General features: G+C 69.8%; 208 protein-coding genes, 2 pseudogenes and 1 riboswitch (1 of these 211 running past the window's edge). Of the genes and pseudogenes, 102 read left to right on the top strand and 108 right to left on the bottom strand.

The window, feature by feature from the left end:
- Positions 1-797 carry the 3' portion of a tetratricopeptide repeat protein gene (locus tag FHW73_RS03705; RefSeq protein WP_183425380.1) on the top strand. It extends 4 nt beyond the left edge of the window, so the window shows 797 of its 801 coding nt (coding positions 5-801); its start codon lies off the left edge, out of view; its stop codon occupies positions 795-797.
- 38 nt (positions 798-835) lie between these two features.
- Here the strand turns inward: FHW73_RS03705 and FHW73_RS03700 are convergent, their stop codons facing one another.
- A complete protein-coding gene (locus FHW73_RS03700) occupies positions 836-1,027 on the bottom strand; it encodes a rubredoxin (protein WP_183425332.1) in 192 nt (63 codons plus the stop codon).
- Between the two features lie 77 nt (positions 1,028-1,104).
- Here FHW73_RS03700 and thiE point away from each other — a divergent pair, with 77 nt between their 5' ends.
- From thiE to FHW73_RS03685, 3 genes are read left to right on the top strand one after another with little or no spacing between them, the layout of a single operon-like run.
- Positions 1,105-1,734, top strand: coding sequence for a thiamine phosphate synthase (gene thiE, locus FHW73_RS03695; RefSeq protein ID WP_183425331.1), 630 nt, complete (start codon positions 1,105-1,107; stop codon positions 1,732-1,734).
- Positions 1,735-1,757: 23 nt separating this feature from the next.
- Complete coding sequence (hemL, locus tag FHW73_RS03690; protein ID WP_183425330.1) at positions 1,758-3,050, top strand: glutamate-1-semialdehyde 2,1-aminomutase; 1,293 nt, start codon at positions 1,758-1,760, stop codon at positions 3,048-3,050.
- A complete protein-coding gene (locus tag FHW73_RS03685; protein ID WP_183425329.1) occupies positions 3,047-3,664 on the top strand; it encodes an HAD-IA family hydrolase in 618 nt (205 codons plus the stop codon). The genes hemL and FHW73_RS03685 overlap by 4 nt, the downstream gene beginning before the upstream one ends.
- Positions 3,665-3,713: 49 nt before the next feature.
- On the opposite strand, the gene FHW73_RS03680 is transcribed toward FHW73_RS03685, so the two are convergent.
- The 3 genes from FHW73_RS03680 to FHW73_RS03670 form a co-directional block, all read right to left on the bottom strand.
- Positions 3,714-4,940 carry an acetylornithine transaminase gene (locus FHW73_RS03680; RefSeq protein WP_183425328.1) on the bottom strand — a complete coding sequence of 409 codons (1,227 nt, stop codon included), beginning with the start codon at positions 4,938-4,940 and terminating at the stop codon, positions 3,714-3,716.
- Positions 4,941-5,036: 96 nt separating this feature from the next.
- On the bottom strand, positions 5,037-6,020 hold the full coding sequence (locus FHW73_RS03675; protein ID WP_183425327.1) for a YiiG family protein: 984 nt from the start codon (positions 6,018-6,020) through the stop codon (positions 5,037-5,039).
- Positions 6,021-6,086: 66 nt separating this feature from the next.
- Complete coding sequence (locus tag FHW73_RS03670; RefSeq protein ID WP_183425326.1) at positions 6,087-6,905, bottom strand: NAD(P)-dependent oxidoreductase; 819 nt, start codon at positions 6,903-6,905, stop codon at positions 6,087-6,089.
- Positions 6,906-7,009: 104 nt separating this feature from the next.
- On the opposite strand from FHW73_RS03670, the gene FHW73_RS03665 reads away from it, so the two are divergent.
- The gene (locus tag FHW73_RS03665) at positions 7,010-7,735 is read left to right on the top strand and encodes a hypothetical protein (RefSeq protein ID WP_183425325.1); all 726 of its coding nucleotides are present in this window, start codon (positions 7,010-7,012) and stop codon (positions 7,733-7,735) included.
- A gap of 26 nt (positions 7,736-7,761) precedes the next feature.
- Here the strand turns inward: FHW73_RS03665 and FHW73_RS03660 are convergent, their stop codons facing one another.
- Both FHW73_RS03660 and FHW73_RS03655 read right to left on the bottom strand, forming a co-directional pair.
- Positions 7,762-8,268 (bottom strand): DUF2867 domain-containing protein, encoded by a 507-nt coding sequence (locus FHW73_RS03660; RefSeq protein ID WP_221187397.1) that lies wholly within the window; start codon positions 8,266-8,268, stop codon positions 7,762-7,764.
- Positions 8,265-8,936, bottom strand: coding sequence for a serine/threonine protein kinase (locus tag FHW73_RS03655; RefSeq protein WP_183425324.1), 672 nt, complete (start codon positions 8,934-8,936; stop codon positions 8,265-8,267). The genes FHW73_RS03660 and FHW73_RS03655 overlap by 4 nt, the downstream gene beginning before the upstream one ends.
- A 94-nt stretch (positions 8,937-9,030) precedes the next feature.
- Between FHW73_RS03655 and FHW73_RS03650 the strand changes: the two genes are divergently transcribed.
- Positions 9,031-11,043, top strand: a complete 2,013-nt coding sequence (locus tag FHW73_RS03650) for a bifunctional DedA family/phosphatase PAP2 family protein (protein ID WP_183425323.1) — start codon at positions 9,031-9,033, stop codon at positions 11,041-11,043.
- Here the strand turns inward: FHW73_RS03650 and FHW73_RS03645 are convergent.
- From FHW73_RS03645 to FHW73_RS03610, 8 genes are all read right to left on the bottom strand, one after another.
- Positions 11,020-11,601, bottom strand: a complete 582-nt coding sequence (locus tag FHW73_RS03645) for an LON peptidase substrate-binding domain-containing protein (protein WP_183425322.1) — start codon at positions 11,599-11,601, stop codon at positions 11,020-11,022. The two genes, FHW73_RS03650 and FHW73_RS03645, sit on opposite strands and share 24 nt — an antisense overlap.
- Before the next feature lie 116 nt (positions 11,602-11,717).
- Complete coding sequence (locus FHW73_RS03640; protein ID WP_255492589.1) at positions 11,718-13,097, bottom strand: DcaP family trimeric outer membrane transporter; 1,380 nt, start codon at positions 13,095-13,097, stop codon at positions 11,718-11,720.
- A gap of 88 nt (positions 13,098-13,185) precedes the next feature.
- Positions 13,186-13,974, bottom strand: a complete 789-nt coding sequence (gene dmpH, locus FHW73_RS03635) for a 2-oxo-3-hexenedioate decarboxylase (RefSeq protein WP_183425321.1) — start codon at positions 13,972-13,974, stop codon at positions 13,186-13,188.
- Positions 13,971-15,017: a 4-hydroxy-2-oxovalerate aldolase gene (gene dmpG / locus FHW73_RS03630; RefSeq protein WP_183425320.1), complete on the bottom strand. Its 1,047-nt coding sequence runs from the start codon at positions 15,015-15,017 to the stop codon at positions 13,971-13,973. The genes dmpH and dmpG overlap by 4 nt, the downstream gene beginning before the upstream one ends.
- A complete protein-coding gene (locus FHW73_RS03625) occupies positions 15,014-15,958 on the bottom strand; it encodes an acetaldehyde dehydrogenase (acetylating) (protein WP_183425319.1) in 945 nt (314 codons plus the stop codon). Before FHW73_RS03625 ends, dmpG begins: the two co-directional genes overlap by 4 nt.
- 58 nt (positions 15,959-16,016) lie before the next feature.
- Positions 16,017-16,796 carry a fumarylacetoacetate hydrolase family protein gene (locus FHW73_RS03620; protein ID WP_183425318.1) on the bottom strand — a complete coding sequence of 260 codons (780 nt, stop codon included), beginning with the start codon at positions 16,794-16,796 and terminating at the stop codon, positions 16,017-16,019.
- Positions 16,793-17,002, bottom strand: a complete 210-nt coding sequence (locus tag FHW73_RS03615) for a tautomerase family protein (RefSeq protein ID WP_183425317.1) — start codon at positions 17,000-17,002, stop codon at positions 16,793-16,795. Before FHW73_RS03615 ends, FHW73_RS03620 begins: the two co-directional genes overlap by 4 nt.
- Positions 17,003-17,023: 21 nt before the next feature.
- Positions 17,024-18,283 (bottom strand): MFS transporter, encoded by a 1,260-nt coding sequence (locus FHW73_RS03610; protein ID WP_183425316.1) that lies wholly within the window; start codon positions 18,281-18,283, stop codon positions 17,024-17,026.
- A 147-nt stretch (positions 18,284-18,430) separates the two neighbouring features.
- On the opposite strand from FHW73_RS03610, the gene FHW73_RS03605 reads away from it, so the two are divergent.
- A complete protein-coding gene (locus tag FHW73_RS03605) occupies positions 18,431-19,102 on the top strand; it encodes a hypothetical protein (protein ID WP_183425315.1) in 672 nt (223 codons plus the stop codon).
- 71 nt (positions 19,103-19,173) lie between these two features.
- Positions 19,174-19,968, top strand: coding sequence for an IclR family transcriptional regulator (locus FHW73_RS03600; RefSeq protein WP_183425314.1), 795 nt, complete (start codon positions 19,174-19,176; stop codon positions 19,966-19,968).
- Here the strand turns inward: FHW73_RS03600 and mpl are convergent.
- A complete protein-coding gene (gene mpl, locus FHW73_RS03595; protein ID WP_345776141.1) occupies positions 19,953-21,377 on the bottom strand; it encodes a UDP-N-acetylmuramate:L-alanyl-gamma-D-glutamyl-meso-diaminopimelate ligase in 1,425 nt (474 codons plus the stop codon). The two genes, FHW73_RS03600 and mpl, sit on opposite strands and share 16 nt — an antisense overlap.
- A gap of 134 nt (positions 21,378-21,511) precedes the next feature.
- Complete coding sequence (locus tag FHW73_RS03590; protein WP_183425313.1) at positions 21,512-22,090, bottom strand: adenylate kinase; 579 nt, start codon at positions 22,088-22,090, stop codon at positions 21,512-21,514.
- Positions 22,091-22,207: 117 nt separating this feature from the next.
- Between FHW73_RS03590 and FHW73_RS03585 the strand changes: the two genes are divergently transcribed.
- From FHW73_RS03585 to mutM, 3 genes are all read left to right on the top strand, one after another.
- Positions 22,208-23,464, top strand: a complete 1,257-nt coding sequence (locus FHW73_RS03585) for a 6-phosphofructokinase (RefSeq protein ID WP_183425312.1) — start codon at positions 22,208-22,210, stop codon at positions 23,462-23,464.
- A gap of 91 nt (positions 23,465-23,555) precedes the next feature.
- Positions 23,556-24,866: a diguanylate cyclase gene (locus FHW73_RS03580; RefSeq protein WP_183425311.1), complete on the top strand. Its 1,311-nt coding sequence runs from the start codon at positions 23,556-23,558 to the stop codon at positions 24,864-24,866.
- A gap of 124 nt (positions 24,867-24,990) precedes the next feature.
- A complete protein-coding gene (gene mutM, locus FHW73_RS03575) occupies positions 24,991-25,803 on the top strand; it encodes a bifunctional DNA-formamidopyrimidine glycosylase/DNA-(apurinic or apyrimidinic site) lyase (protein WP_183425310.1) in 813 nt (270 codons plus the stop codon).
- Positions 25,804-25,807: 4 nt separating this feature from the next.
- On the opposite strand, the gene FHW73_RS03570 is transcribed toward mutM, so the two are convergent.
- Entirely contained in the window at positions 25,808-26,434 is a 627-nt protein-coding gene (locus FHW73_RS03570) for a thymidine kinase (RefSeq protein ID WP_183425309.1), read from the bottom strand.
- A 75-nt stretch (positions 26,435-26,509) separates the two neighbouring features.
- On the opposite strand from FHW73_RS03570, the gene FHW73_RS03565 reads away from it, so the two are divergent.
- Entirely contained in the window at positions 26,510-28,486 is a 1,977-nt protein-coding gene (locus FHW73_RS03565; RefSeq protein WP_183425308.1) for a UvrD-helicase domain-containing protein, read from the top strand.
- Between the two features lie 36 nt (positions 28,487-28,522).
- Here FHW73_RS03565 and FHW73_RS03560 read toward each other — a convergent pair whose 3' ends face one another.
- The gene (locus FHW73_RS03560; protein WP_183425307.1) at positions 28,523-29,176 is read right to left on the bottom strand and encodes a DUF480 domain-containing protein; all 654 of its coding nucleotides are present in this window, start codon (positions 29,174-29,176) and stop codon (positions 28,523-28,525) included.
- A gap of 112 nt (positions 29,177-29,288) precedes the next feature.
- On the opposite strand from FHW73_RS03560, the gene FHW73_RS03555 reads away from it, so the two are divergent.
- Positions 29,289-30,203 (top strand): HAD family acid phosphatase, encoded by a 915-nt coding sequence (locus FHW73_RS03555; protein ID WP_183425306.1) that lies wholly within the window; start codon positions 29,289-29,291, stop codon positions 30,201-30,203.
- A 334-nt stretch (positions 30,204-30,537) separates the two neighbouring features.
- A complete protein-coding gene (locus FHW73_RS03550; protein ID WP_183425305.1) occupies positions 30,538-32,172 on the top strand; it encodes a hypothetical protein in 1,635 nt (544 codons plus the stop codon).
- A gap of 87 nt (positions 32,173-32,259) precedes the next feature.
- Here FHW73_RS03550 and FHW73_RS03545 read toward each other — a convergent pair whose 3' ends face one another.
- The 8 genes from FHW73_RS03545 to FHW73_RS03510 all read right to left on the bottom strand — a co-directional run bounded on the left by FHW73_RS03545 (position 32,260) and on the right by FHW73_RS03510 (position 36,611).
- Positions 32,260-32,922: a hypothetical protein gene (locus FHW73_RS03545; RefSeq protein ID WP_183425304.1), complete on the bottom strand. Its 663-nt coding sequence runs from the start codon at positions 32,920-32,922 to the stop codon at positions 32,260-32,262.
- A 168-nt stretch (positions 32,923-33,090) separates the two neighbouring features.
- Complete coding sequence (locus FHW73_RS03540) at positions 33,091-33,735, bottom strand: DUF6683 family protein (RefSeq protein WP_183425303.1); 645 nt, start codon at positions 33,733-33,735, stop codon at positions 33,091-33,093.
- Positions 33,736-33,782: 47 nt separating this feature from the next.
- Complete coding sequence (locus FHW73_RS03535) at positions 33,783-34,385, bottom strand: hypothetical protein (protein WP_183425302.1); 603 nt, start codon at positions 34,383-34,385, stop codon at positions 33,783-33,785.
- A 109-nt stretch (positions 34,386-34,494) separates the two neighbouring features.
- Positions 34,495-34,860, bottom strand: a complete 366-nt coding sequence (locus FHW73_RS03530; RefSeq protein ID WP_183425301.1) for a hypothetical protein — start codon at positions 34,858-34,860, stop codon at positions 34,495-34,497.
- Positions 34,861-35,038: 178 nt separating this feature from the next.
- Entirely contained in the window at positions 35,039-35,359 is a 321-nt protein-coding gene (locus FHW73_RS03525) for a hypothetical protein (RefSeq protein WP_183425300.1), read from the bottom strand.
- 145 nt (positions 35,360-35,504) lie between these two features.
- Complete coding sequence (locus FHW73_RS03520; RefSeq protein ID WP_183425299.1) at positions 35,505-35,915, bottom strand: hypothetical protein; 411 nt, start codon at positions 35,913-35,915, stop codon at positions 35,505-35,507.
- Between the two features lie 165 nt (positions 35,916-36,080).
- The gene (locus FHW73_RS03515) at positions 36,081-36,383 is read right to left on the bottom strand and encodes a hypothetical protein (RefSeq protein ID WP_183425298.1); all 303 of its coding nucleotides are present in this window, start codon (positions 36,381-36,383) and stop codon (positions 36,081-36,083) included.
- A gap of 3 nt (positions 36,384-36,386) precedes the next feature.
- The gene (locus FHW73_RS03510) at positions 36,387-36,611 is read right to left on the bottom strand and encodes a hypothetical protein (protein WP_183425297.1); all 225 of its coding nucleotides are present in this window, start codon (positions 36,609-36,611) and stop codon (positions 36,387-36,389) included.
- A 230-nt stretch (positions 36,612-36,841) separates the two neighbouring features.
- Between FHW73_RS03510 and FHW73_RS03505 the strand changes: the two genes are divergently transcribed.
- Complete coding sequence (locus FHW73_RS03505; RefSeq protein WP_183425296.1) at positions 36,842-37,525, top strand: GNAT family N-acetyltransferase; 684 nt, start codon at positions 36,842-36,844, stop codon at positions 37,523-37,525.
- 45 nt (positions 37,526-37,570) lie between these two features.
- On the opposite strand, the gene FHW73_RS03500 is transcribed toward FHW73_RS03505, so the two are convergent.
- From FHW73_RS03500 to FHW73_RS03450, 11 genes are all read right to left on the bottom strand, one after another.
- Positions 37,571-38,281, bottom strand: coding sequence for a hypothetical protein (locus tag FHW73_RS03500; protein ID WP_183425295.1), 711 nt, complete (start codon positions 38,279-38,281; stop codon positions 37,571-37,573).
- Positions 38,282-38,301: 20 nt separating this feature from the next.
- On the bottom strand, positions 38,302-38,784 hold the full coding sequence (locus tag FHW73_RS03495) for a hypothetical protein (RefSeq protein WP_183425294.1): 483 nt from the start codon (positions 38,782-38,784) through the stop codon (positions 38,302-38,304).
- Positions 38,781-40,139, bottom strand: coding sequence for a FliI/YscN family ATPase (locus FHW73_RS03490; RefSeq protein ID WP_183425293.1), 1,359 nt, complete (start codon positions 40,137-40,139; stop codon positions 38,781-38,783). Before FHW73_RS03490 ends, FHW73_RS03495 begins: the two co-directional genes overlap by 4 nt.
- Entirely contained in the window at positions 40,136-40,804 is a 669-nt protein-coding gene (locus FHW73_RS03485; protein WP_183425292.1) for a FliH/SctL family protein, read from the bottom strand. The genes FHW73_RS03490 and FHW73_RS03485 overlap by 4 nt, the downstream gene beginning before the upstream one ends.
- A gap of 31 nt (positions 40,805-40,835) precedes the next feature.
- Positions 40,836-41,456, bottom strand: coding sequence for a hypothetical protein (locus FHW73_RS03480; RefSeq protein WP_183425291.1), 621 nt, complete (start codon positions 41,454-41,456; stop codon positions 40,836-40,838).
- Positions 41,457-41,458: 2 nt separating this feature from the next.
- Entirely contained in the window at positions 41,459-42,238 is a 780-nt protein-coding gene (gene sctJ / locus FHW73_RS03475) for a type III secretion inner membrane ring lipoprotein SctJ (RefSeq protein ID WP_183425290.1), read from the bottom strand.
- A gap of 13 nt (positions 42,239-42,251) precedes the next feature.
- Complete coding sequence (locus FHW73_RS03470) at positions 42,252-42,671, bottom strand: hypothetical protein (protein WP_183425289.1); 420 nt, start codon at positions 42,669-42,671, stop codon at positions 42,252-42,254.
- Between the two features lie 33 nt (positions 42,672-42,704).
- Positions 42,705-43,040, bottom strand: coding sequence for a hypothetical protein (locus tag FHW73_RS03465; RefSeq protein ID WP_183425288.1), 336 nt, complete (start codon positions 43,038-43,040; stop codon positions 42,705-42,707).
- Positions 43,041-43,106: 66 nt separating this feature from the next.
- Entirely contained in the window at positions 43,107-44,366 is a 1,260-nt protein-coding gene (locus FHW73_RS03460) for an FHA domain-containing protein (RefSeq protein ID WP_183425287.1), read from the bottom strand.
- Between the two features lie 87 nt (positions 44,367-44,453).
- Positions 44,454-46,511: a type III secretion system export apparatus subunit SctV gene (gene sctV, locus FHW73_RS03455; protein ID WP_183425286.1), complete on the bottom strand. Its 2,058-nt coding sequence runs from the start codon at positions 46,509-46,511 to the stop codon at positions 44,454-44,456.
- A gap of 256 nt (positions 46,512-46,767) precedes the next feature.
- A complete protein-coding gene (locus tag FHW73_RS03450; protein ID WP_183425285.1) occupies positions 46,768-47,211 on the bottom strand; it encodes a flagellar biosynthetic protein FliO in 444 nt (147 codons plus the stop codon).
- Between the two features lie 72 nt (positions 47,212-47,283).
- On the opposite strand from FHW73_RS03450, the gene FHW73_RS03445 reads away from it, so the two are divergent.
- From FHW73_RS03445 to sctT, 6 genes are read left to right on the top strand one after another with little or no spacing between them, the layout of a single operon-like run.
- A complete protein-coding gene (locus tag FHW73_RS03445) occupies positions 47,284-48,387 on the top strand; it encodes an ATP-binding protein (protein WP_183425284.1) in 1,104 nt (367 codons plus the stop codon).
- Between the two features lie 2 nt (positions 48,388-48,389).
- Positions 48,390-48,989: a response regulator gene (locus FHW73_RS03440; RefSeq protein WP_183425283.1), complete on the top strand. Its 600-nt coding sequence runs from the start codon at positions 48,390-48,392 to the stop codon at positions 48,987-48,989.
- On the top strand, positions 48,982-50,025 hold the full coding sequence (gene sctQ / locus FHW73_RS03435; RefSeq protein WP_183425282.1) for a type III secretion system cytoplasmic ring protein SctQ: 1,044 nt from the start codon (positions 48,982-48,984) through the stop codon (positions 50,023-50,025). Before FHW73_RS03440 ends, sctQ begins: the two co-directional genes overlap by 8 nt.
- Positions 50,026-50,028: 3 nt before the next feature.
- The gene (locus tag FHW73_RS17520) at positions 50,029-51,018 is read left to right on the top strand and encodes an EscR/YscR/HrcR family type III secretion system export apparatus protein (RefSeq protein WP_305067764.1); all 990 of its coding nucleotides are present in this window, start codon (positions 50,029-50,031) and stop codon (positions 51,016-51,018) included.
- On the top strand, positions 51,018-51,284 hold the full coding sequence (gene sctS, locus FHW73_RS03420) for a type III secretion system export apparatus subunit SctS (protein WP_047136761.1): 267 nt from the start codon (positions 51,018-51,020) through the stop codon (positions 51,282-51,284). Before FHW73_RS17520 ends, sctS begins: the two co-directional genes overlap by 1 nt.
- A complete protein-coding gene (gene sctT, locus FHW73_RS03415) occupies positions 51,284-52,069 on the top strand; it encodes a type III secretion system export apparatus subunit SctT (RefSeq protein ID WP_183425281.1) in 786 nt (261 codons plus the stop codon). Before sctS ends, sctT begins: the two co-directional genes overlap by 1 nt.
- Before the next feature lie 537 nt (positions 52,070-52,606).
- Here sctT and sctU read toward each other — a convergent pair.
- Positions 52,607-53,812 (bottom strand): type III secretion system export apparatus subunit SctU, encoded by a 1,206-nt coding sequence (gene sctU, locus FHW73_RS03410; protein WP_183425280.1) that lies wholly within the window; start codon positions 53,810-53,812, stop codon positions 52,607-52,609.
- A 242-nt stretch (positions 53,813-54,054) separates the two neighbouring features.
- On the opposite strand from sctU, the gene FHW73_RS03405 reads away from it, so the two are divergent.
- From FHW73_RS03405 to plsB, 4 genes are all read left to right on the top strand, one after another.
- The gene (locus tag FHW73_RS03405; RefSeq protein WP_183425279.1) at positions 54,055-54,372 is read left to right on the top strand and encodes a hypothetical protein; all 318 of its coding nucleotides are present in this window, start codon (positions 54,055-54,057) and stop codon (positions 54,370-54,372) included.
- 54 nt (positions 54,373-54,426) lie between these two features.
- Complete coding sequence (locus FHW73_RS03400; RefSeq protein ID WP_183425278.1) at positions 54,427-55,104, top strand: hypothetical protein; 678 nt, start codon at positions 54,427-54,429, stop codon at positions 55,102-55,104.
- A gap of 83 nt (positions 55,105-55,187) precedes the next feature.
- The gene (locus FHW73_RS03395) at positions 55,188-56,093 is read left to right on the top strand and encodes a hypothetical protein (protein ID WP_183425277.1); all 906 of its coding nucleotides are present in this window, start codon (positions 55,188-55,190) and stop codon (positions 56,091-56,093) included.
- 29 nt (positions 56,094-56,122) lie between these two features.
- Positions 56,123-58,903 carry a glycerol-3-phosphate 1-O-acyltransferase PlsB gene (plsB, locus tag FHW73_RS03390; protein WP_183425276.1) on the top strand — a complete coding sequence of 927 codons (2,781 nt, stop codon included), beginning with the start codon at positions 56,123-56,125 and terminating at the stop codon, positions 58,901-58,903.
- Here the strand turns inward: plsB and FHW73_RS03385 are convergent.
- Complete coding sequence (locus tag FHW73_RS03385; protein ID WP_183425275.1) at positions 58,900-61,914, bottom strand: serine/threonine-protein kinase; 3,015 nt, start codon at positions 61,912-61,914, stop codon at positions 58,900-58,902. The genes plsB and FHW73_RS03385 overlap by 4 nt on opposite strands.
- On the opposite strand from FHW73_RS03385, the gene FHW73_RS03380 reads away from it, so the two are divergent.
- Both FHW73_RS03380 and FHW73_RS03375 read left to right on the top strand, forming a co-directional pair.
- Positions 61,907-62,524 (top strand): ECF-type sigma factor, encoded by a 618-nt coding sequence (locus tag FHW73_RS03380; RefSeq protein ID WP_183425274.1) that lies wholly within the window; start codon positions 61,907-61,909, stop codon positions 62,522-62,524. The genes FHW73_RS03385 and FHW73_RS03380 overlap by 8 nt on opposite strands.
- A gap of 136 nt (positions 62,525-62,660) precedes the next feature.
- Complete coding sequence (locus FHW73_RS03375; protein WP_183425273.1) at positions 62,661-63,287, top strand: helix-turn-helix domain-containing protein; 627 nt, start codon at positions 62,661-62,663, stop codon at positions 63,285-63,287.
- A gap of 54 nt (positions 63,288-63,341) precedes the next feature.
- Here the strand turns inward: FHW73_RS03375 and FHW73_RS03370 are convergent, their stop codons facing one another.
- Complete coding sequence (locus tag FHW73_RS03370) at positions 63,342-63,551, bottom strand: YdcH family protein (RefSeq protein ID WP_183425272.1); 210 nt, start codon at positions 63,549-63,551, stop codon at positions 63,342-63,344.
- Between the two features lie 164 nt (positions 63,552-63,715).
- On the opposite strand from FHW73_RS03370, the gene FHW73_RS03365 reads away from it, so the two are divergent.
- Positions 63,716-64,294, top strand: coding sequence for a hypothetical protein (locus FHW73_RS03365; protein ID WP_183425271.1), 579 nt, complete (start codon positions 63,716-63,718; stop codon positions 64,292-64,294).
- A 37-nt stretch (positions 64,295-64,331) separates the two neighbouring features.
- Here FHW73_RS03365 and FHW73_RS03360 read toward each other — a convergent pair whose 3' ends face one another.
- Complete coding sequence (locus FHW73_RS03360) at positions 64,332-65,996, bottom strand: ATP-binding cassette domain-containing protein (protein WP_183425270.1); 1,665 nt, start codon at positions 65,994-65,996, stop codon at positions 64,332-64,334.
- Between the two features lie 213 nt (positions 65,997-66,209).
- On the opposite strand from FHW73_RS03360, the gene ttcA reads away from it, so the two are divergent.
- The 3 genes from ttcA (at position 66,210) to FHW73_RS03345 (ending at position 68,927) form a co-directional block, all read left to right on the top strand.
- On the top strand, positions 66,210-67,103 hold the full coding sequence (gene ttcA / locus FHW73_RS03355; RefSeq protein WP_183425269.1) for a tRNA 2-thiocytidine(32) synthetase TtcA: 894 nt from the start codon (positions 66,210-66,212) through the stop codon (positions 67,101-67,103).
- Positions 67,104-67,207: 104 nt separating this feature from the next.
- On the top strand, positions 67,208-68,110 hold the full coding sequence (locus FHW73_RS03350) for a recombination-associated protein RdgC (protein ID WP_183425268.1): 903 nt from the start codon (positions 67,208-67,210) through the stop codon (positions 68,108-68,110).
- 37 nt (positions 68,111-68,147) lie between these two features.
- Positions 68,148-68,927 carry a SprT family zinc-dependent metalloprotease gene (locus tag FHW73_RS03345; RefSeq protein ID WP_183425267.1) on the top strand — a complete coding sequence of 260 codons (780 nt, stop codon included), beginning with the start codon at positions 68,148-68,150 and terminating at the stop codon, positions 68,925-68,927.
- A 30-nt stretch (positions 68,928-68,957) separates the two neighbouring features.
- On the opposite strand, the gene FHW73_RS03340 is transcribed toward FHW73_RS03345, so the two are convergent.
- Positions 68,958-69,806: an alpha/beta hydrolase gene (locus FHW73_RS03340; protein ID WP_183425266.1), complete on the bottom strand. Its 849-nt coding sequence runs from the start codon at positions 69,804-69,806 to the stop codon at positions 68,958-68,960.
- On the bottom strand, positions 69,803-70,795 hold the full coding sequence (gene hemH / locus FHW73_RS03335) for a ferrochelatase (protein WP_183425265.1): 993 nt from the start codon (positions 70,793-70,795) through the stop codon (positions 69,803-69,805). The genes FHW73_RS03340 and hemH overlap by 4 nt, the downstream gene beginning before the upstream one ends.
- Before the next feature lie 160 nt (positions 70,796-70,955).
- On the opposite strand from hemH, the gene FHW73_RS03330 reads away from it, so the two are divergent.
- The 5 genes from FHW73_RS03330 (at position 70,956) to FHW73_RS03310 (ending at position 74,062) form a co-directional block, all read left to right on the top strand.
- Positions 70,956-71,816, top strand: a complete 861-nt coding sequence (locus FHW73_RS03330; RefSeq protein ID WP_183425264.1) for a lipid-binding SYLF domain-containing protein — start codon at positions 70,956-70,958, stop codon at positions 71,814-71,816.
- Positions 71,817-71,911: 95 nt separating this feature from the next.
- Complete coding sequence (tatA, locus tag FHW73_RS03325; RefSeq protein ID WP_183425263.1) at positions 71,912-72,139, top strand: Sec-independent protein translocase subunit TatA; 228 nt, start codon at positions 71,912-71,914, stop codon at positions 72,137-72,139.
- A gap of 24 nt (positions 72,140-72,163) precedes the next feature.
- Entirely contained in the window at positions 72,164-72,628 is a 465-nt protein-coding gene (gene tatB, locus FHW73_RS03320; RefSeq protein WP_183425262.1) for a Sec-independent protein translocase protein TatB, read from the top strand.
- A complete protein-coding gene (tatC, locus tag FHW73_RS03315) occupies positions 72,612-73,370 on the top strand; it encodes a twin-arginine translocase subunit TatC (protein WP_183425261.1) in 759 nt (252 codons plus the stop codon). The genes tatB and tatC overlap by 17 nt, the downstream gene beginning before the upstream one ends.
- Entirely contained in the window at positions 73,367-74,062 is a 696-nt protein-coding gene (locus tag FHW73_RS03310) for an RDD family protein (protein ID WP_183425260.1), read from the top strand. The genes tatC and FHW73_RS03310 overlap by 4 nt, the downstream gene beginning before the upstream one ends.
- A gap of 12 nt (positions 74,063-74,074) precedes the next feature.
- On the opposite strand, the gene FHW73_RS03305 is transcribed toward FHW73_RS03310, so the two are convergent.
- The 3 genes from FHW73_RS03305 to FHW73_RS03295 all read right to left on the bottom strand — a co-directional run bounded on the left by FHW73_RS03305 (position 74,075) and on the right by FHW73_RS03295 (position 77,960).
- Positions 74,075-74,983 carry a hypothetical protein gene (locus FHW73_RS03305; RefSeq protein WP_183425259.1) on the bottom strand — a complete coding sequence of 303 codons (909 nt, stop codon included), beginning with the start codon at positions 74,981-74,983 and terminating at the stop codon, positions 74,075-74,077.
- A 148-nt stretch (positions 74,984-75,131) separates the two neighbouring features.
- Complete coding sequence (locus tag FHW73_RS03300; RefSeq protein ID WP_183425258.1) at positions 75,132-75,872, bottom strand: glutamine amidotransferase; 741 nt, start codon at positions 75,870-75,872, stop codon at positions 75,132-75,134.
- A 285-nt stretch (positions 75,873-76,157) separates the two neighbouring features.
- On the bottom strand, positions 76,158-77,960 hold the full coding sequence (locus FHW73_RS03295) for a GspE/PulE family protein (RefSeq protein ID WP_183425375.1): 1,803 nt from the start codon (positions 77,958-77,960) through the stop codon (positions 76,158-76,160).
- Positions 77,961-78,066: 106 nt separating this feature from the next.
- On the opposite strand from FHW73_RS03295, the gene glyQ reads away from it, so the two are divergent.
- The 4 genes from glyQ (at position 78,067) to FHW73_RS03275 (ending at position 87,049) form a co-directional block, all read left to right on the top strand.
- Positions 78,067-78,987: a glycine--tRNA ligase subunit alpha gene (gene glyQ / locus FHW73_RS03290; RefSeq protein ID WP_183425257.1), complete on the top strand. Its 921-nt coding sequence runs from the start codon at positions 78,067-78,069 to the stop codon at positions 78,985-78,987.
- A 115-nt stretch (positions 78,988-79,102) separates the two neighbouring features.
- Positions 79,103-81,220 carry a glycine--tRNA ligase subunit beta gene (glyS, locus tag FHW73_RS03285; protein ID WP_183425256.1) on the top strand — a complete coding sequence of 706 codons (2,118 nt, stop codon included), beginning with the start codon at positions 79,103-79,105 and terminating at the stop codon, positions 81,218-81,220.
- Between the two features lie 64 nt (positions 81,221-81,284).
- Positions 81,285-83,099 carry an autotransporter assembly complex family protein gene (locus FHW73_RS03280; RefSeq protein ID WP_183425255.1) on the top strand — a complete coding sequence of 605 codons (1,815 nt, stop codon included), beginning with the start codon at positions 81,285-81,287 and terminating at the stop codon, positions 83,097-83,099.
- Positions 83,100-83,101: 2 nt separating this feature from the next.
- Positions 83,102-87,049: a translocation/assembly module TamB domain-containing protein gene (locus FHW73_RS03275; RefSeq protein ID WP_183425254.1), complete on the top strand. Its 3,948-nt coding sequence runs from the start codon at positions 83,102-83,104 to the stop codon at positions 87,047-87,049.
- A 284-nt stretch (positions 87,050-87,333) separates the two neighbouring features.
- Here FHW73_RS03275 and FHW73_RS03270 read toward each other — a convergent pair whose 3' ends face one another.
- The gene (locus FHW73_RS03270; protein WP_183425253.1) at positions 87,334-88,638 is read right to left on the bottom strand and encodes a sialidase family protein; all 1,305 of its coding nucleotides are present in this window, start codon (positions 88,636-88,638) and stop codon (positions 87,334-87,336) included.
- Positions 88,639-88,712: 74 nt separating this feature from the next.
- On the opposite strand from FHW73_RS03270, the gene FHW73_RS03265 reads away from it, so the two are divergent.
- The 3 genes from FHW73_RS03265 (at position 88,713) to FHW73_RS03255 (ending at position 92,104) form a co-directional block, all read left to right on the top strand.
- Positions 88,713-89,063 carry a DUF2007 domain-containing protein gene (locus FHW73_RS03265; RefSeq protein WP_183425252.1) on the top strand — a complete coding sequence of 117 codons (351 nt, stop codon included), beginning with the start codon at positions 88,713-88,715 and terminating at the stop codon, positions 89,061-89,063.
- Between the two features lie 103 nt (positions 89,064-89,166).
- Positions 89,167-91,515 carry a Tex family protein gene (locus tag FHW73_RS03260; RefSeq protein ID WP_183425251.1) on the top strand — a complete coding sequence of 783 codons (2,349 nt, stop codon included), beginning with the start codon at positions 89,167-89,169 and terminating at the stop codon, positions 91,513-91,515.
- 127 nt (positions 91,516-91,642) lie between these two features.
- Positions 91,643-92,104, top strand: coding sequence for a bacteriohemerythrin (locus FHW73_RS03255; RefSeq protein WP_183425250.1), 462 nt, complete (start codon positions 91,643-91,645; stop codon positions 92,102-92,104).
- 45 nt (positions 92,105-92,149) lie between these two features.
- Here FHW73_RS03255 and FHW73_RS03250 read toward each other — a convergent pair whose 3' ends face one another.
- Positions 92,150-93,025: a LytTR family DNA-binding domain-containing protein gene (locus FHW73_RS03250; protein WP_183425249.1), complete on the bottom strand. Its 876-nt coding sequence runs from the start codon at positions 93,023-93,025 to the stop codon at positions 92,150-92,152.
- Between the two features lie 152 nt (positions 93,026-93,177).
- Here FHW73_RS03250 and FHW73_RS03245 point away from each other — a divergent pair, with 152 nt between their 5' ends.
- Complete coding sequence (locus tag FHW73_RS03245) at positions 93,178-94,425, top strand: acyltransferase family protein (RefSeq protein ID WP_183425248.1); 1,248 nt, start codon at positions 93,178-93,180, stop codon at positions 94,423-94,425.
- Here the strand turns inward: FHW73_RS03245 and FHW73_RS03240 are convergent.
- The 6 genes from FHW73_RS03240 to FHW73_RS03215 all read right to left on the bottom strand — a co-directional run bounded on the left by FHW73_RS03240 (position 94,398) and on the right by FHW73_RS03215 (position 103,444).
- On the bottom strand, positions 94,398-97,319 hold the full coding sequence (locus FHW73_RS03240; RefSeq protein WP_183425247.1) for a TonB-dependent receptor: 2,922 nt from the start codon (positions 97,317-97,319) through the stop codon (positions 94,398-94,400). The genes FHW73_RS03245 and FHW73_RS03240 overlap by 28 nt on opposite strands.
- A 132-nt stretch (positions 97,320-97,451) precedes the next feature.
- Entirely contained in the window at positions 97,452-98,573 is a 1,122-nt protein-coding gene (locus tag FHW73_RS03235) for a PLP-dependent cysteine synthase family protein (protein ID WP_183425246.1), read from the bottom strand.
- A 99-nt stretch (positions 98,574-98,672) separates the two neighbouring features.
- Positions 98,673-99,839 (bottom strand): amidohydrolase, encoded by a 1,167-nt coding sequence (locus FHW73_RS03230; RefSeq protein WP_183425245.1) that lies wholly within the window; start codon positions 99,837-99,839, stop codon positions 98,673-98,675.
- Between the two features lie 73 nt (positions 99,840-99,912).
- On the bottom strand, positions 99,913-100,707 hold the full coding sequence (locus tag FHW73_RS03225) for a sulfite exporter TauE/SafE family protein (RefSeq protein WP_345776140.1): 795 nt from the start codon (positions 100,705-100,707) through the stop codon (positions 99,913-99,915).
- A 40-nt stretch (positions 100,708-100,747) separates the two neighbouring features.
- A complete protein-coding gene (gene purT / locus FHW73_RS03220) occupies positions 100,748-101,947 on the bottom strand; it encodes a formate-dependent phosphoribosylglycinamide formyltransferase (protein ID WP_183425244.1) in 1,200 nt (399 codons plus the stop codon).
- Positions 101,948-102,097: 150 nt separating this feature from the next.
- Positions 102,098-103,444, bottom strand: coding sequence for an outer membrane protein transport protein (locus FHW73_RS03215; protein WP_183425243.1), 1,347 nt, complete (start codon positions 103,442-103,444; stop codon positions 102,098-102,100).
- A 233-nt stretch (positions 103,445-103,677) separates the two neighbouring features.
- Here FHW73_RS03215 and FHW73_RS03210 point away from each other — a divergent pair, with 233 nt between their 5' ends.
- The 15 genes from FHW73_RS03210 (at position 103,678) to FHW73_RS03140 (ending at position 123,377) form a co-directional block, all read left to right on the top strand.
- A complete protein-coding gene (locus FHW73_RS03210) occupies positions 103,678-104,376 on the top strand; it encodes a rhomboid family intramembrane serine protease (protein WP_183425242.1) in 699 nt (232 codons plus the stop codon).
- Positions 104,377-104,460: 84 nt separating this feature from the next.
- Positions 104,461-104,784 carry a DUF1820 family protein gene (locus tag FHW73_RS03205; protein ID WP_183425241.1) on the top strand — a complete coding sequence of 108 codons (324 nt, stop codon included), beginning with the start codon at positions 104,461-104,463 and terminating at the stop codon, positions 104,782-104,784.
- Between the two features lie 118 nt (positions 104,785-104,902).
- On the top strand, positions 104,903-106,588 hold the full coding sequence (locus FHW73_RS03200; RefSeq protein ID WP_183425240.1) for an electron transfer flavoprotein-ubiquinone oxidoreductase: 1,686 nt from the start codon (positions 104,903-104,905) through the stop codon (positions 106,586-106,588).
- 126 nt (positions 106,589-106,714) lie between these two features.
- Positions 106,715-107,230 carry a c-type cytochrome gene (locus tag FHW73_RS03195; protein WP_183425239.1) on the top strand — a complete coding sequence of 172 codons (516 nt, stop codon included), beginning with the start codon at positions 106,715-106,717 and terminating at the stop codon, positions 107,228-107,230.
- A gap of 83 nt (positions 107,231-107,313) precedes the next feature.
- Positions 107,314-109,026 (top strand): ExeM/NucH family extracellular endonuclease, encoded by a 1,713-nt coding sequence (locus FHW73_RS03190; protein WP_183425238.1) that lies wholly within the window; start codon positions 107,314-107,316, stop codon positions 109,024-109,026.
- A 99-nt stretch (positions 109,027-109,125) separates the two neighbouring features.
- Positions 109,126-109,791 carry an alpha/beta fold hydrolase gene (locus tag FHW73_RS03185; RefSeq protein WP_183425237.1) on the top strand — a complete coding sequence of 222 codons (666 nt, stop codon included), beginning with the start codon at positions 109,126-109,128 and terminating at the stop codon, positions 109,789-109,791.
- A gap of 49 nt (positions 109,792-109,840) precedes the next feature.
- Complete coding sequence (gene zapE, locus FHW73_RS03180; RefSeq protein WP_183425236.1) at positions 109,841-111,034, top strand: cell division protein ZapE; 1,194 nt, start codon at positions 109,841-109,843, stop codon at positions 111,032-111,034.
- Positions 111,035-111,218: 184 nt separating this feature from the next.
- Positions 111,219-113,864 (top strand): TonB-dependent receptor, encoded by a 2,646-nt coding sequence (locus FHW73_RS03175; RefSeq protein WP_183425235.1) that lies wholly within the window; start codon positions 111,219-111,221, stop codon positions 113,862-113,864.
- A 104-nt stretch (positions 113,865-113,968) separates the two neighbouring features.
- Positions 113,969-116,578, top strand: coding sequence for a M14 family zinc carboxypeptidase (locus tag FHW73_RS03170; RefSeq protein WP_183425234.1), 2,610 nt, complete (start codon positions 113,969-113,971; stop codon positions 116,576-116,578).
- A gap of 140 nt (positions 116,579-116,718) precedes the next feature.
- The gene (locus FHW73_RS03165; RefSeq protein ID WP_183425233.1) at positions 116,719-117,735 is read left to right on the top strand and encodes a LysR substrate-binding domain-containing protein; all 1,017 of its coding nucleotides are present in this window, start codon (positions 116,719-116,721) and stop codon (positions 117,733-117,735) included.
- Positions 117,736-117,872: 137 nt separating this feature from the next.
- Positions 117,873-118,080: riboswitch (cobalamin riboswitch) on the top strand.
- A 182-nt stretch (positions 118,081-118,262) separates the two neighbouring features.
- On the top strand, positions 118,263-120,746 hold the full coding sequence (locus tag FHW73_RS03160) for a ribonucleoside-diphosphate reductase subunit alpha (protein WP_183425232.1): 2,484 nt from the start codon (positions 118,263-118,265) through the stop codon (positions 120,744-120,746).
- A 255-nt stretch (positions 120,747-121,001) separates the two neighbouring features.
- A complete protein-coding gene (locus FHW73_RS03155) occupies positions 121,002-122,051 on the top strand; it encodes a ribonucleotide-diphosphate reductase subunit beta (RefSeq protein ID WP_183425231.1) in 1,050 nt (349 codons plus the stop codon).
- 107 nt (positions 122,052-122,158) lie between these two features.
- Positions 122,159-122,641, top strand: a complete 483-nt coding sequence (locus FHW73_RS03150; protein WP_183425230.1) for a flavodoxin — start codon at positions 122,159-122,161, stop codon at positions 122,639-122,641.
- A complete protein-coding gene (locus tag FHW73_RS03145; protein WP_183425229.1) occupies positions 122,613-122,942 on the top strand; it encodes a thioredoxin family protein in 330 nt (109 codons plus the stop codon). The genes FHW73_RS03150 and FHW73_RS03145 overlap by 29 nt, the downstream gene beginning before the upstream one ends.
- Before the next feature lie 87 nt (positions 122,943-123,029).
- Positions 123,030-123,377 (top strand): GNAT family N-acetyltransferase, encoded by a 348-nt coding sequence (locus tag FHW73_RS03140; RefSeq protein WP_345776139.1) that lies wholly within the window; start codon positions 123,030-123,032, stop codon positions 123,375-123,377.
- 141 nt (positions 123,378-123,518) lie between these two features.
- Here FHW73_RS03140 and FHW73_RS03135 read toward each other — a convergent pair whose 3' ends face one another.
- Complete coding sequence (locus FHW73_RS03135) at positions 123,519-124,652, bottom strand: hypothetical protein (RefSeq protein ID WP_183425228.1); 1,134 nt, start codon at positions 124,650-124,652, stop codon at positions 123,519-123,521.
- A gap of 353 nt (positions 124,653-125,005) precedes the next feature.
- On the opposite strand from FHW73_RS03135, the gene FHW73_RS03130 reads away from it, so the two are divergent.
- Entirely contained in the window at positions 125,006-125,410 is a 405-nt protein-coding gene (locus FHW73_RS03130) for an acyl-CoA thioesterase (RefSeq protein WP_183425372.1), read from the top strand.
- 90 nt (positions 125,411-125,500) lie between these two features.
- Here FHW73_RS03130 and FHW73_RS03125 read toward each other — a convergent pair.
- Positions 125,501-125,992, bottom strand: a pseudogene (locus tag FHW73_RS03125) (thioredoxin-like domain-containing protein); the annotation flags it as partial.
- Positions 125,967-128,102: a TonB-dependent receptor gene (locus FHW73_RS03120; RefSeq protein WP_255492557.1), complete on the bottom strand. Its 2,136-nt coding sequence runs from the start codon at positions 128,100-128,102 to the stop codon at positions 125,967-125,969. The gene FHW73_RS03120 and the pseudogene FHW73_RS03125, both read right to left, overlap by 26 nt.
- Positions 128,103-128,300: 198 nt before the next feature.
- Between FHW73_RS03120 and mntR the strand changes: the two genes are divergently transcribed.
- From mntR to FHW73_RS03085, 7 genes are all read left to right on the top strand, one after another.
- Positions 128,301-128,768, top strand: coding sequence for a manganese-binding transcriptional regulator MntR (gene mntR / locus FHW73_RS03115; protein ID WP_183425226.1), 468 nt, complete (start codon positions 128,301-128,303; stop codon positions 128,766-128,768).
- Between the two features lie 102 nt (positions 128,769-128,870).
- On the top strand, positions 128,871-130,202 hold the full coding sequence (locus tag FHW73_RS03110) for a GTP-binding protein (RefSeq protein ID WP_183425225.1): 1,332 nt from the start codon (positions 128,871-128,873) through the stop codon (positions 130,200-130,202).
- Positions 130,203-130,273: 71 nt separating this feature from the next.
- Positions 130,274-131,281 carry a methionine ABC transporter ATP-binding protein gene (locus FHW73_RS03105; protein WP_183425224.1) on the top strand — a complete coding sequence of 336 codons (1,008 nt, stop codon included), beginning with the start codon at positions 130,274-130,276 and terminating at the stop codon, positions 131,279-131,281.
- Entirely contained in the window at positions 131,278-131,955 is a 678-nt protein-coding gene (locus tag FHW73_RS03100) for a methionine ABC transporter permease (RefSeq protein ID WP_183425223.1), read from the top strand. The genes FHW73_RS03105 and FHW73_RS03100 overlap by 4 nt, the downstream gene beginning before the upstream one ends.
- A gap of 87 nt (positions 131,956-132,042) precedes the next feature.
- The gene (locus tag FHW73_RS03095; RefSeq protein WP_183425222.1) at positions 132,043-132,855 is read left to right on the top strand and encodes a MetQ/NlpA family ABC transporter substrate-binding protein; all 813 of its coding nucleotides are present in this window, start codon (positions 132,043-132,045) and stop codon (positions 132,853-132,855) included.
- Between the two features lie 211 nt (positions 132,856-133,066).
- Positions 133,067-134,767: an Mbeg1-like protein gene (locus tag FHW73_RS03090; RefSeq protein WP_183425221.1), complete on the top strand. Its 1,701-nt coding sequence runs from the start codon at positions 133,067-133,069 to the stop codon at positions 134,765-134,767.
- A 203-nt stretch (positions 134,768-134,970) separates the two neighbouring features.
- Positions 134,971-135,624 (top strand): ankyrin repeat domain-containing protein, encoded by a 654-nt coding sequence (locus FHW73_RS03085; protein WP_183425220.1) that lies wholly within the window; start codon positions 134,971-134,973, stop codon positions 135,622-135,624.
- A 47-nt stretch (positions 135,625-135,671) separates the two neighbouring features.
- Here the strand turns inward: FHW73_RS03085 and FHW73_RS03080 are convergent, their stop codons facing one another.
- From FHW73_RS03080 to egtB, 4 genes are read right to left on the bottom strand one after another with little or no spacing between them, the layout of a single operon-like run.
- On the bottom strand, positions 135,672-136,286 hold the full coding sequence (locus FHW73_RS03080) for a DUF938 domain-containing protein (RefSeq protein ID WP_183425371.1): 615 nt from the start codon (positions 136,284-136,286) through the stop codon (positions 135,672-135,674).
- Positions 136,287-136,323: 37 nt separating this feature from the next.
- Positions 136,324-136,602 carry a DUF3253 domain-containing protein gene (locus tag FHW73_RS03075; protein ID WP_183425219.1) on the bottom strand — a complete coding sequence of 93 codons (279 nt, stop codon included), beginning with the start codon at positions 136,600-136,602 and terminating at the stop codon, positions 136,324-136,326.
- Positions 136,603-136,606: 4 nt separating this feature from the next.
- Positions 136,607-137,590, bottom strand: coding sequence for an L-histidine N(alpha)-methyltransferase (gene egtD, locus FHW73_RS03070; RefSeq protein ID WP_183425218.1), 984 nt, complete (start codon positions 137,588-137,590; stop codon positions 136,607-136,609).
- Positions 137,587-138,888, bottom strand: coding sequence for an ergothioneine biosynthesis protein EgtB (gene egtB / locus FHW73_RS03065; protein ID WP_183425217.1), 1,302 nt, complete (start codon positions 138,886-138,888; stop codon positions 137,587-137,589). The genes egtD and egtB overlap by 4 nt, the downstream gene beginning before the upstream one ends.
- A gap of 95 nt (positions 138,889-138,983) precedes the next feature.
- Between egtB and recC the strand changes: the two genes are divergently transcribed.
- From recC to FHW73_RS03040, 5 genes are all read left to right on the top strand, one after another.
- Positions 138,984-142,436 (top strand): exodeoxyribonuclease V subunit gamma, encoded by a 3,453-nt coding sequence (gene recC / locus FHW73_RS03060; RefSeq protein WP_183425216.1) that lies wholly within the window; start codon positions 138,984-138,986, stop codon positions 142,434-142,436.
- The gene (locus FHW73_RS03055) at positions 142,433-146,071 is read left to right on the top strand and encodes an exodeoxyribonuclease V subunit beta (RefSeq protein WP_183425215.1); all 3,639 of its coding nucleotides are present in this window, start codon (positions 142,433-142,435) and stop codon (positions 146,069-146,071) included. The genes recC and FHW73_RS03055 overlap by 4 nt, the downstream gene beginning before the upstream one ends.
- 17 nt (positions 146,072-146,088) lie before the next feature.
- Positions 146,089-148,074, top strand: a complete 1,986-nt coding sequence (gene recD, locus FHW73_RS03050; RefSeq protein WP_183425370.1) for an exodeoxyribonuclease V subunit alpha — start codon at positions 146,089-146,091, stop codon at positions 148,072-148,074.
- A gap of 115 nt (positions 148,075-148,189) precedes the next feature.
- Entirely contained in the window at positions 148,190-148,897 is a 708-nt protein-coding gene (locus FHW73_RS03045) for a DUF4329 domain-containing protein (RefSeq protein WP_183425214.1), read from the top strand.
- 51 nt (positions 148,898-148,948) lie between these two features.
- Entirely contained in the window at positions 148,949-149,296 is a 348-nt protein-coding gene (locus FHW73_RS03040; RefSeq protein ID WP_183425213.1) for a hypothetical protein, read from the top strand.
- Positions 149,297-149,342: 46 nt separating this feature from the next.
- Here the strand turns inward: FHW73_RS03040 and FHW73_RS03035 are convergent, their stop codons facing one another.
- Entirely contained in the window at positions 149,343-149,879 is a 537-nt protein-coding gene (locus FHW73_RS03035) for a rhodanese family protein (RefSeq protein ID WP_183425212.1), read from the bottom strand.
- 11 nt (positions 149,880-149,890) lie between these two features.
- On the bottom strand, positions 149,891-150,199 hold the full coding sequence (locus FHW73_RS03030) for a metalloregulator ArsR/SmtB family transcription factor (RefSeq protein WP_221187395.1): 309 nt from the start codon (positions 150,197-150,199) through the stop codon (positions 149,891-149,893).
- 87 nt (positions 150,200-150,286) lie between these two features.
- Here FHW73_RS03030 and FHW73_RS03025 point away from each other — a divergent pair, with 87 nt between their 5' ends.
- The 3 genes from FHW73_RS03025 to cueR all read left to right on the top strand — a co-directional run bounded on the left by FHW73_RS03025 (position 150,287) and on the right by cueR (position 153,767).
- Positions 150,287-150,646 carry a carboxymuconolactone decarboxylase family protein gene (locus FHW73_RS03025; RefSeq protein ID WP_183425211.1) on the top strand — a complete coding sequence of 120 codons (360 nt, stop codon included), beginning with the start codon at positions 150,287-150,289 and terminating at the stop codon, positions 150,644-150,646.
- Between the two features lie 128 nt (positions 150,647-150,774).
- A complete protein-coding gene (locus FHW73_RS03020) occupies positions 150,775-153,279 on the top strand; it encodes a heavy metal translocating P-type ATPase (RefSeq protein WP_183425210.1) in 2,505 nt (834 codons plus the stop codon).
- Positions 153,276-153,767, top strand: a complete 492-nt coding sequence (gene cueR / locus FHW73_RS03015) for a Cu(I)-responsive transcriptional regulator (protein WP_183425209.1) — start codon at positions 153,276-153,278, stop codon at positions 153,765-153,767. Before FHW73_RS03020 ends, cueR begins: the two co-directional genes overlap by 4 nt.
- Positions 153,768-153,857: 90 nt before the next feature.
- On the opposite strand, the gene FHW73_RS03010 is transcribed toward cueR, so the two are convergent.
- The gene (locus FHW73_RS03010; protein ID WP_183425208.1) at positions 153,858-154,052 is read right to left on the bottom strand and encodes a heavy-metal-associated domain-containing protein; all 195 of its coding nucleotides are present in this window, start codon (positions 154,050-154,052) and stop codon (positions 153,858-153,860) included.
- Positions 154,053-154,275: 223 nt separating this feature from the next.
- Between FHW73_RS03010 and FHW73_RS03005 the strand changes: the two genes are divergently transcribed.
- The 3 genes from FHW73_RS03005 to FHW73_RS02995 all read left to right on the top strand — a co-directional run bounded on the left by FHW73_RS03005 (position 154,276) and on the right by FHW73_RS02995 (position 157,112).
- Positions 154,276-154,767 carry a hypothetical protein gene (locus tag FHW73_RS03005; protein ID WP_183425207.1) on the top strand — a complete coding sequence of 164 codons (492 nt, stop codon included), beginning with the start codon at positions 154,276-154,278 and terminating at the stop codon, positions 154,765-154,767.
- A 102-nt stretch (positions 154,768-154,869) separates the two neighbouring features.
- Positions 154,870-156,123, top strand: a complete 1,254-nt coding sequence (locus FHW73_RS03000; RefSeq protein ID WP_183425206.1) for a hypothetical protein — start codon at positions 154,870-154,872, stop codon at positions 156,121-156,123.
- Positions 156,124-156,269: 146 nt separating this feature from the next.
- Positions 156,270-157,112, top strand: coding sequence for a restriction endonuclease (locus FHW73_RS02995; protein ID WP_183425205.1), 843 nt, complete (start codon positions 156,270-156,272; stop codon positions 157,110-157,112).
- Between the two features lie 79 nt (positions 157,113-157,191).
- On the opposite strand, the gene FHW73_RS02990 is transcribed toward FHW73_RS02995, so the two are convergent.
- Entirely contained in the window at positions 157,192-158,157 is a 966-nt protein-coding gene (locus FHW73_RS02990; RefSeq protein WP_183425204.1) for an aspartyl protease family protein, read from the bottom strand.
- Between the two features lie 122 nt (positions 158,158-158,279).
- Between FHW73_RS02990 and FHW73_RS02985 the strand changes: the two genes are divergently transcribed.
- Both FHW73_RS02985 and FHW73_RS02980 read left to right on the top strand, forming a co-directional pair.
- Positions 158,280-158,999 (top strand): response regulator, encoded by a 720-nt coding sequence (locus tag FHW73_RS02985; protein WP_183425203.1) that lies wholly within the window; start codon positions 158,280-158,282, stop codon positions 158,997-158,999.
- Positions 158,996-160,339 (top strand): HAMP domain-containing sensor histidine kinase, encoded by a 1,344-nt coding sequence (locus FHW73_RS02980; protein WP_345776138.1) that lies wholly within the window; start codon positions 158,996-158,998, stop codon positions 160,337-160,339. Before FHW73_RS02985 ends, FHW73_RS02980 begins: the two co-directional genes overlap by 4 nt.
- 19 nt (positions 160,340-160,358) lie before the next feature.
- Here FHW73_RS02980 and FHW73_RS02975 read toward each other — a convergent pair whose 3' ends face one another.
- From FHW73_RS02975 to FHW73_RS02945, 7 genes are all read right to left on the bottom strand, one after another.
- The gene (locus FHW73_RS02975; protein ID WP_183425202.1) at positions 160,359-160,802 is read right to left on the bottom strand and encodes a hypothetical protein; all 444 of its coding nucleotides are present in this window, start codon (positions 160,800-160,802) and stop codon (positions 160,359-160,361) included.
- A gap of 58 nt (positions 160,803-160,860) precedes the next feature.
- The gene (locus FHW73_RS02970) at positions 160,861-161,415 is read right to left on the bottom strand and encodes a DUF2058 domain-containing protein (protein ID WP_183425201.1); all 555 of its coding nucleotides are present in this window, start codon (positions 161,413-161,415) and stop codon (positions 160,861-160,863) included.
- 45 nt (positions 161,416-161,460) lie between these two features.
- Positions 161,461-162,744: a HipA domain-containing protein gene (locus FHW73_RS02965; RefSeq protein ID WP_183425200.1), complete on the bottom strand. Its 1,284-nt coding sequence runs from the start codon at positions 162,742-162,744 to the stop codon at positions 161,461-161,463.
- Positions 162,741-163,034 (bottom strand): helix-turn-helix transcriptional regulator, encoded by a 294-nt coding sequence (locus FHW73_RS02960; RefSeq protein WP_183425199.1) that lies wholly within the window; start codon positions 163,032-163,034, stop codon positions 162,741-162,743. The genes FHW73_RS02965 and FHW73_RS02960 overlap by 4 nt, the downstream gene beginning before the upstream one ends.
- A gap of 86 nt (positions 163,035-163,120) precedes the next feature.
- The gene (locus FHW73_RS02955; protein ID WP_183425198.1) at positions 163,121-165,184 is read right to left on the bottom strand and encodes a TonB-dependent copper receptor; all 2,064 of its coding nucleotides are present in this window, start codon (positions 165,182-165,184) and stop codon (positions 163,121-163,123) included.
- 182 nt (positions 165,185-165,366) lie between these two features.
- The gene (locus tag FHW73_RS02950; protein ID WP_183425197.1) at positions 165,367-165,867 is read right to left on the bottom strand and encodes a DUF2946 family protein; all 501 of its coding nucleotides are present in this window, start codon (positions 165,865-165,867) and stop codon (positions 165,367-165,369) included.
- A gap of 129 nt (positions 165,868-165,996) precedes the next feature.
- Positions 165,997-166,659 carry a hypothetical protein gene (locus tag FHW73_RS02945; RefSeq protein ID WP_183425196.1) on the bottom strand — a complete coding sequence of 221 codons (663 nt, stop codon included), beginning with the start codon at positions 166,657-166,659 and terminating at the stop codon, positions 165,997-165,999.
- A gap of 61 nt (positions 166,660-166,720) precedes the next feature.
- Here FHW73_RS02945 and FHW73_RS02940 point away from each other — a divergent pair, with 61 nt between their 5' ends.
- Both FHW73_RS02940 and FHW73_RS02935 read left to right on the top strand, forming a co-directional pair.
- A complete protein-coding gene (locus FHW73_RS02940; protein WP_183425195.1) occupies positions 166,721-168,169 on the top strand; it encodes a PLP-dependent aminotransferase family protein in 1,449 nt (482 codons plus the stop codon).
- Positions 168,170-168,244: 75 nt separating this feature from the next.
- A complete protein-coding gene (locus FHW73_RS02935; protein ID WP_183425194.1) occupies positions 168,245-169,267 on the top strand; it encodes a DUF4272 domain-containing protein in 1,023 nt (340 codons plus the stop codon).
- Positions 169,268-169,296: 29 nt separating this feature from the next.
- On the opposite strand, the gene FHW73_RS02930 is transcribed toward FHW73_RS02935, so the two are convergent.
- Both FHW73_RS02930 and FHW73_RS02925 read right to left on the bottom strand, forming a co-directional pair.
- Complete coding sequence (locus FHW73_RS02930; protein WP_183425193.1) at positions 169,297-170,175, bottom strand: type II toxin-antitoxin system RelE/ParE family toxin; 879 nt, start codon at positions 170,173-170,175, stop codon at positions 169,297-169,299.
- A 220-nt stretch (positions 170,176-170,395) separates the two neighbouring features.
- The gene (locus FHW73_RS02925; RefSeq protein WP_221187394.1) at positions 170,396-170,953 is read right to left on the bottom strand and encodes a DUF3597 domain-containing protein; all 558 of its coding nucleotides are present in this window, start codon (positions 170,951-170,953) and stop codon (positions 170,396-170,398) included.
- Positions 170,954-171,074: 121 nt separating this feature from the next.
- Here FHW73_RS02925 and FHW73_RS02920 point away from each other — a divergent pair, with 121 nt between their 5' ends.
- The gene (locus FHW73_RS02920; protein WP_183425191.1) at positions 171,075-171,653 is read left to right on the top strand and encodes a TlpA disulfide reductase family protein; all 579 of its coding nucleotides are present in this window, start codon (positions 171,075-171,077) and stop codon (positions 171,651-171,653) included.
- Between the two features lie 137 nt (positions 171,654-171,790).
- Here the strand turns inward: FHW73_RS02920 and FHW73_RS02915 are convergent, their stop codons facing one another.
- The gene (locus tag FHW73_RS02915) at positions 171,791-172,525 is read right to left on the bottom strand and encodes an SDR family oxidoreductase (protein ID WP_183425190.1); all 735 of its coding nucleotides are present in this window, start codon (positions 172,523-172,525) and stop codon (positions 171,791-171,793) included.
- 95 nt (positions 172,526-172,620) lie between these two features.
- On the opposite strand from FHW73_RS02915, the gene FHW73_RS02910 reads away from it, so the two are divergent.
- Positions 172,621-173,520, top strand: a complete 900-nt coding sequence (locus FHW73_RS02910; protein ID WP_183425189.1) for a LysR family transcriptional regulator — start codon at positions 172,621-172,623, stop codon at positions 173,518-173,520.
- 78 nt (positions 173,521-173,598) lie between these two features.
- Here the strand turns inward: FHW73_RS02910 and FHW73_RS02905 are convergent, their stop codons facing one another.
- Positions 173,599-174,147: an outer membrane beta-barrel protein gene (locus FHW73_RS02905; protein ID WP_183425188.1), complete on the bottom strand. Its 549-nt coding sequence runs from the start codon at positions 174,145-174,147 to the stop codon at positions 173,599-173,601.
- Positions 174,148-174,810: 663 nt separating this feature from the next.
- Positions 174,811-175,272: a hypothetical protein gene (locus FHW73_RS02900; RefSeq protein ID WP_183425187.1), complete on the bottom strand. Its 462-nt coding sequence runs from the start codon at positions 175,270-175,272 to the stop codon at positions 174,811-174,813.
- A 230-nt stretch (positions 175,273-175,502) separates the two neighbouring features.
- Here FHW73_RS02900 and FHW73_RS02895 point away from each other — a divergent pair, with 230 nt between their 5' ends.
- Complete coding sequence (locus FHW73_RS02895) at positions 175,503-175,904, top strand: barstar family protein (RefSeq protein ID WP_255492556.1); 402 nt, start codon at positions 175,503-175,505, stop codon at positions 175,902-175,904.
- 103 nt (positions 175,905-176,007) lie between these two features.
- Positions 176,008-177,027, top strand: coding sequence for a PTS sugar transporter subunit IIC (locus FHW73_RS02890; protein WP_183425185.1), 1,020 nt, complete (start codon positions 176,008-176,010; stop codon positions 177,025-177,027).
- 141 nt (positions 177,028-177,168) lie between these two features.
- Here FHW73_RS02890 and FHW73_RS02885 read toward each other — a convergent pair whose 3' ends face one another.
- Entirely contained in the window at positions 177,169-177,678 is a 510-nt protein-coding gene (locus FHW73_RS02885; RefSeq protein ID WP_183425184.1) for a hypothetical protein, read from the bottom strand.
- 285 nt (positions 177,679-177,963) lie between these two features.
- On the opposite strand from FHW73_RS02885, the gene FHW73_RS02880 reads away from it, so the two are divergent.
- On the top strand, positions 177,964-178,428 hold the full coding sequence (locus FHW73_RS02880; RefSeq protein ID WP_183425183.1) for a peptidylprolyl isomerase: 465 nt from the start codon (positions 177,964-177,966) through the stop codon (positions 178,426-178,428).
- Between the two features lie 195 nt (positions 178,429-178,623).
- On the opposite strand, the gene dbpA is transcribed toward FHW73_RS02880, so the two are convergent.
- Positions 178,624-180,006, bottom strand: a complete 1,383-nt coding sequence (dbpA, locus tag FHW73_RS02875; protein ID WP_183425182.1) for an ATP-dependent RNA helicase DbpA — start codon at positions 180,004-180,006, stop codon at positions 178,624-178,626.
- 114 nt (positions 180,007-180,120) lie between these two features.
- On the opposite strand from dbpA, the gene FHW73_RS02870 reads away from it, so the two are divergent.
- Both FHW73_RS02870 and FHW73_RS02865 read left to right on the top strand, forming a co-directional pair.
- Positions 180,121-180,642: a ClbS/DfsB family four-helix bundle protein gene (locus FHW73_RS02870; RefSeq protein WP_183425181.1), complete on the top strand. Its 522-nt coding sequence runs from the start codon at positions 180,121-180,123 to the stop codon at positions 180,640-180,642.
- A 57-nt stretch (positions 180,643-180,699) separates the two neighbouring features.
- Positions 180,700-180,903, top strand: coding sequence for a hypothetical protein (locus FHW73_RS02865; RefSeq protein WP_183425180.1), 204 nt, complete (start codon positions 180,700-180,702; stop codon positions 180,901-180,903).
- Positions 180,904-180,912: 9 nt separating this feature from the next.
- Here FHW73_RS02865 and FHW73_RS02860 read toward each other — a convergent pair whose 3' ends face one another.
- The 4 genes from FHW73_RS02860 to FHW73_RS02845 all read right to left on the bottom strand — a co-directional run bounded on the left by FHW73_RS02860 (position 180,913) and on the right by FHW73_RS02845 (position 184,106).
- Positions 180,913-182,094 carry a glutathionylspermidine synthase family protein gene (locus tag FHW73_RS02860; RefSeq protein WP_183425179.1) on the bottom strand — a complete coding sequence of 394 codons (1,182 nt, stop codon included), beginning with the start codon at positions 182,092-182,094 and terminating at the stop codon, positions 180,913-180,915.
- A 2-nt stretch (positions 182,095-182,096) separates the two neighbouring features.
- On the bottom strand, positions 182,097-182,666 hold the full coding sequence (locus FHW73_RS02855) for a DUF1190 domain-containing protein (protein WP_183425178.1): 570 nt from the start codon (positions 182,664-182,666) through the stop codon (positions 182,097-182,099).
- Positions 182,667-182,752: 86 nt separating this feature from the next.
- Positions 182,753-183,652, bottom strand: a complete 900-nt coding sequence (locus FHW73_RS02850) for an NAD(P)/FAD-dependent oxidoreductase (protein ID WP_183425177.1) — start codon at positions 183,650-183,652, stop codon at positions 182,753-182,755.
- The gene (locus FHW73_RS02845; protein WP_183425176.1) at positions 183,645-184,106 is read right to left on the bottom strand and encodes an Rrf2 family transcriptional regulator; all 462 of its coding nucleotides are present in this window, start codon (positions 184,104-184,106) and stop codon (positions 183,645-183,647) included. Before FHW73_RS02845 ends, FHW73_RS02850 begins: the two co-directional genes overlap by 8 nt.
- 77 nt (positions 184,107-184,183) lie before the next feature.
- On the opposite strand from FHW73_RS02845, the gene FHW73_RS02840 reads away from it, so the two are divergent.
- The gene (locus FHW73_RS02840; protein WP_183425175.1) at positions 184,184-185,566 is read left to right on the top strand and encodes a serine hydrolase; all 1,383 of its coding nucleotides are present in this window, start codon (positions 184,184-184,186) and stop codon (positions 185,564-185,566) included.
- Between the two features lie 301 nt (positions 185,567-185,867).
- Here FHW73_RS02840 and FHW73_RS02835 read toward each other — a convergent pair whose 3' ends face one another.
- The gene (locus tag FHW73_RS02835) at positions 185,868-187,736 is read right to left on the bottom strand and encodes a DUF885 domain-containing protein (RefSeq protein ID WP_183425174.1); all 1,869 of its coding nucleotides are present in this window, start codon (positions 187,734-187,736) and stop codon (positions 185,868-185,870) included.
- Between the two features lie 276 nt (positions 187,737-188,012).
- Here FHW73_RS02835 and FHW73_RS02830 point away from each other — a divergent pair, with 276 nt between their 5' ends.
- Together FHW73_RS02830 and folE are read left to right on the top strand one after the other, a co-directional pair.
- The gene (locus tag FHW73_RS02830) at positions 188,013-188,390 is read left to right on the top strand and encodes a hypothetical protein (RefSeq protein ID WP_183425173.1); all 378 of its coding nucleotides are present in this window, start codon (positions 188,013-188,015) and stop codon (positions 188,388-188,390) included.
- A 60-nt stretch (positions 188,391-188,450) separates the two neighbouring features.
- Entirely contained in the window at positions 188,451-189,059 is a 609-nt protein-coding gene (gene folE / locus FHW73_RS02825) for a GTP cyclohydrolase I FolE (protein WP_183425172.1), read from the top strand.
- Positions 189,060-189,068: 9 nt separating this feature from the next.
- Here the strand turns inward: folE and FHW73_RS02820 are convergent, their stop codons facing one another.
- Positions 189,069-189,869, bottom strand: coding sequence for a TSUP family transporter (locus tag FHW73_RS02820; RefSeq protein ID WP_255492553.1), 801 nt, complete (start codon positions 189,867-189,869; stop codon positions 189,069-189,071).
- 77 nt (positions 189,870-189,946) lie between these two features.
- On the opposite strand from FHW73_RS02820, the gene argS reads away from it, so the two are divergent.
- The 4 genes from argS to FHW73_RS02800 all read left to right on the top strand — a co-directional run bounded on the left by argS (position 189,947) and on the right by FHW73_RS02800 (position 194,043).
- A complete protein-coding gene (gene argS, locus FHW73_RS02815) occupies positions 189,947-191,647 on the top strand; it encodes an arginine--tRNA ligase (RefSeq protein ID WP_345776137.1) in 1,701 nt (566 codons plus the stop codon).
- Positions 191,647-192,429 carry an SPOR domain-containing protein gene (locus tag FHW73_RS02810; RefSeq protein WP_183425170.1) on the top strand — a complete coding sequence of 261 codons (783 nt, stop codon included), beginning with the start codon at positions 191,647-191,649 and terminating at the stop codon, positions 192,427-192,429. The genes argS and FHW73_RS02810 overlap by 1 nt, the downstream gene beginning before the upstream one ends.
- Positions 192,430-192,444: 15 nt before the next feature.
- Positions 192,445-193,212: a UPF0149 family protein gene (locus FHW73_RS02805; RefSeq protein ID WP_183425169.1), complete on the top strand. Its 768-nt coding sequence runs from the start codon at positions 192,445-192,447 to the stop codon at positions 193,210-193,212.
- A gap of 78 nt (positions 193,213-193,290) precedes the next feature.
- Positions 193,291-194,043: an SDR family NAD(P)-dependent oxidoreductase gene (locus FHW73_RS02800; protein WP_183425168.1), complete on the top strand. Its 753-nt coding sequence runs from the start codon at positions 193,291-193,293 to the stop codon at positions 194,041-194,043.
- Positions 194,044-194,118: 75 nt separating this feature from the next.
- On the opposite strand, the gene speA is transcribed toward FHW73_RS02800, so the two are convergent.
- Positions 194,119-196,008 (bottom strand): arginine decarboxylase, encoded by a 1,890-nt coding sequence (speA, locus tag FHW73_RS02795; RefSeq protein WP_183425167.1) that lies wholly within the window; start codon positions 196,006-196,008, stop codon positions 194,119-194,121.
- Between the two features lie 71 nt (positions 196,009-196,079).
- Entirely contained in the window at positions 196,080-197,936 is a 1,857-nt protein-coding gene (locus tag FHW73_RS02790) for a M48 family metallopeptidase (protein ID WP_183425166.1), read from the bottom strand.
- Between the two features lie 158 nt (positions 197,937-198,094).
- On the opposite strand from FHW73_RS02790, the gene speE reads away from it, so the two are divergent.
- On the top strand, positions 198,095-198,943 hold the full coding sequence (gene speE, locus FHW73_RS02785; RefSeq protein WP_183425165.1) for a polyamine aminopropyltransferase: 849 nt from the start codon (positions 198,095-198,097) through the stop codon (positions 198,941-198,943).
- 60 nt (positions 198,944-199,003) lie between these two features.
- Here the strand turns inward: speE and FHW73_RS02780 are convergent, their stop codons facing one another.
- From FHW73_RS02780 to FHW73_RS02765, 4 genes are all read right to left on the bottom strand, one after another.
- Positions 199,004-199,318 carry an AzlD domain-containing protein gene (locus tag FHW73_RS02780; protein WP_183425164.1) on the bottom strand — a complete coding sequence of 105 codons (315 nt, stop codon included), beginning with the start codon at positions 199,316-199,318 and terminating at the stop codon, positions 199,004-199,006.
- Positions 199,315-200,004, bottom strand: a complete 690-nt coding sequence (locus FHW73_RS02775; protein ID WP_183425163.1) for an AzlC family ABC transporter permease — start codon at positions 200,002-200,004, stop codon at positions 199,315-199,317. The genes FHW73_RS02780 and FHW73_RS02775 overlap by 4 nt, the downstream gene beginning before the upstream one ends.
- 33 nt (positions 200,005-200,037) lie before the next feature.
- Positions 200,038-200,727: a hypothetical protein gene (locus FHW73_RS02770; protein WP_183425162.1), complete on the bottom strand. Its 690-nt coding sequence runs from the start codon at positions 200,725-200,727 to the stop codon at positions 200,038-200,040.
- A gap of 96 nt (positions 200,728-200,823) precedes the next feature.
- Positions 200,824-201,162 carry a P-II family nitrogen regulator gene (locus FHW73_RS02765; protein WP_183425161.1) on the bottom strand — a complete coding sequence of 113 codons (339 nt, stop codon included), beginning with the start codon at positions 201,160-201,162 and terminating at the stop codon, positions 200,824-200,826.
- A gap of 224 nt (positions 201,163-201,386) precedes the next feature.
- Here FHW73_RS02765 and FHW73_RS02760 point away from each other — a divergent pair, with 224 nt between their 5' ends.
- Both FHW73_RS02760 and FHW73_RS02755 read left to right on the top strand, forming a co-directional pair.
- On the top strand, positions 201,387-201,683 hold the full coding sequence (locus tag FHW73_RS02760; RefSeq protein WP_183425160.1) for an accessory factor UbiK family protein: 297 nt from the start codon (positions 201,387-201,389) through the stop codon (positions 201,681-201,683).
- Positions 201,684-201,694: 11 nt separating this feature from the next.
- Positions 201,695-203,207: pseudogene (locus FHW73_RS02755) on the top strand (YifB family Mg chelatase-like AAA ATPase).
- A gap of 1,201 nt (positions 203,208-204,408) precedes the next feature.
- Here the strand turns inward: FHW73_RS02755 and FHW73_RS02750 are convergent.
- The 9 genes from FHW73_RS02750 to FHW73_RS02710 all read right to left on the bottom strand — a co-directional run bounded on the left by FHW73_RS02750 (position 204,409) and on the right by FHW73_RS02710 (position 212,245).
- On the bottom strand, positions 204,409-205,386 hold the full coding sequence (locus tag FHW73_RS02750; RefSeq protein WP_183425159.1) for a TraB/GumN family protein: 978 nt from the start codon (positions 205,384-205,386) through the stop codon (positions 204,409-204,411).
- Between the two features lie 61 nt (positions 205,387-205,447).
- Positions 205,448-206,437, bottom strand: a complete 990-nt coding sequence (locus FHW73_RS02745) for a hypothetical protein (RefSeq protein ID WP_183425158.1) — start codon at positions 206,435-206,437, stop codon at positions 205,448-205,450.
- Positions 206,438-206,479: 42 nt separating this feature from the next.
- Complete coding sequence (locus FHW73_RS02740; RefSeq protein WP_183425157.1) at positions 206,480-207,151, bottom strand: hypothetical protein; 672 nt, start codon at positions 207,149-207,151, stop codon at positions 206,480-206,482.
- A 173-nt stretch (positions 207,152-207,324) separates the two neighbouring features.
- Positions 207,325-207,474, bottom strand: coding sequence for a hypothetical protein (locus tag FHW73_RS02735; RefSeq protein ID WP_183425156.1), 150 nt, complete (start codon positions 207,472-207,474; stop codon positions 207,325-207,327).
- Positions 207,475-207,607: 133 nt separating this feature from the next.
- Positions 207,608-207,946, bottom strand: coding sequence for a hypothetical protein (locus FHW73_RS02730; protein ID WP_183425155.1), 339 nt, complete (start codon positions 207,944-207,946; stop codon positions 207,608-207,610).
- Between the two features lie 346 nt (positions 207,947-208,292).
- Positions 208,293-209,162 carry a hypothetical protein gene (locus tag FHW73_RS17545; RefSeq protein WP_183425154.1) on the bottom strand — a complete coding sequence of 290 codons (870 nt, stop codon included), beginning with the start codon at positions 209,160-209,162 and terminating at the stop codon, positions 208,293-208,295.
- Entirely contained in the window at positions 209,159-210,532 is a 1,374-nt protein-coding gene (locus tag FHW73_RS02720) for a radical SAM protein (protein ID WP_183425153.1), read from the bottom strand. Before FHW73_RS02720 ends, FHW73_RS17545 begins: the two co-directional genes overlap by 4 nt.
- A gap of 172 nt (positions 210,533-210,704) precedes the next feature.
- A complete protein-coding gene (locus FHW73_RS02715; protein ID WP_183425152.1) occupies positions 210,705-210,902 on the bottom strand; it encodes a hypothetical protein in 198 nt (65 codons plus the stop codon).
- A 347-nt stretch (positions 210,903-211,249) separates the two neighbouring features.
- Complete coding sequence (locus FHW73_RS02710) at positions 211,250-212,245, bottom strand: DUF4349 domain-containing protein (RefSeq protein ID WP_183425151.1); 996 nt, start codon at positions 212,243-212,245, stop codon at positions 211,250-211,252.
- A 189-nt stretch (positions 212,246-212,434) separates the two neighbouring features.
- Between FHW73_RS02710 and FHW73_RS02705 the strand changes: the two genes are divergently transcribed.
- On the top strand, positions 212,435-214,528 hold the full coding sequence (locus tag FHW73_RS02705) for a S9 family peptidase (RefSeq protein WP_183425366.1): 2,094 nt from the start codon (positions 212,435-212,437) through the stop codon (positions 214,526-214,528).
- 120 nt (positions 214,529-214,648) lie between these two features.
- Here FHW73_RS02705 and ligD read toward each other — a convergent pair whose 3' ends face one another.
- Positions 214,649-217,252 carry a DNA ligase D gene (gene ligD, locus FHW73_RS02700; protein WP_183425150.1) on the bottom strand — a complete coding sequence of 868 codons (2,604 nt, stop codon included), beginning with the start codon at positions 217,250-217,252 and terminating at the stop codon, positions 214,649-214,651.
- Positions 217,253-217,256: 4 nt separating this feature from the next.
- Positions 217,257-218,177, bottom strand: coding sequence for a Ku protein (locus FHW73_RS02695; RefSeq protein WP_183425149.1), 921 nt, complete (start codon positions 218,175-218,177; stop codon positions 217,257-217,259).
- Positions 218,178-218,445: 268 nt separating this feature from the next.
- Here FHW73_RS02695 and FHW73_RS02690 point away from each other — a divergent pair, with 268 nt between their 5' ends.
- Together FHW73_RS02690 and FHW73_RS02685 are read left to right on the top strand one after the other, a co-directional pair.
- Positions 218,446-218,643, top strand: coding sequence for a hypothetical protein (locus FHW73_RS02690; RefSeq protein ID WP_183425382.1), 198 nt, complete (start codon positions 218,446-218,448; stop codon positions 218,641-218,643).
- 145 nt (positions 218,644-218,788) lie between these two features.
- Positions 218,789-220,966, top strand: a complete 2,178-nt coding sequence (locus FHW73_RS02685; RefSeq protein ID WP_183425148.1) for a glycoside hydrolase family 3 N-terminal domain-containing protein — start codon at positions 218,789-218,791, stop codon at positions 220,964-220,966.
- 68 nt (positions 220,967-221,034) lie between these two features.
- Here the strand turns inward: FHW73_RS02685 and FHW73_RS02680 are convergent, their stop codons facing one another.
- From FHW73_RS02680 to FHW73_RS02655, 6 genes are all read right to left on the bottom strand, one after another.
- Entirely contained in the window at positions 221,035-221,430 is a 396-nt protein-coding gene (locus FHW73_RS02680; protein WP_183425147.1) for a DUF6165 family protein, read from the bottom strand.
- A 33-nt stretch (positions 221,431-221,463) separates the two neighbouring features.
- Positions 221,464-222,228: an N-acetylmuramoyl-L-alanine amidase gene (locus tag FHW73_RS02675; protein WP_255492550.1), complete on the bottom strand. Its 765-nt coding sequence runs from the start codon at positions 222,226-222,228 to the stop codon at positions 221,464-221,466.
- A 67-nt stretch (positions 222,229-222,295) separates the two neighbouring features.
- Positions 222,296-222,553: a hypothetical protein gene (locus FHW73_RS02670; protein ID WP_183425145.1), complete on the bottom strand. Its 258-nt coding sequence runs from the start codon at positions 222,551-222,553 to the stop codon at positions 222,296-222,298.
- 47 nt (positions 222,554-222,600) lie between these two features.
- The gene (locus FHW73_RS02665; protein WP_183425144.1) at positions 222,601-222,861 is read right to left on the bottom strand and encodes a hypothetical protein; all 261 of its coding nucleotides are present in this window, start codon (positions 222,859-222,861) and stop codon (positions 222,601-222,603) included.
- Positions 222,862-222,917: 56 nt separating this feature from the next.
- Complete coding sequence (locus FHW73_RS02660; RefSeq protein ID WP_183425143.1) at positions 222,918-224,783, bottom strand: S8 family peptidase; 1,866 nt, start codon at positions 224,781-224,783, stop codon at positions 222,918-222,920.
- Between the two features lie 68 nt (positions 224,784-224,851).
- Positions 224,852-226,267: YadA-like family protein (locus FHW73_RS02655; RefSeq protein ID WP_183425142.1), on the bottom strand; the 1,416-nt coding region annotated here is incomplete at its 5' end.

Genomic DNA, 226,267 nt, shown 5'->3' with positions numbered 1-226,267 from the left:
CGCCCGCGGCACTGCCGCTGTTCGAGGCCGCGCTGCTGGTTGCGCGCGACGAGTACCCCGATCTCGACGTGCACGCGTTCGCAGCGCGGATGCAGGCACACGCAGCGCATCTGCGCATCGAGGTCGATGCGATCGATGCCGGACCGTTGAAGATGCAGGCGATCAACCGGCACCTGTTCGAGGAAGTCGGCTACACCGGCGACCAGACGCACTACTACGATCCCCGCAACAGTTATCTGAGCGATGTGATCGAGCGCCGGCTCGGCAATCCGATCTCGCTGGCGATCGTGCAGTGCGAAGTCGCGCGCCGGCTCGGCGTCCCGCTGGCGGGCATCTCGTTTCCCGGCCACTTCCTGGTTCGGCTGCCGGTCGGCGACGGCATGCTGGTCATGGACCCGTTCAATGGCGGGCGCCCCCTCGACATCGACGAGCTGCGCGTGCGTGCGGCCGCCCACCTGGGTGGAGCGCCGCCCGATGACGACACCCTGGCCGCGCTGCTGCGTCCAGCCACGGCGCGCGCGACCGTGATGCGGGTCCTGCGCAATCTGCATGCGGGCTATCGCGAGGCGGGCGACTGGGCGCGCGCGGCGCGTTGCGCCGATCGACTGCTGACCCTGCATCCGGGCGCGTGCGATGCGCTGCGCGATCGCGGACTCGCCTATCTGGCGCTGGGACACGTGGCGGGCGCGCGCGACGACCTGACGCGCTATCTACAGGCAGCCCCCGAGGCCGAGGATGCCGATGCGATCCGCGAGCGACTGGTCGACGCCGGCCTGCATCGCCATCGCGCGCACTGACCGACCGCGAACGCGCGGCCGGCCTGCCGCCGCGCCGCTCAGAGCACCATCATCTCGAAGTCGTCCTTGGTGACGCCGCAATCGGGACAGGTCCAGGTCTCGGGCACATCCTCCCAGCGCGTGCCCGGCGCGATGCCTTCGTCGGGCAGGCCTGCTGCCTCGTCATAGAGAAAGCCGCAGACGACACACATCCACGTGCGGTAAGCGGTCTGCGTCGAAGTGTCGTTCATCGGATAATGGCGGCTGCAGCGGTGTCTGTCCGGAGCCGCATTGTCCCATCGCGTCCTGTGGACCGGAACCCATGCCGATGAACGCTTCCCCGACCGAGCCGCCGCGCGGGCTGTACCTGCTCACCCCCGACGAGATCGACACTGCACGGCTGCTGGCGCGGGTCGCCAGCGTGCTGCCGCATGCGACCTGGCTGCAGTACCGCAACAAGCGCGCCGACGCGATGCTGCGACGGGAGCAGGCCGGTGCGTTGTTGGCACTGTGCCGCGCCGCCGGCGTGCCGTTGCTGGTGAACGACGATTGGCGGCTGGCGGCCGAGCTCGGTGCCGACGGCGCGCATCTGGGCGAGGACGACGGCGCACTGGTCGAGGCACGCGCGGCGCTGGGGGCGCAGGCGATCCTCGGTGCGTCCTGTTACGACGACGGCGCACTGGCGGTGCGCGCGGTCGAGGCGGGCGCCAGCTACGTCGCCTTCGGGAGCTTCTACCCCTCGCCCACCAAGCCGGCGGCGCGACGCGCACGTCCTGCGCTGCTGCGCGAGGCCGTCACGCTGGGGGTGCCGCGGGTGGCGATCGGCGGCATCACCCCGGACAATGCACGCACCCTCGTCGCGGCCGGCGCGGATCTGGTCGCCGTCGTCAGCGGCGTGTTCGATGCGCCGCACCCGGCCGGCGCCGCACGCGCCTACCGCGCCTGCTTCGGGCTCTGAGCCCGCCCTTCTCTGGAGTCGTCATGGATACCGCCCGTTCGCAAGCCCTGTTCGCCCGCGCCCGCACGCTGCTGCCTGGAGGCGTCAACTCGCCGGTGCGCGCGTTCAAATCCGTGGGCGGCGAACCGTTCTTCGTGCAGCGCGCCGACGGCCCGTATCTGTTCGACGTCGACGACAATCGCTACATCGACTACGTCGGCTCCTGGGGCCCCATGATCGTCGGCCACAACCACCCCGAAGTGCGACAGGCGGTCAAGCGTGCGATCGGCGATGGCCTGTCGTTCGGCGCGCCGTGCCCGGCCGAGGTCACGATGGCCGAGCGCATCACCGCGCTGGTGCCTTCGTGCGAGATGGTGCGCATGGTCAACTCGGGCACCGAGGCGACCCTGTCGGCGATCCGCCTGGCACGCGGGGCGACCGGCCGCAGCTGCATCGTGAAGTTCGAAGGCTGCTACCACGGCCACGGCGATTCGTTCCTGGTCAAGGCCGGCAGCGGCGCGCTGACCTTCGGCGTGCCGACCTCGCCAGGCGTGCCCAAGGCACTGGCCGACCTCACGCTGACCTTGCCCTACAACGACTTCGACGCTGCCACCGAACTGTTCGAGCGCGCAGGCGACCAGATCGCCGGGCTGATCATCGAGCCGGTGGTCGGCAACGCCAACTGTCTGCCGCCGCGCGAGGGCTACCTGCAGCACCTGCGCGCGTTGTGCACGCAGCACGGCGCCCTGCTGATCTTCGACGAGGTGATGACCGGCTTCCGTGTCGCGCTCGGCGGCGCCCAAGCGCGCTACGGGGTGACGCCGGACCTGAGCACGTTCGGCAAGATCATCGGCGGCGGCATGCCGGTGGGCGCCTATGGCGGCCGGCGCGCATTGATGGAACAGATCGCACCCGCCGGCCCGATCTACCAGGCCGGCACGCTGAGCGGCAATCCGGTCGCAATGGCCGCCGGGCTTGCGATGCTCGACCTGATCTCGGAGCCGGGCTTCCACGATAAGCTCGAGGCCGCGACGCACACCCTGTGCGACGGCCTGGAGGCGGCTGCGCGCGAGGCCGGCGTGCCGTTCACGACCACCCGCGTCGGTGCGATGTTCGGCCTGTTCTTCACCGACCAGCCCAGTGTCGATACCTACGCGCAGGCCGTCGCCTGCGACACCGCAGCCTTCAACCGGTTCTTCCACGGCATGCTCGAACGCGGTGTGTTCCTCGCGCCGTCGGCGTTCGAGGCCGGGTTCCTGTCCTCGGCGCACGACGCCGATGTGATCGGCGCGACGATCGCCGCAGCCCGGGAGGCATTCGCCGCCATCGCCGCGTGAGGCGGATGCCGCCGCGGCTGGTGCTGTTCGACTTCGACGGCGTGCTCGCGCATTACGCGCACGATGCGCGCTTGCGCGATCTGGCGCGGGTCGCGGGCTGCGCGCCGGCCCGGGTCGGCGCCGCACTGTTCGAGTCGGGCTTGGAGCGCGCCTACGACAGCGGCGCGATCGACACCGCGTCCTACCTGCAGCAGCTCGGCCAAGCGCTCGATTGCACGATCGACGAGGCGGGGTGGATCGCCTCGCGCGTGGCGGCCAGTCGCGTGGATCCCGCGGTCCTGACGCTGGCGACATCGGTCGCGCAGCGCGTGCCGATCGGCGTGCTCAGCAACAACGGTGCGCTGATGGCCGAGGCGATGCGTGAGATCGTGATGCCGCTGTTCCCGGCGCTCGACGGCCGTGTACTATGCAGCGGCGCATTGCGGGCACGCAAGCCCGACCGCGCGATCTTCGAGCGGGCGCTCGCGCATTTCGGCGTCGAGGCGCGGCATGTGCTGTTCCTCGACGATCTGTTCGCCAACGTGCGCGGCGCGCGCGCCGCCGGACTGCAGGCCGACACCGTGCACGACGCCCGCTCGTTGCGGCGGGTGCTGCGGCGGCATGGGCTGCCCTAGTCGACGATACGATGTGGGCGGCGCGACGGGCGCCGCCCCGCCCGTGATCTCACCCTGCCGCGAGGTGGTCGACCAGCGCGGCGCGCAGGCGCGCCAGGCCTTCGGCGATGTCGGCGTCGGTGATGTTGAGCGCCGGTACGAAGCGCAGCACGTCCGGCCCGGCCTGCAGCAGCAGCAGGCCGTGGTGCGCGGCGCGGTCAAGGATCGCGGTGGCCTGTCCGGCGTGCTCGGCGCGCAGCACGGCGCCGAGCATCAGTCCGCGGCCGCGGATCTCGGAAAACACGCCGAATTCGGCGTCGAGCGCGGCCAGGCCCTCGCGCAGCGCGCGCGACTGGCGCGTGACGTTCTCGGCGATCTGCTTTGAGGCAAGCTTGCGCAGCGCCACGCGCGCGACCGCGGCCGCCAACGGGTTGCCACCGAAGGTGGTGCCGTGGTCGCCGAACTGCATCGCGTCGCTGACCTTGGGCCCGGCCAGCAATGCGCCGATCGGAAAGCCGCCGCCCAGCGCCTTGGCCAGGGTCACGATGTCGGGCGTCGCCCCATCCTGCTGGAAGGCGAACAAAGTGCCGGTGCGCCCCATGCCGCACTGGATCTCGTCGAGCACCAGCAAGGCCTCATGGCGGTCGCACAGCGCGCGTACGGCTGCCAAGTAGCCGTCGGCGGCGGGCATCACGCCGCCCTCGCCCTGCACCGGCTCGAGCATCACCGCGGCGACGTCGCCACCGGCCATCGCGGCTTCGAGCTGCGCGATGTCATTGAAGTCCACATAGCGGAAGCCGCCGGGCAGTGGCTCGTAGCCGGCCTGGTACTTGGGCTGCGCGGTCGCGGTGACCGTGGCCAGGGTGCGGCCGTGGAAGCTGCCGCGGCAGGTGACGATCACCCGGCGATCGGGGCTGCGTCCCTGCGCCGCGGCCCACTTGCGCACCAGCTTGATCGCCGCCTCGTTGGCCTCGGCGCCGGAGTTGCACAGGAACGTGCGCGTGGCGAAGCCGCTGGCCTCGACCAGTTCGGCCGCCAGCTGCAGCGGCGGTGCGCTGTAGAACACGTTGCTGGTGTGCCACAGCTTGCCCGCCTGCTCGACCAGGGCGGCCACCAAGTCGGGATCGTTGTGGCCCAGGCCGCACACGGCGATGCCCGCCGCCAGGTCCACGTACTCGCGGCCGGCGTCGTCCCACAGACGCGAGCCCTGACCGCGCTCGAGCACGAGCGCGCGCGGCCGGTACACCGGCAGGACATAACGGGCCAGGGACAGCGGGGCGTCGGTCGCGGTGCTCATGCCGGGGGAATCGCTCGGGGAGGAAAGGGATCGCGCATTCTCGCGCATTCCGATGCGCACCGGCGGAACGGGCCGCATCCCTGCGGCCCGCAGCGGTCACAGCCTGTTCGCGCGCTCGACCAGGACGTTGTGGGCGTTGAGCACTGCCCGCGCCGAGCCGCGCGGCGCCAGGGTCGAGGCCGGATTGTCGAGCATCCGCTGTTCGTCTTCGGTATAGGGCGTCCCGGCCCGCGTGCGTTCGATCCGCGCCCGCGCGACGCGCCGCAGATCGTCGAGACCGCTGTTGAAGCTGGCCCAGCGCTCCGCCATGCCGTCCTGGGTGGCGACCTGCGTGCGTGCCTCTTCGGCGAGCGCGTCGAACGCCTCGAGCTCGCGCTGCGCCGCCTCCACGTCGAAGGTGCGCTCGGCCATGCGCTCGACCATCGACTTGGCATCGGCCATCAGCGAGAGGTGATAGAAGTCGGGAGTGCGCCCCTCGCTGTGTTCGAGCGCGGCGATCCGCGCGCGCTGCTCGCCGTCGATCTGCGCTTGCAGCTGCGACGACAGCGCGTCGCTGGCCTCGCCGTAGGCGGTGATCGCCGCCAGCAGCGGCGGGTGCATGCGCTTGCCCTGGGCGAACGCGTCCTGGCGGAATCCATCATCGGCGTAGTAGCGCGATGCTTCGTCGAACAGCGGTTCGAGTGCCTTGGCCGCATCGCGGAACCGCACGATCGCCGTGTCGAGCTCCGGCAGTGCCGGCTCGGCGGTCAGCACCCGGTCGACCGGGCCTGCGCACTGGTCCAGGCCCAGGCGCGGGACATGGCCTGGCCCAAACGCCTTGGTCTCATCGCCGCGCGGGCCAGCGTGCGGGTCCTGCATCCAGCTGCCGTACACCGCGATGCCCTTGCGGACGTCCCCGTCCATGGCGTTGAAGCACGACACGTAGGCATTGACCTTGCCGTTGCGCGCCTGGCGCGCTTGCTCGGCCTGGGCGGCTTCGACTGCATCGGCGCCGGCCTGCAGCGGATTGCGCTCGCAGGCCGTCAGGCCGACGGCAACACTCAGTCCCCACAGCGCCGGCAGCAACTTCCGGGATCTCACGGTCTCTCCTTTGAAATCGTTTACAGCCCGCCAGAATAGCAAAGCGTCAACGCCGATCGCAGCGGTTCAGTCCAGGAACAGATCGGGCAGCAACGGCTGCGAAGGATCGATCGCATAGGCGTCGAGGTCGGTGATGCCCACCTCGCGCAGCACCTCGTCATCGATCAGGAATTGGCCGTGGAAGCCGGCCGCACGGCGCACCAGGATCGCGTGCGCCGCATCGCCCATGATCGCCGGGCTGCGGCCGTTACCGCGTTCGACCCCGGGGATCATGTTCAAGGCATCGGTGCCGATCAGCGTCCGCGGCCACAGCGCATTGACCGCGACCCCCTGCGGGCCGAACTCGGCCGCCAGGCCGAGCGTGACCAAGCTCATGCCCATCTTGGCCAGCGTGTAGCCGGTGTGCGGCGCCCACCACTTGGGATCAAGCGACGGCGGCGGGCATAGGGTCAGGATGTGCGGGTCGGGGGCTGCGAGCAGATGCGGCAGGCAGGCCTGCGCGCACAGGAAGCTGCCGCGGGCGTTGACCTGCTGCATCAGGTCGAAGCGCTTCATCGGCGTATCGAGGGTACCGCGCAGCCAGATCGCACTGGCGTTGTTGACCAGGATGTCGATGCCGCCGAAGGCGTCGACAGTGGCGGCGACCGCGGCCCGCACCTGGTCCTCGTCGCGGATGTCGCATTTGAGCGCCAAGCCCCGGCCGCCCGCCGCGTTCACCGCCTCGGCCGCGCTGTGGATGGTGCCCGGCAACTTCGGGTTGGGCACCGACGACTTCGCGGCGATCGCAACGTTGGCGCCATCGCGTGCAGCGCGCAACGCGATCGCCAGACCGATGCCGCGCGAGGCGCCGGTGATGAAGAGTGTCTTGCCGGCCAGTGTGGACATGCCCCGGGTCCCGTCGATGAGATCGCAGGCATTATGCGCGCGGCGCTGGCCGCATTCAGGCCACGGCGCGATACTGACCGGCCCTTCCGCCACAGGTCCTGCCGATGCGCACCATCGCCCTCGCATTGCTCGCACTGTCGCTGGCCGCCTGCAGCGATGCGGCGCCCGATGCCGCCGACCGGGAGGTGCCGGTCGCCCAGCCTGCCGCGCAGCCGGTGTCGGATGCCGCTTCGATGCCGGCACCGATGGCGCCCGAAGCGATCGCGGACGGCGATGACCTGGTGGTGGGCCCGGCCTCGGTCTGGCGGGGCGACCTGTCGCCTTGCCGCACCGCGGCGACGGCGGTCGACGCCTGCCTGCTGTCGACCATGCAGGCCGGTGGCGCCTCGCCGGAGGCGCTGGCCGCGACCACCCGCCTGATCGCACTCGGCGACCCCGGCCATGTCAGCGGCTGGCGCTCGGTCGACGGCGTGGGATATGCACAGATCACCTATCCGTTCCGCGCCAACACCAACGAGGGCGTGTGGCTGGTCGACGCCGACGGCCACGCGGTGGACGTGGACGAGGCCGTGCTGCCGGCAGGCGAAGGCCGGATGCGCGACGCACTCAAACCGTTCCTCGATGCACACCCCGATGCCCTGCCGTTCGCGCCGGCCAAGGCCGCAGGCAGCGAGGCGCTGGCCGACGGCGGCCTGCGGCTGCGGTTCGAGGTGCCGATGCGCAGCTGCCACGCTTGCGCGGACCTCGGCACGCTGGTGTTGGGCTACGACTTCGACGCGAACCGCCGATACACCGGTCGAGCCCTGGAGGCGGTGCGCACAGCCGACTGACGGATCGCGCCCCGCCGCCGGCGCGCTCAGATGTAGGCGCGCACCTGCCGCTGCAGCAGGTGCGGCACGATCAGTCGATGGATCGGCGCGACGGGCTGCATGTACAGACGCCCGAACGCGTTGTGGACGTGCACGACCGTCGCCACCTCGAGCATGTCCTCGCCGTGCCATTGCACCGCCAGTTGCACACGCAGGTGGCGGTCGTCGTCCTCGAGCACGATCGCCGCGTCGCACAGCGCCTGCAACGTGAAAATGCCGATGCGCTCGCCCGGCCGCGGCACGCCGGCCGACGACACTGCGCGCAGCGCACCCAGATCCTTCATGCCCAGCAGCCGCATGCCGCGATTGCGCATCGTCATCAGACCGTCGAACCAACCCGGCACGGCGGCAGCGAGGTCGCGATAGGCCTGCAAGGCCGTGCGGCCGCCACGCACGGTCTGGACCCGGCTGGCATGGCGGAAATCGGCGCCAGGCAACTGCGCATACAACGCACTGCGCGCATCGGGCACGCCGGACACCACGCGCGCCGTCAAGGCTTCGGCCCCTGGCCCTCGTTGTCTTCCCACTTGAGCAGCTTGCGGGTGACCACGCGATAGACCGGCTTGCCGGTGCGGAACCACAGATCGCGCACCCAGGAGCGCCGCCGCAGCAGGCGCTGCTCGACCGGCGTGAGCGCGGCGCGGCAATAGGTGCGCTTGTGCTTGAGCAAGTGACGCAGGTCTTCGCGCGCGAGCAACCGCATCCAGCGCGAGCGCGAATCGCCGACGACAGCGAGCTGGAAGTCGATGATCGCCGGCCTGCCATCGTCGAGCACCAGCCAGTTCGCCTCCTTGGCCAGGTCGTTGTGCGCCAGGCCGCGCCGATGCAACGCCTGGAGTTGCCGCCGCGCGTGACGGAAGTACGCCAGATCGCCGTGCGGCGGGCGCTGGTACATCGCAGCGCCGGCCATGTAGCTGCGGTCGAGCCGCCGCCCGTCCCAGCGCAGCAGCTGCGGCACATCGGCCATGCCGCGCACGCGGGCCAGCCCGCGCGCCTCGCGGCGCGCCAGCCACCAAGCCGGCAGCCGCAACCACAGCGGCACGTGACGCAGGTCCCGGCGCACGAACAGGCCGCCGTCGGCGCCGCGCATCAGCGCGATGCGGCCGAAGCTGTCGGACTTGAGCGCATGCAGCTCGGTGGCGGTGTCGGCGGACGATGACATGGCCGCATTGTACGGATCGCGTCCGGGTTAACGTCGGCCGACGCAAGGGTGGGGATCGGGCGGGCTGGCCGCGCTGCCCTGCCATAATGGCGCGATGCTCAGCGAATTCTTCAACAGCCTCATCGGCTGGGTCGGCGACCATCCGGTCGCGGCCGGCATCGTCGTCTTCCTGATCGCCTTCTGCGACTCGGTCATCGTGCTCGGTGCCATCGTGCCGGCGCTGCCGCTGCTGTTCGCGATCGGCGTGCTGATCGGCCTGGGCGAGATCTCCGGCCCGTATGCGGTCGCCTGCGCCACGCTCGGCGCGATGGCCGGCGACGGGCTGAGCTACTGGGTCGGCCGCCGCTGGGGCCATGGGCTGCGGACGGTGTGGCCGTTCCACAAGTTTCCGCAATTGCTAGACCGCGGCGAGAACCTGTTCCGCCGCAATGCCGTCAAGAGCATCCTGATCGCGCGCTACGTCGGCGCCATCCGGCCATTCGTGCCTGCGATCGCCGGCATCGCGAAGATGCCGTTGCGGCGCTACCTGCCGGTCAGTGGCGTGGCCTGCCTGTCGTGGGGCGCGCTGTTCCTGGCGCCGGGCTGGCTGTTCGGCGCGTCCTACGATGCGGTCGCCGCGGTCGCCGACCGGCTGGCGATCGTGCTCGGCGCGCTGGTCGCGGTGCTGGCGCTCGCCTGGGCCATCGTGCTCTACACCTATCGCTGGTTCGACGCGCATGCCAACAGCCTGCTCGCCCGTCTGCTCGGCTGGACCCGCCACCATCCGCGGCTGGGTCGCTACGCGGTGGCGCTGGTCGATCCGCGGCGCCCGGAATCGGCCTCGCTGGCGATCCTGGCGGTCTGCCTGCTGGCGATCGGCTGGGCCTGGTTCGCGCTGCTGGCGACGGTGATCATGCGCGGCGAGCCGCTGCTGCTCGACCAGACCGTGTTCCAGTTCATGTACGAGCTGCGCAACCCGCTGGCCGACCGGTTGATGGCCGGCCTGGCCTCGATCGGCGATGTGCATGTGCTCGGTCCGGCGGTCGCGTTGACGCTGGGCTGGCTGATCTGGCGGCGCCGCTGGCTGGGCGCGGCGCACTGGCTGGCGGCCCTGGCCTTCGGCATGGCGCTGACCGCGCTGCTGGGCGCGGTGATCGACATGCCCCGGCCGCCGACCGCACATGGCGGCTTCGGCTTCCCGGCAGTCGAGATCACGATGGCGACGATCGTCTTCGGCTTCTTCGCGGTGCTGATCGCACGCGAACTGCCCGGCCGCTCGCGGGTCTGGCCGTACCTGGTGTCGGGTGCGGTGGTCGCGGTGCTGGGCTTCGCCCGGCTGTACCTGGGCGCGCATTGGCTCAGCGACATCGTCGGCGGCATGCTGCTGGGCATCGTCTGGCTGCTGGTGCTGGGCATCGCCTATCGCCGCCACGTGGACCGCTCGTTCTGGATGCGACCCGTGGCGACGATCTTCTACGTCACCTTCGTGCTGGCCGCGCTGTGGCATGCACCGCGCGCGGTCGATCCGTTGCTGACGCGCTTCGTCGCCGCCCCGCCGGCGCGGACCATGGCGGTCGGCGACTGGTGGGCGCGCGACTGGGCGCAGTTGCCCGGCCAGTTGCGCGAGCGCGACCCGGCCCATCGCTGGCCGCTGGATCTGCAGGTCGCCGGTCCGCTGGCGCCGCTGCAGGCCCGGCTCCAGGCGCAAGGCTGGCAGGTGCAGCCGCAGGCCGACTGGATGCAGGTGCTCAACCTGCTCGACGACGATGTGCCGTCCGCCGACAAGCCGGTGCTGCCGGCCACACTCGACGCCAATGCCGAATCGCTGCTGATGCGTCGGGTCACCGACGAATCCCGGATCGAGGTCCTGCGGCTGTGGCGGGCCCCGGCGCAGCTCGACGATGCGCAGCCGCTGTGGCTGGGCACCAGCCAGTCGATGCTGCTGACCCGGCCATTGGGCCTGTTCAGCCTGTGGCAGCCGCAGCCCGATGCGCACGGCGTGCATCGCGGCTTGCGCGACGTGCTGATGGGCTTCGAATGGCGCGAGGACGTGCATCCGCAGTCGGGGGTCCCGACCTTGCGGCTGCGCATTGCCGACGACGGCTCAGTCGTCGACCAGCCGCAGTAACGTCTCCAGGCGGACGTCGGGATCGTCCTGCTGCAACAGCTGCTGGCGCTGCGCGGCGGCCAGCGGCAGCAGTTCGGCCAACCGCCAACCGACCCAGGCCGCATCGTCGAACCGGGGCTCGGGGAAGGCGCGGTCGGCGCCGTCGATGCGTTCGAGGATCTTGCGCAGCACCACACCCAGCAGGGCGTGTTCGGGCTGCAGTTCGATCGCCGGGTCGGGGGCGCACCAGTCGACATCGGCGACCACCAGCCCGTTGTCGCGCACGCGCGTGCGCTCGACGCGGAAGCGTCGCGCGCCGCGTACACGCAGCCGCAGCAGACCATCGGCGCCGGTGTCGAAATCCTCGATCACCGCCTCGGTGCCGACGCTGGCCGGCGTTGCCGGCCCACCGACCTCCCCGCCTTCCAGAATCAGGCAGATGCCGAAACCGCTGCCGCGCCGGCCGCATTCGCGGAGCATGTCGAGATAGCGCGACTCGAACACGCGCAGCGCCAGCGACGCGCCGGGCAGCAGCACGGCATCGAGCGGAAACAGCGGCAGCGAAGCGGATGTCGTCATGCCGGCCATCCTAGTGGCTGCACGATGAAATCGTCATCCTGCGCGCCGTGCCGGGTGCGCGAGGCACCTGCACGCCGGTACGTTGCCGTGCCGGCGTGCAGGTGCCGTCGTCGCGATCAGAAGCTGTACTTGATGTGCGTGTGCACGCGCTGCAGATCGCCTTCCAGGCCGTTCTCCAGGCGACGATCGGCCCAGCTCAGTTCGCCGCCGACATCGAGGTTGCGCGCCGGCGAATAGATCATGTTGATGCGGAACGATTGCGCACGCTCGGTGACACTGCCGCCGGTCAACAGCGGATCGTTGTCGAGCGAGGCCAGCGAGTAGATGACATTGCCGCGCAGCTTGGGCGAGAACGCGTGCCGCCATGCGGCAAAGCCGCCGTAGCCGCGCTGGCTGTGCAGTCGGCCATCGGCATCGAGCACGGTGTCGCTGCCGAGTGCAAAGCCGAGATACCGGCCGATGCCCTCGCCGCCGCTGACCATGTAGCGGATGTCGTCGTTGGCGCCGAGGTTGAATCGGCCCGAGACGCTGAGCGCCGCGCCCGAGGTGCTGGCATCGCCGCTGCGCAAGCGTCGCGCCAACCCGGCGACGGTGAAATGGCCCCAGTCGCCGCGGGTGATCCAGCGCGCGGTGACATCGGGCAGCCGGTCGTCGCCGCTGTTGAAGCGCGCGGTCCGCGACAGGTACGGGGTCACCGTGGTCTGTGGGTTCTCCACCGAGACCGACCACGGGCCGCGCGTGTAACGCAGCTGCGCCTGGCGGTTGAAGACGGTGCCTTCGGACGGGCCGGTGAAGTCGACCGCGTCGGGCAGCGCCGCGACATCCTGGAAGTTCGACCAGGTCTGGCCGGCGAGCCAGCCGTTGTAGCTGACGTAGGCCTGGCGCAGGGTCAGCGCGTAGGTGTTGGTGATCACTTCGTTGCCGGCCAGCGCGTTGCTGCCGCCGCCGTACATGTCGGCCTCGATGTAGGCCTTGATCGTCTTGCCGCTGTCGGTCACGGTGTCGGCGCCCAGCCAGAAGCGCGAGAACTGCGCGTGCACGTCGCTGTAGGTGCTGCTCTGGCCCTGGCCGTCGGCCGCGACCGGGGTCGCGCCGGGGAAGTAGAACAGCCGGCCGGGCGAGCCATCGGCAATCTGCCCGTCGCTGGTGCGCGTGGTCATCGCATCGAACTTGATGAAGCCGCCGAACGAGAACGTGGTGCCGGGCGCCGCGCCGGGCATCATCGGGTTGCGGGCAGGCGTCGCGCTGCCCGCGGGCGCGGGCGCCGGGGCGGTGGTTGCGGTCGCCGGCACCACCGCGGTCGTGGCCGCCGGCGTCGCGGTGCCGCGGTGGCTGTCGAGCAGCGCGCGCAGTTCGCGCATCTCGCGCTCCATCTGGCCCAGTCGCGCTTCGACCGCGGCGACGTCGACGTCCTGCGCCGACACCGGCGCAATGCAGGCGGCCGCGACGGCCAGGGCGATCGGCGACAGCCATCGCTTCGCGTTGGATCTGGACATGTGGTTCCCCTCTCCCAAGCAGCGGCCCGCCCCGGGTTGGGGCGGCGACCGAAAACAGCGGCACCGGCGCAGTAGCCGGCGCGGCGGCTCAGACGAAACGCAGGCCCGTCGAGCCGAGTCCGTCGATGCGGACCTGGACGTTGTCGCCCGCCTCGACGGCGACGGCGGCAGTGATCGCGCCCGAGAGCACGACACTGCCGGCCGGCAGCGACTGGCCGCGGGCGTGCAGCATGTCGACCAGCATCGCGACCGCGAGCGCGGGATTGCCCAGCACCGCGGCGCCTGCACCGACCTCGACGACCTGGCCGTTCTTCTCCAACACCACGCCCGTGGTCTCCAGGTCGATGCCCTGCGGCGCGGTCGGGCGCGAGCCGATCACGTAGCGCGCGGCCGAGGTGTTGTCGGCGATCACGCTCGGCAGGTCGAAGCGGAAGTTCTCGTAGCGCGAGTCGATGACTTCGATCGCCGGCAACAGGCAGAGCGTCGCCGCCATGACCTGCTCGGGCGTGCAACCCGGCCCCTGCAATGCATCGCGCATCACGAAGGCGATCTCGGCCTCGACCTTGGGATGGATCAGCTTTGCGGCCTCGATCTCGGCGCCGTCGTCGACCGCGTTGTCACTGCCCAGAAAGCCGTAGATCGGCGTCTCGACGCCCATCTGCTGCATCTTGGCGTACGAGGTCAGGCCCATCTTCATGCCGACGCAGCGCACACCGCGCGCTTGCTTGTGCGCGCGCAGCGCATCCTGGATGCGGTAGGCGTCCTCGATCGACAGGTCGGGGTGGGCGTCGGTGATCTTGACCGTGTCGCGCACGTCGCGCTCGGCGTCGTGCAGGAGGGTCGCCAGCTGGGCGACCGTCTCCGATGACAGGCTCATGCCGTGGCCTCCTGGCGGGCGTCGGCACCTTCGCGCGCGCGCACCATGTCGAGCGCGACGTCGACGATCATGTCTTCCTGGCCGCCGACCATGCGCCGCTTGCCCAGCTCGACCAGGATGTCGACCGCGCTGATGCCGAAGCGCTCGGCCGCGGCTTCCGCGTGGCGCAGGAAGCTCGAGTACACGCCGGCATAGCCCAGCGCCAGGGTTTCGCGATCCACGCGCACCGGGCGCTCCTGCAGCGGGCGCACGATGTCGTCGGCGGCGTCCATCAGCATGCGCAGGTCGCAGCCGTGCCGCCAGCCCAGCCGCGAGGCGGCGGCGATGAACACTTCGAGCGGCGCATTGCCGGCGCCTGCGCCCATGCCCGCCAGGCTGGCATCGATGCGGTCGCAGCCTTCCTCGACCGCGACGATCGAATTGGCGACGCCGAGCGACAGGTTGTGGTGGGCGTGGATGCCGGTCTGCGTGCGCGCATCGAGCACGTCCTTGAACGCGCGGAAGCGCGCGCGCACGTCCTGCATGCCCAGCGCGCCGCCCGAATCGACGACGTACACGCACGAGGCACCGTAGCTTTCCATCTTCTTCGCCTGCTCGGCGAGCGCGGCCGGTTCGGCCATGTGGCTCATCATCAGAAAGCCCACCGCGTCCATGCCCAGTGCGTTGGCCGCCTCGATGTGCTGACGCGAGACGTCGGCCTCGGTGCAATGCGTGGCGACGCGCACCACGCGGGCGCCGGCGGCGTGGGCGTTCTTCAGATCGTGCACCGTGCCGATGCCCGGCAGCAGCAGGGTCGCGACCTTCGCGTGCTGCACCGTCTCGGCGACCGCCTCGATCCATTCGACATCGCTGTGCGCGCCGAAGCCGTAGTTGAACGACGCCCCCTGCAGGCCGTCGCCGTGCGCGACCTCGATCGAATCCACGCCCGCAGCATCGAGTGCGCCGGCGATCCGGCGCACCTGGTCCAGCGTGTACTGGTGGCGCACCGCGTGCGAACCGTCACGCAGGGTGACGTCGGAAATGGTGAGCTTGCGGTCGTTCATCGGGTCGGCTCCGGCTGCGCGGCCGCCAGGCGCGCGGCGATGCGCTCGCCGGTGGCCAGGGCCGCGGAGGTCATGATGTCGAGGTTGCCGGCGTAGGCCGGCAGGTAATGCGCGGCGCCCTCGACCTCGAGGAACACCGAGGTCTTCAGGCCCGTCGTCGGGCCGATCCCCGGCACGTTGCAGGGCCGCTCGATGCGTTCGAACTGCACCGCCTGCTTGAGCCGGTAGCCGGGCACGTGGCGCGCCACGTCGGCGACCATCGCCTCGATCGCTGCGGCGATGCGCGCGGTGTCGGCCTCGTCGGACAGCACGTAGACGGTGTCGCGCATCAGCAGCGGCGGCTCGGCCGGATTGAGCACGATGATCGCCTTGCCCTTGCGCGCCCCGCCGACCGCTTCGATCGCGCGCGAGGTGGTCTCGGTGAATTCGTCGATGTTGGCACGCGTGCCCGGCCCTGCGGAGCGGCTGGAGATCGACGCAACGATCTCGGCGTAGTGCACCTTCGCCACGCTGGCGACGGCGGCGACGATCGGAATCGTCGCTTGTCCGCCGCAGGTGACCATGTTGACGTTCGGCGCGTCGATGTGCGCGTCGAGGTTGACCGTCGGCACGCAGTACGGCCCGATCGCGGCAGGCGTCAGGTCGACGACGCGGATGTCCGGCCGCGACTGGCGCAGCACCGCGTCGTTGCGCACGTGCGCGCCGGCGGACGTCGCATCGAACACCACCTGCACGTCGTCGAACAGCGGTGAGGCGACCAGGCCCTCGACGCCCGCATCGCAGGTCTGCACGCCCATCGCACGCGCGCGTGCCAGGCCGTCGGAGGCCGGATCGATGCCGACCAGCGGGCCCATCGCCAGGTGCTGGCCGTGACGCAGGATCTTGATCATCAGATCGGTGCCGATGTTGCCGGGACCGATCACGGCTGCCTTGACGGGCATGGGGACTCCTCGAAGCGTTGAAACGGACGTGGGGAAGGGCAGACGCGGTGGGCGTCGGTCAGTCGAAATGCAGATCCAGCGCGCCAAGACCGCCGACCCGCAGGCGCAGGTGATCGCCGCGCACGACCGGGGTCAGTGGGACCAGCGCACCAGAGAGCACGGTGTCGCCGGCGCGCAGGCCGTCGCCCAGGCGTCCGAGTTGGTTGGCCAGCCAGACCACGCAGTTGAGCGGCGAACCCAGCGCCGCAGCGCCGGCGCCGGTGGACAGCAGGGCGCCGTTCTTCTCGAGCACCATGCCGCAGGTGCCCAGGTCCAGGTCGCGCAGCGCGACCCGCGTGCGCGAGGTGACGAAAGCCGCGGCCGAGGCGTTGTCGGCGACGGTGTCGAGGATGCCGATCTTCCAGTCGCGGATGCGGGAATCGACGATCTCGAAGCACGCCGACACCGACTCGGTCGCCAGCAAGACGTCGTGCAGGCCGATGCCGGGACCGGCCAGGTCGCGCTTGAGGTGGAATGCGATCTCGCCCTCGGCGCGCGGCGCGATCATGCCGGCCACCGCGACCGCACCGCGATCGGAGTGATCCATGCGATCGGTCAGCACGCCGAAATCGGGCTGGTCGACACCGAGCATGCGCTGCACGGCGACGCTGGTCAGGCCGATCTTGCGACCGACCACGCGTTCGCCCTCGGCCACACGCCGGGCGATGCCGGCCTGCGCGATCGCGTAGGCGCCGGCAAGGTCCAGGTCCTCGACGCGACCGGTCAGCGGTGCGATCGGCGCGGCCTCGCGCAACGCGGTGTGCAGGGCATCGGCGTGCACGCTCGGATCGGCGCTCATGCCGCCCCCCCCGCGGGCGTCGGCGGATCGCTCTTGAGCGTGGTGCCGACGGCGAAGCGGTTGGCGGGCACTTCGTTGACCATCACGCGGATCGAGGCGAGCGGCGCGTCCAGCGTCTCGCTGGCCACGCGTGCGACCTCGCGGATGCAGCGCTCCACGCGGGCGGTGTCCCGGCCTTCGACCAGGGTGATCTGGATGATGGGCATGGCGTGTCCTTTAAGGGGGTGTCAGGCGAGCTCGCGGCCCTTGGTCTCGGGCAGGAACAGCCAGACGATCAAACCGGCCAGCGCGAAGAACGCCGCCGTCGTCACCAGGCCGCTGCCGACCCCGTAACGGGTGGAGATGAAGCCGATCAGGAACGGCGCGACCGCCGCGATCGCGCGGCCGCCGTTGTAGACGAAGCCCTGCGCGGTGGCGCGGATCGAGGTCGGGAACAGTTCGGCGAACGTCGGCGCAAAGCCGCTGTAGAAGCCGGTGCCGAAGTAGGCGACCACGATGCCGAACACCATCAGCATGTCGGGCGAGCGGATCGTCGCAAACACCGGCACCACGACCGCCGACGCCAGGAAGAACAGCAGGAAGGCCTTCTTGCGGCCGATGCGGTCGGCGAAGTAGCCGAAGGTGATGAAGCCGGCGGCCGCGCCGACCTGCATGATCACGATCCAGATCGTCGACTTCACCAGATCCAGCCCCGGGCCGCCGTCGGCCACCGGCGTCGCCAGATAGGTCGGGATCCAGGTGAACAGCCCCCAGTAGCCGCACATCGCCGCGGTCGTGAATGCCAGGCCGATCCAGGTATTGCGGGCGAACGGCCCGCCGAACAGTTCGCGCACGGTCTCGCCAAAGCCCAGCCGCCGGCTCTGGTTGCGCCAGATCTCCGGCTCCTCGACGTGGCGGCGCACGTAGAACGCCAGCAGCGCCGGCAGCAGGCCGACCGCGAACACCCAGCGCCAGCCACCGACCGGAATCACCAGCGCGGCGACCACCGCAGCGGCGGCGTAGCCGGCCGCGAACGCGCTCTGCACCCAGGCCATGACCTTGCCGCGGTGCTTCGCAGGCCAGGTCTCGCTGACCAGCGCCGAGCCGGCCGACCATTCGCCGCCGACGCCCAGGCCGACGATGATCCTGAACAGCATCAACTGGCCGAGGGTGTCGGCCAGACCGCACAGGGCGGTACCGATCGAGTAGCAGATGATGCTGAGCATCATCGAGCGCGCCCGGCCCAGCCGGTCGGCGAGGAAGCCGAAGACCAGGCCGCCGGCGGCGGTGGCCATCAACGTCGCCGACATCACCAGGCCTGCCGACGACTTGTCCATGCCCAGGTCGACGATCACGTACTTGATGACCATCGCGAACAGCATGAGATCCATGATGTCGAGCATCCAGCCCAGATAGGCCGAGTTGAACGCGCGCCATTGCTGCTTGCTCGCGCCCTTCCACCAGCGCTCGCCGGTCCCCTGCCCCGCACCTGTCGTGTTCTGCGCCATTGCACGCCCTCCCGAGGCGATTCTTGAGGGGGGTGTGCCCCCGGCTGTTTGTATCGTTGCTCGATACCTAGGTATCACTATACGATAAGTCTCGACTAAAGAGTCAAGACCTCAATTTTGTATCGATCACCGAAACAAGGAACCGCCATGTCCAGCCTGATGCTGCGCCTGTTCGAAGACGAACTGCCTGCCCACTGCCCGCCGGTTTATCTGCCGGCAGCCCCGCGCGCGCTGTATCTGGCGCAGGGCGAGGCCACGGTGGAGGACGCCGTGTCTGGCACGCTGCTGTTGCAGGGCGCGGCCTGGGTCGGCGAGGACGCGCTGACGCTCAACATCGGCGCCGCGCCCGTCCGCATCTGGCGCTGGGAGCTGTCGACCCACGCTGCGGCCGCACCGGGCCTGCCCTCGGCGCCGGCCACCCGCACGGTGCTCAAACTCGAAGCACCGGTCGAGCTCGACCCCGGATTCGACTGGTTGATGCGCTGCGACGAGGTGGGCTTTCCGCCCGGCGGCGTCGCGCTGACCCATGTGCACCAGGGCCCCGGCATTCGCATCTGCGCCGAGGGCGAGATCGGGATCGAGACCCAGGGCCGGGCGCAGCGCCACGGGCCGGGACAGGCGTGGTTCGAACTGGGCCCCGCCCCGGTGCTGGCACCGACCACCGAGCGCGAACCCACCCGTTTCGTACGCTGCTTCCTGCTGCCGCGCCAGCTCAAGGGCCGCAGCTCGATCCGCTATGTGCGCCAGGAAGACGCCGACGCCCCCAAGGTGCAGACCTATCGGGTTTTCGCGGAGCGATACATCCGTCTACCTCAGTGACATCGCCTCGGGGTACCCTGATGCGTGCGGCCTCGCCGCATTCATCGGCTTCACCGCACAGGACGAACCCCATGGCCCAGGCCGGCCCCGCCTCTGATGACGCCGCGGACGCGTCGCTTCCCACCGCGATCGTGTCGTTGCAGGTCATCGACGCGCTGTCCAACGCGCCCCAGGGGCTGGGGGTGACCCAGCTGTCGCAACAGTTGGGCATGCCCAAGGCGCGTGCGCACCGGCACCTGCGTGCGCTGCGCGATCACGGCTATCTGCTGCAGGACCCGGTCACCAACCAGTACCGGGTCGGCTGGAAGCTCTATCTGCTGGGCAAGGCCTGCGTCGGGCGTTTCGACCTGACCACGCTGGCGCGGCCGGTGCTCGAGCGCCTGCGCGACGCCGTCGGCCAGACGATCGTCATCGCCTCCTATGCCGAGCAGGAGGTGGCGGTCATCGACGTGCTGCGCGGCACTTCGCCGCTGGAGATCAGCCTGCGGCCGGGCAGCCGCTTTCCCCACCATGCCAGCGCGCAGGGCAAGCTGGTGCTGGCCTACGGGCCGGCCGCGCTGCGCGAGCAATATCTGGCGCAGCCGCTCGAACCCGAGACGCCGCGCACGATCACCACCCATGCGCGCCTGCGCAACGAACTCGACCGGGTCCGCGACTGCGGCTGGGCCGACGCGCCCGAGGAACTGTTCACCGGCATCAACGCGCTGGCCGCGCCGCTGCTGCAGGCCGGCGGTGCGCTGTTCGGCACCTTGGCCATCGTCGGCTCGATCCATTACCTGCCGGCCACGCCCGATTCGGCGCATGTGGAGGCCTTGCGCCGGACGGCCGCCGAACTGTCGACGATGCTGGGTTACGCCGGCGCCTGACCGTCCTGCAGTCCGGCGAGAAACCGCCGCGGCGCGCCGTCGAAGCCGCCGTTGGACATGAACACCACGTGGTCGCCGTCGCGCGCCAGCTCGGCGAGCGCGTCCAGCAGCGCGTCGGCATCGGGCACCGTGCGCGCCTGGCCGCGCACCGCCTCGACCACGCGCCGTGCGTCCCAGGCCAGTTCCGGCCGGTGCAGGAAGACCACCGCATCGGCGGCGTCGAGCGACGGCGCCAGTGCCTGGGCATGCGCGCCCAGGCGCATCGAATTGCTGCGCGGCTCCATCGCCACGACGATCCGCGCGTCCCCAACCTTCGCCCGCAGCCCGGCCAGCGTGGTCGAGATCGCGGTGGGATGGTGCGCGAAGTCGTCATAGACGGTGACCCCGCGGGCGCGGCCGAGCAGCTCGAGCCGGCGCTTGACGCTGCGAAAGCGCGCGAGCGCCGGCAGCACGTCCGCCGGATCGACACCGACCGCGGCGCACGCGGCCAGCGCGGCCAGCGCATTGAGCACGTTGTGGTCGCCGAGCAGCGGCCATTCGACCGTGCCCACGTCCACACCGCGGTGGCGGACCCGGAAGGCACTGCCGTCGGCGGCGATGCGCTCGGCGCTCCAGTCGAACGCGGGGTCGAAACCGAAGCGCTCGACCGGCGTCCAGCAGCCCATCGCCAGCACCTCGCCCAGGCGCGCATCATGGCCATTGACGATCAGCCGACCGCGGCCGGGCACGGTGCGCACCAGATGGTGGAACTGGCGCTGGATCGCGGCGACATCGGGGAAGATGTCGGCATGATCGAATTCGAGATTGTTGAGGATCGCCACCGTCGGGCGGTAGTGCACGAACTTGCTGCGCTTGTCGAAGAACGCGGTGTCGTACTCGTCGGCCTCGACCACGAACAGCGGTCGCGCCGGTGCCTGCGTGCCTGTGCCCGCCTGCGGGGACGCAGGATCGGCGCGTCCGCCCAGCCGCGCCGAGACGCCGAAATCCTCGGCCACGCCGCCGATCAGAAAGCCCGGCGCGCGGCCGGCGGCCTCGAGCAGGAAGGCCAGGATCGTCGTCGTCGTGGTCTTGCCGTGGGTGCCGGCGACCGCCAGCACCTCGCGCCCGGGCAGCACCTGCTCGCTGAGCCACTGCGCGCCCGAGGTGTAGGCGCGGCCGGCGTCGAGCACCGCCTCGACCGCGGGGTTGCCGCGCGAGAGTGCGTTGCCGATCACCACCTGGTCGACGTCGGCGTCGATGTGCGCAGGGTCGTAACCCTGGCGCAGCGCGATGCCCAGTTGCTCGAGCTGGGTCGACATCGGCGGATAGACCGCCTGGTCGCTGCCCTCGACCGCATGGCCGAGTTCGCGTGCGAGCGCCGCGACGCCGCCCATGAAGGTGCCGGCGATGCCGAGGATATGGAGTTTCACGGGTGGGAAATCCTGGACGGGGCCGCACTGCGCCGGGCGGCTGCGGCGCGCGCGGACGACCGACGGCCGCGCCGGGAAAAAGACACGCACCGCATTCGCGCCGCCACTGGACCCGGCGGCGCGCTGGGCGCGGCTCAGGCTGCGGCGTCGGCCTTGCCGATCGCCGCGACGATGCGCGCGAACACCTCGTCGAGCGGACCGACGCCGTCGACCACCGTCAGCTGGCCGTGGTCGCGGTAGAAGCCGATCACCGGCGCGGTCTGCTGGTCGTAGACGTTGAGGCGGTGGCGCACCGATTCGGGACTGTCGTCGGCCCGGCCTTCGGCCTTCGCCCGGCCGGCGAGCCGTTCGACGATCTGCTCGTTGTCGACCTCCAGCTGCACGGCGGCATCGAAGGTCTGGCCCAGCTTGGCCAGCAGCGCATCGAGCGCGGCGGCCTGGGCGAGATTGCGCGGGTAGCCGTCGAGGATGAAGCCGGCGCGGGTGTCCTCGCGCGACAGGCGGTCCTCGAGCATGCCCAGCAGGATCTCGTCGGAGACCAGGTCACCGCGGTCCATCACCGCCTTGGCCTGAAGACCCAGCGGCGTGCCGGCGGCGACTTCGGCGCGCAGCAGGTCGCCGGTGGAGATATGCGGCACCTGCAGGTGTTCCTTCAGTCGTGCGGCCTGCGTGCCTTTGCCCGAACCGGGCGCTCCGAGAAGAACCAAACGCATCGAACGCTCCTGCAAGTGTGGGGAGCCCTCCGGTCCTGCGGCTACACTCGGGCAGGGCGGCGAACGGCCGCATCAGCTTAACGTATCCCGCCACGACCCGAATCGACGAGGCCCGCGATGCCCTCCGGAACCCTGCTCTACGCCCAGTCGGGCGGCGTGACCGCCGTCATCAACGCCACCGCCTCGGCGGTCCTGCAGGAGGCCCGTGCGCAAGGCGTGCGCGTGCTGGCGGCGCGCAACGGCATCCTTGGCGCACTGCGCGAGGATCTGGTCGACGCCTCGCGGCTGCCGATCGCCGCGGTCCGCGCGCTGGCGCACACCCCCGGCGGCGCCTTCGGCTCGTGCCGCCACAAGCTCGGCACGCTCGAGGCCGACCGCGCGCGCTACGAGCGCCTGCTGGACGTGCTGCGCGCGCACGATGTGCGCTGGTTCCTCTACAACGGCGGCAACGACTCGGCCGACACCGCGCTCAAGGTCTCCAGGCTGGCGCGGGCCTTCGACTACCCGCTGACCTGCATCGGCGTGCCCAAGACCGTCGACAACGACCTGGCGGTCACCGACTGCTGCCCGGGCTTCGGCTCGGCGGCCAAGTACACCGCGGTGTCGGTGCGCGAGGCCGCGCTCGACGTCGCCGCGATGGCCGACACCTCGACCAAGGTCTTCGTCTACGAGGCCATGGGCCGCCATGCCGGCTGGCTCGCCGCCGCCGCGGGCCTGGCCGGCCAGGGCCCGGACGAGGCGCCGCAGCTGATCCTGTTCCCCGAACGCGCGTTCGACGAGGCCGACTTCCTGGCCAACGTGCGCCGCGTGGTCGAGCGCGTGGGCTGGTGCGTCGTGGTCGCCAGCGAAGGCATCCGCACCGCCGACGGCCGCTTCGTCAGCGATGCCGGCGGCGGTCGCGACGCCTTCGGCCATGCCCAGCTCGGCGGCGTTGCCGCGCATCTGGCCGGCCGGGTCAAGGATGCGCTGGGCCTGAAGGTGCACTGGGCGCTGCCCGACTATCTGCAGCGCTCGGCCCGGCACCTGGCCTCCAAGACCGATGTCGAGCATGCGATGGCGGTCGGTCGCGAAGCGGTGCGCTTCGCGCTCGCCGGCCGCAACGCGACCATGCCGGTCATCCGGCGCACCGCCGACGCGCCATACCGCTGGAAGATCGAGGCCGCGCCGCTGGAGAAGGTCGCCAACCACGAGAAGACCATGCCCGCCGGCTTCATCCGCCGCGACGGCTACGGCATCACCGCGGCCGCCCGCCGTTATCTCGAACCGCTGGTGCGCGGCGAGGCGCCGCCGCCCTACGGACGCGACGGCCTGCCGAAATACGTGACCCCGGCGTTGACCCCGGTGCCGCGCACGCTGGCCGATTGGGACGGCTGAACCGCACGCCGAGCCATCGCCCGCTTCACGATGCGGCGGCCAGGCGCGGCGCTATATTGAGCGCCGCCCGATCGACCGTGCAGGCCCTTCGATGACGTCCGATGCCGGTGTCCGACGCGATCTCCAGCATCTGCGCGAACTGCTCGACCACAACTCCGACTGGGCCTGGGAGGTCGACGCGCAGGGCCGCTACACCTACTGCTCGCGCATGGTCACCGCCCTGCTCGGCCATCCGCCCGAGGCGATGCTCGGCCGCACCCCGTTCGAGTTCATGCCGCCGGCCGAGGCCGCCCGCGTGGGCGAAGCGTTCGCGGCCATCATCGCCGAGCGTCGTGCATTCTCGGGCCTGGTCAATCGCAACCTGCATGCCGATGGTCGCATCGTCGTGCTGGAGACCAGCGGCGTGCCGTTCTTCGACAGCGCAGGAGACCTCCGCGGCTACCGCGGCATCGACCGCGACATCTCCGAACTCGGCGAGCGGGTGCTGCAGCTCGAGGCGGTCTACGACCATGCCGCCGTGCCGATGAGCACGGTCGATACCGCCGGCATCCTGGTCATGGGCAACCGGGCGATGGCCGCACTGTGCGAGCACGACGGCCCGGTGGCCGGCCTGCGCCTGACCGATCTGCTGCCCGAGGCGGCGCAGTGGCTCGACGCCGACCTGGCGCTGGCACGCGATGGCCAGCCACTGCCGACCCACGAATTCGCATGGCGCACGCGCTGGCTGTACGCCGCGCCGCACGCGCTGCACGATGCGCTCGGCCGTGTGGCCGGGCTGTCGATCGCCTGGATGGACATCACCGCCCGCCGCCAGGCCGAGCAACTGCTCACCGAGGCCAATCGCCGGCTCGAAGGCTACGCGCGCCAGGACTACGTCACCGGCCTGTACAACCGCCGCGACCTCGACGAGCGGCTGGCGCTGGAGATCGGCCGTGCGCGGCGCGACGGCAGCCCGCTGTCGCTGTGCATGGCCGACGTGGATTACTTCAAGGCCTACAACGACGGGGCCGGCCACCTGGCCGGCGACGACTGCCTGCGCACGATCGCCGGCGCGCTGCGCCGGGCCGTCTCCCGTCCCGGCGATGCGGTGAGCCGCTACGGTGGCGAGGAGTTCGTCGTGGTGTTGGCCGGCACCGACGAGGCCGGGGCGGCGCATGTCGCCGAACGGTTACGCGCATGCGTGGAAGCACTCGACCTGGCACATCCCAGCAGCCCGCTGGGCCGGGTGACGGTCAGCGTCGGCGTGGTCACCTGCCGGCCGCAGCGCGACCCGGTCGCCGCCGACGATGCCGCTGCGGTCGCCGGACTGCTGCGCCTGGCCGACCACGCGCTGTATGCGGCCAAGCACGCCGGCCGCAACCGCGTGGCCACCGAACCGCTGCCGACCACGCTGCCGGTCTGAGCGACGCGGCGCCCGCGTCGCGGCAGGACCACCGCCCGCATTCACACCGCTGCCATTGAATCGCGCCGTCGACCCCCGATCTTGATCGGCTCCGCCCTGATCGGCACCGCCCGGCCCGCGCTCGATGCCCGAACTGCCCGAAGTCGAAACCACCCGCGCCGGCCTGGCGCCGCACATCGAAGGCCGTCGGATCGTCGCGGTCCAGATGCGCCGACCGGACCTGCGCTGGCCGATCCCGCCGGAGGTCGCTGCGCAGTTGCCCGGCCAGCGCATCGACGGCATCCGCCGCCGCGCCAAGTACCTGCTGCTCGACACCGCGGCCGGCAGCGCGCTGCTGCACCTGGGGATGTCGGGCAGCCTGCGCGTGCTCGCGCCCGAGGTGCCGGTGCGCGCCCACGACCATGTCGACATCGCACTGGATTCGGGGCGCGTGCTGCGCTTCAACGACCCCCGGCGGTTCGGCTGCCTGCTGTGGCAGCCGCCGGGCCAGACCCATGCGCTGCTGCAGGGCCTGGGCCCCGAACCGCTTGGCGAGGCCTTCGACGGCGACCATCTGTTCCAGGCCAGCCGCGGCCGGCGCGCGCCGGTCAAGGCGTTGCTGATGGACCAGCGCATCGTCGTCGGGGTCGGCAACATCTACGCGGCCGAGGCGCTGTTTGCGGCCGGCATCTCGCCGCTGCGCGAGGCCGGCAAGATCTCGCGGGCCCGCTATGCGCGCCTGGCCGACGAGGTTCGCCGCATCCTCGCCTATGCGATCCGGCGCGGCGGTACCACCTTGCGCGACTTCATCAGCCCCGACGGCGCGCCGGGCTACTTCGAGCAGGAACTGTCGGCCTATGGTCGCGGCGGCGCGCCGTGCCCGCGTTGCGGCGGGGTGCTGCGGCAGGCAGTGATCGCCCAGCGCGCGACCGTGTGGTGCCCGCGCTGCCAGCGCTGAGCCGCTATAACGGCAGCTCGGGCTGCGCCGGTTCGATCCGGCCTTCGCCGCGCGCGATGCGCTTGAACTCGGCGCGGCTCACCGACACGTAGCGCTCGTTGCCGCCGATCTCGACCTGCGGGCCGTCGTGCACCGCATAACCGCGCTCGTCCACGCGCACGGTCATCGTCGCCTTCTTGCCGGTGTGGCAGATGGTCTTGATCTCGCTCAGTTCGTCGGCCCAGGCCAGCAGCGCCTGGCTGCCTTCGAACAGCTCGCCGCGGAAATCGGTGCGCAGGCCGTAGCACAGCACCGGGATGCGCAGCGCATCGACGACCTCCGACAGCTGCCAGACCTGGGCGCGGGTCAGAAACTGGGCCTCGTCGACCAGCACGCAATCGATTCTGGGCACATCCTCGCCCGCGCCCAGCGCGCGCACGCAGTCGAGCAGATCGTCATCGCGGTCGAACGCGATCGCTTCGGCCGACAGCCCGATCCGCGAGGCCACCCGCCCGACCCCGGCGCGATCGTCGAGCCGCGGGGTCAGGATCGCCACGCGCATGCCGCGTTCGCGGTAGTTGTGCGCGCTCTGCAGCAGCGTGGTGGTCTTCCCGGCGTTCATCGCCGAGTAGTAGAAGTAGAGCTTGGCCATCGCCGGATTCTACCGGCCAAGGGGCCGGCGCCGTCGGCCGGTACACTATGCGTCGCTAGACAGACGCCCCACCCGATGCACGGTCTGAACCCCCAACAAGCCCAGGCCCTCGGTCACGTCGAGGGGCCACTGCTCGTGCTGGCCGGCGCGGGCAGCGGCAAGACGCGCGTGATCGTGGAGAAGATCGCCCACCTGATCCAGTCCGGGCGCTACCCGGCCAAGCGCATCGCTGCGATCACGTTCACCAACAAGTCGGCCAAGGAGATGCGCGAGCGCATCGCCAAGCGTCTGCGCGGCGACGCCGCCGACGGGCTGACGATCTGTACCTTCCATGCCCTGGGTTTGAAGATGCTGCAGATCGAGCACGCCAAGCTGGGGTTGCGCCGCGGGTTTTCGATCTTCGACGCCGACGATGCCGCCGCGCAGATCAAGGACCTGCTGCCCGGCGCCAAGCCCGACGTGGTGCAGGCGATGCAGGGCCTGGTCTCGCGCGCCAAGAATGCCGGCCTGTCGCCCGAACAGGCGCACGTGGCGGCGACCAGCGCGCGCGAGTTCGAGGCTGCCGCGCTCTACGCCCGGTATCAGGAACGCCTGGCGGCGTTCAACGCAGTCGACTTCGACGACCTGATCCGCTTGCCGGTGCAACTGCTCGAATCCGACGAGGACGCGGTGCTGGGCTGGCGCGAGCGCATCGGCTACCTGCTGGTCGACGAGTGCCAGGACACCAACGACGCGCAGTACCGGCTGCTCAAGGCGATCGCCGGACCCAAGGGCAACTTCACCTGCGTGGGCGACGACGACCAGAGCATCTACGCCTGGCGCGGCGCCAACCCCGAGAACCTGGCCGCGCTGGCGCACGATTACCCGACGCTGCGCATCGTCAAGCTCGAGCAGAACTACCGCTGCAGCAACCGCGTGCTGCGGGCGGCCAATGCGCTGATCGCCAACAACCCGCACGAGCACCCCAAGACGCTATGGAGCGCGCAGCCCGACGGCGAGCGCATCCGCGTGTGGGAGTGCCGCGACAGCGCGCACGAGGCCGAGAAGGTCGCCGGCGAGATCCACTTCCTGCAGTCCGCGCGCAAGGCCGAGTGGAGCGAGTTCTGCATCCTGTTCCGCAGCAACCACCTCTCGCGGCCGCTGGAAAAAGCGCTGCAGCTGCTGCGCGTGCCCTACCACCTGAGCGGCGGCACCGCGTTCCTGGACCGCGGCGAGGTCAAGGACGCGATGTCGTGGCTGCGCGTGCTGGCCAATCCCGACGACGACTCGGCGTTCCTGCGCGCGGTGCAGTCGCCCAGCCGCGGCGTCGGACAGACGACGCTGGCCAAGCTGGCCGAGCTTGCGCGCAGTGCGCAGATGCCGATGTCGCGGGCGATCGAATCGATGGGGCTGCTCAAGCAGCTGACCCCGCGCGCGGCCAATGCGCTGAGCGAGTTCGCCGATATCCTGCGCGAACTACGCGCCGACGCGCGGCACACGCCGGCGGGCGATCTGGTGCGCAAGCTCAACGAACGCTCCGGCCTGATCGCGATGCTGCAGGCGCAGTGCAAGAGCGAGGAGCTGTTCCGGATCCGCCGCGGCAATCTCGACGAGCTCGCCGACTGGTTCGAAGGCGCGCGCGGCGCGGGGCCGGGCGAACTGGCCTCGCAGCTCGCGCTGCTCACCCATGCCGACAAGGGCGATGCCGGCAACCAGGTGCGGCTGATGAGCATGCACGCCGCCAAGGGCCTGGAGTTCCGCTACGTGTTCATCATCGGCATGGACGACAACACGCTGCCGCACGAGTCGAGCATCGACGAGGGCCGCATCGACGAGGAGCGCCGGCTGCTGTACGTGGGCATCACCCGCGCCAAGGAACAGCTGTGGCTGTCGTATCCGCGCGAGACCCAGCGCTGGGGGCAGAAGCTGCGACTGACCCCCAGCCGGTTCTTCGAGGAACTGCCGGCCGCCGAGATCCAGCGCGACGGTGCCGACCCGGTCGCCGACGCGCAGCGCAAGCGCGAGCGCGCCAACCACGGCTTCGCCTCGATCAAGGCGCTGCTCGACAGCTGAGCGGCGGCGGCCGCTGCGGCCACCGTCTCGCCGGCATCAGGGCGAGGTGTGCCCACCCGGTGCGAGCGCGGCCAGGGCCTCGCGCAGCGCCGCGACCTCGGTCTCGAGCGCCTCCACGCGCGCCACCAGCGCCTCGTCGCTGCGCGCGGCCTCGCCCCGTGGCTCGGCCATCGGCAGGCTCTCGACGTCGACCGGTCCGCAGAGCAGATGCGCGAACCGTTCCTCGCGGCGCCCCGCGCCCGGTGGGATGCGCACCAGCAGCGCCTTGGCCGCCATCCGCTCCAGATGGTGGCGCAGGTCCTCGATGTCGCCGAAGGCATGCAATCGCTCACTGCGCGCCTGCAGCTCGTGCGCGGTCTGCACGCCGCGCAGCAGCAGCACGGCGAGCAGCGCGATCTGCGGCGGCGGCAGGTCCAGCATGCTGCCGACGCTGTGTTCGTAGCGCTCGGCACGCGACGAGAACGACTGGCGCGCCAGCCGATGCTGCTCGAGTTGGCGCAGGGCGTGATGCGTGTCGCCGAAGCTCAGCGCCATCACCGGCTCACGCGCCGTCTTCTGGTTGGCCGCCGACTGCGCGGCATTGACGGTGAGCGGATAGACGTCGGGCGTGGTCGCCTGTTTTTCGATCAGGCAGCCGAGCACCCGGGCTTCGGCGGGGCTCAGTTCCGGCCAGCGGGCGGTCTGGTGCATGTCGGCTCCTGTTGGACGGGGCCGGCATGATGGCCCGAGTGCGCCTGGATGTCATGCTGGCGTGAAGAGCTGCGGTTACACTCCCTGGCCGATCGATCCCAGGCTTTCTGCGATGCGCACAACGCTCCCCGCCCTGACCCTGCTCGCCAGCGCGCTGCTGGTCGCGGCCTGCAAACCCGTGGCGGCGCCCGCCGACGCCCCTGTCGCCGCCTCGCAGCCCGCCGCCGCGCCCGTCACCGAGGCCAGCGCGCCCGCCGACAACCTCAACGCGGTGCTCTGGGTGCAGCGTTCGGAGGAATACCGCGCCAACAGCCTGTCGCTGTTCCGCGCCGCCGCCGACCACCTCGATGCGGCCCTGGCCGAACCAAACTGGGATGCACTGGTGCCGGCCGAGCGCGAACTGGCGGGCGACGCGCGCGCGCTGCCGCCAGCGGTGATCATGGATATCGACGAGACCGTGCTCGACAACTCGCCCTACCAGGCACGCCTGGTACAGAACGGCCTGGAGTACGACGAGGTCACCTGGGCGCAGTGGGTCGCCGAGAAGAAGGCTCGCCCGGTCCCCGGCGTGCTCGAGTTCGCCAAGGCCGCCGAGGCCAAGGGTGTGACCATCCTCTACCTGTCCAACCGCGCCCAGCACCTGCAGGAAGCGACGCTCGCCAACCTGCGCGCCGAAGGTCTGCCGGTCAAGGACGACAGCGTGTTCCTGGGACTGGGCACGCACGTGGAAGGCTGCGAGCAGCACGGCAGCGAGAAGACCTGCCGTCGCCGGCTGGCAGGCCGCCAGTACCGGGTGCTGATGCAGTTCGGCGACCAGCTCGGCGACTTCGTCGAAGTCCTGGCCAACACAGGCGAGGCCCGCACGCAGTTGCTCGATGAGTACGGCGACTGGTTCGGCGAGCGCTGGTGGATGCTGGCCAATCCCACCTACGGCGGCTGGGAGCCGGCGCAATTCAACAACGCCTGGGACCAGCCCGCGGCGGCCCGCCGCGCCGCCAAGCGCGCGGCGCTCGATCTGGCGCAGTGATCCAGGCCGCACCCAGCATCGTGGCCTCAGTCACTTAGCCGACGAACCTGAAGTATTGCGTCAGCTTGATGAACGCGCTAGGCTGAACGCGTCAACACCGAGTCCTCCGGCATCGTCCGGTTCAGGGAGACCCCACGGGTCTCCCTTTTTTTATCCTGCCCGCGCAGCGATCGGCATCGCGAACCGCAAGGTGGCCGAGGTGCAGCGCACATCGTCCAACAGACGCTCCCCCCCTGGGGTCGCCCCCAGGGTGTGAACGGCGGGGCGCTCGACTACCTTCGGGGGGTCCGGCTCCGCACCGCCGACCCGGTCATGCCGCCCCCGAGGCCTCGTCGTGTCGCTGATCAGTGAAATCCACAAGCACGCCTCCGCCGATCTGGGCAGGCTGTCCGGGCTGCTCGGCAATGGCCCGGGCGGCAACGGGCACGGCATCGGCCCGCAGCTCGGCAACGCGTTCTCGAACACGATGAAGGGGCTGACGTCCAACCTCTTCCATCAGCAGTTTCCCGGTGTGAACTTCGGAAACGGCCCGCGGCCCGGGCAGGGTGGCGCGCCGGCGGCGGACGCACGTCCGACCCTGCCCACACCGCCAGGCGGCCCACCGATTCCGGCGCCACCGCCGCTGCCTGCACCACCGGGGGGTCAGCCCGCCCACAACGGATGGAATGGCGGCCACCCGCATGGTGGTCATCCAGCCGGCCCCAACATTCCGACCCCGGGCGGCATTCCCGCCGGCCCCGGACTCGGCGGCGGTCTGCCGGGCCCGGCGCGGCCCGATGGCGGTCATGCCCCACATCTGCCGTCCCCTGGTGGCCCGACATCCGCGCCGGGCCAGACCGGACTGCTACCGGCGCTGGGCAATCTGCTGGGCAACGCCGCCAATGCAGTCCGCCAGCTCCTGTCCCCCGGCACGGCGGCACCGCCGGCCTTCCAACCGGGTCCACCGGGTAGCACCCCGGTCGCCCCCCCACAGACGTTGCCGACGCAGCTCGCCTCTGCTGCCAACCAGGTCGTACGCGCGCTCACCAATGCGGTGCCCCAGGCCCCTGTCACCGCGCCGCCCGGGACCACCACGAACACCGCTGCGCTGCCGGCCGCAGTGCCGGGCCAAGCGGCCGCCACGCAGGCCACGCTGGCGCAGCAGGCAGCCGTGCCCACCTCCCAGCAGGCACTTGCCCAGCAGGCACTTGCCCAGCAGGCATCGATGCCACAGACGGCATCCGCACCGCCATCCACGGCCCCGGCTGCGCCGCAGACCGCATCCACGCCGCTGCCTGTGCCGGCCCAGGCACTGCCGGCCCAGGCACTGCCTGCGCAGCCACAGCGCGCGGAGACCGCCTTCGCCCCTCCGGGCAATCCAGCCGCCGACCGCAGCGCCGTGCCGCAGCAGGCGGCCCCCCCGACGCAGCCCGCGATCGCCAACGCCCCGGCCGGCACGACCCTGGCGGCCGTGCCGGCCACGGTCATGGCGGCCCAGGCGCCAGCCACGCAACAGGTCGCCGGCAATACACAGATCGCAGGCAATCCACAGGCCACGGCACCGGCGGCCGGCGAGCGCGGCGGCCCGTCGCGTGTCGACCTGGTGGCCACCGGCGTCTACACCGCCGACGGTCCGGGCCTGCGTCGCCGCAACCGGCTCAAGGTCGGACCCGCCGACATCGGCCAGTGGATGGTCGCCCTGGCCCAGGGCCGGCGATTGCTGCTGCGGCCCCATGACGACTTGCCGGCCGAGATCGCGCGCGCGATGCAGTGGCTGTTCTGGACGCTGGCCCTGGTCGCCTACGGCTGCCTCGGCCTGGTGCTGGTCAGCGTGCTGCTGAGCATGGGCGAGATGCCGGCCGCCCCCGCGATGCGTCGCTGGAGCAGCGAACTCGCGTTCGCGGGTCTGGCGGCCGCGTGCGGCGCCTGGTGGCTCGCCCGCCGGCTCAACGCCCCGGCACGCGGCTCGACCGGCCCCGTCCGCCGATAGACTCACCGTCGGCGAGACCGGCAGTTTCACACCCGCGCACTGCGGCACGCTGCAGCACATTTCTGCGCGACATCCATGTGACGCCGTTCAAGGCGTACACACAGGAACCTGCACCGTGCTCATCACATCACCACCGATGTTGGCAATCATGCGCGGCTGATAGACGACGTGGGGACAACTGCCTTGCCCGCTTCCCGTCGTCGTCAGTGGTCTGTCACCCTCCACCTGCCGTCGCTTGAGTTCGTAGGTGAGGCGAAAACTCGAAATCTCTGTGCCTAGCCCCAGAATTCGCGCGGCGCCCTGCTCGATCGCCACCACGAGCGTTCCCTGGGACGCCGTCAAACGACCGGACAACACATAGCGATCCTGCTGCACAGTGCCGCCCCCCGTGATCTGCCCCTGCGCGTCAATGTCGATGCGGATGTCGCCGGCTTCGGCATGCCATCCATCCGGCCGCATGCGCCCATCGGCAATGAAGCCTGCGTTGCCCGCACCGGAGTCCTGTCCAGGCACGCCCGCAACCTCGCCATGCACGATCAGTTGAACGCGATCACCTCCCAACCTTTTGAACGCGATGCTGCCCTGGCCCGAGGCCCGCATCGCAGATGCTCCGTTAACCGGCGTCGCTTCCACCTCAAGCGTTCCCACGTACGGATCCTCAGTTGCGAGAAACGCAGGCTCCGCTGCCCCGCAAGCGGAAACAAACAACACCATGAGCCCCACACCAGACAAGCGCTGCATCCGTGCCATGACGACCTCGATTCAAAGTCATAGACCGGCCCCGAACAACGGGCCCCCGGGGTCGGCATGAGATGTCTGAAATGACGAAACCTGGGAGGGTACCCCGCAACCTCCACTGACTTCGTGTCGCTTACTGCTCAGGAGCGATCGAGGAATTGCAGTTCACTATCGCCACGCTCAGCGCGCGACCAGGCCATCGTCGGTCAGCTCGATGCGCTGCAGATCGATACCATTGCCCTGCAGGCCCTTGCGCACGCCCGAGGCCAGAGTCGCCAGCGCCTCGCGATTGCCCTGGCGCTTCATCGTCTGGTACGACAGCGCCGACACCATCGTGAGATACGCCGTGCGCTCGGCCTGTGCCTGCTTGGCCGCATCACTCATGCCGGCGATCTGCGGCACCGCGGCCAAAGGGCCGATCAGTTGCCGACGCACCGCGCGTTGCCCATCCGGCACCCGCGCCGAATCGCGGTCGTTGGCGACCTCCCAGGAGATCAGCAGGTGCGCGGCCAGCACGTCGCCGAGATTGGTCGGGTCGTACCCGTAGCGCCGCAGAATGCCATCGAATTGGCGCAGCAACTCGCCCGAGCCAATCACCTTCTCCAGATCGGCAACCTGCTGCGTGTTGCGGCCAAACGCCTGGATCGTCTCCTGCTGCACCCGCGCGCTGATGGCGGGGTCGCGCCGGAACGACAGCGTCTGGACGGCCTGCGCGTCGACCTGCGCCGGTGCCGGCCGGGAGACCGCCTGCTGCAATGCACGTTGCACGGCAGCATCGCCATCGGCGGCATGTACCGCCGCACCGGCCAGCAGCATCATCGCCATCAGAAGTCCCGCCGCAGCGCGGACATGGAATCTCGCACGATCAAACATCATGAACCTCCTTGCGATACGGCGTCCTGGCTGGCCTGGAAGCCTGCGCCGGTCAACTCGATGGTGGCAAGATCGTTACCGGTCTGCCGTTGAAAATCCTGCCGGATCGCTTGCGAGAGCGCGGCCTGCGCGCCCGTCTGACCTTGGACGCGATCCGCTTCCCGTCCCAGTGCGGCGGCGACCAATTCGTAGATGCGCTGACGGTTGGCGAGCGCCTGCTCATCCGCGGCCTGTGCCCCCTCCTGGCGTGCCCAGTGCGCGGCCATCTGCTCACGCAGGCCCGCCGCTTGCGACCGCGTGGCGCGCACACCGTGGAAGGCTTCCCAATGCACGAGGAAGAGCAGCGCATTGGCATCGACGATATCGGTCCCGGGATAACCCAAGGCCCGATATCGTGCCTGCAGCCAGGCATCCGCATCGCCAGAGTCCACGAACTGCGAGAGATCGCCGATCCGCACACTGCTCAGTCCAGGCCACTGCGCGCTGAAGGCTGCGCCCTCGCCTTTGTCCGCAGACGCCGAGGACGTCGACCCGGCCACGCTCTGCATCCCAGCGTTGTAGGCCTCAAGAAATGCCTGTTGATCGTGTTCGCCGGCGTCCACAGACCCGATGCCTTGGGTCGCTTGCGCACCGTCCGAACATGCCGTGACCAGCCCGGCAACAGCGAGAAGGAGCAGCCAACATGCCGATGCGCAACACCGCGGCCGCCCATCACCGCTCATGCGCGTCTCGGCGTCCCAATTCGAATGCCCACGCCCTGGCACTCTCGAGGCCATCGCGCTCCACGCGCTGCCGATACTCGCGGGTCAGCGACTGGAGTCGATCCGGATCCATCTGCGCGTGGGTCGTTGACGCGTCCTGCTCCCGGGAACCGTCCTCGCTCCCCTCGGTCGTCGCGTCCATCGTGTGTTCGAGCGTCGTCTGCGACAACGCAGCCTGCCCATACCCCATTCCCAGATCGGCAGTGGCGGACGGATCCCATTGCGCGAAGCTGGAGAGCGGGAGCGCGACTGCGCCCAGAATCAGACACCACACTCGCTGCTTGCAAGGCACTTGCTTGCGAACCGAAGACTTCATCGCACACCTCCTGTCGTGGACAGCACGATTGATGGCGGGGACTGATCGACTGTAACGCCTGGCTGGACCCGGAAGATGGACACTGCCTGACGGCAAATGCGGTTTGGGAATCGCCAGTCTTCATCAAGACAAAGGGCGAGTGCCAAGCACTCGCCCTCCGTCGAACCGCGCCTGGCAATTACTGCTTGCGGGCGGCGCTGGTCAGACCTTCACCGATCGACTTGATCGCGGTGCTGATCGTGTTCGACAGCATGCTGAACATCTGCGACTCGGCTTGGAACTCCATCTGCGTCTTGCTGAATTCCTTGGCGTCCTTCTTGCTGTCCAGACCGCCCAGCTTGTCGCTGAGCTGGGTCATCTTTTCGGCCTTCTCGCCGAGCTTCTCACCCATGGCCTTGGCGATCGCCACCAGCCAGCTCTCGCCCTTGCCGCTGCTGCCGCCGACGCTTTCCAGGCCGATCTGGCCCAGGGAAATGTTGAAATCGAGGTTGACGCTCATGAGCTTCGTCTCCGTAGTTGAAAAAAGTACCGAACCAAAATTCCGGGGCGGATGGGAAGGAGCGTGCATCCGCATCTATCGTTGGTATCGATGCTGCCGTTCCAACTGCCTTCCAACAACTAGGGGCGACCCTAGCGAAGCGTATTCAGATGACGCTTGAACGCTGCGCAGCGGCCGCATTTGCCAACCATTCACGCGCCGCGTCTTCGCCCTGCTCCCTCGAGATCCGCGCGAATTCGAGCGCTCGCTGCACCGAAGGATTCTCGAAGACCTGCAAGGTGTCGGAGAATGCCCGCTGCACTTCGTCGGCGCCTGAGGCATCGAGCAGGCCATGCTGTCCGAGCAAGCCAATCGTGTCATCAAGACTGGCGCGGATCTGGTCCGGATTGACGTCCGCAGGCGCCGTCATCGTCGCAAGCGTCTGCTCCAGATGCCCGAGCATGCTCTCCCTGCTGGCCGCATCGATATCCTGCTGCTCACGCAACTCCGCCTCGAACCGTTCGAGCAATTCGGCGCGCAGCGTTTCGAAATTCTGTTCAGAGGATGTAGACGACATGGACGAGAGCTCCTGCAGGTGGACCGGTGCGGATATGCGGTTTGGGCGAACTGATTAAACGAATGGACGCATGACGCCATCGTCACGATGGCTGATCGGCCTTACTGACGGCAAATACCATACCGGGGCCTGTTGGCCCCGGTATGGATCGCACATCGGAAGGCATCAAGGTCCGACTTCGATGGTACTCAGCGAGTTGACCATCCGCCTGGCATCGGCGCCTTCCCGCTCGCCCATTTCGCGAGCCTGTGCCCCCAGCCAGGCATCAGCGGCCTCGCGGCCGTCGCTCGCAGCGCGCCGCTCATACTCGGGCACGAGCGCCTTGAGCTCCTGCTGGACGACGTCGAGACGCTCGTCCATATGCCGGATCAGCACGGTCTCGTCGTCGGCAGAGATCGCGCCTTGTTCACGCAATTGCGCGAGGCCGTCGATCCAAGCCTGGCGCTGGGCCTGCTGGTTGTACTGCATGGGTCAGTTGCCCACGCCGAAGTTGAAGCTGAAGCCGCCCTTGAAGCCTTCGCTGACGGCATCCTGCGCCGACTGCGGGAGCCCCATCGACGAGAACAGGCTGTCGAATGCGCTGCTGAACACCTGGCCGATCAGATCGCCCAGCATGTTGCCGAGAATGCCGCCCAGCGGGCCGCCCAGCGCAGTACCGATGACGGAACCGATGGCGTCGGAAATGGCACCTGACATGATGTGTCTCCTTATCGATTGATGATGATGACTGAGAGGTACAACGAAAAATCCTGCGCGTCTGGTCCGGTGGAGCGGTGGGCCGATCGCGGCTGCAGGGCAAGTCTGCGCCGGCATCAAACACCGCGCATCTGGGACGTACCCCATCTAGGGTCCGCCCTAGTTCACGGCCCAGGCGTGACAGTCGCCCCATTTGAGTCCGGCGCATTCGCGCTATAACGGCGACCACGATGTCCGCTCACGACCCACACGCCCCGCCGCCGCCCGAAGAGGCGCTGCCGCAGTTCTCCAAGGCGGATCTGCCGGCCAATGGCCGCGACTATCCCGCCGAGGTGCAGCTGCGCAGCCGCCGCATGCAACTGCGCGGCTTCGCGTTCCGGCACGTGCTCGAACTGCTGCAGCTCGGCCGCGAGGAGCGGGTGACGCGCCTGCTGCTCGACAACCGGCTGGACACCCTCGACGACGCGATGGGGCTGGTGGTGTGGGCCAACCGCATCTACCGCGAGCGTCCGGGCCTGGGCCTGTGGCGCGCCGGCGATCGCTGCGACCGGTTCATCGGCATGTTCTCGTTGGTGCCGCTGGGCACCACCCGCGATGTCTCGATCGGGGTGCGTCTGTTGCCGTCGGCGTGGGGACGCGGCTATGCGATCGAAGGCGGTGCGGCCTTGTGCGCGCATGCGTTCGACGGACTGGGGCTCGAGGACCTGGTGGCACACTGCGCACCGGACAATCGGTCGGTGCCGCCGCTGTTGCTGCGGCTGGGCTTCGAGGAGATCGATCCCGGCATGCACTTCGGCAAGCTGGCGCGCCGGTTTCGCTTGCGGCGCGAGGACTGGCGCGGCCTGCGTCCGCGTCGGGAGGGCATGGCCCCAAACGCGCAGCGCGACACGTCGGTGCGGCCTCCGGCGCGGTGATCGACGCAGCAGCGGCCCGCCCGAGGGCAGGCCGACGGCGCGCGATCAGCCGTGGAAGTGCGGATCGATCGTCAGCGTGCCGAGATTGCGCTCGGCGAAGCGGCGGGCCAACTGCGGCCCGGCTTCGCGGATGGCGTCGAAGCTCTCGCGCGAGCGGCTGTCGGCACGCAGCACCCAACCCTCGCCTTCCCGTGTGAGCAGCAGATCGGTGCCCGGGAGCGTGGCATCGGACATGCGCAGCAGCACCTGCCCATCGCCCCCGGACTGGCGCGCATCGTGGACCGCCAGCTGGCGGACGTGTCGCTCCATCATGTCGAGCAGCTGACCCGGATCGGCGGGCGCAGGGGCCGCGGAGGGCAAGGGCGCAGCGGCACCGTCGCGCAGCGCCATCTGCGCCTGCAGCATCGCCGCCGATTCGGCGGGCATGGGCTGTGACGACAGCCCGGACTCGTGCTGCTGGCGGAATGTGCGCGCATCGAGGACTTCGGCCACCGACTGGCCGGTCTTCGCCGCTTCCTGGCGACTGGCCTGTTCGGCCAGCAGCATCTCGTCGGACTGGCCCTCGCCGGTCTGCGTCGGGACCTGCTCGAACCCCACATTGCCGCCCTTGGCCTGCTGCATCAGCGAGCGGAACTGGTCGACCTGCTCGCGTGGTGCGACCTCGCGCGGGTCGGCCTTGGCCTGGCGATCGACCTGACGGTTGCGCGCCGACTGGTCCGGAGGCCGGGGGGTCGAATCGTTGCGTTGAATCGTCATCGTCGTCTCCTACGGCTTGGCTAGCGGCGCGCCAGATGGCGCGCCTGCATCAGATCTTCGGCAGTGGCCTCTTCCTGGCGCGCCTGCAACCCGCGTTGTTCCCCGCGCCAGACATCGCGGCGCTTCTCCAGCGCATCCTCGCGGGCCTTGGCGCGGAAGAACGCGTCACGCGCGGCCTGCAGGGCCTGCTCGGCCTCGCGCACCGCATCCTGGGCCTTGGCCAGGCGTGCCTGGGCGCCGACGATCTGCTCGCCGATCAGTTCGATGTAGAGCTCGCGCTGGGTCAGCGCCGCCGGCCACGGCACGCCGGCCGGCGGCGGGTCGAGCAACCGCGCGCGGTGCTGCGTGCGCGAGGCGCGCAGTTCGTCAATCTCACCCTCGATCCGCTGGCAGGCGTCCTGGCACTGCTGCAGTGCACGCTGTCGGTCCAGCACCACGCGCCGCGCCGCTTCGGTGCGGTGCGCACGCAGTTGCAGCAGCGTCTGCAGCGGGTAGCGTTTCATGCGAACAACTTCCGCAAGGCCGCCGACGAGGTGTCGAACGGCACCAGTTCGTGTTCGGACTGTTGCAGCAGCGCGCGAATCGCACCGATCTTTTCGATCGCCAGATCGGCGTCGGGATCGGTGCCGCGCTTGTACTCGCCCAGCTGCACCAGCAGCTCGATGTCCTGGTGCTTGGCCAGCAGTTTGCGCAGCTGCCCGGCCGCACGCAGGTGCGGCTGCTCGACGACCCTGGGCATCGTGCGGCTGAGGCTGGTGAGCACGTCGATCGCCGGGTAATGGTAGGCGGCGGCAAGCTTGCGCGAGAGCACGATGTGGCCGTCGAGGATCGAGCGCACTTCCTCGACGATCGGGTCGCCGCCATCCTCATCCTCGGCCAGCACGGTGTAGAACGCGGTGATCGAGCCCTTGTCGTTGTTGCCCGCACGCTCGAACAGCTTCGGCAGTTCGCTGAACACCGAGGGCGGAAAGCCGCGCCGTGCAGGTGGTTCGCCGACCGCCAGGCCGACATCGCGCAGCGCGCGCGCAAAGCGGGTGACCGAATCGACCAGCAGCAGCACGCGCTTGCCCTGATCGCGGAAGTACTCGGCGACCGCAGTGCCGACCCACGCCGCGCGACTGCGCTCGAGCGCGGGCCGGTCGGACGTGGCGACGACGATGACCGATTTGGCCAGGCCGGCCGCGCCGAGATTGTCGTTGATGAATTCGTTGACCTCGCGGCCGCGCTCGCCCACCAGCACGACCACGTTGACGTCGGCGTCGCCGCCCCGGGCGAGCATGCCCAGCAGCGTGCTCTTGCCGCCGCCGGCGACTGCGAAGATGCCGATGCGCTGACCCTCACCGGCAGTCATGACGGTGTCGATCGCGCGCACGCCGGTCGAGAACGGCCGCTCGATCAACGCGCGGCGCAGCGGATTGGGCGAGGCAGCGTAGATCGGCGCATCGACCGTTGGACCGATCGGTCCCAGGTCGTCGATCGGCGTGCCATGGGCATCGAGAATGCGCCCGAGCAAGCCGTCGCCGACCGGCACCGACGCCTGACGACCGGAGGCATAGACCTCGGTCGTCGCCGCGATGCCGTCGAGCGGACCCAGCGGGGTCAGCACGGTGTGCTGGCGCGACACGCCGACGACCTCGGCCGCCAGTTCGAACCGGCTGTCGCCGGGATTGCGCAGGTGGCACAACTCGCCGATCGCCGCGCGCAGACCCGTGGCCTTGATCAGCGTGCCATAGGCCTCGCTGACCCGGCCGACGCGCTCGATCGCCTGGACCTTGCCCAGCGCGTGCAGCAGCGGATCGTGCGCGGGCGCCGGCGCACCGACGGCATCGAGTGCAGAGAGGGCGAGATCGGTGGTCATGGCGCGGCCACGTGGTGCGCGCTTGCCTGCGCCAACGCGGCGCGGATCGCCTCGATCTGCTGGCTGACGCCAGCGCGGACTTCGCCGGCCTCCGAGACCACGATGCAACTCAAGGGGTCGAGGCTTTCGTCGTCGACCAGTTCGATCAGGCCGACGCCCGGATGCGCCTGGCGCACCGCGCCCAGGCCCTCGCTGACACGCTCGCGTGCCGAGGGGTGGACGCGGATCATCAGGAACTGCTCGGCCTGGGCCGATTCGACCGCCTGCATCACCAGCGTGGGCACGACGGCAGCGGCGTCGAAGCCGGGCGCCAGCCGCTGCACGATCGCGCAGGCCAGATCGCCGATCCGGCCTGAAGCCTCGGCCAGCACGCGCGCGCGACGCTCGTTGAGCGAGGCGAGTTGCTCGGTCATCTGCTGCTTGGCGCGCTCCAGGCCTTCGGCGAACCCTTCCGCATAGCCCTGCTCGCGTGCCTTCTGGACCTCTGCGCCCGCTTCGTCGTAGAGGGCGTTGACGCGTTCGAGCAGCGCATCGAGCTCGCCCAGCGATCGCCACTCGGCCGCCCGGACGATCGGTCCGGTGACGCCGCGCTGGAACTGGCGGCGCTCGAAGACAGCGGCGCTGCCCTCGGGTCTGTGGCGCTGGGGAGAAGCGGCGGTCGACATACGCGTTCGAGACTCCGGTGATCCGCGTCGCTCAGGCGGCGACAGCGCGGTTCTGATGATGGGTCTGCACCACGAGCACGGGCTTTTCGGGCAGGTGCGCAGGCGGCAGCGCCTCGGGGGCTTCGAGCAATCGCGCCCATTGCGCGAGCGCCGGATCGCGATGGCTGGCCCAGGCCTGGAGTTCGGCGCGGCCCTGAAGTGCAAAGGTGCGCAGCAGCGTCGTCGTGCCATCGGCCGCCGACAGCGCGTGGCGAAGATCCTCGGCAAGCCGCGCCTGGATCTCCGGCTCGACCTTGGCATCCCAGACGCTGCGGTCGAGCGCGAGCAGATAGCTGCTGCCCAGCGCCGCCTTGAGCCGGCGCACCGGCTCGCGTCCGATCTCCGCCCGGATCGCAGGTGCGTAGGCAAGCACGCCCAGATCGCGGTGGAGCGCATCGAGGCGGGCACGGCTCCAGCGCGCGATCAGCGCGCCGGGGCCGTCGGGCGAAGGCGCCAGCAGATGCGAAGCCGGCCCGGCTGCGAGCGCGGCGGCCAACAGGCGACGCCCCAGTGCACTGTCACAGGCGCGACGCAGCAAGGCGGGATCAAGCCCGCCATCGCCGGCCCCATGCCAGGCCGGATGCACCTCGGCCAGCAGCGCCCGCAGTGACACGGTCAGCCCTGCCAGCGCTTGGGCGCGGGCTCCGCAGGTGCGGCGCTACGCCCACGCAGACGGCTGCCGAACGCCAGCAGCAGGGCGATGATCACGACCACCGCCGCTGCGATGCCGATCGCCATCGGGCTCACCGCCGACAGCGCCATCGCGGTGCCGCCGCTCTGGCCAGCCTCCGGCGGCGCCGGCATCGCCACGAACTTGACCGAGACCTGATTGATATCGGTCAGCCCTTCGACGCCGTCCTTGACCACGATCTTGATATCGGCCTCGCGGTCGCGGACGCTGGCGCCGGGCTGCTCGAAGATCCACACCGCCGCCGACGTCTTGCCGGTCGAGCCACCGAGCGGATCGCGCTCGGGCAGTGCGATGTGCACGCGGGCGTTGGCCACGCCAGGCAACATGCTCAGCGTGTGCGAGATCTCCTGCTGCAGGCCGTGGATGTAACGGCCGCGCTCGTCGGTGGCCGACGACGCGAAGCCTTCCTTCTTGAAGATGTCGCCGAGGTTCTGATAGTGCTGCCGCGGCAGGCCGCGGGCCTCCAGCACCGCCATCGCCTGCGGAATATCGCTCTCGGCCACGACGACGTCCCAACCGACCTTGGTCGCCGACGGCTTCTTCTTGGCCTGGATGCCCGAGCTGATCAACGCGCCCATCATCTCGTTGGCCTGCCGCTCCTCGAGCGCGCTGTACAACGGGCTGCCGCCGCAGCCGGCGAGCACCAAGCACGCCAGCAGCACGACCAGCCAGCCCGACCATCGATTACGGTTGGAAAGACGCATCCACGTCACCTCGTCAGGACTGCTGGCGGAACAGCTGCTGGATGCCGTCGGACGTGCGGTTGGCGACGTTCGATGTCATTTCGCACTGGAACAGGAAGTGGTGCGACTTCATCGTCATCTCGATGACCTGGCCAGGCGTCAGTTCCCCGGTGTTCTGGGTCATGGTCTTGGCCAGCGAGTTGATGCTCTCGGCACCGCCGTTGAGGTTGTCGACCGCCGACATCAGCATCCGCATGCCCTCCGACGGCTCGGACGCGCCGACGCTGGCGACGTCGGGCGTCGCATTGGCGACCGAGGGACTGCCACCGGCGCGGCTCATCGCCTCGGCGAACTGGTTGACTTCATACGCATCGGCGACGGGCTGTCCACCGCCCGGTGCCCCTGCCCCCTGTGCCGCGGGCTCGATGCCGACGGCCTGGATTGCGTCCACCATGATGATCTCCTTAGAACGATTGGCGCGTGCCGCTTACTGCTTGCGACCCAGCGTCTCGAGGGCCTGGCCGACGCTGTTCTGCGAGGTCGAGGCATTGTTGGAGAGGAACTGCATGCGCAGGCTCTCGGCGGTGAGTGCGACCACGTTCGACGGCTGGTCACCGCCCTGGCCGATCACGTCCGACAGGTTGGTGATGCGTGTGGCCTGTGCGTCGAGCGTCTGGCCCCAGGCACGCGACATCGCCTCGTACCAACTGGAGCTGCCGCCGCCAGCACCGCCGGTGCGCGTGCCGCGGAGGGTGTTCTGGTCGTTGTGCATCGATGCGCGACCGATGAAGTTGCCGATCGCGTCGTTGGAGATAGTGGTCATGTTGTGGCTCCTGTCGTGATGCAAAGGGGGTGTTAGGCAACGAACGCGGCGCGATGCGCCTTGGGGTTACTGGGTGGTGGCGGCCGGACCGCCCTGGGCCGCATTGTTGCGGGCGGTCGCGACAACGCCGCGGCTGCCGGCGGTGACGCCGGCAACGACCTGCGTGAAGCGTGGATCGACCTGCTCTCCGGTCGGCGCCGACGCGGTCGCGGTGTCGTCGAGCGTGGCCACCGGGCCGGGGGTGATCTTGACCAGGTCGCCGCGTGCATTGAGCACATGGGCGGACGCGCCGATGGAGATCAGCCGCCCCTTGCCGGGCAGCTCGTCACCGGGCACGAAGCGCCGCCCGTCGGAGGCGATCAGATGCGGGTCTTCGCCGCGCACGATCGAGACGATGTGCGGCGGGGGCTCTTCGGGCGCCTGGCCTTGCGACGCGGTGCGCGGCACCTGGCCGTCGGGCGTGCGCGGCAGGATGCGCGCGACCCCGGAGATCTCGCTGACCGCCCGCGAGCGGGCCAGGCGCTCGATCTCGGCGCCGTCTTCGAACTCGCCGACCACTTCGACGTCGCCATTGCCGGTGTAGCGTGCCTTCACCGGGATGCCGTGCCCGCGGAACATTTCGGCCACGTCGGCGGCGATGTTCTCGCCGGTGCGCAGTTGCAGCGACGCGGCGATGCCTTCGGCCTGGAGCTGGGCGCGCAGCCGTTCGAGCGTCGCGGCGCTGTCGACCGCGCCGGTCACCGACGGCCGCCCATCGACGCCATCGGAAATGCCCGGGTTCATCACCCGGTGCTCCTGGAGCAAGGCGTCGAGTCGGTCGCGCGGATCGACCGTGGTCTGCGACCCCGGCAGCACCGCGGCGAAGATCGCCAGCGAGGCGAGCGACAACGCAGCAATGCCGGCGATCAGCGGCAGCCGGCGCACGAACCCCGAGCGCCGCGGCGCCGCTTCGTCGGGCGGCGCGAAGACGGTCACAAAGCCGTCCCAGTCCGGATCGTCCTCACGGCCGAACGCGATTGCGGCCTCGCCCAACCGCACCGGCTGCACGGTGGCCAGTTCGACCGGATCGCCAGGCTCGACCTGGGTGGCGCCGACCTGGACCGGCGCGTCGAGCGCGCGCACCAGGAACCGGCCGCCGACCAGCGTCACCAGCGCATGGTGGCTGGCCACGCCGTCGTCGGCGAGGACGATATCGCAGTCCTCACCGCTGCCCACCAGGATCATTTCCTCGTCGCCGAGCACGCGGCTTGCGCCAGCGTGCAGGCCATCGACGATGCGCAGCACCTGGTGCACGGGCCGCGTCGGATTGTCGTTGCGTTGCGTCATGAGTGTCCTCGCTTGGCGTACGCTGCGCGCGGCACCGCGAACATCCGTGCGGCCCGGCGGCATGCGCCCCGGTTTGATACGACATGGTCACGCATTGATCTGCCCCGCCTGCACGATGCGCAGATCCGGTGCCAGTTCCTGGTACGAGAGCACCGGCAGGTCGAAGAAATCGACCTCCATGAGCTTGCGCAGATGTCTGCGCACGTCCAGCGAACACAACAGCACCGGTCGCACGCCGGGGGCTTGCCGGCCCAGGTGCGCACGCACCTCGTTGCCGAGCCGTCCGGCCAGTTCCGGAGAGATCGCAAGCTGGCTGGCACCGCCCGCCACGCGGACCGATTGCCGCAGCTTGTCTTCCAGTTCGGGATGGATCAACAGTACATGCAGCGTGCGCTCGTCGTCTGAATAGCGATCGGCGATCTCGCGCTTGAGCGCGACGCGCACGTATTCGGTCAACAGCACCACATCCTTTTCGCGGCCACCGACATCGGTGATCGCCTCGAAGGCATCACGCAGGTTGCGGATCGGCACGCCTTCTTCCGACAGCCGCCGCAGCACGTCGGCCACGCGCTGCGGTGCGACCACGCGCAACATTTCCTTGACCAGGTCAGGATAGTCGCGCTGCATGCGCGCGAACAGATTCGAGGTTTCCTGGATGCCCAGAAAGCCGCCCATGCGCCGGCGGATCGCCGCATCGGCGTGATGGGCGAGCACATCGATCGGTGCCTGCGCACTGTCGGCCTGCGCCTGGGTCCACTCGCCGGCGACCACCGCCGGGTAGAACCCGGTCAGCTTCGCCGCGACGGCCGCGCTGGCCGGCTGCGGCTGCAGCCAGGCATCGGTACGCAGGCGACCGGTCGCGATGCGCGCGCCGAATGCGGTCAGGCGGTACTCGTCGTCGGCGAACGTCGGCACGATCCGCATCGACGGCACGGGCACCGGCACGCCGTATTCCTCGCGCAGCCGCTGCGCGGTCTCGGCGATGCGCGCCTCGAGGTTGTGCGCGCCCAGCGCCTGGGCGAGCGCCGGGGAGACCTGCAACTGCAACGGCGCGGGCGGCGCGAGATCGTCGCGCTCGGTCGCCTGTTGCGCTTCGGCCACCACCTCTTCCTCGCTGACCCGGAACGCGCGACGCAGCAATTCGAACTGGTGGCGGTAGCGCCAGGCACTCAGGGTCAGCAGGCCGACACCCAGCACCAGGAACACACCCCACGGGAAGCCGGGCACCAGGGTCATCAACAAGGCCAGGATGCCGGTGATCAGCAGCACGCGCGGCTGGCCCGAGACCTGGCGAGTGATCGCATCGCCCAGGTGGCGGTCGTCGATCTCGCCGGTGGTGCGGGTGACGACAAGGCCGGCGGCGATCGTCGCCAGGATCGCCGGAATCTGCGACACCAGACCGTCGCCGATGGTCAGAATGCTGTAGACGTGCGTCGCCTCGGCCAGCGGCATCCCCTTCTGCAGCACGCCGATGGCCAGGCCGCCAAGCAGGTTGATCAGGATGATGACGATGCCGGCGATCGCGTCGCCCTTGACGAACTTCATCGCACCATCGAGCGAGCCGTGCAACTGGCTCTCGGTCTCGAGCAGGCGGCGCTTGCGACGCGCCTCGTCCTTGTCGATCAGGCCCGCGCGCAGGTCCGAATCGATCGACAGCTGCTTGCCGGGCATCGCATCGAGCGTGAAGCGCGCAGCGACCTCAGCCACGCGCTCGGCGCCCTTGGCGATGACGATGAACTGCACGACCGTGATGATCAGAAACACCACCATGCCGACCACCAGATTGCCGCCGGCCACCAGCGTGCCGAAGGTCTCGACGATGTGGCCGCCTTCGGCGTGCAACAGGATCGAACGGGTGATCGCGATCGAGATCGCCAGCCGGAACAGCGTGGTCAGCAGCAGCACGCTGGGAAAGCTGGAGAACGCGACCGGCGTGGGGATATAGATGCCCAGCAACAGCAGGCCGAACCCGATGGAGATGTTCACCGCCACCAGTGTGTCGATGATCACCAGCGGCAGCGGCAGGATCATCACGCTGATGATGGTGACCGCCGCGAACGCCAGGATGACGTCGCTGTAGCCGAACTTGCCGCGGGGTGCGGCCCCGGCGGGCGCGCCGGTCAGGGTGGCGAGCAGGGCCTTCATGCGCCCGCTCCTTGGCGCAGGCACGCAGGCGCGCGCCTTGACGCGGGCACCGCGCAATTCCGCACTCCGCGCAATCTGGACTTCATTCGGCGCATCTGCCCCTGACCTCGTGCGTCACTTTTTGCCCTTGTACGATACCCTATGGATGTTAGGAAGTGGTCAACCGGATGTTGCAAGCGTGTCGCAAAGCCGGGCGCAAGCAATGTGAAGGCCGCGGCGTCGGGCTGGACAGGGTGACGCCGGGCGTCACGCAGGCTTAACGATCGCCAGCGATATTGAAGCGCGCGTCCGTGCGCGTTGCTGTCTCGCTGGCTGGCGCCAGGTCGTCCGCCTCCAGATCGGTGACGAACGTCACGGATTGGGCGCCAACACCGATGGCGAACGATCGGCCCGCGCGTGACCGCACCACCACCAGCCGTTCCCGGGGGCCGACTGGCAGGATCTGCACCACCGTCAGCGGCGTGTCCCCACTCGACAACCCATAGCGACGGCGCAGCAGCCGCAGCAGCAACAGCAGACCAGCGATGATGAAGACCAAAGGCAATACGATGGCCAGCATTTCGCCGACGAAGGAGTCGCTGGTCGGTGCAGCCGGGGCGGCTGGCGCAGCGCTGGCCCATCCCGACCAGCAGGCGATGGCCAGCAGGCCGGATGCCCGGCGCAGTGCGAAAAAACGGGACGGGCAGGCAGCACGGGTCATGGCATCTTGGCGGGTGCGCACCGGAGCGGTGCCGGCCTACGTTATCAGCGCCGTGCAGGCTGCCGCTGCCGCATGACAGGGGCAACGGGCCCGTCGCGCACCAGCCGCTCGCGGTCGACCGGGCGCGGCGCGCAATCCGATGCGCTGGCTGCCGTCCTGGCGGCTGTGCCGTTCGCCTGCGCGGCGTTTGATCGGCGCAGCGGCGCGCTGGTGGCCGCCAATCCACGTTTCTCTACCGATCTGGGCGCGCTACCCGGCCATGGCCAGCGCGATGCATTGCTGGCCAGCCTCTATGGCGATCTGACCGGCGAGGCGCGCGGTGAGGAAGTGCGCGCGCCGCACAGCGGCCGCTGGTACGCGCTGCACTGGCGCGATCTCGACTGCGGCGGCCAGGCGTTGTCGCTGCTGACCGCGGTCGACATCAGCGAACGCATCGAGACCCTGGATTCGCACAAGTCGCAGCAGGAGAAGCTGCTGTTCACCTCGCGGATGATGTCGGTCGGCGAGATGGCCGCCACGCTCGCCCACGAGCTCAACCAGCCGCTGGCGGCGATCGTGAACTACCTCAATGGCAGCCTACGGCTGGTCGGCCAGGCCGGTGGCCCGGTCCAGGTCGAGCGCGCGCTGCAGGCCGCGCGCACCCAGGCCGAGCATGCGAGCGCGGTGATCGCACGCGTGCGCGAGTTCGTCCGCGCCCGGGAGCCACGCCGCGACGCCCAGGAGCTGCCGCTGATCGTCGACACCGTGCTCGAGTTGCTGCGGCTGGAGGCCGAGCGTCAGCAGTTGCGCGTGGAGCTGGCACTGCCGGCCTCGCTGCCGCCGGTCTATGCCGACCGGGTGATGATCGAGCAGGTGCTGCTGAACCTGGTCAAGAACGCGATCGAGGCGATGCGCGAGGTCCCCGCCGCGCAGCGCGGCCTGCGGATCGAGGCCCGGGTCAACCTGGACGACGAGATCGAGGTCCGGGTCTGCGACCGCGGCCCGGGCCTGAGCCCGGCCCAGAGCGAGCAGCTGTTCTCGCCGTTCTACACCACCAAATCCGATGGCTTGGGCATTGGCCTTGCGATCTGTCGGTCGATCATCGAATACCACGAAGGCCGGCTATTCTTCGAGGCCAGGGATGGCGGCGGCAGCGTGTTCGGTTTCACGCTGCCCACGCCCGACAGGAGGATCTAGCGATGCCCGGCACGCCTTGCGTCTATCTGGTCGACGACAACGATGGCTTCCGCGACTCCACGGCCTGGCTGCTGGAGACGGCGAACTTCGAGGTGCGGGCGTTCGCGTCCGCCGCCGCGTTCCTGACCGTATTCGACAGCACCCGCCATGGCGACGACGAGTGCCTGGTCTCGGACATCCGCATGCCCGAGATGAGCGGCCTGCAGTTGCAGGACGAACTGCTGCGCCGCGGCTCCTCGCTGCCTTTGATCTTCGTGACCGCGCACGGCGACGTGCCGCTGGCGGTCGAGGCGATGCGCAAGGGCGCGTCGAACTTCCTGGAAAAGCCCTTCAGCGACGAGGCACTGGTCGAGGCGATCGGCCATGCGCTGCGCCGCGAGCGCCGACAGGCGGGGGCGCCGCAGGGCGAGGCGCTGGCGAAACTGAGCCCGCGCGAGCGCCAGGTGCTCGACCTGGTCGTGGCCAGCAAGCCCAACAAGATCATCGCCGACATTCTGGGTATCAGCATCAAGACCGTCGAACTGCATCGCGCGAACATGATGAGCAAACTGGGCGTACGCTCGTTGCCCGAACTGATGAAGGTGGCGCTTGGACATGGCTGACTCGGGCGTATCGACGCCGCCTCGCACTGCGACCCCGCTGCGCGAGCGCATTCCCCACCTGACCGCCGCTCAGGCGCAGGCGCTGCGCGCGCTGCATCGCCGTCGCCGGCAATGGCCATCGGCGGCCGGCACGCTGATCCTGCGCGAAGGCCGCCCCGGCGATCCGGCGGGCGTGTTCGAGCTCGATGCCGACGGCAGCCGGGTGGGCCTGCGCCTGAGCGCGGCACCGGCGGCCGACGATGAGGATGCGCTGCGCTGGCAGGACCACCAGGGACGCGCGCGCGTGCTCGCCTGGAGCCTGGCGCACGAGGCCGCGCTGGTGCGGCTGAGCGAGGCGCTGGGCACCTCGCTGCTGCCGCTGCCCGACCCGCCGCCGGCACCGGCGCTCGATGTGGTCTGGGTCGACTTCGAACTGCGTGCCGACGACGGCACCTCGCTGACCGGAAGCCTGCGCGCGAGCGTCGATTGGCTGACCGCCGCGCTCGGCCGCGACGCGGCGACCGATGCCGCGGCCGCCGATACCGGCCACTGGCGCCAGCTGCCGGCCGCCGTGTCGCTGGCGTTGGCCGGTCCGCCGTTGACTGCTGCCGATCTGCGCGACCTGCGCCCCGGCGATGTGGTGATCGTCGGTTCGACCCGCCAGCCGACGCTGCACGCCGAGGCCGTCGGCCTGCGCTGGCCGATCCGGCCCGGCGCCGAGGGCTGGCGGATCGACGGCCCCCCGAGCCCCCAACCCCGATTCCAGGAGAGTGCCCCGATGAGCGACACCGACGCCCCCGACACCCCCGCCGCCGAGGCGCCCGCGCCCGTCGAGGACCCGGCCAGCCGCCTGCCGGTGGAGGTGGCGTTCGAGCTGGGCAAGGTCGAGCTGCGGCTGGGCGATGTCGCCGGCCTGCAGCCGGGCTACGTGTTCGCCCTGCCTGCGCATCTGGAAGGGGCGAACGTGACGATCCGCGCCAACGGCCGTGTCGCCGGCCAGGGGGAACTGGTCGCGGTCGGCGACACGCTCGGCGTGCGCCTGCTGTCCTGGAGCTGAGGCATGGACTTCAGCACGTTCTCGCCCGCCCTCGTCCTGGTGACGGTGGTCAGCCTGGCGCTGGCGCCGTTCGTGGCGGTGATGGTGACCTCCTTCACCAAGATCGTGGTGGTGCTGAGCCTGTTGCGTAACGCGCTCGGGTTGCAGCAGGTGCCGCCCAACGTGGTCATCAACGGCCTGGCGATCGTGCTGTCGATCTACGTGATGTACCCGGTGATCCTCGACGTCAATGCCGCCGTCGAGGCCCGGCTCGAAGGGCGCCCGCCGCCGGCGTCGGTGCAACGCCAGATCGACGCGCGTGCCCAGCAGCAGGCCGTGCGCGAGGGCCGCGCGATCGACGTCCGGCCCGCGGCCCCGACCGCTGCGCCGCAGGCCGAGACGGCCGCGACCAGCCCGGCGGCGGCCGACGGCCTGGCCGCCGAAGCGCAGGCCCGCGGCGACACCGGCCCGGCGCCCGATCCGATGTTCAGCGCGGTGCGTGGCGGCTCGAGCAACGACCCGCCCGAAGCGCGCGAGCCGGTATTGCCGGCGCTGGCCGAGGAGATCACCCAGCCGGCTGCGCCGAGCGCGGCCCCGGCGGCGAGCGGCGCGTTCGACACCAACCGGCTGCTGACGATGATCGACGCCGGCAAGGAACCGCTGCGCACATTCCTGATCCAGCACTCCAGCGATGCCGAACGTGCCTTCTTCCTGCGCAGCGTGCAGCGCATGCTGCCGGTCGAGCGCCGCGGCGACCTGACGCCCGACGACTTCATCGTCGTGGTCCCGGCCTTCACGGTCAGCGAACTCACCGCCGCGTTCCAGATCGGCTTTCTGATCTTCCTGCCGTTCTTGATCATCGACCTGGTCGTGGCCAACATCCTGCTCGCACTGGGCATGATGATGCTCTCGCCCACGACCGTGTCGCTGCCGTTCAAGCTGCTGCTGTTCGTGCTGATCGACGGCTGGGCCAAGCTGGTCCACGGCCTCGTGCTCACTTACGGAACGACCTGATGGGCGACGTCCTGGAGTTCACCAAGGAAGCGCTGTGGCTGGTGCTGCTGCTGTCCGGGCCGCCGGTCGCGGCTGCGGCACTGATCGGCCTGGTGGTCGCGTTCCTGCAGGCGGCCACGCAGTTGCAGGAGCAGACGTTCCCCTACGCGCTGAAGTTCCTGACCGTGGTCATCATGCTGTTTGTGACCGGATCGCTGATCGGCGGCACGCTGTATGTGTTCGCCGACCGCATCTTCCTCGACTTCCCCGGCCTCGTCCGGCGCTGATGTTCGACTTCGCGCAGAACCCGTTGCTGGCGCTCGCGCTGACGCTGCCGCGCGTGGCCGGGGCGTTTTTGATGCTGCCGCTGCTGACCACCGAGACGGTGCCGGCGATGGTGCGCAACAGCTTCATGGTCAGCCTGGCGATCGTGGCGATCCCGATCGCACTGGCCGGGGCGCCGCCGATCGAGGCCGCCGGCACCGCGCACTGGTCGGCGATCGTGCTCAAGGAAACCTTCATCGGCATCTCGATCGGGTTCTGCTACGGCATCGTGTTCTGGGCGATCAGCTCGGCCGGCGTGATCATCGACACCCAGGTGGGCATGTCGATGGCGCAGATCTTCGATCCGATCCAGGGCCACCAGACCTCGCTGCATGGCGAGTTCCTGTCGCAACTCTCGTCGTGGCTGTTCATGGCCAGCGGCGCATTCCTGGTGTTCCTGGACCTGCTGATGACCAGCTACACGGTGTGGCCGGTCATGAGTTTCTTTCCCGACATCCGGCTCAGCGGCATGGCCTTGTTCGTCGGGCAGTTCAGTTATCTGATGACCGCGATGCTGCTGCTCGCCGCCCCGGCGATGGTGATCCTGCTGGTCATCGACCTGTCGTTCGGCCTGGTCAACCGCTACGCGCCGCAGCTCAACGTGTTCGCGCTGACGATGCCGATCAAGGCGTGGCTGGCGACGGCGATCATCCTGCTGATGCTCGGTGTGTTCGTCGAGATCGTGATGCGCCGGCTGGTCGACAACAGCGGACTGGTGAACGCCTTGAAGAGCGCATTCGGCGGCTAGCCGTTCGCCTTCATGGCGCATCGCGCCACGTCGGCGTCGGCTGTGTCTGCGCCGCCGTTCCGCGCGATCGCTTGAAAGGAGATCGCACACGTAGCAGGCGAAAGCCGTGCACTTGCGTTGTTCGCTTTCCCTCGGCAACAGAATCGAATGCGAAGAACAGAGCTTCCGCGCTGTTCGCGCGGCTTACTTTTGTCTTGTCAAAAGTAAGCAAAACCGCCGTCGCCGGACGCGATCTGCCGCATGAAGCCGCGGCAGGCCCCTGCGCTTCTCGGACGACGGGGCACGCAGCCCAAACTCGCTGCGCTCAGACATGGGCTGCTCTTCGGCCCCGCCGTCCTGCGATGCTCGGCTCGCTTTACGGCTCGAACATCAAATGCGCAAAGCAACGGCAACGGCAACGGCAACGGCAACGGCAACGGCAACGAGCGTAGCCCTTTCGCGCCACTCCGAACCCCGCCAGACACGATATCCCTATCCGATCCGCAATTTTGCAGCAATCACGCCGCGCGCACGCCCAACACTCGAAATCAGATCCCGTCAGCGCATCGGATCGCGCGGATCCTCGAACCGCTGGAGGATCGAGGGGTCGTCGGCCAACGGCGGCGCGGGCGCCGGCTCGGCTGCCAGGCCAATCTCCTCGCGCATGTCCTCGGGCGGCACGAACTCGGGCGGCTCGGGGCGCGATTCGCCCGTGCGCATGCCCTCGGCCCAGTACAGCACCTGGGCGACGGCCTCGAAGAATTCGTTGCCGATGTAGTCGTCGATCTCCACGCGCGCATTGAGGCCGCGTGCCAAGGGCACGTTCTGCAGGATCGGCACGCCCGATTCCTCGGCCACACGCCGGATCTCCTCGGCCATGTGCCCCTCGCCCTTGGCCACGACCAGCGGCAGGTCGTCGGTGCCCTGTTCGTACTGCAGGGCGACGGCGATGTGGGTGGGATTGGTCACGACGACGCTCGATCCGCGGACGGCATTGAGCATGTTCTGCTGCGACCATTCCTGGTGCAACTGCTTGCGCCGCTGCTTGACGTACGGATCGCCCTCGTTCTCCTTGACCTCCTGCTTGATGTCGCGCCGGCTCATGCGCAGCTTCTTGATGTAGGAGAACTTCTGATACGAGGCATCGACCGCGGAGACGAAGAAGAACACGAAGATCGTCCAGATGCCGATCCACTTGAGCGCATGCCAGATCGCGCTGCCGATCGCGGCGGGCTGGGCGAACGGCAGGTTCAGCAGGCTGGGGATCATGCCCCAGAGCACAAAACCGCCGATGGCGATCAGCGCCACGCTCTTGAACATCGACTTGATCAGCTCGATGAGATTGTCCATCGAGAACATCTTCTTGATGCCGCTGACCGGGTTCATCTTCGACAGATCGGGTGTGACCTTCTTCATCGAGGCCACCGGCCCGACCTGCAGGAACTCCACCAGCAGACCCAGCAGCACGGCCATCAACAGCAGCGGCAGGGTCATCGACAGGAACACCTGCGCGGCCAACGGCACGACGGTGCGCAGCGCGATGTCGAAGGGCTGATTCAAGACCTCGAGCGCTTGCTCGAACAGTCCGCGCACGCGACGGAACATGAAGCCCATCAACAGCCAGCCGCCGACCAGCCAGCCCATCACCAGCACGGTGCTGGTCAGTTCCCGGCTTTTGCTGACATTGCCTTCCTTGCGGGCGTCCTTGAGCTTCTTGCTGGTAGGCTGTTCGGTCTTGTCGGCGCCTTCGTTCTGCTCTGCCATGCGGGCCTGCACCGGCGCATCACGGGGATCTGGAGGCTAGCACGCAGTGCGCAGACATCGCGCGGTGCGCGGAGAACAAGGACGCCAGGGGCCGGCCATCATGCATTCATGTTGAGATGGCCAGCCACCGGCAAGGGCGCGCCCCCCCTAGGGCCAGCCCGAGATAGCCCGCATGTGGCACCGGCGTTACAGTCGCGCCATCGTCGCTATGAGCGGCATCCACGGATCCCAGCGGACACGGCATGAGCGGTATCTCCTCCAACACCGGCTTCACCGCCGCCAGCCTCGAACGGCTGGGCAGCCAGGTCGCATTCGACGACCTGCGCCAGCCCGATGGCAGCGGGCTCGTCGGTCTGGGCGAGGCCGACGGCGCGCTGGCCGCCCGCGGTCCGCAGGCCGATCCGGGTGAGGACATGCTCAATGCCGTCGCCTGGGACGATGTGCCGGCCGGATCGCGGTTGTTCGCCGGCGATCGCGCGTTCGAAGGCCGTCTCGCCGGCCTGGACCTGGCCGCTGCCGCCGATCACGGCACCGACGCGATCCTCGACGCCCTCGGCTAGGGCGACGCACGCACGACGCGCTAGAGTGCCGTCGTCCTTGTTGGCTGTCCTTCGATGAACGCCGTGCCCTCCGCGCAATCCCTGCGTGCCGCCGCCGACCGCCTGGTGTCGGCCCTGGCTGCGCATTCCGATCCCGAGTACCGATTGACCGTCCTCAAGCGACTGGCACGGCGCCTGGGCGAGGACCGCTATCCGCTGTTCCTGCGCCTGCTGCAGGTGGTCGCCGAGAGCGACGACGCCCACGCGCAACGCCTGGTCGCCGACACCTTCGGCACCGCGCTGCGTCGCATGGACCTGCCCGGCGGCGCGCTGAGTTCGTGGGGCGCGACCCGCCTGCCCGACGCCAGCGGCCCGGTCGCGGCCAGCGCGTTCTCCGGCCAGTTCTTCGGCGGTACACCGCGCCGCCTGCTCGGGCCGGTGGAATACCTGACGGTCTGGCATCTGCAGCGGACCCAGCGCACCGCATTGTCGGCGCAGACCTTCCGCAAGAGCCTGGCGCGGATGATCGCACTGCTCAACCGCAGCGAGGATGCCCGCACGCTGTATCCACAGAAGCTTGCGGCCGATGCCCAGAACGAACTGGAAGGCGCCTACACCCGCGCCACGCGCGAGCGGCTGGCCGCGATCGCCGCGGCCTGGCGCGCCGGGCGCACGCCCGACGAGATCGCCCAGGCCGCGCTCGATGCCGCGGCCGCCGACACCCCGCGCGGCTGGGTCACGCACGATCTGTGAGCGCGGCCCGGACGGCTCACTTGTCGTGAGCGACCTGGCCATTGCAGGATGGTCGGCCTGAGGGGGCCGAGGAGAATCGCCGGATGCACGCGCACGCGCCGACCCGCCGCCGGCCCCGCCGGCGTCCGCATCGTGCCTGCACGGCGCTGTTGCCGCTGCTGCTGTGGCTGGGCGGCTGCGACCGGCCCGCGCCGGAGACTGCACTGGCGCCGACCGGCGGCGCGACCCCGGTCGAGGCGGTCACGGTCCTGACCGCACACCTGCGCGGCGGGGATCTGGCCGCGTTTGCGCGCGATGCGTTGCCGGCCGATCTGGCGCCGGCGCTCGAGCAAGCCTGGCGCGAGGACCGCACCCGATGGCCACTGTCGGAACTGCCGCTATCGGGTCAGATTCCTGCGGCGCTGGCCGCGCTGCACGCGGCGGACGCCGAACGCGCGCTGCTGGCGACCTTCGATCGGCAGTTCGCCGGCGCCGACGGCGAGCTGCGCTCGACGGCGCGGGCCCTGGCCGTGTTCGCGACCCAGTATCTGGCCCAGTCGCCGGGGTTCAGCGACGACGAACGCCAGCACTACACCCAACTGGTGGCGGCCACCGGTGAGTGGGCGGCCCGGGCGCCATTGGCCGACCGCGCCCTCGCCCAGCAGACCGTCGAGGCACTGACCGCGGCGGTCCGGCGCAGCGCCCTCGACGGCGACGCTGCCCTCGGCCGGGCCGGCATGGCGGCCGGGCTGCGCCGCCTGTCGCCGGTGTTCGAGGTCGCCAAGCAGCAATTGCGTGCCTATGGCCTGGATCTGGATGCGAGCTTCGACAGCGTCACGCCAACGCTGGCCTCGCAGACCGGCGACCAGGCGCGGGTGCGGCTGCGCTACCTGCTCGATGGCCGTTCGATCGATGCCGAGATCGGCGTCGAACGCGTGGCCGGGCGCTGGTACGTGTCCGACTTCCTGCGCCACGCCCGCACCGCGGCCACGCCCCCGCCGGGCCCCTGACGCCCGCCGCGCGGAGCCGCTTGGGCATAATGCCGCCGATGCCCGACCAACCGACCTTCCCCTTTCCCGACGACGCGCGCCCCCGGCGCGACGGCGATGACGCCGCCTCGGTACCCGCCGCCGCGCTGCCGGAACCCACCGCGGCACCGGCCGATGCAGGCGCTCGCGCCGCGCACGAGGCTCCGCAGGCGGATGCTGCGAGCCCGGCGCCGGCCGCCGATGCGCCCCCTGCCGCCGACGCGCGTACGCCCCTGGTGGCGCGCCCTGCGGCCACGCCCCGCCGCGCCGCACGCCGGCCATGGTGGGCCGGTCTGCTCGACCGGCTCCTGCGCCCCTGGATCGGGCTGAAGGTCGAACCCCAGGCCCCGGAGACGCTGGTCGACCACCGCCCGGTCTGTTACGTGCTCGAGGACTACGGCCTGTCGAACGCGCTGATCCTCGAGCGCGCCTGCCGCGACGCCGGCCTGCCGTCGCCGCTGCAGCCGCTACCCGGCGATCCGCTGGGGCGCAAGCGCGCCTACGTCGCGCTGTCGCGGCGCAACGCCGGCAGTGCGCTGGCGCTGGCGGCCGGCAAGCCGCCATCGAAATCGACGCATTCCGAATCGCTCTCGCGCCTGCTCGAGGCGCACCGGCTCGATCCCACGCTCGACGTGCAGGTGGTGCCGGTCTCGATCTTCGTCGGTCGCTCGCCCGACAAGGCCAACGGCTGGTTCTCGGTGCTGTTCTCGGAGAACTGGACGATCGTCGGCCGTTTCCGCCGCCTGCTGTCGATCCTGCTCAACGGCCGCGACACGCTGGTGCGCTTCGCCGAGCCGGTCGCAGTGCGGCCGCTGCTCGACGAGGACCTGGGCGCCGAACGCACGGTGCGCAAGCTCTCGCGCGTGCTGCGCACGCACTTCAACCGCATGCGCGAGGCCATCATCGGCCCCGACCTGTCGACCCGCCGGCTGCTGGTCGACAAGGTGCTCGCCGCGCCGTCGGTCAAGGACGCGATCGCCGACCAGGCGCGACGCGACAACAGCCGGCCGGAGGACGCCTGGAAGAAGGCGCACGCCTACGCCTACGAGATCGCCGCCGACTACTCGCACCCGCTGGTGCGCTCGGCCAGCTTCCTGCTGACCACGGTGTGGAACCGGATCTTCCGCGGCGTGCTGGTCCATCACCTGGACCGCTTCAAGGAGGCCGCACCCGGGCACGAGATCGTCTACGTGCCCAGCCACCGCAGCCACATGGACTACCTGCTGCTGTCGTACCTGCTCTACGGCCGCGGCATCGTGCCGCCGCACATCTTCGCCGGCGTCAATCTCAACCTGCCGGTGATCGGCACGCTGCTGCGCAAGGGCGGCGCGTTCTTCGCCCGGCGCAGCTTCCGCGGCAATGCGCTGTATTCGGCGGTGTTCTCCGAATACATGGCGCAGCTGGTCGGCGGCGGCTATTCGATCGAGTACTTCATCGAGGGCGGTCGCTCGCGCACCGGCCGGCTGCTGCCGCCCAAGGGCGGCGCGCTGGCGATGACGCTGCGCGCCTATCTGCGCGAGCCGCGCAAGCCGGTGCTGTTCCAGCCGGTGTACATCGGCTACGAAAAGCTGATGGAAGGCAGCAGCTACCTCGACGAGCTGTCGGGCAAGGCCAAGAAGAAGGAATCGATCTGGCGGTTGCTGTGGGGCATCCCGCAGGTGCTGCGCAGCAACTACGGCCAGGTGGTGGTGAACTTCGGCGAGCCGATCCATCTCAATGCGGTGCTTGCCGAACTGGCGCCCGACTGGGACGGCCGCGCGGTGCCCGAGGACGCCAAGCCGGCTTGGCTGGCCAACACGATCGACGTGCTGGCCCAGCGCATCCACGTCAACATCAACCGCGCCGCCGACGTCAATCCGATCAATCTGCTCTCGCTCGCGCTGCTGTCCACGCCCAAGCATGCGATGGGCGAAGCCGACCTGCTGGCGCAGATCGCGCTGTCCAAGCAGCTGCTCGACGACGTGCCGTATTCGGACCGGGTCACGCTGACGCCGCACACGCCGGCGGAGATCGTCGCCCACGGCGAGGAGATCGGCGTGCTCGAACGCGTCGCCCACCCGCTGGGCGATGTGCTGCGGGTCGGCGACGACGAGCAGGCGGTGCTGCTGACCTACTTCCGCAACAACGTGCTGCACCTGTACACCGCCTCGGCATGGATCGCCTGCTGCTTCCTGCACAACCGCCGCATGAGCCGGCACACGCTGCTGCGCCTGGGGCGCACGATGTATCCGTTCCTGCAGGCCGAGCTGTTCCTGCCGTGGACCGAGGACGCCTTCGCCGACCGGATCGAGCGCACCTTGGCCACCTTCGTGCGCGAAGGACTGCTCGAACCGCTCGCCGACGACCATGACGGCGATCCGGTCTACGCCCGCAACGCCGGACAGAGCGACGAGGTGTTCCGGCTGCGTGCGCTCAGCCACCCGCTGCAGCAGGCATTCGAGCGCTACTACATCGCGATCTCGGTGCTGGCCAAGAACGGTCCGGGCACGCTGGGCGCCGGCGAACTCGAGGGCCTGTGCCAACTGGCCGCGCAGCGCCTGTCGCTGCTCTACGCGCCGGCCGCACCGGAGTTCTTCGACAAATCACTGTTCCGCGGCTTCATCCAGAAGCTGCGCGAGCTGGGCCTGGTCAAGCTCGACGGCAACAGCAAGCTGGTGTTCGACGAGCGCCTGACCGCGCTGGCCAAGGACGCAAAGGTGATCCTGGGCCGCGAGCTGCGGCATTCGATCGAGAAAGTCAGCCCCGAAGCCGTGCGCGCCGAACCGGCACCGCCGGCCGCCGCAGTCGATTAAGGCGATCGCGCCGCGGTCCGGTCGACGGGCGCGGCGTCGCTGCGGTGTGCGGCCCGTACGGCGTCGATCATCGCATCGCTATCGGCGATCAAGCCCGGCTTGTCCAACTTGATCGCGATCGCGCGGCTGCGCTGCGCAGCATCCAGCGCCTCGTTGGAGCGCTGCCGCTTCAGCAGCCAACGTGCCTGCATTGTCAGCACGCTGTGCAGCACGCCATCGGCGAACATCGTGCCGGTTGCGGCCGCATCGCGTTCCAGGCCGGTCAATGCCGCGAGCGTGTCCGTATCGTTCTCGCCATAGCGCACCAGAAATCCGCATTCGGCCAACCGGACCATCATCGCGTCCTGGCTGTCGGGCCCGAACTGGCGCGCGGCGTCGCGCTTGCCCAGCACCAGCTGACGCGCCGCCTCGTCCTTGCGCCCAGTGGTGGCGAGCAGCATCGCATAGCCACCACGGTGATGCGCCGAGACCTCGCCGTGCGCCGCGACGCTGCTCGCGATCGCAGCCCCGAGCGTATCGCGCGCCCGGATCAGGTCGGGATCGTCGGCGGCGTCACCGGCCCGCGCCCAGAGATGGCTGGCCATCAGGAAGCGCGCCTCGAGCGTGAACTCCTGATCCGGCCCGTAGTGCCGCTGGTAGATGCGCAGCGCGCGTCCGGTCCGCTCGAACGCGCGGGGCATGTCACGCGCATAGGCGGCCAGATGCCCCTGGGCCATGTACGCGCGCGCGACAGCGGGATGGTCCGCCCCCAGCGCCTCGGCCAGAATGCGCTCGGCCTGGTCCGCGGTCTCGCTTGCGCTGGCCAGATCGGCGTTGAGGATCTGGATGAAGGCGAGTTCGGCCAAGGCCATTCCGGTCTGGGGATGACGCTCACCCAGGGTCGCGCGCCGCCGCTCGATCAGTTGGTTCGCCAGCGCCAGCGCGCGTTGCTCACGTCCAGGCTGGCGCGACGCGCGCACGGTGCGGATCAAGGATTCGCGGGCGTCATCGGCCAGGATCGGTGCCGCGTCGTCGGTCAGTGCGATCGCACGCAGCAGGTCGGCCTCCGATTCCTGCATCCGCATGCGCCAACGCAGCCAGATTCCACGCTGGGTCAGCAGCTGCGCAGTGATGTTGTCGGCCACCGACGGGGTCAGACCCGCCGCCTCGCCGATCGCCCGATCGAGCGTGGCGAGCGCGGCCTGGGAATGGCCCTGCCCCGACTCGGCCACCGCCCGCTGGGCGAGCAGCCGCAAATGCGCGAGCTTGTGCTGATCGGTCAGCCGGACCGGCAACCGCGCCAGGCCCACCGCGACGGTCGCTTCGGCTTGGGCATGCTGCGCCTGGAGATTCTGGAGATGGGCCAGCGTCGCAAGGTTGAAGGCAGCGGCAAGAGGATTCCCCGAATCGATCAGCGATTCGGCTTCGCGCGCCAACCGCTCCGCCCGCCGGTAATCGCCGGCCACGGCCCAACTGCGCGCAAGCACCGACAATCCCCGCGCCCGCATGCCGGCTGCATCGGCGCCTCCGGTCTGGCGACGTAACCCCGACTCGAGAGAGGCCAACAATGTCGACCGGGCTGGCGGCAAATCTCCCAGTTCGGACGTCGCGGCCGTGCCCAGCATGGACTCGAAGAACCGGTCGGCCTGGCTGGCAATCGCCGCCTCCCGACTTGCGCGCCACAGATGTCCGCCAAGCAGGCCGACGATCACCATCGCCATGGCGGCGCCTGCCGGCACCAGCACCCGTTTCAGGCGCGACGCAGGGACTGGTGCAACGCGCCGCAACCAGGCCGTCAGCGCGTCGGTCAGCGCCTCGACACTTGCAAATCGCTGCGCAGGGCGGGTGGCGACAGCGCGCAGCACGATGGTATCGAGGGAGCCACGCAACTGCCTGACCAGCGCGGCAGCCGATGAGGCGCCGCGCGCGCGGACGGCCGACGCATCGAGTGCGGCCGCCCATGACGACGGCGCCTGCGGGGTCCCCGATGCCAGCGGCGTGGCGCAGGGGCCGTCGCCCGCCAGCAGTCGGCACAGCAGCACACCGAGTGCATAGACGTCCACGCGCACATCCCTCGACCCATTCGCCAGTACCTCGGGAGCGGTGTAGCCACTGGTCATCGCCAGCCGCTGCGTCGGCGCGAGCGCGTCGGACGCCATCAGTACCGACAGCCCGAAGTCCAGCAGCCGTGGACGGCCTTGGTGGGTCACCAGCAGGTTCGACGGCTTGATGTCCTGGTGAACGATGCCGCGCTGATGGGCATAGGCGACCTGGTCACAGGCTTCGACGAACAGCGTGACGCGCTCGCGGATCGACAATGCCCTGGCATCGCACCATTGGTCGATCGCGAGCCCGTCGATCAGTTGCATGGCATACCAGGGGCGACCGGCTTCGTCCACGCCGCCGTCCAGCAACGGCACGATGTCGGGATGGGTCAGACCCGCCAACACGTTGCGTTCGGCGAGAAAGGCGTCCACCAGGTCCGCGGAGAGCAGATCGTCGCGGATGCACTTGAGCGCAGCGACCTGCCGCAGTTGCGCATCCCAGCGCTGCGCTCGATAGACCGTGCCCATGCCCCCCCGCCCCAAGACACCGGTGATCTCCCACGCGCCGATTCTGGTCCCGATACGCGGATCGCTTTCGGGTCGCGGACCCTGGATGTCCAACAGCGCCGATATCTCGGGAAACGGGGCGTCAACGATCACGTGCTCCCTGCGATCAGCCTCGAGCAGGGCCAACAGCGCGGCATGCAACGCGGGATCGGACACCGCCAGTCGGGCAAGCTTTCTCGCCCGCCACCAACGCGGCAACCGCACATAGGCGTCGAACAGATCGAGCGCCCGCCGTTGGGTCCCAGGCTCGCAAGGCAACGGTGTCTCGATGGCGGATCTCCTTGATGCGTCCCCCCGATGGCGGGGATCGACTAGCATGCATCGCCCGTGATCGGCAGTCAGGATGGAAAGCAAATCCGACCTCATAGACGCGACAATGCCCCGCTCCCCGGCGCGCCCGGAGACGGCCGCGATGCGCAACGACGATGCGCTCGATCCGGCGATCGCCCGCCTGCTTGCCGACGCCAGCGACGGAGACGCCACCGCCTGGGACGGGATCTACCGCCTGCTTTACGATGATCTGCATCGTATCGCCAGATCGGAGATCCGTCGGCTGGCAATCGCCAGCCATTCGCCGACCTCGCTGATCAGCGAGACCTGGCTCAAGTTCGCACGCACGCGTATTCCGGCCGCGTCCCGTGGGCACCTGGTCGCATTGCTCGCACGGGCGATGCGATTTGTGCTGGTCGACCAGGCACGCCGGGGCACAGCGGCCAAGCGGGGACGCGACGTGCTGGTCAGCGCCCCCGCCGACGCACACGATGCGCCGCACGATGCGCTGAAACTCGAGCAGTTGTTGAGCATCCACAACGCCCTGCAGTCGCTCGAGGCGCTCGACCCACGTCTGGCTCGGGTGGTGGAACTGCGCTACTTCGGCGGGCTGGGCGAGGCGGAGATCGCGTCGCTGTCCGGGCTGACCGTGCGTACCGTCCGACGCGACTGGCGCAAAGCGCGTGCCTTTCTGCAGGCGCAACTTGATCCGGACGAGGCCGCGTCCCCGCACGCCAGCCCACCACGCGACCGTACATAAGACGCGAAATGCACTGTTCGGCGACGGCATGTCCTGTTCCGTCGGCTTTCCACGAGGTGTTTGACAAAGGACGGCGTGCGCGGCCTGGCGCGCGCATGTCCCGCAATCCGATGTCCGACTCCTCAAGCAAGCAGGCATGCCCACCCAACCACCACACCACACGCTGGCCCAGGGTACCCCGGCCGCCCAGGACGACGCGCCCACCTGGCGCGTCATCGCTGCCCGGATCGGTCCCGATGCGGCCGGGCGCTTCGAGCGCGTCGGCGACGGACTGCGTCTGCATTTCGACGACGGCAGCGTTCTGACAATTCGACACATTTTCCCCATGGATGCAGCTTTGCCGAGCGATCCTGCGCCGCCACCCGACCGTCCGGTCCGCCCGGACGCAGCGCGTCGGTCCACGGGCGACGCCGGCCCGGCGCCCAGTCATGCGCAGCCCGGTTCACACACATCGTCGGCGGCCGGCTGCAATACCGGTACCTGGCGACTCGATGGGCATGGCTGGCAGCTCGTCTCGCCCAGCGGACGCAGCGTCGACCTCACGCTCGCCGAACGGCGATTTCTGGCTTGCCTGGCCGAGTGCGCCGGACAGCCGGTGGCGCGAGCGCTCCTGATCCATTGTCTGGTCGATGATGCCGACACGTTCGACTCGCATCGCCTGGATGTGCTGGTCTATCGATTGCGGCGCAAATGCAGCCGGGATGCCGGCGCCGAGCTGCCACTGCGCACGGTGCGCGGATTGGGCTACATGCTGAGCTGGTGAGTCGCCCGCCCGCCGCGCGCCGCCGATGGACGCCTGCGGCCTGCCTCTGGCAAGTCAGGCCGGTTCGTCGGGGATCAGCGACGATTCGAGCTGCGCGATCGCATCGCGCAGCGCCAGCTTGCGCTTCTTCAGGCGTTTGAGCATGACCTCGTCGTGCAGCGGGTCGTGCTGCAGCCGGTCGATCAACGCGTCGAGTTCGCGGTGCTCGCCGCGCAACGCGACAAGACGCTGGGCGGGGGACTCGTCGGCACGCTCGAAAGCCATGGCGGTGAGCTTACCCGAGCGGTCGCGGCTCCGCTTGGCGCCTGCGCCCGGCCCTGCAAGAATGCGATCGCGCCAGTTTGGGGGGTGGCGCGGCGCCGACGCCTCGCGTCGCCCATCGTCGATCCGCGGCGCCTCCGGCCGCGCCCGCTTTCGGGAAAGACACGATGCGAATCCAAGCAAGCTCTCTGTCGATCGCCTGCGCCGCGCTGCTCGCCGCCTGCGCCACCTCCGCCAGCGCCGAGTCCAAGTACGACGGCTACCTGTGCTGCAACCTGCGCAGCGACGGCAGCTGGATCAGCGACAGCAACTACGCCGAGAACGGCAAGCGGGTGATCCCGGCCGGCACCCCGGCCAGCGTCACCGGCCACGGCCGTTACCGGGTCAACATCCGGATCGACGGCCAGCGCCAGGCGATCGGCAACGACTACAGCCGCGACCTCGATCTGGACACCTTCGCACGCCGCTACGTCGTGACCGAGGACCCGGCGGCGAAGATCGCGACCTGGCCGGCCAAGGTGCAGGAGGCGGTGCGCCGCGCGAAGATCACCCCAGGCATGACCCGCGAGCAGGTCATCACCTCGCTGGGCTATCCGATCAGCAGCGAGAACCCCGATCTCGAGGCGCCGCTGTGGCGCTACTGGCTCAGCAGCTTCGCCGAGTTCCAGGTGCTGTTCGACGGGGCGGGCCGCGTGCGCGACATCAGCACCGACGCCAACACCCGCAACCTGGTCTGGGTGCCCTGAGGCTGTGGCCGGCGCCGGGCACGCCCGGCCGCCGGCGTCACATCGGATGCAGGCGCAGCCCGTCCGCATCCAGTCGCAGACCGATGTCGAGCCCGATCGCTTCGAGCAGGTCGGCATCGTGGGAGACGACGAGCAGCGCACCGGGCCAGGCGCGCAGCAGCGCGACCAGCGCATCGACGCTGGCCGGATCGAGGTGACTGGCCGGCTCGTCGAGCAGCAACAACGGCGCGGCCGGCCCGACCCACGCCGCCGCGGCAATCGCCACGCGCATCCGCTCGCCGCCCGAGAGCGTGCGCATCGGCCGCTCCACGTGGTCGCGACCCAGCCCCAGCAATGCGAGCCGGGTCGCGATCGTCGCACGCGTCTCGTCGGGGATCGCCGCCTGCAGCCAGTCCAGTGCCCCGGTCTCGTCCGGCAGCCCGTCGAGGTGCTGGTCGAGCGTCTGCGCCGGCACCAGTGCCCGGGCCGAGCCGCTGGCCAGCCCAGCCTGGCCGAGCAGCGCGCGCAGCAGGGTGGTCTTGCCGCTGCCGTTGCGACCGGTGAGCCCGATCCGGACCGGCCCGCTCGCCTGCCAGTCGAGTGCGGCGACCGGCCTGGCGCAAGTCGGATGCGCCTGCGCGAAGGTCAGCACCTGCCGGCCCGGCGGCAAGGCGACGGCCGTCTGCACGAACTGCGGCGCAGCCGGGGCATCGAACGCATCGAAGGCCGCGCGCACCGCCTGATCTCCCGCATCGAGGCGCTGCGCGAGCGCGATCCGGCGACGGCCCTGCCCGCGCTCGGCACTGTCGGCGAGGCGATCGAGCAGTAGCGGCGACTGGTTGGCGTCGCGGCCGGCGCGGCGGCCTCGGACCTGTCGCTGTTCCAGGCGCTGGCGCTCGCGCGCGACCGCCTGCTGGGTCCGTGTGCGCTCAAGCCGTGCCTGCTGCAACGCCGCCTCGCCCTGGCGCAGGCGCTCTGCCCGCATAGCCCGCCAGGTCGCCAGGCCGCCATCGACCCGATAGAGCGCACCGGCACGCAGCTCGAACAGCCGCGGCATCGCATGCAGCCAGGCCGGATCGTGACTTGCCACCAGCACTGCGCCGCCGCGACGCGCGAACACGTCATGCCAATGCCTCGAGGCCTCGGCATCGAGGAAGGTGCTCGGCTCGTCCAGCAGAAGGATCGGCGCAGCCGAATGCGCGATCGCCAGCAGGCGCAGGTGCTGGCGCTGGCCGCCCGACAGCCGCGCCGGATCCCCGTCCAGGCCGACACCGGCCAGTCCCAGGGCATCCAGGCGCGCACGCCAGGTCGTCTCCAGCGTCCAGTCCTCGCCGACCAGGACCACATCCTCGGCGCTGCCGTCGCCGGCCAGCAGCCGGCGCAGCGCATCCAGGCGCGGGCCGTCGCCGAGCAGGTCGATTACCCGCGCCGGCCACCTCGCCGGCACCTGCGGCAGCCAGGCCAGGTCCGCGGTGCGGTGCACCCGGCCGCCCTCGGTGGAGCGGTCGCCGGCGAGTTGCCGCAGCAGGGTCGACTTGCCGCTGCCGTTGTCGCCGACCAGCGCGCTCGGCCCGGCGGGCAGGCGCAGGTCGAGACCGGCGTAGAGCACCCGCCCATCGGCGAGCGTCGCCGTCAGGTTGCGGGCATGCAGAAGATCGGAAGGGGCGGCGTCCGACGGGACACCCCCGGCCGGGACGAGGCCCGGGTACGGAAGGAAGGACATGACGTGACCTGTGCGCAGACTCGAAGGGCGCCCTCGCGCGGAGGACGGCGGATCGGATGTCGGCTCAGTGCTTCACGTCTGCGGATCTCCTGAGGGCGGCGCGACGGGCGCCGGCGGTCGGGCCGCAGTATAGACGCGCATGCCGGCGGCACGCGGCACGCGTGCTGAACGCAGGTCGCAGCCGCTGCGACCGGCCCCGTTAGACTATGGACGATGAGCACCGTCCTGCCCCTGCCAGATCCCCTGCCCCGCACGCTCGACCCGCGCCGCGCCGCGCACGAGACCCAGAAGCTGGGCAAGCGCCTGCGCCACCAGGTGGGACGCGCGATCGCCGACTTCGGCATGATCGAGGACGGCGACAAGGTGATGGTCTGCCTGTCGGGCGGCAAGGACAGCTACACGCTGCTCGACATCCTGCTGCAGCTGCGGGCCAAGGCGCCGGTGTCGTTCTCGATCACCGCAGTGAACCTGGACCAGAAGCAGCCCGGCTTTCCCGAGCACATCCTGCCCGACTACCTGCGCACGCTCGGCGTGGACTACCACATCATCGAGCAGGACACCTACTCGGTCGTCTCGCGGGTCGTGCCCGAAGGCAAGACGATGTGCTCGCTGTGTTCGCGGCTGCGCCGCGGCGCGCTGTACACCTACGCCGAGGCCAACGGCTTCACCAAGATCGCGCTGGGCCATCACCGCGACGATCTGGTGGCCACGTTCTTCCTCAACCTGTTCTTCCACGCCAAGCTCAGCGGCATGCCGCCCAAGCTGCGCAGCGACGATGGCAAGCACGTGGTGATCCGCCCGCTGGCCTATGTCGCCGAGGCCGACATCGTCGCCTATGCCGATGCCAAGGCGTTCCCGATCATCCCGTGCAACCTGTGCGGCTCGCAGGAGAACCTGCAGCGCAAGCAGGTCGGGCTGATGATGGCGCAGTGGGAGAAGGCGCATCCCGGCCGCATCGAAACGATCGCGCGTGCGCTGGGCGACATTCGCCCCTCGCAGCTCAGCGATCCGAAACTGTTCGACTTCCTGTCGCTGGGCAGCCGTGGCGCGGCCTTGCCCGATGCGCACGACTGGCTGGCCGGCGCGCCGCACGACGCCCGCGACTGAGCTGCGCCGCCGCGTCCGGTGACGTGGCGGCGGCCCGCACATGCAAGGGCGGGCGCTCCGGCTTTTTGCTTTTTCGATCCCCCATTCCCAATCACGGCCCTCCGATGTTCTTCAAGAATCTGACCCTGTTCCGCTTCCCCACCTCCGTCGATGTTTCCGAACTGGAGACCCAGGTCGGCGAGTTCCGCTTGCGCGACGTCGGCCCGCTGGAAATGTCCACGCACGGCTTCGTGCCGGCACTGGGCCGCGAGGCCGATGCGCTGACCCACCGCATGGAGGACGGCATCTGGCTGGCCGTCGGCGGCCAGGAGAAGATCCTGCCCGGCGCGGTGGTCAACGAGTTCCTGGCCGTGCGCATCGAGGAGTACGAGGAGAAGAACGCACGCAAGCCCGGCGGCAAGATGCGCAAGCAGATGAAGGACGACATCCTGCAGGAGCTGCTGCCGCGCGCGTTCGTGCGCCCGGTGCGCTCGGATGCGTTGATCGACCTGGAACTGGGCGTGATCGCGGTCAACACCTCCAGCCGCAAGAGCGCCGAGAACGTGGTCAGCCAGGTGCGCACTGCGATGGGCAGCTTCCCGGCGCTGCCGCTCAATGCCGAGACCTCGCCGCGCGCAGTGATGACCGGCTGGATCGCCGGCGAGCCGCTGCCCGACGGCCTGGCGCTGGGCGAGGAATGCGAGCTCAAGGACCCGTCCGACCAGGGCGCGATCGTCAAATGCCAGCGCCAGGACCTGCAGTGCGAGGAGATCACCCGCCATCTCGACGCCGGCAAGCAGGTGACCAAGCTCGCACTCACGCTCGACGATCAGATCGAGTTCGTGCTCGGCGAGGATCTGATCGTGCGCAAGTTCAAGCTGCTCGACGGCGCGCTCGACACGCTCGAACACACCGACGCGGACGATCGCCAGGCCGAACTCGATGCGCGGTTTGCGCTGATGCGCGGCGAGTTCAAGCGGTTGTTCAAGGTGCTCGAGGGCGCGTTCAAGCTGTCGAAGGTGGAATGAGCGCAGGCGCGCGTCACGCGCGCCGTACACTGCCCACATGCCGCCGTCCTCGCGCTTGACCTCGTCGTCCCCGACCGCCGCATCGGTGCGTCGCGACACGCTCGAGGTCCGGCTCGACGATGGCCGCCGGATCGAGGTGCTGCGCGTGCGCGATCCGCGCGCGCGCCGCATGCGCCTGAGCGTCAGCGAGCGTGGCGCGCGCCTGACGCTGCCGCTGCGCGCCAGTCTGGCGGCCGGCGAGGCCTTCGTGCAGCAGCACCGTGACTGGCTCGCCGCGCAGTTGGCCGAACACGGCCAGGCGCCGCCGCTGCGCCGCGACCTGACCACACACGTGCTGCTGCGCGGTGCGCTGCTGGCGGTGGATTGGCAGCCCGGTCGCTTCGCGCACGTCCGCGCGGAGGAGGCGCACCTGGTGTTCGCCGCGCCCGCGCAGGCCGGCCCGGCGGCATTGCAGCGCGCGCTGCGCGAGTTCTACGAAGCCCAGGCACGCGCCGATGTCGCGCGCTGGTTGCCCGGCTATCTGCCGGGCCTGCCGCGCACGCCGTCGCGGATCCGGATCCGGCCGATGTCCTCGCAGTGGGGCTCGCTGGCGCCCGACGGCACACTCGCGCTCGACCTGGCGCTGGTGCTCGGCGCACCGTCGGCATTCGAGTACGTGCTGGTGCACGAGCTCTGCCACCTGGTGCATGCCGACCATTCGCGCGCGTTCTGGCGCGAGGTCGAGGCGCGTTGTCCCGACTGGCGCCGGGCGCGCGACTACTTCCGCAGCGAAGGACGCCGACTCAAGGGCACGCTGCATGCGCTGCTGACGGGCTGAGCGCCGGCCGGCGCGCGTACCGCGGCGGACTCAACGCCGGAGAAAATCCCCGATCGCCGCGGCGACCGCGTCGGGCTGCTCCATGTGCAGGTGGTGCCCGCCCGGGAGCACGACCAGGTCGCCATCGGGCAGCAGGCGCGCACGGCGGCTGCGGTCGGGCTCGGGCAGGTAGTCCTGCGGCGGGTCGGCGTAGATCACCCGGGTCGGGCACTCGATGCCGGCCACCAGCGCATCGACCTGGCCGGGCGTCATGCGCACCGCGGTCGGCACGGTCAGCCGCGGATCGCTGCACCACACGTAGCCGCCGTCCACCGGCTGCACGCCGCGCTCGACCAGCCGGCGTGCCGAGGCTTCCGACAGCGCATTGACGCGCATGCGCGCACGCACCGGCGCGTCGAGATCGGGGAACACCCGCAACGGCCGCTCGCCCAGACCACGCGACGAGGTCACCGCGTCGCGCAACCGCACCACGGTGTTGGCCTCGGTCTCGGGCAGGGCGCCGAGCGCTTCGATCGCGACCAGCCGCTCGATCCGCGCAGGACACGCGGCGGCCACCAGGCTGGCGATGCCCGCGCCCATCGAATGACCCAGCAGCGCGAAGCGGTCCCACTGCAGCGCATCGGCGATGTCGAGGACCTGGTGCACCGCGCCGACGAAGGTGTAATCGGTGCCCTTGGGCATGTGCACGCTGCGTCCATGCCCGGGCAGGTCGGGCGCGACCAGATCGAGCCCGTGCAGATGCGCGGCCAACGGCCCGAAGCTCGCGGCGTTGTCGAGCCAGCCATGCAACGCCAGCACCCGACGCGCGCCCGGCGTGCCGTAACGCAGGCCACGCACGGTGCCGATGCCGATCTCCAGCGCGAAGTCCGCGCCGCTCATGTCCATGCGTCCAGTTCGCGGCGCAGCAGCGTCACCATCGCATCGGCATGCGCGGGCGCGTCGTTGAGACAGGGGATATAGCGCAGCCGTGTCCCGCCATTGGCGACGAACAGCTCGGCGTTCTGCATCGCGATCTCCTCGAGCGTCTCCAGGCAGTCGGCCGGAAAGCCCGGACACAGCACATCGACCTCACGCACCCCCGCCTTGGCCATCGCGACCAGGGTCGCGTCGGTCGCCGGCTGCAGCCATTTGCCGGCGCCGAAGCGGGACTGGTAGGCCATGCGGCAGTCGCCGGCATCGGGGCCGAGCGCGTCCACCAGGCCGCGGAACGTCGCCTCGCAGCGCTCGGCGTAGGGATCGCCCTGGTCGACGATGCGCTGCGGAATGCCGTGGAACGAGCACAGCAGCACCTCACCGCGGCCGTGCGCCTGGCGATGCGCGTGCACCGAAGCCGCCAGCGCCTGCAACCAAGCCGGCTCGCGGGCGTAGTCCTCGATCATGCGGACCTCGACCCCATCGATCGGAGTCTCGGCGATCCGGTCGGCGACCGAGGCGGTGGTCGTCGTCGAGTACTGCGGATACAGCGGCAGCACCAGAATCCGGCGGATGCCCTCGGCGGCCAGCGCGCGCATCGTCTGCGCCAGCGCCGGGCGGCCATAGCGCATCGCGTGGACCACGCGCAGCTCGGGCATGCGCGCATCGACCGCCTCGGCCAGCCGACGCGTGTACACCGCCAGCGGCGAGCCGCCCTCGAGCCAGATCTCGGCGTACTTGTGCGCGACCTTCGGCGAGCGCCGAGGCAGGATCACCCGGCGCAGCAACGGCAACCACAGCCAGCGCGGCAGGCGCACCACCCGCGGATCGGACAGGAATTCGTCCAGATACGCGCGCACCGCATCGGCGGTGGGCGCATCGGGCGTGCCGAGATTGACGATCAGCACAGCGGTGGGCGCCGACGCGGCGCCAGAGGGAAGCGGATGAGCGGACATCCGCATAGGATGGCAGGCCGACCGCCGCAATGCAGCCGACGCGCGCGCGGCGCTGCGACCGGCCGAACTCACGCACGATTCATGCCGTCGTCACTAGCCTGAATCGGCCGCTCCGCGCCGCGTTGCGCCTTTGCCCCTTCTCAAGTCTCCGGAGCTCTCCATGCGCCTGTCCCCGCGTCGTTCCCTGCTGGTTGCCGGTCTCGCCGTCGCACTGGTCGCCGGTCCCGCCTTCGCCGGTCCACAGGAAGAGGCGCGCGCGCGCAATGCGGTACGCGTGCTCAACGAAATCCAGGCGATCCCGGAGTCCGGCATTCCGGACAAGCTGCTCGACGAGGCCCGCGCGATCATCGTGATCCCCGACACCGTCAAGGCCGGGCTGGTCATCGGCGGTCGCCGTGGCCACGGCCTGCTGTCGGTGCGGACCGCCGACGGCACCTGGTCCAACCCGGCCTTCGTCAAGCTCACCGGCGGCAGCATCGGCCTGCAGGCGGGCGTGCAGTCCTCGGACGTGGTGCTGGTGTTCCGCAACGAACGCAGCCTCGAATCGATCGTCAACGGCAAGTTCACCCTCGGCGCCGATGCCGGGGTCGCCGCCGGCCCGGTGGGCCGCAATGCGGCGGCATTGACCGACGGCCAGCTCAAGGCCGAGATCTGGTCGTGGTCGCGCGCGCGCGGCCTCTTCGCCGGCGTCGCGCTCGATGGCGCAGTGCTGTCGATCGACGACGAGGCCAATGTCGCGGTCTACGGCAACACCACCACGCCGCGCGCGATCCTCGAAAACCGCCCCGGCCAGGCGCCGTCGGGCCCGATCGTCGATTTCCGCGATCGCCTGGAAGAGGCCAGCGCCACCGCGCGGGTGGCCCGCGGCGGCGCCGCGGTCGCCCCGCGCGCCGCGCAGCCGGCGCCGCCGATCCAGCACGTGCCCGAAGCGACCACGCTGCCGGCGCAGTCCTACGACCCGGCGCCGCAGCCCTTCGAGACCGTCAACGACCAGCCCGCCCAGGTGGAACAGCTGCCTTAAGGACATGCCGGCGCTGCGACAACGACACGCGTGAGGCCGGCCGGTGTGGCCGGTGCGCTATCCTAGCCGTCCACTCGAATCAGACTGGTCCCGCCATGGGCAGTTTCAGCATCTGGCATTGGCTCATCGTCCTGCTCGTCGTGCTGCTGGTGTTCGGCACCAAGCGGCTGCGCGGCGCCGGGCGCGACCTCGGCGAGGCGGTCAAGGGCTTCAAGAAGGGCATGCACGACGACGACGTGCCGCCCGAGCGTCTCGACGACCGGTCGCGCGAGTCGGAGTCGGCCGCCGAGCGCGCACGACGCGAAGACCACACCCCGCGCTGATCGCGCGGGTCGACGCTCTCCACGATGTTCGGGATCGGGTCCGGCGAACTGCTGATCATCGCGGTGGTCGCGTTGATCGTGCTCGGCCCGGAGCGATTGCCCAAGGCCGCGCGTTTTGCCGGGCTGTGGGTGCGCCGCGCGCGCACCCAGTGGCATTCGGTCAAGGCCGAGCTGGAACGCGAACTCGAGGCCGAGGAACTCAAGCGCAGCGTCCAGGACGCGCAACGGTCGATCGCGGATGTCGGCACCCAGTTGCGCGATGCCCAGAGCAAGGTGCGCGACGAGTTCGACGCCGTGCGCCGTGGCGCCGCGGAACTGGCCGACGAGGCCCGCCGTGTGCCGGGCACCGCGGCCGAGACCGAGGCGCAGATCGCGCCATCGCCCGCCGACGCGCCCGAGATGCCGGCCCTGCCACCGGGCGCGATCGCGGCCGACCCGACCACGCCCCCACGCGTTCCCCAGGAGGCCGGCGATGGCGCGGCACGCTGACGACGACGCCGGCGAGGGTAGCCTGGTCGATCATCTGATCGAACTGCGCATGCGGCTGATGCGCGGCCTGGCCGGTACCGGTCTGGTGCTGCTGGCCTTGCTGCCGTTCGCCAATCGCCTGTACGGCCTGCTGGCCCAGCCGCTGCTCGACAAGCTGCCCGAAGGCGCGCATCTGATCGCGGTCGAGGTCGCTTCGCCGTTCTTCGCGCCGCTCAAGCTCGCCTTCTTTACCGCGCTGGTGGTGACCATGCCCTGGCTGCTGTACCAGGCCTGGGCGTTCGTCGCGCCGGGCCTGTACAAGCGCGAGAAGCGCCTGGCGCTGCCGCTGCTGGCCTCGGCGGTCGGGCTGTTCTACATCGGCTGCGCGTTCGCCTTCTTCTTCGTGCTGCCGTCGGTGTTCCGGTTCCTGACCCTGGTCACCCCCGATGGCGTGGCGATGATGACCGACATCAACGCCTACCTGAACTTCGTGCTGGTGATCTTCCTGGCGTTCGGCCTGAGCTTCGAGCTGCCAGTGGCGCTGGTGATCCTGGTGCTGCTGGGCTGGGTGACCACCGACCAGTTGCGCGAGGCGCGCGGCTACGCAGTGGTCGGCGTGTTCGTGCTGGCGGCGGTGATCACGCCCCCCGACGTGGTGTCCCAGCTGATGCTGGCCGTGCCGATGTGTCTGCTCTACGAGGCCGGCATCATCGCGGCGCGGTTGCTGGCGCCCAAGCCCGGCCCACTGCAAGACCGCGCATGAGCGCGGGCGCGCCGACGTCGCTGCCGCGCCGCTATGCGGCCTGGTCGCTGGACGCGGCCGCGATCGCGGTGGTCGTCGTCGCGTTGCTGCATCGCCGCCTGTGCGCGGGCCTGGCCGCCTGCGGCGAGGCGCTCGACGCCTTGAGCCTGACGATGGCCGGCACGATGGCCGATGCCGCCGAACGCGGCATCGTGCCGGCAGCGCTGGCACGGACCTGGCTCGCCGATCCCGCGCTGCACGCCGCGGTCGGCCAGCTGTCGGTCGCGGTCAGCGCCTGGCTGCTGCCGCCGATGCTGGCATTCGCGCTGCTCGCACTCATCTGGTTCGCGGGGTTCGAGGGCTCGCGCTGGCAGGCGACCCCGGGCAAGCGCCTGCTGGGCCTGCGGGTGGTCGACGACGACGGCCTGCCGCCCAGTCCGGTGCGCGCGGCGCTGCGTCAGGCCGCGGGCCTGCTGTCGTGGGCCAGCCTCAACATCGGCCACGCACTGGCCGGGCTCGCCCCGCGCCACCAGGCGCTGCACGACCGCATCGCCGGGACTCGCGTGGTGCGCGTCGATGCACGGCCGATGCCCCTGCCCGTGCGGCTGTGGCTGGCGCTGCAGTTGCCGGCCTGCTTCCTGCTGCTGGCCTGGCTGATGCACGCGGTCGACCGCAGCGTGACCGCCGCGTTGGACACGACGCTGGGGCTGTAGCCCCGCGCCTGGCTACAGCTCGATCGTCGAGCCCGGAGCCGGCCCGGCCGGCATCGCGGCCTCGCCGCAGATGTCGCGCCACATGAAGTACATCGCGCCGAACATCACCACGTACAGCACCAGCAGCAGCACCAGGTACATGGGCAGCACCAGGAACGCGCCCAACGCCGGATGCAGCAGCCCGGCGACGATCGTCACCAGCGACGCCACCACGCCGAACACCAGGACCAGTGCAAAGCCGCCGGCCATCGCCAGCGCGGCGATCACCAGCACCGGCAGCACGTTCTTGAGGGTGGCCAGCACGCCGTCGCCGAACGCGGCGAACACGGGGCGCCCGCCGAGTGCGACCTGGCCCAGGCCAATCGCATAGACCGTCGCATAGAGCATGCCGAACAGCAGGCCCAGCGCCATCAACGGGCCGATGCCCGCCGGCGGCATCGGCAGCTCGGGTGGCGCAGACGGCGGGGTCTGGCTGGCGCCCATCTCCTGGGTGATCGTCATGATCTCCAGGTACCACTCCGGCACGCCCTCGCCGAACAGGCTGACCAGCGCATAGAACGTGGCGATGTACAGCGCGCCCATCAGCAGGCCGAAGCCGACCAGACGTCCGGCGCCGATCGAGAACACCGAGAACAGGTCGCCCGGTCGTGCCGGCCGGCCCTGCTCGACGGCATCGATGACCCGCAACACGCCGCCGATCAACAGCGGGTAGACCAGGATCGAGAGCAGCGAGATCGCGCCGATCACCATCAGTTGCGATTGCGCGTCGAGCCCGAACGCGAGCTGCAGCACCAATTGCAGCACGCTGGGCAGCAGCGCCAGCAGCGACACGATGGCCACCGCGCCGTACACCGCCCGGGGATTGCCGCGGCCGACGTTGACCGCCTGCACCAGCCACTGCCAGCCGTGGCCCGCTCCCACGCTCCGAATCGTCATCCCGCTGCTTCCCGTGTCCGCACGTGGCGTCATGCCACGAGGCCGGTCATCGTACTGCAGTGCCGATGCACGCGGCGCGCAGGCCACGCGCACGGCCGCGTGCGCGCGATCGGCGCGGCGGCAGACCAGGCCGTTACCCGGCCTTCGGCCTGGACGTCCGGCCGCAAGCGGCCGCGAAGCGGCGCAGCACCGTGCGCGCATGCGGCGCGGCCCGCACTGCGGCCAGCATCGCCGCCGGATCGGCGGCCTCCTCGCGCAGCGGCTGCGCCCGGGCGCGGATGTAGCCGCGCATGTGCGTGGCGCTGAACTCGGGATGGAACTGCAGCCCCCAGACACGCTCGCCCCAGCGGAAGGCGTGGTGCGGCTCGAGCGCCGAGCGGGCAAGCGGCACCGCGCCGGTGGGCAGCGCCAGCGCGCTCTGCAGATGCGTGGCCTGCGCGGCGAACCGGGTCGGGAGGCCACGAAACAGCGGATCGTCGCTGGCGGCCGCCAGCGTCTCGATTTCCACCGTGCCCATCTCGCGCCCGCGGGGATTGGCGCCGACCTCGCCGCCGAGCGCATGGGCGATCAACTGGTGGCCATAGCAGATGCCCAGCAGCGGCCTGCCGGCGTGCGCGGCATCGCGCAGCCAGGCCGCACTGCGCTCGCTCCAGTCGGCGCGGTCGGTGACCATCGCGCCCGAGCCGGTGACGATCGCCGCCTGCACCGCATCGATCGGCGGCAACGCCGCGCCGCCCTCGACATCGACGACCGCGACCTGGTCGCGCGCCAGCCCGGCGGCCACCCGGATCCAGTGCGCGAAGCCGCCGTAGCGGCGCATCGACGGCACGGGCCGTCCGGTTTGCAGGATCAGGAGGGGACGTTCGGAAGCCATCGTGGGCGTGGGCATGGGTGAGACCACAAGCGTAGCGACCCGACGCTGAAAAGCGCCCCCATCCCCAGCTTCCACCCGTGAAGGGCGCCATGCCCCGGTCTTGAACGGGGAAGGTGCGGTGCGTCGCGCGCGGCAGGACATGGCGCAAGCGCACCCATCGCACGGAAGGCGATATGGCGTGGAAGCGGTCATACAGCGCAGCCACTTTGCGCCGAGATCTCACCTCCCCCGCTTGCGGGGGAGGTCGGCGCGCGCAGCGCGACGGGTGGGGGCAAGCCGCAGCGCCTATTCGCGCGGCGGCAGCACCGTCATCACTTCCTCGACCGTCGTCAGCCCCTGCGCGACCTTCTCCGCGCCGGCCATGCGCAGTGTGCGCAGGCCAGCGCCAACCGCAGCATGGGCGAACCCGGCCAGGGACATCTGCGGCTGGATCAGTGCCCGCAGCGCCGGCGTCACCGGCATCAGCTCATAGAGGCCGATGCGTCCCAGATAGCCGGTGTTGCGGCACTCCAGGCAGCCAACCGGACCGCAGGCCTGCGCCGGCGGTGGCGGGCCCTCGGGACCGACCAGCGCGCGCCAGCCTTCCGGGTCGACCGCGCGCGCGGTCCGGCAATGCGGGCACAGCGTGCGCACCAGGCGCTGGGCGAGCACCCCGTTGAGGGTGGACGCGATCAGATAGTGCGGCAGTCCCAGGTCGAGCAGTCGCGTCACCGCCGACGGCGCGTCGTTGGTGTGCAGCGTGGAGAGCACCAGGTGGCCGGTCAGCGCGGCCTGCACCGCCATCTGCGCGGTGTCGAGATCGCGGATCTCGCCGATCATGATGATGTCCGGGTCCTGGCGCAGCAGCGTGCGCACGCCCTGGGCGAAGGTCAGGTCGATCGCGGCGTGCACCTGCATCTGGTTGAGCTCGACGGCGACCATCTCGATCGGGTCCTCGACCGTGCACACATTGACGTCGGGCGTGGCCAGCGCACGCAGCGTCGAGTACAGCGTCGTGGTCTTGCCCGAGCCGGTGGGCCCGGTGACCAGCACGATGCCGTGCGGGCGCTGCACCAGCTCGTTCCAGGCCGTCGCCTCGCCATCGTCGAAGCCCAGCTGCGCGATCGTCTTGAACGCCGTGTCGGGATCGAAGATGCGCATCACGCACTTCTCGCCGAAGGCGGTCGGCATCGTCGACAGGCGCATCTCCACCTCGCGCCCGCCCGGCGAGCGGGTCTTGATGCGGCCGTCCTGCGGCCGTCGGCGCTCGGCCAAGTCCATGCGCCCGAGCACCTTGATGCGGCTGACCGCCGCGGTCATCACCGGCGGCGGCATCTCGAACACCTTGTGCAGCACGCCGTCGATGCGGAAGCGCACGCGACCGACGTCGCGGCGCGGCTCCAGATGGATGTCCGAGGCGCGCTGCTCGTAGGCGTACTGCAGCAGCCAGTCGACGATGTGCACGATGTGCTGGTCGTCGGCATTGACGTCGCCCGAGCGGCCGAGTTCGACCAGTTGTTCGAACGACGGCGCAGTGCCGCCACCGTCGCGCAGGTCGCGCGCGCCGCGCACCGAGCGGGTGACGCCGAAGAACTCCATCGTGTAGCGATGCAGGTCGAGCGGATTGGCGACGACCAGGTCGATGTCCCGGCGCAGCAGGCGCTGCAGATCGGGCAGCCAGTCGAGCGCCAGCGGTTCGCTGGTGGCGATGCGCGCGTGCTGGGGCGTGACCTCGACCGGCAGGATGCGGTGCCGGCGGGCATAGGCGTGGGAGACCAGATCAGTCACGTCGGCCACGACGATCTTGGTCGGATCGATGCGCAGGTAGGCGTGCCCGGTACGCTGCGCCAGCCATTCGGTCAACGCTTCCAGGCCCAGCTCGCGCCCGGGGCGCAGCGCCGAAGGCAGCTTGAGATTGGCCAGCAGCACCAGCGGATGCACCGCCTCCAGGCCACGGGTCGCACGCCCGCCCACGCGCGCGCGCTCGGCGTCGGCCGGGGCCAGCAGGCCGTCGGCGACCAGCGCGGCGACGACCGGCTCGAACGTCAACCGCCCGATCGGCAGCCGCGCGACGGGCGCACTGGCCTCGTGGCCTGCGGACGGCGGGATCCGGGGTTCGTTCAAGCCTGCTCCCTCCGTGGCCGCGGCCGCCTGGCGCGGCGGGCGGCATGGCGTGGACCGCTATACTAGCGCGCCGCCGCCACGCCCCACTCCGATGACCGGACCGACGTTCCAGGAGCTGATCCTCACGCTCAACGCCTATTGGGCCCGCCAGGGCTGCGTGCTGATCCAGCCACTGGACCTGGAGGTCGGCGCGGGCACCTTCCATCCGGCGACGTTCCTGCAGGCGCTCGGCCCCGAGCCATGGAACGCGGCATACGTGCAGCCCTGCCGCCGCCCCACCGACGGCCGCTACGGCGACAACCCCAACCGCCTGCAGCGCTATTACCAGTACCAGGTCGCGCTCAAGCCCAATCCTGACAACATCGTCGAGCTGTACTTCGGCTCGCTGCGCGAGCTGGGCATCGACCCGCAGGTGCACGACCTGCGGCTGGTCGAGGACAACTGGGAATCGCCGACCCTCGGCGCCTGGGGTCTGGGCTGGGAAGTCTGGCTCAACGGCATGGAGGTGACCCAGTTCACCTACTTCCAGCAGGCCGGCGGGCTGGAATGCCGTCCGGTGCTGGGCGAGATCACCTACGGCCTCGAGCGGCTGTGCATGTATCTGCAGAACGTCGACAACGTGTTCGACATCGTCTGGACCCACGGGCCCGACGGCACGCCGGTCACCTACCGCGACGTCTACCACCAGAACGAAGTCGAGCAGAGCACCTACAACTTCGAGCACGCCGACGTCGCCGAGCTGTTCCATCGCTTCGACCACTGCGAGGCCGAGGCGCTCAAGCTCGTCGAGCTCGGGCTGCCGCTGCCAGCCTACGAGCAGGTCTGCAAGGCCAGCCACAGTTTCAATCTGCTCGACGCGCGCCGCGCGATCAGCGTCACCGAACGCCAGCGCTACATCCTGCGCGTGCGCACGCTGGCCCAGGCGGTCGCCAAGGCCTATTACGCGCAACGCGAGAAGCTCGGTTTCCCGCGGCTCAAGCGCGACGCCGCGCTCGCCGACGCCGTGGTCTGAACCTGCCTCCGATCTGCTGCGCACCAAGACGTTCCATGATCCGCCGTCCGGCGGTCGACACGGCCCTCCCCCGCACCGCGGGCACGGCGGGCGAAGAGAGAAAGGGTCCTTCCGCATGACCGACACCAAGCCCCTGCTGATCGAACTGGGCACCGAAGAACTGCCGGTCAAGGCCTTGCCCGGCCTGGCCCAGGCGTTCTTCGACGGCGTGATCGCGGCGCTCGACAAGCGCGGCATCAACGTGGTCCGCGGCGATGCGAAGCCGCTGTACACGCCGCGGCGCCTGGCGGTGCTGCTGCCCGGCGTCGCCGCCGAGCAGCCCGAACAGCGCGGCGAGGTGCTGGGGCCGTATCTCAACATCGCACTCGATGCCGACGGCCAGCCGACGAAGGCGCTGCAAGGCTTCGCCGCCAAGGCCGGGGTCGACTGGACCCAACTGGAGAAGACCACCGACGCCAAGGGCGAGCGCTTCGTGCACCGCACCGCGACCGCTGGTGCGACCACCGCCGCGCTGCTGCCCGAGGTGCTGCGCGAGGCGATCGCGGCAATGCCGATCCCCAAGCCGATGCGCTGGGGCGCCCACGCCCACGCGTTCGCACGGCCGGTGCACTGGCTGGTGGCGCTGCACGGCGATGCGGTCGTGGAGGCCGACCTGTTCGGTGCACGCGCCGGCCGCGACAGCCGCGGTCACCGCTTCATGCACGATGCGCCGGTGTCCATCGCCGCGCCCGGCGACTACGTCGAGGCGCTGCGTGCAGCCTCGGTGCTGGTCGATCCCGATGCCCGGCGCCAGGCGATCGCCGACGCGGTCAACGCCGCGGCGCGCGCGGTCGACGGCCAGGCGCGCATCGAGGCCGACAATCTCGAGCAGGTGAACTGCCTGGTCGAATGGCCGAGTGCGGTGGCCTGCACGTTCGAGGCCGAATTCCTGGCGGTGCCCCAGGAAGCGCTGATCGCGACGATGGAAGCGAACCAGAAGTTCTTCCCGGTGCTGCGCGACGGCCGGCTGACCGAGCATTTCATCGGCATCGCCAACATCGTCTCCAAGGACCCGGCCGAGGTCGCCAAGGGCTACGAGCGCGTGATCCGTCCGCGCTTCGCCGATGCCAAGTTCTTCTTCGACGAAGACCTCAAGCAGGGCCTGTCGGCGATGAACGAAGGACTGCGGAACGTGACCTACCAGGCCAAGCTCGGCAGCATCGCCGACAAGGTGGCGCGGGTGGCTGCGCTCGCGCAGACCATCGCGCCGCAGGTCGGCGTCGACGCCGCGCTCGCCCAGCGCGCAGCGCAACTGTCGAAGGCCGATCTGCAATCGCGGATGGTCGGCGAATTCCCCGAGCTGCAGGGCATCGCCGGCCGCTACTACGCCCGGCACGACCCGGCGTTGGCCGGCTTGTCCGACGACGACCGCGCCGCACTGGCCAATGCGATCGACGAAGCCTGGCAGCCGCGCTTTGCCGGCGACGACATCGCGCTCTCGACGCTGGGCAAGGTGCTGGCGATCGCCGAGCGCCTGGACACGCTGGCCGGCGGCTTTGCCGCAGGCCTCAAGCCGACCGGCAACAAGGACCCGTTCGCGCTGCGCCGCACCGCGCTGGGGCTGGCGCGCACGCTGATCGAGAGCGGCTTCGATCTCGATCTGCATGGACTGCTCGCCGCTGCGATCGAGCGCGTCGGGGCGCTGCCGACCGGCAAGGACGGCAGCACCGCGTTTGCCGATGCGGGCGAGCTGTACGACTTCGTGCTCGATCGCCTGAAGGGCTACTACGCCGATCGCGGCGTGCCGGCCACGCATCTGGCCGCGGTCGCCGCGCTGCGTCCGGCCTCGCTGTACGACCTCGACCGCCGCATCGATGCGATCGGCACCTTCGCGCAGCTGCCCGAAGCCGCCGCACTGGCCGCGGCCGACAAGCGCATCCGCAACATCCTGCGCAAGGCCGACGACGCGATTCCCGGCGTCGTGGACGCGGCGCTGCTGCGCGAGCCGGCCGAAGCGGCGCTGGCCGAAGCGGTCGCGGCCGCGCACGGCGAGACCGGGCCGGCCCTGGCCCGGGGCGACTACGTCGCCGCGCTGACACGACTGGCACGGCTGCGTCCGCAGGTCGATGCGTTCTTCGACGCGGTGATGGTGAACGTCGAGGACCCGGCGCTGCGCAGCAATCGCCTGGCGCTGCTGCAGGGGCTGGCCGACCGCCTGGGCAGCGTCGCGGCGATCGGCCACCTGTCAGCGTGAGCCACTGCGAACAACATCGCGCGGCGTTAATCGACTCTTGACGCGCACCGGGTATCCTCGCCCGATGTCTCGCCTCCCGTTGTGCCTCGCCGCCGTCGTTCTCGTGTTCTCGTCGGCCGCGGCGCAGGCCGCGCGTGTCGATCGTGTCGATATCTCGGGCCTCGATGAGGAAATGACCGAGAACGTGCGCGTCTCGTTGGCGCTGTACGATGCGATCGGCAAGGACGTGTCCGGGCGGCGCATGGCCTATCTGATCCGCGAGGCCGAATCGCAGACGCGCAAGGCGCTTGAACCGTTCGGCTATTACTCGCCGACGATCGACGTGCAGCGCGAGCGCAAGGACGACGTCTTTGCGGTGCGCATCGTCGTCGATCCCGGCCAGCCGGTGCGCGTGCGCAACCGCGATATCGCAATCATCGGCCCCGGCGGCCAGGATCGCTACCTGGCACGCGACGTGGCGAGCTTCGTGCCCGGCGAAGGCGGTGTGTTCAACCACGCCGACTACGACGGCAGCCGCAACCGGCTCAGCCGTCGCCTCAGCGAGCGCGGCTACTTCGACGCGGAGTTCGCATCGCGCCGGGTCGAGATCACCCGCGCCGACCACGCCGCCGACATCGACCTGGTGTGGACCAGCGGCGAGCGCTACAACATGGGCCCGACGACCTTCAAGCAGTCGCCCGAGCCGGTGGTCAACGACGCACTGCTCGAGCGCCTGGTCTACTGGGACGAAGGCAGCTACTACCACCAGGGCCGCCTCGACCGCCTGCGCACCTCGCTCTCGCGGCTCGACTATTTCTCCACGATCGACATCGAGCCCAAGGTCGAGGACGCCAACGCCGAGCGCGAAGTGCCGATCGAGGTGTCGCTGACGCCGGCCAAGCGCAGCATCTACACCTCGGGCGTGAGCTACGGCACCGACAGCGGGGCGGGCATCCGGCTCGGCGTCGAGCGCCGCTACGTCAACATGCGCGGTCACAAGGCGCTGGCGCAGCTCGACTATGCGCAGCGTCGCAAGACGTTGACGCTGCAGTACCGCATCCCCGCCTTCGCCTGGCTCGACGGCTGGTACACCGCCAGCCTGCAGGCCGCCGACGAGCAAACCGATTACATCGACTCGCGCCGCGTCGAACTGGTCGGCAGCCGCAGCGGCCAGTACAACGACCGTCTGAACCTGGTCGCCTCGCTGCACGTGCTGCGCGAGCGCTGGGCCTACGCGCCCGAGGAAGACCCCAACGCCCCGGTCGATCCGGACGACGAGTTCGCCGGCGCGCTGTACCGCTACGCCACGTTCGCCTATCCCTCGTTGCGCGCCGAGTACATCGACGTCGACGACCGGCTGTTTCCCACTGCAGGCATCGGCGGCTCGGTGATGCTGCGCGGCGGCATCGAGGGCGCAGCTTCCGATGCGACGTTCACCCAGTTGCATGCGCGTGCAAGCTGGTTCCGCGGCATCGGCGAATCGAGCCGGTTGATCGTGCGTGGCGAGCTCGGCCACACCTTCACCAATGCGCTGGTCGCGATGCCGCCGAGCCTGCGCTTCTACGCCGGCGGCGACCGCAGCATCCGCGGTTACGACTGGCGCGAGGTCGGCCCGCGAATTCCCGCACGCGACGGCCGCAAGGCCTACGCGCTGGGCGCCAAGAACGTGGTCACCGCCAGCGTCGAGTTCGAGCGCTACTTCACCGAGACGATCGGCGCAGCGGTGTTCGTCGACAGCGGCGATGCGTTCGACGGCACCTCGCCGAACTGGCGCACCGGCGTGGGCATCGGCGCACGCTACAAGTCGCCGGTCGGCCCGCTCAAGCTCGACATCGGCCGCGGCCTCGACAATCCCGATTCGGCATTCACGATCGGCCTGAGCATCGGCGCGGAGTTCTAGAGATGGCTTTCCGGCGCGACCGTTTGCCCGACGACTTGACTCCCGAAGCGCGCGAGGCGCGCATCGCCGAACTGCGCCAGCGCCGACACGCACGCAGACGCAAGCTGGCGATCCGCAGTGCGATCGGTATCGCCGTGCTGACGGTGCTGGTGGTCGGCCTGGTGTGGTGGCTGCTGACCACCTTCGGCGGGCGCGACTTCCTGCTGCACCAGATCGCATCACGCCTGCCGGCCGGCACCGAACTGACCTGGCGGGCGGCCGAGGGCCCCGCGTCGGGCCCGCTGACGATGTACGACGTGCGCTACGTGCAGCGCAGCTGCCCGGACGTCGAAGAAAAGCCCGTGCCCTACGGACAATGCGAGGAGCCGCGCGTGCTGACCTTCGCGGCCGAGCGCGTGACCATCGACCCGGCGCTGATGCCGCTGGTCGGCCGGCGCCTGCGCCTGGACGTGCTCGATATCGACCAGGCGGTGCTGGAGCTGCCGGCGCCGGTCGATACGCCGTTCGAGTTGCCGCGCTGGCCCGATTCGCTGCCGCGCATCGACCTGCCGCTGTCGCTGCAGGCCGACACCATCCGCGTCGACGGCTTCCGGGTCACGCGCCTGGGCGAGCCGATGATCGACGTGCGCACGCTGCGCGGCGGACTCGATGCGCAGCAGGGCGAGTTGCGGTTGACCGGGATCGTCGTCGACAGCGATCGCGGCCGGTTCACCGCCGACGGCGTCTACGCACCCGACGACGACTACCGCATGGATCTCACCGCCAGTGCGCTGATGCCGGCACCGCCCGGGCGCACGCGCCCGCGCATCGGCCTGGTCGCACGCGGCGATCTGGCGCATCTGGACATCGCGGCGATCGGTCATGCACCCGCGCCGCTGCGCGCGCTGATCACGTTGCGCGGCCGTGACGATCCGGGCTGGGCGCTGCGCGCCGACACCACACGGCTCGATCCCTCGCTGCTGGTCGGCAACGGTGAGCCGGGCACACCGCTGGCCTTCGACCTGCGCGCCGACGGCACCGGCGGCGCGGCGACGCTGCAGGGCAAGGTCACGATCGGCGAGCCCGACGCCGCACCGCTGGCGGTCGTGCTGCAGCCCTCCAAGCTGCGGCTGGAGGACCAGCGCCTGGATGTCGAACGGCTGGTCGTCGACACCTTCGACGGGCGGGTGACGCTGCGCGGTCACGCCGATGTCGCCGAGCCCGGCGACGTGCGGTTCCGCTTCGCGGTCAACGCCCGCGGCGTGCAGTTCGGAGCCGACCCCGCCAGCGCCGACCCGGCGCCGCCGATCGTCGCCGATGCCGACCTCGGCATCGCCGGCAGCACCGCGGCATGGGCGGCGATCGGCAAGGCGGGCATCGAACGCGACGGCCTGCGTGCACGGGTCGATCTCGACGGCCGCGGCGACGCACAGCGGATGCGCCTGCACACCGCGCACGTCGAGATGCCGACCGGCACGCTCGATGCGACCGGCGATGTGGCCTGGGCGCCGGCCTTGCAATGGGACATCGCCGCGACCCTGGCCGGTTTCGATCCGGGCTACTTCGCCCGCGATTGGAAGGGCGCGGTCGACGGCCGGTTCGCCACGACCGGCAGCACCCGCGACGACGGCGGCCTGGATGTGGCCGTCGAGGCCGACCAGCTCGGCGGCACGCTGCGCGCACGGCGGCTCGACGGCCGCGCGACGTTTGCGATGCAGGGGCCGGCCCGCAACGCCGGCGAGGCCGGACGCAACGATTTCGAAGGCGAGGTCGCGCTGACGCTCGGCGGCAGCCGCGTGGACGCGCGCGCCAAGATCACCGACACGCTGGACATCGACGCCAAGCTGGCGCCGTTGCAGTTGGCCGATTTCCTGCCGCAGGGCGGCGGCACCCTGCAGGGCACGCTGCGGGTCACCGGTGCGCGCACTGCGCCCGACCTCGCGGCAGACCTGACCGGCAGCGCGCTGCGTTTCGGCGACTACGCCGCGGCCAGCGCCCGGATCGACGGCCGCCTGCCGTGGCGCAGCGATGCCGGCACGCTCGAGGTGTCGGCCAGCGGCGTGCAGGCCGGCGTCGCGCTGGACACGGTGCAGGTGTCGGCACGCGGCGCGATCACCGCGCTGCGACTGCAGGCCGATGCGCGCGGCGAGATCGGCACACTGGCGCTGTCGGGCGAGGCCTCCCAGCGCAACGGTGGCTGGCAGGGCACGCTGGCCACGCTGCGCCTGGCACCGACGACGGGCGCGAGCTGGGCGTTGCAGGGCCCGGCGAAGTTCGCCCAGACCGGTGCGCGCATCACGTTGTCGGACAGTTGCTTTGCCTCCAGCGGCGGCGGCTCGCTGTGTGCCAGCGCGGACTGGCCGCGCCAGGGCGTCAGCGTGCGCGGCGAGCGTCTGCCACTCGCACTCGCCACGCCCTACCTGCCCGAGCAGGACGGCGGACAGGCCTTCGTGCTGCGCGGCGAGATCGCACTCGAAGGCCGCGCCCGCCCGGTCGGCAACGGCTTTGCCGGCAGCGCCAGCGTGCGCTCGGCCAGCGGCGGCGTACGCACCTCCGAGCGCGCGCGCAACGACGTGATCACCTACGACGATCTCGTGCTCGATGCGGAGTTCGACGCCAACCGGCTCAGCGCGCGCCTGTCGACGACACTCAACGAGGCCGGCCGCGTGCAGGCGCAGGTCACCAATGGCTGGGATGCGTACTCGCCGCTGTCCGGCTCGCTGGTCGCCAACGTCGAGGACCTGACCTTCGTCGAGCTGTTCTCGTCCGACATCGTCGAGCCCAAGGGCCGCTTGACGGCCGACATCCAACTGGGCGGCACGCGCGCACAGCCGACGATCGGCGGCCAGGCGCGGTTGCGCGACTTCACCACCGAGATCCCATCGCTGGCGATCGCGCTCGAAGACGGCAACGTCGGACTCGATGCCCTGCCCGACGGCAGCGCCCGCATCAGCGGCAACGTGCGCTCGGGCAAGGGCACGCTCGACATCGACGGCCGGCTGGACTGGCGTGGCGAGGCGACGCCGCTGGAGCTCAACCTGCGCGGGACCGATGTGCTGGCCGCCGACACCAGCGACATGCACATCATCGCCTCGCCCGATATCACCGTGCGCTATGCGGCGCAGCAACCGCTCAACGTCACCGGCAAGGTCTTCGTCGATGTCGCGCTGCTCGATCTCGAACGCCTGAGCGAAGGCGTGTCGGCCTCCCCCGACGTGGTCGTGCTCGATCCGATCGATCCCGACGACAGTGGCACCGCCTCGTCGCTGGCGCTGGATCTGACGGTGGGCGTGGGCGAGAACGTCGGCCTGCGCGGCTTCGGCTTCGATGGCCGCATGCGCGGCGAGCTGCGCGTGCGCGCCGTGCCCGGCCGCGAGATGACCGGCAATGGTCGCCTCTCGGTCGATGGCCGCTACAAGGCCTACGGGCAGGAACTGAAGGTCACCCGCGGCAATCTGGTCTTCAACAACAGTCCGGTCGCCGACCCGGTGCTTGATGTCCGCGCCGAGCGCCGGATCGATGCCGAGGACATCACCGCCGGCATCGACGTCAGTGGCCGCGCCTCCGCGCCGCAGGTCAACGTCTGGACCAACCCGTCCAGCGACGATTCCCAGGCGCTGTCGTACCTCGTGCTGGGCCGCTCGGCCTCCAGCCTGACCAGCGCCGAGGGCCAACAGCTCGACGCCGCGGCCACCGCGCTCAATGCCGGCGGCGACCTGATCGCCGGCCAGCTCGGCAGCAAGATCGGACTCGACAACGCCGGCATCAGCCAGTCGCGTGCACTCGGCGGCAGCGTGCTGGGCGTGGGCAAGCAGCTCTCGCCACGGCTGTATGTCGGCTTCGGCGTGTCGCTGCTGGGGACCGGTCAGGTGCTGACGCTCAAGTACCTGCTCAGCCGCGGCTTCGACGTCGAAATCGAATCGAGCACGCTGGAGAACCGAGGCTCGGTGAACTGGCGGCACGAGCGGTAAGCGCGACGGTCCTCCCCCACCCGGCGCGCTGCGCGCGCCGACCTCCCCCGCGCGCGGGGGAGGTGTTCTCGCGCGATGAGAGCTTTTAGCTCCTTCCCCCGTAGAGCGGGGGAAGGTTGGGATGGGGGCCGCTTTGCCGCGACGAACCCCTGCCCCACCCGGCGCGTTGCGCGCCGACCTCCGCTGCGCGCGAGGAGATGCGTCCGGGCGAGGCGGAACAGGCAGGCGCGGTGCCGACCTCCCCGCGCGCGGGAGTTGCTTGGTCGAGCGTCGCCGCCTGCGCGTCAGCGCACGAGCCGCGCGCCCTGCAACTGCGGCGCGCCGTCGATGACGTCGGTCCAGACCACGTAAGCCTGCCCGCCGAGCACCTGCAGCTGCGGGAAGCCGGTCGCCCGGCCGCGCCCTTGCAGGCGCGCGAGTTCGATGCGCTCGTATTCGGTCGAAAGGTCCGGGCTGCGGCGCGAGAGCCACAGCGACTGGCCGCCGGCGTCGTCCTCGCGCAGCCACACCGCCCAGGCCTGGGCCTGATCGAGCGCGACGGCGACGCGCCCCTGCACCGCCGGGCCGCTGTCGAGCACCACCGGCTCGGCGAAGGCGTCGCCGGCATCGTCGCTGCGCGCCAGCTGCACGCGCGGCGTATCGCCGGCGGCGGTGTACCAGCCCACCAGCACCGCATCGCCCTGTGCCGCGACCGACGGTCCGTTCACCGGGCAGGCGGGCATCGTCCAGTCGTCGGCATGCACCCGTGCCGGCGTGCGCCAGGCGCCGTTCTCCAGGCGCGTCAGCATGACATCGCGCACCTCGGCCTCGGTGCGGCCGCGATAGACGACCACCGGACCGCGTCCTGTGACCGCAGCCGCGGTCTGGCAGCAATCGCAGACGCGGGCATCGATCTCGTGTTCGACCGTGCGTTGCAGGTTGGCGTCGAACACCGCCGCGCGCAGGGTCATCGGTGCGCCCTCATGCGCGGCGTGGTCGCCGCCGGCGTCGTCGGCATGGCCACCGCCGGTGTTGCGGCCGTCGAGCCAGGCCAGGCCGAGGCCGCCGCCCTGCGCCCACATCGAGACGAAGCCGTGCTCAGTGGCGGTGCCATCGTCGTGCGCCGGGACCGGTGCGCTCCAGTTGGCGCCGCCGTCGCGCGAGCGTGCGAGCACCACGTCGTAGGCGTAGGGCGCGTCGCCGCGCTTCTGCAGCCAGTGCGCCCACAGCGCGCCGTCGGGCGTCGGCAGCACGTGCGGGGTGTCGGCCCAGTTGACGAACATGCGGTTGCCGATCGCGATCGTGGTCGGCGCATTGCGCCAGCGCTGCGCGGCCGGGTCGAAGCGCGCGTACTGGAACGCGTGGCGCCTGCCCTGTCGCGAATTGATCCAGCTCAGCACCAGCAGGCCGTCGGGCCCGGCGACGAGGTCGGGCGCGCTCGAGCCCGGCCCGGTGGCCGGCAACGGCCAGTCCAGGCGCTGGCTCGGCGCATCGATCGGGGTGTGGGCGGTGGGCGCGGCCGGGGTCGGATCCTGACCGCCGCATCCGGCGAACGCGAGCGCGAGCAGGCTGGGAAGGACGATGCGCGGAGCGCGGAGCGGACGGGACATGCGCAGCCTCGGCGTGAGAACGTGTTCAGTGCGCAAGGGTACTCTTTGGCCGTGTTCGCCGCCGTCGCCGTCCGATGACCGTCATTGTCGCCCGCTACACCGATCCGCTCGAGGCGCAGCTCGTCTGCGGCCGCCTGCAGGCCGAAGGCATCGATGCCTTCGTCGGCGACGCGCACATGGCGCTGGCGAACTGGGAATGGCGGCTGGCGATCGGCGGAGTCAAGGTGCACGTGCCTGATGCCGAGCTGGCGCGGGCCCGCGCGATCGTCGCCGAGCTCGATGCCGGCGCCTACACGCTGTCGGACGAGGCCACACTGGAACCGGCGCCGGTGCCGGTCGATCGCGAGAGCTGGTCGAGCCGTCTGGCCTGGGTGGCGCTGGTGGTGTTGCAGCTGCCGCTGCCCTGGCGCCGTCGGCGCCGGTAGCGGCGGGACCTGCGCGCGGCGGCCTTGTCAACGGGTTCCGCTGCCGCGACCCGGGGGCCACAATCCGCCCGCGGCGCTGCTGCCGCGACAGCTTTCGGAACCGATGTACCAGCCCGACGCCGCTCTTTCCCGCCGAATCGCCGAGACCATCGCCGCCGAGATCGGCGCCCAGCCCGCCCAGGCGATCAGCGCGATCGCGCTGCTCGATGAAGGCGCGACCGTGCCGTTCATTGCGCGCTACCGCAAGGAAGTCACTGGCGGGCTGGACGACACCCAGTTGCGCAATCTCGAGGTCCGCCTGGGCTACCTGCGCGAACTCGAGGAGCGGCGCGCCGCGATCCTCGCGAGCATCGATGAACAGGGCAAGCTCACGCCCGAGCTGCGCGGCGACATCGAGGCCGCCGACAGCAAGGCGCGGCTCGAGGACCTGTACCTGCCCTACAAGCCCAAGCGCCGCACACGCGCGCAGATCGCCCGCGAGGCCGGGCTCGAGCCGCTGGCCGACGGCCTGCTGGCCGATCCCACACAAGTCCCCGAGGACGTCGCCGCCGGTTTCGTCGACGCCGACAAGGGCGTGGCCGACGTCAAGGCCGCGCTCGAAGGCGCACGCGCGATCCTGATCGAGCGCTGGGGCGAGGACGCGGCGCTGATCGGCGAGCTGCGGACCTGGCTCGACGCGAATGGCGTGATCCGGGCGAAGGTCGTCGAAGGCAAGGAAGCGGCCGGCGAGAAGTTCCGCGACTACTTCGACCATGCCGAGCCGCTGGCGAAGATCCCCTCGCACCGCCTGCTGGCGCTGCTGCGCGGCCGGCGCGAGGAATTCCTGACGCTCGAGCTCGATCCGGGCATCGATGCCGAGCAGGGCAACGCCTATGCCGAGGGCCGCATCGCACTGCATGCCGGCATCGCCGAGCGCGGCCGCCCGGCCGACGCCTGGCTGCGCAATGCCTGCCGCCTGGCCTGGCGCGCGAAGATCCACCTGCATCTGATGATCGACCTGCTGGGCAAGGCGCGCGAGAAGGCCGAGGGCGAGGCGATCGAGGTCTTCGGCGACAACCTCAAGGATCTGCTGCTGGCCGCACCGGCCGGCCCCAAGACCGTGCTCGGGCTCGACCCGGGCATCCGCACCGGCTGCAAGATCGCGGTGGTCGATGCGACCGGCAAGCTGGTCGCCACCGAGACCATCTACCCACACGAGCCGCGCCGACAGTGGGACCAGTCGCTGCACGTGCTGCAGGCGCTGTGCGCACGGCACGGCGTGCAGTTGGTCGCGATCGGCAACGGCACCGCCTCGCGCGAGACCGACCGCCTGGTCGCCGACCTGATCAAGCGCGCGCCGGAACTGAAACTGCAGAAGATCGTCGTCAGCGAGGCCGGCGCGTCGGTGTATTCGGCCTCGGAGACCGCCGCGCGCGAGTTCCCGCAACTCGATGTGTCGCTGCGCGGCGCGGTGTCGATCGCGCGGCGTCTGCAGGACCCGCTGGCCGAGCTGGTGAAGATCGAGCCCAAGGCGATCGGCGTGGGCCAGTACCAGCACGACGTCGACCAGTATCGGCTGGCGCGCGCGCTCGACGCCAAGGTCGAGGACTGCGTCAACGCGGTCGGGGTGTTCGTCAACACCGCGTCCAGCGCGCTGCTGGCGCGCGTGTCGGGGCTGTCGGCCGGGGTGGCCGAGAACATCGTCGTGCATCGCGACGCCAACGGCCCGTTCAAGCGCCGCCGCGATCTGCTCAAGGTCCCGCGTCTGGGCGAGAAGACATTCGAGCAGTGCGCGGGCTTTCTGCGCATCGCCGATGGCGATGAACCGCTCGATGCCTCGTCGGTGCATCCCGAGGCCTATCCGGTGGTCGAGCGCATCGTCGCGGCCACCGGCCGCCCGATCGCCTCGCTGATCGGCGACGGCAGTTTCGTGCGCGGGCTCAAGCCGGCGCAGTTCACCGACGCGCGCTTCGGCGAGCCCACGGTGCGCGACATCCTCAAGGAGCTGGAGAAGCCCGGTCGCGACCCGCGCCCGGAGTTCAAGGCCGCGCAGTTCGCCGAGGGCGTCGAAGACATCAAGGACCTGCGCGAGGGCATGATCCTCGAAGGCGTGGTCAGCAACGTCGCCGCGTTCGGCGCATTCGTCGACATCGGCGTGCACCAGGACGGCCTGGTGCACATCTCGGCGCTGTCGGACACCTTCGTCAAGGACCCGCGCGATGTGGTCAAGGCCGGCGACATCGTCAAGGTCAAGGTGCTGGAGGTCGACGTGGCGCGCAAGCGCATCGCACTGACCCGGCGCCTGGACGATACGCCCGCACCGCGCGAGGCCCGCGGCCCGCGCGACGCTGCGCCGCGCGATCCGCGCGGGCCCGGCCGTGGCGGCCGCCCGGGGGGCGGTGCGCCCAAGCCGAGTGCACCGCCGGCCAACAACGCGCTCGCCGACGCCTTCGCACGCGCCCGCCGCAGCTGAGCCCACCTGCGCTGGTCGCGTGCCGGACAAGCACGCGGCCGGCGCGGCGTCATTGCGTCCGATCAAGGCCGGCCCCCGGATCGCCGCCCAAGATGCTCTGCAACCAGAGGGATGCGGGGCGCGGACGATGTCGGTAGTGGTATGGCGGGACGAGCTGGACACGGGCATCGATGTCATCGATGGCCAGCACCGGCGGATCGTCGACATGATCAATCAGCTCGAGCTCGCGCGGCACGGGCACTCGCGCGAAGCCGTCAGCGAGGTGCTCGACGAGCTGGTCGACTACACGCTCTCGCATTTCGCGTTCGAAGAGGCGCTGATGGAGGAAGCGGGCTATGCGTTCTGCGCCGCCCATCGCCGTGTCCACGAACTGTTTGCGCGCCGCGTCCAGGAGTATCGGCTGCGCTTCCAGGCCGGCGAGGACATGCTCGATGAGCTGCGCGCGATGCTCGTGCGCTGGTTGTTCAACCATATCCGCAGCGACGACAAGGCGTACTCGCCGACCGTCAAGCAGCATCTCAACGGTTTCGCCAGTACCCACGAGAACGGCGGCTGGCTGCGGCGCACCCTGTTGCGCTTCTTCCGCTGAAGCCAACGCCGGCGCAGCGCTCACGCGCGTGCGCCAACGCCGGACTCAGGCGCCGGTTGCCGCGCGCAGGGCCTCGCGGCAGCGCCGGCTGCACGGCACCACGGTGCCGTCCTCGAGATGGAGCCGCGCATCGCCGCTGTCGAGCGGCTCGATCGAGGCGATGCGCGCGACGTTCACCAGATGGCTGCGGTGCACGCGCACGAACCGCGCCGGATCGAGTCGGGCCTGCAGGTCGGCCAGGGTGCTGCGCAAGGGATACACCTTGCCGCGCACGTGCAGGTTGGCGTAGTTGCCCGAGGCCTGCACCCATTCGATGTCGCTGGCCGCAACCAGGAACTCGCGGCCGAGCTTGCGCACCAGGAAGCGCTCGGGCCGCTCCACCGGCTCCACCGGGGCGGCGCCGTCGTCGGGCGCGGCGAGCAGCGAGGCCTCGCCCTGCAGGCGCCTGAGCAGCAGCCGGTAACCGTGCAGCAGCACCACGATGCCCAGGAACGTGCGCACGTCCTTGAGGTACTCGTAGAGGTAGGCATCGTCGAAGCGATACTGGGCGCCGTGCATGGCGTAGACCGCCTTGCGGATGCCGACCATCAGGCCCACGTGCAGCAGCGACCAGACCACGCTCGCCAACGCGTACAGCGGCAGCCGCCGCCACCAGGTGTCCAGGTGCACCGGCCAGCGCGCGGTGAACCAGACCGTGGCCGGGACCAGGGCCAGCAGCGCCAGCGCGCTGCCTGCCTCCCAGCTCACCACTTCCCACTGCGCGCTCCCAAGACCCGCGCGCTGCACGTCGATCCAGACGGTCGCGCTGTTGCCCGCCGCCGACAGCAGGCAGGTGATCAGCCAGTAGCCGACCTCGACCGGGCGGCGGATGGCCAGATAGCGTTCGGCCGCGGACGGCGCATCGGACGGGCGTGGGGACATCGCGGCATTGTAGGCAGCCGGCCCGCGGGCGCGGGCTGCGCCGCCCCGCGGGGCCATCCGTTCGTCCCCGGAGGCGGTCGCCTCGGCCCTTGCCGTGCCGGCGGCGGGGTCCAGGCGCCGACGATGACGCTCCCTTCCCATGCGCAGCTCCCATGTCCCGACGCCACGACATCGACGCCCTGCGGGTGATCGCCTTCGGCCTGTTGATCCTCTACCACGTGGGCATGGTCTACGTGGTCGACTGGGGCTTCCACATCAAGAGCCCGACCCTGCTGTCCTGGGTCGAATGGCCGATGGTCGCGATCAACCGCTGGCGCATGTCGCTGCTGTTCTTGATCTCCGGACTGGCGCTCGGCCTGGTGCTGGCCCGGCGCACGCCCGGTGCGCTGGCGGCGCGCCGCAGCTGGCGTCTGCTGCTGCCGCTGGCCTTTGGCATCGTCGCGATCGTGCCGGTCCAGGCCTACTGCGAGGCGCGCATGTTGGGCACGATCGATGCCGGCTACGGCGCCTTCCTGCTGCGTTACCTGCAGTTCCGGCCCTGGCCGGCCGGCACGTTCACCGGCGCCGAGTACGGCTTCACCTGGAACCACCTGTGGTACCTGCCCTACCTGTGGGCGTACACGCTGGCCGTGCTCGCGGTGCGGCCGCTGCTGGGGCGGCTCGGCGGCAGCCGACTGCGCGACTGGCTGACCACGCGTGGACACTGGCTGCTGTGGCTGCTGCCGCCGGCCTGGTATCTGGTCGCGCTGGTGATGCTCGCGCCACGTTTTCCATCGACCCACGCCCTGGTCGACGACTGGTTCAACCATGCCGGCTACTTCGTGGCCTTCGGCTTCGGTGTGCTGATCGCAGGCAGCAACGTGGTCTGGGCCCGGCTGCGAGCGGCGCGCTGGCCGCTGCTCGGGCTGGCGCTGGCGACCGGCGGCGTCCATGTGGGCCTGCGCGCGGTGGGCCATCTGATCGACGCGGGCACGCTGTCGCCTGCGCCGTTCCTTGCGGTGATGCCCGAGGCCGGCTGGCAGGGCGTGTCGATCGTGGCGCTGTCGGTCTACTGGTGGACCGCCCTGCTCGCGCTGCTGGCCTGGGGCGCCCATGCGCTCGACCGGCCGTGGCCGGGCCTGGCCTACGCCAGCGAGGCGGTGTACCCGTGGTACATCCTGCACCAGAGCCTGATCGTGCTGGCCGCGTACTGGTTGATCCCGTTAGGGCTGGGCCCGGTGTGGGAACCGCTGGGGGTGCTGGCGATCACCGTGGCCGGCTGCGTGCTCATCCACGAACTGCTGATCCGGCGCGTGCGCTGGCTGCGACCGCTGTTCGGGCTGGCGGGAGACAGCGGCCGGCGCGCATCGCCGGCCCCATCCCCCGCCGTGGCTCAGAAGTCCACGCCCAGCCGCGCGTAGACGAAACGGCCGGGCAGGTCGTAGGTCGAGGCGTCGTAGCCGTTGAGGCTGCAGCTCAGGCACACCGGCGGCGTCTTGCCGGTGAGGTTGTTGACGCCGATGCTGACCCGGGTGCCTTCGAGCCAGGCGGTGCTGCGCCAGGACAGCTGCAGGTCGTGGTAGGTCGTCGCGCCGAGCGCGTTGCGGTCATTGGCGCTGTCGGGGCAGATCGCAAAGCCGATCGCACCGCCGCACGACTCGACCAGCCGGTCGATGTAGCGCATGGTCCACGCCAGCGACCACGGCCCGCGCGTCCAGTCGGTGACCAGGGTGCCGGTCCACTCGGGGATCGCACTGTTGTTGACCTCGACGCCGGGCCGCCGCGGCTCGGCCTCGCCCGACTCGTTGACCAGTTCGTAGCGGCCGACCCAGGTCGCCTTCGCATCGAAGCGCAGGCGGCCCCAGTCGTGCTCGGGCAGCGTCCAGGCGGCGGTGAAATCCCAGCCGTCGGTCTTGATCGTGCCGAGGTTGGCGAGGATGTCGTCGAAACGCACGATCTGCCCGCGCTCACTGCGGTCGTACGAGGCGCAGGCCAGCGGATCGCGGGTGGCGATGCAGCGCTCGAGGATCGCCTGCGCATCCGGGGCCTGGATCGCGCCGTCGATGTGGTGGCGATAGAACGTCACGCCCAGGTCCAGGCGGTCCGACCACGCCACGCCGTCGGCGAACGACGGGCTCCAGACCGCGCCGACCATCAGGCTGCGGCTGTGCTCGGGCTCGAGCTCGGCATTGCCCGAGGTCACCACCGAGATCTGCGAATTTGTCTGCTCGTAGCCCGCCGGCACGCCGTCCGCGGCGCAGGCCGGCGACGACGAGGCCGCGCCCGAGCACGGATCGACGAGCGTCGCGTCGAAGCGGCTGAGCGTGCCGTAGAGCTCGCCGATCGACGGTGCACGGAAGCCCTCGGCATAGCTCATACGCAGCAGGAACTCATCGGCCGGCTGCCAACGCAGGCCGACCTTGCCGGTGGTCTCGCCGCCGAAGGTCGAGTAGTCCGAATAGCGTCCGGCGATGCTCAGATCGAGGCTGTCGCCGAACCACGAATCACGCAGCAGCGGCACGTTGAACTCGGCATAGGCCTCGTTGACATCGTAGTCGCCCGAGGTCGCGCCCGAGGGCACGCCGTTGTACTCGCCGGCGATCGTGATCGGGTCGGGCGTGTAGCTGCCCTCGTAACGGCGATGCTCCAGACCGGCCGCGAACGACAGCGCTCCGGCCGGCAACTGCAACAGATCGCCGGTGACGTTGGCCGAGGCCAGGGTCAGCGTGTTGCGGCTGGCGTCGCGCACCACCGGCTGGATGAAGGCGAGCATCTCCTGGGTGATCGTGCCCGGGCCGCCGAACACGTTCAGCGGCACGCAGCCGGCGATCGCGGCGCACGCATCGGGGTCGCCCAGCGCTTCGTTGATGCGGCGCACGTTGTAGCTGCCGGTGTTGACCTGCTCGGCGCGGCTCTGGCTGCGGACGAGGTTGAGGTCCCAGTTCCAGGTCCGATCGCCGACGGCGAAGAGGCCTTCCAGCCCCGCGGCGACATACCAGGTCTTGACGTCCTGGGTGTAGCGGCGCGGCCCGCCCTCGACCGGCCGCCGGCCGAGCAGGAACAGGTTGGCGTCCTCGCCCACCGTGGTCAGGTCGAAGCCGAACGGGTTGTAGGGATTGCGCGCGGAGATCGTCAGCCGCTGCTCGGCCCAGGGGTTGTAGACGCCGGCGTCGGTGCCGAGGAAGAACGGCTCGGGCGCGGCCTGGTTGGCCGAGGTGCGCGTGTTGTAGAGCACGCGGGTATAGCCCGACAGCTGCGGGCTGAACTCCAAGCGCACCTGGCCGAACACCGACTTGCGCTCCGACGGGGTCAGCAGCAGGTTGTTGGGGGCGAAGTTGTAGCGGTTCTCCGTGCCGAACTGGATGAAGTCGTCAATCGTGGTGCCGCCCGGGAAGCTCGCACCATTTGGCAAGGTGATGTCGCAGGTCGCCGACCCGGGGATCGGCGCACCGGCATCATCAGTGCTCAACGGGCATAGGCCGCCGTAGGTGTTGTTGCCGTCGGCAGGTGCGAACACGAAGCGTCCGCCTGGCGTGGCCGAACTGCCGTTGGCCAAGCCCGTGCCCGGCACCGGCACGCTGGCGTTGTCGAACTTGGTCGAGGCGATCTGCCGCTGCTTGTAGTACGACGCGCCGAAGAACCACTGGGCACGCTCGCTGTGCCCGCCCCAGCCCAGGTCCGCGCCCCAGGTCGCGCCGCCCAGGTCGTCGTACTCGCCGTAGTGCAGGTCGAGGCTGCCGCCGTCGGCGTCGCGGCGGGTGATGATGTTGACCACACCGGCGATCGCGTCGGAGCCGTAGATCGACGAGGCGCCGTCCTCGAGCACCTCGATGCGCTCGATCAGCGACAGCGGAATGGTGTTGAGGTCGACGGCCGAGCCGACGCCCGAGGCCGAGGATTCGTTGACCCAGCGGATGCCGTCGACCAGCACCAGCACGCGCTTGGCGCCCAGGTGCCGCAGGTCGACCGTTGCGGCGCCGGCGCCGACGCCACCGCCATCAGGCGGAAAACCGAAATTGCCGCTGGAATTGAACTTGGTGTTGAGCGCGGCGCCGCTGGCGGTGAGGTTCTGCACGATGTCGGCGACGGAGGTGAACCCGCTGCGCTGGATGTCCTCGCGGGTGAGCACCTGGACCGGGACCGCGGTTTCCATTTCCGCCTTGCGGATACGGGTGCCGGTGACCTGGACGGTGTCGAGGGTGCGCGCCTGCGGCGCAGGGGCCGGCGGCTGCTGGGCGGCGGCGGCGAGCGGAAGGACGGCGAGCAGGGACGACGAGACGGCTGCGGCCAGCCGGTGGCGGCGGATCGGCATCATGCGGACTCCTGTGGCGAGGGTCGCCGGCGTCCTGCCGGCGGATTCGTTGTAACGAATCGTTAACCTGGTCGCACCTGGGGTTTGCCCCAGGTTGATCCACCCGCCGCATTGTGAATGGGTTGGATGTCGGTCCTAACCGCAACCTGGGTCGCGGACCGCATCGGCCAGCGACGGTAGCGGGGCACCGGTGTCGGCGCTGGCGCGGATCGCGGCATCGGCCGCGTCCATGTCGAAGCCCTGCGCGGCAATCCAGTCGGGGCTGTAATAGCTGTGCGCGTAGCGCTCGCCGCCATCGCACAGGATGGTGACGATCGCACCACAACGGCCGGCCGCGCGCATGATCTGCGCAACCCGCAGCACGCCGACGAAGTTGGTCCCGGTCGAGCCGCCGACGCGCCGGCCCAGGCGCGCATTGACGTAGCGCATGCCCGCCAGGCTCAGCGCATCGGGAACACGGACCATCGCATCGACACAGCCGGGAATGAAACTGGGCTCGGCACGCGGCCGGCCGATGCCCTCGATCCGCGAGGGCGGGGTCGGCGCGAGGTCCTCGGGCGCCGGTTCGCGGCGCAGGCTGCGCGCGTAGTGATCGAAGAACGCCGAGTGCTCGGGATCGGCGCACAGCACCCGGGTGTCGAAACCGCGGTAGCGCGCATAGCGCCCGATCGTCGCACTGGTGCCGCCGGTGCCGGCGCTGCAGACGATCCACGTCGGCACCGGATGCACTTCCTGGGCCATCTGCTTGAAGATCGACTCGGCGATATTGTTGTTGGCCCGCCAGTCGGTCGCGCGCTCGGCGTAGGTGAACTGGTCCATGAAATGGCCGCCGCACTCGCGCGCCAGCTGCGTGGAGGCCGCGGCGATGTCGCAGGCGTTCTTGACCAGGTGGCAGCGCCCGCCCTGGAACTCGATCGCGGCGATCTTCTCCGGCGATGTCGAGGCCGGCATCACGGCGACGAACGGCAGGCCGAGCAACCGCGCGAAATAGGCCTCCGACACCGCGGTCGAGCCGCTGGAAGCCTCGACCACCGTGCTGCCCGCGCGCAGCCAGCCGTTGGCCAGTGCGTACAGGAACAGCGACCGCGCCAGCCGGTGCTTCAGGCTGCCGGTCGGATGGCTCGACTCGTCCTTGAAATAGACGTCGATGCCGGGAAAGCCCGGCAGCGCGAGCGGGATCAGGTGGGTGTCGGCCGAGCGGTTGAAATCGGCCTCGATCTTGCGGATGGCCTGCGCCACCCAGTCGCGGTTGGGCATGGGGCACTCGAGGGGACGCCGCGCATCGCGGCGACACGCCGACAGCTTAAGCCCTGGCCGCGCCGGCGGCGAATGCGGCCGGCGCGGGGCACCGCAGGCTCAGCCCAGACGTCGGCGCACGATGCGGTCGAACACCGCGACTGCGACCGGCAACAGCGCGTCGTCGAAGCGGAACGTCGGGTGGTGGCACATCGCGCTGTCGATGCCCAGGAACAGGTAGGCGCCCGGCCACTGTTCGAGCATGTAGGAGAAATCGTCGGAGAACGGATACGCGCGCGCGTCGGTATCGACCTGATCCGGGCCGAGCACGTCGGCGAGCGCCGACGCCGCCAGCGCGGCCTGTTCGGGCGCGTTGACACACGGCGGGCAGGCATGCGGCAGTTGCAGTTGCACGCGGCAGCCGGAGATCGCGGCATGGCCCTCGCACAGCGCGCGCAGGCGTTGCAGCAGCGCTTCGTGCACGTCCTTGGACAGCGCGCGCAGCGTACCGCTGAGCGTGGCCGTCGCCGGGATGATGTTGTGCGTGGTGCCGGCCTGCAGCGAGCCGACATTGATCAGCGCGGTCTCCATCGGATCGATATGGCGGCCGACGATCGCCGGGATCTCGACCGCCAACCGTGCGGCGACCTGCAGCGGGTCGTTGGCCTTGTGCGGTGCGGCGGCGTGGCCGCCGACACCCTCGACCGTGATCTCGAACACCGCCAGCGACTGCAGCGTCGCGCCTGTGCGCAGACTGGCCCGGCCCATGCCCAGCAACGGCATGTTGTGGAAGGCGTAGACCTCGTCGCAGGCGAACCGATCGAACAGCCCGTCCTCGATCATCCGGATCGCGCCGCGCCCGCCTTCCTCGGCCGGCTGGAAGATCAGCACCACGCGCCCGCTGGCCGGCGGGTGCGCGACCAGATGACGGGCCACGCCCAGCAGCGCCGCGGTGTGGCCGTCATGGCCGCAGGTGTGGGCCACGCCCGGACGCTGCGAGCGGAACGGCAGGTCGCTGTCCTCGTCCATCGGCAGCGCGTCCATATCCGCACGCAGGCCGATCGACAGTCCCGGCACGCCGCTGTCGACGACCGCGACCACGCCAGTACCGCCCAGGCCGGTCTGCGCCTGGAGGCCGAGCGCGCGCAGGGTGTCGGCGACCAGCGCCGAGGTGCGCTGCTCCTCGAAACCCAGTTCGGGCCAGGCATGGATCGCCCGGCGCCAGTCGGTCATGGTCGGCGCCAGCGCGCGGATCGCCTCGGGCACGTCAGGGGAAGACACGGTCATCGCACTACTCCATCAGCGGCGCAGGGCGCCGATTCGAAATCCAGGGGAACGCGGGCGCCGGCGGCGCGCTGGCTCACCACAGCAACAGGCTGGCGCCGATGCAGTACATGAAGACCGCGAACACCCGCTTGAGCGCCGGCCCACTGATCGCATGCGCCAATCGCGTGCCCAGCGGCGCGACCAGCACCGAGGCCAGCGCGATGCCGATCGCGGCCGGCAGATAGACATAGCCCCAGGCCATCGACGGCAGCACATCGCCAGGCGCCTGCAGTGCATAGCCCGACGCGCTGGCCAGGCCGATGAACACGCCGCAGGCGGCCGACGTGCCGACCGCACGCACCGGCTGCACGCCGCGCCAGACCAGCAGCGGCACGGTCATGCTGCCGCCGCCGATGCCCACCAGCGACGAAGCGATGCCGATGCCGATACCGGCACCGGTCATGCCCGCGCCGGTCGGCACGACCGCCGCCCCGGTGTCGGGTGGCGAGCGCGACAGCAGCATCTGGGTGCCGGCGATCGCGCAGTAGGCGATCACGCCGTACTTGAGCACTTCGCCATCGAGCCCAATGGCCAGCCGCGCGCCCAACCAGCCGCCGAGCAACATGCCGGGCACCAGCCAGGCGACCGACGGCCACAACACGCTGCCGCGGCGATGGTGCGCGCGGGCCGACGACACGCCGGTCAGCACGATGCTTGCCAGCGAAGTCGCGAGCGCGGCATGCATCGCGGCGTCCTTCGGGATGCCGTAGATCGGCAGCAGCCAGACCAGCGCGGTCACCAGCACCAGGCCGCCGCCGATCCCGAGCAGGCCGGCCAGGATCCCGGCGACCGCGCCCAGGACCGGGAACAGCAGCATCGACAGGCTCACGACCGGCCACCTGCGACTGCGGGCAACGGCAGCACGGCGCTCACTTGAGCTCGATCCTGATCGCCGCCGCCGCGTCGCGTGCGACCGCCCGCGCGGCCTCGACATCCTCGCCGCGCGCCAGGGTCACGCCGACCCGGCGCTGACCCGCCACCCAGGGCTTGCCGAACAGCCGCAGCGCGCTGTGCGGCGCCTGCAATGCCGCGGCGATGCCCGAGAACGCGGGCACGCCGTGGCCTTGGGCCAGCAGCGCGCAGGACGCGCCCGGTCCGGCGAGCAGCACCGTGTCCTGGGCATCGACCGGGATCGGCAGGCCGAGGATCGCGCGCGCATGCAACGCGAACTCGCTCAGGTCCTGCGAGGCCAGCGTGACCAGGCCGGTGTCGTGCGGACGCGGCGAGACCTCGCTGAACCAGACCTCGTCGCCGCGCACGAACAGTTCGACGCCGAACACCCCGCGCCCGCCCAGGTCGTCGGTGACCGCGCGCGCGATCTCGCGGGCCCGCGCCAGTGCGCGCGGCGACATCGCCTGCGGCTGCCAGCTCTCGCGGTAGTCGCCGGCGATCTGTACATGGCCGATCGGCGCACAGAACGCGGTGCCGCCGGCATGACGCACGGTCAGCAGCGTGATCTCGTACTCGAAGTCGACAAAGCCCTCGACGATGCAACGCCCGGCGCCCGCGCGGCCGCCGGTCTGCGCGTACTCCCAGGCCGCATCGACATCGGCCTCCGTGCGCACCGTGCTCTGGCCCTTGCCCGACGACGACATCACCGGCTTGACCACGCAGGGCAGGCCGATCGTCGCGATTGCCTCGCGGTACTGCGCATGGGTGTCGACGAAGCGGTACGGCGAGGTCGGCAGGCCGAGCGTCTCGGCCGCAAGCCGGCGGATCCCCTCGCGGTCCATCGTCAGCCGTGTCGCGCGCGCGGTCGGCACCACCTGCAGCCCGGCCTCGCGCTCGAGCGCGACCAGGGTGTCGGTGTGGATCGCCTCGATCTCGGGCACGACAAGGTGGGGACGCTCGACGGCGATCAGCGCGCGCAGCGCGACTGGATCGAGCATGTCGAGCACATGGCTGCGATGCGCGACCTGCATCGCCGGCGCATCGGCGTAGCGATCGGCGGCGATGACTTCGACGCCAAACCGCTGCAGCTCGATCGCGACCTCCTTGCCCAGTTCTCCGGAGCCGAGCAGCAGCACGCGGGTGGCGGAGGGGGACAGCGGGGTGCCGAGCGTGGTCATGGACAAGGTCGTCCCGATAGCATCAGAAGGACCGGCATTGTAGTCGGCGCGCCTCCGGAGGGCGTCCGCGCAAGGACGCCGACAGGCCCGCGCCCCAAAAAAAAGACCCCGCCTAACGCGGGGTCTTTTCGTCAAGCGAGACCGCTGCGATCAGAAGCGGTACTGCGCCGACACGCCGAACAGGTTGGCGTTGCCGTCGAACGCACCGCGCAGACGGGAACCGCCACTGCCGGTGTTGATCTGCGGATTGCGCGGCTCGATGCGGGTGTAGGCCAGGTTGACGTCGAACGCGTCGTTGAGCTTCCAGGTCGCACCGACCGAATAGAACATGCGGTTGGCATCGGGCAGACGCGGGGTGCGGTGCTCGAGGTTGGTGGGCGTCTCGTCGTAGGCCACGCCGCCACGCAGCGTCCAGGCATCGTTGAGCTGGAACTCGGCGCCCAGCGAGTAGAAGTCGCTGTTCTTCCAGTCGAACGGCTCGACCGAATCCGGATCCGGGTTCTCGAACTGGATGCGGACCTCACGCATCGATTCCCAGCCCGTGCGGGCGTAGGTCGCGGCCAGCATGAAACCGTCGGTGACCTGCCAGGTCGCGCCGACGTTGAGGATCGACGGGGTGGTCAGTTCGGCGCGGGCATTGCCGTCGACGAACAGCGGACGAGTCATCGGGCTGGCATTGAAAACCGCGCGTGCGTTGTCGGGCACGGTCCAGTCGACGGTGCCGCTGAGCTCGTAATCGATTTCCGAGCGGTAGCTCACGCCGATCGACACCGCGTCGGTCGGACGGAAGTGCGCGCCGATCAGCCAGCCGAAGCCGTTGTCGTCGCCCTGCACTTCGGCGGTGCCATCGGCGCCCTGCGGAGTGGCGAACGGCAGCGGGCGGGTCGCGGGATTGGAGAACAGCAGCGCGCCGAAATCGACGCCCTTCGACAGCGTGACGTCCGCGCGCGAAGCGATGACGCCCAGGCCGACCGAGAAACGGTCACCCAGATCCACCGCGCCCGAGAGCGTCAGGTCGATGATTTCCACTTCCGAGGTCAGCGCCGCGTAGCGGCCGACCCAACCCGGGTCGTACTCGGTCTTCAGGCCGAACGGCGCACTGACCATCGCGCCCAGCGCGGTGCCATTGTCGAACTTGTGGACGACCGACATTGCCGGCACCGGGGTCACGTCGCCGGCGTTGCCGCCATTGTTGCCGGACATCGGGCGGCCGAGGGCGTCGACCGCGGCCCCCTTGTATTCGTAATTGAGGTCGATGACGGTCAGGTCGACCTGCATGGTCGTGCCCTCGAACTGGGTCATCACCGCCGGGTTGTTGGTGACCACCGAGCTGTCGCCGGTCTTGGCGGCGGTGCCGGCGAACGCGGCACCCATCGACTTGACGCTGTTTTCCTTGAGCTGGAAGCCGGCGGCGTGCGCCTGGCCTGCGAATGCCAGGGCGCCGGCGATGCCGAGTGCCAACGCGGTGCATTGAATGATGCGGGGGTGGGTCGCCATGGTCGCCTCTCTCTCGAAGGTGTACTTGATGGTCCGGGCCTGGTTCGCAGAACGCGACCTTAAAGGCCTGGCCTGTGATGTCCGTTCGCCCTCGGAAAACCCCTCCCGACGCGCTCGGCGGGCGCACTATACCGTACCTCCCCGTCCGGAACCGTGCTGCATTGCGGCATGCCCGGAGGCCGTCGCGGCGCGCTTTACCCGGGCCTGCCGCCCCCTCGACAATGCGTGCGCCCATGTTCGTCTCGATCCCCAACCGTCGCGCCAAAGCCCCGCTGCGCTGGGCCGTGCCGATGCTGTTTGTACTGTTGTGGGTGACGTTCCTGTGGGCGAGCACGCGCTCGGCCAACGAGCACTACGCCCTGCTGCTGGACTGGGGCGCCCTGTACGGCGAGCCGGTCGGCACCGACGGTGTGCTGGTCAACTGGCTCGACCCCGGCCCCTGGCTGCGCCTGGTCACGGCGTTGTTCCTGCATGCCGACTGGGCCCACCTGCTGGGCAACCTGGTGTTTTTGCTGATCTTCGGCCTGCCGGCCGAGCGGCTGATGGGCGCCTGGCGGTTGCTGGTGCTGTTCGTGCTGGGCGGGGCGGTGGCGAACCTGGCTGCGGTGCTGGCGATCGGCGCGCCGGACCGGTTGATCATCGGCGCCAGTGGCGCGGTGTCCTCGCTGATCGGCGCGTACCTGGCATTGTTCCCGCGCGCACGGCTGGGCGTGGTCGTGCCGCTGGGCCTGTTCCTGGAGTTCGTCCGCGCGCCGGCCTCGCTGTTGATCGGAGTGTGGGCCCTGCTGCAGGTGTTCTTCGCCTACATCGGCCCGGCCTTCGGCGCCGTGGCCTGGGCCGCGCATCTGGCCGGGTTTCTGGTCGGCGTGGCCTTCGCGCTGGTCTCGCGCCACGCGATCGGCCAGCGGCTGCGGCGGCTCAAGGGCTACTGAAGGCCAGCGTTGGGGCCTCAGGATGGGCATGCGCGGGCCAGCCATGGCATCGCCCATCCCAAGCCCGACTCTTATACTTTGGCGATGACCGCCAAGACGCTCTACAAGATCACCTTCCTCACCCACGGCAAGGTCTACGAGCTGTACGCGCAGCGCGTGGAGAGCGGGCGGCTGTGGGGCTTTGTCGAAGTCTCGGACCTGGTGTTCGATGTGCACGACGGCCTGGTCGTCGATCCGACCGAAGAACGGCTGCAGGCCGAATTCGGCCACACCCGCACGCTGCATCTGCCGATGCAGAGCGTGCTGCGGGTCGAGGAAGTCGAGAAAAAAGGGCAGTCGGCGATCCGCGATGCGACCTCGGGCGAGAAGGTCGTCACGCCGTTCCCGCTGCCTGCCAAGCCGCGCTGAGCGGGCCGCGCAACACGGCGCGCTACACTTGCCGGCCGCGGCCACGCCGCCATCGCACGCATGCTGCGATGCTGTCCGACGGACGCTCCCATCACCCAGGCACCCGCCCAAGGCAACGATGACGACACCTCAGGAACTGCTGCAGACCCACGGCCCGCGCGAATCGATGGAGTACGACGTGGTCGTCGTCGGCGCCGGCCCCGGTGGCCTGTCGACCGCGATCCGGCTCAAGCAACTGGCCACCGAGGCCGGGCGCGAGGTGTCGGTCTGCGTGCTGGAGAAGGGCTCCGAGCCCGGTGCGCACATCCTCTCGGGCGCGATCGTCGACCCGCGCGCATTGACCGAACTGATCCCCGACTGGCAGGCCAAGGGCGCGCCGCTCAAGCAGGCGGTCACGCGCGATGCCTTCCTGTTCCTGGACGAGACCGGCGCGAAGGCCACGCCGGATTTTCTTCTGCCCGACTGCTTCAAGAATCACGGCAATTACATCGTCAGCCTCGGCGCGGTCACGCGCTGGCTGGCAACGCAGGCCGAAGGCCTGGGCGTGGAGATCTTCCCCGGCTTCGCCGCGGCCGAAGTGCTCTACACCGACGAGGGTGCGGTGCGCGGTGTTGCGACGGGCAACCTGGGCATCGGCAAGGACGGCCAGCCGACCGCCGAGTTCCAGCTCGGCATGGAGTTGCATGCCAAGTACACGATCTTCGCCGAGGGCTCGCGCGGACAGCTGGGCCGCGAACTGATCGCACGCTTCGCGCTCGACGAGGGCCGCGACCCGCAGAGCTACGGCCTGGGCATCAAGGAGCTGTGGCAGGTCGATCCGGCCAAGCATGAGCCGGGCCTGGTGGTGCACACCGCCGGCTGGCCGTTGACCGACGACACCTACGGCGGCTCGTTCCTCTACCACGCCGAGGATGGCAAGGTCGCGATCGGCCTGGTCGTCGGCTTGGACTACCGCAACCCCTGGCTGAGTCCGTTCGAAGAGTTCCAGCGGTTCAAGACGCATCCGGCGATCCGCAAGTATCTGGAGGGCGGCAAGCGCATCGGCTACGGCGCGCGCTCGATCACCGCCGGCGGCCTGCTGTCGATCCCCAAGCTGGTGTTCCCCGGCGGCGCATTCGTCGGCTGCGAGGCCGGCACGCTCAACGCCAGCCGGATCAAGGGCAGCCATGCGGCGATCAAGACCGGCATGCTCGCCGCCGAGGCGGCGTTTGCGGCGCTGGGCGAGGGCCGCGGCGGCGACGAGCTGGCCGCCTATCCGGCCGCGTTCGAATCGAGCTGGCTGCATGCCGAACTCGCGCAGTCCAAGAACTTCAAGCAGTGGTTCAAGAAGGGCCGCACGACCGCGACGCTGATGACCGGTGTCGAGCAATGGCTGCTGCCCAAGCTCGGCATCCGCACGCCGCCCTGGACGCTGCACCGCGACCGCCCCGACCACGCCTGCCTGGAGCCGGCCGCGCAGCACACGAAGATCGCCTATCCCAAGCCCGATGGCGTGCTGACGTTCGACCGCCTGAGCTCGGTGTACCTGTCGAGCACCAATCACGACGAGGACCAGCCCGCGCATCTCACGCTCAAGGATCCACGCGTGCCGGTGGATGTGAACCTGGCGACCTATGGCGGGCCGGAGGCGCGCTATTGCCCGGCGGCGGTCTACGAGTTCGTCGAAGGGCCCGATGGCCCGCGGTTGCAGATCAACGCGCAGAACTGCGTGCACTGCAAGACCTGCGACATCAAGGACCCGACCCAGAACATCGTCTGGGTCGCCCCACAGGGCGGCGGCGGTCCGAACTACGCGGGGATGTGAGCCTGTGCGGCGCGCGGCGATGCTGCGCTGCCGCGACGGAACGCCGCAGGCATTTTGGCCGACCTGGCCGTATACTCGCCCACAGCTGTGGTCCGCGGACCATGTCGCCAAAGCCAAGGGTGCTTCGTGCGCAACTACGATCTCGAATTCCTCAAGCGCTTCTCGATGGTGCTGGTGTTTCTGACCATCGTCACACTGGGCCTGATTGCTGGCGCCTGGTTCCTGCATCGTTCGGTGCCGACCGAAGTTCCGCCCAATGTCGCCCAGCGCACCGAGGCGCGCATCGCGCCGGTAGGCGCGGTCTACGCCGGCGCCACCGGTGCCGCCGCGCAGGCAGCCGCATCGGCCGCTGCGGCTGCGGCCGCGACCTCGCAGGCTGCCTACGGCGGCACGCTCGAAGGCTCGGTGATCTTCGAGAACCTGTGCGCGGGCTGCCACACCTCCGGTGCCGGCGGCGCGCCGACACTCGACCACGCCCACTGGGATGCGCGCCTCGCCCAGGGCAAGGAGACGCTGTACAAGCATTCGATCGAAGGCTTCACCGGCGCATCCGGCGTGATGCCCGCGCGCGGCGGCAACCCGGCGCTGACCGACGAGCAGATGCATGCCGTGGTCGACTGGATGGTCGACAACCTCAAGTAAGCCCTGTCGGGCATGCGCCCCACCTGGACGCCGCCTTCGGGCGGCGTCGTCGTGTCAGGCCCTCGAGGCCGAGGAGAGTCCCCATGCGCCGTCCCCCTCATGCCCGTCTGCTGCCAGGCCTGCTCGCCTGTGCCTGGATCGCCATCGGCCCGGTCGCTTCGTATGCGGCGCCGCCGGTCGTCTTCGTCGACGCCCACGTCGCCGCGCCGCGTACGGTCACGCTGGAGGGGCAGGTCACCGGTGCCTTCGCCGACGGTCTCGGTGGCTGGTTCCTGCAGACCGATGCGCCCGAGCGCGGTCTGCCATCGGCGGTGTTCGTGGACGCACGCGGACACGACGACGCACCGGCCGCAGGCGCGCATGTGCGGGTCGCCGGTGCCCTGACGAACGTCGATAGGCTGCCGACGCTGCAGCCATCCCGCATCGAGGTGCTGAGCACGCCCGCACCGCGACTCGCTCCCCTGGTTCTCACCTCCCCACCCGATGACTGGGCGGCGTTGGCCGGCCGCTGGGTGCGCATCGATGCGCCGCTGACCCTGACCGGCCAGCACGATCGCACGCGGCGGGGAACATTGATCGCGAGCTTCGACGGCCGGCTGTACTCGCCGACCGAGATTGCGCGGCCCGGACGCGACGCGGCGATGGTGCAGGCCGCCAACGCCCTCAACCGCGTGCTGCTCGACGATGGCCGCGACGCGGCGCCCGACGCCGGCCTGCCCTGGTACCTGCCCGCGCATGCGCAAGCGCTGCGCACCGGCAGTGTCCTGACCGGCGTCGAAGGCATCGTCGACCATCGCGACGGCGCATGGCGGCTGCAACTGACCGCGCCACTGCAGGCGCAGCCGGCGCCGCGCCCACCGGCACCGAGGGTCGAAGGCGATGTGCGTCTGGCCGCCTTCAATCTGGAAAACCTGTTCAACGGCGATGGCCGCGGCGGCGGCTTCCCCACGCCACGCGGCGCGCGCACGCCGGCCGAACTGGCGCGCCAGATCGATGGCCTGGTCGCGACGATCAGCGCGCTGGATGTCGATGTCGCCGCACTGATGGAACTGGAGAACGACGGCTACGATGCGTATTCGAGCATCGCGCAACTGGTCGATGCCCTGAACGCCGCGGGCCCAGCGCGCGACTGGCGCTTCGTCGACACCGGCACGGGCCCCGGCACCAATCCGGTCCGGGTCGGCCTGATCTACCGCAACACCCGCGTGCGCCCAGAGGGCGCGCCGGCCATGCTCGAAGGCGGGCCGTTCGTCGAACTGAGCCGCGTGCCGCTGGCGCAGGCCTTCGTGCCGCTGCGCGATGGCCGCGCGGACGGTGCCGATTTCAGCGTCGTCGCGGTGCATCTCAAGTCCAAGGGCTGCCGCGATGCCGCCGGTGCCGATACCGACGGGGGCGACGGCCAGGCCTGCTGGAAGGCAACACGCACCGAATCGGCGCAGCGCCTGCGCGATTGGCTGGCCACCGCACCGACCCCGGCCGCCGAGCGCATCGCCGTGGTCGGCGACTTCAACGCCTATGCGATGGAGGATCCGGTGCGCGTGTTCATCGATGCCGGCTGGCGCGACCCGTTCGCTCGTGCCGAGCCGCCTGCCCACAGCTTCGTGTTCGACGGCCAGGCCGGTCGCCTGGACCATGTGATGCTGAGCCCGGCGCTGGCCACGCGCCTGGCCGGAGCTGCGAAATGGCACAGCAATGCCGACGAGCCGGTCGACACCCGCGAGCGCGAGGCGAGCGGCCCGTGGCGCAGCTCCGACCACGATCCGCTGGTGATCGGGCTGCGCCTGCGTGCGCACTGACGCACGCGGCGAACGCCGGGGCGCCGCCGGGCATGCGGACATGACGGCTGCGAATGTCCGCCACGGTGCCGTCGCGGCGGGCCCGGTATCATCAGCGCCATGATGTCCCCCACGTTTCCCACGCAATCCGGCCCGCTGACGCTGGCCGGCCCGGTCGGCGCACTCGAGGCCGCCCTCGATCTGCCCGACGCCGATGTCCCTGCGCTGCCGCTGGTGGCGGTGGTTTGCCATCCGCTGCCCACCGAGGGCGGCACGATGCACAACAAGGTCGTGACCATGGTCGCGCGCTCGCTACGCGAGCTCGGTGCGACGACCCTGCGCTTCAATTTCCGCGGCACCGGGGCCTCCGAGGGTCAGTTCGACCGCGGCGATGGCGAGACCGACGACCTGACCGCGGTGGTCGAATGGGTGCGTCGGGAGCGGCCCGGCGATGCGCTGTGGCTGGCCGGTTTCAGCTTCGGCGCCTACGTGTCGCTGCGTGCCAGCGCTGACTTGAAGCCCGACCTGCTGATCTCGGTCGCACCGCCCGCCGGACGCTGGGATTTCGACCGCATCGTGCTGCCCGACTGCCCGTGGCTGGTGATCCAGGGCGAGGCCGACGAGATCGTCGACCCCGAGGCGGTCTACCGCTGGCTCGAGGAACGCGACGCCCAGGCCGAGCTGGTGCGCATGCCGGACACCGGCCATTTCTTCCACCGCCGGATGATCGACCTGCGCGGCGTGGTCAAGAACGGCGTCCGCGGCTACCTGCCCACTGCACGATGAGTCGGGTCCGCCATGCCCGGCCCGGCCACGCACTGACGCGAGGCCGGCGATGAGCCTGCCGCCGCTGCCTTCCGAGCGCTACGCCGCGGGCGTCGCACGTGGCGACTGGCAGCACGACCCGGCGCAGCAGCCGGCGCTGGTCGAGCTCGACCGGCTGCACCGGGCACTGCACGAGCCGCCGCCCAGGCGCGGCCTGCTCGGCCGCCTGTTCGGCGGTGACGGCCACAGCGACGGCATCCCCGGGCTGTACCTGTGGGGCGGCGTGGGGCGCGGCAAGACCTTCATGATCGACCTGTTCCACGACGGCCTGGCGCTGCGGACGCTCAAGGGCGAGGCGCGCGCCGACGCGCCGGCGCCGGCCGCGCTGCGCGACCCCGAACGCAGCCCCGAGCCCGATCCGCGGCTGGGCGGCAAGCGGCGCACGCACTTCCACCGCTTCATGCGCGAGGTCCACACCGCGCTGCGCGCCCATGCCGGCGAGCGCGACCCGCTCGCCGCGATCGTGCGCGGCTGGCGCGACGCCGGGCTGCGCGTGCTCGTGCTCGACGAGTTCTTCGTCAGCGACATCGGCGATGCGATGCTGCTGGCACGGCTGCTCGAACGCATGGTCGCCGACGGCATCGTGCTGGTGACCAGTTCCAACGCCGCGCCCAGCGACCTGTACAAGGACGGCCTGCAGCGCGCGCGTTTCCTGCCGGCGATCGCCCTGATCGAGCAGCACTGCCATGTGGTGTATCTGGAGAGCGACACTGACTATCGCCTGCGCGCGCTGACCCGCTCGCCGGTCTATCGCGCGCCGCTCGATGCGGGCGCCGATGCCTGGCTCGACACGCGCTGGCGCGAGTTGGGCGGCGACGATGCGCATCGCGACGCCGGCATCGAACTCGACGGCCGCCGCATCCCGGTGCGCGCGCGCTGTACCGGCATGGCCTGGTTCGATTTCGACGCGCTGTGCGAAGGCCCGCGCGGCGCCAGCGACTACATCCAGATCGCGACCGAGTTCCACACCGTGCTGCTGGGCGGCGTCCCGACAATGGATGCCCGACGCGACGACGCGGCGCGCCGGTTCGTCACGCTGATCGACGAGCTCTACGACCGCAGCGTCAATCTGGTGTGCACCGCCGACGCCGAGCCGCCCCAGCTCTACGCAGGCGAGCGGCTGGCGGCGGCCTTCGAGCGCACCGCCTCGCGTCTGATCGAGATGCGCAGCGCCGAATACTTGCTGCGGGCACACCGGGCGTAATCGACGCCGCCCACGCGGCATCCCGGGACGGACGAACCGCCCTGCGGTCGGCCTGCGCCCCTGCGGATCGGCGTCGCGCCGTGCCTGGATAGTCCAAAACGCCATATCGCCAGTCCGGATCACCATTTCTGTCCGGTTCGCGCGCATGGCCCACTGCCTGCCCCTCCATATTGCAGTGCAGCAGATGTCCAGCCCCGCGCGCCTTGCGACCGCCCTTGTGGCGGCGCTGTCCCTCCCCCCTCTCGCCGCCGCACAGGACGCGGACGGTCATGCAGACGCAGGAGCGCGCACGCTGGGCACGGTGACCGTGACCGGCTCCCACATCCGCCGTGCGGACGCCGAGACGGCGAACCCGGTGCAGGTCATCGACCGGCAGCAACTGGAGACCTCGGGCAAGGTCACCGTCGCCGACGTGCTGCGGTCGATCTCGGCCAACACCGGCAACGCCGCCAACGAGACCAGCAACAGCGGCTGGGCGTCGGGCTCGGCCGGCATCGGCTTGCGCGGCCTGTCGCAGAAGAACACGCTGGTGTTGCTCAACGGCCGCCGCCTGGCCAATTACGGCTTCCCGGCCGGCGGGCTGTCGGACACCTTCGTCAACCTCAACGCGCTGCCGCTGGTCGCGGTCGAACGCATCGAGGTGCTCAAAGACGGCGCGTCGGCGGTGTACGGCTCCGACGCGGTCGCCGGCGTGGTCAACATCATCACCCGCCAGAACTTCCAGGGCCTGGACGTGGGCGGCAGCCTGGGCACCTCCGATGCGGGCGGGCTGGATACCCAGCGCGCGCGGCTGGTCGGCGGTGTCGGCGACCTCGACACCGACGGCTACAACCTGCTTTTCAGCCTGGAGGCCTATGACCGCGACCGGCTGGACCAGGACCAGCGCGCGCTCACGCGCTCGGGCATCTACACCGACAAGCCCGGCGGCCGCTGGAACGGCTGGTCGGCCAAGGGCGCGCGCTTCCTCGTCAACGGCGCCTCGGTGCCGCTGCTCGATGCCGCGGGCCACTGCCCGCAGGGCATGGTGCTGACCGCGAGCGCGCCGATCGACGGACTCGCCGGCGACACCTGCGCGATCAATCTCGCGCCCTACACGACGTTGATTCCCGCAACCGAGCGCTACCAGGCTTACGTCAACGGGACGGTCCGCATCAACGACACCACCGAGGCATTCGGCGAACTGGTGGTGAGCCGGATCCGCGGCGCATCGTTGTTCGGCTCCAGCCCCTACTTCACGCTCGAGGGCGGGCGCTTCGCGCTCAACGCACAGACCGGACTGGCCGAGCCGGTGTCCAACCTGCTGCCGGCAGGCAACCCCTACAACCCCTACGGCGTCGCCACGCCGATCGAGTACACCTTCTTCGACCTGGGCCAATCGCTCAAGACCAATCGCTCGACCGCCTATCGGGTACTCGGCGGCGTGCGCGGCCAGTTCTCCGACACCTGGGACTGGGAGGCCGCGGCGTTCACAGCGCGCAGCAAGGAGGAAGAAACCGTCGCCGGCGGCTTCGCCAACCGCTGGACGCTGGCGCAGGCACTCGCCGACGGCAGCCTGAACCTGCACGCGCCATCGACGACGCCGCAAGCCGTGCTCGACGCGATCGCGCTCAGCACGCTGCGACCAGCCGACTCGCGCCTGACCGGCGTCGACTTCAAGGTTTCGGGCAGCCTGTTCGAGCTGCCGGCCGGCACCGTGGGCTTCGCGGCGGGCGCCGAATGGCGCCACGAGTCGCTGGTCTCGCGCAATCCCTGGCAGATCGACGCCGGCCTGCAGGTGCGTCCGGCGATCGCCGCGGTCGACGGCGACCGTGATGTCGCCGCGCTCTACGCCGAGGTCAACGTGCCGGTGACGCCCACCCTGGAACTGCAGCTGGCCGGCCGCGGCGACCATTACAGCGACTTCGGCAGCGCGTTCTCGCCCAAGGCCGGCCTGCGCTGGCAGCCGCTCGATGCGCTGCTGGTGCGCGCCTCGGCCTCGCGCGGCTTCCGCGCGCCATCGCTGTCGGAGAACTCGGCCTCCACTAGCATCGCCTACGGTTCGGTCGTCGACCCCTATGATCCCGACGTCGCCGATTCGCGCCAGACCCCGACGTTCTTCACTGTCGGCAACACCGATCTCGATCCCGAGCGCACGCGCAGCTACAACCTGGGCGTCGTCGTCTCGCCGCTGGCCGACACCAGCCTGAGCCTGGACTGGTACCGGGTGGAGCTCGACAACCTCGTGGGCACCGGCAACACCACGACGATCGTGCAGACCAACGACCCGGCCGATGTCGTGCGCGACGCGCGCGGCAAGCTGGTGGCCGTCTACAACCGCTACCAGAACTTGAGCGAATTGCAGACCTCAGGCCTGGATGCCGAGCTGCGCCAGCGCTGGCGCACCGCCCGTGCGGGCAGCTTCGGCCTGTCGAGCGTGTTCACTCACGTGCTCGAGTACAAGCGCCCGCAAACGGTCGGCGGCCCGCTGGTCGACTACGCCGGCAGCAACCTCGGCCCGTCGCTGCCGCGCAACAAGGCGACGACGACCCTGGACTGGAAGATCGGCGACTTCGACACCGGCCTGACCTGGTACCGCACCGGTGGCTACGACCAGAAGGCCAGCGTCGCCGCGCGCGCCGCGCAGGCCCGGGTGGACGCCTACGACCAGTTCGACCTCTATTTCGCCTGGTCCGGCATCGAGCGGCTGACGCTCTACGCCAAGGTCGAGAACATCGCCGACGAAACGCCGCCGCACGACGCATCCTTCCCCGGTATCCGCGCGCCCTACGACTTCAGCCAGTACGACCTGCGCGGGCGCTACTTCCAGGTGGGTTTCGACTACCGCTTCTGACCGTTCGCCGCCGATCTCACCGCACCCGCTCCCCGCGCCCCGACGGCGCTCCCGCAACGCGCGCTTGCGCGTTGCGCAGGCGCCGCCCCACACCGGATACGCCGATGCCCGACGCTCCCCTCCACCGCGCCCCCGGGCGCGGCCGTCTCTTCCGCAGTGCGCCGCTGCGGCTGCTGCTGGCCTTGCTCGCGCTGCTGCCGCTGGTCGCGGTCGCGCAGACCGCTTACTACTTTCCACAGGCCCAGGCCGCGGACTTCGACCCCGACGTGCCCACGCCCGAGCAGTTCCTCGGCTATCCGCTGGGGACCCACTACACGCGGCACGACCGCATTGTCGATTACTTCCGCGAACTGGCGCGCGTGTCCGATCGGATCACGCTGCAGCAGACCGGGCGCAGCTACGAGGAGCGCCCATTGGTCGCCGCGATCGTCACCTCGGCCGCCAACCACGGCCGGCTCGAGATGCTGCGCGCCGCGCACGCCACCCAGCGCGATCCCGCGGCGGCCGTGCCCCCGCAATTGCCGGTCGTCGTCGGCCTGTACTACAGCGTGCACGGCAACGAAACGTCGAGCGGCGAGGCCGCCCTGCTGACCGCCTACTACCTGGCCGCGCACCGCGGCGCGGAGACCACGCGCTGGCTCGACGAGGCAGTCGTTTTGATCGACCCGGCGCAGAACCCCGACGGCCGCGACCGCGCGGCGAACTGGCACAACGCGTGGAAGTCGAACCCGCCGGTCGCCGACCCGCTGGACAAGGAGCACGTCGAGCCGTTCCCGATGGGCCGCACCAACCACTATTTCACCGACCTCAACCGCGACTGGCTCGCGGTCACCCAGCGCGAGACCCGGCCCAAGATCGCGCTGTTCCACCAGTGGACGCCGAACGTACAGATCGACTTCCACGAGATGGGTGCCGGCAGCACGTACTACTTCGAGCCGTCGCCGTCGAGCATGCACAGCCCGCTGCTGCCGCAGGCCTCCTACGATTTCAACGTCACGTTGGCGCGCTACCACGCGCAAGGTCTCGATGCGCTCGGCTCGCTGTACTACACGAAAGAGAACTTCGACAACTTCTCGCCGGTCTACGGCTCGACCTATCCCGACTTCCATGGCGGGGTCGGCGTCACCGTCGAGCAGGGCAGTTCGCGCGGCCTGGTGCAGGACACCGCCGGCGGCCCGCTGGAATTCCGCTTCACGATCCGCAACCAGGTCGCGACCGGGCTGGCGACGGTGCGCGGCGCGGTCGCCGAGAAGCCCGGGTTGCTGGCGCTGCAGAAGGACTTCTTCCGCTCGGCGCTCAGCCAGGGCCGGCGCCACGACGCGGCCGCGTTCGTATTCGGCGACGCCCACGACCCGTCGCTGACCCGGCGCCTGCTCGACCTGCTGCTGCTGCACCGCATCGAGGTCCATGCGCTGGCGCGCGAGACGACGATCGACGGCACCACGTTCGCGCCCGGCAGCGCCTACGTCGTGCCGTCGGCGCAGCCGCAGTTCCGGCTGGTGCATTCGATCTTCGAGACCACGCCCGAGGTGAAGGAGAGCGTCTACGGCAGCACCTCGTACGCGATCGCGCACGCCTACGGCATCGCATTCGCACGCGCGCGCCGCGCACCGGCGCTGGGCGAGCAGGTGCAGGCGTTGCCGCCGGTCGAGGCCGGCATCGTCGGTGGCCAGGCGCGCTATGCCTATGCGATCGACTGGCGCGACCAGGCCGCACCGCGCGTGCTCGCCGCGCTGCTGGCACAGGACATCCGCGTGCGCAGCGCGCTCCAGCCATTCACCGCGCGCACCGCGGACGGCGAGACCGCGTTCTCCTACGGCACGCTGGTGGTGCCGCTCGCCGGCCAGACGCTCGCGGCCGAGGCGCTGCACGCCGCGGTCGATGCCGCCACGCGCGAGGCCGGGGTGCGCGCGCATGCCTTGTCGACCGGGCAGAGCGTGGCCGGCATCGACCTGGGCAGCGACAGCGTGCGCCCGCTGCGCAAGCCCAGGATCGCGCTGGTCATGGGCCAGGGCGTCAATGCGACCGAGATCGGCTCGACCTGGTTCGCGCTGAGCGAGCAGCTGCGCTGGCCGGCGACCCGGCTCGATCCGACCCAGCTGGCGCGCGCGCCGTTGGGTGACTACACCAGCCTCGTGCTGGCCGGCGGCAACTACGAGGACTGGAGCGAGGCGACGGTCGAGGCGCTGCGCGGCTGGATCCGTGCCGGCGGCTCGCTGGTGACCTTCGGCAGTGCCTCGCAGTGGGCGATCGATCGCAAGCTCGTCGACGGCCTGGGCCAGACCCCGGCCCGCGACGAGGACGACACCGCGCGCGCGGACTTCGGCGACCGCCGCGACCTGCTGGCCGAGGACCGCATCTCCGGCAACCTGGTCTCGGCCGATGCCGACATCAGTCACCCACTGGCCTTTGGCGTGCCGCGCCGCGCGCTCTTCGTCAACAAGGAGACCGCGGTGGTGCTGCCACCGGCGCGCGACCGCTTCTCGACCGTCGTGCGCATCGACGATGCGCCGCTGGTCAACGGCTACGTCTCAGTGCGCAACCGCGCCCGGCTTGGCGGCGCGCCGTGGGCGGTCGTCGCCGCGACCGGTCGCGGGAACGTCGTGCTGTTCGCCGACGACCCGGCGCACCGCAAGTACTGGCACGGCACCGAACGGCTGCTGCTCAACGCCTTGCTGCTGTCCGACCAGTTGGTGCCGGCCGGGCGTCGCTGAGCCGCCTGCGATGGGCGGGGCGCGGCGCGGCCCGCTTCGCCTGATCGCGGTACACAGTGTTGTCGCCCATGGGACATGCCGGTCGCCGCCGCGGGCGACCATCGGCGATCCGGCTTTTTTGTCCCTCGCATCGGCCAGGCATGACCCTCACCCAACTGCGCAGCTTTGTCGCCATCGTCGAGTGCGGCCACAACATCACGCTGGCCGCCCGCCGCCTGCACGCGACGCAGTCGGGTCTGTCCAAGCAGCTCGGGCAGTTGGAGAACGCGTTGGGGTTTCTGCTGTTCACCCGTCGCCAGCGGGCCCTCGCCGCGCTGACCGACGAGGGCCGGCAGGTGCTCGCGCACGCCCGCCGGCTGCTGGCCGAGGCCGGCAACATCCAGGCGCTGGCCGACAACCTGCGCCGCGAGGCCCAGGGCCTGCTGCGCATCGCCGCCACCCACACCCAGGCGCAGCACGCGCTGCCGCCGGCGCTGCAGGCACTCAAGCGCGACTGGCCCGAGGTCGCGGTGCACGTGGTGCCCGGCGGCGATGCCGAGTCGCTGCGGCTGCTGGCCGAACACCATGCCGACCTGGCGATCCTCAGCGGCACCGGCGCCCCGCCCGCGGGCCTGGTGGCGATTCCGCTCTACCGCTGGGGCCGGCGGGTACTGGTGCCGGCCGGCCATCCGCTGGCCGCGCTGCCGCGCCCGATCGGCCTGCGCGACCTGGCCGGCATGCCGCTGGTGAGTTACGAATCGAGCCGGCAGCCGGCCTCGTCGCTGCAGCGCGCGTTCGCGGCCGCCGACCTGCGCGCCGACCTCGCGGTGACCGCGCGCGATGGCGCACTGATCCGCACCTATGTGCACGCCGGCCTGGGGGTCGGGATCGTCGACGAGATGGGCGCCGACCTCGACGACGGCCTGGTCGCGCCGCCGGTCGAGGACGGCCTGCTGCCCGAATGCATCACCTGGGTGCTGCTGCGCCGCGACCGGGTCCTGCGCGATTTCGGCTTCGCGCTGGTCCAGGCACTGGCGCCGCACTACGCCGCCGTGGACCTGCGCCGGCTGCTCGATCACGACCAGCCGCTGCCGATTCCGGCCCCCGACTGGCGGCGCTGGTCGCGGGCGACGGCGACCGCCGGGGCGGCACGAATGGCGGTCGCCGAGGCTGAATAGGCGTCTTGCAGGGTTGCCTGGCGCAGCCGGATCTGCATCGTCCCGCACCCGGCCGGCAGCTGAGACCGCGCGATCGCCGGCCTGACGCGGCTGCGCGCCTTCGCCCCACATTTAGCGTTGACGCTGCGGGGGGACCCCACTATCTTGGGCCCGTCGGTTCCGCGGCCCACAAAGCCTGTGGATGAAAAACGGGAAGCCGGTGACGCCCCACGCCAGTCCGGTGCTGCCCCCGCAGCGGTAATTGGGAACGTCCCCGCCCAGCACCGGAGCGATCCGGTACGCGGCGGGACGGAAGGTCTGCCTTCGCCCATGAGTCCGTACCCTGCCGACAGCCGCGCGAAAGCACGACGCGCGGTTCGCGGCTGTGGACGCTCTGCACAGGGGCGGGTCCGCGGCGCGGAACCCGACGGCACCGCCGTCGCCGTTTCGCGACGCACCCGTCGCAACCGAGCCGTCCGCAGCCACCGGACCCGACGCGGGCGGGCCGGGGCGTGCGCGAATGCACTGGACACCAAGAGAGAGGACGCATGACCAGCCACGACACCGTCTCGACCGCCCCTTCGACGCCCGCAGACGCGCCCCCGACCCCGATCGCCTCCCCCACCCCTGTGGCGCCGTCCGCCGTCGACGCCGACGACGTGGTGCCGCCGCCCCCGAGCGCTGCCATGCATACCGCAACTGCTGAAACCCCCGACGTCGACACCGACGTCTCCACCTGGATCACCAAGGAAGCCGGCAACCGCCGGATCCCGTACGACCGCGCGCGCCTGGAGCGCAGCATCGACCGCGTCCATGGCGAGTTCCCGCAGCTCGACATCGCCGACTACAAGCGCAGCGTGTTCGGCTTCGTCGAGCGCAAGGACGCGGTCAACGCCGACGACCTGGTGGACCATCTGATCCGCGAGGCCGAGGCCCGCGTCGATGTCACCGCGCCGGAGTGGGAGTTCTTCGCCGCCCGCCTGTACCTGCACCGCCTGTACAAGCGCGCCAGCCGCAACCGCTTCTACGACGCCGAGCAGAAGTACGGCTCCTATGTCGGCCTGCAGGAGTCGCTGGCCGATCGCAACATCTATTCCAACGACATTCTGCGCGCCTATTCCAAGGAAGAGCTGCAGGAGGCCGGGCGCATGATCGAGCCCGAGCGCGACAAGCTGTTCGCCTACAACGGCCTGTACCTGCTGGCCACGCGCTATCTGGCCACCGACACCTCGCGTGCGGTGTTCGAGCTGCCTCAGGAACGCTGGCTGACGATTGCGCTGTACCTGATGCAGAACGAGACCCGCGGCGGCCGCGAGCGCCGCATGCAGCTCGTCGGCGAGGCCTACTGGGCGCTGTCGAACCTGTACATGACCGTCGCGACCCCGACGCTGCAGAACGCCGGCAAGGTCGGCGGCCAGCTGTCGTCGTGCTTCATCGACACGGTCGACGATTCGCTGCAGGGCATCTACGACTCCAACACCGACATCGCCCGCGTCTCCAAGGGCGGCGGCGGCGTCGGTGCGTACCTGGGCTATGTGCGCTCGTCGGGCTCGGCGATCCGCGGCGTCCCCAACTCCTCGGGCGGCGTGGTGCCGTGGATCAAGCAGCTCAACAACACCGCCGTCTCGGTCGATCAGCTCGGCCAGCGCAAGGGCGCGGTCGCGGTGTACCTGGACGTGTGGCACCGTGACATCGAGGCATTCCTGGACCTGCGCCTGAACAACGGCGACCAGCGCCTGCGCGCCCACGACGTGTTCACCTCGGTGTGCATCCCCGACGTGTTCATGGAGGCGGTCGAGCGCCGCGGCGACTGGTACCTGTTCGACCCGCACGAGGTCCATCGGGTCAAGGGCTGGTACCTGCAGGACTTCTTCGACGAGAAGAAGGGCGAGGGCACGTTCCGCAAGAAGTACGAGGAAGTCGTCAGCGACGAGCGCATCTCGCGCAAGACCGTCAAGGCGATCGAGATCTTCAAGCGGATCATGGTGTCGCAGCTCGAGACCGGCAACCCGTTCATGTTCTACCGCGACGAAGTGAACCGGAAGAACCCGAACAAGCACGTCGGCCGTGTCTATTCGTCGAACCTGTGCACCGAGATCCTGCAGAACATGAGCCCGACGAAGATGATGCAGGAGATCATCTCCGGCAATCAGATCGTCACCACCAAGCAGGCCGGCGACTTCGTCGTGTGCAACCTGTCGTCGGTGAACCTGGGCCGGGCGATCGTGCCGCAGGAGGGCCAGGGCGATCTGATCACCGACGTGCTCGAGCGCCTGATCCCGATCCAGGTGCGGATGCTCGACAACGTCATTGACCTCAACCAGCTGCCCGTCCCGCAGGCCACGATCACCAACCAGAAGTACCGCGCGATCGGCCTGGGTACGTTCGGCTGGCATCATCTGCTGGCGCAGAAGGGCATCCACTGGAACACGCCCGAGGCCGAGGACTTCAGCGACACGCTGTATGAGCGCATCAACTTCCTGACCGTGCAGGCGAGCATGGAGCTGGCCAAGGAGAAGGGCGCCTACTCAGTGTTCGCCGGCAGCGACTGGCACACCGGCGCCTACTTCCGCGACCGCGACTACAACTCGCCCGCGTGGCTGGAACTGGCCGCCAAGGTCGGCGTCAACGGCATGCGCAACGGCTGGCTGATGGCGGTCGCGCCGAACATGTCGACCGCGCAGATCGCAGGCTCCACCGCGTCGATCGATCCGATCTACTCGGCGTTCTACTACGAGGAGAAGAAGGACTACCGGCGTCCGGTCGCCGCCCCCGGCCTGTCGCTCGAGACCTGGCCGTTCTACGAGAAGGGCGCCTACAAGGTCGACCAGTTCGCGTCCGTGCGCCAGAACGCACGTCGCCAGCGCCACGTCGACCAGGCGATCAGCTTCAACCTCTACGTGCCGAGCACCATCCGCGCCAGCACCCTGCTCGACCTGCACATGACCGCCTGGCGCGAAGGCATCAAGACCACGTACTACGTGCGCTCCAACGACATCGACATCGCCGAATGTGAGTGGTGTTCGAGCTGACAGCGCATTCGCGCTTTCAGCTTCCACGGTTTGCGTTGCAAACCGTAGACCCTACTCATCAGCATCCACACCCCCGCGCCTTCGGCGCGCCCCCCTGACTTAAGGGGGGCTGTCCTCCAGTTTGATTCGAAGCACCGAAAACCGGGGTCAGAGTGCATTTTTCACCTACTGACCCCGGCTCGAGAGCGCACCGGAAAAATGCACTCTGACCCCGGTTCTGCCGATCGCCCGCGACACGAAACACGAGAAACGAACATGGCCACGACTTCCACGCCCCTCGATCGCATCAAGATCCTCGAGCCGCGTCACCCCAACCGCTCGACCGGCATCATCAACGGGCGCACGTCCGGCATCCTCAACTGGAACGACATTCCGTACCCGTCGTTCTATCGCGCCTACAAGGAGCTCTCGACCAACTTCTGGATTCCGGACGAGGTCGACATGAAGGGCGACGCCAAGCAGTACGGCGAGCTCTCGGCGCGCGAGAAGAACGCCTACGATTCGATCATCGGTCTGCTGGCCACGCTCGACTCGCCGCAGACGCGCTTCATCTACAACGTCGCCGAATACATCACCGACCCGGCCGCGCATGCCAACGCCGCGATCATCGGCCAGCAGGAAGTGATCCATAACGAGAGCTACAGCTACGTGCTGGCCTCGATCACCGATCTGTCGAACCAGAACCGCGTGTTCGAGATCGCGCGTACGCATCCCACGATCCAGAAGCGCAACGCGCCGATCATGGCGTCGTACGACGACTTCATGCGCGAGAAGACCGCCGAGACGCTGCTGCGCTCGCTGATCCAGTCCTCGATCCTGGAAGGCATCAACTTCTATTCGGGCTTTGCGTACTTCTACAACCTGGTCCGCCAGAACCGGATGACCGGCACCGGCAAGATCATCAGCTTCATCAACCGCGACGAGCTGGCCCACACCAAGTTCATCAGCGAGGTGATCCGCGCCATCGTCGGCGAGAACCCCGAGCTGCAGACCAACGAGCTCACCGACTACGTGCACAAGGCTTTCGCGCACGCGATCGAGCTGGAGACCCAGTGGACCGGCGAAGTGCTCGACGGCATCGATGGCATCGACGTCGACGAGATGATCCGCTACGTGAAGTACCGCGCCAACAAGATGGCCGGCATGCTCGGCATCGAGAAGCTCTACACCGAGACCACCGACAACGTCATGCCGTGGATCAAGGCCTACGCCGACAACTTCACCGAGACCAAGACCGACTTCTTCGAGATGCGCAACGCGTCGTACAAGAAGACGAATTCGGACAACGGTTTCGACGATCTTTGAGGCATTGCAAAACCAGGGTCAGAGTCGATTTTGTGTCCGGCGGCCTTACCGTCTGACCATCCGATGATCGAAAATCGACTCTGACCCCGGTTACCGAGTCTGCTCCTGTGCGCATTCTGCTCGCCTACTGCTCGCTCAGCGGCAACACCCGCGACGTCGCCCGGATGGTGCGGGCGCGGTGCGAGGCGCTGGGGCACGAGGTGACCTGGATCGAAACCGACATCCAGACGCTCGCCTCGGTCTGCCCCGAGGGCGCCGCGCACGATCTGTACGTGCTCGGCGCCTGGACCGACAACGCCGGCCGCACGCCGAGCGAGATGAAGCGCTTCATCGCCGATCTGGTGGATGCGGTCGGCAAGCCCGAGCACGTCGCGGTGTTCGGCACCGGCGAGACGCAGTGGGGCGCGGAGTACTACTGCGGCGCGGTGCATCGCATCGCGACGTTCTTCGCCAGCCCCTATCCGCGGCTGGAGATCGAACAGATGCCGCACGGCGAGCGCGACGCGCTGAAGATCGAACGCTGGACCGATACCATTGTGAGCCGCCACGAGATTTCGCCCCATGCAGACCCTGCACGCCTCCACGCCTGACGACTACGCCGCAGCCCTGGCCGCGCATCCGCGCCTGCTCGTGGACTACTACAAGGACGACTGCCCGGGCTGCAAGATGCTGGACATGTCGCTGGCGAAGTTCGCCGCGACCGACGCTGCGAACGGTCTGGTCCTGCTGAAGGTGAAGCTGGAGATCGTGGGCGAGGACTTCTTCCGCGGCCTGGGGCTGCGGCAGACGCCGACGCTGGCGCTGTTCCGCGACGGCGAGGAAGCCGCGCGCCTGCCGGGCTTCCAGGCGCCGGGTCAGATCGCCCAGGCCGCCAGCCAGCATCTGGGCTGATGCGCCGTTACATCGACGATCCGCGTCGCCTCGCACGATGAGGCGGATTGGGTCGCGGCCCGCCTGTTCGCGTTCAACCGCACCACCGTGCCTGCACTGGAGATCGTGCCGCTGCAGTGGGTGATTGAAGACGCGGGCGTGTTGATCGGCGGCCTGTCTGCGGAGCTCTATCTGGGCTGGCTGTCGATCCATGTCCTGTGGGTCGACGAAGCAGTGCGTCACCGCGGCTTTGGAACACGCCTGCTCCGGCATGCCGAAGACGCCGCACGCGCCCAGGGCGCCCACGCGGCGTTCCTCGACACCTTCGACTGGCAGGCGCTCGCGTTCTATCGGCGCCACGGCTATGCCTGCTTCGGCACCCTGGACGATTTTCCGCCAGGCCACACGCGGCACTTCCTGCGCAAGTCGCTCGTTGCGGTCGACGCGCCGCCATGAGCCGGGCGCGACGTTCTTACTGCAGCCCACGCCATGACAGGCGCCTGGGGCCTGTGATGCCATCGCGCTGCATGGGGAGCGGCGGCACGTAAACATCACCAGCCGCCAGCGCATGACCAGGCCGGCGCCGCTCTGATGTGATCAACCGCCGCCGACCACGTCCTCGCGAGGAATCCGCAGGTCGTCGAGCGAGTAGATCTGGATCTCTTCGAGCGGCTCGGTCTTGTCGCGATACTTGTCTGCGCCGCTTTCGTGCGTGATCCAGATCTCGCCGTTGATGATGTTGAGCTCTTCCCCGTAGTACGGCACGTCGGCGGCGACTTTCGACGCGCCGTCGGTCTCGAAGCGGGTTGCGGTGTCGATGGTCGGCTGAAACACCAGCTGCGCGGTCGCCACCCCCGGCACCGAGCCATAGGACGTGGAGAACAGCACGCCGGTGTCGGTCACTGCCGCGCCCTGCGCATTGTGGGGCGCATCGATCGAGTCGAAATCGCTGGCGTTGAACAGCCCGGTCTCCGGATCGATCTCGTAGCGCCGCAGCTCGGCATCGTGCGTGGGGAAATCGTTGGTGAACGATGCAGGATCGAGCGGATCCTGCGTGAACTGGCCCACGTACAACTGGCCCTCATGCACGGTGACGTAGCTGGCGCCGAACGGACCGTTGCCGCATTCGCCAATCGCGATCTTGGCAATCGCTTTGACCGGGGTCTCGGGCGTGGTGTAGGCCTCGAACACGGGCTCGCCGTCCGGACCGACGACCGGCTCCCCGGCGTCGAGATAGGGCGTGGGCACCGTGGCCTGGACCTCGTTCGCCGCGACCGCTGCATCGACATCGGCGCGGTTGTAGACGTACACCTCGCCGCCATCGGCGACATAGAGGTAATCGCCGTGCACGGCCACGCCACCCGCCTTGGTCGGGGCGTCGGCATAGAGGTCCTGCGCATCCGTGCCGCCCAGAAATACCGAGCGTTCATGCTGCGAGGCGCTACCGACCTCGGCATCCTGCACCGACAACAGCACGCGCTTGCCGCCGTCGACTTCGCCGTTGTAGCTGGTCAACAGCTCGTTACGCGACGCATCGTAGCCCTGGCCCTGCGGAATCCACGGCGAGCCTTCGCCCGCATGCACCAGGCGCGGTCCGCTGCGGCCGTCGATGACGCCGCGCAGAAAGTCGCTGGCCGAATCGACGCGGTCCAGTGCGACATCGCGCACCTGGCCTGCCGCTTCCTTGATCTGGTTCCACGACGGAGGATCGAATGGAAGGTCGATGCGCATCGGGCTTGCCTCTCGTATGGTCGGTCGAGCGCCGGGCAGGGCCCGGACGCGGAGATGGCGTCAGTGTCCGTGGTCGTCGTCGATCGCAGGACTAGGGTAGACCCGGGGCGCTCTACATTCGTTCAGCCACCATCCGTGTTGCCGCCGGGCCACGCCACCGACGAAGCGCCCCAGGACCACGTCGCGCGACGCACACCGCGCAGTTCTCGGCAGGTACGCTGTAACGCATTGCGCCCCCCGCCGGCATCCCCCCATTCAGCGTTGGGGCGTCACCCTGTCGCCCCTTTTCAGGCGTGCCGCCCTCAGCTTGCTTGCGGCGCGGCCCCACGCATTCCCTCCTATCGGACGCCCCCATGCCCACCGCCGTCACATCCGCCCCCTCCACCGAAGCCCGGATGCTGGAGATCGTCTTCCCCGACCACACCAACCACCTGGGCACGCTGTTCGGCGGCCAGGCACTGGCGTGGATGGACAAGGCCGCGTTCATCGCCGCCTCGCGCTATGCGCGCCTGACCGTCGTCACCGCCCGCTCGGAGCAGGTCGATTTCAAGCTGCCGATCCGCCAGGGGCAGTTGGTGGAGACCATCGCGCGGGTGGTCGAGGTCGGGCGCACCTCGATGCAGGTCGAGGTCGAGGTGATCGCCGAGGACCTGATCAGCGGCGAGCGCGAGCTGTGCACGCGCGGCCGCTTCGTGATGATCGCGCTTGATTCGCGCGGCCGGCCGGCGCAGGTCCGCGCGCTGCCCAAGGACGCCTGAGGCCGCGAAATGCGCGACCCAGGCCTGCAGCACCGGCTGCAGGCCGAGATAGCGCCGCCCGTCCCAGCCGCTGGCGAGGACGCGTCCCTCGCGGTCGACCAGCACCAGGTTCGGCGGCGCGATCCCGCCCAGCGCGCGCACCGGGCCGAGCATGCGCAGCCGGCGCGGCTCGATCGCCGGCCACGGCATCGCCCGCAGGCGCATCGTACGGCGCATCTGCGCTGCCGATTCGTCGAGGCTGGCGTAGACCACCTCGGTGTCGGCGCCGGCCGCGCGCAGCGCGTCGCGCACCTCGCGCAGCGTCGGCGAGAACGCATGGCACGGCGCGCACCAGTCGGCACCGAAGTACAGTGCGACGATTTCCGGCGGCCGGTCCCAGCGATACGCCGGCAGGTCCACGCCGTCGGGGCGCACGAGCGCGGCGTCGATCACCGCGCGCAGCGCGGGATCGGCACGGCTGGCATCGTCGCCCGACGCCGACACCGATAAAGGCGCGAGGAGCGACAGCAGCGCGGCGAGCGCCGCGACCCGCCAGCGCCCGCGCACACCGCGCCGCTCAGAAGTTGAAGCGGGCGCTCGCATACGCCGACCGCGCGAAGCGGGGACCGTAGACGTAGTCGCTGTCGCGGCCGGCGCCGGTCTCCAGGTCCCGCTGCCGCTGGTCGAACAGGTTGCGCACACCGACCGCCAGATCCCAGTGGCGATCCCCCTGCCCCAGATGCCAGGTCGTCCCGGCATCGACCACCCAGAAGTCGCCGCTCCGGTTGAGGCTGGCGGTGTTGTTGTTGAGCACGTGCATGTGTCCGGTGTACTTGAGGCCCACGTAGGCGTCGAGCAGTGGCGACGGCGACCAGGTCAACTGCGCCTGTCCACTCCAGCGCGGCGTCTTGAGGTAGTCGCGGCTGGCGATGACGGTGTCGCCGCCGTCGGCGGTGTCGTCGAAAATGACCTGCGCATCGTCGAACTGCGAGCGGTACCAGGCCATGCCGGTGGTGAGCTGCAGGGTGTCGCTGGCCTGCCAGCCCAGATTGGTTTCGAAGCCGGCCACCTGCGACCCGCTGGCGTTGCCGCGCACCTGGTACAGGCCGCCTGCATCCTGCCGGATATCGCTGAGCACGAAGGTGTCGCGCAGGTCGGTCAGCGAAGCGGTCGCATCCCAGCTCAGGCGGCCGTCGACCGGCGAACGCCAGTCGACGCCGAACATCATCGTGGTCGCGCGCTCCTCCGAAAGCCCGTCGGCATTGCGGATGCGCACCGGCTCGGCGCCCAGCGTGTCGACATGCAGGTCCTCGCTGAAGACCTCGGGCGCGCGGAAGCCCGTGGAGATGCCGGCCCGCACTTTCAGCGCATCGCTGGCCTGCCAGGCCAGCGCGACGCGTGGCGATAACACTGCATCGCCCAGCGCCGAGTGCTTGTCGGCGCGGGCCCCGAGCACCACATCGACGCGATCGCTGAAGGTCCATTCGTCCTGCACGAACACGCCGAGATTGCTGAAGGTCTCGCGCTCGCCGCGTGCAAGCGTCTCACCGGCGCCGTTGCGCCGGTCGTCACGTACCGACTCGCGCCTGTATTGCGCGCCGAAGGCCAGTGCGTGCGCGCCGCGCCGCAGGTTGAACTGGGTGTCGAGGTAGTGCAGCGGATTGACGGTGTAGCCGTACTGGTCGAAGGCCGTCCCGGCTGCACTGCCCGGGACCGCGGGATCCAGCTGCGCGGGGTCGAAGTCCGGGGATGTGGGATCGGTTTCCACCTCACCCAACCCCCCGTAGAAGCTCTGGCGCTCGATGTGGGCGAACGAGTATCCAAGGGTGAAGTCGGCATCCTCGCTGACGATGTGATCCAGGTGCACGCCGCCGCGGTGGTACTGCGTGTCCAGCGATTCGGCGATGTTGGCCAGCCATTCGGGCTGGTCGAGGCGATTGCCGCCGCGACGCGTTTCGTCGGTAAACAGGTAGTTGGCGCGCAGCGTGGTGTCGTCGCCCAGCGCGTACCAGCCCTGCGCGCCAGCCACCTTCTGATCCTTATCGACGATCTCGCTGTAGCCGTCGCCGTTGAAGTCCAGCGCGTCCTGCCTCGACCACTGTCCCACCAGCGACAGGCCGCCCCGGCCGTCCTCGGAAATGAGATCACCACGGCCGTCGACGCTCCACGCCGGCTCGCCCTTCTGCACATCGGTTCCCAGCTGCACGTAACCGCCGTTGCGTACCGGCTGTTCAGGAATCAGGTTGACCACCCCGGCAACCGCGCCCGGCCCATACAGGGACGAGCCGCCGCCCTTCACCACTTCGACGCGATTGATGAAGGCGGCCGGAATCTGTTCGAGACCGTAGACGCTGCCGAGCGTCGACATCAGCGGCGCACCGTCGAACAGCAGCTGGTTGTACGCACCCCCCAGGCCCAGCAGCTGCATCTCGGAGGTGTTGCAGTTCTGGCAGTTGCTCTCCACGCGCAGGCCGTTGATCAGCTCGGCGACACGCGAGAAATCGGTCGCGGCACGAAGTGCGATGTCCTCGTTGCGCAGCACCTCGGTCCGGATCGGCACGTCGGAGAGCAGCCGTTCGCTGCGCGTGGCGGTGCTGACCACCGCTTCGACGCGCTGCAGCTCGACCGGGCCGCGGTCCTGCGCCGCGGCGGCACCGGGACCGGCCGTGCCGAGCACCAGCAGCAGCGATGCGCATGCCGCGGAACGCGGCATGCGGTCGCGGCGAGACGGCGGCCGGAGTGTAGGGAAGGGGAATCGGGAAACGGGACTGGGCATCATGTCGTCTTTATAGCCTTGGCTATATTGATTAGCAAATTATCTGTTAGTGGCCTAGTACTTCAATTTCCGCATTCCGATGCCGGCGATTGGCGACAATGGCGGTCTCGCATCGCTTGCCGGACCCGCGACCCCATGGTCAGAACGCCGCCAGACCGCCGTACGCCGGGCCGTCCCGGCCGCTTGCTCGATGCCGACGTCCAGGTCGAGAGCTTCCGCCAGGTCCGCAACGCGCACCGCTCCGAGCTCACCGAGGACTACGTCGAGCTGATCTCCGACTTGCTCGCCGATGCCGGCGAGGCCCGCCAGGTCGACATCGCCACGCGGCTGGGCGTGGCGCAGCCCACGGTCGCGCGCACGCTCAAGCGGCTGGTCCGCGACGGGCTGGTGATCCAGCGACCTTACCGGGGCGTGTTCCTGACCGACGCGGGCGAGGCGCTGGCGACCGCCAGCCGCGAGCGTCATCACATCGTCGAGGCGTTCCTGATCGCGCTCGGCGTGCCGGAGGACATCGCGCGCCGAGATTCGGAAGGCATCGAACACCACGTCAGCCCGGAAACGCTCGCGATCTTCGCCGAATTCACGCGAACGCGCGGAAGCTGACGCCCGGAGGGCGGGAGGGTGCGCGCGGGCAGAGCGCATGGGCAGACGCTTGTCTGGTTTGAATAATGTTACGTTATAACATTATCTCGAGAAGGGTGTCCGATGTCCGCTTCCCCCATTCCCGCCCGGCGCCTGCCGGTCACCGTGCTCTCCGGCTTCCTCGGCGCCGGCAAGACCACGCTGCTCAACCGGCTGCTGCGCAACCGCGAAGGCCGCCGCGTCGCGGTCATCGTCAACGACATGAGCGAGGTCAACATCGACGCCGCGCTGGTCCGCGGCGGGGAGGCCGCGCTGAGCCGGACCAGCGAGACGCTGGTGGAATTCAGCAACGGCTGCATCTGCTGCACGCTGCGCGACGACCTGCTGCAGGAGGTCCGGCGGCTCGCGGCCGACGGCCGCTACAACTACCTGCTGGTCGAGTCGACCGGGATCGGCGAGCCGATGCCGGTCGCCGCGACGTTCGCGGTGCGCGATGCCGACGGCGCCAGCCTGGCCGACGTCGCGCGGCTCGACACGATGGTCACGGTCGTCGACGGCGTCGGCTTCCTGGAGGACTTCGGCTCGGCCGAGCAGCTCGTCGACCGCGGCCTGGAGGCCGGCCCGGACGACGCGCGGGCGCTGGTCGACCTGCTGGTCGAGCAGGTCGAGTTCGCCGACGTCGTGGTGATCGCCAAGTGCGACCTCGCCGGCCCCGAGCGCATCGCGCGCGTGCGCGCCGTGGTCCGCGCGCTCAACCGCGACGCGCACATCGTCGAGTCGCGCCACGGCGACGTGCCGCCGGCCGAACTGCTCGACACCGGCCGCTTCGACTTCGAGCGGGCGCAGCGCGCGCCCGGCTGGCTGCAGGCGCTGCGCGGCGAGCACACGCCCGAGACCGAGGAATACGGCATCGGCAGCTTCGTCTACCGCGCGCGACGCCCGTTCGATCCGCGGCGGCTGCAGGACGCGCTCGATGCCGGGCTGCCCGGCGTGCTGCGCGCCAAGGGGTTCTTCTGGCTGGCCTCGCGCATGGATTGGGTCGGCGAGCTGTCGATCGTCGGCGGCGCGACCCGGACCCGGGCCGCCGGCCTGTGGTTCGCCGCCCGCGACCGGCTGCAGGGTCACACGCTGCGACGTCCGTCGCCGCCGCCGCTGCCCGCGCTCGCCCCGCTCACGTCGGCCGGCTGGCAGCGGCAACGGGCCGCGCGCTGGACCGCGCCCGCCCCCGGCCCGGACGAGGCCCGCGACCCGGCCGAGCAGGCGGCGCTGCAGCGGCTCTGGCATCCGCTGTGGGGCGACCGGCGGCAGGAACTGGCGATCATCGGCCTCGACCTCGACGAGGCCGCGGTGCGCACGCGGCTCGACGCCTGCCTGGTCGACGACGCCGCGCCGGGCGCCGGGCCCGAGGCCTGGGCCGAACTGGCGGACCCGTTCCCGGCGTGGCGGCTGGGTTGAGGCGGCCGCGCCATCGCCGCGACCGGCCCCAGCCTGCTAGCCTGCACGCCGGTTCTTGCGCAGCGCAGCACGTGATCCGTTTCGAAGGCATCCACAAGTCCTACCCGGTACATGGGCGCGAGGTCGTCGCGTTGCATCCGCTCGACCTCACGATCCAGGCCGGCGAGGTGTTCGGCATCGTCGGCCATTCGGGCGCCGGCAAGTCGACCCTGCTGCGGCTGATCAACGGGCTGGAGACGCCCAGCGGCGGCACGCTGACTGTCGACGGGCAGGCGCTGGGCACGCTCGATGGCGACGGCCTGCGGCGTCTGCGCCGGCGCGTGGGCATGATCTTCCAGCACTTCAACCTGCTCTCGGCCCGCACCGTGCTCGACAACATCGCCTTCCCGCTGCGCCTGGCCGGCGTGTCGAAGGCGCAGGCGCGCGCCCGAGCGCAGGATCTGCTGGTGCGCGTCGGCCTGGAGGCGCACCGCGACAAATACCCCGCGCAGCTGTCGGGCGGGCAGAAACAGCGCGTCGGCGTGGCCCGCGCGTTGGCGACCGAGCCCAAGATCCTGCTGTGCGACGAGGCGACCAGCGCGCTCGACCCGCAGACCACCGCCTCGGTGCTGCAACTGCTCGACGGCATCAACCGCGAGTTGGGCCTGACGATCGTGCTGATCACCCATGAGATGGATGTCGTGCGCCGGGTCTGCGACCGTGTCGCGGTGCTCGATGCCGGGCATCTGGTCGAGAGTGGTCCGGTGGCCGAGGTGTTCCTGCACCCGCAGCACCCAACCACGCGCCGGTTCGTCGCCGAATCCGAAGCGATCGACGAGGGCGCGCTGCAGGAGGACATCGCGCATGTGGCGGGGCGCCTGCTGCGGCTCACGTTCACCGGCGAGGACACCTGGCAGCCGCTGCTGGGCCGGGTCGCGCGCGAGACCGGCATCGACTACACGATCCTGGCCGGGCGCATCGACCGCATCAAGCGCCTGCCCTACGGCCAGCTGACGCTGGCGGTGACCGGCGCCCAATCCGACGAGGCGCTGCGCCGGTTCGCGCAGGCCGGTGTGCATGTCGAGGAGTTGTCGCGATGAGCACCCCGCTGCTGCCCAACGTCGATGCCGCCAAGTGGGCCGAGATCGGCCAGGCGACGATCGACACCTTGCTGATGCTCGCCGGCTCGCTGCCGCTGACGCTGCTGATCGGCCTGCCGCTGGGCGTGTTGCTGTTCCTCACCGGCCCACGCCAGCTGCATGCGCGCCCGGCGCTCTACGGCGGCCTGGCGCTGGTGGTGAACCTGCTGCGCTCGGTGCCCTTCATCATCCTGATGATCGTGCTGATCCCGATCACGCTCAAAGCGATGGGCACGTCGCTGGGCGTGCGCGGCGCGATCCTGCCACTGGTGGTCGGCGCGGCGCCGTTCTACGCGCGACTCGTGGAAACGGCGCTGCGCGAGGTCGAGCGCGGGGTCATCGAGGCCAGCCTGGCGATGGGCGCCACGACCCGGCAGCTGGTGCTGCGGGTGCTGCTGCCCGAAGCCCTGCCGGGCCTGATCGCCGGCGCGACGGTGACCACGATCGCGCTGATCGGCTTCACCGCGATGGGCGGCGCGATCGGCTCAGGCGGCCTGGGCGATCTTGCCTACCGCGATGGCTACCTGCGCTCGCGTACCGATGTGGCGGTGGTGACCGTGGTCGCGCTGCTGGTCATGGTGCAGCTGCTGCAGATGCTCGGCGACCGGCTGGTGGCGCGCTTCAGCCGCCGCTGATCGCGTCGCACACTGATTTCCACGCGTGGACTCGATCCGCACGCGCGCCGCCCGATACTGGGCGGCCCACGTCACGCCGGACTGTCCATGCCCGCTCTGCTGCCCCGCCTCGCCACCGCCATCCTGCTGCTGGTCGGCCTCGCCGCGTGCGGCAGTGCCGACAATGGCGCCGCCGCGGGCCGCGAGCGGCTGACCGTCGCCGCCACCGCAGTGCCGCATGCCGAGATCCTCGAAGTGGTCAAGCCGCTGCTCGCCGAGCAGGGCGTGGACCTGCAGGTGCGCGTGTTCAATGACTACGTGCAGCCCAACGACCAGGTCGTGCAGGGCCAGATCGACGTCAACTACTTCCAGACTGAACCCTATCTCGACGCCTACAACCGCGACCGTGGCACCAAACTGGTGACCCTGGCCGGCATCCACATCGAGCCCTTCGGCGCGTACTCGCGGCGCTACGACAGCCTCGACGCGGTGCCCGCCGGCGCCGAGGTCGTGATCCCCAACGACCCGAGCAACAACAGTCGCGCGCTGATCCTGCTGCACCACGCCGGCGTGATCACGCTCGACGACCCGACCAATGCGCTCGCCACGCTGCGCAACATCACCGCCAACCCCCGGCAGCTGAAGTTCCGCGAGCTCGACGCGGCGATGCTGCCGCGCGTGCTCGATCAGGTGGATCTGGCGTTGATCAACACCAACTACGCGCTCGATGCCGGCCTCAACCCGGCAAGCGATGCCTTGGCGATCGAAGGCAAGGACTCGCCGTATGTGAACTTCCTGGTCGGGTTGCCGGACAAGCGCGAGGATCCGCGCGTGCGCAAGCTGATCGACGCACTGACCGGCGAGCAGGTCCGCGCGTTCATTGCGCAGCGCTATCACGAGGCGGTGCTGCCCGCGTTCTGATCGCTCGGGCGCGGCCTTTGGCGGGCCCCAGAGGCGGCATACGACACCGACCACGGGCGGTCACGGTGGTCGGCGAAGCCAACCGCGCTGTCCGATGACCGCCACGCTGCCTGCTGAATAGGCGAAATCGCGTCCACCCTAGGGTGCGCACCAGCTGTTGCGCCGCCGCTGCACGCCTATGGTCGGCGTATCCGACTGCGAGGTGCGCGTCATGAGCCTGTCCCCGGTTTCCGGCAACAGCCACCCGATCGACACCTGGCGCGACCACGCGCTCGACCCCGCGCTGCGCGCCCAGGGCGGCCAACCGGCCAATGCGCCGCGCAGCCACGTCGACACCAGCGCCGGCTTCCCGCGCGGCGACGGCAGCTTCGCCAACGAGGTGAGGGGCACCGCGCCGCAACCCGAGCGCGACCTGCACTTCTCGCTGATGGCCAACGACAGCTACACGCTGAGTGGCCCCAATGGCGTCACCGGGACAGCTGCCGAAGCCGAACTGCAGGCCGCGGGCTGGCAGCGCCTGGTGCCCAGTGAGGACGGCAGCCATCTCGTCGATGCCCAGGGCAACCAGATTCCGATCTCCGCCGACAAGCTGCACGACGCGCAGACCGGCTTCGACGCGGCGATCTACCAGAACGCCGACGGCCAGTACGTCGTCGCCTACCGCGGCACCGACAACTGGGGCCTGGGCGAGGGCGGCGATTCGCGCGCCAATGGCGGCCAGGGCCTGGGCATGCAGACGGCGCAGTACTCGCAGGCCATGGAGCTGGCGAACCTTGCGATGGACACCTTCGGCGACGGCAACGTCGCGATCACCGGCCATTCGCTGGGCGGCGGCCTGGCCTCGGCGGCGATGCTCGCCACCGATGCGCCGGGCGTGACGTTCAACGCGTCGGGCCTGAGCAACAACACCCTTGCCTCGTTGGGCTTCAACCCCAACGGCGCGCGCAGCGACCTGGCCGACAGCGGCCAGATCCGTCGCTACGTGGTCGACGGCGATCCGTTGACGCTCGCGCAGCAGGACCTGCCGGGGATCCTCGGCGTCTCACCGCCCGATGCGGTCGGCCATGAGCTGCGCATCGATCCGCCGGCCGGGATGGGACGTTTCGATCTGCTGGGCCTGCATGGCGGCGGCGGCGACCATCCGTCCTATGTCGAGTCGCTGCGCGAGAACACCGCGCGCGAACCCGCGGACCGCTCGGGCACCAACCTCGGCCTGGCGCTGAGCACGGTCGAGAACATCGGCGAGCACAACCTCAATCAGCTGGGCTCGCTCGCCAACGGCATCGGCGGCCTGTACCGGGATGGCAGTGCGACGGTGTCGGGCACGATCGACGGCATCGGCGAGACGATCCGGACCGACTTTGGCGAAGGCCGCTATGTCGCGGGCGGTCTGTCGATCGCCGGCGATGTGGTCGACGGGGTCGTCGGGCTCGGCGGCGACGTGGTCGCCAACACGCTCGATACCGCGGGCGATGCGGTCGAGAATGTCGCCAACCTCGGCGGCAGTGTGCTGCGCGATGTCGGCGACCGCGTCGGCTTCGACGCACCGTTCGATGCCGTCGCCAGCGGCATCGAGTGGACCGGGCGGGCCGTCGACAATATCGCGGATGCGGCCGGCGGCGGCGTGCAGTGGGGCCTGGACAAGCTGGGTGACGGCGCCGGCTGGCTGCTGGACAAGGCCGGCGACGGTGCGCAGTGGGCGACCGACCGCGCTGTCGAGGGGGCGACCTGGCTGGGCGAGCGCGCAGTCGATGGGGCGCTGGCCGTGCGCGATGCGGCGGTGTGGACCGGCGACCGCCTGGCCGACGGCGCGCGCGCCGTGGGCGATGCTGCGGCCTGGACCGGCGATCGCCTCGCCGAGGGCGGCCGCTGGGTGGCCGAGAAGGCCAATCCGCTCAACTGGTTCCGCTGATGGGGCTGCGCGCATGGCGGCGGGCCGATGATGTTGTCACGCCCCGTTCGACGCCAAGGCGCTAGCCTGCGCGCTTGTACCGCCAACGGGGCGCCGTCATGATCGAGCCGCTCTTGCCGTTGACTGCGACCCGCACGCGCGCATGGGTATGTGTGCTGCTGTTCGTTGCCGCCCAGAGTGCCTGCGCCCGACAAGGACCGAACATGTCCCACGATCCGTCCCCCGATCCCGGCACCGCTGCGCTGGCGCGCGCCGCCCACAGCGGCGACCTGGCCGACGCCAAGCGGCTGATCGCAGATGGCGCCAATCCCGACGCGACCGATGCCGATGGCACACCACTGCTGCAGGCCGCGATCCTGCGCGGCGACCGCCGCGGGTTCGAAACCATGCTGGAGGCCGGCGCCGACCCTGCCGCCGCAGCCGCCAACGGCAACACCGCATTGCACGTCGCCGCGATGCAGGACGATCCGACGTTTCTCAAGGCGCTCTTGGCGCGCGGGCTGTCGCCCGACACGCCCAATGCGCGCAACGACGAGACGCCGCTGTTCAACGCGCTCGAAGCGCGCAACGACGATGCCATCCGCACCCTGCTCGCGGCCGGCGCCAAGGTCGACGCCGCCGACCGCTACGGCGCGACACTGCTGCACAAGGCCGCGCGCATCAATGCGACCGGATGGGTGGTCCGTTTCCTCGAGGCCGGTGCCGATCCGACCGCACGCGACCGTGTCGGCGCGACCTTCCAGCCGTCGTTCTTCCGTGCACGCGACGCGGTGCTGACATCGCAGGCGCGCAGCGACCGCGAGAAGGTCCGCGCCTGGTTGGTCGAGCGCCGCATTCCGGTCGAAGACAAGCACTGAGCTCACTGTCGAGCGCGTCGTCGCGTACGCCGCCGCAGAGACCTGCCCTAACGCCGCCAGACCACGCAGCGGTTGTGCGCCGGCATCGCGATGTCGTCGACACGGCGCAGGCCGATCCCGGCCGCCAGCGCATCGACTGCCGCCAGTTCGCGCAGGCCCGACGCGGGGTCGCGTGCCTTGAGCCAGGCATCGAAGGCGGCGTTGCTGTCACTGGTGAAGCGGCCATCGATGTTGAACGGCCCGTAGACGACCAGTGTCGCGTTGGATGCGAGCACCCGGTCGAGCCCGGCGAAGCAGGCCTCCACCGCCGGCCACGCCATGATGTGCAGCGTGTTGGCGGTGAACGCGGCATCGAAGCGGCCGTCGGCCGCATCCGACACCGGCCACGGCCCGGTGCTCACATCGAGTGCGACCGGCGGTGGCGTGTTCGGCAAGCCGGCCTCGCCCAGCCATTGCGCAATGCCCGGCAACTGCTCGACACGGTCGGAGCACTGCCAGCGCAGGCCCGGCAGCGCCGCGGCGATATGCACCGCATGCTGGCCGGTCCCACTGCCGATCTCGAGCACATGCGCATGCCTGGGGAAGGCGTCGCGCAGCACCGCGAGGATTGGATCGCGGTTGCGTTCGCAGGCGGGCGAGAACGGTTTGTCGGTCGACGGCATGGACGGCGTCATTGCGGGGCGCTCCATCGTAGGGCGCTCAGCCTGGCGCCGGCCAGCGTGGCCCGCGCCGCAGACGCACCGGCCCTGGCGGCGGCGCGTCGGCATCGACGATCGCGCCGTGCTGGGTGACCGACACCACGCCGTCACGGGCCAATGCGGCGGCCACATCGCGGATGCCCGGCATCAGCACGCGCCAGTCGCCGCCCGGCCGTGATGCACGCGCGACTTCCGACGGACAGATCGACGCCTCGGCCGCACGTCCGCTCAGCAGCGCAAGCATGCGCTCGCGCAGCATCGTGGCCTCTGCGTCGGGCATCGCGTCAAACCGGCTGCAGCAGCCGCAAGCCGAACCAGTCCTGGGGGTCGTTCCAGCCATGCGTCACGCGCAGGCCGGCCGCGCGCGCGAGCGCGGCGAACGAGACATCGGTGTACTTCTGGCTGACCTCGACGTCCATCGCCTCGCCGGCCTGGAACGCAAACGCCTGGCCACCGACGTGCACCGTCTGCGCCCGCTCGCTGACCAGCGCGGTTTCGATGCGCAGACGCTCGCGCACGTAGACCGCGCGATGGCGGAACGCCTGGAGGTCGAAGTCGCTGCCAATCTCGCGGTTGAGCCGCGCGAGCAGATTCAGCGTGAAGGCCGCGGTGACCCCCGCCCGATCGTTGTAAGCCGCCTCGATCACCGCCGGGTCCTTGTCCAGGTCGATGCCGATCAGCGCGCGGCCGTCTTCGCCCATCGTGCGGCGCATCGATGCCAGCAGCCGCACGGCCTCCTCGTCGCCGAAGTTGCCGAGCGTGGAGCCGGGGAAGAACACCAGCGTGCGACTCGCACCGCGCGCGGCGGCCGGCAACGGCACCGGCACGGTGAAATCGGCGCATACCGGCAGCATCTCGACCTCGGGATGGTGCTGGGACAACCGCGTGACGCTGTCCATCAGCGCGGTGCGCGAGATCTCGATCGGGGTGTAGGCGACCGGATCGTCGAGCCCGTCGAGCAGCAGTTCGGTCTTGCGCCCGCTGCCGCTGCCGAACTCGACCACGTGCACGCCCGCGCCGATCGCCTGGGCGATCGTATCCATGCGCGCCTCGAGCAGTGCCAGCTCGGTGCGCGTGAGGTAGTACTCGGGCTGGCGGGTGATCGCTTCGAACAGACGCGAGCCTTCGGCATCGTAGAAGTACTTGGACGGCAGCCGTTTGGGCGTGCGCGACAGGCCGGCGATGGCATCGGCCGTGATGTCGTCGGGACGCGGACGCAGGTCGGTCAGCGCGGCCTGCGCGCGGGCACGGGCGGTGGCGGCGTTCATGGAGAATCCTTGGCCAGGCGCAGACCGGCGAACTGCCAACGCGCATCGGAGGGGAAGAAATTGCGATAGCTCGCGCGCACGTGGTCGGCCGGGGTGGCGCAACTGCCTCCGCGCAGCACCCACTGGGCATCCATGAACTTGCCGTTGTACTCACCCAACGCGCCGGGCCACGGCCGGTAGCCGGGATAGGCGGTATAGGCGCTGTGGGTCCATTCCCAGACATCGCCGAACAGTTGCTGCAGACCGGTGTCGGAAGCCGCCGGCGCGCAGGGATGCAGACGGCCGGCATCGACGAAATTGCCCTCGACCGGCACGCCGGCGGCGGCCTGCTCCCACTCGAACTCGGTCGGCAAGCGCGCACCGGCCCAGCGCGCGAACGCGTCGGCTTCGTAATAGCTCAGATGGCACACCGGCGCGCCGGGATCGAGCATGCGCCAGCCGCCGAGCGTGAACTCGCGCGCCAGCGCCTGATCCCAGTACAGCGGCCGCTGCCAGCCCTCGGCTTGCACCCGCGCCCAGCCGGCGCTCAGCCACAGGCCGACGGTGCGATAGCCGCCGTCCTCGACGAATGCCAGGTACTCGGCGTTGCTGACCGGCCGGCTGGCCAGCGCATGCGCCGGCACAAGCACACGGTGCCGCGGCGACTCGTTGTCGTAGGCAAAGCCCGCCGTGCCCGGCCAGCCGGCATGGCCGATCTCGACCACGCGCTCCTCGCGCGCCATCCAGCGCAGCGGCGCCGCCGTGCCGCATGCGGCAGGCAGGTCGGTGCGATAGGCCGGTGCGATCGGGTTGGACCAGAACGCGTGCTTGATGTCGGTCAGCAGCAACTCCTGGTGCTGCTGCTCGTGCTGCAGGCCCAGTTCGATGATGTCGAGCCGGGCATCGTCGAGATCGCCCGAGGCCAGCCGCGCCCGCAGGCGCGTGTCGACCGCCTCGCGGTAATCGCGCACCTGCGCAAGCGTCGGCCGCGACAGCAACCCGCGGTGCGGACGCGCATGCATCGGCCCGATGCTCTGGTAGTAGCTGTTGAACAGAAAGTCCCACGCCGGGTCGATCTCGCGATAGCCTGCGTCGGCGGCGAGCACGAAGCGCTCGAAGAACCAGGTCGTATGCGCCAGGTGCCACTTGGTCGGGCTGGCGTCCTCCATGCTCTGGACCATCGCATCCTCGGCCCCGATCGGCGCGGCGAGCGCGGCGGTGCGGGCGCGGACCTGATCGAAGCGGGCGCGCAGGCGCGCGGCGCGCTCGCCGGTCGGCACGCGGTGGGACAGCGCTTGCGGGGACGGCGGCGGCGACATCCGCACAGCTTAGGCAGCGGCCGTGACGGCGCCGTTAGCCGTGGACGGACCGCCGTGTCTCGCATGCTGCGAACCCGCTGCGGCAAGATGGCGCGATGACCGCAGCGCCCGCCGACTTCCGCCTCTACCCGTCCAACGCGCTGGAGGTGCTGGCCGGGCTGCTGGCCGCCGAGTTGCGGCAGCCGGTGGCGGGCGGGTCGATTCTCACGCCCGAGGTCGTGCTGATCCCGCAGGTCGCCATGCGCCGCTGGCTGCAGGCCACCTTGGCCGCCGAGCACGGCGTGGCCGCCAACCTCGAGTTCCTGACGCCCGGCGAGTTCGTCGCCCGCGCGCTCACGGCCAATCTGGGCCCGGCACAGGACGAGCTCGACGCCGCCAGCCTGCGCTGGCGCCTGTACGCCGCCCTGGTCGATCCCGAGGTGCTGGCGCAGCCGGCGCTCGCGCCGCTGGCCACATATCTGGCCGGCGACGATGCGTTGCGGCCGTGGGCGCTGGCGGGCGAGTTGGCAGGCGTATTCGAGAAGTACCAGGCCTGGCGACGCGACTGGCTGCTGCGCTGGGAGGGCGGCGCCGACCCCGACGATGCGCAGGCCGCGCTGTGGCGGCACGTGGCCGCCGGCCATGCCACCCGTGCGCGTCGCATCCAGACCTATCTGGATCGTTTCTCGGGCGAACACGCCGCGTTGCCGCAGGGCCTGCCGCCGCGGATGTTCGCGTTCGCCACGCTGAACGTTTCGCCCGATGTGCTGCGCGTGCTGGCGACCCAGGCCCGTGTGGGCACGCTGCACTTCTACCTGCCCACGCCCGCACGCGGCTACTGGGGCGATCTGCAGGCACTGGCCCCGCGCCGGCGCGCCCGTACCGACGACGCCTTCGACGCCGCGCTGCTGGCGGGCAGCGCCGACGACAACCGCCTGCTGCAGGCCTGGGGCGCGGCCGGCCGGGACTTCATGGCGCTGCTGGGCAGCTACGAGGTCGTGCACCCGCGCGCCGAGATCGAGGTCTACGCCGATCCGCTCGAATCGGGCCAACGCCCGCTCGACGCCGGCGGCCTGGGCGACACCTTGCTGCGGCGGATGCAGAGCGATCTGTTCCGCCGCGCCCCGCCGTCGGTGCCCGCACCCCGCGCCGCACCCGAACTGCGCGACCCCAGCCTGCAGGTCCACGCCTGCCACACCCGCCTGCGCGAACTGCAGGTGCTGCACGACCAGTTGCGCGGCCTGCTCGAGGACCCGCGCTTCGACCCGCCGCTGCAGCCGCGCGAGATCGCGGTGCTCGCCCCGGACATCGACCCCTACGTGCCGTACCTGGAAGCCGTCTTCGGCGAATCAAAACCGGGGTCAGAGTCGGATTCTCACGGGAAATCCGACGCTGACCCCGGTGTTGGAAGAATGCGGATTCCATATGCGCTCGCCGACACCAGCCCGCTGGCGGGTGAGCCCCTGGCCGAGGTGTTCGTGCGCCTGCTGGGCCTGCCGGTGTCGCGCTTCGGGCTCAACGAGGTGCTCGACCTGCTCGCCAGCCCGCCGCTGGCACAGGCCGCGGGGCTGGATGCGGCGGCCTTCGAGCGCCTGCATGGCTGGTTGCAGGCCGCCGGCGCGCGCTGGGGGCTCGACGGCGCGCACCGCGCCGCGCATGGTGCGCCCGACGACGCGGCCTATACCTGGGCCTTCGCGCTCGATCGCCTGCTGCTGGGCCATGCCAGCGGCAGCGACGACACGATCGCAGGCGTCGCCCCATGGCCGGCGCTCGAAGGCAGCGCGCTCGATGCGCTCGACACCCTGATCCGGCTGCTGCACGTCCTCGGCGACGCGCAGCGCGACCTTCGCGAGGCGCTCACCGCTGCCGCGTGGCGCGAGCGCCTGCTCGGCCTGCTCGATGCGCTGCTGCCCGGCACGCCGGCCGCCCCCGCCACTCAGCGCGCGCTCGAACGACTGCGACGGCTGATCGACGCCTTCGCCAATGACGCGGCGCGCGCGGGCGTCGAGACCCCGGTCCCGGCCGAGGTCGTGCGTGCGCATTTTGCGCAGTTGCTGGCCGAGGCCGACACACGCGCGCCGCTGCTGACCGGCGGCATCAGCGTCGGCCGCATGGTGCCGATGCGCCTGCTGCCGTTCCGGGTGATCTGCCTGCTGGGCATGAACGATGGCGACTTCCCGCGCCGCGACGCGGCCGCCGGCCTCAACCGGCTCACCGCGGAACTGGGCACGACACAGCGCCGGCATGGTGACCGCTCCACGCGCGAGGACGACCGCTTCCTGTTCCTGCAACTGTTCGCCTCGGCGCAGGACGTGTTCTACCTCAGCTACCTGGGCGCGGACGCGCGCGACGGCAGTGTGCGCGAGCCCTCGCCGCTGGTGGCCGAATTGCTCGCCACCGCCGCGACCTACCATGCCGATCCGCAAGCCGCCGCCACGGCACTGACGGTGCGCCATGCGCTGCAGCCGTTCGCGCCAAGCGCGTTCGGAGCCGATGGCGACCCGCGCCGCTTCAGCTATCGCGCGCAATGGCAGCCGGCGGCAGCGCGCATCGGCGGCGCACGCACGGACCTTGCGCCGTGGTGCGCGGCGCCGCTGCCGCCGCGCACCGATGCATCCGCCCTGCCGTCAGCCGACGCCGCGCTGCCGCTCGATGCACTGCGTCGCTTCCTGGTCGCGCCGTCTGCGCAGTTCCTGCGCGAGCGCCTGGACCTGCGCCTGGCCGATGACGCCGAGGTCGGCCAGGACGTGGAGCCGCTGCTGGTCGCCGGCGGCGGCCTGGAGCGTGCAGCGCTGCACCAGCAGGTGTTCGAGGCCCTGCTCGCCGGCCGCGAGGCCGGGCTGTTCGAGCACCTGCGCGCCCGCGCGCTGCTGCCATCCGGTCCGTTGGGCCGACGCCAGCTCGATGCGCTGGTCACGTCGCTGCGGCCCTATGCGCAAGGCTTCGCCGATTGGCGCGGCAACGCCACACCCGACACCCGGCACATCGACATCGTGCTCGACGGCGTCCACCTCCAGGGCCGGCTCGACAACGTGTATCCGTCGGGCATCGCCCATGTGCGCCTGGGCCCGCTCAACGGACCGGCCGCGATCCGGCAGGGCCTGGACTGGCTGCTTGCGAGCGCCGCGGGCCTCGATCTGCCGCTGGTGCGCTTCCACGACACCCGGGATCTCGGCATCGGGCCCTTCGTGCGCGCGACGCTGCCGCCAGACGCGGCGGGCGACGCGCTGCAGGCCCTGCTCGCGTTGCGGGCCGACGGCCTGCAGGCGCCGCTGCCGTTCGGCCCCTATAGCGGCTGGGAGTACTTCAGCGCCGCCGATGCCGACAGGGCGGCGAAGGCCGCGAGCGCGAAATGGCGTGGCAGTGACCGGCAATGGGGCGAGGGCAGGGGCGATGCGTACCGCCTCGCACTGCGCGGCCGCGACCCCTTCGCCAGTGCCACGCTGTTCCGGCAGTTCGCGCAGATCGCCTTCACCGTGTTCTCGGCCGTCGAACAGGGCCGCGTGCATGCCGGCTTCGAGGACGGCCGCAGCTTCGAGATCGAGACCGACGTGGAGGCGGAGGCATGAGCGCGTCCACGTCCGCGCCCGTCGATCCGTTCCTGACGCTGCCACTGACCGGCACCCAGCTGATCGAGGCCAGCGCCGGCACCGGCAAGACCTTCACCCTGGCCACGCTGGTCACCCGGCTCGTGGTCGAGCGCGGCCTGCGCATCGGCCAGATCCTCGCGGTGACGTTCACCGAAGCCGCCACGCAGGAGCTGCGCAAGCGCATCCGCGAACGCCTGGTGCTGGCCGCCCGGCTGGTCGACAGCTCGCCAGAGGACGACGACGCGCCCGACGCCGCGCTCAGCCGCGCGGTGATCGCCGCGCATCTGGCGACCGGCGACGAGTCGGCCGCCGCCCTGCGGCGCCGCTTGCAGCAGGCCGCCGACGAGATCGATCTGGCCGCGATCTTCACCATCCACGGCTTCTGCGCCCGTGTGCTGCGCGAACACGCGCTCGAGAGCGGGCAGAGCCTCGCCGCACCCGAGCTGCTGGCCAATGACCGTGCACTGCGCGAGGAGCTGGCCGCTGACCTGTGGCGCCATGCCGCCGCCGACGCGACCGACGCACCGCTGCTTGCCGCGCTGTGGCCGGCGGGGCCGGAGGCATTGGCACGCGATCTGGGCGAGCTCGTGCGGCAACCGGTGCTGCTGCCGCCCGATCCTGCGAGCGCACCGGATACCACGGCGCGCGAGGCCGAACTGCACCGCGCCTCGCAGGCGTTGGCCGACGGATTCGCCGCGCATGGCGATACGCTGCGCGCCGCATTGCTGGCCGCGGTCGAGGGCAAGATCCTCAACGGCCAGAGCTACAAGGCGGCTTGGATCGAGGACCTGTGGCGCGCACTCGCACAGTGGTGCGCAGCCGGCGACTGGTCGGCACCGGCGCACGACAAGCTCGCGATGCTGCACCCCGAGACGCTTGCGGCCAAGACCAACAAGGCGCATGCCGGGCGGACACCGGATTCGCCCCTGTGCGCACTGATCGCGCCGTATCTCGATGCCGTAAGCGCACTGGAGACCACGCGCGAACAGGCCCGGCTGCACCTGCTGCACCGGTTGCGCAAGGCCGCGCGCGAGCGCTTGCGGCTGCGCAAGCGCCAACTGCGCGTGCAGACCTACGACGATCTGATCGACGGGGTTGCCGACGCGCTCGATGGCCCCTATGCCGAGGCCCTGGTGCGGCGCCTGCGCGCGCAGTACGCGGTCGCGCTGGTCGACGAGTTCCAGGACACCGACGCTCGCCAATGGCACATCTTCCGCACCGTGTTCGGCGAGACCGAGGCCTCGCATGTCGCTGGGCTCAAGCCGGCGCTGTTTCTGATCGGCGATCCCAAGCAGGCGATCTACGGATTTCGCGGTGGCGACGTGCAGACCTATCTCGTCGCGGCCCAGGTCGCCGCGCGCGCACCGGCATTGGATCGCAACTTCCGTTCGCGCCCGTCGCTGCTGTCCGCGATCGAGGCGCTGTACACCCAGGCCGGCGAGCAGGCGTTCGGCGACTCGCGCATCCGTTTCCACCCGGTGGCCCCCGGCACCCAGCGCCACGATGGCGACTACCGGCGCGGCGGGCGCGACGCGCCGGCGCTGACGCTCTGGCAGGCGCCCGCGCCCCCGGCCGATCGCGCCGGCCGGCGCAAGCCCTGGGATGCCACCGCCTCGCGCACACAGGCTACCGAGGCCTGCGTCGCCGCGATCCATGCCGTGCTGAGCGAAGCGCGCGCCGGCACCGCCACGCTCGACGGCGTGCCGGTGCAGCCGGGCGACATCGCGGTGCTCGTGCGCAAGCACAGCGAGGCCACGCGGATCCAGCAGGCACTGGCCGCGGTCGGTATTCCCGCAGTCGCCGCCGGCAAGCAGAGTCTGTTCGCCACGCCCGAGGCGCACGAGCTGCTCACGCTGTTGCTCGCGCTGCTGCACACCGCAGACGACAGTCGCCTGCGCGCGGCGTTGGCGACGGTGCTGCTGGGCATGGACGCGGCCGGCATCGCCGCGCTCGACGACGATGCGGACGCGCATCGCGGCTGGCAGCTGCATGCGCTGGCCTGGCGAGAGCGCTGGCAGCGCGGTGGTCCGCTGGCGCTGGTCGCCGACCTGTGCGCCGACAATGGACCGCGCCTGCTCGGCCTGCTCGACGGTGAGCGCCGTCTGACCAATTACCTGCAACTGGGCGAACTGCTGCAGCAGGCCGACGCGCGTGCGTTGGGGCTGCAAGGCCTGGTCGACTGGCTGGGTCAGCAGATCGCTCGCGCCGACGCCGATGACGAGACCCAATTGCTGCGCCTGGAATCGGACGCACGCCGGGTACAGATCGTCACGCTGCACAAGAGCAAGGGCCTGGAGTACCCGCTGGTGTTCCTGCCATTCGTCGGCATCGGCAGCCGCGCGCCCGATCCCGGCCGCGCCTGCGTGGTCGCCGATGCCACGGGGGGCCGTGCGCTGCACTGGAAGCTGCAGGCCGACACGTCCGGCTGGGACTCCGCACGCAACGCATGGATCGAAGCGCAGCGCGCCGAGGACGCGCGTCTGCTCTACGTCGGCTTGACCCGCGCCGAGCACGCACTGTGGATCGCGACCGGCGATTTCTACAACGCGCGCCAGACCGCACTGGCACCGATGCTTGAGGGCCTGCCCGACACGCCCGGCATCGTGCGCGACGCGACCGTGCCATCCACGCTGCCGTGGTTGCCGCCAGTCGAGGCCGGCGACCGCCCCGCCGCGCGGTCGGCCGCGCGCGCGATCGCACCGGACTGGTGGGTCTACAGCTTCACCCAGCTCGCCAATGCCGACAGCGGCGCGCAGGATGCCTCCACGCGCGCAACCGTCGCTGCCGCCGGCGGCCAGGACGAGCCCGAGGGCGAGCCCGCACCCGAGGCGCCACGCGCGGACGATCACGATCCACGCTTTGCCGGCAATCGCTTCGGCGTGGTGCTGCACGAAGCACTGGAACTCGGCGACTTCGCCGCCTGGCGCGACTGGCGTCCGGACGACCCGGCGCCGCCCGGACAGCGCGCGATCATCGAGGCGGCATTGCGCGGCGGTGGCTATGCGGCCGAGGACGTCGACGACGGCGTCGCGGTACTGACGACGCTGATCGGCCCCACGCTCACCGTCGTGTTGCCCGAGGGCGTGCGGCTGTGCGATGTGCCCGCCGATGCGCGCCGGGCCGAGATCGAGTTCCAGTTCGCGCTGCAGCCCACCGCGGTCGAGGCGATGCTCGCGTTGCTGCATGCCCACGGGGTTTCGACCGGCCGCAGCGGCTTCGGCCTGCGCCGCACGCTCGAAGGCCTGATGACCGGCCTGATCGACCTGACCTACACCGTGGATGGCCGCTGGTACGTGCTCGACTACAAGTCCAATCGCCTGCCCGGCTACGACGCGTCCTCGCTGCAACGCGCGATGGTGCACAGCGAGTACGACCTGCAGGCGCTGATCTACACGCTCGCCCTGCATCGCTGGCTGCGCTTCCGCCTGGGCGCTGGCTATGACTACGCCCGCGACTTCGGCGGCGTGCGCTACCTGTTCTGCCGGGGTCTGGACCCCGAGCGTGATGCGTCGGCTGGCGTGCACGCACAGCGCTTTTCCCCGGCGCTGGTGGATGCGCTCGATGCACTGTTCGCTGGCGGGCACCGGACCGGATCCCGAGGTGCGCACGCATGACCGCCAGGACCGATGCCATGCGCGACGCCACCGCATCCGCGCCGACCAAATCGCGCACGCCCGATCTGCTCACCGCGTTGCAGCGCAGCGGCGCGTTACGCACGCTCGACCTCGAGCTGGCGCAGCGCCTGCAGCGGCTCGCGCCTGAGACACCGGCCGCAGTGCTCGCCGCGGCGGCACTGGCCTCGCGGGCAGTCGCCCACGGCCATGCCGGCTTCGATCCCGCGCGCCCGCAGGGGCTGCTCGACGCCGAGTTGGACTGGCCCGCGCCGGACGCCTGGCACGCGCTGCTGCGCGACGCGCGCTGGGTCAGCCGACCGACGGACCCGCTCGCCCCCTCGGCGACCGATGCACCGCTGGTGCTCGAGCCGGCCGAGGCGGCAGGCGGCCTGCTGTACCTGCGCCGCTATCGTGAGTACGAGGCCAGCCTGGCGGCCGGCCTGCGGCGCATCGCGGCGCACCGGCTGGATGCAGCCAGCGCCAACGCCATCGTCGACACGTTCGCGGTGCTGTTTCCCGACGCGCAGGCCGGCGAGGACCGTCAGGCGCGTGCCGCCGCGCTGGCGCTGCGCCGTGCCCTGCTGCTGGTCACCGGCGGGCCCGGCACCGGCAAGACCACCACCATCGCCCGCCTGCTGGTGCTGCGCATCGCCCAGGCCTTGCGCAGCGGACGGTCACTGCCGCGCATCGCGCTGGCGGCGCCCACCGGCCGCGCCGCCGAGCGCATGGCCGAGAGCCTGCGCCGCGCGGTGCAAGGATTCGTCGGCGACCTCGATCCGGACCTGCGCGCCGCACTGCCCGGCGCCTTGCCCGACACCGCCAGCACGCTTCACCGCCTGCTCGGCACGGTGCCCGACAGCCCCACGTTCCGCCACCACGCTGGCCATCCGCTGCCGCTGGACGTGCTGGTGGTCGACGAGGCCTCGATGGTCGACCTGCCGCTGATGGCCAAGCTGGTCGATGCCGTCGCCGACGGCACCCAGCTGATCCTGCTCGGCGATGCCGACCAGTTGCCGTCGGTGGAAGCCGGCGATGTGCTGGCGGCGATTCTCGCCGCTGCCGGCCCCGGTCACGCGTTGCAGGCCGACGACGCGCGCGCGCTGCAACCGCTGCTCGGTGCCGCCACGCCCGTCGACCGCGTGACCGGCGGCCTGCACGGCCATCGCGTGCAGTTGCAGCGCGGCTACCGCCAGGACGCCGATTTCGACCTGGCGCCACTGGCCGACGCCGCGCGCGAAGGCGATGCCGAATCCGTGCTGTCGCTGTTGCGCGGCGGCCGGTTGCGCGGCGTGCACTTCCACGAAGACCTGACCGATGCGCTGGACGCACAGCAGGACACGCTGCTCGCGCACTGGCGCAGTCTCGCCGAGGCCCCCGATCCCGCGACCGCGCTCGCGCAGTCGCAGCGATTGCGCCTGTTGACCGCGGTGCGCGAAGGTCCGCAGGGCGCACGCGGCCTCAACGCCCGCATCGAAGCGCTGCTGTCGGGCCGCCGCATCGGGCCAGCGCCGGCCTGGTTCCATGGCCGCCTGCTGCTGATCACCGAAAACAGCTATCGCCATCGCCTGTTCAATGGCGACATCGGGATCTGCTGGCGCGATGGCGCCGACACGCCGATGGCCTGGTTCGCCAGCGACGTGCCCGGCGAGGTCCGCGCGTTTCATCCTGCCGCGTTGCCCGCCCACGAGAGTGCGTTCGCGATGACCGTGCACAAGGCCCAGGGCAGCGAGTTCGATGAGGTCTGGCTGCAGTTGCCGCGCCACGACAGCCGCGTACTCTCGCGCGAACTGATCTATACCGCGATCACCCGCGCACGCAGCCGCCTGCACATCGCCGGCAGCGCGCAGGTGCTGCGCGACGCGCTCGCGCGGCACGCGGTGCGGATGTCGGGGCTGGCATGGCGGCTGGGGGCGGCGAGCACCCCACCGAGCCCGCAGCTGGTGCACGGGGCCGGCCATGACTCAGACGCCGATGCCCCGCCGTCCCAGGGCACGCTGTTCTAGCGCGCAAGCGCGCTTGCGCTTGCATTCACCCAGTGCGATGCCCAAGGGTCTGCCCCAGCTTGTCGGTGTCTGCGACGTCCGTGAACCTGCACGTGTCCAGACACAGGTGCGCACGATGAGCGTCAACTCCATCGCCGGCGGCGCCGCCGCCCTCAGCGCGGTTGCTCCACCCCAGACACGCGACGACCCGCGCTACCTGCAGGTCGTCGACACGCTGGTGTCACCCGACGCCACACCGACGCAGCGCGAGCACGCCTACGATCTCGTCGCCGGCCTCGAAAGCGCAGACGACACGCCGTTGACCGACGCGGTGCTGACCGAGCGCGCCGCGCAGGCGATCGCCGACGACCGCACCATCCCGGTCGCCGTCTCCGCGGTTGCGCCGCTGGTACCGCCCGGCACCGCGCTCGGCCCGTTTCCCTCGAGCGATGCGGGCGCCCTCGAGATGATGACGTACTCCAATCCGCTGTCGATCAAGGCCAACCTGGAGAACGGCGGGCTGATCTTCCGAGATCCCGACAGCGACCAGTTCTTTGTGACCACGCCGATGGGCGGCACGCTCGACGGGTTCAATCCCGGCCAGGTGCCGCAGCCCGACGACCTGACGCTGGTGGCCTGCTATCACGGCCACGCCGACTATTCGAAGGCGGACGGCTCGCGGACCGACAAGGCGGGCGACGAGTTCAACAGCGACCACTTTTCGGCCCAGGACAAGAGCCTAGCCGACCGCGGCGTCTGGGGGTCGGTGATCTACGTATCGACGCCGAGCGGTGATTTCCGCAAGTATGATGCGGCCACGCGCCAGGACACGGTCATCAACTGACGGCGCGACGCGGCCCTCGGGCGCCGCCACCCGACTGCCGGAGGTCGTCCCATGGTCTTCAACAGGATCCTGCTCATGAGCACGCTCGCGTTCGCTTCTCTCGCCCACGCCGGCGCCACCGGCGGCGGCCCTGCCGAGGTCGTTCTGGACGGCGCCCGCGCCGCCGCGCTGGCCGCGGCCATCCCGGTGTTCCGGGACAAGCAACCGGAGGCCGATCTGACCAAGTTCCGGGTTCACGTCCATCCGGCCGACCAGGGCACGTTCCAGGTCGTGTTCGAACCGCAGCAGGCCGGCGAGGGCGCGCCCATGCTGGGCGGGCGCACCGTACACGGCCGCGAGCTCAATATCTGGATCAACGCGGCCGACCATACGCTCGACCGAATCGCTTTCGCACGTTGAGGTGCCGCAGAGTTACCGACGCACAAAGACCTGCATAGACGCGGCCTCAATTCGATACAGGCAGGCCCGATCGGCGGTTCCACGGCATGCGCGCCAACAGCCGGGCGAGCCCACACAATCCGCTGATACCGGCGAACGTCAGGCCGGCGCCGATGCCGCCCGCCAGCAGATGGAACCAGGGCGAAACACCGAAGCCCAAGGCGGTCGCCAGCAGGACGAGGCTGCCGGCCGCAATCTGGACCTGGCGGTTCAATTCCAACGGCTGCGTTCGGTCCCTCAGTACCGGCAGGCCGGCCTGTTTCCAGGCATCCAGGCCACCTTCGAGCGTGCACACCCGGACATGCGCACCCGCAGCGGCAACGAGTCGCGCCGCATGCGCGCCGGTCCGCATCCCCGAGCGGCAATGAAACACCACCACTGTGGCCTCGCCCCGCGGCAGTGGCGTGGTGCCCAGACGCGCCAGCGGGTGGGACACCGCACCGGGAATCCGTTCGCGTCGATGTTCGTCATGATCGCGGATGTCGATCAGGCAGGCGCCGGCCTGCACGAGCGCAAGGGTGGCGCGGGCATCGAGCATGTCCATTGGAGCGGTCCTCATGGGCAGAAAAGATCCTTGAGCGTGGCGATCAACCGCTCTACACGGGGATCGGCGATGCGGTAATGCAGCGTCTGCGCCTCTCGGCGAAAGCACACCAGCCCGTCCTCGCGCATCCGCGCCAGGTGCTGGGACAGTGCCGACTGGCTCAACTGCACCTGGGCCTGCAGCGCGCCCACGCTGGCCTCGCCGTGCTCGATCAACAGGCACAGCAACAGCAGCCGCTGCGGGTGGCCGAGAATGCGCAGCATCGAGGCGGCCTGTTCGGCGCCTTGGCGCATGAAATCCTGGGAGTCGTCTGTTGGCATGCGGCCATCATATTAGGTTTTACTAAATTAGCAACTTCTAATATGATGAAGCGGCCGGCGTCGTGCCGGCCCTCTCTGGAATCGACCATGCACGCCTCGACCTATGCCGAACTGACCCGCGACATCTCGCGCAATCTCACCGATCTGCGCAGCCACCACCCCGACGTGATGCGCGGCTTCAACGCACTGAGCAAGGCGGCAATGACCCCCGGCGCCCTCGACGAGAAGACCAAGGAGCTGATCGCGATGGCCATCGGCGTGGCCAATCGCTGCGACGGCTGCCTCGGCTTCCACGCCAAGGCGCTGGTGCGGCTGGGCGCGACGCCACAGGAGTTCCGGGAGATGCTGGGTGTGGCCGTCTACATGGGCGGCGGGCCGTCGCTGATGTACGCCGCCAACGCGCAGGCGGCCTACGACGAGTTCCGCGGGGCGGCCGCTGCGGCCTGAGGTCCGCAGCCCGGCGTCCACGCTGGAGGCCTCGGAGCAGACGCCCACGCCGTCCGACGCCCGGCTTGACCTTCCCACGATGGGAAGGCTTAGGCTGACCGCACCTGTCAGCCTTTGCGGAAGTTCCCATGGCCTCTCCCGGTTCCCGGACATCCCCGGACGCGACGATCGATCTGCCGATCGCCGGCATGACCTGTGCGAGCTGTGTCGGTCGGGTGGAAAAAGCCTTGGCCAAGGTGCCCGGCGTTGCACGTGTGTCGGTCAACCTGGCGACCGAGCGCGCGCAGGTCGTGCCGGCCGGCCCGGTCGACCGTGCGGCGCTGGTGCAGGCGGTCGAGGGAGTCGGCTATGCGGTGCCGGCCGCCACGCTGACGCTCGCGATCGAGGGCATGACCTGCGCCTCCTGCGTGGGTCGCGTCGAGAAGGCACTGGCAGTGGTGCCGGGCGTCGAGACCGCAGCGGTGAACCTGGCGACCGAGCGCGCCACCGTGCGCGGAACAGCGGACCTGGATGCATTGCTCGCGGCGATCGACCGGGTCGGCTACACGGCCCGGCCGGTCGGGCAGGCGCACAACGACGCCGACGCGGCGCGCAAGGACGAGGAGCACGCCGGCCTGCGTCGGGACCTGATCCTCGCCGCCGCACTCGCGTTGCCGGTGTTCGTGCTGGAGATGGGCGCGCACGTGATTCCTGGCATGCACGACTGGGTCATGACCCACATCGGCATGCGGACGAGCTGGTATCTGCAGTTTGCACTGACGCTGCTGGTGCTGGCGGTACCGGGCCGGCGCTTCTATCGCCACGGCATCCCGGCCCTGCTGCGGCTGGCGCCGGACATGAACTCGCTGGTCGCGGTCGGCACGGCGGCCGCGTTCGGCTACTCGGTGGTCGCCACGTTCGCCCCCGCCCTGCTGCCGGCCGGCACGGTCAACGTCTACTACGAGGCCGCGGCGGTGATCGTCGCGCTGATCCTGCTCGGGCGCTTCCTGGAGGCGCGGGCCAAGGGCCGCACGTCCGAGGCGATCCAACGTCTGGTCGGCCTGCAGGCGCGCGTCGCGCACGTCCAGCGCGCAGGCGCGGTGCGCGACATCGCGGTCGAGGACGTGATGCTCGGCGATGTGCTCGAGGTACGGCCCGGCGAGCGGATCCCGGTCGACGGCGAGATCGTCGAAGGCCGCAGCTATGTCGACGAATCGATGATCACCGGCGAGCCGGTGCCGGTCGAAAAGACCGTCGGCAGCGCGGTGGTCGGCGGCACCGTCAATCAGCAGGGTGCGTTGACGCTGCGCGCGACCGCCGTCGGTGCGGACACGACGCTCGCGCAGATCATCCGCCTGGTCGAACAGGCGCAAGGCGCCAAGCTGCCGATCCAGGCGGTCGTGGACCGGGTGACGCTGTGGTTCGTACCGGCGGTGATGCTCGCCGCACTGCTGACCTTTCTGGTCTGGCTGTGGCTGGGTCCGACACCGGCGCTGGGCTTCGCGCTGGTCAACGCGGTGGCCGTGCTGATCATCGCCTGCCCCTGCGCGATGGGCCTGGCGACGCCGACCTCGATCATGGTCGGCACCGGCCGCGGCGCCGAACTCGGTGTGCTGTTCCGCAAGGGCGAAGCGCTGCAACTGCTCAAGGACGCCCGCGTGGTCGCGGTGGACAAGACCGGCACGCTGACCGAGGGCCGGCCGGTCCTGACCGATCTCGTCGTCGCCGACGGCTTCGAACGCGACCGTGTGCTCGCGCAGGTCGCGGCGGTCGAAGCGCGCTCCGAGCATCCGATCGCGCGCGCCATCGTCGATGCGGCGATCGGGCGCGACCTCGCGATGGCCACCGCCGACCGATTCGAGTCGATCACCGGCATGGGCGTGCGTGCGCAGGTGGGCGGCGCACGCGTCGAGGTCGGCGCCGACCGCTTCATGCGCACGCTCGGCCTGGACGTCGCCGTCTTCGCCGACACCGCGCAGCGCCTGGGCGATGAAGGCAAGTCGCCGTTGTATGCCGCGGTCGACGGCCACTTGGCCGCCATCGTCACGGTCGGCGATCCGATCAAGCCGAGCACGCCCGCGGCCATCGCTGCGCTGCACGCGCTCGGCCTGCAGGTGGCCATGATCACCGGCGACAACGCGCGCACCGCGCAGGCCATCGCGCGGCAGTTGGGCATCGACGAGGTCGTGGCCGAAGTGCTGCCCGCGGGCAAGGTCGAGGCCGTGCGCCGGTTGCGGGCGCAGCACGGCCGCATCGCCTTCGTCGGCGACGGCATCAACGACGCCCCTGCACTGGCCGAGGCCGACGTGGGCCTGGCGATCGGTACCGGCACCGATGTTGCGATGGAATCGGCCGACGTGGTGCTGATGTCGGGCAACCTGCAGGGCGTGCCCAACGCGATCGCACTGTCACGGGCGACGCTCGGCAACATCCGCCAGAACCTGTTCTGGGCCTTCGGCTACAACACCGCGCTGATCCCCGTCGCTGCCGGCGTGCTCTATCCGGCCTACGGCGTGTTGCTGTCGCCGATCTTCGCCGCCGGCGCGATGGCGCTGTCGAGCGTGTTCGTGCTTGGCAATGCGCTGCGGCTGCGCCGCTTCCAAGCACCGCAGGCCACGGCCACCGGGGCCGCATCCGCAGGCGCGGCGCCATGAACATCGGCGAGGCCGCTCGCGCATCCGGGGTCTCGGCCAAGATGATCCGCTACTACGAGCAAACCGGCCTGATCCCGGCGCCCACCCGCACCGCCGCCGGTTATCGCGCCTACGGCCAGGACGATGTCCACCGGCTGCAGTTCATCCGCCGTGCCCGCGACCTCGGGTTCTCGGTCGCCGAGATCGCCGACCTGCTGGGCCTGTGGCACGACACCGCGCGCCACAGCGCCGACGTCAAACGCCTGGCGCAGGACCGCATCGCCGAACTCGAACGGCGCATGCGCGACCTGCGGCAGATGACCGACACGCTCCGCACGCTGGTCGACTGCTGTGCCGGCGACGACCGGCCCGACTGCCCGATCCTCGAGCAACTGCAGCAGCCCGTTCCCGGCCCGGCGGACGACCGCCCGCGGACGGGTGCCGTCTTGCGGCGCCCGAGCGCATCCGCGACGACGCGATCGGCAACGAAGCGGACGCGGACGCGCTAACGCAGACGTTGCGCATCGCGCGATCGTCTACCTGCGCTGCAAGACAGAACGCCGCAACCTGTCGAGGCGGGGCGCAGTGCGCGAGGCGCTTCAGCCTTCGCGTGGTGGGAAACCGGCCTCGCGCAGCGCCGCAACGACCGCTTCGCGTGAGGCCGAGGTCCGGACCTCCACCGTGCGGTTCGGCGGATCGGCCTCCACGCTCGCCTGCGCATCGACCGACTGGATCGCCTTGGTCACCGACCGGGCGCAACCGCCGCAGGTCATGTCATCGAGATGGAACTGCATGGCGGACTCCCTGGAATACGTTGCCGGCAGTGTGCGGCTTGCCACCGTGGGAAGGTCAAGCGCGACCGCGCGCCTCCTGCTCGGTCGCGGCATCCGCGCATCGCCCGGCGCACTGTCGACCCCATCGCAGTCCGCGACCCGTTCGCACCGGGGCTGGTAACGTCGGGCCGCCGATGCGGTTCGGTCCGACACCGATCCAGGCGATCACAAGGGAGTGCATCCAATGAAGCATCCAGGCAGGTTGTTCGTCGCCGGCACCGCGGTCGCGATGCTGGCGGCCTGCTCGTCGAACGTCGACACCCCCGCTGGCACGTCCGGCGATCGCCCCACGGCGCAACCGTTGCTGATCCGCAACGCCGAGCGGACCACAGTCGCCCACCAAGCCCTGATCGAAGGGCGTCTGCACGCAGATCCCGCCGGCTGCCTGCGGATCGGCGACGACAGCGGCCCGCTGATCGTCTGGCATCACGACAGCCGACTCGAGCAGGGGGCGGACGGCCGCGTCCAGGTGATCGACGGCTTCACCGGCCACGCGGCCTCGATCGGCGACGACATCGCCCTGGGCGGTTCGGGCGGGCCGGATGCACCTGCCCGCGTCATCCCCGAGATTCCGGCGGCCTGCGCAACCGGCGACTACTGGATGGCCGGGGAGCTGATGAATGCGGCGCAGTCCCAGGCGCTGCGGCAGCGGCAAGCGGATCAGCCGCCACCCTGACCGCCGAAATGAGCATGCGCATCACATAAGCCAAGGCGGGATCGGCGTACGGTCGGGGCGTCACGAGAACGTGACATTTTCCCGAGTCAATGGAGAGTGACCATGAACGCCAAGTTGTTACCGTATGTCGCTTGCATCGCGGTTCTGGGCGTGGGAAATATCGCAACCGGCCATGCGGCCGATTCGCGATGGATCGCACCGGACGGGCTGTTGAGTGCGGACGCGTCGATGTCGCGCGATGTGGCCGGCGTCGCCGACGCGCTGGGGATTTCCGAAGACGCGGCGCGCCGACAGTTGAATGTCCAACCGTTCGCCGACGCCATCGCCGAGCGCGTCCGTCAGCGTCACGCAAACCGCCTGGCCGGCGTCTACATCGAGCATGCCCCATCCGGTCGGCTCGTCGTGCGGCTGACCGGTCACGATGCCGTGCGACCGGAGTTCCACCAGTTCGGCGCCGACCCGCTGGAGGTCGCGTACGAGGTGGGCGCCGACCACACGCTCGCCGATCTGCAACGCCGATTCGACACTGGCTTCCCGACGCTCGGGCAGCGGATGCAGGGCCTGCAGGGCGGTTATGTCGACGAGCGCACCGGCCAGATCGTGATCGAACGCGTCCGCGGCGAGAAAGCGATGCGTCAAGCCGATGTCCAGCGCCTCGCCGCCGCGCATTTCGGCGTCCCGGTCCGCGTGGTCGAACCGGACGCGCCCAACGAGCAACAGGCGGTGTTTGGCGGCGGGCTGCTGGACTACGTGCGTTCGGGCATCACGTACATCTGTACCGGCGGCTTCGTCGTCGGCAATACCGCCAGCCAGTACGGCACGCTCACCGCCGGCCACTGTCAGCCGACCTCCGGCACCTACAGCTATCTCGGGCACGATGGCGCCAGCCACAGCCTGACCCACGTGGCACGGGCCTACAACAGCACCTCGGACATCGGTTGGGCGCGTCCCGTACCGGCCGCAAGCGTCGGCCCCTGGGTGTGGACCGGCGCCGCCTATGCGCAGGTCACTGGGCGCCGGACCCAGGCGGCCACGACCGTGGGCAACGTGATCTGTCGCTACGGCCGCACCGGCGGCTATGGCTGCGCGACGGTGTTCTCCAAGGCGTACAGCCCCGGCAGCATCTGCGGGCCGGCCGTCCCGGGCACCGCGGCGTGCTCGGCGACCTTCGTCGGCCTCAACTCCAGCGCAGGGCTGTGCCAGGGTGGCGACAGCGGCGGACCGTGGTTCATCGCCGTGGCCGGTGGCGTCGTCGCGGCCGGTGTCCACAGTGCCGGCAATCCCTCGGCGGGCCTGTGCGTCTACACCAGCACGGACTACGCCTACTCGGCGCTGGGATTGAGCCTGGTCTACTGACGCACGGCAGGCCTCCCGCGCGCGTGACACCAGCCGAACCGGCTGGTGTCACGCGCAGGCCCGACGCCTCGGCGCCCTGCGTCGGGGCGTCGCTTCTCCTGGGCTCTTGTTGCCGCTATCGTGCGCCGCAGGACAGAGGGGGACGCATGGGACGCGGACGCGACAATCCGTTCGATGGTCTGGCCGCATTGCCGTGGCCGGTCGCGCTCGTGGTCGGACTGCTCGGTTATGCGGCGATCCGGCATGGCGTGCCGGCCTACGTCGCACGACTCGACGGTCCACTCGCCCAGGCATTGGCGATGCAGCGCGATGCCCTCGCGCCGATCGCCTGGCTGTTCCTTGGCGGCTGCAGTATCGCGTCGCTGGCCGCCTTCGTCCGCGCGCGTCGGCGCCGGCGGCTGCTCGATGCCTGCACGCAGCTCGATCATGTGGCGGCACTGGGATGGCGCGATTTCGAGCGTCTCGTCGGCGAGGCGTTCCGGCGTCAGGGCTACGGCATCGAGGAAACCGGCCTGGGCGGCGCGGATGGCGGCATCGATCTGATCCTGCACAAAGGCGGACAACGCACCCTCGTGCAATGCAAGCAGTGGCGCCGCCGGCAAGTGCCGGTCGGCGTCGTACGCGAGATGTACGGCCTGCTCGCGCACCACCGCGCGCAGGCGGTGCGCATCGCTGCACTGGGCGGGTTCACCCGGGATGCCGCGCGCTTCGCGCAGGGCAAGCCGATCGACCTCATCGACGGCCCCACGCTGCTGGCGATGATCCGCAGTGTGCAAGCCGCCGAACCCAGCCGTGCCGACACGCGCGATGCGCCGGTAGTGTCGCAACCCACTGGCCCCGTCGAGCACGATCCCGATCCCGGTCACCAGGCCGGCGCATCGACCGACTGCCCACGCTGCGGCGCCACGATGGTCCGGCGCGCCAACCGCAGGACTGGCGCCACGTTCTGGGGATGTTCGGGCTATCCGGCGTGCCGCGGGACACGATAGCGCGCGATTTCCAGGCGTCCGATGTCGCGTGTCGCGACGATGCCATCGGCAACCCGCGTAATCACGCTGCCCAGTGCGGTCAGGGCGTACCCGAGCCCGACGCGCCTGCCAGGCACACGCCCGCCGCATTCGCCAGCACGTCGACGCGTCCGTAGCGCAGCGCGTCGATGCCCAGGATCACCGCCGGGCGCTCGGCCAGTCCCAGCACCGAGAACACTGGCAGCGCGCTGATCCGCACTTCGGTGGACGGCAGCGACCAGTCGTCGATCGACAGCTGCGGCAGGGTGTAGAGCCAGGTCTCGACCACTTGGTCGGCGATGCCGCGGGTGCCGGCGTCGCGGCGACGCAGCCGGGCATCGTCCTCGGTCACGCCCAGCGCGCGCGCAGCCGGCAGGTTGAGCACGGTCTGCGCGGCGCCGGTGTCGACGACCGCGATCGCGTCGACGGCCTGCGCGCTGTCGCGCAGTTGCGTCGGCACGAAGGCGAAGCGCTGCAGGCCGGCGGCGCGTTGCGGCAGCGCGTTGTCCAGGCAATCGGCACGCGCCAGGCTGCCGGGTGGGGCAAGCAGCAGTTCGCCGGCTGGCAGGTCGAAGCGCAGGTCGAAGCGCGCCATCAGATCGTTGCCCAGGATGCCGTCGATCGGCGGCGCATCGCCTTCGGCGATCTGCGACAGGTCCATCGCCAGCAGTTGCGCTTTCCAGGCGAAGTCACCGGCCGACAGGGCCTGCAACGCGGTCGCCCGGGTCGCAGCCGCACTGCCGCCTGCGCCCTGGATCGTCATGTCGCGCGCCGTGGCCTCGAGCAAGCCGAAGCGCTCGGCCAGCGCGAGGTCCACAACGCTGGCACCGGCGGCGGTATCGACGACGAAGCTCAGCGGACGCGTGGCGCCTTCGATCTGGACCTCCACGCGCGGGTGCTTGCCGACGAAGCGCATGGCGATGCGATGGGCCTGGCCTTCGGAGATCGAAGGCGATGCGGTGGCGGCGCAGGGTGCGCCCAGGGTCAGCGACAGCAGACAGGCAGAGAGCAGGACGCGGAGCGACATGACGGCACCTCGATGAAGGAGCCGCCATTGCAGCGGGCGCAGGTATCGCGACGATGTCGGCGACGGCGCGGGGCGCGCATCGCCGATACGAACGCGATACAGAGGCAGGCGACAATGGCCGCATGACTGCCGAAACCGCCTGCATCGTCGTCGTCGACGACGACGCCAGCATCCGCGATGCACTGTGCGACTACCTCGCACGCCACGGCTACGCCGTGCGCGGTGCGGACGGCGCCGCCGCGATGGACCGGTTGCTCGCACAGGCGCCGGCCGACCTGGTGGTGCTGGACTGGATGATGCCCGGCGAGGACGGCCTGTCGGTGTGCCGGCGGCTGGCCGATGCCGACGTCGCGGTGTTGATGCTCAGCGCGCTCGACAGCCCGCCCGACCGCGTGATCGGGCTGGAGGTCGGCGCCGACGACTACCTGGCCAAGCCGTTCGATCCGCGCGAGCTGCTGGCCCGCGTGCGCGCATTGCTCCGACGCGGTGCGCAGCTGCGTCAGCAGGCGGCGCGCCCGGCCGAGGGCTACGGCTTCGACGGCTGGACGTTGCGGCTCGATATCCGCGCCCTGTGCACACCCGAGGGCACCGAGGTGGCGCTGACCGCGGGCGAGTTCGCGCTGCTGCGCGCGCTGGTGGAACGCGCCGGCCGCGTGCTCGACCGCGAACGCCTGATGGCGCTGACCCATGGCGACGCGGCCGAGCCCTTCGATCGCGCCGTGGACCTGGCCATCAGCCGGCTGCGCCGCAAGCTGGCGCAGGCTCGGCCGGGCGCCGACGCGCTGATCCAGACGCTGCGCGGCGAGGGCTACCGCTTCGCGGCCACGGTGCGCCGCCTGTGAGTCGGCCGCGCGGCATCCTGGTCCTGGTCGGCGGGCTGGCGCTGGCCACCCTGGTGCTAGCCCAGGCGGTGAGCTTCGCCGTGGTCGGCTGGTGGCCGGCACCGCCGATGCCGACGATGGTGCCGGCCGACGCGATCGCAGCCCTGTCGGGGACGCAGCCTCCCGCACCCGGACTCCAGCTGCGCACGCAGACGGCTGCGCCGTCAGGCATGCCGGTGCCCTGGCTGGCCGAGCTGGCCGCCGAGCGCCTGAAGCAGCCGGCTGCGCAGGTGCGCGCGACCTGGCGACGCAAACCCGACGTCGCGCTGCAGATCGTCGATGACGGCCAACTGGCGATGGCCGGGCAGGCCGACAGCAAGCGCCAGGCACGCGTGCGCGCCGCGTTGCTGGCGACCGGGCTGCAGGTGCCGGCATTCGAGCTTGCAGTCGCGCAGCCGGACGGGACGTGGCGGGTCGTGAGCGCAGTCGACGCCGGACGCGGACAGTGGCGACGCCAGGTGCTGCTGGCGCTGGCGCTGGGCGCGCTGCTGATCGCCCCGCTGGCCTGGTGGATGGCGCGCCGGCTGACGCTGCCGCTGCGGCGGCTGGCCGAGGCCAGCGCGCGGATGGACCTGGCCGCGCGCGCGCCGCCGGTGCCGGTCGAAGGCGCCACGGAAGTCCGCATGCTGGGCCGGGCGATCGCCGACGCCCACGCCCGCCTGCGCGCGCAGGCCGATGATGTCACTGCGATGCTCGCTGCCGTGGCGCACGACTTGCGCACGCCGCTGACCGGTCTGCGGCTGCGCGCCGAGACCGCGCCATCGCCGGATCGCGAGCGCATGGTCGCCGACATCGCGCGGATGCAGACGATGATCGCGCAGGTGCTGGCCTATGCACAGGGCGAGGTCGCGCCGCTGCAGCGCGCGCCGGTCGACATGACCGCGCTCGTCGGGGAGTTGGCTGCGACCGCGCAGGCGCTGGGCCAGTCGGTGCAGGTGCATGCGCACGCACCGGCCATCGTGCAAGGCGATGCGCTGGCGCTGCGCCGCGCGCTGTCGAACCTGATCGACAACGCCGTGCGCTACGCCGGCGCGGCCGACATCGAGATCCACGCGCGCGATGGCCGGCTGTCCATCGATGTGGCCGACCGTGGCCCGGGCATTCCAGCCGACGCGCGCGCGCGGCTGGTGCAGCCGTTCCAGCGTCTGGAACACTCGCGCAGTCGCGACACCGGCGGTGCCGGCCTCGGCCTCGCCGTCGCACGCTCGACCGCGCAGCGCCACGGGGGGGCGCTGGAGCTGCACGATCGCGACGGCGGCGGCCTGCGAGCGCGGCTGGTGTTGCCGATCTCAGTGCCCTGAGCCGCACGTTGGACGTGGATCAGTAGGCAGTCCACGGCGCGTCGCCGCGGAGGGTAGTCGTCAGTGTGTCGTCGATGTCGGCGTATGCAGTGGCGGTATCCGCGCCGACCCCCTGCAACACCGGCCAGTGGAACGTGAAGCTGCGCAGATACAGCGGCAGCACGAGATACCGACGTGCGGCGATGTCGACGACGAGGGTCTTGCGCGCGTAGCGCGTCGGCATCCAGCCGCCGATGAAGAAACGCGAATCGGCCGAAAAGCCCAGCGCGCCGGCCCAGAAGAAGCCGGGAACGGGCACGCCATCGATCCGCCCCTCGTAGAAGCTCGCGCCGTGCGGCGGTTCGCCCGCGTAGCGCAATGCGACCACGTGGCGGCCATCGGGCGATTGGAGATCGGCATCGCCCCACCACATCGGCTGGCTCCGGCCATCGGCTGCGAACGCCAACCGTGGCAGCGCGGTCACGCCGCCGTCCCTACGCATGGCCGGCATGCACGATGCTGCATCACGCGCCGCGGCGGCCTCACCACATCAAGTCGTCGGGCACCTTGAACTGCGCATAGTAGGCATCGTCCTCGGCGTTGGACTCGGCCGGCGGCGCCTCGGCGGCCTGGCCGTGATCGACCACGATCAGCCCGGCATCGCGTTCGCGCACCTTGTCGGCCGCCGCTCGCGGCAACAGCGCGTAGCCCTCGCCCAGCCGTGCGACGACCAATGTGCCTGCGGCCAGTTGCCTGCGCTGGGCCTCGTCGACCAACAGGCTGCGGATCGCGCCGTCGGCGGTGAACCGATACTCCAGTTGCCCGGCACGCGGCACCTGTTTGTCGTGGATGATCTGGCGCGCCTGCGCGGCCAACTCGGCCGCGCGGGCCCGGGCCTTGTGCTCGGCGGCCAGCGCGCGGTCGCGTTCGACCTTCTCCGCGCGCACACGCTCGGCCTCACGCTGGCTGTCCGTCGGCGGCGGCGCGCCCTTGCCATGTCGCGCCTTGTGCTGCTCGCGCGCGACCTCGGCCACCTTGCTCTTCTTGACCAGGCCTGCCTTGAGCAACTGTTCCTGGAGTGGGTTCGCCTTCGCCATGTCCGAAACGTCGTGTGGAATGTCGGGGCCATGATACGGGCCGGATCAGCGCTCTGGATCGATCACCGCCTCCATCGCCGCGATCTCGACACCACGTGCCTTGCAGCGCCTGGCCTCGTCCTTCCAACCGCGCACGGCTGCGCGCACCTCCTCGACAATCGCGTGTGCCCGCGACTTGCTCAGACGGTAGTAGGCGCATGTATCCAGCAACAGCCGGGTATCGGGAGTCGGATCGTCCAGGCCGATCGAAAGCACATGTGCGTCCTTGTCCGGGTTGGGATTCACATCGAACGCCGGCGCCAGTCGCCAGCCATCGGCTGCCCGCAGAAAGCCGTGGTTGCGCAGATGGTCGTCACGATTACCGACCAGGACATTGAACACCGCGCGGCGATAGAGCTGCGCCAGATCATCGGCGATCGCTGACGCAACGCCGTGGTTTTCAATCGCGTGGGCGATCTCGACGTAGCTGATGTCCTCGCTGTCATCCGCATCCAACAACGTGAGCGCCGAGGCGTACGCATGGCGATCGACGCCGCTTCGATCGAACCGTCGCACCGTGTATGTGGTGCCCAGGCCGGACAGGGACAGCGGGCGCGCTTGGGGCATGTCGATGCCGGCCGCGTCCGCCAGACGAGAGGTCACGTACTCCCACAGGCCCACATCGTGCCGATCGTCGCTGGACGGGAATTTCGCCAGCCACAGTGTCTGATCGACATCGCGCACACTCGCCTTGGGGCGGGCGCCACCCAGCGATGCACCCGGGGCCACCAGCTGCCTGATCCACCTGGCATCGAGCTCGCTGTCGTCGATGTCGTCGCGTTCCACGCGCACGGCAATCGCCTCCAACGCGCGCAACTCGGTCATCGGCGGCGCACTGAGCTCACGATCGTCCAGATATGGGCCGTTGGTTTCGCGCAGCCGCAATGCGCCCATCCGGGAAGCATCGTGGGTACCGATCAGATAGTCCCACGGGCGCAGTGCGCGCACTCGTCGATTCTGTTCGCGGGCATCGATGACCTCGCGCCGATCCATGAGACGTTTGCCCCAACGATCGGGCGAGCAATCAGTGAATGCGGCGGTCAGCGTGCCGGCCCCTGCGCGCGCGACATGCGGGCCGCGATGGAGCGGCAACTGTGGGTCCAACGCAAAGCTGCGGATCGGGGCGGTGCCGTCTACCCAATCGTCGACGTACTGGAACTGGATGGTGTCGCCGGTCCGGCTAGGCAGACGGGCCAGGTGGCCGACCAACGTCGCACCACCGAGGCCGGCGGCGTCCAGCCAGACCTCGATACGGACGATGGCGTGGGTATCGGAAGGGGCTGGGCTCATGACGGACTCGCGCGACGCGCGGCGGGGCGGCGCAGCCGACTGTCCTGCAATTCGCGGCCAAGCGCGTCGTTTTGCGCCAGCAGGTCGATGTCCTGCTCCAGCCCCAGCGCCGTGAGCACGCGCAACATTGTGGCCAGGCTTGTTGCCGGATCGCCGCGCTCCAACTTGCCCACCGTCGGCACGCTCACCCCCACCCGCGCCGCGAGCTCGCCCTGCGTCATCTGCCGGCGCATGCGCGCCGCGCGCAGCCGCGCGCCCAACGCCTGGATCTGGCGTTGGGCGCGCGGCATCGTCGGTGGCGTCCGCTTCGACATTGACAATCAAGTTACATCTGATCGGGCCCAAATGTAAGTTAATTTGTTAAATCGCCGATGCTTCAGTAGTTCACGTTCAACTTCACCCATGCGGTCCGCCCGGGTTCGTTGATCCGCACCGGGTCGGCGGGATAGCCGAAGTCGGCGCTGCCGGTCAGGTTGAGGTGTTCGCTGTAGGTCCGGTCGAAGACGTTGTCGATGCCGGCCGTCAGCTGCAGGCGGTCGTTGATGCGGTAGCCGCCGTTGAGGGCGAGCGTGGCGAAGCCCGCGCTGGCGTCGAGGTCGCGCCCGACCACGTTGCCCTGGCCAACCGCGATGCGGTCCTGGCTGGCGACCGCGCGCACCAGTGCCCCGAAGCTCCAGCGCTTGTCGTCGTAGCCTGCCGACAAGCGCGCCTCGAGCGGCGGCATCTGCGGCAAGGCCTGGCCGGTGGAGCGGTTCTCGCCCCAGGCGTAGGCGAGCGTGCCGCCGAACTTCCAGTGCGTCCACGGCCGGACTTCCACGCCCGCCTCGGCGCCGCGGATGTCGGCATCGACATTCGCAGCCGACGAGGTCATGCCCATCATGCCGCCGGCCGAGTAGGTGAACAGGACGTAGTCCTCGATGCGCCCGGCGTAGGCCGACACCCATGCATCCAGCGTCCGCGTGCGATAGCGCACGCCAAGGTCGAGCTGCGTGGTCTTTTCCGGCGCGATGCCGACAAAGGCGTTGACGGCGCCGACCGGCCCGCGTCCGGGCGAGAACAGCTCCCAGTAGTCGGGCATGCGCTCGGTGTGGCCCAGGCCGGCGTACCAGCTGACCGGGGTGTCCTTGAGTTCCTGCTCATAGCGCAGGAACCCGGCGCGCAGCGTTTCCTCGCGCGTCTGGCCGGCGGTTGGATTGGGCATGCCCATCATGCCGGCCGTGGTCCGTTCGTCGGTGGCCTTGGCGCGGTCGATGCGCACACCGCCGGTCAGGTGCCGGCCCGGCGGCAGGTGGCGGGTGCCTTCGGCGAACACGCCGGCGGTCTCGAAGCGCGCATCGGTGGTCCAAGGCTGCGCTGCGTACGTGCCGCGGCCCATGCCCTTGCGCGCGCGATGGCGGCTTTGCTGCGTATCCACGCCGGCCTGAAGGTCCCAGCCGGTCCACTTCCAGCCCAGCGCGACGCGCCCGCCAGTCGTGCGCCGGTCGACATTGGACGCCATCGCCATCGGCATCGCACTGGCGGGGTTCGGGTCGCGCAGGGTGTAGTTGTCCATCACATGGTCGGCGTGGTTGTAGAACACGCTGCTCTCGATCGCGTCGAGTGCGCCACCGAGGGCATGCTTCTCGAACCGTAGGCTGTAGCTCTCGCGCCGGAACTGCGCGCCGTCCATGCCGCGACCGGCGTAGCGTGCCTGCCCGTCGCCGATGCCGGCGTTGAGTTCGAGCACGGTGTCGGCATCCGGCGTCCAGCCCAGCGCAACGTCACCGTTCCACTTCTTCCACGACGAGGGCACCACGACGCCGTCGCCGTCCCGGTAGTCGTCGGCTTCCGAGCGGTTGCCGCTCACGCGTACATAACCCTGCGGCGCGCCGGCCACGACATCGAGCACTTGGTCGTTGCGGCCGTTCGAGCCGCCCAGCAGGCTGCCGTTGATGCGCACGCCGGGCGCATCGAACACCGGCGTCTCGCGCTCGAAGCGCACCGTGCCTGCCGAAGCGCCGGGGCCCCACAGCACCGTCTGCGGCCCCTTGATCACGACCAGGCTGTCGAAGGTCTCGGGCGAGACGTAAGACATCGGGTTGTCCATGCGCGAGGGGCAGGCACCGGGCATGCTGCCATCGTTGGTGAGCAGGTTGAGGCGCGAACCGAACATGCCGCGCAGCACCGGATCGCCATTGGTGCCGCCATTGCGCAGTGCGGTGAAGCCGGGAATGGTCTTGAGGTAGTCGGCGCCATCGCTGGCCGGCACCGGCTGGCGCGGCAGGCGCGGATCGATGTCATAGGTCAGCGGCGAGACCGGCGCGGCGGTCACCAGCACCGCTTCGAGGTTGACGGGTTCGGGCAGGTCGTCGGCCTGGGCGGTGAGCGGCAGTGCCAGCGCGCAGGCGATGGCCAGGGCGATGCGGGAGGCGCGTTGCGCCTGGGGACGTGTGGACAACATGGAAGATCTCCGGATCGAACGTCACCGGCCGGGCCGGTGACGCGTGCGGCTTCATCGGACGCAGGCCTGGCGGCCGGTCGCGACATCTGGATTCGGAATGCGGGCGTGAGCGGGTCCTGCGCCCTGCGTCACGCCGTTGGCGTGCGCATGGACGGTGCGCTTCACAAGCCGGGATTCCGCGGTCAGGCGGCGAGGGTGTGCGCTGGCGGGCCCTGCCCGCCGAGGCCGCGGAGATTGGTCGCGGCGATGCGCCGGACCGAGTGAAATCGGAATGCCGGCGCTGCCGCCCATGCGGTCGGGGGCACCACGACCGGCAGCTTGGACAGCAGCGTGAGATGTGAGGCGAGCGGGCAGTAGCCGCAGTGGCCATCCGCGCCCGCGTGGTCCCGCGCGCCCTCATGCGGGTGATCGCCCGGGGCAGCATGCCCTGCTGCATGCCCGGATGCGGCCAGGGCCATCGACATCTGCTCGGGATCGACCTGCACACTGGCCTGGAACCGGCTGATCCCTGGCGCCACCGCGAGCAGCAGCATCGCCAGCAGTGCGAGCCAATGCCACGCCGAGCGCGCGGTGGCAGACCGGCCCTGTCGCTTGCGCAATGCCGTCGCGCGAGACCCCGCCGCATCGCACCGACGCGAGACCGGCAGTGCGGATCGCAGTGGACGAGGACGGTGCGTGTTCATGGCTGCAGTGTCCGTGCAACCGGTCTCGCCCACCTTGACCACGATCAAGTGCGCACTGGAATCACGCGACAATGGCAGACGCGGCGACGGCGCCGGCACGCGCAAGCCCTCGGTCGCGACCCGACCGACTCAGGGCAGCGCGACGGGCCGCTCGAGCTTGACCGCCAACGGCCGCAGGAAGCGCTGGGTCAACGGACCGACCCCGAACGCGAACACCAGCGTGCCCAGACCCGCGGTGCCGCCGAGCAGCACGCCAACTGCCAGCGCGGTCAGTTCGATCCCGGTGCGCACGCTGCGGATCGACCAGCCGGTGCGGCGGGCCAGGCCGGTCATCAGCCCGTCGCGCGGGCCGGGCCCCAGCTGCGCACCCACATACAGCGCAGTGGCGAAGGCGCAGGCCACCACGCCGCCGAGCATGTAGGCCCAGCGCAGTGTCAGGCCTTCGGGCACGGGCAGCCACAACAAGTGCAGGTCGGCGAACGGGCCCAGCAGGAACGTATTCGCCAACGTGCCGAGCCCCGGCATCTGCCGCAGCGGAATCCATGCCAGCAGCACCGCCAGCGCGGTGACGACCATCACCATGCCAAACGACATCGGCACATGCCGGGTGGCGCCGAGGTGGAACACGTCCCAGGGCGACGCGCCCACCGCAGCACGGATCATCAGCGCGATCGCCAGCCCGTAGATCCACAAGCCGATCAGCAACCGGCCCAGGCGTTCGGGCAGGCGCCCGGCGCGCAGTTGCGCAAGCGGGCCGAGGTTGGCAAGGGTCGGGGCGGAGGCGGCGGACATGGAGCCACGATGTCGGCAATTGGCCCTTTGCGATAGAGCCATTCGTGGGATAGTGGCCCGAATGCAACGCAGCCTCGCCCCCGAACGCCTCGCCGCACTGGTCGGCCGCCTCGATGCCGCCCCGGCTTACCGCGCGCTGTGCCAGGCGCTGCAGGAACTGATCGGCGACGGGCGCATCCCGATCGACACCCGACTGCCCAGCGAGCGCACGGTCGCTGATGCGCTTGGCGTGTCGCGCAACACCGTCACGCGCGCCTATGCCGAACTGGCAGCGGCAGGGTTTGCGACCGCGCGTCAGGGGGCGGGGACCTTCGCCGCGGTCCCGGTCGCCCGGCGCCGCGCACATGACCACACGCTGGGCGCGTCGAAGTTCGCCGACGACGCGATCGACCTCACCCGCGCGGCGGGCTCGGCAACGCCGGGCACCGCGGCCGCGTATGCACGCGCGCTCGCGGCGCTGCCGGCGTACCTGTCAGGCGATGGTTACCTGCCGTCCGGCCTGCCGGCCTTGCAGGCACGGATCGCGGCCACCTACACGCGGCGCGGGCTGCCGACGACGCCGGGCCAGATCGTGGTCACCGCCGGCGCGCTGTCGGCGCTTGCGATCGTCGCGCGCACGCTGTCGCGGCCAGGCGACCGCATCGCGGTGGATACCCCCGTCTATCCCAACGCGATGGGCGCGCTGACATTGGGCGGCGCGCGGCTGGTCGCCGTGCCGATGGGCGATCCGCTCGGCGACGCCGGCTGGGACCTCGACGGTCTCGAGGCGACGTTGCGGCAGGCCCGGCCAAGGCTGGCCTATGTCATCGCCGATTTCCACAACCCAACCGGCCTGCTGATGGACGCGGCCCAGCGCGCGCGCTACGCCACCGCGCTGGCAGCCACCAACACCTTGGCCATCGTTGACGAGACCTTGCAGGCGACCGGGCTGTCGAACACGCCGATGCCAGCGCCGTTTGCCACGTTCGCGCGCGATGCGATCAGCATCGGCAGTGCGTCCAAACTGTGCTGGGGCGGATTGCGTGTGGGCTGGATCCGCGCGCAGCAGCCGCTGGTCGAACGCCTGGTCGCCGCGCGCGTGCAGCTCGATCTCGGCGGTTCGCTGTTCGATCAACTGGTCGCCGTCGAACTGCTCGACGACGGGCCGATGCTCGCCGCCCGCCGCGAGCAGGTCCGCCGCCAGCGCGACGCGCTCGCACACGCACTGCGGATCCACCTGCCCGACTGGCGCTTCCGGCTGCCGACCGGCGGCTTGAGCCTGTGGCTGCGGCTGCCGCATGGCAGCGCCACGGCGCTTGCGGCGGCGCTCGAACGCGACGACGTGCACCTCGCGCCGGGACCGGCATTCGCCGTCGACGGGGGCTTCGACCGCTGGCTGCGGATGCCCTACGCAAAACCCGAAGCGCAGCTGCTGGACGCCGTGCAGCGCATGGCGCACCACTGGACCGCGCTGCCGCATGCCCGCGCGCGCGGACAGCGCACGGCGTCCGCGCCACCTCTGATCGCCTGATCACGCCTCCACGGATGTGCCGCCCCGGGTCTGGCAAGCTCTTCGCCCCTGCCACCCCCACCTCCCTGTCCCCGCATGACGCTGACGCTCGACACCTACATCACCCTGCGCGATCCGCCGCCACTCGATGTGCCGCACGTGCACCACGCCCGCTGGGGGCGCAACGATCCGGCGCTGGCCGCACACCTGCAGACGCGCATTGCAGAGGTCATGCAGGTCGCGCGCGAGCAGATGACGGCGCAGCGCTACCACACGTTCCGTCATCTGCAGCGCACACGCTGGCACCATCGGGTGGAGATCGCACACGATGCGCTGCCGGCATTCCAGCAGTGGGCGGAACGTGCGAACGCGATCTACGCGGACGCCGATGGCAATGTCCATGCACCGAACGGACGATGTCTGGTTGGCGGCGCAGGGGCCGACCCCGAAGCCGAGGTGCCCTATCCCGCCGACGCGCAGCATCGCCGCGCGCGCACATTGGAGGCCCTGGCCGCGAGGTCGCTGCGCGTCCCGGCCTCGCTGCCGCCTGTCGTCGGCGAGGGCGAGGCCGTCCTGCGCAACCCCGGCGCGATGGCAGGCCGCATGCTGGCGCTGATGGCGGTGGCGATTCGCGGCGAAACACTGAATGAAGGCGACCCGTTACCACTGGCCGACATCCGCGCACGCCTGGCAGCCGGCTGGCCGGCGCTGTCACCCAAGGAGGCGGCCTTCCTGCACGACGCGTCGCCGACGCGTCAGCAGACCATCGATGCGGTGTGGCGCTACGAAGCGCTGGCGGTCCTGCAGTGGGCGATGGGACTATCGGACGCGTTGCCGTTCCCGGACCGGATCTGCGATGTCCCGCAGTGTGCGCAACGGGCACTCGCCTGGGCCGACGGCACGCTGCCGACACTGCCGACGCCGCGCCCGGCCGCCGAGATCCTCGATGCCCTCGACCTGCACCTGCGGCTGCACTGGCTGGTCCGCCAGGCACAGCTCGACAACCAGGCACCGGCCGGCGGCCTCATCGGTGGCGTGGTGACCGAGCGCCATCACGCGCTCAACTGGCTGGTGCAGTTCGAAGATGCCGACTGGGACGACGTCGATACGCCAACCTGACCCCGGCTTCGGCCCACGTCCGCGCGGAATCAGCGGTACGGCCCAGGCCCACGCCAAACCGGCTCGCCGCGGCGATAGACCTGCTGCATGTTGATGACCTCGCGCGCATCGCCGATGCCGGCCACGGCCGGGTCTTCCGGATCGATCAGGCGGCACGGCCCCGAATCGCGCCGCAGCGCTGTCTCCAGCGGGCAGGCCATGAGCTTGCGTGTGCCGGGCAACGGCAGGAACACCTCGGTCATGCCCTGGTCGCGCCAGGCCTGCAGCCGGGTCTCGCTGCGCAGGTCGTAATAGACCTGGTAGCCGCCCACCTCCAGGCTGGGATGGTCGGCGTCGGAATCGCGGCCGCGCGTGCGTCCGGCGGTCGGACTGCGGGTCATCCCGGCATTCACCGGCGCGGTCTCGGTGGGCAACATGCCCGGCGGCTGGCCCCAGGTATGGTCGCGCCGCGGCGGCGCCGGCGGGCTGGCGGCCTGTGCCTGCACAGGCGCGGGCGTTGGTGGCGGCACGATCTGTGGGGGCGCGGGCTGTGGCGCCGGGCGGGGCGGGTCCACCGGCACGTCCGCAGGCGCCTGTCTGTCCGGCGGCAGGGCCATCTCCGCACGTTCGACGCGCGTGGTCTGCAGGCGCGAGGCCGCCGGCGGCGGCGCGACCGGCGGGCGCACGGGCGGCGGCGGGCTGGGTGGCGCCTCGGCAGCCTGTGGGGGCGGGATCCCGATGAAGTCCACGACCATCCGGCTGCCGGACGAAGCGCCCTGCGGCGACGTCACGGTCACCGGCGTCGACGCCAGCAGAAGTAGCACCGCGAGCACGTGCACCAGCACGCTGCCCAGCGCGGCGAGCCACGGCTGCAGACGTTCGATACGGGGTTCGGTTCGGGCGTCCGCACGCCGCGCTGCACTGCTCATGCCGCCGGCAAGGCGTCGGGGAAGCGGACCTTCATGCGGATGCCAGGAGGGACGACCGGGGAGTGCGGCATCCTAACGCGAGGTGGCCCTTTGTCGTCGCCTCGCCTTACTGCCATCGCCCATTGGGGGGCGCTTGGCACTGCACGACATCGCGACAGATGCCCGCGCCTCAACTGGGCGGTCCGGCGTCCGCGCACCGGACCGCCGCCACGCAGATGCGTCAGTCGCGCAGTTCGGCCGGCACCTTGCCGCCGTTCTCGGCCAGCTTGCGCATCACCGCCTTGTGCAGCGCGATGTTCTGCTCAGCGCTGCCATGCGCGCCCGCGGACACACCAAGCTCGGTGGCCAGTTCCTTGCGGGCGTCGAGACTGGAGTCGAGGTCGAGCAGCTTCAGCAGGTCGACGATCGAATGCCGCCAGTCGGACTTGCCGCCCTTTTCCTGTGCGATGCCGCTCAACACCGCTTCGACATCGACCGGCTCGGCAGCAGGTGCCGCAGGCGCCGGATTGCGGGCGGGCGGCGACACCTTGGGATCGTCCTCGCTGCCGGTGAAGACGACGGCCTTGGGCTGCTTGGTCTCGGCCGGCGGCGCGGGGGTGGCCTTACGGCCGAAGATGCGGTCGGTGATCTTGGAGAACAGGCCCATGGACATCGCTCCTGATGAGGGAGCCACGAGTGTGCGGCGGCGATCGCAAAGATCGTATGAAAGCGGCATGCCGGGCGCCACCTGCCCAGGATGCCGCGTGCATCGGCATCGGCGCGCGATGGAAGCGCGCATGGACGGATCTCATCGCGCTTGACGCCCGATGCGCAATCGCCGATGGTCCTGCCGCGCATGCAGGCGCCGGGACAACGGAAGCGCCCCGCAACGGGCCGCCAGCGCACACAGGGGACATGGAATGACGACACGCATCATCGTGGGCTGGCTCCTGGCATGCATGCTGGGCGCACCGCTGTCAGCCAGTGCAGGTCTGCCCACGATTGGCCAGCCACCACCCGATGTGATCGGTCTCATGCCAGATGGGGCGACCTATCGCATCAGCGAACAGCGCGGCAAGGTCGTCGTGATGGCCTTCTGGGCCTCCTGGTGCGGGTATTGCCGAAAGTACACGCCCGTACTCGAAGGGCTGCAACGGCAAGTCGGCAAAGACCAGTTGGACGTCGTCCTGGTGAACTTCAAGGAAGATGTCCGCACCTATCGCACGCTGCGGCGCCAGCTCAAGGATCTGACGGTGACCTGGACCCACGACCTAGACGGGGCGATCAGTGCGGCATACGGCGTCACCTCGGTCCCCTACGTGTTCATCATCGACCGGCACGGCAACACGGCGGACATCATGCGCGGCTACTCTGAAGGCTCCATTCCGCGTCTCGTCGACCGGCTCAACGGTCTGCTCGCCGATCGCGGCCCTGCCGACGCACCCCATGCGTCGGCAGGAGACGCCGAGACGCCATCACCTGCAACGACCGCGGACTGAAGCTGACGCACAGTGGCAAGCCCGGGCTGCAGCGCGGATGTCGAATGCTCCCATTGCACGGCACTTGCCCGCGCGCGGGAAGTCGAACTCGGACGGGCCATCGTTTGCGAAGGCCACACGGGACGGCGATCGCGGGCTCAATACGGACTGGCCACCGGCCGCACGACCACTTCGCTGACATCGACATCCGCCGGCTGTTCCATCGCATAGGCGATCGCGCGAGCGACCGCCTCGGGCGCGATCGTGATCCGACGAAAATCGCGCATGCCCTCGGCCGCGCCCGTATGGGTGATCGTGTCGGCGAGCTCTGAAGTCGTAGTGCCGGGGCTGACCACCGTCACGCGCAGGCGATCGGTCTCCTGACGCAGGCCTTCCGACAATGCCCACACCGCGTACTTGGTCGCGCAGTAGACCGCCGATGTGGGAAACACCCGGTGCGCGCCGATCGAGGCGACATTGACCACGTGCCCGAAGCCCTGCCGTTCCATCGTCGGCAGCACTGCGGCGATGCCATGCAGGACGCCGCGCAGGTTCACATCGATCATGCGGTCCCATTCGTCGCGCTTGAGCGCCGACAGCGGCGAGAGCGGCATCACCCCGGCGTTGTTGACGATCGCATCGATGCGTCCGTACACGGCAAGCGCGTGGTCGGCGAAGGCCTGCATGTCGTCGGGCGACACGACATCCAGCGCACGCGCCTGCGCGCGGCCGCCGGCAGCGACGATCTCGGCGACCAACGCGTCGAGGCGTTCGGTCCGCCGCGCGCCGAGCACGACGGTCGCACCACGGGCCGCGAGCTCGCGCGCCGTGGCCGCGCCGATGCCGCTGCTGGCGCCGGTGATCAGGATGATGCGGTCGGTCAGGGTCTGCATGAGATGTCCTCCAGTGGGGAGCGCCCACGGTAGGCGTCGCGCCAGACGACCGGAATTCCCCTGCCACTGGACGTATTGGTTAGACTGGCTAACCAATGGAACTCGACCTCAACCTGCTGCGCGTCTTTCTGGCCGTCGCCGAAGGTCCGAACTTCCGCGCCGCCGCCGACCGGCTCGGGGTGACGCGCTCGGCGGTCAGCCAGGGCATCCGCCGGCTCGAGGATGTCCTTGGCATCGCGTTGGTCCACCGCTCCACGCGCAGCGTGCGCCTGACCGAGGCCGGCGAGCGCCTGCATCGCCAAATCGCCATGCCGCTGGCCGCGTTGGGTAGCGCGCTCGACGAAGCCGTCGACGACGGCCCGCCGCGCGGCCTGTTGCGCGTGGCCGTCACCTCGATCGCCGAGCGCTTTTTGTCCGGCCCGCTGATCGCGACGTTCGCCCACGCCTATCCCGGCATCACACTGGATGTGACCGTGGCCGACGAGACCTTCGACATCGTCGCCGCGGGCTTCGACGCCGGCGTGCGCCTGGGCGAGGTGATCGAGCAGGACATGGTCGCCGTGCCGCTGACCGGCCCGCAGCGCGAAGTCGCCGTTGCCGCGCCGGACTACCTCGCCCGCCACGGTGTGCCTGCACATCCGCGCGATCTCGTCGCCCACCGCTGCATCGGCTGGCGCATGACGCCGGCCATGGCGCCGCACCGCTGGGAGTTCGTCGAGGACGGCCGTCCGTTCGACGTGCAGGTCGCGCCGCAGATCACCACCAACGACATGCTGCTGATGATCCGCACCGCACTGGCCGGCGGCGGCATCACGTTCGGCATCGAAGAGACATTCGCGCCTTATCTCGCACGCGGCGAACTCGTGCCGCTGCTGCAGGACTACCTGCCGCCGTTCCCCGGCTTCTTCCTGTACTTCCCGAACCGCCGGCACCAGCCGCCGAAGCTGCGCGCGTTGATCGAGCATGTGCGGGCGTATCGGGAGGTCGAGCGCTGATGGCGCTGGCGGTCGCCTGAAACGACGACGGCAGGCCCGATGCCGGACCTGCCGCCGCGATACGGCCTTGCCGATGGATCAGAAGCGGAATTCGCCGCCCACGGTCACGTTCTCCACATCGACCTCGATCCCCGAGAATTCTCCGCGATGACGCGTGTAGTTCAGGCTCAGGCCCCAGCGACGGTTGATGTCGTAACCGAGCGTCGCGCCGTAGTACGGCTTGGTCGAGCCCTCGTCGTCAACGACATCGAATGTGTCCTCGCGGATCTGCGCCACCATGCGCGCCACGCCCGCGCGCGCGCCGACGAAGAAGCCGGTGCTGTCCGCACCGAAATTGTGCTTCAACGCCACGCCCACACCAAACGTCACCAGATCGAAATCGGTGTCGTAGCCCAGGTCTTCGGTGTATAGCGTGCCCGCATGGCCTTCGACGGCAATGTTGGGCGTGAACCAATAGCCGCCGCCGAACAGCGCGGAGGTGTCCGAGTCGCTTTCGCGCAGGCCGCCGTAGCGGGCCTCGGTGTCCGCGCTGCCGACCTCGGCGCGGAGGAAAGCGCCGCTGGCGGCGGCGTGCGTCGAGACGCCGGCCAGCGCGAGGGCAGCGGCGAGAATCAGGGTGTGCTTCATTCAGGTCCTTCCAGAAAGTGGATGCCCATCCGGGCGCGCGCACTGTGGGACCGGGCTGCAGCGTTGTCAATATTTCGTTAATTCGGTGACGGAGTGACCGGCGCAGAGCTTAGCTATCGAGTGCCATCAGCACCCTCAGAAGGTCCAGCCTCACTGCCGCCGCTGTCATCGACCGGGCGCATGCATCCAACAGCCCTCTGCCTGTGACCCTTGCGAATTGCGACGATTCCGTACCCGGCGAGCAACGCCACGGCAAGCAACGCCGCGGCGATCGCGGCGGACATCTTGGCCCAGTGGAGATGAAGCTCCGTATCGCCAGGCGGCGCATCCGCCGCCCAGGAGTGAAACACGAACAGATTGGAGCACCACAGGGCGCCAGCAATGCTCCCAACGAGCACGAGCCAAAGGCCCCCTCGGAGACTCCGAGATTCGAGAAATTGAGCGGCCATGTGCTGTCAACCCACTGTTTGCACGTCCCAATTGCACAGCCAGGAGCGTCGCTGCACCGGCAGCGTCCTCATGCTCCAAAACCGCTACAGCCAGTGCACCAAGTCATGGCCCTGCAGCGTACCAGTCGCCTGAGATGCCTGCAGATGCGGGCGCATGCATCAACTGGGTCGAGACCTGAAGGAGCCCGCGGTTGAACGGAACTGCAGATCAGGCCTACGGATGTGCAGCGTGGTGGAGGCGAAGCGCTTCGTCCTTGTCACGCATCGGACGCATGAACACGCCCGGCTTTATCCCGATAAATTCTTCACCTTGAAGCAGCAACAAGCGCACAGCCGTATCGCCCTCGTGCGCGTCCGCCACTTGTCCGAGACTGTAATGCAAGTGGCTTGCAAGCGGCACTGACAGCACTTTCGGGACAATCGCGGCGCTCGTGACGAGCACCTCATCGACCGTGATCACAAGCCTGATGGTATTTGTCAGCCCAGGACCCGTCCTCGCCGCTCGGTCCAGAACAGGTGTTCCGTGTTCGTCGATCATGTCAACGCCGATGACGCGGCCAATCAAGATGTGATCAGCACGCTGACTCATTTCTTCGAGCGTGGCCTCGAAGGGCAACCCTGCGAAGCCTATGGATGGAGCGAACACCGCAAGGAGAACGATCAGTACGCGTCTCATGCCTATCCTCGGCTAGCGCTTGAATGAATTCCAGAAGTGTCGCCGATTGGACGAAGGTCACGCAGCTCATTGCCGGACGGCCACACGACCGGCTTGTCCAACTGCCACTGTGCCCGCTGGTCCCTTTGATGGCCAGGACAGCCAGGATCGATCTCCAAGCCATCGGCAGGTTCACTTTTCCAACCGCTTCCATCAGGCTCCGTCTCTTCGCGAACTCGATGCCGACCGCCTTGCCCACCGCGTCCAAATCGCTGCTGCTCGACGGCACCCGGATCCACGACATCCCGTCGTTCTACGACGAGATCAACCGCGTCTTCATGGCGGAGGTCGACTGGACGCTCGGGCCGAGTCTGGATGCGCTCGACGACATGCTCTACGGCGGTTATGGCGCGTTGGATGGCGATGCACCGGTGACGCTGGTGTGGTCGGCGTTCGAGAAGAACCGGCAGGACCTGGGTGTGGAGACGACGTGCCGGTTCCTGCAGGCCAAGTTGGCACAGCCTGAGCGCTTCAACGTGGCGCACGTGCAGCGCCAGCTCGACGCGCTGGCCGCCGGCACCGGGCAGACCTACTTCGAGATCGTGCTGGAGATCCTCGCCGCGCATTCGAACATCACGCTGGTCCCGCGCTGAGGTACGCGCGGGCCGCCGAGCCGCCGAGCCGCTATCCTTGCGCGCTCGTTCGATCCGCGCGGTCCGTCCAGGCCGTCCCGTTTTTTCCTGTACCGGCACGGTCATGTCCCTGACGTCCTTCCTGCGCGCGCGCGACATTGAGTTCTCGCTGCGTCGCTACGGCATCGAGGCGCTCAACGCGATGACGCTGGGCCTGTTCGGCTCGCTGGTGATCGGGCTGATCCTCAAGACCGTCGGCGGCTGGACCCACCAGGCCTGGCTGCTCGACGCCGGTACGATGGCGCAGCAGGCGATGGGGGCTGCGATCGGCGTGGCGGTGGCCTACGGCTTGAAAGGTCCGCCGATCGTGATCTTCGCCAGCGCCGCGACGGGGCTGCTGGGCGCCAAGCTCGGCGGGCCGGTCGGCTGCTTCGTCGCGGTCGCGGTCGGGACCGAGATCGGCAAGTTGGTCAGCCGCACCACGCCGATCGACATCATTGCAACGCCAGCTGCGGCGCTGGTCGCCGGCTTCGCCACTGCGCACGCGCTGGCGCCGGTGATCGGTAACGTGCTGGCGGTGACCGGGCAGACCATCGAATGGGCGATGACGCTGCAGCCGTTGCTGATGAGCGTGCTGATCGCGGTCGTGATGGGCATGATCCTGACCGGCCCGACCTCGAGCGCGGCGCTGGCGATCTCACTGGGCCTGGGCGGTCTGGCCGGCGGCGCGGCGACCGCGGGCTGCGCGGCGCAGATGGTCGGCTTCGCGGTCATGAGCTGGCGCGAGAACGGCACGTCGGGGCTGCTCAGCCAGGGCCTGGGCACGAGCATGCTGCAACTGCCCAACATCGTGCGCAACCCGCGGATCTGGATCCCGCCCACGCTGGCGGGCGCCATCCTCGGCCCCGTCGCGACCCTGGGCTTCGGTATGCAGAATGTGCCCGCAGGCTCGGGCATGGGCACCAGCGGCTTCGTCGGCCAGGTCGGCACCTTGGCGGCCATGGGAAATGCGCCGTCGGTATGGCTGTCGATCGGCCTGCTGCATTTCCTCGCGCCAGCGCTGCTGACATTGGCCATCGCCGCGCCGATGCGGCGCCGCGGCTGGATCCAGCCGGGCGACCTGAAAGTCGACGCCAAACCCTGATCCCCGCGATGCGGTCAGTGTGCAGGGGTCAGGTTCGCTTTTCCCTCAGCAAACAGCAGCCGCGACGTCACTGCGGGGAAAAGCGAACCTGACCCCGGTGTTGCACCGCGGGTGCTAAGAAAAATGACTCTGACCCCGGTTTTAGGTCCAGAGTTGTTCGATGGTGTTCAGGGCCAGGCCTTGGGTTGGCTCGGTCGGGGCCTGGGAAATGCAGCCGCTGACGCCGAGGTCTTCGCGCATGCTCTCGACTGCCTGACGCGCGGCATCGACGGCGGCGGCCGCGTTCTGCGCGTCTTCGGCGGCGATGGCAGCGGCCGCTTCGGTCACCTGGGTGGGGGTCTGCGCAGCGATGTCGGCCACCGTCTGCGCCGCCTGCGCGGTCTGCGATGCCGCCGCTTCGGCGCGCGACAAGGCGGCCTCGGCGGTGCAGGCATCGCCCACCTTGGCGGCCTCGGCAGCGGCCTCGGCCGAGCTCACCGCCTCGGCCGAGGCCGGGCCCATCGATTCGACGGCACTTGCGGCAGCGTCGTTGGCCGCGGACTGTGCGGCATCGTTGGCGGCATCCGCTGCACCAGAACCACCCGAAACGCCGGAAGCGCCATCGGTCATGTCGTTTCTCCTGATCGGAAAGGGGACACCGCCTGCGAGCACGGTGGATGGCTGACACCGTAATCGCGGCCGTAGGTGCCAGGATCTGGGGTCCGCCCTAGGGGCACGCGCCCCGGTTCATATTCGCGTCATCGGGGTTCGGCCGCGCTGCGACGCCCCTGCGCGGTCGATTGGCCTTCGTCGCAGCGCAGCGGCGACCGCGGGCCGGTTTGCGTGGCGCCGGCCCGCCCGGTAGGGTGGCGTGGTGGTCAGCCACACCGTGTGTCGTCCGGTGTTTTCGTCTTCCGCCACGCCTCCCCCTTTTATTCGAATCTCAAGGAGATCCTCATGGAGATCGCCGCTGCACGCGTTGCCAGCATCCACTACACCCTCACCAACGATGCCGGCGAGGTGCTCGACAAGTCGCCCGCAGGCCAGCCGCTGCGCTACTTCCACGGCGCCGGCAACATCATCCCGGGCCTTGAGAAGGCGTTGGCGGGCCGCAAGGTCGGCGACACGCTGACCGTCGATGTGCCGCCGCAGGAGGCCTACGGCGAGCGCAATGACGCGCTGGTCCAGGTGCTGCCGCGCGAGGCGTTCCAGGGCGTGGATACCGTCGAGCCGGGCATGCAGTTCCAGGCCCAGGGCGGCCAGGGCGCGGTGCTGGTGACTGTGGTGGATGTCACCGACACGCAGGTGCGCATCGATGGCAACCATCCGCTGGCCGGCCAGACGCTGCACTTCGCTGTCGAAGTGGCCGAGGTGCGCGAGGCCACCGACGACGAGAAGAACGTCGGCCGCGTGCAGGGCTGACACTGCGTTGCCCCAGGCCGCGCCGTCATGGCGTGCGCCGGTCTGCCACCCCGGCCAAGGAGATCGACGATGACGTTGCTGCAGTGGATCGGCCTTGGCCTGGCGATCGGCGTGGTCTACGCGGCTGTTCGCGCGCTGTGGGCACGTTGGCGCGGGCACTGAGCGCGTCCGTCACGGCGCGTTCGACGCGTGGTGTCAGAGCCGTGCGATCCGAAATCGCCGTCCCTTGATCTTGCCTTCGCGCAGGCGTGCCAGCGCCTGTGCGGCCTGGCCGCGTGCGATGGCGACATAGCTGCGGGTCGCGAACACATCGATCTTGCCGATCGCCTCCTTGTGCAGGCCGGCCTCGCCGGTCAGCGCCCCAACGATGTCGCCGGGCCGCAACTTGTCGCTGCGGCCGGCGTCGATGCGCAGCGTGGCCATGGCTGCGGGCGGCACATTCGTCGCCTTGCCGGACAACGGCATCAGCTTTTCCCAGCGCAGCGGCTGGCCGAGGTGCGCTTCGATCGCCACCGTGCGCGGCAACTCCCTGGGTGTCACCAGGTTCAGCGCCAGTCCGGCGCGACCCGCGCGTCCGGTGCGGCCGATGCGGTGCACGTAGGTGTCGGGGTCGTGCGGCAGTTCGAAATTGATGACCGCTGCGAGGTCCTCGACATCGAGACCGCGCGCGGCGACATCGCTGGCCACCAGCACGGCGCAACTGCGGTTGGCGAACTGCAGCAGCACCTCGTCGCGGTCGCGCTGCTCCATGTCACCGTGCAGCGCCAACGCCGCGAAGCCGTAGTGCGCCAGCGAGCCGGCGACTTCGGCCACGTCGGCGCGGGTGTTGCAGAACACCACTGCCGACTCGGGCCGATAGCGCAGCAGCAGCGCGGCGAGCAATGGCGCGCGGCGTGCGGGCTCGACCTCGAAGCAGAGCTGGTCGATGGCCGGCGCCTCGGTGTCACCGCCGATGCCGATGCTGACCGGGTCGCGCAGCATCGCCGCGCCCAGCGCGCGGATGTCGTCGGGGAACGTGGCCGAAAACAGCAGGCCCTGGCGGGTCTTGGGCGTGCGCCCGACGATGTCGCGGATCGGCTCCTCGAAGCCCATGTCGAGCATGCGGTCGGCCTCGTCGAGCACCAGCGTGCGCACGTGCCGCAGGTGCAGCGCCTTCTTCTTGGTCAGTTCCTGGATGCGTCCGGGGGTGCCGACGACGATATGCGGGTCGTGGGTCAGCGACGCGAGCTGTGGCCCCAGCGGAATGCCGCCGCACAGCACCGAGACCTTGAGGTTCGGGATGCCGACCGCGAGCCGGCGCAGTTGCCGCGCGACCTGATCGGCGAGCTCGCGCGTGGGGCACAGCACCAGCGCCTGTGTTTCCACGCGCGCCGGGTCGAGCCGCTGCAACAGGCCCAGCCCGAAGGCCGCGGTCTTGCCGCTGCCGGTGGGCGCCTGCGCGATGGTGTCGCGGCCGGCGAGGATGGCCGGCAGCGCCTGCGCCTGGATCGGCGTCATCGCCGTGTAGCCGAGGGCGGCGACGCCCTGCAGCAGGGCGGGCGACAGCGGGAGGGAGGAGAACGCAGTGGGCTCGGTCATGCGCACATGATCGCAGGCGCCGGCGGTGCGCGTGGCATCGGGACGCATCCCGGTGGGCGCGAACATCGACAATACTGCGCGCAGCCGGGCCCCAATGCCCGGAGAGCCGATCCCATGACCGTCCCCCAGGACCGCGCCGCGCTGCTTACGGCGATCGACAAGGAATTCTCTGCGCTGATGCGCGAACTCGACAGGCTGCCGGCGGAGGCCATCGACGAGGCCTCGATGGACGGCCATGTCGCCGCCAGTCGCATGCGCCCGCGCGATCTGGTCGCCTACCTGGTGGGCTGGAACGAGCGTGTGCTCGCCTGGCATGCCGAGGAGGCGGCGGGTGCACAGATCGTCTTTCCCGCGGCCGGCTTCAAATGGAATGAGCTGGGCCGCCTGGCGCAATCGTTCTACGCGGCCTACGCCGACGTGCCGTTCGACGCCCTGGTGGCGCGGCTGCAGGCCTCCAAGGCGCGCATTGTCGCACTGGTGACAGGCTTCGACGACGACGCACTGTACGGGCGTCCCTGGTACGGCAAGTGGACGCGCGGCCGGATGATCCAGTTCAACACCGCCTCACCCTATGCGAATGCCCGCGGTCGCTTGCGTCGCTGGCGCCAGGCACGCGAGGCGGCCTCGGCGAGCTGACGCGGTCGCCACGAGACCAGTTGGCACGTTTTCAACGTGGTACTTCAGTTCACTTTCATGCGCACCGAACTCGTGACGGCACTCAAGCGGCAGGCCACCGACCTGCTGTCCGACATCGAGCGGGACGGGCCGGCGATGCGCATCAGGCAGCATGATCTGCCCGGTGCCTCTCTGGCGGATGTGGAGAGCTGCGAGCACTTGCTGCGCATCGCGCGTCTCGGCGTCCGCGCACGCAAGGCAGGGAATCGTCCCTGCGATTGATCCGCGCGCTCAGGCGTAGAGCGTGGCCTGCGCGTCGTCCTCGACGATCGCGTGCGGCACGAAGCGGGCGCTGTCGCGGGTGATCGGGCCGTCGTCCTCGCGGATGCCGATGCCGCAGGCGACATCGCCGATCACCCAGCTGCCGACCAGCGGATAGTGGCCGTCGAACTGCGGCAACGGGTGCAGGGCCTGACGGATGCAGGGGCCGGCATAGGGGCCTTCGCTCTCGAGCCAGCGGCCGTCGGGCAGGTGCATGGCGACGTTGGCGCCCTCGCGCGAATGCAGCGGCTTGCGCACCCAGCCGGCCGGCAGCGCGCCGCCATCGTCGAACTGTGCGGCCAGCAGGTTGGGATGGCCACGGTGGCGCTCCCACAGCAGCGGCAGGATGCCCTTGTTGCTGAGCAGCGCCTTCCACGGCGGCTCGAGCAGACGCAGGCCCGAGCCCGGCAGCGCGCGGCCGAAGTCCTCGGCGAACAGGTCTTCGAGCGGGTAAAGCTTGAACAGCGTGCCGATCACGCCATCGTCGAGGTCGGTGAAGCGGCCGTCGTCCGACAGCCCGACATCCTCGATCGCGATCGGCGCGCCATGCAGGCCAGCCTGGGCGGCGCAGTCGCGCAGATAGTCGACGGTGCCCTGGTCTTCCTCGGAAGCGCGCGAGGCGGCGAACAGCAGCGGCGGCGGCAGTTGCATCGACAGCACACCGAAGCGCTCGACCAGCGCCTCGTGGATCGAATTGAACTGGTCGGCCTCGGCGGGCAGGCGACCGGCCTCGCGCTGGTCCTCCAGCCACTGCCACTGGAAGAACGCGGCCTCGAACAGCGAGGTCGGGGTGTCGTAGTTGAGCTCGTAGAGCTTGGCCGGACCCTGGCCGTCGTAGGCGAAGTCCAGACGCCCGTAGAGATGGCCCTCGCGGCGGCGCCAGCTCTCGGCGACCCAGTCGCGGAACGGCGCAGGAATCGCCAGGCGCTGCATCAGCGCATCGCTGCCGGCGATCTCATCGACCAGGTCGAGCGCCATCGCGTGCAGCTCGGCGCTCGGGTCCTCGAGGTCGTCCTCGATCTGACGCAGGGTGAACGCGTAATAGGCGCGTTCGTCCCAGTAGCGGGCGCCGTCGATGGTGTGGAAGCGGAAACCGCTCTCGGCAGCGCGCGCGCGCCAGTCGCCGCGCTCGACGATCGGGATCCGCCGCATGCTCAGCCGCCGCTGCTGCGGCCGCGTCCCGAGGCGCCGAAGCCGCCGCGCTGCGCGGTCATCGCGCGATCCGGGGTGGCGGCGACCGGCGTCAGGCCGGCCCGGCCCGCGGCAGTTGCGCCCGACGGCCGCAGCCAGCCGTCGGTGTTGCTGCGCCAGGCCGGGGTGGCCTGCGGACGCGCGGCCGCCGCGCCGCGCGCCTGGCCCGCGGCCGGCTGCTGCGCAAGCCCGGCGCGGTTGCCGCTCATCATCTGCGACAGGAAAAAGCCGGCCATCATCGGCCCGATGAACGAGTGCCCGGCCGTCGTGCGCTGCTCCACGCAGTCCTCGGCCGGATAGTCGCGCGCGCAGGCTTCGCGGCTGCCGTACTGCGGCGCGGCGTCGGCGGCCTGCTGGCGCGCCTGCTCGAACGCGACGCGGCAGTTGGACGCATCGCCGGTGGCCTCGGTGCAGCGCTCGACCGAGGTGAACAGGCCTTCCTGCATCTGCACTGGTTGCTCGCGCTGGCAGGCGGTGAACAGCAGGGGCGCGGCGCCCATCAGCAGCAGGGCCGTCGTCTTCGATCGCTTCATGCGCACGGGTCTCGTCGTGTGGGCGGGTTCCAGCCCACCATGATGCCGCGTGTGTGCAGGACGGGCAAAGCGCCACGCCGGCCGGTTCAGTCGAACAGCAGGCTGCGATGGGCCGCCGCGCCTGCCATCGCGCCGTCGCCGATCGCCAGCGCGACGCTATGCGCGGCGCGCGCGGCGTCGCCGCAGGCGAAGACGCCGGGCACCGAAGTGGCCTGCATCGCGTCGGTGCGCACGAAGGCGCCCAGCGGCCCATCCTCGAAGGCGCAGCCGAGCTGCTCGGCCAGCGGACTGGCGATGTGGGTGCGGCTGGCGACGAACAGGCCGTCGCATGCGATCTGCCGTCCGTCTTCGAGCACGACATCCGCATGCCCGGACACCGCGGCGATCCGCGCGGGCTCGATCCGCACGCCGCGCGCGGCAAGTGCGGCGCGCTGACTCTCGTCAGGCACGAAGCGGCCGTCGAGGAAGCACGTCACCGCGCCCCAGTCGGGCAACATCAGGGCGTGGTGCATCGAGATCTCGCCGATGGCGATGACGCCGATGCGGCCGCGGTCGAGCTCGTAGCCGTGGCAATACGGACAGTGGAACACGCTGCGACCCCAGCGCGCCTGCAGGCCGTCGATCGGCGGCAATGTGTCGATCACGCCGGTCGCCAGCACCAGCCGGCGCGCCTGCACCCGTTGGCCGGCGTCGTCCTCGACCGCGAACAGGCCGATGCCGCCATCGGCGCGCACCGCGGTCGCCTGCCGCCAGGTGACGGTCGGATAGGCCAGCACCTGGGCGCGGGCATCGGCGGCGATCGCGTCCGGCGCACGGCCGTCCTGGCCGATCAGGCCGTGCGAGGCGGACGCAAAGCGGTTGCGGCGCTGGCCGGCATCGAGGATGAGCACGCGCTGGCGCGCGCGGGCGAGTTGCATCGCGGCCGACAGGCCGGCATAGCTGCCGCCGACGACAACGGCGTCGAAGGACGCGGCGGGGTCAGGCATGGTCGGGGCGCTCGCAGGGGGCAAAGGGGACATGCGGCATGCGCCGCGCGAATGACGCGGCCAACTCGGCCAGGGTCACCTCGCCCAGGCGCGCGATCAGCAGCGCCTCGGCATCGCGGAAGGCGAGGTCGAGTGCCTCGTTGACGGCCTGCTCGACCAGACACGCGGGCTGCGCCAGCCGATGGCCCATCGCGAACACGGTCGGTTCGCCAACCGCACGATACACATCGAGCAATGTCACTGCGCGCAGGTCGCAGCCCAGCGTCCAGCCGCCGCCCGGCCCCTTGGCCGAGGCGACGTAGCCGCGCTCGCGCAGGCTGGCCAGTGTGCGTCGGACCACCACCGGGTTCGTGCCCAAGGCCCGGGCCAGGGTCTCGGAGGTCAGCGGGCCGTCGTGCTGGGCCATGTGCAGCAGCACGTGCAGGACGGAGGAGAGGCGGCTGTCGCGTTTCATGTAACTCAAATTATTACATTATGCCGAGCACGGCAAGCTCCGCCTAGACTGCGGTCATTGCCCGCTGGGACCTTTCGATGCGCACTCTGTTGCCGCTGCTCCTGCTCGTCGCTGCACCCGCGTTCGCCCAGACCGTGCCCCCGGCGTCGCCCGAGGCGCATGCGCGCGCGGTCGCGGCGGGCTACAAAGCGCTGACGCTGTGCAGTGCGCACCTGGGCGGTGGCCGCTCGCCGGCGCAGGTGGACGCGGTCGAGCTGCGCGGGATCTATCCCGAGTACCAGGCGCAGGTGGATGCGCTGACCGCCGTGGTCGACCGCGACGCGCACACGGTCTCGGTCGCGTTCGACCCGGCCCTGCCACCGCGCATCGCCGCCTGGCGCCCCAACCTGGGCTGCGCGCAGCTGCCGATCGGCGCCGACGTCACTGCGGTGGCGACGCTGCCCCGCTTCGATGCCGCCGCGCCGGACCTCGACACCCGGCCCTGGCCGCTGGGGGAGCGCGACGCGACTGCGCCGCTGCGCGGCGACGACCGCGCGCTGGCGGCCGCGCTCGATGGCGCATTCGAGGCCACCGCGTTCGGCGAGGGGCACGTCACCACCGCGGTCGTCGTGGTGCAGGGCGGGCGCATCGTCGCCGAGCGCTACCGCGACGGCTTTGGCCCGCACGTGCCACAGCGCACGTGGTCGATCGCCAAGAGCCTGGCCGGCGCGCTGGTCGGCGTCGCTGCGGCCCAAGGCACGCTCGATCCGGCGCGCCCGGCCCCGGTGCCCGAATGGCAGCGCCCCGGCGACCCGCGCGCGGCGATCACCGTCGATCAACTGCTGCGCATGGCCAGCGGCCTGCACAGCGACACCGCCGGCAATCGCACCGATGCACTGTACTTCGGCGGTGCGACCGTCACGGAGGCCGCGCCCGGCTGGCCGCTGGCTGCATTGCCGGGCACGCGGTTCCGCTACGCCAACAACGACAGCGTGCTGGCGGTGCATGCGCTGCGCGCGGCGACCGGCGACGACGCACGCGCGTTGTCGCGTCCTTACACCGATCTGTTCTGGCCCGTGGGCATGACGCGCACCTTCGCCGAAACCGACTGGCAGGGCGGCTATGTGCTGTCGAGCCAAGTCTGGTCGACCGCACGCGACCTCGCCCGCTTCGGCCTGCTGCTCAAGAACGACGGCGTGGCCGACGGACGCCGCTTGCTGCCCGAAGGCTGGGTGCGGCAGGCGACGACGCCGTCCGGCCCCCAGCCCGAGGGGGACTTCGGCTACGGGGCGACGCTGTGGTTGCTGCAACGCTCACCGGGTGTGCCGGACGATGCGTTCGCCGCGTTCGGCAATCGAGGCCAGTACGTGGTCGTGGTGCCCTCACGCGACCTGGTGCTGGTGCGCCGCGGCGAGGATCCGACCGGACAGCGCTTCGATGTCGCGGCGTTCGCGGCGGCGGTGCTGGCGGCGATGGGGTAAGGCGTCACCCGCACACGTCGGGATTTTGATAACACCATCATCTGGCGTTTGCCCCCCACCCGGCGCCTGCGGCGCCGACCTCCCCCGCGCTGCGGAGGAGGTGGCCCGTCCGCGCTACGCGCGCGGGTCGCGCCGCTTGGCTCCCTCCCCCGCATCGCGGGGGAGGGTTGGGTGGGGGCGCTTTCCCGCGACGGCCCGTCCCCCACCCGCCGCGCTGCGCGTGGCGACCGCCCCCGCGGGCGGGGGAGGTGTGATCTGGAAACGGCACCTTCCGGGGGCGGACCCCGACGCCGGTGCCGGCTCAGCCGGCCTTCTTTTCGGCGATCCAGCGGTCCACGCGCTGTTCGAGCAGGTCCAGTGGCAGTGCGCCGCCGCCGAGCACAGTGTCGTGGAAGCCGCGGATGTCGAAGCGGTCGCCCAGTTCGGTCTCCGCCTTCCGGCGCAGGGCCTGGATGCGGATCATGCCGACCTTATAGGCGGTGGCCTGGCCGGGCATGATCAGGTAGCGGCGGATCTCCGACTCGATCGCCGCCTGCGGGATCGAGCTGTTCTGGCGGAAGTAATCGACCGCCTGCTGCTCGGTCCAGCCCTTGGCATGCATGCCGGTGTCGACGACGAGCCGGATCGCGCGCCACATCTCCGACATCAGCCGGCCGTACTCCGAGTACGGGTCCTGGTAAGTGCCCGGCATTTCCTTGGCCAGCCACTCCGAGTACAGGCCCCAGCCCTCGGTGTAGGCGGTGTGGAACTGCTGGGTGCGGAACGTCGGCACGCCCTGCAGTTCCTGGGCGATCGAGATCTGCATGTGATGGCCCGGCAGACCCTCGTGATAGGCGATGACCTCCAGTTCGGTCTTGGGCATCGCGTTCATGTCCGACAGGTGCGCGTAGTAGATGCCCGGCCGCGAGCCGTCGGGCGTGCCGGGGTAGTAGTGCTGCGCAGCGCCGGGCTGCTCGCGGAACGCCTCCACGCGGCGCACCTCCAGACCGGCCTTGGGCAGCAGGCCGAAGTACTCGGGCAGGTGCTGGCGGATGTTGTCGATCGCGGCGGTCGCATCATCGATGTAGGCCTGGCGGCCGGCATCGGTATCGGGATACTTGAAGCGCTTGTCGGTGTCGAGGAACGCGAAGAACGCCTGCAGGTCGCCGTCGAAGCCGACGCGCGTCTTGAGCGCCTCCATCTCGCCGCGAATGCGCGCGACCTCGTCCAGGCCCAGTTGATGGACCTCGTCGGCGGTCATCGCGGTCGTGGTGTTCTCGCGCAGCTGGTAGGCGTAGTACGCCGCGCCGTTGGGATGGGTGGTGCCGACACCAGCCGGATTCTCCAATGCTTTGGGCCGTTCCTGCTCGCTCCACGCGATGATCCGCTCGTAGGCGGGCTTGAGCTGCTCGACCAGCGCCACGCGGGCTTCTTCCTTGAACTGCGCGGCACGCTCGGCGGTCAGCTTGCCCTGTTCGACCAGCGCATCGGCCTTGGCCTTGGCATCGGCCCACAGCGCGCTGTCGGGGCCGTCGTCGAACGGCGCACCGGCGATGACCTTGCGCGACTGGTCGATCACGCCATCGAAGGCGAACCGCGGCGGACGGATGCCCTGCGCGGCGGCGGCGCTGCCGCGCTCGAGCAGCTGGTCGAACATCACCGGCGCCGCCTTCAGACGGGCGATATAGGCCTGATAGCTCTGTTCGTCGTCGACCTTGTGGATGCTGATCATGAAGGTCGGGAACGCGCTGTGCATGCCGTTCATCTGGTCGAACACATAGCCGTCGGCGAGGAATGCCATGCCATCACGCGCGCTCTCGTACTGGCGCTTCCACAGATCCCACGACAGTTTGGTCTCGGCATCGAGCGCGTCGTAGTCGAACTGCGCCTCCATCTCATCGACCGAGGCCTTTAACCAAGCCAGACGGTCGCGGCTGGCCTGCTCGGACATGTCGTCGAGCCGGTCGTTCTGGTCCTTGCGGCCCAGGAAGGTCAACTGGGTCGGGCTGGTCTGCAGCAGAGCCTCGTACTGGGTCTCGAACCAAGCATTGAGCCGCGCTGATTCATCCTGGGCGGCCTGCCCGCTGGCGGCATCGGTCCCCGCAGTGCTGGACGACGCGGGCGCAGACGGAGCGCAGGCGGCGAGGGCCAGGGCGAGAGCCAGCGTGGAACCGGCGGCAATGGCGCGCATGGGCGGAACTCCTGGTGGTCGGACGTGCATTCTGCGGTGCCGCCCGATGCCGCGCCCCTGCGAAATGTCATGCCACCCCGCCCGCCCGGGGCCCGGCAGGCCTGCAGTTTTTTCAAGGGCCGACCTTCACACCGATTTGGGCTGAACGCAGGCTGCACGCATTCCGTGGCTGGGCACTGAGCTTCACTGCTGTCGTACGGGCCCGGGCATAGGGTGCGGCCAACGCTCCTCCCTACCTGCCCCGGCCCAACTCCGGCCTTCCGGAAGAAGACGCGAATGAAGCCCGACCCCGCCCTCGTTGCCCATCCAGCGCCCGATCCCGTCCGCGACGCGTCGACGGCAGTCGATACCGACGACGCCCTGCTCAAGCGCTTTGCGGCCGCGCTGCAACAGGCGTCGTACTACTCGGTGGGCCGGACTTGGGAGGATTACGCACCGGCCTATCGGCTCGGCCTGCGCAGCTGGCGTCGCCACCCGGGCGAGGATTTCGAGACGATCGCAGCCCAACTCGAGCGCGACTGGAACGCGACCCGCGGCGCCTCGCGGCTGGGCTGGGTGGAAGCGCGCGGCGCGGTCGAAGCGGCTTGGCAGCACTGCGCGATGGACGCCGCCTCCAGGCAAGACGCAGCCCGGCGCGCCGATCGCAACGCCTGACCCGCGCTGGGGCGCTGAACGGCGCCGCGCTACCATAGCGTCTTTTCCGCGAGAGTCGCGATGAGCGCTTCCCACGACGATGCCCGCAACGGCGTCCCCCGCGCCGAGGCCGAGGCCGCCGTCCGCACGCTGCTGCGCTGGGCCGGCGAGGACCCGGGCCGCGAAGGCCTGCTCGATACGCCCCGCCGCGTCGCCGACGCCTACGGCGAATGGTTCAGCGGTTACGCGATCGACGCCGACGCCTATCTGGCGCGCACGTTCGAGGAGGTCGCCGGCTACGACGAGATGATCGTGCTGCGCGACATCGAGTACGAAAGCCATTGCGAACACCACATGGCACCGATCATCGGCAAGGTGCATGTCGGTTATCTGCCGTCCGGGCGCGTGGTCGGCATCAGCAAGCTCGCGCGCGTCGTCGAAGCCTACGCCAAGCGGTTCCAGGTGCAGGAGAAGATGACCGCACAGATCGCCGGCTGCATCCAGCGCGCGCTCGCGCCGCTGGGCGTGGGCGTGGTGGTCGAAGGTGCGCATGAGTGCATGACCACGCGCGGCGTGCACAAGCGCGGGGTCAGCATGATCACCTCGACGATGCTCGGCAGCTTCCGCGACGATGCGCGCACGCGGGCCGAATTCCTGCAGTTCATCGAGGTCGGCGGCGGCCGGCGCTGACGCGCGCCGTCAGGACGCGAAGGTGTCCCAGGTCATCTTCGCGATCAGCACCACCACCAGCGCGACGAACAGCTTGCGGATCAGCGGCGTACCGCCGCGCAGCGCCAGTCGCGTGCCGACCACCGACCCGCCGACATTGGCGATGGCCATCGGCACCGCGAAGGCCAGCAGCACGTGGCCCGAGGGCACGAAGAACGACAGTGCCGCCAGGTTCGTCGCCAAGTTGACGATCTTCGAAGCGGCGGTCGCGCGCAGGAAATCCAGCCCGAAGAAGCGGATGAACAGGAAGATCAGGAAGCTGCCGGTGCCCGGCCCGAACAGGCCGTCGTAGAAGCCGATCGCAGCCCCCATCGCCAGCGCCAGCGCCAGCTCGCGGCGGCCGACCTCGCGCGGACGGTGCAGCGCGCCGAAGTCCTTCTTGACCAGGGTGTAGGCCAGCATCGCCACCAGCAACACCAGAATCAGCGGCCGGACCGCATCGCGGGGCAGCAGGCTGACCGCGGTGGCGCCGGCGAAGGCGAAGACGAACGCGGTCGCCGAGGCGCACAACACGGGCATCCAGGGGAAGCGCACATTGCGCGCGTAGCGCCAGCCCGCCGCCGCGGTGCCGAAGATCGAACTGAACTTGTTGGTGCCCAGCAACGCCGCCGGGGCGTACTGGGGCAGCGCGGTGAACAGGCCCGGCAGCTGGACCAGGCCGCCGCCGCCGACCGCCGCATCCACCAGCCCGGCCATGAAGCCGATGCACACCAGCCAGATCAGTTCGGGAAACAGCGCGTCCACGCAGGGCCTGGAGAACCGGGCGCGCAAGCATACGCCTTCCGCGCCGGCCCGCTCAGGATGGCTCGCGTACAATGCCCGGCCGTGCTCCGCGACACTCTTTGCCCGTGAACTCCTCGTCCCGCGCCCTCATCGAACCCCTCGTCGAGCGGGCCATCGCCGCCCTGCGCGATGCCGGCACGCTGCCCGCCGATCTCGCCACGCCCGCCTTCGTCGTCGAACGGCCGAAGGACCGCAGCCATGGCGATTTTTCCACCAACGCGGCGATGCTGCTGGCGCGCCCGGCCCGCTCGAACCCGCGCGCGATCGCGCAGGCGCTGGTCGATGCGCTGCCGACCAACGATGCGATCGCCTCGGTCGAGATCGCCGGCCCCGGGTTCCTCAACTTCCGTCTGACACCGGCCGCCTGGCGCGACCAGCTGGTCGCGGTGCACACCCACGGCGACGCCTACGGCCACAACGACAGCGGCGCGGCGCAGACCGCCGGCGTCGAGTACGTGTCGGCCAATCCGACCGGTCCGCTGCACGTGGGCCACGGCCGCGCCGCGGTGATCGGCGACTGCATCGCGCGCGTGCTCGACGCCAATGGCTGGAACGTCAAGCGCGAGTTCTACTACAACGACGCCGGCGTGCAGATCGAGAACCTCGCCCGCTCGGTGCAGGCGCGCGCGCGCGGCCTGGCGCCGGGCGACGCCGAATGGCCGGCCGATGCCTACAACGGCGAGTACATCGCCGATGTCGCCCGCGCGTGCCTCGACGGCGCCACGGTCGAGGTCGAAGGCCAGTGCGTGACCGGCACCGCCGATGCCAACGACCTCGACGCGATCCGCCGCTTCGCAGTCGCCTGGCTGCGCCGCGAACAGAACGCCGACCTGGCCGCCTTCGGCGTGAGCTTCGACGTCTATTTCCTGGAGTCGTCGCTGTACGCCGACGGCAAGGTCGAGGAGACCGTGGGCACGCTGGTCGCCAATGGCCACACCTATGAGGACGGCGGCGCGTTGTGGCTGCGCTCGACCGACTACGGCGACGACAAGGACCGCGTGATGCGCAAGTCCGACGGCAGCTACACCTACTTCGTGCCGGACGTGGCCTATCACCTGAGCAAGTGGCAGCGCGGCTACCGACGTGCGATCACCGAGCTGGGCGCCGACCACCACGGCTCGCTGGCGCGCGTGCGCGCCGGCCTGCAGGCGCTCGATGCCGGCATCCCGGCCGGCTGGCCGGAGTACGTGCTGCACCAGATGGTCACGGTGATGCGCGGCGGTGAGGAAGTGAAGCTGTCCAAGCGCGCCGGCAGCTACCTGACGCTGCGCGATCTGATCGACGAGGCCGGCCGCGATGCCACGCGCTGGTTCCTGGTCGCGCGCAAGCCTGATTCGCAGCTGGTGTTCGACATCGACCTGGCACGCAGCCAGTCGCTCGACAATCCGGTCTACTACGTCCAGCTCTCACATGCGCGCATCTGCGGCCTGCAGCGCCAGCTCGCCGAGCGCGGCCTGGCCTTCGATCTGCAGCAGGGACTTGCGCAGTTGCCGGACATGACCGACACGGCGCTGCGCGATGTGCTGATCGACCTGTCGCGCTGGCCCGAGATCGTCGCCGCGGCCGGCACCCAGCTCGAGCCGCACCTGATTGCGACCTATCTGCTGGAACTGGCGCAGGCCTTCCAGACGTACTACAACGATCACCAGTTCCTGGTCGACGATGCCCCGACGCGCAACGCGCGTCTGGCGCTGGCGACGGCCGTGGGACAGGTGCTGCGCAACGGCCTGGCGCTGCTGGGCGTGCAGGCTCCGGAGGCGATGTGATGGCGGCAAGACGCGGCAAATCCCAGGCGCGACGCAACGGCGGCAGCTCCGGCGGCCTGCCCGGCTGGGCGTGGATGATCATTGGCGTGGTGCTCGCGCTGGGCGTGGTGCTGGCGGTGCCGCGGCTGTTCAAGCCCGACGCCGAGGACGGTTTCTTCCGCCCGCGTCCCAATCCCGATGCGCAGCCCGCGACCGGTGCGCTCGACGAGGACGCGCCCGCGCCGCTGGCCGAGGCTCCGGCACCGCGGCCGCGCTCGGCGCCGCCGCAGCCCGCGCCCGCCGCCGACTACGACTTCTACACCCTGCTGCCCGACCAGGAAGTGCCGATGTCCGACGCCGAGCTGGCCGCCAGCGCGCGCGCCGAGGCCGAGCGCCGTCAGCGCGCCGAGGCGCAGCAGCAGGCGCTGCAGGGCCGTCATCCCGACGCCGCGGACCTGGCCGGTGCCCCCACCGGCCCGACGCCGCTGAGCGAAACGCCGACGACCACCCCGGCGGCGACCCCGACCCGGCCCACCACCACGGCCTCGACGACACCGGCCGCAGGCAGCGATGCCCGCTATCTGTTGCAGGCCGGTTCGTTCAGCGCCTCGGGCGATGCCGAAGCGCTCAAGGCACGCATCGCGCTGCTGGGGCTGAGCGCCCGGGTCGAGGCCGGCCAGGCGCAGGGCAAGACGGTCTACCGCGTGCGCATGGGACCCTACGGCACCGCCACCGAGCTCGCCGAGGCCAAGCAGAAGCTCGGCAACGGCGGCCTGCCTGCGCTGGCGATCAAGGCCCAGTGACGGAGGCGCCCGACCATGGCTGACGACAACCGCCTGAGCGACGCCGAGCTCGACCGGCTGGACACGCTGCTCGACCGCTGCACCGACCCCGAGACCGGGCTGGGCAATCTGGAAATGCTCGACGGCTTCCTGTCGGCGCTCGCCGTCGGCCCGGTCGAGGTTGCGCTGGACACTGTGCTGCCGCTGGTCTGGGGCACGGGCGAGGTCGCGCGCCGCGACGCTCGCCAGACCCGCGAGGCCGAGGCGCTGATCGCCCGGCTGGCCGACGAGATCGTGCACCGCGTACGCCAGGACCCGCAGGACGGTGTTGCCCACGAGGCGCTGATGCCGATGCTGGGCCTGCCGCCCGAAGCCGAGGATGGCGACACCGACAACGATGCCGCAGGCGGACTGGACGGCGTGCCGGCCGACTTCCCGTTCGCAGCCGCGTGGGCCGCCGGGTTCCTGCGCGCCGCCGCCGAACACGAAGACACGTGGTCGGCGTGGATGCAGGAGCACGAGGCGATCGAGAACGACCTGGGCGTCATCGCCCGGCTGGCGATCGTCGATGCGAGCCAGCTCGAGGATGCCGAAATGGCCGAGGGCGACATGCTGTCGCTCGAGGAGCGCTTCGACCTCGCCTACGACCTGCCCGACATGCTCCACGACATGTATCTGCAGCGCCTGCACGACCGTCGGCCGCAACCGGCCCGGCGCGCCGATGTGCCTGGTCGCAATGATCCGTGTTCCTGCGGCAGCGGCCGCAAGTACAAGACCTGCTGCGGCACGCCGACGCTGCACTGATCGACGCCGCGGCGCGATGCCGCATCCGTCCTGCCCCTCATCCGCGCCCGACGCAGGCGCAAGCCCCGGGAGAGCCCCATGCCCCGCACCCTCCTCGTCACCGGCGCCACGTCGGGCTTCGGCGCCGCAACCGTCGCCCGTTTCCTGCAGGGCGGCTGGCGCGTGATCGCCACCGGCCGCCGCGCCGAGCGGCTGCAGGCGCTGGTCGACACGCATGGCACCGAGCGCCTGCACGTGGCCGCATTCGACATCCGCGATGCCGACGCGATGCACGCCGCGCTCGACGCGCTGCCCGAGGCGTTCCGTGGCATCGACGTGTTGATCAACAACGCCGGGCTGGCGCTGGGCACCGCGCCGGCGCAGCGCGCCGATCTCGCGCAGTGGATGCAGATGATCGACACCAACGTGACCGCACTCGTCACGCTGACCCATGCGCTGTTGCCGACGCTGATCGCGCGCCGCGGCGCGATCCTCAACATCAGTTCGATCGCCGGCAGCTATCCCTATCCAGGCGGCAACGTCTACGGCGGCACCAAGGCCTTCGTCACCCAGTTCTCGCTGGGCCTGCGGTCCGATCTCCATGGCACCGGCGTGCGCGTGACCTCGATCGAGCCGGGCATGGCCGAGACCGAGTTCACGCTGGTGCGCACCGGCGGCGACCAGGCCGCCTCGGACACGCTCTACGGCGGCGCTGCGCCGATGACCGCCGACGACATCGCCGAGCAGCTGTGGTGGGTCGCCAACCTGCCGCCACACCTCAACATCAACCGGCTCGAGATCATGCCGGTCAGCCAGTCGTTCGCCGGCTTCCAGGTCCATCGCGGCGGCTGACCGCCGCGGACATCAAGAACGCCGGCGACCTCGTGCGCCGGCGATGCCGACCGCGAGCGAGGCCGCGGTTACGGCTTACTCGAGCGGCGTGTCGTCGAGATAGGTGTAGCCGGTGAGCCCGGCTTCGAGCGCGTCCTTGAGCCGCTGCGCGTCCTCGGTCGCGAGCGCTGCGTCGTCGACCAGCGCGGTGTAGCGCGCGCGCAGATCGTCGAGGCGATAGCCGACGTAGTCGAGCATCACGTCGGTGGTGTCGCCGCGACGCTGCTGCGCGATCGTGATGCCGTCGCCCTCGATCTTCACCTCGACCGCATCGGTGTCGCCGAACAGATTGTGGATGTCGCCGAGGATTTCCTGGTAGGCGCCGACCATGAAGAAGCCCAGCCGGTACTGCTCGCCCGGCCGCAGCGCATGCAGCGGCAACGAGGTGTCGAGGTCCTCGTTCTCGACATAGGTGTCGATCTTGCCGTCCGAGTCGCAGGTCAGATCGGCGATCACGCCGCGGCGCTCGGGCAGTTCGTCGAGGCGCTCGATCGGCACGATCGGGAACACCTGGTCGATCGCCCAGACATCGGGCATCGACTCGAACACGCTGAAGTTGACGAAGTACTTGTCGACCAGGCGCTCGTTGAGCTCATCGAGCAGCGGGCGATGGCTCTTCTCGTCGAAGGTCAGCCGCGCGCGCACCGCGTGCGCGATCGCGTAGAACAGGTCGTCGATGCGCGCCCGGTGCACCAGATCGAGCTGGCCGAGCGCATACAGCGCCAGGCCCTCGGCGTGGTGGTGCTGCGCCTCGTGGAACAGTTCCACCGCCGGCCGCGCCGCCAGTTCGCTGTGCAACTCGCGCAGGTTGGCCACCACTGCCGGCTCGTCACTGTGCACGTCGGGCACGCGGCCTTCGGGCGCGCGCTCGACCTCCGACACGTTGGCAACCAGTACCGCGTGGTGGGCGGTCATCGCACGTCCGCATTCGGTGACGATGCGCGGCGGCGGCAGCCCGTGCTCGGCGCAGGCCTGCGCCAGCGGCTGGACGATGCTGCCGGCGTACTGGCGCACGCCGTAATTGACCGAGTTGTAGCTGCGCGAGCGCGTGCCCTCGTAATCCACGCCGAGGCCGCCACCGACATCGACATGGCTGATCTGTGCGCCCAGGCGCGAGAGCTCGACGAAGTAGCGCACCGCCTCGCGCATGCCGTTGGCGATGTCGCGGACGTTGGAGATCTGCGAGCCCATGTGGAAATGCAGCAATTGCAGGCAGTCGCCCATGCCCGCGTCGCGCAGCTTCTTCCACAAGTCCAGCAACTGCCGGGGATTGAGCCCGAACTTGGCCTTGTCGCCGCCGCTGTTCTGCCACTTGCCAGCCCCCAGCGAGGCCAACCGCATGCGCACGCCCAGGCCCGGCTTGACGTCGAGCGCGGCGGCTTCTTCCATCACCAGCGCAAGCTCGGACGGCTTTTCGACGACGATGAAGGTCTCAAGGCCCAGCTTGCGGCCGATCAGCGCCAACCGGATGTACTCGCGGTCCTTGTAGCCGTTGCACACCACCAGGCCGCCCGGGCGCGAGAGCGCGAGCACCGCCATCAGCTCCGGCTTGCTGCCCGCTTCCAGGCCGAAGCCCTCGCCATGATGCGAGGCCAGGGTTCCGGCCACGCCGCGGTGCTGGTTGACCTTGATCGGGTACACCGCAGTGTAGCCGCCGGTGTACGCCCACTCGGCCTGCGCCTGCGCGAACGCCGCCTGCAGCCGGTGTAGGCGGTCGCCGAGGATGTCGGGAAAGCGCACCAGCAGCGGTAGCTGGGCACCATTGGCCCGCGCAGCGTCGACCGCGTCGGGCAGCGCGATCGACGGGCCCTGCGCGCCGCGCGGCGAGACAACGATGCGCCCCGCGTCGTCGACATCGAAATACCCCTCGCTCCAGTGCGGGATCGAGTAGGTCTTGCGGGCGTGGTCGGTCGACCAGGCAGTCATCGGCGGGCGTCCATCGGCGAGGGGGCCGCATAGTCTAGGGGTTGCCGGCGCAACCTGCGGTGACACGCTCCTCAGCCGACACCGTGCCGATACGTTGGCAGGCCGGCAACCTTGCGTACCCGGCCCGCGATCCAACGCCGGCCAGATGCGGTGAAGACGATGCAGCTGCCGGGTAATTCCAGCGCATCGACCACCCGCTGCAGCGTCGCATCCGGATCGAGCACCAAGCCGCGCCATCGCACCAACACCAAGAAGTGCGGCAGGCCGTCGGCATCGCCCTTGATGTGCTTGCGCACGATCCAAGCGCTGCCGATCTTCCCGGTCGCCGCCAGCGAGGCGCGCGCGGCGGCGAGCGCAGCCGCGTCCAGACGGTGTGGCAGGAGCGCATCACCGGCCGAGAGCGCGTTGCGTGCTTGCTGCGCGCCGCGCCGACGGTCGGCGATCGAGACCTGGTCGTCGATCACCGCGTCCAGCGCATCGAGGTCGTCGCGGCGGCGATAGTAGGCAGCGAGCGCCGTGTTGACTGCGTCCGCTGCCGAAGGATCGAGCATGCGGGCATGGTGCAACAGCCCCACGCCAGCTGGCATGTCGCGCTCGAGCAGCAACGCACCCAGGCGAAAGTGCGCGAATGCGTCCTGCGGCGCCACGCGCACCGCCTCGCGATACAGCGGCACGGGGTCGTCCTGCGGCCGCACGCGCTCGACCAGCGCAGCGTATTCAACGGTCTCGGCCGGCGTGCGCAATGAGCCGCTTTCGAGCGCGGCGAGCCGGTCGCAGTCGTCGGCGTGCGCGCGGTAACGCTCGCGCCAGCCATCTCCAATACGCAGGCGCCAGTCCTCGCTGAACGCCGCCTCCAGCGACGGCAGCAGGTCGCCCAGCAGGACCTCGGCCGCGCTGCGCTCGGGTGGCGGCGCGACCGTGGCCGCCACGCCCAGGGCCTGCAGTCGCTGGACCAGCGTCGGATGGGTGTCGTGAACTCCGGCATGCGCGGTCAACTGCACGGCCAAGCGAGCGTCGTCCTGCGGATGCGGGCTGCGCAGTGCGTTCGCCATGTCGCGCAGCAGGCGATCCGGCGGCTCGGCGCGCTCGCGGTTGGCATCGATCACCGATGGCCAGAAGTCGTGCTCCAGGCGCGCAGCGCCGACGTTGACCCGGATCAGCGCGCTGCCGGCGACGTCGGCCCCGGCCAGTCGGGCGGCCATCGCATCGGCCTGATACTCGTTCTGGCGTGCGAGTACGAAGCTGTAGGCGTCGAAATACGGCGCGTACCAGCGAAAGAACCGCTCGAACACGCGGCTTGCCCACGCACCGCGCGCGGCGAGGCCGTCGAGCACGCGGTACCAGCTCAGGCGCACACGGTGAATCCAGCCCGAGAAGCGGCCATGTCCGCCGCCGAAGTGGCCGAACTCGTGGGCGATCACCGAGGCGAACTGTGCCGGGTCAAGCAGTTGCATCAGCGGCAGGCCCAAGACGAGATAGTGGCGATGGCCGAGCAGCCCAAGCACGCGCGGCACACTGGCGGCTGCGGCATTGAGGTCGTCGTCGATCAGAATGCCCGACAGCCGCGGCGCTCCGGCGGCGCGTCGCAGGCGCTCGACCTCGGCGACCAGCCGCGGCGCCTCGCCGGGTGCGAGCGGCCGGCCCGGTGGCGGCTCGAAGCGTACCCACAATGCGCGCAGCACCAGCCAGCCGAAGCCGATCGGGATCCAGACCACCTTCGCCAGCTTGACCAGCAACAGCGGGCTGATCATCAGCAGCAGTGCGATCAGTCCTGCCGACAACCCGAGGGCCAGCGCCACCGCGCCGCCGAGCACACAGAAGCCCAGCGCCGCCAGCAGAGCCAGCCGCATCCGGTAGGCCCTGGGCGCGCGTTGCGCGAACGTCTCCAGCCGCGCGACCAGCGCACGGCGCTCCGCTTCCGACATCATCCTTGCGTCCCCTCGTCACGCCGTCCGGCGCGTCCCCGACCCGAATCCTAATCCGCGCGCCGGGCCAGGAGAAGCGCCCCGCGCGGCGGTCTTCGGCGCCGGCCTGTCATGGGGGCTCGGCTACAATGCGCGGCCCGCAATTGACCGGAACCTTTCGCATGTCCGCTCCGACCTGGCTCCACGAGACCTTCGATCCCACCGGCTCGTCGATCGGCTTCCGCGTGACGAAGAAGCTCGACGAAGTGCAGTCGCCGTTCCAGAAGATCGAGATCTACGAGAGCACCGACTGGGGCAATGTGATGCTGATCGACGGCGCGATGATGGTCACCACGCGCGACAACTTCTTCTATCACGAGATGGTCTCGCACCCGGCGCTGTTCACCCATGCCGCGCCCAAGCGGGTGGTGATCATCGGCGGCGGCGACTGCGGCACGCTGCGCGAAGTGCTCAAGCATCCGGGGGTCGAAAGCGCGGTGCAATGCGACATCGACGAGCAGGTCACGCGCATGTCGGAGAAGTACTTCCCCGAGCTGTGCGCCTCCAATGGCGATCCGCGCGCGCAGCTGCTGTTCGACGATGGCATCGCCTACATGCGCGACTGCGCACCGGGCAGCGTCGATGTCGTGATCGTCGATTCGACCGACCCGGTCGGTCCGGCCGAGGGCCTGTTCAACAAGGCGTTCTTCGACAGCTGTTTCCGCGCGCTCAAGGACGACGGCATCCTGGTGCAGCAGTCCGAATCGCCGCTGGCGCTGCTCGACCTGATCCGCGAGATGCGTGCCGAAATGGGCAAGGCCGGCTTCACCACGTTCCAGACGCTGCCGTTCCCGCAGCCCTGCTACCCGACCGGTTGGTGGAGCGTGACGCTGGCGCGCAAGGGCCAGGGCTTCGACTTCCGCCAGGCTGATGCCGCCGCCAAGGGCTTCGAGACCGCGTACTACAGCGCCGAGATCCACAAGGCCGCACAGGTGCTGCCGCCGTTCGTGGCCAAGGCCCTGGAGGCCTGATCCCAGGCCTGGGCGATGGCGCGGCACAGCCGCGCATCGCCCGCATCGCGCTCGACCCGCTCAGCCGATGCCGGCCGCTCGCAGCCCTGCGGCCGCGAGCGCGCCCAGCACCACCACGCCCAGGAACGGCACGCCGCGCCACAGCGCGACGACTGCGACCAGCAACGCACCGGCCCGGGCATCGAGCACGACGCCCCCGCCGCCGGCGAAGCCGTTGACGACCACCAGCGCAGCCAGCAGCCCGATCGTCATCGCCGAAGTGATGCGCGCCATGCGCGCGCCTTCGAGCCAGCGCGCCGGCACCAGATAGCCGGTGAGCTTGGTCGCGAACGCGACCGCGCAGGCGAGCAGCAGCCAGCCCCAGGTCGCACTCATGTCCGTGCCCCTGCTGCGGCATCGCGCCGCGCGCGCAATCCACCCCAGGCAGCCGCGACCGCCGCCGCGACCAGAATCGGCACGCCGGCCGGCAGCCAGGGCATCGCGAGCGCGGTCGCCAAGGCGCAGACCACGGCGATCGCGACCGGCTCGCGGCCGCGCAGCCGTGGCCACAACAGACCGATGAAGGCTGCCACCGCGGCGCCGTCCAGCCCCCAACGCCGGGGATCGCCGATCACGTCGCCCAGCAGCGCCCCGACCAGCGTGAACAGGTTCCAGCACACGAACACGCCCAGCCCGGCGACCCAGAAGCCGCGGCGTTGTTCGGCAGGCTCGGTCTGACCAGCCGCGGTCGCGGCGGATTCGTCGATCGTCACCTGCGCCGCCAGCAGGCGCGCCCACCCGCGCGGGTGCAGCAGCCGGTTGATCTGTACCGCGTAGACCGCATTGCGCACGCCCAGCAGGCTGGCCGCCCCGAACGCCGCTGCGCCCGCCCCGCCGCCGGCGAGCACGCCGACGAACGCGAACTGCGAACCGCCGGTGAACATCAGCAGACTCAGCGCCATCGTCTGCCACAGGTCGAGCCCGGCGGCGACCGACAGCGCGCCGAAGGACACGCCGTAGAGGCCGGTGGCCAGCGCGATCGACAGGCCGATCCGCGTGGCCGGGGTCAGTGACCGTCCCATGCCGTCATCCTCGCTGTCGCGCCCGGGCCCGCGTCAACGCGCGGCATCGCAGCCGGCCGGGCGCGCGAGGTCGGGCATCGCCTCGACCTCGCGCAACGCCCCATCCGGCGCGAAGTGGAACCGCCACGTACGCTCGCAGCGCATCGGGATCGGATTGATGTCGGCGCGCCAGCCCGGGCCGCCGTCGGCCTGTCCGATCACGTAGTACAGGCTGTCGGGCCCGGTCGCCAGCGCGTTCTGCGATGCGGCATCGTCGCCGGCCTCGGCCCGCATCCGGCGCAGCTGCGCGTCAGCGGCCATGGCGGCGACCGGCAGGCCCTCGATCGGCAGCGCGTCGAGGTCGAGCAGGTCGGGTTCGAGCACCGCCGGCGATGCCTCGCGTCCAGCAGCGACGGCCTCCCAGTGCATCCCGGGCGCCGGGTAGGCGTCGCCATAGGTGTAGCGCAGCAGCGCAGCCGGGTCGTCCGGGGATTGCAGCCACAGCAACACCGAACCGTCGGCGTAGAGGTACACGAAGCGGTGCAGCCGCAGCGCGTGGCCCCGCAGTTCCGGCCGCGCCGCCAGTTCGGCCAGCAGCGCGCGGAAATACGCCGGGCGGTGGAGATGATCGGGCTTGGCCGCGTGCACCGGCGCGGCCGGCGGCGGCGCGCCCGCGGGGCGGTCGCAGGCGGCGAGGAGGCCGGCAAGCGCGATGGCCGCGACGACGATGACATCGCGCCGCATGCGGTGCCCGCCCGGTTGCCTGCGTCGACCCGACATCCGTTGCATGCGCCTAGCCGCGCGACACGGCATCAGACCGGCCGCGCAACGCCCCGTCACTCACAACGCGTCGGCGTCCAACTCGCCGGTGCGGATCCGCACCACGCGCTCGAGGTCGTAGACGAAGACCTTGCCATCGCCGATCCGACCCATGCCTGCGGACTTGAGCACGGTCTCGACCACGGCGTCGACGATGTCGTCGGTCACCGCGATCTCCAGCTTCACCTTCGGCAGGAAGTCCACCACGTACTCCGCGCCGCGGTAGAGCTCGGTGTGGCCCTTCTGGCGGCCGAAGCCCTTGACCTCGGTGACGGTGATGCCGGTCACGCCGACCTCGGCGAGCGCCTCGCGCACGTCGTCGAGCTTGAACGGCTTGATGATCGCCATGACCATCTTCATCGCAGTGTCTCCGGTCGGAATGCGCCAAGGATACGCCACCCTCACGCGTCGCCCTACACGATGCCGGGCACGCGGCGCAGCACGCTTGTGCGCGTGCCGGGATGCATGGTCTAGTGCGCCCCGCGCCGCGACCGGGGAATTCTCTGACGACGCGCCGCGGAGGCGGCTGACTGCATGCGTTCGGCATGCCGGCGACGCTATCCGTACACCGTGAGGACTGACTGATGATCGATCTGAACAACATCGACGAGCTCGCGCGTCGCCTCAGCGGGCTGGTGCCCGCCGGCCTGCGCGAGAGCCGCGAGGAACTGCAGGAAAACTTCAAGGCCGTGCTGCAATCGGGCCTGGCGAAGCTGGACCTGGTCACGCGCGAGGAGTTCGAGGTCCAGCGTGCGGTGCTGCTGCGCACGCGCGAGAAGCTCGAAACCCTCGAAGCCCAGGTCCGTCAACTCGAGGCCCAGGGCACGCCCCAGGCCGCGCCGCCGGCGCCGTCGGCGGGCAACTTCGACACCGCCCACTAAAGGACAGCGCCATGGGACTTGCGCTCGTGCACGGACGTGCGCGCGCAGGCATCCGGGCACCCGCGGTCGAGGTCGAGGTGCACCTGGGCGGCGGCCTGCCGTCGATGTCGATCGTCGGCCTGCCCGAGGCTGCGGTGCGCGAAGCCAAGGACCGGGTCCGCGCCGCGATCCAATGCGCGCAGTACGAATTTCCGGCGCGCCGGATCACCGTCAACCTCGCCCCGGCCGACCTGCCCAAGGGCGGCGGCCGCTTCGACCTGCCGATCGCGCTCGGCATCCTGGCCGCCAGTGGTCAGGTTCCAGTTGAAGCGCTGCGCGACTGGGAATTTCTCGGCGAGCTCGGACTGACCGGCGAATTGCGCGCAGTCGACGGCGTGCTGCCGGCCGCGCTCGCGGTCGCCGGCGCCGGTCGTGGACTGGTGGTGCCGGCCGGCAATGGCGCCGAGGCGGCGCTGGCGTCCGATGTCGAGGTGCGGACCGCGCGCACCTTGCTGGAAGTCTGCGCCCTGCTCGGCGGCACCAAGCCATTGCCGGTCGCAGTCGCCCCGCCGCAGCGCGCGCTGCCCGGCCCCGACATGCGCGAGGTCCGCGGCCAAGCCCAGGCCCGACGCGCACTGGAGATCGCCGCGGCCGGCGGCCACCACCTGCTGCTTGTCGGTCCGCCGGGCTGCGGCAAGACCCTGCTCGCGTCGCGGCTGCCCGGCCTGCTGCCCGACGCCACGGAGGCCGAAGCACTGGAAACCGCCGCGGTGCTCTCGGTCAGCGGCCGCGGCCTCGACCCGACGCGCTGGCGCACGCGTCCCTTCCGCAGCCCGCATCACACCGCGAGCGCCGTCGCGCTTGTCGGCGGCGGCAACGAACCGCGCCCGGGCGAGATCTCGCTGGCCCACAACGGCGTGCTGTTTCTCGACGAACTGCCCGAATGGGACCGCCGCGCACTGGAAGTGCTGCGCGAGCCGCTGGAGTCGGGCACGGTGACGATCTCGCGCGCGGCGCGGCAAAGCGAGTTCCCGGCCCGCTTCCAACTGGTCGCCGCGATGAATCCCTGCCCCTGCGGCTGGGCTGGTGACGTGTCGGGGCGCTGCCGCTGCAGCGGCGACGCGATCGCCCGCTACCGCGCCCGCCTCTCCGGTCCGTTGCTCGACCGCATCGATCTGCATGTCGACGTCCCGCGGCTGCCGCCCGCCGCGCTGCGCCCCGACGCGCCGCAGGGCGAAACCAGCGCCGCGATCCGGGTCCGCGTCGACGCCGCGCGCGCACGCCAACACGCCCGCGCCGGCACCCCTCAACGCCCGGCTCGATCAGACCGCGACCGCCCGCCACTGCCGGCTTGCCCCCGCCGACCAGGCGCTGCTCGAACGCGCGATCGAATCCCTGCATCTGTCCGCCCGCGCGATGCACCGCATCCTGCGCGTGGCGCGCACGATCGCCGATCTCGACGACAGTGCCGACATCGCATCGAAGCACCTCACGGAGGCGCTGGGGTATCGGGGCGTCGATGCGGCGCAGGCGCCAACCGCCTGAGACCAGGCGCTGCGCCGGAGCGGGACAGGCAAGCCGCACCCGGTATCCTGGCCGCCAGCGGCGAAATCCCAGCCGAGCCGCTGCGCGACTGGGAGTTTGTCGGTGAACTCATAATGGCCGACGAACTACGCGCGGTGGAGGGCGTGCTGCTGGCGGCGCTCGCGGTCGCAGGCTCCGGCCGCGCCGACTGGCCATGCCCGCCGCCAACGGCCCCGAAGCCGCGCTGGCGTCCGAGGTCGAGGTACGCATCGCGCACAAGCTGCTCAAGTTCTTGGTGCTGCTCAATTACGGGGACGTCGGCCCGCGCCAACCGAGTGTCGAAGCGCATACGCAGCGTCGCTCACCGACAGGCCAGTGCATGCCAGTGCAAAGACTGGCTGATCAATGTTCAGCAAGTCAGAGCCCATATTTCCAGACCCATGAAGTACAGGGATTCAACTCCAGCGTCCTTTCCGGCGAACACAGCAGCGAACACGCGGGATATGCCGGGCCTCGATCAGCCGCAGAATCTTGCCCGCGCAAGTGCAACCTCGCGGACCAACTCCGGATCCGCGTCAGGACGGCCTACCATCTCGTTGAGCGCGCTTCGAAGGCCCAGGCAGGGATTGTCTGTATAGCCAGGCGGCCAAAATCCGAGGAACTTCGACACTTCCCTCACGACGTCTTCGAGCGCCACTTGCTCTCGCATGCGAAAACGCTCAGGTGCGCTTGAGCGCCGGAGTGCCGGGTCCCGTTCCCACGGCCGGCGCTCGGAAACGGGGATCGGCGCATCCCGGACAGAACCCAGCAGTGATGCAGCCGACACCTGGGACTCTGGACTCTCTCGAGCGTCCTGATTCTCTAGCTCATCCTGTGAAGCGACCGGGCGCTGCTCGGTAGACAGCTCAGCGTCGTTGTTCCGCGATACCCGATGATTGGGCGCTGCCGCCTCGGTGGAGGGCGTCGGCAGCGGCGCCACATCTTCCTCGGGCTCTGCAGTCAACATGACAGCCGCCTCCGCCTTCAAGCGAACGACATAAACGACCGCAAGCGGCGCGCTCTTTGCGGCTGGCGGAGCACTACCTGGTCCGCTCCACCTGCCAATCAATAGCGCAGCACAAATATAGAACACGCATGTGCCTACAAGCGCGACTACCCGCGTCCACTGGTCGTTCACCCGGAGCGCCCAATCGTCACTGCCGTCAAGGCTCGGGCCTGCCAATCACTGTGTTTGGCCGGGCTCGTAAACAGTGAAGCCTCGTCCCTCAAGCTCCGACAAGATGCCCTCCTGCTCCAAAAGCCTGGCAATGGGCAGCGTCGCGAACACCGTGTCGTGCTGTTCCAGAGTCCCGTCGAGCGTGTCGAGCCACTTTTGGCGCATAGCAGTCTCCACATTCCGAACGCCAGCTCGCACCGCCAGCTCTGTGCTCGCAAGCACCTGCGCACAGGCAGCACGCTCATTGACATGCGAGAGCGCCCGCAGCGTTTCAAGGTCGCCGTCCGCCCAAGCGTTCGCTCGACTGGCCATGTTCTGCAGATCGGCGTCCAGGCGCTCCATCGTCCGCACCAGACACTCGCTATCGTCAAGACTCTTGGCGTTCAGTTCAGCCAGCGTTTCCCTTGGGTTCTCAACCACAATGCGTGTCTTCGTCGAGATGATCGGAATACCCCTTCGCTCAGCAATCTCGCGAACAACGGGCTGAACAAGATCCTTATTTTCAAGGCCAATTCGTTTGATCGCAGAAGCTGATAGTTCAGCGGCAGCATTCACCGGCCGAAGACGCTCCACGGAGCGATCCCGCCCGATGTAGATCTGCTTGAGCCGAATCCACTGTGTATACTGGTCTGGTGTCAACACGTCCTGCAGCTGCTTGCCATCCGGGTTGCGTCGGAACTTTCGATACGCAGGCAACGCAAGTGCACCTTGTATGATCCCGACGTTCGTGCCCACGGAAATTCCAGGCTGTCCCAAAATGACGTCTGCACGGGCAATCTGCTCACGCACGGCATCGGAATGCCAAGTCAACCCACGCGGCACAGGCGTTAACGTGCCCATGATGAGGACTGTCTTATCGCCTTTGACGGCAGTCCAAAGACCCGGCGCAGGTCGAACGCCAGACACCAAGACGACGTCAAGGACCACAACCTCAGAATCTTGCTGCGCCAGCGCCGTCCCGCACAGCGAAAGCAAGCCAGCCAACGCGAATCCACACGCTATATTCTTGATCACAGCACATCCTTGAGTCATTGCCCTAACCGGGTCAGTCCAACGCGATCGGCGACGTCAAATCCACTTTCACTCTAGGATCTTCTGCAAACATCCGTAAGTACGCGTCGAGCTGGTCAGGAGCGACATCCGGAAGCGGGCTGGGCGCATTGAAGTGGTCTCGGGCGTACTGCCAAGGAATCACTTCTCGCCCTATCAGGGACTCAAACGCGGAGAAGACCTTACGCATCAGGGCGTAATCGTACTGCGTCTGCGAGACCCGGTCAGGCCCAATCTCCGGATGCGCGGCACCGATCACACCCCCAAAATGAGAATTAAAACAGCCGCCCCTCTCATATTTGGATACCATCGGCAAGATGATCGAGTCTGAGATACGGGCCAGCGTAGCTGTGCCGAGTGCAACGCTCCTTGATCGCCCAAGAAAGGGCATCTCAAATGTCTCGTCGATGTTATCAAATACATCCGGCATGATGACGACAAGCTCACCTCGACGGAGCGCTTTAATCGCTCTGACAAGGCCGGACCTGTTGTTGAAGATGACCTCGACTGTGTCGCTCTTGCCATATCGCCTTTCGCAAAACTCCGCGAAATCGCGATTTGCCGAGTGCTTCTCTGGCGGATCGAAGAAGAGGTTTACTACCTTACGACCAGCTGTGCGATCGGAGATTGCAGCGATAGCGACCAAGAAATGGCCATAGTGCGGCGTTGCGACCAAGATCCCTTTCGGCCGACGGAGTGCGTCATCAAGCTCAGCGTATGAGGAGCGATCATGCGAGACGAGGAAATCCGTCATCCCGTCCGTATCGAGGCGTAGCGCCTCGGTCATAGCAGCCCATTGCACACTTTTCCATCTGTAGAACTCACCGATAGCGACGCTTTGAAACGCGCAAGCAGCTTCAATTGATGCATAGGCCTCAGTTGAATACCGCGCTTGCAACACACGTTCGACAAAGTGGCTGCGCCGCCTGGATCGGCCAAAAATCTCTGATAGCGCGACGAGTGCTCTATACCGAATGCTGGCCATTAAAACTCCATTGATTACGACGCAAGCATGCGTCGGGCTTGCTCAACCCGGGAGGCGCGCAAGCGCGCTTCTCGCCTCAAACAAGGGCCTGAGCAACTCTGGCGAGGCGGCTCGTTCACCAGCAGCGATGCAGGACGACAGGGCAATCGAGGCATAGATCCTCAGACGCCGACGCGCAGCAGCCGTCCGATTCGCTGGCATCCGCGCTTCTTGTAGCTTCGCGGCTAGCCAAACATCCCCCAACTGGGCGCAAAAGCCAAGGTAGCGCGCCACTTCATGCAGCACGCGGTCCCCATCGATTGGCGCGCGGCCACCCGCCACAGCCTCGCTTGCGTAGTTGAGCGTTTGAAAGAGCGGCATCTCATACCGCACGACGGCGACGCGCTCGAACGCAGAGAAGAACTCCAACGCGCCCGCGCGACTCACCAGAAGCGTTGCGAACTCGGGTGAGACAAGCTGGTCCGTGAAAGCCAGAACCGTGAGGTTATCAGAACTTCTCTTTTCGCACACGTCAAAGCATGCAGTCGGCGTGAGAACCTCGCCGTCAGCTACATCTGGGCAAAAAGTTCGGAAGAACTCAAGGCTGCCCACTACGATCACGTCAAATCGTTCGCGTGATACTGCAAGCGCGTGCTCCAGCATTGCTTGAGTGCTAGGAAGCAAGTAAATACCTGGCACACCAGGATCGAGATTCGCCGCATTCATCAGCGACATCTGCTCATTCGCGATCAAAACCAGGCTCCATGCAAAATCAAACGCCTTTCGATCGATGCTTATCGCGCACGCGGGCGAATCACAACGACGTTCCCAAAGCGCAGCCCATCAGGGCAATCACCTCAAATCACGCCGAAGACCTGAGTCTTCGGCGTGAGAAAAGCCCTAGGGCTTTACAGCCAATCGCAGCGCGAGACTTCGCAGGTAATCGCGTCTTCCTGGCGCTCAGCCACCTGCACCAAGCTGTCGAGCGAACTGACGATCGACGAACCGACCTGCATCAGGTTACCGATCTGGTCAGCGACCATAACTGCCTCATTCATCTATCTTCTCCTTGATAATCCATGCGCCCACCATGGGCGCAAGGCATAATTACGTTGCATGAAGAAAAAGTCAATCCGGCGGGTTTATCGATCCCTCCTAACCCGAGCTCATAAATGAACTCTCTGCCTGAGATCAATCGATGTTTAATCGCTCAACCTGATCGCCAAAATCTCCCCTGTACTGCGCGCCGTGGCACTTCTCCTCCATGCGATCGCGCTCTTGCTTGGTGCAAGGTTCTTTCAACGCGCCCACGGCCCCCAGCAGATGGCTGGCCAGGGCGGAACGAAATGCCAGCCCGTGCTGGACTGACTTGCCGGTCGGCGCCCAAGCGCGATCGAATCGCGTGGGAGCGGGTGGCGGCGCCCCCGATCGCTCCCATGGGAGCCGGGAACGCTCTTCGCTCGACTCAATAGCGATCTTCTCGCGAAGCGAAAGATCGATCACTTTCGCCGCACGCGAGTCAACGAACACGGCCTCAAGCGCAGGTTCCTTTGACGCCGATGCAGCTTCACGATGCGGTTGCCTTTCCGTCGTTTGAGTGGGGCGACGCGGCTGCTCTTGCACCGCCTCAACATCAGGCGAGCGTGGCTCCGCTCCTGCACTGCGGGGCCGCTCCAACCAATAGACCATTTGTAGCGGCTGACTCGACCGCGGCACATCCGGCGTGCCAGGGCCTGACAACAGCCAATTCACCACGGCCAAGTGAAGCGCAAGCGTTGCAGAGATCGCTGCAACGCGGCCGGGAGCGACGCTAGAAGCTGGCCTGTGACGCTTCATGCCAAGGTGCACTGCACGCTGTCCAGTTTCTGCACGCCGCTCATTTTGACTGCGCCATCTGCGGAGACGCCGCGACCAGGCTGTTGAGAAGAAGCCATGCGCTCGGATTGGCAGATATCTGTTGCTCGAGGATGCCCCCGACTGCGTCCGTGAGAAAACGTAGCCCTTCTGCGCCCTTGACGCCCGCGTCGATCGCTAAGGGCTCATCGACTTCAATCGAAATCTGATCGACAGTGAGCCTGCACTGTGCAGGGAGTAACACAGCCCGTGTCTTCATCGCGATGCTCAACATCGCCGATGCCATCGACCTGGGGCGACCAAACATCGCATATGGCAACGCGCCCCGCCCCCGGTAGACGAAATCCGGATAGGTGCAAAACACACCACCGTGAGCCAGCACGTCCATGATCTGTTTGACGCCCTGCATGCCCTGGCTCGCAAACAAAGGCGCGGGTTCTATCCACGGGTAGTGCGACGCATCCACACCCTCTCCAAAAAAGATGACCTGGCGGCCCGGGAAGCACTCAGAAACCACACGGATCGCGTCAGACGTGCACATTTGCATGGGCATTATCGTCAGCACGGGGCGATCTCTGACTTCTTCAAGCCATTGCGATCCCAGCACGTCGATGACGCGCTCAGAGGCGATCGATCCCAGCCTCCACCTCGCCTCTCGCGCCACGCAGGACAGTTGATGCCGATAGACGTCCGCCAGCGCCGCTGGCCGACTGTCGTTGACCAGTGAGAGCGCGGCACGCACAACGTCGTTCTCTGGATAGTGGGGATCATCAGCAAGCGCTTGCGCTGCCTCCTCAATCACCGAGATAGTCAGCGATGAAAGAAGACTGCGACCCGCCGGCTGGCCAAGGAGGCGGCTCCAACTCGAGAAAGCATCGAGTGCTGCGCTCACCGGGTCGCCACCGACGCCATGTAGCGTAGTATCCGCGAGGGGTCGGCTGATAAGTCCTGCGCAATCGACTTGTAAGCGTATTGGGCCATCGCGCAGTGGAGCAACGACCGATCCGTCAAATCGCTTCCGTAGGCGAGGCATGTGCCTCCACACAGTGAATACCAAGGGCAGGCGTTGCACGGCGCCGCTTCTGAAAGATCCCGAGAGCGGAGCGCTTCAAAGCCGGGCCCGGCCCGGACGGTGGCAAGGTCCACCTCATCAACGTTCCCAGCCTCACCGCACGGATGGGAACGGTCAATGCAGTCGCAGCCCTGCCACACGCCGTCTGCGGTAATAGAAGCCAGCTCCCGACCTGCCCCGCACTTAGGTCGCAGGCACATATAAGCCCCGGAGCCGTAAAGGAAGTTGTAGAGATACTTCAACACCGGACGCACGGCGAAGCCATCGAAGTCGCCTGCAAGAGCCCCTTGGTAAAGATTTCTCCAAGCCATCATCAAGCTGCCCACATCGAACGAGAAGGCGGAATCAGCACCGGTCGCGCCGCGACCGGAGGGCTGGAATAGTGTCCAGTCCCACGCTCTGATGCGTAGACTCTTGATGTAGTGCGCAACCTCGACAAGATGCTTCACATTCGCCGAGGTCACGGTCGAGATCGCGCCGCAAGAGGCGACGAATTCAGGCCAAGCCTCGATGTGCTTTTGCATGATGGCGTGACTACCGCCGCCTCGATGCGTAACTCTGTATGTGTCATTGACCGCAGGCGGACCATCAATTGAGATGCCCCACGCGATGCCGTGGTCGACAGAGAACTGCACGATGCGCGCGTTGAGCTTGGTGAGATTGGTCTGCCCACCGAAAGCGACCGCTACGCCAAGGGCTTTCGCTTCGCTTTCGGCAAACTCAACCAGGCCCTCAATGAGCGGCCACACCAATGTCGGCTCGCCGCCATGCAGAATGATCCGCAGCTTGCCGCCGCACATGCGGAGCGCCTGAGCAATAGCCCGCTCAAACGACGTTTTATCCGCCACGGTTGCCTTGTGGATGGGATCGTAGTCATAGCAGTAAAGACACCCGAGATTGCAGGCGTTGGTGAGCTTTAGAATGAGCATTCCAAGCGGCGCGTCGGGCGAATCAACCAGCGGTTGACCCATGCCCGCATCCCTAAGCGACGCGCTGACCGCCGGGTCCTCGCCAGCGGCATGCGGATCAAGATATCGATTGATACGCGCAGCAGTTTCGCTGCTGGACAACAGCCATCGCCCAGTCATCCGGTCGATGACCAGGGTTTCGTCCTCAAGCTCAACGAGCTTGATGTCGCTCGCTCTTAGCGATTGTTCCTTGCGAAGAACTTGCAGTTGCTCGATGGACATTGTGGCTTCCCTGTCTTAAACAACGCTATCCATAGCTCGCGCGCCTAGTTGGCGCCCTTGGCAGCAACGAGGCCGCGTACTGGGGCGAGGCGTGTGAGACAAGTTTCCGTGCACGTCGAGAGAGCATCGCGACGCGCCAGATCCCCGGCTGATTGCAGCCGGGGAAGTACGCTTAGCCGAGCTGCTGCTCGCTGTCGCCGCAGAAGCGGTCCCACCACGCAGCCTGGCCGTGTGGACCTACCTGCAAGGACGACCCGGCGATCGAGTCGACAGTGCGAATGCCCGGGAGGACGTCGCCAGTAGCAACAGCTTCCAGAGGCAGCGCCCCATTGGCCGAAGCCATCATCGGTTCGGGCAAGAGCGTCTTCATAGGATTATCCTTTTCCATAGCTGCGAAGCGCAGCGTGCTGAACGCTATTTAACTCATCCTATGAAGTCAAGCGATGGCCCATTCCTTTCGATTTCTCCTCAAGGCCTGCTAAGTAGTTATCAAAGAAAGCCGAAGCGGTCGGGCGTGCTCGAGGCTGGCCCGCAACCGCTTGCTGCATCTGGACTGCGCACTACATCAAGCGCCTGACGATCCGCACTGCGCTCCACAGCTTCGCAAAGGCGCGTCAGTGCCCGCCAAGCATCGACTAACTACCAGGCCCAAGGCAGATCGACGGCACGTGGCTTGCGGTTTCTGCAAGGTGCCGAGTCCATTTCTCACGTCGAGCCTCAGCTCCGCGCTGCTGTCCTACGGCGACGCCACGCACGCCAGGCAATCGCGACGATGGCGACAAACAGCCACAGCGGCCAGAGCAGCGCCACCACGACGCCGGCGTCGAGCAGGCCCTGCCAGCCGCCGCGCAGCGCCTGGCCGATGCGCACGAAGAAGCCGGGACGCTGCTGGGCGAACACGGCGTCGGGGTCCACGCGTTCGCTGTGCCGGACCTGCGAGGGTTGATAGAGCGACAGGTCGATCGTCGCGAATGCGATCCGGTCCTCGACTTCGCGTTGCGTCACGCGGGCCTCGTCGCGAGCCGCAAGCGCGCGTTCGCGGGCGGCGAACGCGTCACCTTTGCGGTCCAGCCGGTCGCCGGTCTGCACTGCCTGGGCCAGCGATTGCTGCAGCTCCTGGCTGCGGGCGTACGCCAGTTGCTGGCGCAGCAGGTCGAACTGCACGTCGCGCGCATCGAAGTCGCGGCTGTCGAGGAAGGCCATCTGCTTGGCGAGCTCTCGCAGGAACGTCTGCGCGCGCTCGCTGGGCACACGCACGGTCAGCTCGCCTGCGGTGGTGTACTCGACCAGCTCCAGCAGCTTGCCGTCGCCGATGCGGTGCCGCTGCACGCCCTGGGTCTCGGACCGGATCCGGTTGGCAACCACGAAGCCGCCTTGCGCAGCGGCGAGATCTTCGATTGCGAGCGCGGAGCGGTAGACGTCGTCGACCGCGAATCGCGCCTGGGCGGTGCGGACGAAGCGGCGCGCGGGATCGGTCTGCGCCAGCGCGTCGGAGGCCATCTGCACGGCGGCATCGACACCCGCCTCGGGCGCGACAGGCCCGGCGCCCGCTGCCGGGGACGACATCGCATCGGCTTGCAGCGCCTCGGCCGGTGGCGGCGGGGCGTCGGCCGCGAACTCGGTGGCGGTCTCAGCCGACTGCTGCGCGCAGGCGGCCAGCAGCACGCAGAGCAGGCCGGTCGACAGCGGCCGGCGATGACGGAAGACAGGCATGGAGGTCTCCAGAAGGGGCGGGGTGCAGAGTCAACGCGCGAGGCCGAGCATCGGGGCTGACGGTGCGACGCACAAGCAGGCCTCGCCCCCTGCCATCGGTCACCCCTGTGCTTTAACGCGAAGCCAACATCTTTCAATCGCCGCCCCGCTAGCGTCATGCGCGACACATCCGTCACCTGGGGATCTCTGATGCGCCACCTGTTGCTCGCGACCGCGGTCGCGATGGGCCTTGCCGCCTGCGGCGACCGTCCGCCCACCGATACCACCGCCACGCCGGCCACCCCCACCGCCAAGCCGATCGCGCTGGACGATGTGGAACTGATTCCGCGCGATGCGCTGTTCGGCAATCCCGAGCGCGCCGGCGTGCAGCTCAGTCCTGACGGCCGGTACCTGAGCTGGCTCGCGCCGGTGGACGGCACGATGAACGTCTGGGTGGCGCCGGCCGACGATCCGGGCGCGGCGAAGGCGGTCACGCAGGATGCGGCGCGTGGGATCCGCAATTACTTCTGGTCCTATCAGCCCGGCACGTTGCTGTACCTGCGCGACACCGGTGGCGACGAGGACTTCCATCTGTTCGCCGTCGATATCGACAGCGGGCGCAGCCGCGACCTCACGCCGTTCCCCAAGACCACCGCGCAGGTCGTCGGCATCAGCCATCGCCATCCCGATGCATTGCTGGTGGGTATGAATGATCGCGACCCGCAATGGCACGACCTGTACCGCGTCGACCTGGGCAGCGGCGCGCGCACGCTCGTAGAGCGCAACGACGACCGCATCGGCGGCTACCTGGCCGATGCCGATTACACGCTGCGCTATGCCTCGCGCTCGCGCCCGGACGGCGGGATGGACCTGCTGCGCCGCGACGGCGACGGCTGGGCGACGATCGAGGACGTGCCGTTCGAGGACGTGCTCGGCACCGGGCCGGCCGGGCTGACTGACGACGGCGCGACCTTGTACATGCGCGATTCGCGCGAGCGCGACACCGCCGCGCTGTTCGCGGTCGACACCGCCAGCGGCGAGAAGCGGCTGGTGCACGAGGATGCACGCGCGGACGTCGGCGACGCCCTGTCCGACCCGCGCACCGGTGTCGTGCAGGCGGTCTCGGCGAACTACCTGCGCGAGGCCTGGACGGCGGTCGACGACCGCATCCGCGCCGATCTCGAGACGCTCGAAGCGATCGGCCCGGGCGAGGTCTCGATCAACAGCCGCACACTCGACGACCGCCACTGGCTGGTCGCCTACTCGGCCGCCGAATCGCCGGTCGTCTACTACCGCTACGACCGCCCGGCCGAGGGCGGCGCCGGCACGCTGACCCAGCTGTTCTCCGGACGCCCGGCACTCGAGGGCAAGCCGCTGGTGCCGATGTGGCCGCTGGAACTCAAGTCCCGCGACGGGCTGACGCTGGTCAGCTACCTCACCCTGCCCAAGCACGCCGACGCCGACAACGACGGCAAGGCCGACGCGCCGGTGCCGCTGGTGCTGCGCGTGCACGGTGGACCCTGGTCGCGCGACGGTTACGGCTTCAAGCCGACGGACCAATGGCTGGCCAACCGCGGCTACGCGGTGCTGAGCGTCAACTTCCGCGGCTCAACCGGCTTCGGCAAGCAGTTCACCAATGCCGGCAACGGCGAGTGGGCGGCCAAGATGCACGACGACCTGATCGACGCCGTGCAATGGGCGGTCGACAGCGGCGTGACCACCGCCGACAAGGTCGCGATCATGGGCGGCAGCTACGGCGGCTACGCGACGCTGGTCGGGCTGACGTTCACGCCCGATACCTTCGCCTGCGGCGTCGACATCGTCGGTCCGTCGAACCTCAACACCCTGCTGTCGACGGTGCCGCCGTACTGGGCGAGCTTCTTCGAGCAACTCGCCCGCCGCATGGGCGACCCGCGCACCGAAGCGGGCAAGGCCTGGCTGACCGAACGCTCGCCGCTGACCCGCGCCGATGCGATCACCAAGCCGCTGTTGATCGGACAGGGCGCCAACGATCCGCGGGTCAAGCAGGCCGAGAGCGACCAGATCGTCGAGGCAATGACCGCCAAGTCGATCCCGGTCACCTACGTGCTGTTCCCCGACGAAGGCCACGGCTTCGCGCGCCCGGAGAACAGCACCGCGTTCAACGCGGTCACCGAGGGCTTCCTGCAGACGTGTCTGGGCGGACGGGCGCAGCCGATCGGCGACGACTTCACAGGTTCGAGCATCACCGTGCCCACCGGCGCCGACCGCGTGCCGGGGCTGGCCGAGGCGCTGAAGACGCATACCCAGGACGTGCGCAAGTAAGGCCGGTTTGACGGCCCGTCGCCGCGTGCGCGGCGGCGGGCCGGACTGCCGAACACGCACCAAGGCATCGCGATTCGATGCGCCGTACAAACGCCAGCAACGTGCCGACCGCCGGCCCGATCAGCGCCGCTTGCTGCGGGCCGCGCCAGGCAAGGTCTGTCGCAGGGTCTCGAAGCCGTCCCAGGGATGTGTGCCGAGCCGCTTGAGGCGGGCCGGCGCATTACGCAGCGTCCATTGGTTGCCGGCCTTCACCCGGCCCAGCTCCTCCCAACGCAGCGGCATCGCAACCGGAGCACCGGCCCGCGCGCGCAGCGAGAACGACGCCACCGCCGTCGCGCCGCGGCCATTGCGCAGGTAGTCGACGAAGATCCGCTCCTTGCGGAACTTCTTGGTCGCCGTGGCGACGTAGGTCAGCGGCTCGAGCTGCGCCAGGCTCTGCGCGAAGGCCTGCGCGAAGGGCTTGACGACTGACCAGTCGCAGCCCGGATCGAGCGGCACCACCACGTGCAGGCCCTTGCCGCCGGAGGTACGCACGAACGATTCGAGGCCCACCTGCTGCAGCAATCCGCGGATCTGGCGCGCGGCCGCGACGATGTCGCGCCAGGCAATGCCCTCGCCGGGGTCGAGGTCGAAGACGATGCGGTCGGCGATATCGGGCGCCTTGGCATGCGCGCCCCAGGGATGGAATTCCAGCGCGTTGAACTGCACCAGCTCCAGGGCGGCCGCCGCGTCGTTGACGACGAGATAGTCGCCGGCGCTGCCCGATTCCTCCTTCAGTCGCACCGTCTCCACCAGTTGCATGCCGGCGGTGTGATGCTTCTGGAAGAAGCAGGCGCTGTCGATGCCGCCCGGGCAGCGGATCACCGACAGCGGTCGGCCGGCAATCTCGGGCAACAGCCACTCCATGACCGTTGTGTAGTACGCGGCGACATCGCCCTTGGTCAACGTATCGCCGGGAAACAGGACCTTGTCCGGACTCGACAGCGTCGGTGGCGCGCGCGAATCCGCGGCAGCCTTGCGGGGCGTCGCCCGCTTTGCGGCTGCGCCCACGCCCGCGGCGGCGCGCTTGCGAGCAGGCGTCTTGCTGCGGGTCTGCGTTGTCATCTCGTCGTCTCCTTCCGGGGCGCCGCGGTCGCTGTCGTGGAGGTCCTCGATCGACTTGTCGGGCCGGACCGCCTTGAGCGAGGGCTGGCGCAGCAGGCCATGGCCGCCGGTGCCGCGCGAGAACACCTCGACCACGAAGCGCGGCGCGAACCAGCGCGCGGCGCGCAGGTCGGTGTCGTTGGGCGGCACGTGGACCGTCGGGGCATCGCGCCCGGCCTTGCCGATGCGCTGGGCGATCTCGTCGAGCAACACGTCGCTGAAGCCCGAGCCCACGCGCCCGGCGTAGCGCCAGCCATGTTCGGGATCGGGACGGGCAAGCAACAGCGAGCCGAACCCGCTGCGGCTGCCCTTGGGCGGGGTGTAGCCGACCACTGCATATTCGTCGCTGGCCAGTTCCTTGGTCTTGCGCCAGTCGTCGCCGCGCCCGGGGCGATAGCCGCGGTCGCCGCGCTTGGAAATGATCCCCTCGAAGCCGGCCTGCGAGGCCAGCTCGATCGCCGTCGCCGCCTCGCCCTCGATGTGCGAACTCCAGGCCAGATGCGCTGGCGGCGGATCGCCGAGGATGCGCTGCAGCAGTGCCTTGCGCGCAAACAACGGCGCTTCGCTGATGTCGACCCCATCGACATGCAGCAGGTCGAACAGCACCAGCGCCAGCGCACCCTGGCGCTCGCCCGACAACGTCTGCTGCAACAGATTGAAGTCCGCGCGCGCGCCGCGCCCGGCGATCAGCTCGCCGTCGAACGCGGCCGAACGCAGGCCGAGCCGGGTCAGCGCCTCGGTGATCTCGGGCACCTTGGCGGTCCATTCGAGCGCGTTGCGCGACCACAGCCGCACCTTGCCGCGCGCGATCGTGACCAGCAGCCGGTAGCCGTCCCATTTGAGTTCGTGCAGCCAGGCCTCGCCGGTGGGGGCGCTCTCGCCGAGCCTGGCCAGCTGCGGCGCGAACGGGCCGTCGGGGGCGGCGGCGCGGCGGGCGCCGTCGAGCTTGCGTGCAGCCGCCGCCCAGTCGTGCTTGCGGCGCGTGGCGACCGCGACCTCGCGCTCGCCGCGCTTGCGTGCCTTGCCGGTACCGGCGCGCTTGGCGTCCTCGGGCGGTGGCGGCGTGATGTCGCCGAGCAGGTCGTCGGCATCCAGCTTGCCGGCGTACGCGTCCTTGTCCTTGAACAACAGCCATTGCTGTTGCCGGCCCGGCCGGGCCGTGCGCACCAGATGCCAGCGCCCCTTGAGCTTGCGGCCGAACAGCTCGAAACGCAGGTGGCCCTTGGCCAGCGCCTGCTCCGGGTCGCCGTCCGCGACCCACGCCCCGGTGTCGAACCTGGCCACGTGACCGCCGCCGTACTGGCCCTTTGGGATCTCGCCCTCGAAGCCGGCGTAGTCCAGCGGATGGTCTTCGACCTGCACCGCCATGCGCTTGACGTCGGGGTCGTAGCTCGGCCCCTTGGGCACCGCCCAACTGCGCAGCGCATCGCCCACCTGCAGGCGGAAGTCGTAGTGGCGACGGCTGGCATGGTGCAGCTGCACGACGAAGATCGCCCGCTTGCCGCGCGGCGCGGCCTTGCCCGGCTCCGGCTCGCGGGTCGCGTCGAACCTGCGCTTGCGGCGGTACTCGGCAAGAGTCATGGCGTCATGAGGCCTTGCGCACGGCCTTCTTCGCGGTCTTCTTCGCGGCCTTTGCAGTGCGCTTCTTCGCCGGTGCCTTCTTCCGGGCCGGGGTCTGCTTGCTCGCGGTCTTCTTGGCCGGCGTGCGCTTGTTGCTCTGCAGGCTCTGCTCGAGCAGCGAGACGAAGTCGACCACGTTGGTCGCCGCATCCTCGCGCGGCGCGGGCTCCTCGCTCACGCGCGTGGTGGCGCCCTTGGCCTTGATGCGCTTCTGGATGATCTGGGCCAACCGCTCGCGGAACTCGTCGTGATAACCCTCGGGGTCCCAGTCGGCCGACATCGATTCGATCAACTGCGTGGCCATCTGCACTTCCTTGTCGGCGATGCGGTACTTGGACGCATCGCCGGTGGGCAGCTTGTAGTCGTTGGGATCGACCAGCTCCTGCGGATAGCGCAGCAGCATGAGCACCAGCGCATCGTCCTCGGGCAGCACTGCGCACAGGTATTCGCGCGTGCGGATCACGACCCGCGCGATGCCGATCTTGCCGGTCTTCTTCAGCGTCTCGCGCAGCAGCACGTAGCCCTTCTCGGCTTTCTTGCCCGGCACCAGCACGTAGGGCTTCTCGTAGAAGCGTGTGCCGATGCTGCCGGCATCAACGAAGGCCTCGACATCCACCGACTCGTGCGACTCGGGCGCGGCCGAGGCGATGTCCTCCTTCTCGATGACGACATAGCTGCCCTTGTCGTACTCGAAAGCCTTGACGATCTCCTTCCACGGCACTTCCTCGCCGGTGTCGGCATTGACCCGCTCGAAGCGGATCGGCTTCTTGTCGCGCGAATCGAGCATGCGGAAGCTCAGATCGGTGCGGCGCTCGCCCGACATCAGCGACACCGGGATGTTGAGGAGGCCGAACGACAGCGAGCCGGACCAGATGGGACGTGCCATGGAATCTCCGATGCGCAGCGCAGCGCGAATGTGCGCGGCCTGCACGGCGTGGCGGGACGCGGTGCTCGCAGGCTGGCAAAGCACTCGTGGACCCCGCGTCAACCTCGCTGCCGCGCAGCTTGTGGTCGAGCAAGACACGACGGCGGACGGAAGCCTGCCGCCTCGAACCGCCGGGCCGCCCCAGGCGGCGACCGACCCTGCGCACCTGGAGCGCCCTGCACGCGGCGCTTTCACGCACAGTTGCGCCTGCCGGCGCACAGTGACGCGCATGAACCCAGACCACGACATCGACAAGACGCCCGACGAACGCGACCGTGCGCCGACCCCGGCCTCGCCGGAAGACGCGCGCGAACATCGTGGGCACCGCGAACGGCACGAAGAGAACACCCACGACGAGGCGCTGGAAGAGACCTTTCCGGCCAGCGATCCGGTCTCGCCGTTCGTGCCGGCACGCGATCCGGAGTGAGGGCGCAAGGGCACCCGGGGACCGCCGTGCGCAGGCCCGGCGGCCAGCACGTCGGCTGCGTGCCGGCCATTGGGGTCGACCCTACCCGCACGACGCGGCCAGGCCCCTATAATCGCCGGCTGTAATCGTTTACACAGGATCGACGATGCGTCTTGACGACCGGCTGGAAGCGCTGCTCGCCCGTATGACCGTGGAGGAGAAGGTGGGCCAGCTCGGCATCTTCGCCGACATGCTGCGGCCGTTCGCCGCCGACGTGAATCCGGAGATGAACGAGCTCAACGCCGGCGAACTGCGCGAGCGCATCCGGGCCGGACATGTCGGTGCGGTCTTCAATGGCGTGGGCGCCGCCCAGGGGCGCGAGGCGCAGCGCATCGCGGTGGAGGAAAGCCGGCTCGGCATCCCGCTGCTGATGGGCGCCGATGTGATCCACGGCATGCGCACGGTGTTCCCGATTCCGCTGGGCGAAGCGGCGAGCTTCGAGCCTGAACTGGCCCGGCGCACAGCACGCGCGGCCGCGATCGAGGCCACCGCCTGCGGCCTGCACTGGACCTTCGCCCCGACGCTCGACATCGCCCGCGACCAGCGCTGGGGCCGCGTGGCCGAGGCTGCCGGCGAGGACGTGGTGCTGGCCAACGCCTTCGCGGCGGCGCGCGTGCGCGGCTTTCAGGGCGACGATCTGACCGCCGACGACGCCCTGCTGGCGAGCCCCAAGCACTTCGTCGGCTACGGCGCGGTGATGGGCGGGCTGGACTACAACAGCGTCGAGATCTCCGAAGGCACGCTGCGCGACGTCCATCTGCCGCCGTTCAAGGCCGCGATCGATGCCGGCGCGCTGACGGTCATGAGTGCGTTCAACGACATCAACGGCGTGCCGGCCTCGGCGCACGATGGGCTGCTGACCGACCTGCTGCGCGGCGAATGGAAGTTCGGCGGCTTCGTGGTCTCCGACTACACCGCCGATTTCGAGCTGGTCGCGCACGGCTTCGCCGCCGACGACCGTGAGGCGACCAAGCTGGCGTTCACCGCCGGGGTCGACATGAGCATGCAGAGCGGGCTCTACGCCGCGCACCTGCCGGACCTGGTCGCCAGTGGCGAGGTGTCGATGGCGACACTCGACGAGGGCGTGCGCCGGGTGTTCGCGGTCAAGCAGGCGATCGGCCTGTTCGACAATCCCTACCGCTCGCTCGACCCCGAGACCGAGGCCGCGCTCGATCCGCAGGCGCTGCACGGCGCGCTGGCGCGCGAGGCCGCGCAGCGTTCGATCGTGCTGCTCAAGAACGAGGGCGACCTGCTGCCGCTGAAGAAGGCCGGGCAGAAGATCGCGCTGATCGGGCCCTACGCGCGCGACCGCGACAACATCGAGGGCTGCTGGACCCTGTTCGGCGACAAGCGCCTGCACGTGAACCTCGAGGACGGCCTGCGCGCTGCGCTCGACGACGGCGATGCGCTGACGGTGGTCGACGGCAGCGGAATGGAGAACGCGCTCGACGGCGGCCTCGACGCCGCGGTCGCGGCCGCGCGCGACGCCGATGTCGTGCTGCTGGCGATCGGCGAACCGCAGAACTACAGTGGCGAGGCGCAGTCGCGCACGCAGATCGTGATCCCGCCCGCGCAGCAGGCGCTGGCCGAGGCGGTCGCCGCGACCGGCACGCCGATCGTCGTGCTGCTGCGCCATGGCCGCGCGCTCGCACTGCACGGCGCGGTGCGCGATGCGCAGGCGATCCTGGCGACGTGGTTCCTCGGCAGTGCGACCGGCCCTGCGATCGCCGATGTGCTATTCGGCGACTACAACCCGTCCGCGCGCCTGCCGGTGAGCTTTCCGCGCGACTCGGGCCAACAGCCGCTGTACTACAACCGGCAGCGCACCGGCCGCCCCGAACTGCCGGAGATGAGCGAGTTCAAGAGCCGTTGGCGCGAGATGCCGCACAGCCCGCTGTACCCGTTCGGCCACGGGCTGTCGTACACCCGCTTCGCGTACGGCCCGGTGCAGTTGTCGACCGACACGCTCGACTGGGACGGCACGCTGACCGTCTCTGCGACGCTGCGCAACACCGGCGATCGCGCGGGCGAGGAAGTCGTGCAGCTGTACATCCACGACCGCGTCGCCAGTCGCGTGCGCCCGATCCGTGAGCTCAAGGCCTTCCGCAAGGTTGCGCTCGCTCCGGGGGAGGAGACCACGGTCGCGTTCGAACTGCATCGCGACCAGCTCGCCTTCACCACCCGCAGCGGCGCCTTCGCCGCCGAGCCGGGGCTGTTCGACGTGTGGATCGCACCGCATTGCGAGGCCGGCGAGGCGGCGCAGTTCACGCTGCGCGGGGCGTAGACCGGGGCAGCGGGCGCCCGCGCCCGGATCATGGCCGCAGTCGCGCGCGCGGCGGCGGCTTGCGCCCCTCAGTCCGCGTCGGCGGCGTACTGCTTCTCTTCGATGAAGCCGGCGCCGGCCAGGCGATTGATCGCGTTCTTGAGCTCGACGCGGGCATGGTTGGTCGTGGCGACGGCGCGCGCGAGGCGGATGAACTCGTCGTCGAAGGTCTGGCTGCGCTCGCGGTCGCGCAGGCCGTCCTGGATGTCCCACATCGTCGTGTTGACCGCCTTGAGCTCGGCCTTCAGCGATGCGAAGCCGGGATCGCCCGCCTCGACGCCGCGCCACGGTGACAGCAGCGCCTCGAGTTCTGTGCGCACATGCGCGAGCTTGTCGGCATCGTCGAGCCGCTCGGCCTTGATCTCGAGGATGGTGATCTTGTCGGCGAGTTCGCCGACCGATACCGGGGTCATCACTGCGCCCACATCTGTCTCCTCGTCGCGGGAAAGCCGGTCATTCTAGTCGCGTGCCGGCTGCGCAGCCCCGCGTGTGGCCGGGATCGTCCAGCCCTGGATCAGCGCGTACAGGATGCGGCGGTCTTCGTCGTCGAGCGCACCGGTCGCCTGGGCGCGGAAGCGCAGCCGGAACGCGCGCGCGGTCGCATCGGGGTCGTCGGTCGAATAGCCCAGCGTGCGCAGCGCCTGCAGCGCATCGAAGCCCGGCGGCGCCGGCGGTGTGCCGTCCTGCGGCCAGACGCCGTAGCCGTGTTCGGCGAGCCGGCGCCAGGGGAAATGCACGCCCGGGTCGATCTTGCGCGTGGGCGCGAGGTCGGAGTGGCCGATGACGTTCTCCGGCGCGATCCGCCAGCGTGTGCGCAGGTCCTCGAGCAACACCAGCAGGCTCTCGATCAAGGGCTCGGCGAACGGCTCGCGGCCGTTGTTGTCGAGTTCGATGCCGATCGAGGCCGAATTGACGTCGGTGATCGCGCCCCAGCGGCCGGCACCGGCGTGCCAGGCGCGGTCGAGGTCGGACACCAGCTGGTAGCGCTCGCCACGTTTGCCGATCAAGTAGTGCGCGCTGACCCGGCCGCCGCTGTTGGCGGTGCGCAGCGTGTCGAGACTGCGTTCGACCGAGTCCTGCTCGGTGTAGTGCAGCACCACCAGCACCGGCCGGCGCGCATCGGCGTTGGCCGACGGCACCCAGGTGGCGAGAGGATTGCGCGGGGCCTGGTGGGCGCAGGCCGACAGCAGCAGCGCGGCGACGAGGAGAGAAAGGAGGCGCATCGCCGCATTGCACCCGTTCGGCACCGCGGGCGCAACCCGGGCGCCTGCGCAGGGCATCCGAACGCGCTCAGCGATCGAGCAGCACGCGGACCAGGGCGCCTTCTGGCAGGCGTTCGACGCGCAGCTCGTACCAGCAGCGGTCGCGGGCGAGCCGCTCGCACTTCCACGACAGGAAATCGAGCGACCAGGTGAGGGGCGAGGCGCCGCTGCGTTCCAGGAACTGCGCCAGCGGAAACACCGCCTCCTGGCGACGGTCCTCGCGCAGCGACCACGCCGTCCAGTGCAGCAGCCAGTCGTAGTCGGCCTGGGGAACCTCAGGGTGCATCGGGGATGTCTCGCTGTCGATCGGGTGTCACCTGCATGGCGTCGTCGTCAGGCATGCGGCGGGCGTTCGCGGACGATGCGCACCCCTTCGGTGCCGCCGGGCAGCGTGTGCGTCTGGAGTTCGTACCACTCGCCGGTGCGGATCAATCTGTCACTGGCCCAGGACACGAACGCGAACGCCCAGTCCTGCTCCGCCATGCCGCTGCGGTGCACGAACACGTCGAGCGGCAGATCCAGCCGCTCGCCTTGTGGGCACGGTTCCCAACCGGGCAGTCCGGCCATCCAGTCGAACGTGGTACAGGGCGGCATGAGAAAGCGCACCCGCCCGCATCGCCGTGGGCGATGCGGGCGGGCACCTGGGACCTCTACTGGCGCGCGACCAGGGTCAGGCCCGCGTACGTGCCGGTGAGGCGGATGTAGTACTTGCCTGCCTGCGGCGCAGTGAAGCGGACGGTCTCGGTATTGCTCTTGGCACGCGTTGAGAACGCGTCCCGGTCGGTGGCAGTCGGGACTCGGCCCCGGGCGACATGCATCGACACATCGCCGGTACCGCCGAAGGTCATGAAGGTCAGCACCGCGCCGGCGGTCGCCTCGAACGTGTAGAGCGCGTCCTCGGCCCCCGCCGACAGGCCGCGCAGTTCGACCTTGTTGGCCAGCGGCACTTCCAGCGGCGCGCAGTCGCTGGTGCATGGCGGCTGCGTGGCGCGATGCAGCAGCTGGGCCGCATCCAGAATGCCCGCCCCCATCGGCGTGTTGGTGGGAATCGCCGCCGGAAACGGCCGCGCGGTGCGGCGCAGCAGGTCGCGCATGTCGCTCCAGTTCAATGGCGTTTCGACGACGCTCTGCACCATCGCCGCAGCCGCGGCCACATGCGGCGAGGCCATCGAGGTACCGGTGTAGCCGCCCAGGACCCAGTCGCTGGTCGGGCGCGTGGTGCCGGCATTGAGGACCTGGAAGATGTAGCCATTCGGATCGCCATCGACATCGCCGCCACCACCCGGTGCCGACAGGTCGACCCGGGGGCCCCAGCTGGAATAACTGGTCTTGCCCCCGGTGACGCGGGTCGCGCCCACCGAGATGACGCCGGTGCACGAACTCATCGTGTAGGTGCCGGCATTGGCATTGGAATTGCCGGCGGCCACGACGATGATCGAACCTTGCGCGTTGATCTTGTCGATGGCGTCCTGGTACAGCGCCGGGCACGCCTGCGGGCCGGTGCTGCCCAGGCTCATGTTGATGACCTCGGCCGGATTGGGATTGGCGGGCACGCCCTCGACCGGCAGGCCGGCGGCCCACATCATGCCGTCGGCGATGTCGCTACCGTAGCCGCCGCACGAGCCGAGCACGCGCACCGGTACGACCTTGGCACCGTGGGCGAGGCCAGCCAGACCGGCGCCGTTGTTGGTCTGCTGGGCGATCGTGCCGGCGACGTGGCTGCCGTGCCAGGAGCTGTCGCGCGGCGCATTGCCCTGCGCGCCCAGCGCGGTGCAGTAGTTGGCCTCGACCCAATCGCCCACGTCCCAGCCACCGGCCACGCGTGCATCGGTGTCGCGGCGGGAAATGCGCCGGTCGCTGATCATGTCGTAGCCAGGCAGGACGTTGACCGCGAGATCGGGGTGGTTTTCGACGATGCCGGTATCGACCACCGCGACCACGACGCCTTCGCCGGTGGAGATATCCCAGGCCTGCTCGGCGCGCACGCCGCCGGTCGGGTCCTTGAAGTTCCACTGGAAGCGCGCGTACTCGGGATCGTTGGGCACGGCGGCCGGCATCGCCGTCGGTGCACGCGCCACATCGGCACGCTGATAGAGGCGGTCGACCTCGACCCGGAGCACGCCGGGCTCGGCGGACAGCTCACGGATGAAGCTCGCGCGCTCGGACTCGGTCATCGCGCGTGAGGCCTGCACCACATGCCAGCCCGGTGCGGCCATGCTGCGCAGCACACGCGCGGTGGCGGCCGGGCGGGCGGCCGAGGTCGCGGTCGCGGCGACCGCGCTCGACAGGCCGGCGCGGCGGACGCTGGTCGTCAGCGCGCTGCCCAGGGCGGCGCGGCCCTGGGCCGCCGGCTGGCTGGTCTTGACGACGAAACGCTGCCCCGCGGTCGCAGCGGCTTGCGTCTCGCCGGCGAGGTCGCGGGTCACGCTGCGGTCGAGGCGAGGGCCTGCGGCCTGCGCGCCGCCGGTCAGCAGGATGGCGGCGATCGCCGCACCGAGGGTGGTCTGGATACGCATGGAACGTGTCTCCGTCGAAGAATGGGATGTCGCGAGGGACGGCGGCGTCGGCCGACGCCGCCGCGGTGTCATAGGTCGATGCCGAAACCGAAGCCGGCGGATTTCTCGTCGCCGCTGAACGCGCCGCCGAGACTGAAGGACGCGCGCTCGCCGACCCGCTTGGCATAGCCGATCGACAGCGCCTGCTCGCCGCTCTGGAAGCCGGCGCCCACCGCCACGCGTCCACGCGGGCTCTGCGTGCCGGCCGCGTTGGTGGCCATGTTGAGCATCGCCGCGCTCATCGCGCCCTGCCGGTCCATGCGCCGGTCGACGTCACTGAAACGACGCTCGACATCGCCGCGGTAGGCATCGAACTGGTCGCCCCACGCCGCCAGACGCTGGTCGGTGTAGGCCTTGGATGAGGCGACCGCCTGGGTGGCGGTGGTGTCGGCATAGGCCTTGGCCTCGGTGACGCCCGCGCGGACCTGGGCGACATTGGCGGCATCGGTCGCCTGGGTGCCGGCGGCGACGTTGGCGATCTGCCGCTCGGCGCCCACGCTGCCGACCGACACCGTCTGGGCGCGGTCGGCGACCGAACCCTGGCCGAGGGCGACCGCACCCTGCGCGGTGACGCTGGCCCCCTGGCCGAGTGCCGTGCCCGAGGCCGCGGTGACCGAGGCGCTTTCGCCCACCGCCACGGCGTTGGTCGCCTCGGCGGAGATGCGACTGTTGGCGCCGACCGCGGTGCTGCCGTCGGCATGCACCTGGGCGTTGCCACCGACGGCCGTGTCGTTGGGGCCGTGCGCATAGGCGTCGCCGCCCAGCGCCACGCCATTGTTGCCATTGGCCGCGGCACCGCCGCCGACTGCCACCGCATTGGTATCGGCGCCCACCGTGGCCGGCGCATCACCACCGACCGCGACGCGGTCGTTGGTGCCCTGGTTGCTGTCGATCACCGTCTCGACCGACCCGACGCGGGTCTTGAGCTGGCTGATCTGCACGTCGAGCGCAGCGAAGGTCGCGCCGATCGAGGCGTACTGTGTGCCCTGCACGGCGTAGCTTGGCGCCGCCAGCGTGCCGAACGCCGTGACTGCGGCGGCGCCGCCCAGGATGTCGGCCATGCTCTGCAGGCCGCCGTGCAACTGCGCGCCATTGATCGCCTGCGTGCTGTCGGCCGACACCGCGCCTGCGGCCAGGTTCGACAGCACCGTGCCGTCGGCACCAGCCAGCGAGATGCGCGTCTTGTCGACGTCATCGTAGGCCACCGCGTTCTCCGCGATGCCGGCCACATCGCCGATGCGTGTGTCCAGGTCGTCCACGCGACCTTCGACCGCGGTCACGCGCGTGTTCGTCTCGAACAGCTGGCTGCCGTTCACTGCATCGGTGCTGTCTTCGCTGAGGTCGCCCGCAGCGACGTTGGTGATCACCGTGCCGTCGGCACCAGCCAGCGAGATGCGCGTCTTGTCGGCGTCGTCGTAGGCCACCGCGTTCTGCGCGATACCGGC

Origin of the sequence: Luteimonas sp. RC10, assembly GCF_014192745.1 — a bacterium.
GTDB lineage: Bacteria > Pseudomonadota > Gammaproteobacteria > Xanthomonadales > Xanthomonadaceae > Luteimonas.
This window is presented reverse-complemented; position numbering and strand designations above follow the sequence as displayed.

Excerpts from the sequence above, each read along its gene's own strand:
- FHW73_RS02985 (WP_183425203.1), top strand. The coding sequence starts at position 158,280 with ATGACTGCCGAAACCGCCTGCATCGTCGTCGTCGACGACGACGCCAGC.
- cueR (WP_183425209.1), top strand. The coding sequence starts at position 153,276 with ATGAACATCGGCGAGGCCGCTCGCGCATCCGGGGTCTCGGCCAAGATG.
- FHW73_RS03650 (WP_183425323.1), top strand. The coding sequence starts at position 9,031 with ATGCTCAGCGAATTCTTCAACAGCCTCATCGGCTGGGTCGGCGACCAT.
- FHW73_RS03510 (WP_183425297.1), bottom strand. The coding sequence starts at position 36,611 with ATGTCAGGTGCCATTTCCGACGCCATCGGTTCCGTCATCGGTACTGCG.
- FHW73_RS03230 (WP_183425245.1), bottom strand. The coding sequence starts at position 99,839 with ATGACCGTGTCTTCCCCTGACGTGCCCGAGGCGATCCGCGCGCTGGCG.
- FHW73_RS03110 (WP_183425225.1), top strand. The coding sequence starts at position 128,871 with ATGTCCGCTTCCCCCATTCCCGCCCGGCGCCTGCCGGTCACCGTGCTC.
- speE (WP_183425165.1), top strand. The coding sequence starts at position 198,095 with ATGTCCGCTCCGACCTGGCTCCACGAGACCTTCGATCCCACCGGCTCG.
- FHW73_RS03540 (WP_183425303.1), bottom strand. The coding sequence starts at position 33,735 with ATGGCGATGATGCTGCTGGCCGGTGCGGCGGTACATGCCGCCGATGGC.
- FHW73_RS03235 (WP_183425246.1), bottom strand. The coding sequence starts at position 98,573 with ATGCCCAACCGCGACTGGGTGGCGCAGGCCATCCGCAAGATCGAGGCC.
- FHW73_RS02925 (WP_221187394.1), bottom strand. The coding sequence starts at position 170,953 with ATGCGCGCTTCCATCGCGCGCCGATGCCGATGCACGCGGCATCCTGGG.
- FHW73_RS02715 (WP_183425152.1), bottom strand. The coding sequence starts at position 210,902 with ATGAAGACGCTCTTGCCCGAACCGATGATGGCTTCGGCCAATGGGGCG.
- FHW73_RS03350 (WP_183425268.1), top strand. The coding sequence starts at position 67,208 with ATGTTCTTCAAGAATCTGACCCTGTTCCGCTTCCCCACCTCCGTCGAT.
- zapE (WP_183425236.1), top strand. The coding sequence starts at position 109,841 with ATGAGCCTGCCGCCGCTGCCTTCCGAGCGCTACGCCGCGGGCGTCGCA.
- FHW73_RS03570 (WP_183425309.1), bottom strand. The coding sequence starts at position 26,434 with ATGGCCAAGCTCTACTTCTACTACTCGGCGATGAACGCCGGGAAGACC.
- FHW73_RS02965 (WP_183425200.1), bottom strand. The coding sequence starts at position 162,744 with ATGAGCCCAGCCCCTTCCGATACCCACGCCATCGTCCGTATCGAGGTC.
- FHW73_RS02870 (WP_183425181.1), top strand. The coding sequence starts at position 180,121 with ATGACCGTCCCCCAGGACCGCGCCGCGCTGCTTACGGCGATCGACAAG.
- FHW73_RS03580 (WP_183425311.1), top strand. The coding sequence starts at position 23,556 with ATGACGTCCGATGCCGGTGTCCGACGCGATCTCCAGCATCTGCGCGAA.
- FHW73_RS03395 (WP_183425277.1), top strand. The coding sequence starts at position 55,188 with ATGCACGCGCACGCGCCGACCCGCCGCCGGCCCCGCCGGCGTCCGCAT.
- FHW73_RS03645 (WP_183425322.1), bottom strand. The coding sequence starts at position 11,601 with ATGACGACATCCGCTTCGCTGCCGCTGTTTCCGCTCGATGCCGTGCTG.
- FHW73_RS02710 (WP_183425151.1), bottom strand. The coding sequence starts at position 212,245 with ATGCCTGTCTTCCGTCATCGCCGGCCGCTGTCGACCGGCCTGCTCTGC.
- FHW73_RS03210 (WP_183425242.1), top strand. The coding sequence starts at position 103,678 with ATGTTCGTCTCGATCCCCAACCGTCGCGCCAAAGCCCCGCTGCGCTGG.
- FHW73_RS02900 (WP_183425187.1), bottom strand. The coding sequence starts at position 175,272 with ATGAGACGCGTACTGATCGTTCTCCTTGCGGTGTTCGCTCCATCCATA.
- egtB (WP_183425217.1), bottom strand. The coding sequence starts at position 138,888 with ATGTCGCCGCCGCCGTCCCCGCAAGCGCTGTCCCACCGCGTGCCGACC.
- FHW73_RS03075 (WP_183425219.1), bottom strand. The coding sequence starts at position 136,602 with ATGCCCGACGCAGAGGCCACGATGCTGCGCGAGCGCATGCTTGCGCTG.
- FHW73_RS02840 (WP_183425175.1), top strand. The coding sequence starts at position 184,184 with ATGCGCACTCTGTTGCCGCTGCTCCTGCTCGTCGCTGCACCCGCGTTC.
- tatC (WP_183425261.1), top strand. The coding sequence starts at position 72,612 with ATGGCGCGGCACGCTGACGACGACGCCGGCGAGGGTAGCCTGGTCGAT.
- FHW73_RS03215 (WP_183425243.1), bottom strand. The coding sequence starts at position 103,444 with ATGGCGACCCACCCCCGCATCATTCAATGCACCGCGTTGGCACTCGGC.
- sctJ (WP_183425290.1), bottom strand. The coding sequence starts at position 42,238 with ATGCGTCTTTCCAACCGTAATCGATGGTCGGGCTGGCTGGTCGTGCTG.
- FHW73_RS03190 (WP_183425238.1), top strand. The coding sequence starts at position 107,314 with ATGCGCCGTCCCCCTCATGCCCGTCTGCTGCCAGGCCTGCTCGCCTGT.
- FHW73_RS02835 (WP_183425174.1), bottom strand. The coding sequence starts at position 187,736 with ATGCGCGCCATTGCCGCCGGTTCCACGCTGGCTCTCGCCCTGGCCCTC.
- FHW73_RS03665 (WP_183425325.1), top strand. The coding sequence starts at position 7,010 with ATGCGCACCATCGCCCTCGCATTGCTCGCACTGTCGCTGGCCGCCTGC.
- FHW73_RS02805 (WP_183425169.1), top strand. The coding sequence starts at position 192,445 with ATGGCTGACGACAACCGCCTGAGCGACGCCGAGCTCGACCGGCTGGAC.
- FHW73_RS03250 (WP_183425249.1), bottom strand. The coding sequence starts at position 93,025 with ATGTCCCCACGCCCGTCCGATGCGCCGTCCGCGGCCGAACGCTATCTG.
- FHW73_RS02800 (WP_183425168.1), top strand. The coding sequence starts at position 193,291 with ATGCCCCGCACCCTCCTCGTCACCGGCGCCACGTCGGGCTTCGGCGCC.
- purT (WP_183425244.1), bottom strand. The coding sequence starts at position 101,947 with ATGACCACGCTCGGCACCCCGCTGTCCCCCTCCGCCACCCGCGTGCTG.
- FHW73_RS03270 (WP_183425253.1), bottom strand. The coding sequence starts at position 88,638 with ATGTCCCGTCCGCTCCGCGCTCCGCGCATCGTCCTTCCCAGCCTGCTC.
- plsB (WP_183425276.1), top strand. The coding sequence starts at position 56,123 with ATGCCGCCGATGCCCGACCAACCGACCTTCCCCTTTCCCGACGACGCG.
- FHW73_RS03265 (WP_183425252.1), top strand. The coding sequence starts at position 88,713 with ATGACCGTCATTGTCGCCCGCTACACCGATCCGCTCGAGGCGCAGCTC.
- FHW73_RS03375 (WP_183425273.1), top strand. The coding sequence starts at position 62,661 with ATGCCCACCCAACCACCACACCACACGCTGGCCCAGGGTACCCCGGCC.
- FHW73_RS03345 (WP_183425267.1), top strand. The coding sequence starts at position 68,148 with ATGCCGCCGTCCTCGCGCTTGACCTCGTCGTCCCCGACCGCCGCATCG.
- FHW73_RS02855 (WP_183425178.1), bottom strand. The coding sequence starts at position 182,666 with ATGAAGCGATCGAAGACGACGGCCCTGCTGCTGATGGGCGCCGCGCCC.
- FHW73_RS03440 (WP_183425283.1), top strand. The coding sequence starts at position 48,390 with ATGCCCGGCACGCCTTGCGTCTATCTGGTCGACGACAACGATGGCTTC.
- FHW73_RS03600 (WP_183425314.1), top strand. The coding sequence starts at position 19,174 with ATGGCCCAGGCCGGCCCCGCCTCTGATGACGCCGCGGACGCGTCGCTT.
- FHW73_RS03680 (WP_183425328.1), bottom strand. The coding sequence starts at position 4,940 with ATGAGCACCGCGACCGACGCCCCGCTGTCCCTGGCCCGTTATGTCCTG.
- FHW73_RS03045 (WP_183425214.1), top strand. The coding sequence starts at position 148,190 with ATGAGCGTCAACTCCATCGCCGGCGGCGCCGCCGCCCTCAGCGCGGTT.
- FHW73_RS17520 (WP_305067764.1), top strand. The coding sequence starts at position 50,029 with ATGGACTTCAGCACGTTCTCGCCCGCCCTCGTCCTGGTGACGGTGGTC.
- hemH (WP_183425265.1), bottom strand. The coding sequence starts at position 70,795 with ATGTCCGCTCATCCGCTTCCCTCTGGCGCCGCGTCGGCGCCCACCGCT.
- FHW73_RS03485 (WP_183425292.1), bottom strand. The coding sequence starts at position 40,804 with ATGTCGACCGCCGCTTCTCCCCAGCGCCACAGACCCGAGGGCAGCGCC.
- FHW73_RS03625 (WP_183425319.1), bottom strand. The coding sequence starts at position 15,958 with ATGCCCGTCAAGGCAGCCGTGATCGGTCCCGGCAACATCGGCACCGAT.
- FHW73_RS03155 (WP_183425231.1), top strand. The coding sequence starts at position 121,002 with ATGGCCACGACTTCCACGCCCCTCGATCGCATCAAGATCCTCGAGCCG.
- FHW73_RS03010 (WP_183425208.1), bottom strand. The coding sequence starts at position 154,052 with ATGCAGTTCCATCTCGATGACATGACCTGCGGCGGTTGCGCCCGGTCG.
- FHW73_RS02790 (WP_183425166.1), bottom strand. The coding sequence starts at position 197,936 with ATGATGTCGGAAGCGGAGCGCCGTGCGCTGGTCGCGCGGCTGGAGACG.
- FHW73_RS02830 (WP_183425173.1), top strand. The coding sequence starts at position 188,013 with ATGAAGCCCGACCCCGCCCTCGTTGCCCATCCAGCGCCCGATCCCGTC.
- speA (WP_183425167.1), bottom strand. The coding sequence starts at position 196,008 with ATGACTGCCTGGTCGACCGACCACGCCCGCAAGACCTACTCGATCCCG.
- FHW73_RS03120 (WP_255492557.1), bottom strand. The coding sequence starts at position 128,102 with ATGCCGCGTTCCGCGGCATGCGCATCGCTGCTGCTGGTGCTCGGCACG.
- FHW73_RS02760 (WP_183425160.1), top strand. The coding sequence starts at position 201,387 with ATGATCGATCTGAACAACATCGACGAGCTCGCGCGTCGCCTCAGCGGG.
- FHW73_RS03640 (WP_255492589.1), bottom strand. The coding sequence starts at position 13,097 with ATGTCCAGATCCAACGCGAAGCGATGGCTGTCGCCGATCGCCCTGGCC.
- FHW73_RS02690 (WP_183425382.1), top strand. The coding sequence starts at position 218,446 with ATGAACCCAGACCACGACATCGACAAGACGCCCGACGAACGCGACCGT.
- FHW73_RS03055 (WP_183425215.1), top strand. The coding sequence starts at position 142,433 with ATGAGCGCGTCCACGTCCGCGCCCGTCGATCCGTTCCTGACGCTGCCA.
- FHW73_RS02860 (WP_183425179.1), bottom strand. The coding sequence starts at position 182,094 with ATGCGGCGGATCCCGATCGTCGAGCGCGGCGACTGGCGCGCGCGCGCT.
- FHW73_RS02735 (WP_183425156.1), bottom strand. The coding sequence starts at position 207,474 with ATGAATGAGGCAGTTATGGTCGCTGACCAGATCGGTAACCTGATGCAG.
- FHW73_RS03145 (WP_183425229.1), top strand. The coding sequence starts at position 122,613 with ATGCAGACCCTGCACGCCTCCACGCCTGACGACTACGCCGCAGCCCTG.
- recD (WP_183425370.1), top strand. The coding sequence starts at position 146,089 with ATGCGCGACGCCACCGCATCCGCGCCGACCAAATCGCGCACGCCCGAT.
- ttcA (WP_183425269.1), top strand. The coding sequence starts at position 66,210 with ATGAGCACCGTCCTGCCCCTGCCAGATCCCCTGCCCCGCACGCTCGAC.
- FHW73_RS03040 (WP_183425213.1), top strand. The coding sequence starts at position 148,949 with ATGGTCTTCAACAGGATCCTGCTCATGAGCACGCTCGCGTTCGCTTCT.
- FHW73_RS02970 (WP_183425201.1), bottom strand. The coding sequence starts at position 161,415 with ATGGCGAAGGCGAACCCACTCCAGGAACAGTTGCTCAAGGCAGGCCTG.
- FHW73_RS02945 (WP_183425196.1), bottom strand. The coding sequence starts at position 166,659 with ATGTCCGCCGCCTCCGCCCCGACCCTTGCCAACCTCGGCCCGCTTGCG.
- FHW73_RS03245 (WP_183425248.1), top strand. The coding sequence starts at position 93,178 with ATGTCCCGACGCCACGACATCGACGCCCTGCGGGTGATCGCCTTCGGC.
- FHW73_RS03465 (WP_183425288.1), bottom strand. The coding sequence starts at position 43,040 with ATGACCACTATCTCCAACGACGCGATCGGCAACTTCATCGGTCGCGCA.
- FHW73_RS02950 (WP_183425197.1), bottom strand. The coding sequence starts at position 165,867 with ATGAACACGCACCGTCCTCGTCCACTGCGATCCGCACTGCCGGTCTCG.
- FHW73_RS02995 (WP_183425205.1), top strand. The coding sequence starts at position 156,270 with ATGGGACGCGGACGCGACAATCCGTTCGATGGTCTGGCCGCATTGCCG.
- FHW73_RS03260 (WP_183425251.1), top strand. The coding sequence starts at position 89,167 with ATGTACCAGCCCGACGCCGCTCTTTCCCGCCGAATCGCCGAGACCATC.
- FHW73_RS02930 (WP_183425193.1), bottom strand. The coding sequence starts at position 170,175 with ATGAGCAGTGCAGCGCGGCGTGCGGACGCCCGAACCGAACCCCGTATC.
- FHW73_RS02990 (WP_183425204.1), bottom strand. The coding sequence starts at position 158,157 with ATGTCGCTCCGCGTCCTGCTCTCTGCCTGTCTGCTGTCGCTGACCCTG.
- FHW73_RS02935 (WP_183425194.1), top strand. The coding sequence starts at position 168,245 with ATGACGCTGACGCTCGACACCTACATCACCCTGCGCGATCCGCCGCCA.
- FHW73_RS03560 (WP_183425307.1), bottom strand. The coding sequence starts at position 29,176 with ATGCACCAGACCGCCCGCTGGCCGGAACTGAGCCCCGCCGAAGCCCGG.
- mutM (WP_183425310.1), top strand. The coding sequence starts at position 24,991 with ATGCCCGAACTGCCCGAAGTCGAAACCACCCGCGCCGGCCTGGCGCCG.
- dbpA (WP_183425182.1), bottom strand. The coding sequence starts at position 180,006 with ATGACCGAGCCCACTGCGTTCTCCTCCCTCCCGCTGTCGCCCGCCCTG.
- FHW73_RS02780 (WP_183425164.1), bottom strand. The coding sequence starts at position 199,318 with ATGAGTGCGACCTGGGGCTGGCTGCTGCTCGCCTGCGCGGTCGCGTTC.
- FHW73_RS03100 (WP_183425223.1), top strand. The coding sequence starts at position 131,278 with ATGAGCACCCCGCTGCTGCCCAACGTCGATGCCGCCAAGTGGGCCGAG.
- FHW73_RS03170 (WP_183425234.1), top strand. The coding sequence starts at position 113,969 with ATGCCCGACGCTCCCCTCCACCGCGCCCCCGGGCGCGGCCGTCTCTTC.
- FHW73_RS02920 (WP_183425191.1), top strand. The coding sequence starts at position 171,075 with ATGACGACACGCATCATCGTGGGCTGGCTCCTGGCATGCATGCTGGGC.
- FHW73_RS03615 (WP_183425317.1), bottom strand. The coding sequence starts at position 17,002 with ATGCCCATCATCCAGATCACCCTGGTCGAAGGCCGGGACACCGCCCGC.
- FHW73_RS03085 (WP_183425220.1), top strand. The coding sequence starts at position 134,971 with ATGTCCCACGATCCGTCCCCCGATCCCGGCACCGCTGCGCTGGCGCGC.
- ligD (WP_183425150.1), bottom strand. The coding sequence starts at position 217,252 with ATGACTCTTGCCGAGTACCGCCGCAAGCGCAGGTTCGACGCGACCCGC.
- FHW73_RS02670 (WP_183425145.1), bottom strand. The coding sequence starts at position 222,553 with ATGCACCCTGAGGTTCCCCAGGCCGACTACGACTGGCTGCTGCACTGG.
- FHW73_RS03460 (WP_183425287.1), bottom strand. The coding sequence starts at position 44,366 with ATGACGCAACGCAACGACAATCCGACGCGGCCCGTGCACCAGGTGCTG.
- FHW73_RS03175 (WP_183425235.1), top strand. The coding sequence starts at position 111,219 with ATGTCCAGCCCCGCGCGCCTTGCGACCGCCCTTGTGGCGGCGCTGTCC.
- FHW73_RS03495 (WP_183425294.1), bottom strand. The coding sequence starts at position 38,784 with ATGAAACGCTACCCGCTGCAGACGCTGCTGCAACTGCGTGCGCACCGC.
- sctV (WP_183425286.1), bottom strand. The coding sequence starts at position 46,511 with ATGAAGGCCCTGCTCGCCACCCTGACCGGCGCGCCCGCCGGGGCCGCA.
- FHW73_RS03470 (WP_183425289.1), bottom strand. The coding sequence starts at position 42,671 with ATGGTGGACGCAATCCAGGCCGTCGGCATCGAGCCCGCGGCACAGGGG.
- FHW73_RS03340 (WP_183425266.1), bottom strand. The coding sequence starts at position 69,806 with ATGAGCGGCGCGGACTTCGCGCTGGAGATCGGCATCGGCACCGTGCGT.
- FHW73_RS03005 (WP_183425207.1), top strand. The coding sequence starts at position 154,276 with ATGAAGCATCCAGGCAGGTTGTTCGTCGCCGGCACCGCGGTCGCGATG.
- FHW73_RS03700 (WP_183425332.1), bottom strand. The coding sequence starts at position 1,027 with ATGAACGACACTTCGACGCAGACCGCTTACCGCACGTGGATGTGTGTC.
- glyQ (WP_183425257.1), top strand. The coding sequence starts at position 78,067 with ATGACCGGACCGACGTTCCAGGAGCTGATCCTCACGCTCAACGCCTAT.
- FHW73_RS03330 (WP_183425264.1), top strand. The coding sequence starts at position 70,956 with ATGCGCCTGTCCCCGCGTCGTTCCCTGCTGGTTGCCGGTCTCGCCGTC.
- FHW73_RS03000 (WP_183425206.1), top strand. The coding sequence starts at position 154,870 with ATGAACGCCAAGTTGTTACCGTATGTCGCTTGCATCGCGGTTCTGGGC.
- FHW73_RS02665 (WP_183425144.1), bottom strand. The coding sequence starts at position 222,861 with ATGCCGCCCTGTACCACGTTCGACTGGATGGCCGGACTGCCCGGTTGG.
- FHW73_RS02880 (WP_183425183.1), top strand. The coding sequence starts at position 177,964 with ATGGAGATCGCCGCTGCACGCGTTGCCAGCATCCACTACACCCTCACC.
- FHW73_RS03240 (WP_183425247.1), bottom strand. The coding sequence starts at position 97,319 with ATGATGCCGATCCGCCGCCACCGGCTGGCCGCAGCCGTCTCGTCGTCC.
- FHW73_RS02915 (WP_183425190.1), bottom strand. The coding sequence starts at position 172,525 with ATGCAGACCCTGACCGACCGCATCATCCTGATCACCGGCGCCAGCAGC.
- FHW73_RS03490 (WP_183425293.1), bottom strand. The coding sequence starts at position 40,139 with ATGACCACCGATCTCGCCCTCTCTGCACTCGATGCCGTCGGTGCGCCG.
- FHW73_RS02775 (WP_183425163.1), bottom strand. The coding sequence starts at position 200,004 with ATGGGACGGTCACTGACCCCGGCCACGCGGATCGGCCTGTCGATCGCG.
- FHW73_RS03365 (WP_183425271.1), top strand. The coding sequence starts at position 63,716 with ATGCGAATCCAAGCAAGCTCTCTGTCGATCGCCTGCGCCGCGCTGCTC.
- FHW73_RS02675 (WP_255492550.1), bottom strand. The coding sequence starts at position 222,228 with ATGCGCCTCCTTTCTCTCCTCGTCGCCGCGCTGCTGCTGTCGGCCTGC.
- FHW73_RS03400 (WP_183425278.1), top strand. The coding sequence starts at position 54,427 with ATGAACGCCGTGCCCTCCGCGCAATCCCTGCGTGCCGCCGCCGACCGC.
- thiE (WP_183425331.1), top strand. The coding sequence starts at position 1,105 with ATGAACGCTTCCCCGACCGAGCCGCCGCGCGGGCTGTACCTGCTCACC.
- FHW73_RS03200 (WP_183425240.1), top strand. The coding sequence starts at position 104,903 with ATGACGACACCTCAGGAACTGCTGCAGACCCACGGCCCGCGCGAATCG.
- FHW73_RS03565 (WP_183425308.1), top strand. The coding sequence starts at position 26,510 with ATGCACGGTCTGAACCCCCAACAAGCCCAGGCCCTCGGTCACGTCGAG.
- FHW73_RS02695 (WP_183425149.1), bottom strand. The coding sequence starts at position 218,177 with ATGGCACGTCCCATCTGGTCCGGCTCGCTGTCGTTCGGCCTCCTCAAC.
- FHW73_RS03405 (WP_183425279.1), top strand. The coding sequence starts at position 54,055 with ATGAGCGGTATCTCCTCCAACACCGGCTTCACCGCCGCCAGCCTCGAA.
- FHW73_RS02765 (WP_183425161.1), bottom strand. The coding sequence starts at position 201,162 with ATGAAGATGGTCATGGCGATCATCAAGCCGTTCAAGCTCGACGACGTG.
- FHW73_RS03585 (WP_183425312.1), top strand. The coding sequence starts at position 22,208 with ATGCCCTCCGGAACCCTGCTCTACGCCCAGTCGGGCGGCGTGACCGCC.
- FHW73_RS03165 (WP_183425233.1), top strand. The coding sequence starts at position 116,719 with ATGACCCTCACCCAACTGCGCAGCTTTGTCGCCATCGTCGAGTGCGGC.
- FHW73_RS03605 (WP_183425315.1), top strand. The coding sequence starts at position 18,431 with ATGTCCAGCCTGATGCTGCGCCTGTTCGAAGACGAACTGCCTGCCCAC.
- FHW73_RS02660 (WP_183425143.1), bottom strand. The coding sequence starts at position 224,783 with ATGCGTATCCAGACCACCCTCGGTGCGGCGATCGCCGCCATCCTGCTG.
- FHW73_RS03275 (WP_183425254.1), top strand. The coding sequence starts at position 83,102 with ATGGCTTTCCGGCGCGACCGTTTGCCCGACGACTTGACTCCCGAAGCG.
- FHW73_RS03530 (WP_183425301.1), bottom strand. The coding sequence starts at position 34,860 with ATGAAGTCTTCGGTTCGCAAGCAAGTGCCTTGCAAGCAGCGAGTGTGG.
- FHW73_RS03505 (WP_183425296.1), top strand. The coding sequence starts at position 36,842 with ATGTCCGCTCACGACCCACACGCCCCGCCGCCGCCCGAAGAGGCGCTG.
- FHW73_RS03515 (WP_183425298.1), bottom strand. The coding sequence starts at position 36,383 with ATGCAGTACAACCAGCAGGCCCAGCGCCAGGCTTGGATCGACGGCCTC.
- FHW73_RS02905 (WP_183425188.1), bottom strand. The coding sequence starts at position 174,147 with ATGAAGCACACCCTGATTCTCGCCGCTGCCCTCGCGCTGGCCGGCGTC.
- FHW73_RS02940 (WP_183425195.1), top strand. The coding sequence starts at position 166,721 with ATGCAACGCAGCCTCGCCCCCGAACGCCTCGCCGCACTGGTCGGCCGC.
- FHW73_RS03310 (WP_183425260.1), top strand. The coding sequence starts at position 73,367 with ATGAGCGCGGGCGCGCCGACGTCGCTGCCGCGCCGCTATGCGGCCTGG.
- egtD (WP_183425218.1), bottom strand. The coding sequence starts at position 137,590 with ATGAACGCCGCCACCGCCCGTGCCCGCGCGCAGGCCGCGCTGACCGAC.
- dmpG (WP_183425320.1), bottom strand. The coding sequence starts at position 15,017 with ATGAACGACCGCAAGCTCACCATTTCCGACGTCACCCTGCGTGACGGT.
- FHW73_RS03555 (WP_183425306.1), top strand. The coding sequence starts at position 29,289 with ATGCGCACAACGCTCCCCGCCCTGACCCTGCTCGCCAGCGCGCTGCTG.
- FHW73_RS02890 (WP_183425185.1), top strand. The coding sequence starts at position 176,008 with ATGTCCCTGACGTCCTTCCTGCGCGCGCGCGACATTGAGTTCTCGCTG.
- FHW73_RS02850 (WP_183425177.1), bottom strand. The coding sequence starts at position 183,652 with ATGCCTGACCCCGCCGCGTCCTTCGACGCCGTTGTCGTCGGCGGCAGC.
- folE (WP_183425172.1), top strand. The coding sequence starts at position 188,451 with ATGAGCGCTTCCCACGACGATGCCCGCAACGGCGTCCCCCGCGCCGAG.
- FHW73_RS02810 (WP_183425170.1), top strand. The coding sequence starts at position 191,647 with ATGGCGGCAAGACGCGGCAAATCCCAGGCGCGACGCAACGGCGGCAGC.
- FHW73_RS02960 (WP_183425199.1), bottom strand. The coding sequence starts at position 163,034 with ATGCCGCGCGCCCAACGCCAGATCCAGGCGTTGGGCGCGCGGCTGCGC.
- FHW73_RS03380 (WP_183425274.1), top strand. The coding sequence starts at position 61,907 with ATGCGCAACGACGATGCGCTCGATCCGGCGATCGCCCGCCTGCTTGCC.
- FHW73_RS03025 (WP_183425211.1), top strand. The coding sequence starts at position 150,287 with ATGCACGCCTCGACCTATGCCGAACTGACCCGCGACATCTCGCGCAAT.
- FHW73_RS03655 (WP_183425324.1), bottom strand. The coding sequence starts at position 8,936 with ATGTCATCGTCCGCCGACACCGCCACCGAGCTGCATGCGCTCAAGTCC.
- FHW73_RS02955 (WP_183425198.1), bottom strand. The coding sequence starts at position 165,184 with ATGTTGTCCACACGTCCCCAGGCGCAACGCGCCTCCCGCATCGCCCTG.
- FHW73_RS03450 (WP_183425285.1), bottom strand. The coding sequence starts at position 47,211 with ATGACCCGTGCTGCCTGCCCGTCCCGTTTTTTCGCACTGCGCCGGGCA.
- FHW73_RS03610 (WP_183425316.1), bottom strand. The coding sequence starts at position 18,283 with ATGGCGCAGAACACGACAGGTGCGGGGCAGGGGACCGGCGAGCGCTGG.
- FHW73_RS02865 (WP_183425180.1), top strand. The coding sequence starts at position 180,700 with ATGCGCACCGAACTCGTGACGGCACTCAAGCGGCAGGCCACCGACCTG.
- recC (WP_183425216.1), top strand. The coding sequence starts at position 138,984 with ATGACCGCAGCGCCCGCCGACTTCCGCCTCTACCCGTCCAACGCGCTG.
- tatB (WP_183425262.1), top strand. The coding sequence starts at position 72,164 with ATGTTCGGGATCGGGTCCGGCGAACTGCTGATCATCGCGGTGGTCGCG.
- FHW73_RS02720 (WP_183425153.1), bottom strand. The coding sequence starts at position 210,532 with ATGTCCATCGAGCAACTGCAAGTTCTTCGCAAGGAACAATCGCTAAGA.
- FHW73_RS02740 (WP_183425157.1), bottom strand. The coding sequence starts at position 207,151 with ATGTCGCTGATGAATGCGGCGAATCTCGATCCTGGTGTGCCAGGTATT.
- FHW73_RS03205 (WP_183425241.1), top strand. The coding sequence starts at position 104,461 with ATGACCGCCAAGACGCTCTACAAGATCACCTTCCTCACCCACGGCAAG.
- sctU (WP_183425280.1), bottom strand. The coding sequence starts at position 53,812 with ATGGCAGAGCAGAACGAAGGCGCCGACAAGACCGAACAGCCTACCAGC.
- FHW73_RS03080 (WP_183425371.1), bottom strand. The coding sequence starts at position 136,286 with ATGCCGTCGACCGACAAACCGTTCTCGCCCGCCTGCGAACGCAACCGC.
- FHW73_RS03090 (WP_183425221.1), top strand. The coding sequence starts at position 133,067 with ATGAGCCTGTCCCCGGTTTCCGGCAACAGCCACCCGATCGACACCTGG.
- FHW73_RS03095 (WP_183425222.1), top strand. The coding sequence starts at position 132,043 with ATGCCCGCTCTGCTGCCCCGCCTCGCCACCGCCATCCTGCTGCTGGTC.
- sctS (WP_047136761.1), top strand. The coding sequence starts at position 51,018 with ATGGGCGACGTCCTGGAGTTCACCAAGGAAGCGCTGTGGCTGGTGCTG.
- FHW73_RS03445 (WP_183425284.1), top strand. The coding sequence starts at position 47,284 with ATGACAGGGGCAACGGGCCCGTCGCGCACCAGCCGCTCGCGGTCGACC.
- FHW73_RS03020 (WP_183425210.1), top strand. The coding sequence starts at position 150,775 with ATGGCCTCTCCCGGTTCCCGGACATCCCCGGACGCGACGATCGATCTG.
- tatA (WP_183425263.1), top strand. The coding sequence starts at position 71,912 with ATGGGCAGTTTCAGCATCTGGCATTGGCTCATCGTCCTGCTCGTCGTG.
- FHW73_RS02705 (WP_183425366.1), top strand. The coding sequence starts at position 212,435 with ATGCGCCACCTGTTGCTCGCGACCGCGGTCGCGATGGGCCTTGCCGCC.
- FHW73_RS03520 (WP_183425299.1), bottom strand. The coding sequence starts at position 35,915 with ATGTCGTCTACATCCTCTGAACAGAATTTCGAAACGCTGCGCGCCGAA.
- FHW73_RS02745 (WP_183425158.1), bottom strand. The coding sequence starts at position 206,437 with ATGGCCAGCATTCGGTATAGAGCACTCGTCGCGCTATCAGAGATTTTT.
- glyS (WP_183425256.1), top strand. The coding sequence starts at position 79,103 with ATGACCGACACCAAGCCCCTGCTGATCGAACTGGGCACCGAAGAACTG.
- FHW73_RS03500 (WP_183425295.1), bottom strand. The coding sequence starts at position 38,281 with ATGACGATTCAACGCAACGATTCGACCCCCCGGCCTCCGGACCAGTCG.
- FHW73_RS02845 (WP_183425176.1), bottom strand. The coding sequence starts at position 184,106 with ATGAAACGCGACAGCCGCCTCTCCTCCGTCCTGCACGTGCTGCTGCAC.
- dmpH (WP_183425321.1), bottom strand. The coding sequence starts at position 13,974 with ATGAGCCTGTCATCGGAGACGGTCGCCCAGCTGGCGACCCTCCTGCAC.
- FHW73_RS03300 (WP_183425258.1), bottom strand. The coding sequence starts at position 75,872 with ATGGCTTCCGAACGTCCCCTCCTGATCCTGCAAACCGGACGGCCCGTG.
- FHW73_RS03135 (WP_183425228.1), bottom strand. The coding sequence starts at position 124,652 with ATGCGCATCGACCTTCCATTCGATCCTCCGTCGTGGAACCAGATCAAG.
- FHW73_RS03280 (WP_183425255.1), top strand. The coding sequence starts at position 81,285 with ATGTCTCGCCTCCCGTTGTGCCTCGCCGCCGTCGTTCTCGTGTTCTCG.
- sctQ (WP_183425282.1), top strand. The coding sequence starts at position 48,982 with ATGGCTGACTCGGGCGTATCGACGCCGCCTCGCACTGCGACCCCGCTG.
- FHW73_RS03185 (WP_183425237.1), top strand. The coding sequence starts at position 109,126 with ATGATGTCCCCCACGTTTCCCACGCAATCCGGCCCGCTGACGCTGGCC.
- FHW73_RS03360 (WP_183425270.1), bottom strand. The coding sequence starts at position 65,996 with ATGTCCTTCCTTCCGTACCCGGGCCTCGTCCCGGCCGGGGGTGTCCCG.
- FHW73_RS03035 (WP_183425212.1), bottom strand. The coding sequence starts at position 149,879 with ATGGACATGCTCGATGCCCGCGCCACCCTTGCGCTCGTGCAGGCCGGC.
- FHW73_RS02685 (WP_183425148.1), top strand. The coding sequence starts at position 218,789 with ATGCGTCTTGACGACCGGCTGGAAGCGCTGCTCGCCCGTATGACCGTG.
- mntR (WP_183425226.1), top strand. The coding sequence starts at position 128,301 with ATGGTCAGAACGCCGCCAGACCGCCGTACGCCGGGCCGTCCCGGCCGC.
- FHW73_RS02770 (WP_183425162.1), bottom strand. The coding sequence starts at position 200,727 with ATGCGGCGCGATGTCATCGTCGTCGCGGCCATCGCGCTTGCCGGCCTC.
- FHW73_RS02910 (WP_183425189.1), top strand. The coding sequence starts at position 172,621 with ATGGAACTCGACCTCAACCTGCTGCGCGTCTTTCTGGCCGTCGCCGAA.
- FHW73_RS03670 (WP_183425326.1), bottom strand. The coding sequence starts at position 6,905 with ATGTCCACACTGGCCGGCAAGACACTCTTCATCACCGGCGCCTCGCGC.
- FHW73_RS03370 (WP_183425272.1), bottom strand. The coding sequence starts at position 63,551 with ATGGCTTTCGAGCGTGCCGACGAGTCCCCCGCCCAGCGTCTTGTCGCG.
- hemL (WP_183425330.1), top strand. The coding sequence starts at position 1,758 with ATGGATACCGCCCGTTCGCAAGCCCTGTTCGCCCGCGCCCGCACGCTG.
- FHW73_RS03590 (WP_183425313.1), bottom strand. The coding sequence starts at position 22,090 with ATGCGTTTGGTTCTTCTCGGAGCGCCCGGTTCGGGCAAAGGCACGCAG.
- FHW73_RS03255 (WP_183425250.1), top strand. The coding sequence starts at position 91,643 with ATGTCGGTAGTGGTATGGCGGGACGAGCTGGACACGGGCATCGATGTC.
- sctT (WP_183425281.1), top strand. The coding sequence starts at position 51,284 with ATGTTCGACTTCGCGCAGAACCCGTTGCTGGCGCTCGCGCTGACGCTG.
- FHW73_RS03525 (WP_183425300.1), bottom strand. The coding sequence starts at position 35,359 with ATGAGCGTCAACCTCGATTTCAACATTTCCCTGGGCCAGATCGGCCTG.
- FHW73_RS03030 (WP_221187395.1), bottom strand. The coding sequence starts at position 150,199 with ATGCCAACAGACGACTCCCAGGATTTCATGCGCCAAGGCGCCGAACAG.
- FHW73_RS03620 (WP_183425318.1), bottom strand. The coding sequence starts at position 16,796 with ATGAGCGCCGATCCGAGCGTGCACGCCGATGCCCTGCACACCGCGTTG.
- FHW73_RS03160 (WP_183425232.1), top strand. The coding sequence starts at position 118,263 with ATGACCAGCCACGACACCGTCTCGACCGCCCCTTCGACGCCCGCAGAC.
- FHW73_RS03545 (WP_183425304.1), bottom strand. The coding sequence starts at position 32,922 with ATGGCACGGATGCAGCGCTTGTCTGGTGTGGGGCTCATGGTGTTGTTT.
- FHW73_RS03130 (WP_183425372.1), top strand. The coding sequence starts at position 125,006 with ATGCCCACCGCCGTCACATCCGCCCCCTCCACCGAAGCCCGGATGCTG.